A 230,686-nucleotide genomic window follows, 5' to 3' on the forward strand; every position below is an offset into this window, starting at 1 on the left:
GCTTCACCATGGCTACGGTCACTTATTCCAAGGCGTCCCGGATCTACCCGGGCACCGAGCGTCCCGCCGTCAACGAGCTGGACCTCGAGATCGGCGACGGCGAGTTCCTCGTCCTGGTCGGCCCCTCCGGTTGTGGCAAGTCCACCAGCCTGCGGATGCTCGCCGGCCTGGAGGACGTTGACGCCGGCTCGATCTACATCGACCAGCGTGACGTCACCCACCTGCCCCCAAAGGCCCGCGACATCGCCATGGTCTTCCAGAACTACGCCCTCTACCCGCACATGACGGTGTACGAGAACATGGCGTTCGCCCTCAAGCTGCGCAAGACCTCCAAGTCGGAGATCGACCGGCGGGTCAAGGAGGCAGCCGGGCTGCTCCAGCTGGAGGAGTACCTCGGCCGCAAGCCGAAGGCGCTCTCCGGTGGTCAGCGTCAGCGTGTGGCGATGGGCCGGGCGATCGTCCGCGAGCCGCAGGTCTTCCTCATGGACGAGCCGCTGTCGAACCTCGACGCCAAGCTGCGCGTGCAGACCCGTACCCAGATCGCGTCGCTGCAGGCCAAGCTGGGCGTCACCACGGTCTACGTCACGCACGACCAGGTCGAGGCCATGACCATGGGTCACCGGGTCGCGGTGCTGCTCGACGGTGTCCTGCAGCAGGTGGACACCCCGCGGGCGCTCTACGACACCCCGGCCAACGTCTTCGTCGCCGGTTTCATGGGCTCCCCCGCCATGAACATCAAGACCGTCCCGCTGAACGAGCAGGGCGCCGAGTTCGCCGAGCTGCACATCCCGCTGACCCGCGAGCAGGTCGAGGCGGCCCGCGCCGAGGGCGGTGACGGCAAGGTCACCGTGGGCTTCCGCCCGGAGGACTGCGACCTGGTCAGCCCGACCGAGGGCGGCATGCCGGTCGTGGTCGAGCTGGTCGAGGACCTTGGCTCGGACGCCAACGTCTACGGCCACGCCGCGCTGGGTGGCAACTCGGAGCGCTTCGTCGTCCGCACCGACCGGCGCACCATGCCGAATATGGGTGACACCGTGTTCGTCAAGCCGCGCACCGGTCGGAACCACGTCTTCCACGCCACCACAGGCGCCCGGATCTGACGTAACGCTGTACCAACAGGGGCGGTCCGCTTCGGCGGGCCGCCCCTGTCGCGTACTCCCGTCAGGTCCCTCGGCCCGGACGCGACGAAGCCCCGCCCCCGACAGGCGGGAACGGGGCCTCGGTGACGCGTCGTTACAGTTCCGCCGCGCGGCGGCGGGAGACCTCGGCCAGGGCGACCGCTGCGGCCACGCTGGCATTGAGCGACTCGACCTCGGAGATCATCGGGATGCTGACGGTCAGGTCGCAAGTCTCCCCGACCAGCCGGGACAGCCCGCGCCCCTCCGACCCGACCACGACCACCAGGGGGCCGACCGCGGCCTCCAGGTTGTAGAGGTCGGTGTCACCGTCGGCGTCCAGGCCGACGACCGTGAAGCCGGCGTCGCGGCACGCCTTCAGCGATCGGGTCAGGTTGGTGACCTGCGCCACCGGCACCCGCGCGGCCGCGCCGGCACTGGTCCGCCAGGCGGTCGCGGTGATCCCGGCGGCCCGCCGCTCGGGTACGAAGACACCCTGCGCGCCGAACGCGGCGGCCGACCGGATCACCGCACCCAGGTTGCGTGGGTCGGTGACGCCATCCAGCGCGACCAGCAGCGGGGCCTGCTGCTCCAGGGCCGCGGCGACCATGTCCTCGAACGGCTGGTACGCGAACGGCGGCACCTGCAGCCCAACGCCCTGGTGCAGCACCCCGCCGGTCATCCGGTCCAGCTCAGCCCGGCTGATCTCCAGGTTGGCGATGCCCCGGTCGGCGGCGGTCCGGATGATCTCGTTGATCCGGTCGTCCATGTCGATGCCCTGGGCGGTGTACAGCGCCGTCGCCGGCACCTGGGCGCGCAGCGCCTCCAGCACCGGGTTGCGCCCGACCAGCAGCTCCGGCGAGTCCCTGGCCGGGTTGGACTTGCGCCCCGGGGCGACCCGGGGGCCGGACCGGCCGCCGGGCTTGCCGCCCCGGCCGCCAGTGCTGCCACCCCGGTTCGCCGGAACGCCACGGCCGCCACCCTTGCCCCAGGTGGTGTCCTTGGTGCCAGGCAGACCGATCTTGGGGGCACGCCCCTCCTCGGCCGCCGCGCGGCGCTCCTTGTCCTGCTTCCAGGCGGTGCGCTGGGGCAGCTTCTCGGTGCCCGAGTACCCCTTGTGCCACGGCCGCTCGTCGGCGGGCAGGGTGCGGCCCCGCCCGGTCAGGGAGTCCTTGTTTTTGCCGCCGGTGCCCTTGGGGGCGCCCGCCTTCGGCGTCAGTCGCCGGCCACGGCGCTGCGAGTTGCCGGCCATCAGTCCTGCTCTCCAATAGTCCAACGGGGTCCCTGGGGGGTGTCCTCGACCACCACGCCGGCCAGCTTGAGCTGGTCCCGTACCGCGTCGGCGGCGGCCCAGTCCTTGCGGCCCCGGGCCTGCGCGCGCTGCTCCAGGGCCAGCGCGATCAGGGAATCCACCACGGCACGCAGATCATCGGAGCGGCCGCCACCGGTCCAGGCCGGGTCGAGGGGGTCGATCCCGAGGATATCCAGCATCGCCCGTACTGCGGCCAGCGTGGTGCGGACGGTCACATCGTCGCCGGTGCTCAGCGCGGTGTTGCCGTCCCGGAGCTGCTGTTGCAGCACGGCCAGCGCGGCGGAGGTGTTGAGGTCGTCGTCCATCGCCGCGACGAAGCCGGTCGGCAGGTCGCCGAGGTGCCCGGCACCGACCCGCTCGGCTGCCCGCAGCACGAAACCCTCGATCCGGCGGTACGCGGTGGCCGCGTCGCGAAGCGAGTCCTCCGAGTAGTCGATCACCGAGCGGTAGTGCGCGGCGGCGTAGTAGTAGCGCAGCTCCACCGGCCGCACTCCGAGCGAGTCCACGTACCTCAGGTCCAGCGCGTTGCCGGCGGACTTGCCCATCTTGGCCCCACCGATGCTGAGCAGCCCGTGGTGCACCCAGTAGCGGGCGAACGGCAGCCCGGCCGCCTGGGACTGGGCGATCTCGTTCTCGTGGTGCGGGAACGTCAGGTCCAGCCCGCCGCCGTGGATGTCGAACTCCGGGCCCAGGTAGCGCCAGCACATCGCCGAGCACTCGATGTGCCAGCCCGGTCGACCCAGCCCCCACGGCGACGGCCAGTAGGCGTCCGCCGGCTCGTCCGGCTTGGCGCCCTTCCAAAGCGCGAAGTCGCGTGGGTCCCGCTTGCCCCGGTCGGGGGCGTCCCCGGCCGACTGCATCGCGTCCGGCGACTGGCCCGACAGCGACCCGTACGCCGGCCAGGACGCCACGTCGAAGTAGACGTCGCCGGAGCCGTCGGTGGCCGGGTAGGCGTGCCCGTCGGCGATCAACTTCGTGATCAGCTCGTGCATCTCGGGGATGTGCCCGGTGGCGCGCGGCTCGTAGGTGGGCGCCAGCACGTTCAGCGCCCGGTACGACTCGGCGAGGATCAGCTCGTTGGCGTAGGCGATCGACCAGAACGGCCGGCCCCGCTCCCCCGCCTTGACCAGAATCTTGTCGTCGATATCGGTCAGGTTGCGGATGAAGGTGACCTCGTAGCCGGCGGTCAGCAGCCAGCGGCGCAGCACGTCATAGTTGACACCGGAGCGAAGGTGACCGATGTGCGGCGGGGCCTGGAGGGTGAGACCACACAGGTAGACCCCCACCTTGCCGGCTTCCCGCGGGACGAAGTCCCGCACCGATCGGGTGGCGGTGTCATACAGGCGTAGCGTCACCGTACAAGGGTAGCCGTCCGCGCATGTTCGAGTCCGCCGGTGCCGGGTCGTACGCTGCCAGGCGTGGATGCGACCGCACGCCCCGGTGAGCCGCCAACCCTCCGCGGTGCCGGTGCCCGGCTCGACGCGGCCACCGCCGCGCCTACGGGAGCGTCCGACGTCGGTTCGGATCGGACCGTCCCGGGGGGCGGACGGGCCGGGGAGACGGCGCAGACCCTGGACCGGGGGTTGCGGCTGCTGCACCTGGTCGCCGACACGCCAGGCGGACTCACCGTCACCGAGGTGGCGAACCGGCTCGGCATCGGCCGGGCTGCCGTCTACCGGCTGGTCGGCCCGCTGACCGGGCACGGCATGCTGCGCCGCGACGGCGACGGGCGGCTCCGCCTCGGCGCCGGGGTGCTGCACCTGGCCCGACGCGCCCAGCCGCTGCTCGCCGACGGGGCACTGCCCGCGCTGCGCCGGCTCGCCGAGCAGGCCGGCGCGACCGCACACCTGACCGTGGTGGAGGGCGGCGAGGGTGTCGCCCTGGCCGTGGTCGAGCCGAGTTGGACGTCGTTCCACGTCGCGTACCGGACCGGGGCGCGGCATCCGCTGGACCGGGGCGCGGCGGGTCGGGCCATCCTGGCCGGCCGGTCCGGGGCGGCGGAGCCGGTGAGCAGCAGTGGCGAGTTGCAGTCCGGGGCGTACGGGGTGGCCGCGCCGGTGCTCGGCGTACCCGGGTTGGAGGCCAGCGTCGGCGTGGTCGCGCTCGCCCCGTTGGACGTCGACACAGTCGGCCCTCAGGTGCTGGCCGCTGCCACGGCCATCGCCGCCGCCCTCCGCTGACTGACTAGCCCCCACCTTGATCGACTCGGGATCGGCGATATTGCGGTATCCCCATCGCTCTACACCGCCACATCGCTGCTGCGGTGATGATCTCGCCGTATACCACGCCAAACTGGCGCCCGGCGGTCGTCCACAGGCACATGGCACGAGACCGCCGGGCGCTGTCCACAGGGGTGTCGGGTGCCCAGCCTGGGGTCGGAGGCTGAGCACATGCCTCCTCGCCCCCACCGACCTCTCGCCCTCGCCTGGCAGGTCTTCCGCGGCTCCGACGTGATCCGGCAGGGCCTGGTGACCAGACATCAGCTACGCGGCGCGTCCTGGGTCCGCCTTCGGCACGACGTGTACGCGGACGCGCGGCTCGATCGCGACCACGAGTTGGCCTGCCGTGCCGCGGCGTTGCGGATGCCAGCAGAGGCGCTGATCGCCGGTCCGTCCTCGACCTACCTGCACGGCATCGAGCACGCCGCCGGCTTCGACGACGACGTGCACGTCCTGGTGCCGAGGACCGCCCGGGTCGACTCCCAACGCGGCCTTCGCGTGCACCTGGTCAGCGACAGCGCACCGACGTTCCCGGTCCTGGGTGAGGCAGCGTTGCCGCCCACCGCCCCTCCCGCGAGGAGGGCCCAACCCACACTCCGCCGGAGCGACCCCGCCTCCGCGGCCTGGGAGGCGGCGGCCTGGTTGGAGCCGCTGCGGGCCGTCACCATCGTCGACTCGCTGCTCGGCGTTGGCCTGACCAGCCGGTCCGCGCTGGCCGCCGTCGCCACCGCCAACGCGGAGCGCCCGGGTGGCCGGCGGGCGAACTGGGTGTTCGACCTGGCCGATCCGGGTGCGCAGTCGCCGCCCGAGTCACAGCTACGGGTGCGTCTGGTGCTGGGCGGGTTGCCCCGGCCGGTCGCTCAGCACCCGATCCGACTGTCCGGAGGGCTCGTGCTCCACCCCGATCTGGCCTGGCCCGAGTTCCGGGTGGCGGTGGAGTACGGCCGATGGCAGGCGGACCCCGAGCAACTGCATCGCGACCGCCAACGGCTCAACCTGCTCGTCGGTGCCGGCTGGCTGGTACTGCACGTGACCAGCCGCCGGTTGCAGAACGACTTCCCGGCCGTGCTGGCCGAAGTCCGGTCGGCTCTGATCTCTCGCGGCTGGCGCCGCCGATCATCCGGGAGCTGATCGACTTCACGTCGCCGACCTGGGGGCATCGGATGAGCCTGATACCGCCACGCCGGCGACCTTGAGTCGATCAACCCGCGAGATCGCGCCGCGCACGGTCGTTCCACGCACGGTCGAGGCCCGCACGGTCGAGGCGCGCACGGTCGAGGCGCGCACGGTCGAGGCGCGGGAATGCGTCGGGGCCCGGTCGACCGTGGTCGACCGGGCCCCGATGTGTTGCCTTACGGACGGGCGTTCGGCTTGAGCGGGGTCTTCACCGCCGCGTAGGCGTCGACGATTCCGTACCCGTAGAAGCCGTTGAAGTTGACCCCACCGGCGCAGTAGGCGTCGTAGGTCTCGTCCCGGCCCTCATTGCGGTACTGCTGCAGCCGCGGCTCCGGGCAGGCGTGCTCGGCCGCCGTCCGGTAGAGGTGCTGCTCGACCAGGTCCGGCGACATGCCGAAGCCACCCCGGCGCTCCGCCTTGCCGAACCGGCTGACGATCAGCGCGGCCACGCCTGCGGCGTGCGGGGACGCCATCGAGGTGCCCTGCAGGTAGGTGTAGTAGCCGCAGTCACCGTTGGCCTTGCACTGCTTGAAGACGAGCGTGGCCACCCGCGGGTCGATGTTGCCGTTGGCGTCCACCCGGGGATCCGGGATGGTCGGGGAGATCGGCTCCTCCTGGAGCACCTTCAGTGGGTACGTGGAGAGGATCCGGTTGCCCGGGCTGTTGTACGTCGGGGTCCCGAAGCCGTCCCGGGCGAAGCCACCCGGCGCGGCGACCGAGATCTGCTCGGTGCCGTAGTTGGAGAAGTCCGCCTTCTTGCCGGACGGGCCGACCGCCGACACACCGATCACGTGCGGGCCCTCGGCAGGCAGGTCCCAGCAGCTGTTGTTGTCGATCGGCCGGGGGTACGGAGCGGCGCCGTAGTCCGGGCTGCTGATGTCCGTGCGCGGTGCGCCCAGGTCCTCGTTGTTGTTGCCGAGCGCGCCGACCAGGGTGACGCCCTTGTTGTGAGCGAAGGTCAGTGCCCGCTTCATCGCCTTGATGATGGCCCGCTGCTCGGCCTGGCTCGCCGGGGAGTCGGCCGGGTTGGCGTTGCAGTTGTAGAGCCACGGGTCGACGTAGAACGACATGTTGACCACGTCGATCCCGGATCGGCCGGCGTAGACCAGAGCGTTGACCACCGGGTTGAGGAAGAAGTAGCCGGAGTCCTGGCCACCCTTCAGCTCGACCAGGGAGATGTTCGGGGCGACGCCGGAGAGGCCGAGGCCGTTGGCGGCCGCGCCGATGGTCCCCGCCACGTGGGTGCCGTGCCCACCGTCGTCGGTGCCCACCGCGTCGAGGCAGCTCGGCACCTCACACGGGCCATCCACGTCGGCCAGGTCCGGCGCGAAGTTGCGCGACAGCGACCAGTTGAAGTTCGGCGCGATGTCGGGGTGGCTGGCATCGACGCCGGTGTCCAGCACGCCGACGGTCACCCGGCGGTCACCCGGCTCGATCTTGCGGGCCTGGTCGGCCCGGATCATCTCCAGGCCCCAGAGCTTCTCGTCAAGCGGGTCCAGCTTGGCGCCCTTCTTGGCGGCGGCACCGGCGGCGGCCGTGTTGGCCAGCACCTGCTCCTGCTCGACCCGGTCCAGCTTCGGCTTGCGGCCGATGGCCTTCTGCTCGGCGGCGCCGATCAGCGTCGGGGCAGCGGTCGCCCTGACCGCGAAGTCAGCCCGGTCGCTGGTCACCTGGAACATGCCGACCTCGTCGGACCGGGACACCACAGTGCCGCCAGCAGCCCGGATGGCGGCGACAGCCGTCTCGGCGGCGACGCCATCCTCGGCGACGACGGTGAAGGTTCGGAAGCTGGTCGGCGCGGCGTTGGCTGGTACACCCAACCCCGTCACCGTAAGTGCCAGCACAGCCGCGGTCGCGACGGCACCGGCGGTGAAGCGCTTGCTCACCACATCGGATCCTCTCGTTGAGGGACGTGGCAGCCATCACACAACACTCGGCGGGTTTGCGCCAGGTCAGCGTCCGTTATGGCGGTGAATCTCTCCATCATCCGCCCAGGTCGGCGCGAGCCCCGCCCTGCTGGGCGCGAACCCCGGGTAGATCGGCCCGCACCACCGGTCGGTCGGCCGGCTGCACGGGCAGGTCAGCCAGTATCGCGGGCAGGTCGGCCAGCGCCACTGGAAGATCGGCCATGGTGGACACCTCGGCGTCGGGCGCACCCCCGACCGGGCGGGGCAGGCTGTGCCGGTTCAACCACACCGATCGCAGGCCGGCCCGCTGCGGTGCCACAACGTCGTGCTCCCACGAGTCACCGACGTAGACGATCTGCCCGGCCGGCACCCCGGCTGCCTCGACCACCGCCGCGTAGAACTCCGGGGCTGGCTTCTTTGGCAGGCCGTTCTCGTGCGCGTACACCTCGAAGGCGAACTCGCCGGCGAGCCCGCAGCGTTCGGCGCGGCTGTTGCCGTTGGTGGCGAAGCCCAGCGTGTACCGGTCGCGCAGCCTGGCCAGCGCCGGCGGCACGTCCGGGAACGGTCGGGTGAGGGCGAATCGGCGGGCGAAGAAGAGGGCGGCGACCTCGTCCAGGTGCGCGTCCAGTCCGGCGCGGGCCAGCGACCGGGCCAGCGCGGCGCGCCGGATCTCCGCCACCGGAGCGGCGCTCAGCTCCCCGAAGACCGCGCCCCAGTCCGACTCCAACTCGGCGAGCGACACCTCGGCCGCCGCCGGGCTGCGCCGCCGCATCTCGTCGAGGACGGCCAGCAGCCCGCCGGTCACCGCCGGGCGCAGATCCAGCAGGGTCTCGTCGGCGTCGAACACCACGGTGGTCAGCACGGGGACCACTGTCTCATCGGCCGTCGAGGGCCAGCGCGGGCTCGGGCGAGGCGGGCGCGGGCGCTGGCTCTGGTGCTGACGACCCGCGCAGCTCGTCGAGGCGCACGAGTGCGACCCCGGCGACGATCATCGCGCCGCCGAACAACTGCCAGGCGGTGGGCAGCTCGTCCAGGAGCAGCCAGGCGATCAGCACCGCGAAGAGCACCTCGGTCAGCCCGACGAACGACGAGAGCCGGGGGCCGAGGATCCGCGTGCCGGCGATGCCGGCCAGGTACGCGATCACCGCAGCCACCAGGGAGAGCCCGACGATTGGCAGCAGCCAGCTGGTGCGCTGCCCGGCGAAGGTGACCTCACCGAAGGTGGCCCGCAGCGGCAGCAGACCGGTCAGCCCGATGATGAGCAGCGTGGCGGCGCCGACAGCCATCCCGCCGCTGGCCATGGCGACCGAGGGTAGGCGGGGATCGACCCGGCCGGCGAGCACGAAGTAGCCCGCCAGGCCGAATGCGGCGCCCAGCCCCCAGAGCACGCCCACCGGGTGGAAGCCGGCGGTGCCGGTGACGTCCAGCACGAACGCCAGCCCGGCCAGGGCGGCCACCGAGCCGGCCACGGTGAGCCGGCGCGGGCGCTACCCGTGCCGCAGCCACATCCAGCCCACGACGAGGATGATGCCCAGGTACTCCAGCAGCAGTGCGATGCCGACCGGCAGGTAGCGCACGGCGTTGAAGAAGCAGACCTGGGCCAGCGCCACGCCGAGCAGACCGAACATCCCGATCGCCGTGGCGTTCTGCCGCAGCACGTGCCACCTGCCGCGCAGCGACAGCAGGGCGGGGATCGCCAGCACCAGGGCAGCGATGCCGACCCGGGCGATCACCGCGGCCTCGGCCGACCAGCCGGCCTCGATGAGTGACCGGGCGAAGGTGCCCGAGGTGGCGAAGGTGACCGCGGAGAGCAGCGCCAGCGCGGCGCCTGCGGCGGGTCGTGACTGCATCTCGCGCTCCTCGGGACGACACGGTGTCATGAGCAAACTATCCTTGTACCCATGACGCTAGGCGGCCCCTGTGACAGGAGTCAAGTTGCTGTTCGCTCATGACACCGAGTGTTCGCTGATCGCCGCCGCCGCGCTGGTCAACACCGCGGGCCGGGACGGCGAACTGCTGCCCGACATCGCCGCGCTGGACACGTTCTTCGTCCGGCACACCTACAGCGGGCGGCACGAGCACACCGACGCCGAGTTACGCGCCGTCCGGGAGCTGCGACCCCGGCTGCGCCGCATCTGGTACGGCGAGCCCGCCGAGGTCGTCGCCGTGGTCAACAGCCTGCTGCTCGAGCATCGGGCGCTGCCGCAGCTGATCGAGCACGACGACGAGCCGTACCACCTGCACGCCGTGCCCCGCGACGCGCCGCTGGCCACCCGGATCGCGGTGGAGGCGGCGATGGCGATGGCCGACCTGGTCCGAGCCGGGGAGCTGAGCCGGCTGCGGATCTGCGAGTACCCGGACTGCGACAACGTGCTCGTCGACCTATCCCGCAACCGGTCGCGGCGGTTCTGCGAGGCCGGCTGCGGCAACCGCGCCGCGGTGACCGCCTACCGCGCCCGCCGGGCCGCCGGCCACTCCTGAGCGGTGGCCGCCCACTCCTCGGCCCGCAGCTCGTACTCCACCTCGCCGTGCTCGGTGCCCGGGATCGGGTCGTCCCACTGCAGGTGGAAGGTACGCAGGTAGCGCAGGCCGGCCTTGGCCATCACCCGTCGGGAGCGGTCGTTGACGGTCATCGTCTCGGCCCAGACCCGGCGCATGCCGACAGTGCCGAAGGCGTACCGGACCAACGCCCGAGAACCCTCGGTGGCCAGCCCGCGCCCCCACGTCGAGCGGCGCAGCCGGTAGCCCAACTCGGCCTCGGTGCCGTCGGCCGACGGGTCGAGCGCGAACCAACCCAGGAACCCGCCGGTCTCAGGGTCGAGCGCCGCCCAGCGGCCCAACCCCGGATGCCGGTCGTACTGTGCCAGCATCTTCGGCAACTGCTCGTCCCGGACCGTGGCCATCGGGGTGGCGACGCCACCGGTGAGGAAGCGCATCACCTCGGGATCGCTGTCCAGCTCGACCAGCGCGTCCACGTCGGCCATGGTGAACCGCCGCAGCCGCAGCCGCTCGGTCACCGGCGGCACGCCGGCCGCACCCTGAAGGTCACCGTTCGACACCGCAGGATCATCCCGCCCACTCCGCGCCCCCGTCGACCGACTTACTCCCCGCCGCCCTGGGGCGTCAGGGGTGGGTCATCCGGAGCAGGTCGAGCGCCTCGTCGAGTTGGGTCTCGCTGAGCTTGCCCGAGTCGATGTGACCCCGGGAGATCACCACCTCGCGGATGGAGGTCTGCTTGGCCAGCGCCTCCTTGGCGATCGAGGCGGCCTCGTCGTACCCGAGGTGGCGATTGAGCGGCGTGACGATCGACGGCGAGCCCTCGGCGTACGCCAGGCAGACCTCGGCGTCCGCGACCAGGTCGACCACCAGGCGGTCGGCGAACAGCCGACTAGTCGCCGCCAGCAGCCGGATCGACTCCAGCAGGTTGCGGCCCATCACCGGGAGCATCACGTTGAGCTCGAAGTCGCCCTGCGAACCAGCGAAGCCCACCGTCGCGTCATTGCCGATGACCTGGGCGCAGACCTGCCGCATCGCCTCGGCGACCACCGGGTTGACCTTCCCCGGCATGATCGACGAGCCGGGCTGGAGGTCGGGGATGCGCAGCTCGCCCAGGCCGGCCCGGGGGCCGGAGCCCATCCAGCGGATGTCGTTGGCGATCTTGTACAGCCCGACCGCCACGGTCCGCAGCTGCCCCGAGGTCTCCACCAGCGCATCCCGGGCGCCCTGGGCCTCGAAGTGGTTGCGCGCCTCGGTCAGCGGCAACCCGGTCGACTCGCGCAGCTTGCCGATCACGGCGGCGGCGAAGCCGAGCGGGGTGTTGATCCCGGTGCCCACGGCGGTGCCGCCCAACGGCAGCTCTGCCAGCCGGGGCAGCGCCGACTCCAGCCGCTCGACGCCGTACCGGACCTGGGCGGCGTACCCGCCGAACTCCTGGCCAAGGGTGACCGGCGTGGCGTCCATCAGGTGGGTCCGTCCGGCCTTGACCACCGTCTCGAACTCCGCCGCCTTGGCCTCCAATGCCGTGGCGAGGTGGATCAGTGACGGCAGCAGGTCCTCCACGATGAACTGGGTGGCGGCCAGGTGGATCGAGGACGGAAAGACGTCGTTGCTGGACTGCGAGGCGTTGACGTGGTCGTTCGGGTGCACGTCCCGGCCAAGCTCCTGGGTGGCCAGGGTGGCGATCACCTCGTTGGCGTTCATGTTGGACGACGTTCCGGAGCCGGTCTGGAACACGTCGATCGGGAACTGGTCGTCGTAGCCGCCGTCGGCCACGTGCGCGGCGGCGGCGGTGATCGCCGCGGCCACGTTCGCGTCGATCACGCCCAACTCGCCGTTGACCTCGGCCGCCGCGCCCTTGATCTGGGCGAGCGCCTTGATCTGGGCCGGCTCGATGCCCCGGCCGGAGATCGGGAAGTTCTGCACCGCACGCTGGGTCTGCGCCCGCCACAGCGCCTCGGCGGGCACCTCCACCTCACCCATCGAGTCGCGTTCGATCCGGTAACCGGTCGCTTCTGGAGTCGTCACGCGTACCATCCTGCCGCGCTCGTGGCCGACGTGCAGATGATCCGTCAGTCCAACTCGGCCAGCAGTCGCTCCACCTCGTGCTGGTCCGGCGACTCGATCTGCCGGAACAGCGCGAGCGCCCGGACCCAGTGCGATCGAGCCGCCGCCGGATCAGTCGGGCGCAGGCAGCGGGCGATGCCGTCCAACGCCCGGGCCTGCTCGTAGCGCGCGTTGATCCGCGTGGCGTCCCCCAACACCCTGCGGTGCAGGTCCAGCGCGCTGGCCACGTCCCCCTGGTCGAGGATCGCCTGGGCCAACAGATTCCGCGAGGCGCACTGGCCGATCCGGTCGCCCACCCCGGTCATCTCGACGAGCGCCGCCCGGTACAGGTCGGCGGCCCGTTGCGGGCGGCCCGCTTCCCACTCCATCATCCCGATCTCGGTGAGCACCTCGCCCTCGCCGAACCGGTTGCCGGCCTCGCGCTTGAGGCGCAGCGCCACCCGCAGCAGCCGGCGGGCTGGCTCCCCGTGGCCCATCCGGTGCCGGATCATGCCCAGGTGCCCGATGGCATTGCCGACCTGCCGGAGGTCGCCGATCTCCCGGCCCAGCGACAGGTGGCGTCGGGCTGTACGCAGGGCCTCCTCGTGCCGGCCCCACAGCAGCAGCGCGATCGACAGATTGTTGAGCGCGTTCGCCAGCGGGACCTGCTCCTGCATCCGCCGCGCCAGCGCGGCGGATGCGTGGTAGCACTCCCGGCCCAGGCGGTAGTTGCCATTGGCGACGTGCGCGGTGCCCAGGTTGCCCAGGGTGTTGCGGACATCGCGACGCGACCCGAGCCGGCGGTAGAGGTCGACCGCCCTCTCCATCAGCCGGATCGACTCGGAGAACCCGCCCAGCCGGTAGTGGGCCGAGGCGAGGTAGTTCAGCGTCATCGCCACCGCCGCGTCGTCACCCAACTCCTCGGCGGCGCGAAGGCCAACCGCGTGCGTTTCGATCAGCTCGTCGAGGCGACCGCCCTCGAACTGGGCGTACCAGCAGGCCCGCGCCAACTGCCAGCAGAGACGCGGAAATCCCTCGGTCTCGGCCAGCCGGACCAGGGCGCCCAACGCGGGCATGTTCTCGTCGAACCAGACCCGACCCTGGGCCGCGATGGGCGCGACCAGGTCGGGGCAGGCCGGCTCAGGCAGCAGGATGAGCGAGTCGCCGGCGGAGAGCTCCGTCCTCCGGGCGATCGCCGCGGCGACGTGCAGGTGGTGGCCGAGCAGGCGCTCGATAGCGTCGCGCCGCTCGGCTGCCCGCTCCGGCGCGGCGACCAGCGTCCGCGCGTACTCCCGGACCAGGTCGTGCAACCGGTAGCGGTCCGACTCCGCCTCTTCCACCAGATGCGCGTCGACCAACTCGTCGATCAGGTCCTGTGCCTCGGGTAGGGGAAGCTGCGTGAGGACGGCGACGATCGGGTTGTCGAAACGTACCCCCGGGTGCAGGCCCAGCAGCCGGAACGCTCGTTGCGCCGCAGGTGACACCTGGCCGTACGACAGGGCGAAGGCGCGGCCGACGGACCGCTCACCCGCCTCGAACTCGGCCAGCGGATCCCGCCGGGAGGTCAGCCGCTCGGCCAGGTCGGCGATCCGCAGGCGGGGCCGGTGCGCCAGTCGAGAACCGGCCAGCCGGATGGCGAGGGGCAGGTGGCCACAGCGGCGGACCACCTCGGCGGCTGCTTCCGGCTCCGCCGCCACCCGGTCCGCACCGGCCACCCGCCCGAGCAACTCGACCGCCTCGTCGGCGTCGAGCACGGGCAGCGACGACGGTCGTCCCTCGTCCACCCCGACCAGCCGGCGGCGACTGGTGATCAGGACAAGGCAGTGCGGGCCGTTGGGCAGCAGCGGATTCACCTGGTCGGCACTGGCCGCGTTGTCCAGCACCACCACTGCGCGCCGACCGGCCAGCTCGGTCCGCCAGAGCGCCAGCTGGTCGTCCAGGTTCACCGGCACCCGCTCCGCCGGCACGCCCAGCTGACGCAGCAGGGTGGCCACGGCCGCGCCGGGCGTCAACGGGCTGCGCTCGCTGTGCCCGTGCAGGTCGATGAAGAGCTGGGCGTCCGGGTAGCGGTCGGCGAGAGCCGTGGCGACGTGCACGGCGACGGTTGTCTTGCCGCTGCCGGCCATCCCGTCGATCAGTTGGATCTGGGCGACGTTCTCCTCCACCTGCTTGACCAGGCGGCCAACCGTGTCCTGCCGGCCGGTGAAGTCACCGATCGCGCGGGGCAACGAGCGGACCGGGGCGATCGACCGGGTCTGCCGGCCTGACAGGGCCAGGTCGCCGGCGAGCACCCTTTGGTGCAGCTCCTGCAACTCGGCGCCCGGCTCGATGCCCAACTCGTCGGCGTAGAACCGCCGGCCCTCGCGGTAGACCACCAGCGCATCGGCCTGCCGGCCGACCGAGGCGAGGGCGAGCATCAGTTGGGCACGCAGCCGCTCCCGCAGCGGGTGCCGGTCGACACTCTCGGTCAGCTCCTCGATCAGCTCGTCGGCCTGCCCGAGGCGCAGCTCGACGTCGACGCACACCTCCAGTGCGGTGAGGCACTGCTCGTCGAGCGCCTGCGCGCGACGGCGGACGCTGCGGCTGGGGATACCGGCCAGCGCCGGCCCCCGCCAGAGCGACAGCGCGGCGCGGAATTGCTCCCGCGCGTCGGTCAACCGGCCTGCCGCCACGGCGGCCCGGGCCGCCTCCACTCCGCGGGTGAAGACCTCGGCATCCAGGTCCGCTGGGGCGGTACGGATGCCGTACCCCGCTGGGTCGGTGACGATGGTCTCCGGTGCCAGCCCGAGCTCGGCGAGCCGGCGCCGCAACCGCGACACGCAGGTCTGCAACTGTGCCCGGGCGGTGGCCGGCGGGCGATCCTCCCAGACCGCGTCGACCAGCTCCTCGACCGGCACCAGCCGGCCAGCACGGAGCAGCAGCATGGCGAGCACGATCCGGTCGCGACCGGCGGTGACCGTGGACTCGCCACCGCCGATCCGCAGAGGCCCCAGGATCCCGAACCGCATCTGCTCCCCCGCATCGACAGTGCAACTTCCAGCAGAGTAGCCCGACGATCACGGATCGCCCCGATCCGCCGAGAGTGATCTGAGAGTGGATCGACAGCGGCGCACCGAAGACTCACTCCGGGTTGTCGGTGACGACATCCGACGGGGGCGGTGCGCCCGTTCCACCTCAGCGGGCGGGCGCACCGATGTCGGTGGAGCGCGGACGGCGACAGGGGGCACCGGGCGGAGACGCCCGGTGCCCCCTTCGCTGTCTGTCGGGTCAGCGACGCCCGACGGTGAGCACCGGCTTGGTGACCTCGGCGAAGAAGTCGTTGCCCTTGTCGTCGACCACGATGAAGGCGGGGAAGTCCTCCACCTCGATCTTCCAGACCGCCTCCATGCCCAGCTCCGGGTACTCCAGGACCTCGACGTGCTTGATGCAGTCCTGGGCGAGGCGGGCCGCAGGGCCGCCGATCGAGCCGAGGTAGAAGCCGCCGTGCTGCTGGCAGGAGCGGGTCACCTGGCCCGACCGGTTGCCCTTGGCCAGCATCACCTGCGAGCCACCGGCGGCCTGGAACTTCTCCACGTACGCGTCCATCCGCCCGGCGGTGGTCGGGCCGAACGAGCCGGAGGCGTAACCTTCGGGGGTCTTCGCCGGGCCGGCGTAGTAGACCGCGTGGTCGCGCAGGTACTGCGGCATCGGCTCGCCGGCGTCCAACCGCTCGGCGATCTTGGCGTGCGCGATGTCCCGGGCCACCACCAGCGGGCCGGACAACGACAGCCGGGTCTTCACCGGGTACTTGGACAGCTCGGCGCGGATCTCGTCCATCGGCCGGTTCAGGTCGACCCGGACGACCACCTCGGCGTCGAGCGAGTCGTCGGTGACGTCGGGCAGGAAGCGTGCCGGATCGGTCTCCAGTCGCTCCAGCCACACGCCCGACGGGGTGATCTTGGCGACGGCCTGCCGGTCCGCCGAGCAGGACACGGCGATCGCCACCGGGCAGGAGGCTCCGTGCCGGGGCAGCCGGACCACCCGTACGTCGTGGCAGAAGTACCGGCCGCCGAACTGCGCGCCGATGCCGAAGTTGCGGGTCAGCTCCAGCACCTCCGCCTCCAGCTCCAGGTCGCGGAACCCGTGGGCGCTCAGCGAACCGGCGGTGGGCAGCGCGTCGAGGTACTTGGCGCTGGCGTACTTCGCGGTCTTCAACGCGTACTCGGCGGAGGTGCCGCCGATGACGATGGCCAGGTGGTACGGCGGGCAGGCGGCGGTGCCGATCAGCCGCAGCTTCTCCTCCAGGAACTGCATCATCCGCGTCGGGTTGAGCAGCGCCTTGGTCTCCTGGTAGAGGTACGACTTGTTGGCCGACCCGCCGCCCTTGGCCATGAACAGGAACTTGTACGCGTCGGGGTGCCCGTCCGGGTCCTCGGCGTACAGCTCGACCTGGGCCGGCAGGTTGCTGCCGGTGTTCCGCTCGTCCCACATGGTCAGCGGGGCGAGCTGGGAGTAGCGCAGGTTCAGCTTGGTGTACGCCTGGTAGACGCCCCGGGAGATGGCCTCGGCGTCAGCGCCGTCGGTCAGCACGTGCCGGCCGCGCTTGCCCATCACGATCGCGGTGCCGGTGTCCTGGCACATCGGCAGCACCCCGCCGGCGGCGATGTTGGCGTTGCGCAGCAGGTCCAGCGCGACGAACCGGTCGTTCGGCGAGGCTGCCGGGTCGTCGATGATCGCCCGGAGCTGGGCCAGGTGCGCCGGGCGCAGGAAGTGCGCGATGTCGTGCATCGCTTCGGCGGTCAGCGCGGTGAGCGCGGCCGGTTCCACGGTGAGGAATCGGCGGCCTCCCGGGCCGTGTACGACGTCCACGCCCTCGTCGGTGACCAGGCGGTAGTCCGTCTGGTCGGGGCCGGTCGGCAGCAGGGGGGCGTACGAGAATGCGGCGGCACTGCTCATGAGCGGCAAGCCTAGGGCAGACCGGTCGATCATTCTCACCCGCCGGGCGGTCCTGGGACGCCGCTCTCACCCGCCGGGTCCGCCCGCGCTTCCGACTCGTCCCGGCCACCGCCGCTGATGGCTGGGCACGCCCTGCCGACCCGCCCGCTCAGCCGTCCTTGCCGCTGCCCGGGTCGGGGCATTGTTCCCGCTTGGGGCCGCAGGTGCCGTCGTCGCCGGGGTTGGGGCCGGTGCCGCCCGGGCCGGTGCCGCCCGGGCCGGTGCCGCCCGGGCCGGGGGTGCCGCCGTCGCCGGGCCGCGGGGCAGGGGTGCCGCCGGTGGCGCCGCCGTCGAAGCGGACGTACCCGATTTCCCGGCCCTCGCCGATGATCATGCCTTGCGGCCCGACCGCGAGGGCGTTCGAGGAGGTCCGCAGGGCGGCCAACTCCCGGCCGGTCCGCGGGTTCACGGCGACCAACCGGGTCGGCTTCTCGTCGGCGACCACGGCCGCGTACGGAGTGAGCGCGGCACCGGACTTGCCGCTGGCGGGCCGGGTCCACAGAACCCGGTCGGTGCCGAGCTCGCGGGCCACCACCGAGCGCTTGTCGGCCGCCCGGAACAGGGCGTAACGGTCGTCGACCGCGATCAGCCGGGTCCCTGGTTCGCCGACCCAGAGCAGCCGCCCGTCGTACCCGTCGATGACCGCCTCGCGGCCATCAGGGCCGACCCCGATCAGTACGTTCCGCGCGCCCTGCGGGTCCTCCCGCTGCACGCAGCCGGCACTGTCGGCGGTCCGCAGGTTGACCCCGGCGCGCTGCCAGGCCTCCTGACCGGTCGCCGGGTCCCGTGCGGAGATGGCGAAGTAGCAGGTGCCGTCCTGGGAGCGGGCGGCGATCCGCAGCATCCGGCCACCCACCACCGAGAGCCGCTCGTCCTGGCCCGGCTCGACGTTCTGCAGTACCCGCCCGGTGGCGGTGTCGACCACGTGTACGCGGCCGTCGACCGGGAAGCCGAGCAGCGGTGGCACCGGTTCGGGCCCGGCCACCCCGTCGTCGATCCGGGTGGTGGTGATCCGGCGGGTGCCGCGCAGCCCTGGGTTGTCGGCGAGCAGCCCGCTGTGCACCCCGGGCAGGAAGGCCGTCCACAGTGGTGCGGTGCCGCGGGGTTCCCAGGCGCTCAGCGTGCAGTCGGTGGCGTCCGTGCAGTGGGCGTCCAGCAGCAGGTTGCGGTACGTCCAGACGGCCACCGCGTCGTCGTCGCGCCGCCGGGTCACGCCGGTGGTCGGGTCGAGCAGCTCGTACCCCTTGACCAGCAGCTTGCCCACGGCGACGACCGGGTCCCGGTCACCGCCGGCGACCGCCGACCAGTCCGCCTTGCGCTCCCAGAGCTTGGCGCCGGTGGCCAGGCTGCGGGCTTCGACCCGGGTGCGTTGCTCGACCACCACGGCGTCGCCAGCGATGGTCACGCTGCGCGGAGTGCCGCCGACCCGCTGCTGCCAGACCACGTCCGGGTCGGAGATGGGTTGGCTGCGGTCCACCCAGTCCCACAGGCCCGGAAAAGGGTTCCACACGCCGGTGGCGGCGAGGGCGACGACCACGGCGAGGCCAAGCAGCAGCCCGCCGCGCACGCTCCCCTTCGCCACACCGCACACCGTAGCCACGATCACGGATCTTCCGTACGCCCGCGCCGCCGTGTCGCCGCGCTTTCTGGGCCCGGAGGTGTTATCAGAGGACCGTTCCTCCGCCGGAGGCGCTGCTCCTTACTGGCGTATCGCGCTGCGGATCAGGGGGAGGGTGCGGTACGGGATCTGTTCGGCGAGCGCGATTATGGTGCTGGCACGGGTAATGCCCGCCGAGGAGACGATCTGGTCGATGACCCGTTGCAGGTCGGTGTTGGAGCGGGCCACGATCCGGCAGAGCAGGTCGCTGGAGCCTGTGATGGTGTGCGCCTCCAGCACCTCGGGGATGGCGGCCAGGTGGGCGGTGACCGGGTCGTGGCCGTGCCGCTGACTGATCTCCAGGGTGACGAAGCTGGTCACCGCGAACCCGATCGCGGTCGGTGAGATGTCCGGGCCGAAGCCGCCGATGACCCCCCGGTCGACCAGCTTGTCCAGCCGGGCCTGCACGGTGCCCCGAGCCACCCCGAGCCGCCGGGAGCACTCCAGCACCCCGATCCGTGGCTCCTCGGCGAGCAGTTCGATCAAGCGCACGTCGAGCGCGTCGAGCTGTACAGCCTGCTCACCGTTCATGGGTTCAGACCATACCGAATGCGCAACCTGACCAGCGTTTACTCCGACAGTTGCCCACCCGGGGTCGGCGGCGCGATCCTCGCCACAGAAACCAACCACGGCGGCCACGAGGCCGGCCGGTACGCGAGGGAGGCCACCATGACCCAGGCGATCGACCGACCCCAGTCGACCGAGGACGTCGATGTCGACGTCGGCCGGCTCGTCGGCGCTGTCGACCACGACATCAGCCACGACCCGTTCCCGGTCAAGGGCCTCGACCACGTGCACTTCCTGGTCGGCAACGCCAAGCAGGCCGCGCACTACTACTCCACCGCGTTCGGCATGACCTGCGTGGCGTACCGCGGCCCGGAGCAGGGCTACCGGGACCACGCCCAGTATGTGCTGACCAGCGGCTCCGCCCGGTTCGTGCTGACCGGCGTGGTGCGCCCGGACGCCGACGGCGCCGAGCACGTGGCCCGGCACAGCGACGGGGTGAGCGACATCGCGCTGGAGGTGCCGGACGTCGACACCGCGTACGCGCACGCCATCGCGAAGGGCGCCACCAGCGTGGTCGAGCCGCACGAGGTGACCGACGAGCACGGCACGGTCCGGCTGGCCGCCATCGCCGCGTACGGCGACACCCGGCACACGCTTGTCGACCGGTCCCGCTACACCGGCCCGTTCCTGCCCGGTTTCGTGGCCCGCGGCCCGATCGTGGACCGGCAGCCGATGATCGACGCCGGCATCCAGCCGAAGCGCTTCTTCCAGGCCGTCGACCACGTGGTCGGCAACGTGGAGCTGGGCCGGATGGACGAGTGGGTCGAGTTCTACAAGCGGGTGATGGGCTTCTCCAACATGGCGGAGTTCATCGGCGACGACATCGCCACCGACTACTCGGCGCTGATGAGCAAGGTCGTGGCGAACGGCACCCGCAAGGTCAAGTTCCCGCTGAACGAGCCGGCGGTCGCCCGCAAGAAGTCGCAGATCGACGAATACCTGGAGTTCTACCAGGGGCCGGGCGCCCAGCACATCGCGGTCGCCACCAACGACATCCTGGGCAGCGTCGACGCCATGCGGGCCGCCGGAGTGGAGTTCCTCGACACCCCGGACTCGTACTACGAGGACCCGGAGCTGCGCGCCCGGATCGGCAACGTGCGGGTGCCGATCGAGGAGCTGAAGGCTCGCCGGATCCTGGTCGACCGGGACGAGGACGGCTACCTGCTCCAGATCTTCACCAAGCCGGTCCAGGACCGCCCGACCGTCTTCTTCGAGCTGATCGAGCGGCACGGCTCGCTCGGCTTCGGCAAGGGCAACTTCAAGGCGCTCTTCCAGGCGATCGAGCGAGAGCAGGAAGCCCGCGGCAACCTGTAACACTTGCAAGCGTGACGCAGCCTCCGTCGTACCCGACGCCGCCGGTCGGTGGGCCCCCGCCTGCCGCCGGCGGCGTCGTGCCGCCCAGCCCACACCCCCAGGGGTACGCCGTGCCGCCGCAGTACGCCCCGCCCGGGTACGCCGTGCCGCCGGGGTACGCCCCGCCCGGGTACGCCCCGCCGCACTGGTACGCCGGACCACCCCGACCGGTGACGCCGCCACCAACGCTGAGCCCGGGCGGGCAGCCGCTGGCCAGCTTCTCCGACCGGCTGCTGGCCGCCCTGATCGACGCTGCGGTGTTCATGGCGATCGGCATGGTGCTCGCTGTGCCCGCGGTGATCATCTTCTTGATCGTCGTCATGCCCGACCTCGTCCAGGTCACGCCGGACGGCACCGTCAGAGAGCCCGACTTCCTCAACGACTTCCTGGTGCCGATGCTGTGGCTCGACCTCGCGATCATCGTGGTCTCGATCGTGATCTCGTACATCTACCACGTCGAGATGATGTTCAAGACCGGCCAGACCCTCGGCAAGAAGATGATGAAACTGCGGATCGTGCCGCTCGACCCGGCCCGCACCCTCGACCGTCGGGCCGCCGCCAAGCGGTACCTGGTGCAGCAGGGCGCCGGCCTGGTTCCCGGCCTGAGCTACCTCGACGGGCTGTGGCAGCTGTGGGACAAGCCCTGGCAGCAGTGCCTCCACGACAAAGCCGCCCGAACGGTCGTCGTTAAGGTGTCCGGGTGAGCGTGCAACCCGGCTGGTACGTGGACCCCGCCGACCCTGAGACCCGGCGGTACTGGGACGGTGAGGGTTGGCTCGGTGCACCCATCCCCGTCGACGCCACCCCGCCGGAGGGACCGCCCCCGGTCGAACCCCCGCCCGCCCCGGTCGAACCCACGGCGCCGGCCGCCCCGGTGACCGCCCCGCCGGGCTTGCCGCCGCACCCCGGGCCGGGTTCGCAGCCGGGGCACGGCCCGGGTTGGGGACCGCAGGCCGGTCCGCCGGGCTGGGGACCTCAAACCGGTCCGCCCGGCTGGGGACCGCAGGGTGTTCCGCCGGGCCAGGGACCGCAGGGTGTTCCGCCCGGCTGGGGACCGCAAGGTGTTCCGCCCGGCTGGGGACCACAAGCCGGTCCGCCCGGCTGGGGACCACAAGGTGTTCCGCCCGGCTGGGGACCACAAGGTGTTCCGCCCGGCTGGCCCGGACGGCCGCCCGAGCCGCGCCCGCACGGCCTGCCGCTGGCCGGCTATGGCGCCCGTTTCACCGCCCGGCTGATCGACTTCGCCATCGTCTTCGCGCTGAACGCTCTGGTCAATGGCTGGTTCGTCTGGCGACTGATCCGGGAGATGCTGCCGTACATGCGGGAGGTGTATCGGCGCCAGTTGGCCGGCAACCCGTCCACCGAGGGGCTGCCAGAGGTCGGCCCGCAGGCTGGCAACCTCATCGTGGCGATCCTGCTGATCGCCACCGCGCTCTGGCTGGCGTACGAGGTGCCCGCCATGGCCGCCGGCGGGCAGACCGTCGGCAAGCGGCTGATGCGGATCCGCGCGGTGCCGCTCACCGCCGACCAGCCGCTGGGCTTCGGCCGGGCGCTGATCCGGTGGACAACGCTGGGCCTGCCCACCCTGGCCTGGTACTGCCTCGGGCTCGGCCTGATTCTGCAACTGGTCGACGCCCTCTCCCCACTCTTCGACCATCCGCTGCGTCAGGCGCTGCACGACAAGCGCGCACAGACGGTGGTCGTCCAACTCCCCGCCATCGCTTCCGCCACCCCGAACGACCGCACCCAGCCCTCGGGAGACACCCCATGACCGACCCCGGACGTCAGCAGCCGGCGCAACGGCTGACCCGCGCCGACCTGGACGCGCTGCCCAGCTACGTACCAGGGCGCAGCCCCGCCGACCTGGCGCGGGAGCTGGGTCTGCCGGAGGCGATCAAGCTGGCCAGCAACGAGGTGCCGTACGGGCCGCTGCCCGGCGTGGTGGAGGCGGTCACCGAGGCGGTCACCGCCGCGCACCGCTACCCGGACATGGGCGTGGTGGCGCTACGCGACGCGCTGGCCCAGCGGTACGGGGTCGACGCCGACCGGATCGCCACCGGCTGCGGGTCGGTGGCGCTCGCCGAGCACCTGGTCCGGGCCACCTGCCTGCCCGGCGACGAGCTGCTCTACTCGTGGCGGTCGTTCGAGGCGTACCCGATCATCGCGGCGACCAGCGGCGCGACCAGCGTGCGGGTGCCCAACGACGCCGGGCACGGGCACGACCTGGCGGCGCTGGCCGCGGCGGTGACCGACCGGACCCGGATGATCCTGGTCTGCAACCCGAACAACCCCACCGGCACGGCGGTACGCCGGGCCGGGCTGGACCGGTTCCTCGACGCGGTACCGGACGACGTGCTGGTGGTCATCGACGAGGCGTACCGGGAGTTCGTCACCGACCCAGACGTGCCGGACGGGCTCGGCTACCTGGACCGGCCGAACGTGGCGGTGCTGCGCACCCTGTCCAAGGCATGGGGCCTGGCCGGGCTGCGGGTCGGCTGGCTGGCTGCCCAGCCGGTGGTCGCGGCGGCGATCCGCAAGGTGGTGACTCCGTTCTCCACCAGCACCGCTGCCCAGGCCGGGGCGCTCGCCGCGCTCACCCAGGCCGAGGAGATGGAGCGCCGCTGCGCCCTGGTCGTCGCCGAGCGGGAGCGGGTCACCGAGGCGATCCGGAAGTTCGTGCCCGACGTGCCGACCAGCCAGGCCAACTTCGTCTGGCTACCGCTCGGCGAGCGGGCGGTGGCGTTCGGCAAGTCGTGCGAGGCGCGCGGGGTGATCGTCCGGCCGTTCGCCGGGGACGGGGTCCGGGTCACCATCGGCACCCCGACCGAGAACGACGCGTTCCTGGCCGCTGCGGAGGCGTCGCTGACCTGACCGGAGCGATCTCGCCGTGCTGGCCCGTCGGGTCGCCGGCGGAACCCGGCCGGGCGCTGGGACCCCGCCGGCGGCCGTGCGTCAGCTCGGCCGTCGGCGGCGAGCGGCCAGCCAGCCGGCGAGGCCGGAGGGCCGACTCGCCACGATCAGGTGGCGGCCAGGATCACCGCCTCGGCGGTCAGGTAGTACCGCTGGTCGTCCCCGTCCGGATCGACCGGCTCGCGGAGCCGCTCCACCGCGAGGTAGCCGTCCGCCGCCGCCACCGCTCCGGGCGCCCAGCCCGTACCGTCCGAGCCGACGTTGAGCGAGAAGCGGGAGAGCTGCGTACCGGTCACCGGATCCAGCGTCACCAGGTCGTTCGCCTCGGTCAGCAGGTGCACACGCCCGGGTTGGACGGCGAGCACCCGGGCCGTCGTCCCCAGACCCTCGAACCGCCACAGCTCTTCGCCCGACCGTGCCGACCGGCCCACCGCCACCCCGTCGAGCACGGCGACAGCCTGCTCACCGATGAGGGTTGCTCCGGTCGGGTCCAGCGCGAGGGCGGCGGTCGGCTCGCTGGCGCCCAGCAGCCAACCCCGGCCACCCGCGTCGCCCGGCCCGGCGGTCCGCAGGGCCGGGCAGTCAGACCGTCCGGTGCGGCATCCGAGTGGGGTCACCAGCAACCCGTCCGGGGCACCCGACGGGCGCCAGCGGTCGCGCACCGCACCGGTCGCCGCGTCCCGGAACTCGACCGTGGCCGGGCCGGCGCAGCTGTCCAGGCCGATCAGCTGCCCGGACACGGCGGTGCCGACGTCGCTGCGGCAGCGCCCAGGCAGGTCGACCCTCCACAGCTCACGGCCGCCGGCCAACTCCACACCGCGCGCCTGGGTGTCGCTGGTGACCACCAGCACCGTCCGGCCGTCCGCCAGGTCGGTGACGTAGAGCCCGCGCGGGTCCCAGACGGTGGTCGCCCCGGTACGCCGGACCACCGCCCCGCTCTCGGCGGGCACCGGGCCGTCGGCCCTCCACAGCACCCGGCCGGTCGGTGCGTCGAGCGCGACCAGCCGGCCGTCGGACCAGCGGCTGACCACCGTGCTGCCGCTGGCCACCACCCCGGTCAACTCCGCCGGCCAGCGCCGGTACGACCAGTACGGGGTGGTCCGGTGCCGGCCGTCGACCGGCCGGTCGGCATAGACCTGACGGTGCGCGGCGTACACCCGCAGCCGGGCGTCCACGACCAACGGGGCGACCGGCAGCCGACCGACCACCCCGACGGGTGGCTGGGCCGCGGCCGGGTACGCACCCCGGGCCACCGTGCTCACCTCGGCCGGCGCGAGCACCCGGTGGACGATGACCGCGACCACCGCAGTGGCGAGCAGCGCCGCGACCGCCGCCACCAGCCGTCGTCGGCCCTTCGGGAACCCCATGCCCCACCTCCGCCCGGCACCCTACCCAGCGGAACCGGCCGGACCCCGGTCAGGTCACGCCGTGCTGGGCGTGGTCAGGCGGGGTGATCGCCGCCGCCGCCCGGGACGGGGGAATCGACGGACCGAGCTGGCCGGAACGAGGTCAGGCGGCTTCGACGGAACCGGTGGCACCGGCCGCGACGGCCAGATCGGCGAGATCACGTCGGAGCGCCACCTCGACCGCCCGGGCGGCGAGCCCGCCGAGCAACAGCGCCACCACCCGGCCGTACGGGGCGGTCGGCACCGCCTCCTGGGTGACGGTGATCGCCGTGCAGCCACGGCGGCGACGCTGGACCTGCCGCAGGCTCCAGGTGATCCGGTATTCCGCGCCGGCACCGGATGAGCAGAGCACCAGCCGGTGGGGGGCGAGCGCCTCCACCACCAGGAACTCCTCGGTCAGAGTGCCGCCGCCCGGCTGGACACGCTCCTCACGCCATGCGGTGCCCGGCCCGAACGGACCCGGGGTGAGCAGCTCGACCGGGCCGGCGGTGGTCAGCCGGGCCGCGCGGCCGGGCAGGTCGGTCAGCAGACGCCAGACATCGACAGCGTGCGCCTCGATGAACCCGGTAACCGCCACCGTCGACATGCCACCCTCCCGTGTCGTCGACGGTACGCGGCGTAAGGGCCGGACGGGGCCTCCGGGACGGAATTTCCACCGCCCGGAGGCCACGCTGTCCATTTCGGTGGCTGCTCGACGCCGGTCGTCGACCGGCCCGGCGACGGTCAGCGTTCGAAGCGACCAGCCCGGATCGCGCCGATGAACGCCGTCCACCCCGGCGGGCTCACGGCCAGTGTGGGCCCGGACTGGTCCTTGGAGTCGCGGACCGCGACAGACCGAGGACGTCGACCAGGTTGTCCGCCACCTCCACGCAGAGCCCCTGGTCATTGGAACGGCTGCTGGTACGCCAGACCGCGCCCGCGAAATCGTGCATCGTCATTACCTCCGTGTGCGATGGGATGCCCCACCGCTGCCGGCCAGGTGCCCGGCCCGTTCCGCACGGCGGGGCGACGGAATCCGCGACGATCAACGGGGAAACGCGGATCGGTGATCGCACAGCCGGTGCGATCACCAGTCCCATCAATGAGACGGTCGGCCGACCGGGTGAACAACCCGGTCCGGCAGTACCGAGGGCCCGGTTCACACGACCGCCGGGCCCGGTCCAGCGGGCGGTACGCCCGGTCGGCTCAGCGGGCCGGACGGACCGTTCCGGTGACCTCGCCGAGGGCGATGGTGGTGCCGTCCGGGCCGGGTGCGGTGGCGGTGATGGTCACCGTGTCGCCGTCGACGAGGAAGGTGCGGCTCTCGTCGCCGAGCTTCACCGGCTCCGCCCCGCCCCAGGTCAGCTCCAGGAACGACCCGACCTGCCCCCGGTCCGGGCCGGAGACGGTGCCCGAGGCGTACAGGTCGCCGGTGCGCAGGGACGCGCCGTTGACGGTGAGGTGGGCCAACTGCTGCGCTGGCGTCCAGTACATGGTGGCGAAGGGCGGCTCACTGACCCGCTCGCCGTTCCACTCGACCACCAGCCGGAGGTCCAGCCCCGCATGCGGCACGTCACGCAGGTAGTCGACGACCGGCGGGTCCTGGTCGGGGGCCGGCACGAAGGCGTCGGCGAGCGCGTCCAGCGGCGTCACCCAGGCCGAGACCGAGGTCGCGAAGGACTTGCCCAGGAACGGGCCGAGCGGCTGGTACTCCCAGGCCTGGATGTCCCGGGCCGACCAGTCGTTGACCAGCACCACCCCGAACACGTGCTCGGCGAAGTCGTCGACCGACACCCGGGCGCCCAGCCGGCTGGGCACTCCGACCACGAAGCCGACCTCCGCCTCGATGTCGAGGCGTACCGACGGGCCGGTGACCGGGCCCTCGGCGGAGGCGCGCTGGCCGCTCGGACGGATCACCGGCGTACCGGAGACCACCACCGTGCCTGCCCGCCCGTGGTAGCCGATCGGCAGGTGCTTCCAGTTGGGCAGCAGCGGCGGCTGGCCGGGGCGGAAGATCTGCCCGACGTTGGACGCGTGGTGCTCCGAGGAGTAGAAGTCGACGTAGTCGGCCACCTCGAAGGGAAGCAGCAACTTCACCTGGTCCAGCGGCACCAGCAGCGGCTCCACGGCCGCCCGGTGTGCCGGGTCGGTCAGCAGCTCGATGATCCGCTGCCGCACCGACGTCCACTGCGGACGGCCCAGCGCCATGAACTCGTTCAGGGTGGGCCGGCCCAGCGCACCGGCGGCCAGCACCAGATCGGCGGCCTCCGCCCCGGCCAGGTCGAACACCCATGACCCGATCCGCACGCCGATCCGCGGCCGGCCCCCGTCCTGCCGGAAAACCCCGTACGGCAGGTTCGTCACCCCGTACGGCGAACCGTCAGCGCCGGTCACCCAGGTCATGCGTCGTAGCCCCCGTTCACCAGCCCCAGCCGGATCAGATCGGTCAGTGGTTCCAGGATGCTGCACGAGCCGAAGCCGACCCAGAGCGGGCGGGGCACTTCCAGCCGCCCGTCCGTGCGCTCCAGCAGCGGGCGCGGGTCGACCACGGTCAGCAGCTCGGCGACCGCGCCCACGCCGTCACCCTCGGCGGCCGCCAGCGTCGCGGCCAGCACGTTCGCGTACCCGTGGTGGGTGAAGCCGGTTTCCGGGTCGAGGTGCCGGACCGCCTGGTGCAGCCCGGCGGTGAGCTTGAACGGCAGGTTCCGGTCCCGGCAGGCGCAGATCACCGCGGCCAGCTCGGCCGGGGTCGGGAAGAGTTCGGCGGCCAGCCCGCCGGTGCGGAACTTGGCCGCGACCGGCACCCCGTCGTCCCGAGCGGCGGCGAGCGCGTCCAGCGCACCCATCAGGCCGAAGGTCAGCGGCAGCTCGGCGTAGACGGCCTCGACGCCCGGCATGGTGCCGGTCAGCCGGCGCAGCTCGGTGATGCCGGGCAGTGGGTCCTCGCCACGCCTGGCGACCGCCACCTCGACCTGGCGGGCGGTGACGCCGTCCGGTGCCAGGAACGAGAGCGCGAAGGGCAGGCCCCCGATCCCGGTGTCACCGATCACGCCGACCACCAGACCCTCGGCCGGGTCGACGAGACCGCTCAGATCCCCTGCGGCAATGGTCGAGGCCGGGACCAGCAGCGGGCCGACCAGGTCGGCGTACCAGGCGGTGCGATGCCGGCGGTGGGCGGCCAGCGCATCGGGCAGCGCCGCGCTGCCCGGAGGGAAGACGGCGGCGTCGTCCACCAGGCCGTCGAGGAGTGCGGGCACCTGCGTTGACACGGAACAAGAATGTACGGGACGCTACAAGGAACGGACAACCGCGTCCGATAATCGGACGCCCCCGGCCGGTGAACGGGACATATGGGAGGCGAGATGCCGTACTACCGCAGCGTCGGCGAGGTGCCGCGCAAGCGCCACACCCAGTTCCGCCAGCCCGACGGCAGCCTCTACGCCGAGGAGCTGATGGGCCAGGAGGGTTTCTCCTCCGACTCGTCCCTGCTCTACCACCGGCACGCGCCCACCGCGATCCTGGCCGCCGACGAGTTCGCCCCACCGGATTTCGCCCGGACGCCGAACCTGCCGCTCAAGCCGCGCCACCTGCGCACCCACAAGCTCGACACCGGCGGTGCCGACCCAATCCTCGGCCGGCAGTACCTGCTCGCCAACGACGACGTGCGGATCGGTTACGTGCTCGCCGACCGGCCCTCGCCGCTGTTCCGCGATGCCACCGGCGACCACTGCCTCTACGTCGAGTCGGGCTCGCTGCGGGTCGAGTCCCCGTTCGGCGTGCTGGACGCGGTCGCCGGGGACTACGTCGTCATCCCCACCTCGACCATCCACCGGCTGGTGCCCACCGGCGAGCAGCCCGTCCGGCTGCTCACCATCGAGGCGGCCGGGCACATCGGCCCGCCCAAGCGCTACCTCTCGGTACGCGGCCAGTTCCTGGAGCACTCGCCGTACTGCGAGCGCGACGTCCGCGGCCCCGACGCCCCGCTGCTCGTCGACGGCGAGGAGGCGGAGGTGCTGGTCCGCCACCGGCGTGGTTGGACCCGTTACGTCTACGCCCACCACCCGTTCGACGTGGTGGGCTGGGACGGGCACCTCTACCCGTGGGCGTTCTCCATCCACGACTTCGAGCCGATCACCGGCCGGATCCACCAGCCCCCGCCGGTGCACCAGACCTTCCAGGGCCCCAACTTCGTCATCTGCTCGTTCGTGCCCCGCAAGGTCGACTACCACCCGGACTCGATCCCGGTGCCGTACAACCACCACAACGTCGACTCCGACGAGATGCTCTTCTACACCGGCGGCAACTACGAGGCCCGGCGCGGCTCCGGCATCGAGCAGGGCTCGATCTCACTGCACCCGTCCGGCTTCACGCACGGCCCCCAGCCGGGTGCCGCCGAGCGCTCCATCGGCGCGGACTACTTCGACGAACTGGCCGTCATGGTCGACACCTTCCGCCCGCTGGACCTCTGCGACGCGGCCCGCAGCTGCGAGGACGACGGCTACGCCTGGACCTGGGCGCGTCGGGCCTAGTCGCCGCTCGTTGAGCTGGCGGTCAGCGAATGGCGGTGCGGGTGAAGATGGCGAACTCGGCGACCGCGGTGGCGGCGATGGCCAGCACCAGCGGCCACGGCGAGCCGACCACCGCGTACACCAGCAGCAGCACCGGCGCGGCGGCCACCGCGTAGATCGCCAGGGCGAGCGTCCGGTCCGAATGCAGCAGTTCGGGTAGGACGGTCCGCGTCAGCCCCGGCAGCCGGGCCGCGAGCTGCCAGACCACGACCCCGCCGGTGAGGGCGGCGAGCACCGCCAGGACACGGGAGAACCCGTCGCTCGCCGAGGCCGCGAACGCCACCAGCACCGCGGCCACCAACGACCAGCCGGCGCCGTAGAGCACCAGGCGGTGCAGGCCGTAGGCGATCGTCCGCCCCGAGTCCATCCGTTTCGGGCTGATCGTGGCCGCCTCGGCAAGGTGCTCCAGCGCCTCCGACCAGCGGCGCTGCTCCAGCCGGATGACACCCACGTCGTGCCGGGCCTCGGCGAGGCGCGGGTCGAGCCGCAACGCCTCCCGGTAGGCCCGCTCGGCCAGGTCGAACAACTCCAGCCGGGCGGCGACCAGGCCGAGCACCAGGTGGGCCTGCGGTTCCTCCGGGGCCAGCTCGACCCCGCGCCAGGCCGCGTTCAGCGCCGGCTGGCCGTTGCGCGCGCCGGCCAGGATCGCCGCCGCACTGCGCTGGGCGTACGCGTCCGCCGGGCCGAGCGCGAGGATCCGGTCGGCGGTGGCGGCCGACTCGGGGTAGCGCTCCAGATCGGCCAGCGCCATGCCCCTGGCAACCAGCGGTGGGAGCGCCTCCGGTGCGGCGGCCACGGCCGCGTCGGCGGCGGTGAGCGCATCAGCCGGCCGGCCGGCCGCCAGGTGCACCCGGGCCAGCATGGTGAGCGCGTCGGGGTCGTCGGGCTGGAGGGCGAGCCCGTAGGTCAGCTCCCCGGCCGCTTCGTCGTGGCGGCCGAGCTCGGCGAGGAGTTGGGCCCGCTGGAGATAGCCGTCGGCGGCGGACCGGTCGGGGGCGGGGTCGCTGGACATCGCGGCGAGCCTAGGTGGCCGGGGCGTCGTACACCAGGGCCACCGCGATACCGGCCAGCCCCTCACCGCGGCCGGTGAAGCCCAACCCGTCGGTGGTGGCGGCGGAGACGGTGACCGGGGCTCCGACGGCGGCGGAGAGCACCCGCTGGGCCTCCTCGCGGCGCGGGCCGATCTTGGGGCGGTTGCCGACGATCTGCACGGACACGTTGCCGATGGCCAGGCCGGCAGCCCGGACCCGGCGGGCCGTCTCGGTCAGCAGGGCCACCCCGGACGCGCCGGCCCACTCCGGCTGGCCCACCCCGAAGGTGGAGCCGAGATCGCCGAGACCGGCGGCGGAGAGCAGTGCGTTGCAGGCGGCGTGCGCGGCCACGTCGGCGTCCGAGTGCCCGGCCAGGCCGTCCTGATCGGGCCACAGCAGGCCGGCCACCCAGCACGGCCGGTCGGGCGCGAACGCGTGCACGTCGGTGCCGACGGCCACCCGGGGAACGATCATGATCAGAGGGTACGCGTCAACTGGCGGCGGCCAGCAGGTGCTCCGCCAGCGCCAGGTCGAACGGACGGGTGATCTTCAGCGCGTACTCCGAGCCCGGCACGCAGCTCACCGTGACGCCCTGCTTCTCGACCAGACCGGCGTCGTCGGTGAGCGGATCGCCGGCCGCGGCGTGCGCGGCGGTGAGCACGGACCGGCGGAAACCCTGCGGGGTCTGCACCGCGCGCAGGGCGGACCGGTCGACGGTGCCGAGCACCACCTCGCCGGCGCCGACCTCCTTGATCGTGTCGACGACCGGCAGCACCGGGATCACCGCGTCCCGCCCCTCGCGGACCGCCGCCGCGACGGATTCGACCAGCTCCGGCGGGGTGAGCGCCCGGGCGGCGTCGTGCACCAGGATGATCGCCGGGCCGGCGGGCACCGCGGCCAGCGCGGCGGCCACCGACGCCTGCCGCTCCGCGCCGCCGGGCACCACGGTCACCGGCGCCACCGGAGCGAGCAGCTCGCGTACGGCCGACACCTCGGTGGCCGGCGCGGCCACCACGATCGTGTGCACCGAGGGCGCTGCGGCCAGCCGGCGCACGGCATGCACCAGCAACGACTCGCCAGCGAGCAGGCGCAGCGCCTTGGGTCGGCCGGGGCCGAGCCGTACGCCGGCACCCGCCGCAGGAACGAGGACCGCGACGTCACCGCGCGGATTGAGCTGCGCGGTCACGTCACGGTCCTCGGTGGTTTCTTCGCTACGAAGTGGGTACGACGATGCTGTGCGGACTAGGCCTCGGTGAGCACCTTGTCGAGCAGCATCTCCGCCTCGTCCTTGGTGCTCTTCTCCGCCAGCGCGACCTCGCCGACGAGAATGTCACGGGCCTTGGCGAGCATCCGCTTCTCACCCGCGGAAAGGCCCCGCTCCCGCTCCCGGCGCCACAGGTCACGGACGACCTCGGCGACCTTCAGCGGGTTTCCGGAGGCCAGCTTTTCCAGGTTGGCCTTGTAACGCCGCGACCAGTTGGTCGGCTCCTCGGTGTGCGGAGCCCGAAGAACGTCGAAGACAAGGCCGAGGCCCTCTTCGCCGACCACCTCGCGCACACCCACGATCTCGGCGTTCTCGGCCGGCACCCGGACCGTCAGGTCACCCTGAGCGACCCTCAGGACGAGGTACTGCTTGGGCTCGCCCTTGATGACCCGAGTCTCGATTGCCTCGATGAGTGCGGCCCCGTGGTGGGGGTAAACAACGGTCTCGCCGACACTGAAAACCATAGGTTCGAAACCCCTTTCGCTGTGTCTAGGGTAACACGCTCAGGCACCGATGTCTCACCGATGTCCTGACCGTTGGCGCAGCTCAGGGGCCCTGTGAGAGGTCTTGCTTCAGCTTGACAGGCGGTCAAACCAATGGTTTGAACACGCTCCGTAACGCACGGGTGACTTCCCGGTACGGGTGAACAGAACGTCGAGATCAAGGGCTATGCGCTCCCCCATGGTATCCCTCCCGGCGGGACTGCGCCCAGATCTAGCGGGAGGTGCCCCCAGTGCGGGACGCTGGAGGCAGACCCGCACGCCGCTCTCGAGACGCTGTCAGGGGGTCCGATGGGCAAACCAGACGCAGAGGGCCAGGGGCCGTCCGACGGCCTGCCCGACCTGCCACCCGAGTGGGGTCGGGTCGTGGTGCCCGACGATGCCTCCGAGCTCGCCTACGAGGCGGCCCAACTCCGCCGTGAACTGCGCCGGGCCGCCGGTCAACCCGGTGACGGCCCCCGGGCCCTGGCCCTGCCGCTGCTGGTCCTGCTGGTGGCGCTGCTCACCACGCTGGCCGGCCTGCTCGCGGTCACCTGGCCGCGAGCCAACCGCGGCGCCGACCGCCCGACCCCCGCTCCCTACTCACCACCCACCGCCCTCACCGGGCGGGCGCTGCCCGCACTGGACCTGGTCGACGCCGGCCAGGCGCCGGTGCCGCTGCGCGGCCTACTGCCCGCCATGATCATCTTGGTGGACGGCTGCACCTGCCCGGACCGGGTCGCCGAGGCGGTGGTGGCGGCGCCCGCCGGGGTGGCCGTGGTCACCGTCACCGGAGGGCGGACGGTGCCGGCCCCACCGCCGACCAGACGAGACGCACGCGCGCTGGCCGATCCCGCCGGCGGCCTGCGCTCGTTCGTGGGCCAGCCGGCCCGCTCCGGCACCGCGACCGCACTGCTGGTCGACCGAACCGGCGTGGTGACACGCGTGCTGCCCGAGCTGGGCCCGGTCGACGCGTACCGCGCGGACCTGACCGCCCTCGCCGCCTGACGGGGCCGTCCGTCGCCGGACGGACGGGTTGCCGGGACCGGTGCACCCACGGTCAGGGCAGCGCGGCCAGTTGCGCCTCGACCTCGACCGGCTGCTCCCCCGCCGTCGACAGCGACACCCGGATCAGCCCGCCGGTGGCGTCCACCTCGCTGACGCTGACCGTGCCGTCGCAGTCGACCCGGGGCGACCCGGCGATCTGGGCGCCGGTGATCACCAGCAGCATGGCACCCGGCCCGGTGCACCGGTACTGGAGCAGATAGCGGGCGCCGTCGTCGGCGGACTGCCGGGTCACGGGCTGCCCCGGGGTCAGCGTCGCCCGCTCCCGCCAGATCGTCTCGCTGAACCGGGGCAGCCCACCCGACGCGTCCCCCTGGAAGAAGAACTCGCCCGAATCACCGTCGATGTCGGTGATCCAGCCCGTCTCCGGGTCGATCGACACCCCCGGCGCGCGTCGCACCTCGGTGGCCTCGCCCGTCTCGGGATCCACCAGCGCCGTCACCCCCTCACCCGGCACACCGCTGGCCATGACGCGGTCCAGTGCCGTGCTGACGGTCGGCCCAGCGGTCGGAGCGGCCGTCGCCGGACCAGCCGTCGGGGCGGGAGCAGCGGCCCGCCACCACCAACCGCCGACGGCCAGGGCAGCCAGGGCCACCCCGGCCAGCACCGCCGACCGCAGCCGATCATCCGCCTCCGAATCCATGCGGCGAGCGTACCGGCCGGACTGCGGGACGCTCAGCCCTGTCGATCCAGCAGGGCGGCGTACAGGGTGAGGCCGGGACCGAACGCCAGCATGACGATCCGTCGAGGCGCCGACGTCGCGCGGCTCAATCGGTCCAGGATCAGCAGCACGGTAGGAGACGAGCAGTTGCCGTGCTCGTCGAGCGTCGCCCGGGACGCTGCCAACGCCTGCGGCGGCAGGGCCAACTCCCGCTCGACCACGTTGAGGATCCGCGGCCCGCCCGGGTGCACCGCCCAACCGTCCACCTCGGAGCCGGTGGTGCCATGCCGGGCCAACAGGTCGTCGACCAGCCCACGGACATGCCTGGAGAGCACCTGCGGCACCTTCGGCGACAACCCCATCCGGAAGCCGGTGTCGGTGACGTCCCAGGTCATGTGGTCGGCGGTGGACGTGTCGGTCACCGCCGTGACCTCGCGCAGCGCGTACCCCGGGCCGCCCGGCACCACCACGGCGGCGACCGCGGCGTCCGAGAAGAGTGCGTGCGAGACGATCTGCTGGGTGTCCACCCTGGCGCTGGACGGCTGGATGTGCAGGCTGGTCAGCTCCGCGCAGAGCAGCAGCGCCGGACGACCCCGTGCGGTGACGAAGTCGCTCGCCGCGCCCAGCCCGGGCAGCGCCGCATAGCAGCCCATGTGGCCGACGAACATCCGCTGGGTGTCCGGGGCCATGCCGAGGTCCCGGGCGAGCAGGATGTCCAGCCCAGGGGTGGCGTACCCGGTGCAGGAACAGACGATGAACAAACCGACGTCACCGGCACCCAGCCCGGCAGCGGTCAACGCGCGGCCGACCGCCTCCTTGCCCAGCGGCAGCGCCTCAACCTGGTAGCGGCGCATCCGTCGCTCGGTCGGCCAGTCCGAGGCGTCCTCCAGCAGGGGATTGACCGCCGCCTGCCGTCGCGTCACGCCCGAGTTCGCGAAGATCCGCTGGGCCAACGACCGGGTGGTGCCGGAGAAGTGCCGGGAGAAGAAGCCCTCCCACAACTCGTCCTGTGAAGCGGACGGCGGTTGCGCCGTCCCGAGCCCCGCGATCACTGGTACGGACACGATCCCCACCTCTCGTCCGACGCTGTCCTCCCGCTTGCCGTCCCGCCGGCCACCCGCCCGGCCCATCCCCCGTGGCAGTCGAGCCGCTGCGGCTCACCAACGCGGGGCCGATCCGTCGCGGTCCGGGTCTCCGCCCAACGCGGCGATGCCGAGCCAGTCGGCGCAGACGTCCGAGGTGGCCGGATGCAGTGAGCCACAGCGGGCGTCCCGGTAGAGCCGCTCCAACGGATGGCCGCGCCGGGTCGCCGAGGTGCCCGCCGCCTCCAGCATCGACGCCGCCACCTCGGCGGCCGTCGTGCCGGCCAGCAGCTTCGCCCGCCACACCCAGCGGTTGGTCTCCGCGTCGCCCGGCGTCTCGTCCACCCGACGGGCCGCCTCGGCCACCACCAGTTGGGCCGCCGCCGTCGCCGCGTCCGCCCGCCCCAGCCGGGCCCGCACCGCCGGCAGGCCGGCCAAATTGCGGGCGTTGAGATGCTCGGCCGCCGCGTCGATCGCCGCCCGGGCCACCCCGACGTAGACCGCCGCGTAGCTCGCCACCAGCCAGTGGGGCATCAGCTGGGCGACCACCAGGGCCAACCCCTCCACCCCGCCGAGCAGCCGGTCGGCCGGCACCGTGACGTCCAGGTGCAGGTCATGGGAGGAGGTTGCGCGCATGCCGAGCGCGTCCCAGGTCGGCTCGACGGTCAGCCCGTCCGGGCCGGACGGCACCAGGAACTGGGAGACCACCGACTGGTCGGCGGAACTGCGCGCGGCCACCAGGTAGCCATCGGCGTGCCCGGCACCGGAGCAGAAGGTCTTGCTGCCCTTGAGGTGCCAGCCCTCGTCGGTCGCCTCGTAGACCGTGCTCAGCTGGGAGAGCCGTGCACCCGCGCCGCGCTCACTCATGGCGACCGCGTACCAGGAGCCGTGCGCCGCGGCGGTGAGCAGCCGGTCCCGGGCGGCCAGCGCCTCGTCCGGCACACCCAGCGCCTCGGCCAACTCCTCGGTGACCGCGCCGAGCGCACCCGTCACCGAGGCGTGCATGTTGAACACCAGGGCGGTGGCGCCGTTGCCCCGGGCAAGCTCGGTAGCCACCGCGGCGTACTCGGCGAAGCTGGCGCCCAGGCCACCCAGCGCCCGGGGCACCATCAGCCCGAACAGGCCGGCCTCCCGCAGGTCACGGAAGTCCTCGACCGGAAAGGAGCCGTCCCGGTCGTGCTCCGCCGCTCGCGCGGCGAACCGCGGCGCCAACCGGCGGGCCGCCTCCAGCGCGTGCACCGTCATATCGCCCCCTCCTCGGCGTCCCATACCCCCGCCACGGCCCGACTATCCGTTGCGGACCCCCCGGCCCTGGTACAGCACTGCGGTGGACCAGGTCGGCACGATGCGTGGGGCACGGCCGGCGGCCGCGCCGGGCGTCCGAGACGCGCGAGCGCGCCGCAGCAGCCAGGCGAGCATGCCACCAAATTGGGGTCGGATGCCGCGCAACCGCAGCTCGACACCGTGTCGCGCGCACTCGGTCACCAGCGCGTGGGCGTCCACGAACAACTGTGGATCGTGGATGCCGCGCGGCACCGCCGGCAGTCGCTCCGCGATTCGCACCGCGACCAGACGGGCCAGCACCGTGTCGTTCAGAGTGTCCAGCACCAGTACGCCGCCCGGGCGCAGCAGCCGGCACGCCTCGGCCACCGCGCGCGGCCAGGCCGGCACATGTTCCAGCAGCTCACCGGCGGAGACCACATCGGCGCAGCCGTCGGGGAGCGGGACCGCGGTGACGTCGGCCTGGAGCACGCGTACCCCGTGCTCCGCGGCCTGGACCAGCGCCGAACGGGTCAGGTCGACGCCGACGTGCCGGTATCCCTTGCCGGCCAGGTGCGGCGCGAGCAGCCCGGCACCGCAGCCCAGGTCGACCAGGAGCGCGTCGGGGCGGGTGGCGGGCGGCACCATCGCCGCGCGGGCCTCGGCCAGCCAGTGCAGCATCGCGAACGCGCCATCCGGCCGCCACCACTCGCCGGCCAGGTCGTCGTACTGGCGCGGATCGTTACGCGGCAGCACCCGGGGGCCGGTGGACGCCGCGGCCGCAGCCACGTCTCGCATGGCACCGAGCGTGGCACGACTGCTCGGTAACGACCAGACTTCCCTTATGTCGTCGAGGGTGTTAGGGCTGGTCAGGGCGAGCCATCCGGAACCGGCCGCAGCGGTGACCACGGTGGCCGGTCTGCTGGCCTGGGGAGTGGGGCACCGGCCCGCCGGAATCGCCTCGGTGGTGCTCGCCGTGCTGGCCAGCCAGCTCGCCGTGGGCTGGACCAACGACGCGCTGGACGCCGAGCGGGACGCCACGGTGGGGCGTACCGACAAGCCGGTCGCCGCCGGCGCGGTCGGCCGCCGCACCACGGCCTGGGCCGCGACGGCGGCCGCGGTGGCCTGCCCGCTGCTGGCGCTGACCACCAACCCCACGGCAGCGTTCTGGCTCACCGTCGCCCTGGTCTCCGCGCTGCTCTACGACTGGCCGCTCAAGGCCACCGCCTTCTCGGTGCTGCCGTACGCGGTCTCCTTCGGCGCGCTGCCCGCCTTCGTGGTGCTGGCGCTGCCCGGTGAGCCGACCCCGCCGGCCTGGCTGCTGGCGGCAGGTGCCTGCCTGGGCGCCGGCGCGCACTTCGCCAACGTGCTCCCCGACCTGGCCGACGACGCCCGCACCGGAGTGCGTGGCCTGCCGCACCGACTGGGTGCGGCAGGCAGCCGGGTGGCCGCGGCCGCGCTGCTGCTCGCGGCAACCGCGGCCCTGGTGCTCGGGCCGCCCGGGCCGCCGTCGGCGATCGGGGTGGCGGCGATCGGCACGGCCGCCGTGGTGCCGCCGCTGAGCTGGTACGCCGGACGCTCGGCGGTCCGGGCCGGCCGGCGGCCGGTGGCCGCCTTCCGCGCGGTGATGCTGGTGGCCCTCATCGACGTGGTCCTGCTGGTGGCGAGCGGTCGGGTGGTGTGACCGGTACCCGGGGAGGTGGCATTGCCGGGTCCGCGTGCGGGCCTCGATCAGCCCCAACTACCCTGGAGCGCGGTCTGCGCGGGTATGGCCACCGTGCCCGGCGTGCGGCCGGGTGGGGATCGTGACGAGGAGGACCGACGTGACGCGCTCGATCAGGGGATCCCGGCGGGCGGCCCTGCTGCTGTCCGGGATTGCGGCGGCCACCAGCCTGCTGGTGTCCGGGTGCGGCGCCGGCCAGATCGCCGAGACCGCCAAGAAGGCGCCGTCGGTCCAGGGCGTCAACCTCTCGGCCGGCAACGGCGCCTTCGCGGTACGCGGCCTGCTGGTCGAGTACCCGGGCGTCGAGGGCTACCGGGCCGGGCAGGACGCCGCGCTCAACGCCGTGATCTACAACGACTCGAAGGAAACGGTGACGGTCACCGTCACCACCGAGAGCGCCCGCGAGGTGGTGATCAGCGGCGGCTCGGCGAGCGCGTCGCCGTCCGCCTCGGCGCCGCCCTCCGCCAGCCCGTCCGCCTCCGAGTCCGGCACGCCCAGCCCGTCGGCCTCCGAGTCCGGCTCGGCCAGCCCTTCGGCGACCCCGTCCGAGACCGGGTCGTCCTCGGCCACCCCGTCCGCCCCGGAGTCGGCGCGGGCGTCGGGCTCGGCCAGCCCCTCCACCCCGGGGGAGCCCGCCCGCATCGAGCTGGCACCGCTGAGCTACCTCCAGCTCAACTCCGAGGCCACCACGCAGCTCCGGCTGATCGGCCTGACCGAGGCGCTGCGCTCCGGCCAGAACGTCTTCGTGACCTTCGACTTCGGCAACGGCAACGCGGTGACCGGCCCCGCGCCGATCGCGGTGCCGCTCACCCCCGCGGCACCCCCGTCGCCGATCATCGAGCGCGAGGGCGGCTACGAGGGTGAGGAAGAGGGTGGCTCCGGCCACGGCTGACCAAACCCCGGCATCGACAAACACCCCGGCGTGGTGACCACCACGCCGGGGTGTTTTCGTCGTACGCGAGGGCTAGCGTCCTGATGTGACCACCTCCCGATCGACCTCTCCGCGCGGCGGCACGGCCAGTGGCGCCCGCGGTCGATCCACCGCCCGCGAGCCGCGTCCGGCCTACGAGTGCGACGCCTGCGGCCACCAGCCCCCCAAGTGGGTCGGGCGCTGCCCGGAGTGCGGCGAGTGGGGCGCGGTGGTCGAGAGCACGGTGACCGGTCCGACGGTTTCCGGTCGGGTGGTCAGCTCCCGGCTGCCGGCCGAGCCGGCCCGGCCGATCGCCACCATCAGCGCCGCGCCGGCCCGCGCCCGGCCCACCGGGGTGAGCGAGCTCGACCGGGTGCTCGGCGGCGGCCTGGTCCCGGGCGCGGTGGTGCTGCTCGCCGGCGAGCCCGGCGTGGGCAAGTCGACCCTGCTGCTGGACGTGGCGCAGCAGTGGGCCGCCGGCTCCGGCACCCCCTCGCTGGTGGTCAGCGGGGAAGAGTCGGTCAGTCAGGTGCGGCTGCGCGCCGAGCGGATGGGCACCCTGCACGACCAGCTCTACCTGGCTGCGGAGAGCGACCTGGCGGCGGTGCTGGGGCACCTCGACGCGGTCAAGCCCGGCCTGCTGGTGCTCGACTCGGTGCAGACCATCTCGACCACCGCCAGCGAGGGGGTTCCCGGTGGCGTGACCCAGGTCCGGGCGGTCACCGCCGCGCTGGTCGCGGTGGCCAAGGAGCGGGGCATCGCCACCGTGCTGGTCGGGCACGTCACCAAGGACGGCCAGGTGGCCGGGCCCCGGGTGCTGGAGCACCTGGTCGACGTGGTGCTGCACTTCGAGGGTGACAAGCACTCCTCGCTGCGGCTGGTGCGCGGCGTCAAGAACCGGTTCGGCGCGGCTGACGAGGTGGGCTGCTTCGAGATGCACGAGGGCGGCATCAGCAGCCTGGCCGACCCGTCCGGGCTGTTCCTGACCCGCTACTCGGAGCCGGTGCCGGGCACCTGCGTGACCGTGGCGATGGAGGGGCGCCGCGCCCTGGTCACCGAGGTGCAGGCGCTGATCGGCGCGACGGTGGCCGGCTCACCCCGACGCACCGTCTCCGGCCTCGACTCAGCCCGGTTGGCAATGGTTCTCGCGGTGCTGCAACGCCGCACCGAGCGGCTGACCCTGCATGACCGGGAGGTCTTCGCGGCCACCGTGGGCGGCATCCGGGTCGTCGAGCCGGCCGCCGACCTGGCGGTCGCGTTGGCGGTCGCCTCCGGCGGGCTCAACCTGGCCATCGCGCCGCACCTGGTGGCGATCGGTGAGGTGGGGCTGACCGGCGAGGTGCGCCGGGTCGGGGCGGTGCCGCGCCGGCTGGCCGAGGCGGCTCGGCTGGGGTTCAAGGTGGCCCTGGTCCCGCCCGGTTGCGGCCCGGCCAGCACCGGTGCCGGCCCTGAGCAGATGCGGGTGACCGAGGTCACCGATGTCCGCTCGGCCCTGCACCATGCGGCCCGCGCGTCCGCCGAGTGACCCACCGTGTCGACGTGGAGGGCGATACCGGACAGCGCGCCGCAAGCGGGAAACGGTTGGAAGGGCGGCATCGTGACACATCACAGTAACCACGACAGCACCCACCGCACCGCAGTCCGTAGACTGTGCCCGTGCCGATCGACCGCGATACCACCAAGCCTGCCGGCGCGCCGCCTCACGCCCGCACCGGTGGCATGGGCTCGCCCGCCCGCCCGATCAGCGTGAACGTGACCGCGGGTGCCACCGGGAGCGCCGGGGATCCGCTGCGCGCCAACCTCGCCCTGATGGCACCCGGCACCGCGTTGCGCGACGGGTTGGAGCGCATCCTGCGCGGCCGCACCGGCGCGCTCATCGTGCTCGGTTACGACAAGATCGTCGAGGGTCTGTGCACCGGCGGCTTCCCGCTGGACGTGGAGTTCTCCGCGACCCGGGTGCGGGAGCTGTGCAAGATGGACGGCGCCGTGGTGCTCTCCAGCGATGGCACCCGGATCGTGCGGGCAGCGGTGCACCTGATGCCCGACCCGTCCATCCCGACGGAGGAGTCCGGCACCCGGCACCGCACCGCCGAGCGGGTGGCCCGGCAGACCGGCTACCCGGTCATCTCGGTCAGCCAGTCGATGCGCATCATCAGTCTCTACGTCAACGGTCAGCGGCACGTGCTCGACGACTCGGCGGCCATCCTCTCCCGGGCCAACCAGGCGCTGGCCACGCTGGAGCGCTACAAGCTCCGGCTGGACGAGGTCTCCGGGACGCTCTCCGCACTGGAGATCGAGGATCTCGTCACCGTGCGGGACGCGGTGGCGGTGGTGCAGCGGCTGGAGATGGTCCGCCGGATCGCCGACGAGATCGCCGGTTATGTGGTCGAGCTGGGCACCGACGGCCGGCTGCTCGCACTCCAGCTCGACGAGCTGATGGCCGGCGTGGACGCCGACCGGACACTGGTCATCCGGGATTACCTGCCGGTCGGCCGCAAGTCCCGCACCCTGGACGAGGCGCTGGTCGAGTTGGATCTGCTCGGCGCGACCGAGCTGATCGACCTGGTGGCGGTGGCCAAGGCGATCGGTTACCCCGCCGCATCGGACGCACTGGACGCCGCCGTCAGCCCTCGCGGTTTCCGGCTGCTGGCCAAGGTGCCCCGACTGCCGGTGCCGGTGGTCGACCGCCTCGTGGTGCACTTCGGCAGCCTCCAGCGGCTGCTGGGCGCGACGGTGGAGGACCTGCAGGCCGTCGAGGGGGTTGGTGATGCCCGGGCCCGGGGCGTCCGCGAGGGGCTGTCCCGGCTCGCCGAGGCATCGATCCTGGAGCGGTACGTCTGACCCGGCTCAGCCGGTGATGGTGATCTTCAGCGGTGCGCTCAACTTGGTGCCGACCCGGGCGAACACCTGGTACGTCCCGGCCGGCGGGAAGGGCCCGGCAGCCAGCCCGCTGTTGTCGCACCGGGTGGTGTCCCGTCCGTTCCAGCCCACCTGGTAGGAGCGCTCGAAGTTGGGGGTGAAGGACTGCACGTCCGACCCCTTCACCTTGCCGCAGGTGTCCGACGACCAGATCTTCTCGGCACCGGACTTGATGAAGATCTCCTGGAGATCGGCGCCGACGTTCCGGCTGCACGTCCGGTCCGACGTGTTCTTGATCTTGAGGTGAAGGTCGACCACCGCCCCGCGCTGCACCGAGGTGGGCTGCGCCACGGAGGTCACGCTGATCTCCGCGTCGGTGCAGGTGCCGTCGTCCACCGATCCGGCGGCCGCATCCGGCGGCACCACGTTGCTGGTGATCTCGGGGCTCGGCTCCCCCGTATCAGGATCGGCGGACCCGGACGCTGGCGGAGCCCCGGTCTGCGGTGTCAGCACCGACCCCCCGGGACCCGGGGTCGCGGCGGACGTCGGAGTCGCCCCCGCCTGCGGTTTGCCGCCCGAGCGGCCCGAGCCGGTGCAGGAATAGAGCAGGACAATCAGGAAGAGAAGCCCCGCTCCGAGTACGACGACACGACGCCGCCAGTACACGGCGGGTGGCAGGGGGCCGACCGTCAGACGCATGATGCCCCCCACCGTAGCGGCGCGGCCCCCGCCAGGCCGGCGCGACGCGCCGGAACGTCACCGACTCGACCTACCGCGCGTCCACTAAGGACGGACAAGTCGATCGTCCCGTGCCCGATCAGAGGTAGACCTTGCGCTGATAGACCGCATGCGCGCCGGCCACCCGGTCCAGGAAGAGCAGCCCGGCGCAGTGGTCGATCTCGTGCTGCAACGCCCGCGCCTCGAAGCCGTCGGTCACCAGCCGGATCGGCTCCCCGGTGCCCGGCAGGTCCCCCTCCACCACCAGCCGGCTGGCACGCTTCACGTCCCCGGTCAGGGCCGGCACCGACATGCACCCCTCCCGGCCCGGCTTCCACCGGGTCGCCTCGACCACCCGGGCGTTGCAGAGCACGAAGGTGCCGTGCACGGTGACCGCCTTCGGATGCCCGGTGACATCAACAGCGAAGACCCGGGCACCCACCCCGATCTGCGGTGCGGCCAGGCCGACGCAGCCCGGCGAGACCCGCATCGTGGCGACCAGGTCGGCGGCCAGCCGGACCGTCTCCTCGGCGGTCGGATCGACCTCACCGCCGACCCGACTCAAGACCGGGTGCGGGGCCGACACCACCGGCCGCACCTCGCCCGGCACTGCCAGCGAATCCGGCGTCCAGTCGCCCAGGCCGGCGTACGTCTCGACGTCCCGGCCGGTGTCCGCCCCACTCCGCTCGCCGGTCACAGCAGGTCCGGATCCGCCGGCCGGAGGGTCACCTCGACGCCCAACTCGGTGGCCGTACGGTGCAGCCGGCCGATCAACGTGTCGGCGACTCCAGCCGGCAATTCGACCTCGGCCAGCACCACGTAGAGCGAGCCGGCCAACCGGGTGCTCAGGTCGGTGACGTTCCCACCAGCGTCCACCAGCACCCGGGTCATCGCCGCGACGATGCCCATCCGGTCCGACCCGTGAACCGCCATCACGTACGGCTCGCCCACCGGGGGCACCTCGGCGTCCGGGGTGACCGCGCGTACCGTCGCCAACAGCTGACCCTCGGCGGCCAGCGGTGCCAGCGCGGCCTCGACGTCGGCGGCGGCCGGGCCGGTGCAGATGAGGGTCATCGCGAAATGCCCCCGCAGCCGGGTCATCGTGCTGTCGGTGAGATTCGCGCCCAGTCGGGCCAGCACCTCCGCGACGTCGGCCACGATGCCCGGCCGGTCCCGGCCGATGACGGTGATCGCGAGCTCGTTCATCCGCGCATTCTGCCCGATCCGTCCGCTGCCGCAGTGGCACCCCGCCCGAGCCGCCCATCCAGCGGGAATGCGCCGCGTGACATCATCGACGACGCGATGACTGAGCCCGATTTCGCCACCATGGTCAGCCGGTGGTACCAGCAGCACGCCCGTGACCTGCCATGGCGCGAACCCGGCGTCAGCCCGTGGGCCATCCTGGTCAGCGAGGTCATGCTCCAGCAGACGCCGGTGGTCCGGGTGGTACCCGCCTGGCAGGCATGGCTGGCCCGCTGGCCGAACCCGGCCGCGCTGGCGGCGGACAGCCCGGCCGAGGCGATCCGGATGTGGGGACGCCTCGGCTACCCCCGCCGGGCGGTCCGGCTGCGGGAGTGCGCGGTCGCGATCGTGGACCGGCACGGCGGCCAGGTGCCGGACCGGCTGGAGCAGCTGCTGGCGCTGCCGGGCGTCGGCACGTACACGGCGCGGGCGGTGGCCGCGTTCGCGTACGGGCAGCGGCACCCGGTGGTCGACACCAACGTGCGCCGGGTGGTCTGCCGGGCGGTCGCCGGCGAACCGGACGCCGGGCCGGTCACCCGACCGGCCGACCTGGTCGCCACGGAGGAGCTGCTGCCGGTGGAGCCGGCCGCCGCGGCGCTGGCCAGCGCCGCCTTCATGGAGCTAGGTGCGGTGATCTGCACGGCCCGGTCACCACGCTGCGCGGCCTGCCCGGTCGAGTCGGTCTGCGCGTGGCGGGCCTCCGGGCAGGAGGCACCGACCGGACCGACCCGCCGGCCCCAGCGGTACGCGGGCACCGACCGGCAGGTACGCGGGCTGCTGCTCGGGGTGCTCCGGGAGTCGACCGGGCCAGTCCCGCACCAGCGGCTGGACCAGGTCTGGACCGACGACGTGCAGCGCGCCCGTGCCCTGGCCGGTCTGGTGCACGACGGGCTGGTGGAACCCGCCGGTGCCGACTCCTTCCGCCTCGTCGGCGACGGCCCGTCCCTGCCCACCCCCGACCTCACTGCCTGACCCGCGGGCCGGCCCGTGCGGCGGTGATCGACTCCATATCGCGGACATCGGGGCCTACCGACGCGAGGACACCGCGACATCGCCGACACCGAGTCGATCACCGCAACGATCCCGGCCGAGGCGGACGGACAGCGGAAAAGGCGAGGCCCCGGTGGCTTGCGCCACCGAGGCCCCGCCCTCGCTGCTGGTCTTGCTACTCGTCCGCGCCTGCGGCGGCGGTGCCGCCGAGATCGGCCGGTACGGCGTCCGGAACCTCGACCGGCTTGTCCGCGCCATGGAAGACGAGCTTGGACTTGTCGATGTCGTTCGGGTCGCCCTCGCAGTCCACCACCACGATCTGACCCGGGGTCAGCTCGTTGAACAGGATCCGCTCGGAGAGGTTGTCCTCGATGTCGCGCTGGATCGTGCGACGCAGAGGACGGGCACCGAGCACCGGGTCGAAGCCCTTCAGCGCCAGGTACTTCTTGGCGTTGTCGGTCAGCTCCAGACCCATGTCCTTGTTGCGCAGCTGCGTCTCGATCCGCTGGATCATGATGTCCACGATCGAGAGGATCTCGTTCTGGCGCAGCTGGTGGAAGACGATGGTGTCGTCGATCCGGTTGAGGAACTCAGGCCGGAAGTGCTGCTTGAGCTCGTCGTTGACCTTCTGCTTCATCCGGTCGTAGTTGGACTCGGAGTCCTCCGACGCCTGGAAGCCGAGCGACACCGCCTTGGCGACGTCCCTGGTGCCCAGGTTGGTGGTCAGGATGATGACCGTGTTCTTGAAGTCCACGATCCGACCCTGACCGTCGGTGAGCCGACCGTCCTCCAGGATCTGGAGCAGCGTGTTGAACACGTCCGGGTGGGCCTTCTCGATCTCGTCGAAGAGAACCACCGAGAACGGCCGACGCCGCACCTTCTCGGTCAGCTGCCCGCCCTCGTCGTAGCCGACGTAGCCGGGAGGGGCACCCACCAGCCGGGAGACCGTGTAGCGGTCGTGGAACTCGGACATGTCCAGCTGGATAAGAGCATCCTCGCTGCCGAAGAGGAACTCGGCGAGCGCCTTGGACAGCTCGGTCTTACCCACGCCGGACGGGCCGGCGAAGATGAACGAGCCCGACGGGCGCTTCGGGTCCTTCAGGCCGGCCCGGGTACGCCGGATCGCCTTCGAGACCGCCTTGACCGCGTCCTCCTGGCCGATGACGCGCTTGTGCAGCTCGTCCTCCATGCGCAGCAGGCGCGAGGTCTCCTCCTCGGTCAGCTTGTAGACCGGGATACCCGTCCAGTTGCCGAGCACCTCGGCGATCTGCTCGTCGTCGACCTCGCTGACGACGTCCAGGTCACCGGCCTTCCACTCCTTCTCCCGCTGCGCCTTCTGGCCAAGGAGCTGCTTCTCCTTGTCGCGCAGCTGGGCGGCGCGCTCGAAGTCCTGCGCGTCGATCGCGGACTCCTTGTCGCGACGCACCTGGGCGATGCGCTCGTCGAAGTCGCGCAGGTCTGGCGGCGCGGTCATCCGGCGGATCCGCATCCGGGCGCCAGCCTCGTCGATCAGGTCGATCGCCTTGTCCGGCAGGAAGCGGTCGGAGATGTACCGGTCGGCCAGCGTGGCGGCTGCCACGAGAGCGGCGTCGGTGATCGAGACGCGGTGGTGGGCCTCGTAGCGGTCGCGCAGGCCCTTGAGGATCTCGATGGTGTGCGCCAGCGACGGCTCGCCCACCTGGATCGGCTGGAACCGGCGCTCGAGCGCAGCATCCTTCTCCAGGTGCTTGCGGTACTCGTCGAGCGTGGTGGCACCGATGGTCTGCAGCTCACCACGGGCCAGCATCGGCTTGAGGATGCTCGCCGCGTCGATCGCGCCCTCGGCGGCACCCGCACCCACCAGGGTGTGGATCTCGTCGATGAACAGGATGATGTCGCCGCGGGTGCGGATCTCCTTGAGCACCTTCTTGAGGCGCTCCTCGAAGTCACCGCGGTAGCGGGAACCGGCGACCAGCGCACCGAGGTCGAGCGTGTAGAGCTGCTTGTCCTTGAGCGTCTCGGGCACCTCGCCCTTGATGATCTTCTGGGACAGCCCCTCCACCACGGCGGTCTTACCGACGCCGGGCTCACCGATCAGGACCGGGTTGTTCTTGGTACGGCGGGAGAGCACCTGCATGACCCGCTCGATTTCCTTCTCGCGCCCGATGACCGGGTCGAGCTTGCCCTCGCGGGCGGCCTGGGTCAGGTTGCGGCCGAACTGGTCCAGCACCAGGCTGGTCGACGGCGCGGCCTCACCCGGCGCGGCGCCAGCGGCGGCCGGCTCCTTGCCCTGGTAGCCGGAGAGCAGCTGGATCACCTGCTGGCGGACCCGGTTGAGGTCGGCGCCGAGCTTGACCAGCACCTGGGCGGCGACGCCCTCACCCTCGCGGATCAGACCGAGCAGGATGTGCTCCGTGCCGATGTAGTTGTGGCCGAGCTGCAGCGCCTCGCGCAGCGACAGCTCCAGCACCTTCTTGGCCCGAGGCGTGAACGGGATGTGCCCGCTCGGCGCCTGCTGGCCCTGGCCGATGATCTCCTCGACCTGCTGGCGGACGCCCTCCAGGGAGATGCCGAGGCTCTCCAGGGCCTTTGCCGCGACGCCTTCACCTTCGTGGATCAGGCCCAGCAGGATGTGTTCCGTACCGATGTAGTTGTGGTTGAGCATCCGGGCCTCTTCTTGGGCCAGGACGACAACCCGTCGCGCTCGGTCGGTGAACCGCTCGAACATGCCCTCGTGCTCCTCACGTGCCGTGCGCCTTGATGGTCTAGATCTTGGCGGGGCCGGTGCACGAACGTCCGGGACGGGCGTCCGTGCCTCCTTACTCTATCGTCGCTGACCGACTCAGCTGAGGTCGTGTGTCTCCGGTGTGGGTCGGTTCCACGTTGTTTTGGACAACCGTCCGCGCTCAGGAGGTGTTCCGGTACCCCTGTCGCTACGCGCAGAGCGAAATCCGACTGGCGCGACGGAAGCCCTCTCCCGGCCCTGAGAGGCTCCGAGAGGGGGGTCAGCGCTGGCGACGAACGCCGCGCCCGACCCTGGGGGAAGTTGTCCACAGGCTGTGGATAGCTGCTCCACTGGTTGTGGACAACGTCGGGCGGGCGGGAATGCTTCCCGGACGCTCCGCTGGCCCGACGACCCCCGCCGGCGGCCGTGGATACGGCGACGCCGGCCCGGAGAATGCTCCGGCCCGGCGTCGTGTCGCCCTGCGGTGGCCGATGGCCACCAAGCTGCTGACGGATCAGCGCTTCGCGTGGAACTCGTCGACGATCTCCTGCGGGATTCGACCCCGGTCCGAGATGTCCTTGCCGGCCTTCTTGGCCCAGTCCCGGATCGCCTTGTTCTGCTCCCGGTCAGCGGTCGCGCCACCCCGACCGCGGGCAGCACGCCCACCGATCACCACGCCGCCCCGGCCCACCTTGGTGCCGGCGGCCACGTACGACGCAAAAGCGTCGCGCAATTTCGCGGCGTTGGAACTCGACAGGTCGATCTCGTACTGGACGCCGTCGAGGGCGAACTTGACGGTCTCGTCAGCGTCCCCGCCGTCCAGGTCATCGACCAGCTTGTGAATGATCTGCTTGGCCACGTCCCACATTCCTTTCGAGCAGGGTCTCCTGCTAACGAGAGCACAATAACCCGTGCTCTGCTCGCCCCGTCAATAGGATGCGGTATCGACCCGACGCGAGCCGCCGAGACTACTCGGGGCGCACCAACGGGAAGAGGATCGTTTCCCGAATTCCGAGCCCGGTCAGGGCCATCAACAGCCGGTCGATTCCCATTCCCATACCGCCGGCCGGCGGCATTCCGTACTCCATCGCCCGGAGAAAGTCCTCGTCGAGACGCATCGCCTCGTCGTCGCCACGAGCGGCGAGCTGCGCCTGGGCCAGCAGCCGGTCCCGCTGCACCACCGGGTCGACCAGTTCGGAGTACGCGGTGCCCAGCTCGAACCCGAGCACGTACAGGTCCCACTTCTCCGCCAGCCCCGGCTCGTCACGGTGGGCCCGGGTGAGCGGGCTGGTCTCCTCCGGGTAGTCCCGGATGAAGGTGGGCGCCTCCAGGCCGGGAACGACCAGTTCCTCGAACAGTTCCTCGGCCAGCTTGCCCGGGCCCCACTTCGGGTCCACGGCCAATCCCACCTTGTCCGCGTACTCGACCAGTCGGGACCGTTCGGTGCGGACCGTGACCTCCTCGCCGAGTGCCTCGGAAAGCACCCCGAACAGGGTTACCGACCGCCACTCCCCGCCCAGGTCGAACTCCCGCCCGTCGGCGTGGGTCACCACGGTCGAGCCGCTGACCGCGACCGCCGCCTGTTGCACGAGATTGCGGGTCAACTCGGCCATCGTGTTGTAGTCGCCGTACGTCTGGTACGTCTCCAGCATCGCGAACTCCGGCGAGTGCGAAGAGTCGACACCCTCATTACGGAAGTTGCGGTTGATCTCGAAGACCCGGTCGACGCCGCCGACCACTGCGCGCTTGAGAAACAGTTCCGGAGCGATTCGCAGATACAGGTCAGTGCTCAACGCATTGCTGTGAGTCACGAACGGTCGGGCCGCCGCGCCGCCATGCAGCAGTTGCAACATCGGCGTTTCCACCTCGATGAAACCCTGTCCGTGCAGCGAATCGCGCAGGCTGCGCACCGCCGCGGCCCGGGTACGGACCATCTGCCGGGCCTGCGGCCGGACGATCAGGTCGACGTAGCGCTGGCGGACCCGCGCCTCCTCGGAGAGCGGCTTGTGCGCCACCGGCAGTGGCCGCAGCGACTTGGCGGTCATCTCCCACCGCTCGGCCAGCACGGACAGCTCGCCCCGGCGACTGGTGATCACCTCGCCGGTGACGCCGACGTGGTCACCGAGGTCGACCAGGCGCTTCCAGTCCTCCAGGCGTTCCGGCCCGACCCGATCCAGGGAGAGCATCGCCTGCAGCTCGGTGCCGTCCCCGTCGCGCAGGGTCGCGAAGCAGAGCTTGCCGGTGTTACGCACGAAGATCACCCGACCGGTGACCGAGGTCTGGTCGCCGGTGGCGGTGTCGGTGGGCAGGTCGGCGTAACGGGCCCGCACCTCCGCCAGGGTGGCCGTGCGGGGAAATCCGACCGGGTACGGCTCGACGCCGTCGGCGAGCATCCGGTCCCGCTTCTCCCGGCGGACCTTCATCTGCTCGGGAAGGTCGTCGGCGGGGTCCACTGGCACGGCGTTCTGCTCGGTCACGGCACGCTTCCTCGTCACGGAGATACAGGGGGTCAGGCCCGAGCGTACTCAAGCGCCTGGGGGGCTGTTACCGGATAACCTGCCCGCCATGGTCGATCACACTCATGCCCTCTCCTTCGGCGCTGCGGCGAGCGATTATGACCGGTTTCGCCCCACCTATCCGGAGGAGGCGGTCCGCTGGGCGCTCGACGGGCTGAACGACGCCGCCCAGGTCGTCGACCTCGGCGCCGGCACCGGCATCCTGACCCGCGTCGTACGGGCGCTCGGCCACCAGGTCCAGCCGGTGGAGCCCGACCCCGGCATGCGGGCCCAACTGGACGCCGCCACCCCCGGTCTCACGGCCCTGGCCGGCAGCGCCGAGTCGGTGCCACTGCCGGACGGCACCGCCGACGCGGTGCTGGTCGGCCAGGCCTACCACTGGTTCGACAAGGAGCCCGCGCACGCCGAGGTCGCCCGGGTGCTCCGGCCGGGTGGGATGTTCGCCCCGATCTGGAACGTTCGGGACGACCGGGCGGCCAGCTGGATCGCCGAGTTGAGCCGGATCGCCGACCTCCGGGACAACTCCGGCGACCTGCTCCAGCAGGTCACCGGCTTCGGCCCGGCCTTCGGGCCGGTGGAGCTGGCCCAGTTCGCGCACCGGACCCGGCTCACCCCGGAGCAGCTACTCGGCATGGTGCGCACCCGCTCCTACTGGCTGACCGCCAGCCCGCAGGAACGGGACGAGGTCGACCGGAAGGTCCGAGACCTCCTGGCCAGCCACCCGGACCTGGCCGGCCGGGAGACCATCGAACTGCCGTACCGGACGCTGGTCTTCCGCGCCCGACGGCGCTGAACCGCCGGGGTCACAGGTTGCGGTCGTAGACCATCCGCAGGCCGATCAGGGTGATCATCGGCTCGTGGTGGGTGATGCTGCGGCACTCGTTGATCACCAGGGAGGCGAGACCGCCAGTGGCGATCACCGCCTTCACCGTGCCCAACTCCTCGGTCATCCGCTCGACGATGCGGTCCACCTGCCCGGCGAAGCCGAAGTACAGGCCGGACTGGAGGCATTCCACGGTGTTCTTGCCGATCACCGAGCGGGGCTTGGTCGCCTCGACCTTGCGTAGCTGGGCGGCGCGCGCGGCGAGTGCGTCGAAGGAAATCTCGATGCCCGGTGCGAACGCCCCCCCGAGGAACTCGCCCCGACCGCTGATCACGTCGAAGTTGGTGGTGGTGCCGAAGTCCACGACGATCGACGGCCCGCCATAGAGGGTGTACGCGGCCAGGGTGTTCACCACCCGGTCGGCGCCCACCTCCTTCGGGTTGTCGATCGCCAACTGCACGCCGGTCCGCACCCCGGGCTCGACGATCACGCTCGGCAGGTCGGCGTAGTAGCGGCCGAGCATGGTGCGCAGTGACCGCAGCGCGGCCGGCACCGTGGAGCAGGCGGCCACGCCGGTGATCTCGACGTTGTCCCCGGCGAGCAGGCCCCGGAACATCAGACCCAGCTCATCCGCCGTCGAGCGGGCATCGGTCTTGATCCGCCAGGAGTGCACCAGCTTGTCGCCGTCGAAGGTCGCCAGCACGGTGTTGGTGTTTCCGATGTCGATGCAGAGCAGCACGCACGCAGCCTAGACAACGACCGTACGGGCGGGTGCGGACCGGGTTGCGGACCGTATCCTTGTCGCATCGCGACATGAACATGGGTCAATCCACGGCGCGGCCGGACGGGGAGCGGACATGTCGGGGACGTGGTGGGTGCGGGGCCGGAACACCCTGCGCCGGCGTAGGCGGCATGTGCTGGTGCTGGTCGCACTGGCCGGCGGCGCCATCTGGATGGTCGTGCAAGCGTGGCGGGCGTCCCTGCGGGAGGCCGGCAGCTTCGCCGGCGATCTCTACCTCAACATCGGCGCCGCGCTGATCATGACGCTGCTGACCTACGTGGTGCTCAACCCGCTCTTCCGCGAACTCCAGACGGTCAGCATCATCGAGCACCCGCGACTGGACCGAGACGCGCTGATCGAACGGGTCGCCCAGTCCCGGGAGATCGTGGCCATCCTGGAGACCTGGACCAGCATGCTGGAGGGCCCGTACGCGTCCCGGTTCGTGGCGGCGCTGCGCTCCGCGCTCGTCAACGGCGCCGCAGTCAAGGTGCTGCTGCTCGACCCGGATTCGCCGGCGGTCCGGCTGCGCGGCGAGGAGCTGCGCCGGCGGGACGCCTCGGTGGCCATCCTCAACAACATGTGGCACCTGGCCCGGCTCGCCGAGGAGCTGCCCGAGTCGGCCCGGGCCCGGCTCCAGGTCCGGGTGTACAGCGCCGCCCCCTCGGTGCAGATGTACCGCTGGGACGGCAAGGCGTTCATCTCGTTCTTCCCGGTCCAGGGCAGCACCTTCGACACCCAGCAGATCGAGGCGTTCGTCTCGACCCCGCTCGGCGAGTTCGTCGACGACCGGTTCGCCGAGCTGTGGGAGACCGCGCCGGTGGAGGACCTGGCGGCCTGCCTCACCCTGCGGCTCTGCCTGCGCCAGGCCGGTCGGGACCTGGAGACCTGCGAGGCGCTCTACGTCCGCTCCGACGGCGACTGGTACATCGCCGGCACCGACCTGGTGCGCAACGTGGCCCGGCACGGCCTGGCCGGGCTGAGTGTGGTGCTGGACCGGCCCGAGGCGGAGGGCGAGACCTTCGCCATCGGCGAGGCCGACGAGCTGCCGCCCGAGATCTACAACCGGGTGCTGGAACTCTTCCGGGCCAAGTACGGCCTGGACGGCCGGCAGGACACCGAGAACCGGGTGATCTTCAACCTGGCCGCCACCTCACTGACCACCGTCTGAGGCCCGGCCCGCCGCGAGTAGCGCCGGGCCGGACACCCGTCACTCGATCCGCAGGTCCATGGCGATGTCCAGAATGGGCGACGAGTGGGTCAGCGCGCCCACCGAGAGGAAGTCGACGCCGGTGGCCGCGTACCGGCCGGCCACCTCCAGGGTCAGGCCGCCGGTCGCCTCCAGCTCCGCCCGGTCCCCCACCGCCGTCACCGCTTCCGCGAGCGTCTCCGGCGTCATGTTGTCGCAGAGCAGGAAGCCCGCACCGGCCTCCACCGCCTCCACCGCCTCGCCGACCGTGGTCACCTCGACCTGCACCGGCACCTCCGGGAACGCCTCCCGGACCCGCCGATAGGCCGCGGTGATGCCCCCGGCGGCGAGCTTGTGGTTGTCCTTGATCATGGCCACGTCGTAGAGGCCCATCCGCTTGTTGGTGCCGCCGCCAGCCCGCACCGCGTACTTCTCCAGCTGCCGCAGGCCCGGCGTGGTCTTGCGGGTGTCCAGCACCATCGCCTTCGTGCCGGCCAGCGCATCCGCCCAGGCACGGGTGTGGGTGGCCACCCCGGACATCCGGCAGAGCAGGTTGAGCGCGGTGCGCTCGGCGGTGAGCAGCAGCCGGGTCGGCCCGGTCACCGTCGCCAGCACGTCGCCGCGCGCCACCCGCTCCCCGTCACGGGCCAGCACCGACACCTCGACGGTACGGCCGAACCCGGTCACCTCTCCGACCAGCTCGAACACGGCGGCGGCCACCGCCATCCCGGCCACCACGCCGTCCGCGCGGGCCACCAGGTCGGCGGTGTCGGTCTGCTCCGCCGGGATGGTGGCCACGCTCGTGACGTCCAGGAAGTCCGGCCCCAGGTCCTCGACCAGCGCGTTCTCGATCACCCGCCGCACCTGCGCGGGGTCCAGTCCGGCCGCCCGCATCGCCTGCCGCGTCGACTCCGTCATGACCTTCTCCGTTTCCGACTGCGGGGCCTGCAAAATCGGCTCACTCCTCGCGCTCACCGCATTCCCTCCCACTGCTGCGTCAACCGGCCCTGCGCCCCGACTGACCCGACCAGGTGACCCAGCCACCGCTCGTCGGCCGTGGGGAAGTCCTCCCGCCAGTGGCAGCCCCGGGTCTCACCGCGGGCGTACGCGGCGGCCACCAGCGTCGATGCCACGGTGAGCAGGTTGGTCGCCTCCCAGTCGGCGGTCCGCGGTCGGCCTCGAGCGGTACCCACCTCGGTCAGCGTGCCGGCCGTGTCGGCCAGCGTCGCGGCCGAGCGAAGCACCCCGGCGCCCCGGGTCATCGCCCGTTGCAGGGCCGGCGTCGTCTCCGTCGGGAGCACCCAGCCCGCACCGCCGCGCCAGGCGCCGGTGTCCGCCGGTTGGACCTGCTCGGGGAGGCCGGCCGCGATGTCCTCGGCGATTCGCCGGGAGAAGACCAGGCCCTCCAGCAGCGAGTTGCTGGCCAGCCGGTTCGCACCGTGCACGCCCGTGCACGCGACCTCGCCGCAGGCGTACAGGCCGGGGATGGACGTGCGGCCGCGCAGGTCGGTGCGGACGCCGCCGGAGGCGTAGTGCGCGGCCGGGGCGACCGGGATCAGGTCGGTGGCCGGGTCCACGCCGATCGCCAGGCAGGACGCCACGATGGTCGGGAACCGGGCGGCCAGGAAGGTCCCACCCAGGTGCCGGGCGTCGAGGAAGACGTGGTCCGCGCCGGTGGCCAGCAGCACCCGGTGGATGCCCTTGGCCACTACGTCCCGGGGGGCCAGCTCGGCCAGCTCGTGCTGGCCCACCATGAACCGCTTGCCGTCCGCGTCCACCAGGTACGCGCCCTCGCCACGCAGCGCCTCGGAGACCAGCGGCTGCTGCGCGTGGCCGGCACCGGGCACGCCCACGCCGGACGGGGTGATCAGGGCGGTCGGGTGGAACTGGACGAACTCCACATCGGTCACCGCCGCGCCGGCACGCATCGCCAGCGCCACGCCGTCCCCCGTGGAGACCGCCGGGTTGGTGGTGGCGGCGAAGATCTGCCCCATCCCGCCGGTCGCCAGCACCACGGCCCGGGCCAGCAGCGCGCCCACACCATCCTCGCTGCCCTCGCCGAGTACGTGCAGGGTGATTCCGCAGGCCGGGCCGAGCCCGTCCGGGCCGTCGCCGGGGGCACGCAGCAGGTCCAGCACCAGGGCGTGCTCGACCAGCCGGATCCACGGGTCGCGTTGTACCGCCTCGTGCAGGGCCCGCTGCACCTCGGCTCCGGTGGCGTCTCCGCCGGCGTGCACGATCCGGTCCGCCCGGTGCCCTCCCTCACGGGTCAGCATCAGCGAACCGTCCGGGTTGCGGTCGAACTCGGCGCCGATCCGGATCAGCTCCCGCAGCCGGAGTGGGCCCTCCTCGACCAGCACCCGGACCGCCGCCGGGTCGCAGAGCCCGACACCGGCGATCTCGGTGTCCGACGCGTGCGCCGCCGGGGTGTCCGCCGAGTCGAGCACGGCGGCGATGCCGCCCTGCGCCCACCGAGTCGAGCCGTCGTCGATGTTGACCTTGGTGACCACCGTGACGTGCAGGCCCGCCTCGCGCAGGTGCAGCGCCGCGGTCAACCCGGCCACCCCGGAACCCACCACGATCACGTCGGTGGTCTCCACCCAGCCGGGCGCGGGCGCGGCCAGCAACGGGGGCAGCGCCGGCAGGTCGACGGTCGGAAGGTCCATCCCCCCAGTCAACCCGAACCGTCCTCGCCCCGGGCGGCCGGGGCACGACGAGTGGTATGGGCTACCCCGTCCGGCGCCGGCCTTGCCGCGCCGGACGGTTGGCCGTGGTCACTTCGTCCGAACCGGCAGGCCGGCCGGGCCCGCGCCCCGCAGCGAGCCGGTCGCCGTACGGTCGCTGAGCCACAGGTAGCAGCGGAACCCCCGGTCGCCGACCCGCCAGCGCCCCGCACCCGGCGGGCGGACCACCACACCGCTGCGGAATCGCAGCTCGGCGTCGTCCGGCACGCCCACGTACCGGCCGAGGATCGTGCGGCAGCCGGTGTAGAGCGGAGCCCAGTCCGCGTCCCGGGTCGGGTACGGCGTGTCCGGTGCCCGCCAGACCCCGACGAACTCGGCGTCGTGGCGGACACCGCACTCCACCGGGACCAGCGTCTGCGCGCCCCGGACGGTCGCGCCGCGGGTCTGCTGGCAGCCCAACCGCAGCGCGGAGACCCCCTTCAACGCGTCCCGCAGACTGCCCGACCGGACCACCACGGTGGCCGCCGCCTCGACCGTGGTCAACTCGGTGAGATCGCACCGGTACCAGCGGGAATCCGCCGCCCAGCCCGGCCCGGACGGCAGCGCCACCGACAGCCGCAACCGGCCGGCCCGCCAGTCGTCGCCCACGTACCCGGTGGCCCGGGTGTCGCACTCGGCGAACGCGCCGCGCAGCTCGGCAGAGCCGCCGGCCCGCTCGACCGGGAACGCCCCCACGTGCACGGTCTCCTCCCGGTGCGGGCCGGCACAGTCCATCGGCTGATAGCCGGCCAGGGTGACGACGTCGGTGAAGTCGGCGGCCTGACACACGCCGGCGGCCGGGGTGAACGGCACCGCCGGTGGCAGCGCCGCCCAGTCGTCGGTCAGATCACCGTCCAGGCCGCCGGCCCTGGCGCAGCCGGCCAGCAGAACTGCCGTCACAGCAGCGGCGAACAGGGTCGTCATCGCACGGCGCATCGCGGCCTCCCCCAGCCACCGACCAGCTTCCGACGGCGTGCCAAGGGTAACCGGAAATGACCTTCCGGTGACAGACCGGAATCGCCGTGCGTGGGATCAGGCGCTCGCCACGGCCAACGGGCTGGGCACCGGGTCGCCGGCCGTGCCCGGTGCCGCCGCAGCCGGATCGGCGCCCAGCTCGACCACCCGGTTGTCCGCATCGACGTGCACCACCCGTGGCCGGTACGACCGGGCCTCGGCGTCGTCCATCTGCCCGTACGAGATCAGGATGACCAGGTCACCGGGGTGCACCAGGTGCGCGGCAGCGCCATTGATGCCGATCACGCCGCTGCCCCGCTCGCCCGGGATGACGTACGTCTCCAGCCGGGCCCCGTTGGTGATGTCCACGATCGCCACCTGCTCGCCGGGGAGCAGGTCGGCAGCGTCGAGCAGGTCCTCGTCCACCGTCACCGAGCCGACGTAGTGCAGGTCGGCCTGGGTCACGGTGGCGCGGTGGATCTTCGACTTGAGCATGGTCCGCAGCATCGGGGTGGCCTTTCGCGATGGTGGTGAAGGGTACGGCCGGATCAGGGGCGGGGGGCGAGGTGGATCGCCGCGTTGTCGATCAACCGGGTGCTGCCCACCCACGCGGCGATCACCAGCCGCGCCGGCCCGGACACCGGCCCCGGCTCCAGCTCCGGATCGGTGAGTACCAGGTAGTCGAGCCGGGCACCGGGCGTACCGGCGCCGAACGCGGCGTGCGCGGCGGACAGCACCGCCCCCGCGTCCAGGCCGTCGTCGGCGGCCCGCGCACCGGCCAGCAGCGCGGCGGACAGGCTCAACGCGGCGGCCCGCTCGGGCTCGCTCAGGTAGCGGTTGCGGCTGGACAGCGCCAAACCGTCCGGCTCCCGGACGGTCGGCACGCCAACCACCTCGACCGGTACGTCCAGGTCCCGGGTCATCCGCCGGACCAGGGTGAGCTGCTGGTAGTCCTTCTCGCCGAAGAACGCCAGGTCAGGCCGGGTGAGCTGGAGCAGTTTCAACACCACGGTGAGTACGCCGTGGAAGAAGCCGGGGCGGCTCGCGCCCTCCAGTTCCGCGCCGCGCGGGCCCGGGTCGAGCCGCACCCGGGGCTGGCCGTCCGGGTACATCTCGGCCACCGACGGGGCGAAGACCAGGTCGGCGCCGGCCCGCCGGCACACCTCCAGGTCCGAGTCGAGCGTCCGCGGATAGCGGTCGAAGTCCTCGTTCGGCCCGAACTGCAGCGGGTTCACGAAGATCGTCACCAGCACGTGGTCGGCCTGGTCCCGGGCAGCGCGCAGCAGCGTCTCGTGCCCGGAGTGCAGCGCGCCCATGGTCATCACCACGGCGACGGTGCCCTTCAGCGCGGCCCGTGCCTCGGCCAGGTCGGCGCGGGTGTGCACCAGCTGGGTCATGCCGCCACCTCCCGGCTGGTGCTGGCGAGCACGCCGAGCAGCGACTGCGCGTCCACCGGCTGGAGCCGGCCGGCGGCGATCGCCCGGTCGGCGGTACGCCGGGCCAGCGCCAGATAGGCGGGGACGGACTCCGGGGCGGTGGCGGCCAGCCGGGCCAGGTGCCGCTGGACGGTACCCGCGTCACCGCGGGAGACCGGGCCGGTCAGCGCGTCGTCGCCCAGCCGCAGCGCGTTCTCCAGGGCGGCCCGCAGCAGCGGGGCGAGCACCTTCTCCGGCTGGGCCACACCGGCGTCGCGCAGCCGGTCGGTCGCCTCGTTCACCAGGGTCACCAGGTGGTTCGCGCCGTGCGCCAGCGCGGCGTGGTACAGCGGGCGGTCCGCCTCGCCCACCCACTCGGGCACGCCGCCGAGGTCGGCGACCAGCCGGGCGGCCAGCGGGCGCAGCTCCGCCGGGGCGGTCACCCCGTAGGAGATGCCGGCCAGCCGGGCCAGGTCGTCCGGCGTACCGGTGAAGGTCATGGCGGGGTGCAGGGCGAGTGGCCTGGCGCCGACCGCCACGGCGGGCTCCAGCACGGCCAGCCCGTGCGCGCCGGAGGTGTGCGCGACCACCTGGCCCGGGCGCAGCGCGCCCCGGTCGGCGAGGTCGGCGACCACCCCGGCCAGCGCGTCGTCCGGCACCGCGATCAGCAGCAGATCGGCGGCGGCGTGGGCGACGGCGGCGACCGGACGGCGAGGTACGTCGGGCAGCAGCAGGGCGAGCCGGGCGCGGCTGGCCCCGGAGCCGCCGGCGACGGCGACCACCCGGTGCCCGGCTGCGGCGAGCGCGGCGCCCAGCACGGCACCGACCCGTCCGGCGCCGACGACACCGACGGTCAGGAAGCGAGAGGGAACGGAAGCCGGGGCGCCGGTGACGGCGCGGCCCTGCGGTACGGCGGCTCCGCGCGGGGCGGCCGGACGCGGGCGCAACGGTGCGCTCATGACGACGATCCAGTCCTCGAGAAGGGGTACCGGTCGATCGCAAGTATGCGCCCGGGTCACGGAACCGGGACAAGCATGTGTGAAAACCTTCACGACCCCGCCGGGCGGGATCGGCGCGGTGGCCCCCGGACGTTTCCGGGGGCCACCGCGACGGTCAGTGCCGGGGGCGGAGGAATCCGGCGTCGAGGAACTTGAAGTCGGTGTCCGGACGGGCCTCGCCGTCCTCACCCGGGGTCTCCGGGGTGTTCCGGCCGTCGTGCACCACCAGCAGACCACCCGGGTAGCCGGGCAACGGGGTGGAGACCACGGCCGCGCCGTCACACTCCTGCGACCCGTCGACCCGGCCGTCGACCACCGCGAACCGGCCCGTCGGCCGATCGGTGCGCCGGTCGTAGGTGTAGAAGGTGTCGTCACCCTGACTGGACACGAGCAGGGTGCCGGTGGAATGCCCGGTGGGGTAGATGGTCAGCCCCTCCACGTCCTGGGCGATCCGGCCGCCGAAACCGGGATCGGCCGCGTAGTCGGTCACGCAGTCCTCCTCCTCGGCGTCGTACGCCGCCGGCACGCCGTACTCGCGGACCCGCTCCACCGACACCGGTGCGCCCACGAACCGGCCGTGGACCAGTCGGGTACGCCACAGCCCGACCTTCTCCTGGGCCAGGTGCACCACCCCGCTGTCCGGGTCCACCACCGTTCCCTCCACCTGCGGGCCGTCACCCGGGTCGGTGCACGGCGACCACGCGGTGCCGTCGGGCAGGGTGAACGTGCTGGGCAGGGTCAGCCTGTCCACCCGCCGGTAGCTCACCTTCCCGGCCCGCTCCACCAGCCGGAACACCCCCACCTCCGGGGTGCTGCGCCGGCTCACCACGGCGTACACGCTGCCGTCGGTGTCGGTGTACGTGCCCAGCCCGTACGCGGTGCGCTGCTCGTTGACCCCGGCCTGGTCGGCGTTGAACGCGAACGGCACGTCCGGCGCGGTCACGTCGGTCAGCAGCCGGGTGCGCGGGTCGATCCGGTAGAAGCGCAGGTGGTCACGCCCCCGGTCGGTGACCACGGCCAGGTCCGCGCGCCGGCCGGCCAGCCGGAACCCGCCGACCAGGTCGACGTTGTTGAACCGGCCAGCCTCGTCCTCCGGTCCGGGTGCCGGCGGGGTGGCGATCACCTGTCGTTCGCGGGCCCGCAGGTCGTACACCCGCAGACCGCCGTTCTTCGCGGTGGCGATGACCAGGCTGCCGGCCCGGTCGGTCGGGTTGACCCAGATCGCCGGATCGTCCGCGTCGGCGTCCCCGCCGGCCGCGTCGTCAAAGAGGGAGGGGGTCTCGACCACCGCGCGGACCGGGCGCGGGGTGTCGGTCCCTGCGGGGCGCGGCGCGGCGGTCGCGGGAGCGCCGGCCAGCAGCAGCGGTACGACCGCCAGCGCGGGGATCACGAGTCGTCTCATACCCGGTGACCGTAGGGTCGGCACGGTGACGCACCCTGAACACGGAATGAACTGATGTCGATTCCCTGGCGTGACGCGATGAGCCGGGCGCTCTACGGGCCGGGCGGCTTCTTCGTGGCCGGTGCCGGGCCGGCCGACCACTTCCGGACCAGCGTGCACGCCTCCCCGGCGTTCGCCAGCGCACTGCTGCGCCTGATCTCCGAGGTGGACACGGCCCTCGGCCACCCTTCCCGCCTCTCCGTGGTCGACGTCGGCGCTGGGCGAGGGGAGCTGCTCCTTACCCTGCTCAGGCTCGTCTCATCCGAAGACGCCGCCGGGTTCGCCGCATCCGAGACCGCCGCCGGGCTCGCGGTGGGGGTTTCCGGGGAGCCCACCCGCTCCGGGCGGTCAGGCTTGATCCCTCCGCGGGCGGGCTCCCCGGAAACCCTGACCGCCACGGCCGCCGCCCGGCCGTCACGTGATGTGCCGTCGTCGGGCGCCGTCCGTCCGTCGCTGGCGGAACGGGTGCGGTTCACGGCGGTTGAGCTGGCACCTCGTCCTGAGCACCTGCCTGAGGAGATCGAGTGGGTGTCTGCGATTCCTGCTGGGATCAACGGGGTGCTGCTGGCAACCGAGTGGTTGGACAACGTTCCGTTGGACGTGGCGGTGCACACCAGGGATGGCTGGCGGTACCTGCTGGTCGACCCGAACAGTGGCGCGGAGACGGTTGGGGAACTCGTCAGCCCTGATGATCTCGAATGGTTGACGACATGGTGGCCAAGGCCCACGAGCCTGCCTGGTGCGGACCGTGACTTGAATCCGGCGGCGGCCGGAACTGCCGCGACCAGCGGAAGCGAGCCGGGTTTCCGGGCAGCCCGGCCGGCGCAGGGATCAAGCCTGACCGCCCGGAGCCGGCCGGGCTGCCCGGAAACCCCCCACAGCGACCACACACGAGCCGAGATCGGGCGGGCAAGGGACGCAGCATGGGCGGACGCGATAAGCAGGATCGAGCGAGGGATGGCCGTGGCCGTGGACTATGGGCACCTGCGGGACGGGCGGCCGGTGGACGGGACGCTGACCGGGTACCGGGGTGGGCGGCAGGTGCCTCCGGTGCCGGACGGGTCGGCTGACGTGACCGCGCACGTGGCCATGGACTCGGTCGCCTCCGCCGGCGCAGCGGTCGCCCGGTGTGCGTACTCCCTGGTCTCGCAGCGGGAGGCGCTGCGGGCGCTCGGGGCCGACGGCGGCCGACCGCCGCTGAGCCTGGCCGGCACCGACCCGGCGGGGTACGTGCGGGCACTGGCCGCCGCGTCGGCGGTGGCCGAGCTGACCGACCCGGCCGGGCTCGGCGGGCACTGGTGGCTGCGCCAACCGGTCGGCATCCCGCTCGGGCCGGCCGTGGCACGATGACGGGCATGACCACCGACGCCGGGGACCTCCGTGAACTGACCGTCGGCACCGGGGCCGGCTTGGTCGCCGACACCGGCGGTGAGCAGCTCGGCACCGACATGGTGCTGAACATCGGCCCACAGCACCCCTCCACGCACGGCGTGCTGCGGCTGAAGCTGGTACTCGACGGTGAGCGGGTGGTCGCCTGCGAACCGATCGTCGGCTACATGCACCGGGGCGCGGAGAAGCTCTTCGAGGTGCGCGACTACCGGCAGATCATCGTGCTGGCCAACCGGCACGACTGGCTGTCCGCGTTCTCCAACGAGCTGGGTGTGGTGCTCGCGGTGGAGCGGCTGATGGGCATGGAGGTGCCGGAGCGGGCCACCTGGCTGCGGATGGCGCTGGCCGAGCTGAACAGGGTGCTCAACCACCTGATGTTCCTCGGCTCCTACCCGCTGGAGATCGGCGCGATCACGCCGATGTTCTACGCCTTCCGGGAACGGGAGACCATCCAGGCGGTGATGGAGGAGGTCTCCGGCGGCCGGATCCACTACATGTTCAACCGGGTGGGCGGGCTCAAGGAGGAGGTGCCGTACGGCTGGACCGGACGGGCCCGCGCGGCGATCGGCGAGGTACGCCGGCGGTTGCCGGACCTGGACCACCTGATCCGGCGCAACGACATCTTCTTGGCCCGGACCGTGGGGGTGGGCGTGCTCTCCGCCGCCGACGCCGCCGCGTTCGGCGCGTCCGGGCCGGTGGCCCGGGCCTCGGGGCTCGACCTGGACCTGCGGCGCGACGACCCCTACCTGGCCTACGACGAGCTGGACGTGCCGGTGGTGACGAAGACCGCCGGCGACTGCCACGCCCGCTTCGAGGTGCTGCTCGACCAGGTGTACGCGTCGCTGGACCTCGCCGAGCAGTGCCTGGACCGGGTGGATCAGCTGACCGGACCGATCAACACCCGGCTGCCCAAGGTGCTGAAGGCGCCGGAGGGGCACACCTACGCCTGGACCGAGAACCCGCTCGGCATCAACGGCTACTACCTGGTCTCCCGTGGCGAGAAGACGCCGTGGCGGCTGAAGCTGCGCACCGCGTCGTACGCCAACGTGCAGGCGCTGGCCACCCTGCTCCCCGGCTGCCTGGTGCCGGACCTGATCGCCATCCTCGGCTCGATGTTCTTCGTGGTCGGGGACATCGACAAGTGACCTGACCGGGTCAGCGCCAGCGGTCGGTGGGCGGGGCGCCGCCGGCGCGCGGCGCATCGTCCTGCGGCGGGTAGCCGTACTGCTCCTCGACGCGGCGCCGGCCGGCCCGCTCGGGTGCGGGTTCCGCCTGGTGGCCGCGCTGGCGCGGGGGGCGCCACTCGTCCGGCACCGGCACGCCGCCGACCGGCAGCGCTGGCCGGTCCTCCGGTTCGGCCCGCCAGCCCCCGTCGCGGTCGTGTCGGCGCGCCGGCTCGTCCCGGTGGTACGACTCGCGCTCGTCGTAGCCACGCGGCTCGTCGTACCGGCCCGCGTCCTCGTACCGGCGGGCGTCCTCGTGGCGGCGGGGCTCCTCGTGGCGGACGGTGGCCCATCGATCGGCCACCTGGTACTCGGTGCCGGTGGCGTCCGCGTGCATTTCGGCCCGGCGCTCACCGACCCGCAGCTCACGGCCGTGCTCGTCGTCGCGGACGGCCGCCCACCGGTCGCCGGTACGCAGCTGCGACCAGTACTCGCCGGTGTCGTCCGCTCGCAGGGCCGGCCCGGGCTGCGGCGCTGCCGTCCGATCCGGCTCACGCTGCTCCGACCAGCCGCGGTCGTCGTGGTGGTCGTCCGGGTTCGGCCAGGAACCCGGGTGCGGCCGGTCGGGTGCCCGCTCGGGTCGAACGCCCCAGCCGGGCTCACCCCGGGTCGCGGCCTGCCCGGCCCAGGGCCGGTCGTCGCCGGAGCGGCGATCGTCGGCGGGGCGGGCACGGTCGTCGTAGCCGGACCGGCCGCGTTCCTCGGGCTCACCCCACGAGCGGTCAGCCGGCCGGGAAGGCTCCTCCGCGCCGCCGCCCCGGGCCCACTCCCGTGCCGGCGGGGTCCACTGGCCGGCGTATCCGCCGCCGTACGGCGCTCCCGGCTCGGCCGGACCGCCGTCCACCACGGTGTGCCGGGTGGTCACGTGCACGGTCTCGGTGTGCCGGACCACGCCGTGCGGCCGGTGCGCCGGCTCGGGGCGGTCCTGCTCACGAGGGCGAGGGGCCGACCCGTACCCGGCGGCGGCTGGTCGCTGCGCGCCGTACACCCCGCCGGCTGTCGGCGGCTCGGCACCGTACAGCCCGCCGCTGGCCGGCGGCTCGGCGCTGGCGTCGGCGGCCGACCGCGGGTACGCCGGCTCGTCATCGTCGGCGCGCTCGGGACGGCTCCACCGGGGGGTGGCGTCCTCCGGACCTGGCACCCGGCCCCGACCGGCCGGGGCGTCGCCGGGCACCGGCACCCGGCTGCGGGCGACCGGAGCGGCGTCCACCGGCTCGGCGGCTGGCACCCGTGCCCGGCCGGCACCCGCCGGGTCGACGGAGGGGGTGGCACCGGCGAGGGCGGCGCCGCTGGCGTCGAGGCGGCGGCGGACTGCGGCGACCCCCTCCTGGGCCCGCTGCGCCTGATCGAGCGCCTGGTTGCCGCGCTGAGCGGCAGCCACGATCTCGGTGCGCAACTCCCGGCGAAGCTCCTCGATCTCGTCCAGCAGCTCGTCGGCCCGCGCCGAGGCACCCTCCCCATCGGTCCGCAGCGCGATGGAGAGGCCGATCAGCACCACCGCCAGGATGGCGAGCACCGCCGCGAAGCGCAGCGGCCCGTTGCCGTCGGCGACCAACAGGATCAGCGCCGCCACCGGGGCGAGGGCCACACCGGCCCAGAAGAGCATGGTCAGCAGCGGCGATTGACGCCGGGCGTCGGGGGTGACCGGGGCTGGCATGGCTGTGCAGCCTACCGACGATCCCCACCTGAGGGAACGGGTCCCCGGAACGCGCGGACGCCCCCGCCCCGTGTGGGGGCGGGGGCGTCGTCAGCACGCTACGCGGTGGCTCAACTGGTGGCGAAAGCGCTGTCCGAGGAGAAGATCAGGCCGACGCTGATGGCACCGGTGCGCAGCCCGTTCTTGGTCAGCGGCCCGCCCTGGTCCAGCGAGGAGAACGAGCCCACCGACAGCCCGTACGTCTTCTCCAGGCCCGGCTTGCAGAACGGACGCTGCTGGCACTCCGGCGGGCCACCCAGCACGGTCGCGTTGCCGGAGCACTTCGCCGCCAACTCGGAGAGGGTCCGCACGCCGTACTTGTCGGCGAAGGCCTGGGTCACCGCGAAGGCGTTCTGGTCCTGGGCGGCAGCCGGGGCACCGAAGGTGATGCCCGCCTTGTCGCCTTCGGCCTTGAGCGCGGCCACCGTGTTGTTGATGTCGGGCGAGGAGACCGGCGGGGGGTTGGCGCCGTTGGCCTTGGTGTTGAGGAACTCGGCCATGGTCGCGGCGTACTCCGGGACGACCTGGATCTCGCCCTTCTCCAGTGCCGGTTCGTAGAGCTCCCGGTTGCCGATCTGCTGAACCTTGACCTGGTAGCCGGCGGCGGTGAGTGCGATCCGGTACAGCTCGGCCAACGTCTGGCTCTCGCTGAAGTTGCCGGCGCCGACGACGATGTCGCCGCCCGGCCCCTTGGCGATGCCCGCAGTGAGGTTGTTCGCGGTGGCGAACTCCTCGGCTGCCACCTTGGGGGTCTTGCGATCGGTGTCGACGGCCTTGTTGAGCAGGACCAACTTCGGCGTGTCGAGCGCGGCGGAGACCTTGTCCAGTGCCGCGATCAGCTGCGGGTTGGCCACCTTGCTGTTGACCGCGGGAATGACGTTGTCGGAGTTCTGGAGCTTCTTGTCGTCCTGCAGAGCGATGAGCTGCTGGCCGGCGACCGGGGCGCACCCGGCCCCGGAGGCACCCGCCTGCGGCGCGTCGGTGCCGGACGAGCCGGCGTCACCGCACCCGGTCAGAAGCCCTGCCGCGGCGATGACGCCGATCGTGCCGATCGCCAGACGTGTTTTTGCGCGCATGTGCCCGCCTTCCGTGTCCCGGCGCGACCCGTCCCGGGCCGGCCGCGTGTCCGACGGGCGATCCTGGCTGTCGGTCGCCCGCGAATATCCACCCAACATGGTCCGCAACCGACCGACAACTTGGGGAGGGCTTCGTCACCGCATCGTCACCGGCCGGCCCGCCGCCGGTCGCCGGCTCGGCGACCGCTCACCCGGACGGGTAACCCGCCGAACGGGCCTGGGTGGGTCAGGCGCTGCCGGTGGCGTCGGCGGGTCGGGGCCGCCCGGCGCGCTGCTGACCGCGCCGTAGCGGACCGGGGGTGACCAGCCGTTCGACGCCGCCCAGGATCACTTCGGCCAGCAGCGCGAGCCCGGCCACCAGTACACCGCCGGCCACGATCTGACCCCCGCCGGCCGCGATGCTCAGGCCGAAGCCGGTGCGGATGATCTCGCCGAGACCGCCGCCGTTGACGAACGAGGCCAACGCTGTGGTGGCGATCACCTGCACGGCGGCGGTCCGGAAGCCGGCGGCCAGGTAGGGCACCGCGAGCGGCAACTCCACCCGACGCAGCAACTGCCCGCCCGACAGGCCCATCCCGCGCGCCGCGTCGCGGGCCTCCGGGTCCGCCTGACGTACGCCGGTGTAGGCGTTGGCCAGCAGCGGCGGTACGGCGAAGACGGCCAGGGCCACCACCACCGGCGTACGGCCGAAGCCGAGGAAGGTCAGCGGCAGGATGGTCAACAGCGCCAGGGTCGGGATGGCCAGGGTGGCGTTGGACACCAGCACCACCAGGCCGCCGCCCCGCCCGGTGTGCCCCAGCCAGAGCCCGAGCGGCCAGGCCACCAGACAGCCGAGCGCCACCGCCGCAGCCGAGATCGCCAGGTGCTCGCCGAGCCGGTCCAGGATGCCGCCGGGGTTGGTCCAGTTCAGGGGGTCGTTGAGCCAGAGCACCGCCTGGTGCACCGGGTTCGCGGCGGCGCTCACCGCGCGCCCCGGACGGACCAGGGGGTGACCAGCCGGGCCACCAGGACCAGCAGCAGATCCAGCAGCACCGCGAGCGCCACACAGAGCACTGTGCCGGTCATGATCTCGGCCTTGTAGAGGTTGTTCTGGAAGCCCGCGAAGATCAACTGCCCGAGCCCGCCGTGCCCGACCAGCACCCCCACGGTGACCAGCGCGACCGTCGACACGGTGGCCAGTCGCAGCCCGGTCAGGATGCCCGGGATCGCCAGCGGCAGGTCGATCCGGAACAGTCGCCCCCACCGGCCGTAGCCCATGCCCTCCGCGGCCTCGCGGACCTCCGGCGGCACCTGGTTGAGCCCGGCCACCACGTTGCGCACGATCAGCAGCAGCGCGTACAGGACCAACCCGACCAGCACGGTGGTGGCGCCGGTGCCCAGGTAGGGCGCGATGAACGCGAACAGCGCCAGCGACGGGATGGTGTAGATCACACCGGTGATGCCGAGGATCGGACCGGCCAGCGGGCGGAACCAGTAGGCGACCACGGACAACGGTAGGGCGATCAGCACCGCGATCAGCACCGCCCGCCCGGTGAGGGAGGCGTGTTCGCGCACCGCGGCGAGGATCGTGTCAGAGTTGTCCCGCACGTACTGCCAGGAGAACCAGGGGTTACCCGGGTCGGCCCGGTAGCTCAGGCGGAAGGACATACGTGGACGTTACCCCGGAGGCCGCCGGCCTGGCCGAGTCCCCTCGCGCGGCGTCGATCTCCCTGCAGGGCATCCAGAAGCGCTACCCGAACGGCACCGAGGCCGTCCGGGAGCTGAGCCTGGAGGTCAAAGCCGGCGAGTTGGTGGTGTTGATCGGACCGTCCGGCTGCGGCAAGTCGACCGTGCTCCGCATGATCAACCGTCTGATCGAACCGACCGCCGGCCGGATCATGCTCGGTGACGAGGACGTCACCGACGTCGACCCGGTGCGGCTGCGCCGTCGGATCGGCTACGTGATCCAGAACGTCGGGCTCTTTCCACATCAGACGGTCCGGGCGAACGTGGCCACCGTTCCCGGGCTGCTCGGCTGGTCGCGGGACCGGACCCGGGCCCGCGTCGAGGAACTGCTTGACCTGGTCGGGCTGGACCCGGCCCAGTTCGGTCGCCGCTACCCGCACGAGCTGTCGGGTGGCCAGCGGCAGCGGGTCGGGGTGGCCCGCGCGCTCGCCGCCGACCCGGTGGTGCTGCTGATGGACGAGCCGTTCTCGGCCGTCGACCCGATCGTCCGGGCCCGCCTCCAGGAGGAGTTCCTCCGCCTCCAGGCCGAGGTCCGCAAGACGATCGTGCTGGTCACCCACGACCTCGACGAGGCGGTCCGGCTCGGCGACCGGATCGCCGTGCTCTCCGAGGGCGGGCACCTGGAGCAGTACGACACGCCGGCGGCCCTGCTCGGCGAGCCCGCCACCCCGTTCGTACGCGAGTTCGTCGGGGCCGACCGGGGCATCCGCCGGTTGGCGGTCACCCCACTCGACCGGGAGTCGCTGGACCCGGTGCCCGGCGACGCCCCAGCCGACCTGCCGACCGTGCCGCTGGACGGCTCCGCGTACGACGCGCTGGCGGTGCTGCTCACCTCGGGACGGGACCGGCTCCTGGTGACCGACGACGGCCGACCGGTGGGCGCGCTCAGCCGACAGCGTCTCCTCGACCTCGGCCGCTCGACGGGCTGACCGGGCGCCGACCCGCCCGTTCGAACGGGCGGTCTCGCCGGTGTCCGTCCGAGCGCGCCGATCGGATCAGGCCAGCACAGCCGGTCTGGTCACGCCCGGCCGCCGAGGCTGGCGGTGCCGATGATCCAGCCGGAGAGGAAGCCGTAGCCGGCGCCGGCGCTGGCGTCCTGCAACGCCCCCAGCAGCGACGGGTCCGGGCCGAGCAGCGCCGCCAGCACGGCGGCGAGCCCCCCGGCCAGCACGTACGCGGCCCAGCCGGAGAAGAACTGGCTGACCGGACCGGGCACCCGGGCCACCTGGGCGGCGGGCAGCAGGTACAGCAGGGCCACCGCGAGGACCACCAGCAGCACGGCCCGCAGGTCGGCGGCGAACAACCCGCCGGCCTGGCCGTCCGCGTCCAGCCGCCAGGCCGGCCAGGCGAGCACTCGCAGGTAGTAGGCGACGCCCGACTCCGGGTCGGTCTGGGTGCCGGCCCACCCGGTGTACGCCGGGCTGCCGCAGATGCCGACCAGCAGCAGCACGGCGAGCGCCCCGGTGCCGGCGGCCGTCCCGTAGCGGCTGACCGGGCCGGAGCGGTGGAAGAGTGCCATGATCCGCCCAGGGCCCGAGCCAGCCGGCCGGGCGGACCTGGGCTGCCCCGACCGGCTCAGTGCTTCTGCAGGTAGTCGATGAAGGCGGCCCGCAGCAGTGGTGCCGACTCCTCATAGCCATGACCGGTCAGCTCCCGCCACAGCGCGGAGGCCTCGTCGATGGTCGGGCCGATCGAGTTCGGTGCGCCGTCCAGGACCGTCGCCTCGTCCGCGTTCGGCAGGTGCCGCAGCACCGACCAGAAGAACCCCACGTCGCGGTGCTCCCGGGCCCGGGCGAACGCCCGCTCCCGCAACTCCTCGGTGGACAGCGCGTCGAGCTCCTCGAACGAGGATCCGCCGGGGGTGGCGGCAGGTGTGTCGGTCATGCCGCCGAGCCTAACCGTCGAGATCAGCTCCGGCTCGGCGGACGCGGCACGGCTCATCGGCCATCGTCCCACCGGCGCGGGCTGTCCTCCCAGCGCGGGTCCCGCCACGGATCGGCCTGTTGGGGCGCAGCCGGCGTCGGCAGCGTGGGGGGCCAGTTGTCGACCGGCTGCGACAGCGGCACGTTCCAGCCCGTGCTGATCGTGCCGTCACCGACCGGCTCCGGCCGGTCGGTGCTGCCCGGCCGGGGCCGCCCGAACGTCTCGACCAGCCGGGTGACCAGCAGCCCGACGCCGATCGCCACGCCGCCGACCGTCCAGGTGTCCACCGTCCAGTCGCGTGCCCGCGCGTACGCCTGGAAGGTCGTGACCAGGCCCACCGCCAGCAGGGTCCCGAACACCCCACCCCGGCGGCCGAACGCGCTGGTGCCGCCCAGCAGGGCCATCCCGATCGCCAGCACGGTCCAGTCCAGCCCGGGGGTGGGCGTGACCGACCCGGGGCCGTTGGCGGCGAGCAGCACGCCGGCGAGCGCGGCCAGCACCGTGGAGCCGACCAGCGCGACCGCGGTGACCACGGCGGCCACCGCACCCCGGCGACGGGCCGGATCGGCGACCGGCCGGTTCCGGCCGACCAGCCGACGGATCGCCCGGATCCCCCCGAACAGCCCGCCGAGGATCGCCACTGCGGCGAACCCGGCGAAGAGGTAGCCGGCGGTACGCCCCGGGTCGTAGTCGCCCTGCACCAGCACGGGCGCCGACCGGCGTTCGATGAACACCATCACGCCGGCCGCGCCGGCCAGGCTGGCCGCCCAGCCCGGCACGTGCAGCACCACCACGGCCAGCGCCAGCGCCAGCCCGCCCAGCGCGGCGACCGCGATGGCCGGGCCGACGGAGTCGCGCAGGCCCTGGTCGCCCTGCTCCGCGTAGTGCAGTGCGGCGGCGAGCGCGATCGGCCCGACCGCCAGGTTCGGGGCGGCGGTACGCAGGCTCAGCCCGGCGGCGAGGGCGAGCAGCCCCAGCCCGACCGCGTCGACCAGCAGCGTGCGCAGGCCGGTGCCGCGCAGCGCCGCCGGGTCGGCCCGCCAGAGCAGCCAGCCCAGGGCGGCGAGAGCGGCCAGCAGCAGGATCTCCCAGACCACGTGCACGCCCACCCGGTCCCGACCGGGCTCACCGTGAGTGGGGTCGTCGAAGACGTTCTCCAGAACGGTGGCGGGGACCCCGGATGAGGGCTCCACCGACCGGTCCCGGCCCGTTTCTTCGTACGTCATGACGCCGCCTCCCCGCTGGCCGGCCCTCCCTGGTCCGGCGCGCGGACGGACCGGGGGCGGCCGTTGCTCTCCGGTCGCAGGCACCGTACCCGCGCCCGGAGCCGGGCGTAACCCCTCTGCTCAGCGCTGGCCGGGGCGGCTCTCCCGCTGGTCGGCGTCGCGCTCGTCGTCCGGGCGCTCCGGCACCCGGCAGGAGCGCTCCAGCCAGAGCGCGGCACCGACCAGCGCCAGCGAGGCGAGCAGGCCACCTCCGGCGGCCGGCCGATCCTCCACGGCAGCCTGGGTGGTCTCGACGAAGAGCCAGCCGGTGAGCCCGGCGTAGAAGCCGGCGAAGATGGCCGCGGCCAGCGCCGACGCCTTGGCCAGCACCAAGAACCGGGCCACCAGCAGCGGGTTGACCGGCTCCCGGCCGGGCTTGCGCTCGATCCGACCTCGGGTGTTGATTGCGGCGTACCCCTCCAGCACGGCGAGCCCGGCCAGTGTCACCACCGGCAGCCAGGGCAGCCGGGGGATGCCGCTGTAGTAGAGGGTGCTGATCAGCAGCCAGGCCACCGCCGCCGCGGCCAGGGCGGCCACGACCAGGGTGGAGATCCGGGTGGGGCCCATCCGCGACCGGTCCGGGCCCGGCCCGCCCGGTGGTGGGGACTTCGCCTGCGTCATGCCGGCCGGCTCCGCTCGGTCATGCCGTCGACTCTAACGCCAACTCCGGCCGCGGACGCAGATCCAGCGCGTGCTCCGCCGCGGGGCCGGCGGTGAGCAGGTCGGTCAGCCAGCCGTGACCGGGCAGCCGTCCGTACGGCTGGATGTCGATCCACGGTCGCAGCACGAAGGCGCGCAGGTGTGCCCGGGGGTGTGGCAGGGTCAGCTCGGGGTCGTCGCTGAGCACCGGCTCGTCGTCGTCGCCCCAGACCGCGATCACGTCCACGTCGAGGGTGCGCGGCCCGAACCGCCGCTGTGGGTCACGGACCCGGCCAGCCGCGCGCTCCGCGGCCCGGGCCCGCTCCAGCCAGTCGCGCGGGGCGGCGGCGTCGTCCTGGGCCAGCAGCACCGCGTTGAGGTACGCGGGCTGGTCCTCGTCCCCCCACGGTGGAGTCTCGTACACGCCGGAGAGCACCAGCACAGCGTCGCCGAGCGTGGCGACGGCCGTCCGGAGATGGCCCAGCCGGTCGCCCAGGTTGCTGCCGAGCGAGAGCACGGCCCGGGTCACCGGGCACGCGCCCGGGTCATGGTGACGGCCACGTCGGTGAAGGTGTGCGGCACCGGCGCCTCCGGCTTGTGCACCGTGATCGTGGCGGTGGCGACCCGCTCGTCGGCCAGGCAGACCGCGAGCAGCCGGTCCGCGAGGGTCTCGATCAGGTTCACCGGCTCACCGGTCACCACCGCGACCAGGCGTTCGGCCAACTCGCCGTAGTGGACGGTGGCGGTGACGTCGTCGCTGGCGGCGGCCGGGGCGAGGTCCAACTCGAGGATCGCGTCGACCACGAAGTCCTGCCCCTGGACACGTTCGAAGTTGTACACCCCGTGCCGGCCACGGGCCCGCAGGCCGGTCAGCTGAATCCGGTCGGTCATCGCTTCCTCTCTCGCCGACCGGCCACCCGACCGGTCGGTCCTGCGCCTGTCGGGGGCGCCTGACGTGGGCCGGCGCGTCCGGCAGTGCACCGGCGCGCCCGACGTGGGCCGGTCATTCGGGCCGCCCGTGACCGACCCGCGTGGTGGCCAGGTGCGGGCGTCCGGTGGCGGCCCAGACGGCGAGCGCGTCGGCGGTGGCCCGCACGTCGTGCACGCGTACCCCCCAGGCGCCCGCCGCGACCGCCAGCACGCTGGTGGCGACGGTGGCCGCCTCCCTCTGCGCGGTGGGTCGCGGCGTGTCGTCCGGGGCGGCGAGCAGCCGGCCCAGGTAGGACTTGCGGCTGGCACCGAAGAGCAGCGGGTACCCGAGATCCAGCAACTCCGGCAGGCGGGCGCTGAGCTCCCAGTTGTGCGCGGCCGTCTTGGCGAAGCCGAGGCCGGGGTCGATGACGATGCGGTCGGCGGCCACCCCGGCGGCCAGCGCCGCGTCGACCCGCTGGGCCAGCTCGGCCCGGACGTCGGCCACCACGTCGGTGTAGCTGGCCAGCTCGCGCATCTGCCGGGAGTGGCCACGCCAGTGCATCAGCACCCAGGGGCAGCCCGCGTCGCGGACCACCCGGGCCATGTTCGGGTCGGCCAGCCCACCGGAGACATCGTTGACCACCGCCGCGCCAGCGCCCAGCGCGGCCTCGGCCACCCGGGCCCGGCTGGTGTCGATGCTGACCCGCACGCCAGCGGCGGTCAGCTCGCGGATGACCGGTAGCACCCGGTCGGCCTCGGTCCCGGCGTCGATCCGCTCCGCGCCCGGGCGGGTCGACTCGCCGCCGACGTCGACCAGGTGCGCCCCTGCGTCGCGCAGACGGACGCCATGTCCGACGGCCGCATCGAGGTCGGCGTACCGTCCGCCGTCGGAGAAGGAGTCCGGCGTGACGTTGAGGACGCCCATCACCACCGGGCCCGGGGCCCGTACCAGATCGGTCACGGCTAGACGGTACCGGTCGCGGCGGCGGTGCCCTCCGACCCGGGTCGGCCGCCGCCCCACCACTCCTGACGTGCGGATTGGAACAGGTGTACGATCGGTCGTCCGGGCAGTATCTGGTAGTCCCGTCGCGGCTTGTCGCAATCCGGGGCGGCCCGTACGCTTTGGAATCGGCCAGCATCGAGATGGCGAAGCCTGGAGGGAGGGCCGAAGCGGGGAAAAACCGCCCAAAGCTCGCCACTCTCCGTGGTGAGTAACGAACGCAGGGTCGAGAACGCTGCGCCCTGCGGAGCACATTTCCCGCCAGGCTTGCCTATTGCACCGCCGCGGCACCCGCCGGCCGCGATATGGGGAGGTTCCAGTGATCGCCTTCGAGCTCATGGAGACGGCGTCGTCCGGCGTCGCCCACGCGCTCTCCACCCTGGCGTCGGCTCCACTCGCCGAGCCGGCACCGAAGGGGATCGACACCAACGGTGTGGTCACCTTCTTCGCCAGCAAGATCGCGCCAATCCTGCTGGCCGTCCTGGGCGTCATCTTCATCGGCCGAGCCAGCCGGGGCGAGATCTCCAAGGTGCTGACCAGCTCCGCGATCGCCATCGTCGGGCTGGCCTTCATCGCCGGCGCGGCCACACTCTTCTTCGTCGGCGATTACCTGATCGACCTGATCTTCGAATAGGCGCGGTCACCAGATGCGGCTGCGCACCGACGACGACATCTACCGGGCCCGCCTGGTCTACCTCGGGCCGCCCGGCTACACCCTTCCGGTCCACCTGCCGTACGCCCAGTACGGGCTCTTCATGCTGCTCGTCCCCCTCTACATGTTCATCCACTGGCTGTTCACGCTGACGGTCGAGCTCTTCCCGGCCTGGGAGATCGCGCTCGCCATCGTGACCACGTCGTTCATCTTCCGGCACGTCGACCCGGATCGGCCGGCGCGGGTTGTCATCCGCACCGCGCTGACCGACTGGCGACGTACCCGGGAGCCGGCGATCGAGCAGCGCGACCCGCGCCTGGTCGGCAGCCGGATCAGGATCCGGGAGGAGCTGGCATGACCGGGCGTACGCCGATCGGTCCGTCGCACGACGCGGGTGAGGCGGTCGCATGAGTCGCTCTTCCACGCCGGGTCCCCCGGCCGGCCGTCCGGCCGTACCGGGAGGTCACCGTGCGCAGTCATTTGACTACGCCGAATCCGAGGATGAGGTGGCGCTCGATCCCGCGCTGGTGACCTCGCCCGGGCACGGCGCGGTCGGCGTCTTCCAGGCCCCCCGGCCGGTGCCCCGCCGGACACCGCCCGCCGAGCCCAGCGCGGTGTCGGCCGGCGAGAACGCCGACATCGACTCCCCGTTCCTGGACCTCTTCGGCGCGTCCCGGCCGGGCACGGCGCGAGCCGCGCCGGCCGGCCCGGCCACCCGGGAGCAGCCGGCGATCCCGCAACAGCCGCCCGCCGCCACGCCGACCCATCCGGCCCAGCGGGTACCGGATCGGGCACCCCAACCGGAACCACGGTGGACACCCGACGACCCCGCTCGCGGCGGGCGGGCTGTCGAGCCCGCCAGCGGCGGGCGGCCTGTCGAGTCGCGGCGCGGGGCCGGCAAGCCCGCCATCGAGTCCCGGGTGCCGCACCAGGCCAGCGACCGGCTGCCGATGCTCCACCCCCCGACCGAGCCCAACCCGGCTACCGCGGGCACCTCCGCGTCGTCGACCAGCGGTCCGGCGACCTGGCCGCCGGCCAGCACCGCGCCGGAGGACCGGCCGCCGGCACCGACTGGGTCGGTCAGCGCCGGGCCGGCGGATCGGCCGGCCCTGGAGCGCGCGCCGCGCCGCGCCGCCCGGACCGGCTCGGCCCTGCCCACGCCGGTCGGTGCCGAGCCGACCGGGCGGGAGATCGCCGCACCCCGCCAGCGCGCTGCGAGCCGGCCTGCCCAGCCGGCCCGGGTCCGCGCGCCGAAGATCAAGTTCGGGGACCGCGACCCGTCGGTCGAGCTGGCCATCACCGAGATCGCCGGCCACCTGACGTTCACCCCGAACACCGTCACCGCCTGGTACTGGCTGCCCGAGGTGCGCTGGGCCTTCCGGCCGGACGCCGAACGCGAGGCGCTGCTGTCGGCGATCTCCGAGCAGTACGCCGGCCTGGCCGGCTTCCGGCTGCACCTGCGCCGCACCACCCGTCCGTTCCCCGCCGACGAGTGGGCGCGGACCATCGACGCGCACACCTCGGCACCGCTGCCCGACGTGCCCGGCACCGCCGGCTGGGCCGACCACCTGGTCGCCGCCCAGCGGCACCTGATGGCGGTCAACCACGCCGAGGGGCAGACCTACCTCGGCGTCACCTTCGCCCGCCGGTCGCTCGGCGACTCGCTCACCGAGCGGTTGCTACGCACCTTCGGTCGCGGCACCGCCGACGGCGAACGCCGCAAGCTGGGCCGCACCGTCGAGCAGTTCGACGAGGTGCTCGGCGCGTTCGGCATGCGCGGCCGACGCGTCACCGCACAGGAGCTGGAGTGGCTGCTCTACCGCTCGGTGGCGCTGTGCATGGCACCGCCGGGCCGGCTCTCCCCGGTGACCGACGGGCGCTGGGAGCGCGGCGACCTGCTCGCCATGACCGAACAGGTCGAGCGCTACCGCACCCCGTACGGCTCGACGGTGAAGCTGGTCAACCGGATGACCGGCGAGGAACGGCACGTGGCCGTACTCGCCGTCGGTCGGATGGAACCCCTGGAGATCCCGGAACGGCACGAGCCCTGGCTGCACTTCCACGAGCGGCTGCCCTGGCCGATGGAGATCTCCACCCGGGTCGACATCCTCGGTTCCAACGACTCGTTCCGCAATCTCGAACACCGGCTCCGCATGATCCGTTCCCAGCAGCTCGACTACGCCGAACACGGCATCGACGCGCCGCCAGAGTTGGAGCGGCTGGCCAAGCGCGCGCTGGTGATCGGCGACGAGATGACCACCGGGCTGCCGGTCGACTCGGCCCGCGCGCACGGCTGGCACCGCATCGCGGTCGGCGGCCGCACCCGGGAGGAATGCCTGGAGCGGGCCCGTCGGCTCATCCAGCTCTACTCCCGGGAGCTGCGCATCTCGCTCCAGCACCCGAAGAACCAGGACTGGCTGGCCCGCGAGTTCATCCCCGGCGAGCCGATCGCCAACACCGGTTACGTCCGCCGGATGCCGGTCCCGCTGCTCGCCGCTGCGCTCCCCCAGGCCGCCTCCAACGTGGGCGACCGGCGGGGCGACCTGATCGGCCGGACCGCGGGCACCTGCCGCCGTCCGGTCTTCCTCGACCTGCACTTCCCCATGGAGGTCCGGGAACGCTCCGGGCTCGCGGTCTTCGTGGCCGAGCCGGGCGGTGGCAAGTCGACCCTGCTGGGCGCACTTGGCTATCTCGCCGCCCGGCGGGGTGTCCAGGTGACCCTGCTCGACCCGTCCGGGCCGCTGGCCCGGCTCTGCGCCATGCCCGAGCTGCGGCCGTACTCCCGGGTGTTGAACCTGACCGGCTCGGAGCACGGCACCCTGGCGCCGTACTCGCTCATCCCGACGCCGCTGCGCAGCGAGTTCGGGGCCGGGGCCGCCGGTGACCGGGAGTTCGAGATCGCGGTCTCCAACGCGCGGGCCGAGCGGCGGATGCTGGTCCAGGACATCTGCATGATGCTCGTGCCGCCTCAGGTGGCCCGGGAGGCGTCCACCGCCACCCTCTTCCGGCATGCGGTCCGCCAGGTCCCCGCCGAGGAGACCTCCACCATGGACGACGTGGTGAGCTGTCTCGGGCGGCTCGACGACGACGCCGGCAAGGAACTGGCCAACCTGCTGCTGGACACCGCCGAGATGCCGCTGGCCATGCTCTTCTTCGGCCGGCCGCCGGAAGGGCTGCTCGGCGCCGACGCGGCGCTCACGGTGATCACCATGGCCGGACTGCGGCTGCCCGACCTCAAGATCGAACGGGAGTACTGGTCCGCCGAGGAGTCGCTCGCCCTGCCGATGCTGCACACCGCGCACCGGCTCGCCGTCCGCCGCTGCTACGGCGGGTCGATGTCCTCCCGCAAGCTGGTCGGCCTGGACGAGGCGCACTTCATGGAGGGCTGGCGGTCCGGGCGTTCGTTCCTGGTCCGACTCGCCCGGGACTCCCGCAAGTGGAACCTGGCCGCGCTGGTCGCCTCGCAGAACCCGCGCGACATCCTCGGCCTCGACGTCCAGAACCTCGTCTCCACCGTCTTCGTCGGCCGGATCGCCGAGGACGCCGAGATCGCCTCCGAAGCGCTACGCCTGCTGCGGGTGCCGGTCAACGACGGGTACGAAGCCACCCTGGCCTCGCTCTCCGCCGCCGACACCAGCTCGTCCAACCGGCTCGGCTTCCGCGAGTTCGTGATGCGGGACGTCGACGGGCGGGTGCAGAAGGTCCGGGTCGACGTCTCGTACGTCGACGGGCTGCTGGACCACCTCGACACGACGCCCGCCGCGATCGCCGCAGCGGCCGGAGTGCTGCCGAGCATCCCCCTGCCGGATCTGGAGGCGTGACATGGCGAGGGCCCGGGCACGGATCGCAGCGTTCCTGCTCGCCCTCGGCGTACTGGCCGGGGCCTCCCTCACCTGGCCGCTGATCGGTGCGGAGGCGGCAGCCGCCGCCCCGCCGGCCGCCCAGGCCCGCGCCGACCTCTGCACGACCCCGGAGTGGCAGGCGGACTTCCGGGCCTGCGTGGCGAAGCTCAAGGAGGTCAGCGAAACCGAGATCACCTGCCGCAACGCGCCGACCCCTGGAACGCCGGACTCCGGGCTCGCCGGCTGGTTCGCCGGCCGGCCGGACTCCGCCAAGCAGCCCGGTCCGAAGGGGCTCTACAGCGACTACGGCTACGCCGGCTACAGCTATCCGACCTACGACATCCCGGGCGGGTGCGCATCGTCGGTTCTGCATCCGGATTACAAATTCACCACGACAGTCGCGAACGGCGAATTCATGATCGCCACCGCGATCGTCGGCGCCTCGAACGCGCTGCGGGAGCGCGCCTGGGACCCGCGCTCGATGTGGGGCTGGGCCGATCCCCTGGTCGAGCAGGCGACCAAGGCCGTCTACCAGAAGGTGTTCAGCGTCTTCGGCATCGTCACGCTCTGCGTGGTGGGGCTCTACCTGCTCTGGCGCTCCCGCCAGTCGGACATGAGCAACGCCATGACTACCGCGGGCTGGGCTCTGCTGGTCATGGTCGCGGTCACTGCGCTTGCCGCCTGGCCGGTCAAGTCGGCGAACATCGCGGACGGCACGCTGATCACGACGCTGGGCGTGGTGCACGACGCCGTCGGTCCGGCGGCCCGGGACACCCCACCGGACCGTTGTGCCTTGCCGAATCCAGACGCCTGTGTCGACAAGCGGCCGCCTGCCGTGCGGGCCAGTGACACGGCCGCTGAGGCGATGCTCTACCGGAACTGGCTACGTGGCGTGCTCGGCTCGGCCGACAGCGAGACCGCCCGCAAGTACGGTCCGGCGCTCTACGACGCCAAGGCGCTCTCCTGGGAGGAGGCGGAGAAGCTGCGCGCCAACCCGGCCACCCGGGACGCGACCATCAAGGCCAAGCAGCAGCAGTGGGCGCGGGTGGCGCAGCAAATCCAGACCGAGGACCCGGAGGCGTACGAGTACCTCCAGGGGGTGCGGGACATGGACCGGGTCGGTGCCGGCTTCATCGCGGTGCTGGCGTCGCTGCTCTTCGCCATGTTCGACCTGACCGCGTCGCTGCTGGTCCTGCTCGGCTTCCTGATCTTCCGGTGGGCGGTGATCGCGGCGCCCATTCTCGGCACCGTCGGCCTGCTCCGCCCGGCCAGTGCCGGGTTGCGGCGGCTGGCGAACGCCGTGGTCGCCGCAGTCTTCAACATCGCCATCTTCGGCACCGGGGCGGCCATCTACCTGTTCGCGGTCGACTTGATCATGAGTACGCCGACCCTGCCCGGCTGGCTCCAGGTGGTGCTGGTCTGGCTCTGCGGGGTGGTCGGCTGGCTGCTGCTGCGGCCCTACCGACGGATCACCCAGCTCGGCGGCAAGGACAGCAGCGAGGCGGTCAGCTCGGCCGGGTCCTGGCACCGTCGGTTCTTCCGGGACATGCGGACGGCGGCGCGGCTGGACGTGGCAGAGCCCGGTGGCACGGCGGAGCCGGTGGGTGGACGCCGTCAGTCGCCGGTCGCCGAGCGGACCTCGCTGCGCCCGGAGGCGCGGCAGGAAGACCCGGGCTCCGTGCCGACCCGTCCGGCCGACGGCCAGCGCACCGGCGCCGGGCGCCCGGACGGTAAGGAGCGCGCGGACGAGGCGCCAGCGGAGGAGACCGGTGGCCGGAGCCGTCCGGTCGCGCCTCAGCCCCGTCGCCGGCAGCCGGCAACCTGGACCGAGCCGGACGTTCCGGCCGAGAACCCGTCATTCGTGGTCTACCGACCGGGCTCCGCCGATCGTGCACCGGACCGCCCCGGCCCCCGGGTGCGCTCAGAGGCGCGGTGACGGTGATGCGACGTGCTCTGGAGTTTCTGGCCACCCGCGCGCTGCGGTCCCGGCTGGGGGTGGCGCTGGTCATCGCGGTGCTCGTCCTCGGCGTGGTCGGGGCGGCCCGGCTGGTCTCCGGCCCCGGCGATCCGACGGATGGATTGAGCAGCCGACCGAACCGGCCGATCACCACCGTTGATCCCGCGGCGGGTGACGACGGTGCGATCTCCACCGACGCTCCGCCGTCACCGGTCACCCGGCCCGGCGACCGCACGCCCGAACAGACCGCCGACCGGTTTGCCGCTGCCTGGCTCGGCCGCCCCGGTATGACCGCGGAGCAGTGGCAGACCGGCCTGCGTCCGCTCTCCACTCCGGCGCTGACCGAGAAGCTGGCCGGCGCCGAGCCCGGCGGAGTTCCGGCCGAGGAGGTCACCGGACCGCCCGCGGTGCAGTCGCGCACCGAGACGTTCGTCGAGGTGCTGCTGCCCCTCGACACCGGTCGGCTCCGACTGGAACTGATCGCCGCGGACGGCGGTTGGCTGGTCGACGTTTTGGACTGGGAGCGCCCATGAACGACGGCAGCGGCTCCGCCGCCCTCCGCCGACCGCTACGGCTCGGCGTTGTCGCTTCGGTGCTGACCGGGGTGCTGCTCCTGCTCTGCTGTACCGGTGGGACCGCGGCCTTCTTCCTCAGTGGGCTCAGCGGCGACGCGGAGGACGGGGACACGCTGGCCAACGAGGACTGCGGTCCCGTCCGGCCCGTGGACATCACCGGCAGGCTGCCACGGTTCACCGAGTACGGCGACGCCCAGGTCCGTAACGCAGCGATCATCATCAAGGTCGGCCAGGACATGGGCGTGCCCTCGCGGGGATGGGTGATCGCCCTTGCCACCGCGATGCAGGAGTCCGGCCTGCGCAACCTGGCGAACAGCGGCGTGCCGGAGTCCCTGGCCCTGCCGCACGAGGGCGTCGGCGCAGACCACGACTCGCTGGGCCTGTTCCAGCAGCGGCCGGGGTGGGGCACGGTCGCCGAGCGGATGACCCCCGCGTACACGGCCCGCAAGTTCTACGAGAAGCTCGTCGGGGTACGGGGCTGGCAACGTCGACCGCTGACCGCAGTCGCGCAGCAGGTCCAGATCAGCGCCTATCCGGACGCCTACGCCAAGCACGAGGAGCTGGCCAGCCGGATCGTGAACGCGCTGTCCGGCGGCGCGGCCCGCACCATCGAAATCAACGGCAAGGCGGTGTGCGACGCGGCCGAACGCGGTCAGATCGCCGCCTCCGGCTGGACCGCCCCGATCCCTGGTGGGGTCGGCTCCGGCTTCCGGACCGCCCAGCGGCCCGGCCACAACGGGGTCGACATCGGGGCAGCCAAGGGCACCGAGATCCGGGCTGCTGCCGCTGGTCGGGTACTGGTCTCCCAGTGCGACCCGGACGACAGGGGCCGGCTCGACTGCGACGTGGATGGGTACCCCGGCAAGGGCGGCTGCGGCTGGTTCGTCGACCTGCTGCACGCCGGCGGCTACATCACGCGGTACTGCCACATGGTGGTCCAGCCCCGCGTGCAGCCCAATCAGATCGTGGCGGCCGGCGAGGTGATCGGCCAAGTGGGCAGCAGCGGCAACTCCTCCGGTCCGCACCTGCACTTCGAGGTGCACCTACGCAACGACCGGACCAGCCGTGGCGCTATCGACCCGAACCAGTTCATGCGCGGGCGGGGTGCCCCGCTGCGCCGCCCGGCATGAGGTCACCGAAGGCATGAGCGGCCCCCTGCCGGATCCGTTCGCCGACCAGCCTGACTGGGCGCCCCGGCCACCCCGACCACTGGCGATCGTGCCCGCCACCGAGCGGGTGGACCTGCGCGGACGGCGGGTTCTGGTCGGGCTGCCGGGGCTGGGCTGGCGGGGTGACCTGCGCGCGGACGACCGGGTGGTCCAGGGAGCCCGGACCTACGTCCCGGTGATCCCTGAGCACGAGTGGTACCGGGCCGAGGCTGAGCAGGTCGAGGTGTTCGCACCACTGGTACCGGTGGATCGGGTCTGGGTGGAGACGGTCGGCGAGCGGACCGACCCGGACGCCAGTCAAGGCACCGGCATCCGGCTGGTCTCGCTCGACGGCCCGGCCCACCGGTCCCCCACCCCGGTCTTCGAGGCGGACGCGGTCACCGGGCGTCGGGTGGTACACGTCGAGGACGCCGTGGAGCACCGCGACCTTCGCGCCGTCACCGAGACCTACTCGGGCGCCGAGGGGGACATCTGTGTCCGGATCACGCCCGAGGTGGAGTGGTACCGCTGGGCCTGGCGTGGCCAGTCACCGACCACCCTGGAGGTTCCGGTCCATCTCTTGTGGATCGAGTGACGTCAGCCAGCTCGCGTCCCGCCACAGACCCGCCAACCGTCATCTAGCCGAGTGTCGAACTGCCAGGGCTGTCGGTCACTCTGGTTGATCCCGTCCACGAGGGCAGAAATAGTCAAGGTGACCTGGACAGCAGCGGAGTTGCCCTGCTTCTGAACGTCAAGGCTTCCCCAACTAACCGAGATGGTGACCCCAAACCGCTCTTCACGCGCGAGTAGATCGGCTCGCAGCAAACGGAGCGCCTCCAACTGCACCCCGCTCTGACAGGTGAAGAGGTCGGCTCTCGTGTCGTTGCGATCCACAAGGAACGCACGTAGGTAGTTGTCCACCACCACGTCCGGGGCGCTGCGGTCCGGGGCGGAGGCGCGGTCGTACAGCACGTAACCGGTGATGACAGCGCCGATGGTGAGCAGAGCGAGCACCCCGGCGACCACGGTGAGCACGGTCCGCATCCGGCGGCGTGGCGGCTGAGGCGCCGGCGCGACCGGGGCCGGCGGCAGCTGCTCGGACGGCGTCCGCTGGGCCGGTACGCGGGAGACCTGGGAACCGGCGGGGGGCTGCACTGATTCCACCTCCTGAAGCTAACGGCTGGACGGCCCGGAGCCAATGCCTCAGATCCAGCGGATCGTGACGGACCCCTCCCCACTGGTGACATCCCCGACAACACCGGCGCACCGCCGCGGCACCTCCCGGAGCAGCGGCCCCGGCTGGGATACCGTCTCTGATCGGAGAGGGGTTGCCAACCTCGGGCAGAGGGGGTGGATGCGGTGGCCGGTCCGAAGGCACGCACGAACCGCGCCGCAGCCCTGCACCGCCGGGCGGCGGCCGTCGCGACCGCCGCCGCCGGCATCCTCGACGAGACCCGACCTGCTCCGGCCGACCAGCGCCGCCAGTACGAGGTGGCGGACCGGCTGCGGGTGGTGGCGGCGCGGCTGGCTCCGGGCTGGTCGGGAGCCGCCCTGGACTCGCTCACCGTGGATTTTCCGGCCGGTGACGGCCCTCCGCCCTTCGTTCGGGTCGGCACGGCGGCACCGCTGGACGACGCCCGTTTCCCCGCGCTGGTGCCGCTGTTCGGCACCGGTCACCTGTGCGTGGACACCGACGCCCGGGAGCCGCGGGTGGCGGGGCTGCTGCGGGCCGTGCTGCTGCGGTCGCTGGGCGCGGCGCCGGCGGGTGCCCTGCTGGTACGCGCGGTGGACGCCACCGGTGCCGTGCTCACCCCGTTCGGGGCGCTGGCCGATGCCGGCCTGCTGCCGCCGCCAGCGGTGGACGTGGCCGGTCTGCGCGCGGTGCTGACCGAGGCGGAGCAGTGGGTCACCCCGGGGGCGAGCGGGCCACGTCGACACGACCGGACGCTGCTGCTGGTGGTCGCCGCGCTGCCGGAGCGCACCGGCTCGACCGACCTGGCACGGATCGAGGCGCTGGCCGAGCAGGGGCCGGCCGCCGGGCTGCACCTGGTGGTGGCCGGCTGGCCTCCCGCTGGCCCGTACGCGGCCCGTCCACCACTACCGCACGCCACTCCGCTGGTGTTGCGCAACGCGTACGCGCTGCTCGCCGATCCACCGGGAGCATCCTTCGCCAGCCCCGGCACCGATCCGCCGGGCGGGCTGAACTCGCCGGTCTTCGTCGAGGCGGACCCACCGGCCGACGTGGTGGACGCGGTCTGCCGGCGGCTCGCCGCGCAGGTGGAGGCGGGCTCGCGGTTGGCCCTCGCGGATCTGCTACCGGCGACGGGTGAGCAGCTCTGGGTGTCGGATCCGACGGGCGGGTTGACCACCACGGTCGGTGACGCCGGGGGCCGGCAGGTGCCGCTGGGCTTCACCGAGCTGACCCCGCACTGGCTGGTGAGCGGCCGTTCCGGAGTGGGTCGCGCCGCGTTCCTGACCACCGCGCTGCTCGGGCTGGCGGCCCGGTACGGCCCCGACGACCTGGCGCTCTACCTGGTGGATCTCGGCGATGGCGAGTCCTTCGTGGAGTTTCTCCAGACCGAGCGGGACCGCTCCTGGATTCCGCAGGTGCGGGCGGCCGCGATGGCCGCCGACCGGGAGTACGTCCGGGACCTGCTCGACCAGTTGACGGCCGAGGTGCAGCGCCGGGCGGACGCTGGCGGCCGGGCCGGTGGGCAACGCTTCGCGGAGTTGCGCCAGCATCGGCCGCTGCCCCGGATCGTCTGTGTGCTGGACAATGTGCCGCTGCTCTTCGCCGAGCGGGACCGGCTGGCCACGGAGATGGCCGCTCAGCTGGACGGGTTGGCCCGCACCGGCCGGGCGTACGGCGTCCACCTGGTGCTGGCCGGCGCGGGCGAGTTGGGGCTGAGTGGCCGCGCGGACGCCAGGCACCGGGACTCGGTGCTGGGGCAGTTCCCGGTGCGGGTGGCGCTGCCCGGCGGCAGCCCGGTGCTGGAACCGACCAACGACTCGGCGGCCGGCCTGCCGGTGGGCAGCGCGGTGGTGAACACCGCGGGTGGGCTCGGCGGCCCCCGAGGGGCGACCCGCGGTCACGAACGGCTGATCCGCCACCCCGACCCGCAGGACCACCCGGAGGTGGTGGAGCGGCTGCGGCACGAGTTGTGGACGGCCCGACCCGCCGGGTCGGTGCCGCCGGTGGTCTTCGCCGGGTACGCCCGGCCGCTGCTCGGCAACGATCCGCGACACCGGGCGGCGTTGGCCGGGCAGGCACACGGGCCCGCCGCACTGCTCGGCAGGGCGGTGGACGTGGCCCGTTCGACGGTCGCCGTACCACTTGGTCCGGCTGCCGGGCGCAACCTCGCGGTGCTGGGATCGGGCTCGGCGGCGGGTGGCCTGCTGGCGACGGCGGCCCGGAGCACCGCCGACCACCATCAGCCGGGCACCGCCCGGTTCCTGGTGGCGGCACCGGACCCGGGCGCCCGCCCGCTGGCGGAGGCGCTGACCACCGAGCTCGCCGCCCGGCATCCGGCCACCATGGTTGACCTGCCGACGCTGCTCACGGACGCGGACGGGGAGCTCCCCACCTACCTGGTGGTCTTCGGGCTTGACCGGCCGGGTCCCCGGGAGCTGCCGGTGGACCGGCTGCGCGCACTGCTGCGGGACGGCCCGCCGGCGGGTCGGCACCTGCTGGGCTGGTGGCGTTCGGTGCCGCCGTTCGCCGCGCTGCTGGAGCCGGACGGCGAGGTGGACAAGCTCGCCGCCGTGGCCGTACTGGACGTGCCGGCGGCCCAGCTCACCGCGGTCTTCGGTCGACCGGTGGAGTGGCGGGCCCGCCCCGACCGGGCGGTGCTCTGGGATGGCCTGGATGAACGGGGCACGGTCCTGGTGCCGTTCGCCGATGAGGCCGGGTGATCCGGTGGTGCGCGCGGGAGGTGTCGGGATGGGTCCGGACGCGACGGTGACCGGGCCGGGGCGGCAACGGACCGCCGAGGCAGGCGAGGCCGGGCCGGGGTGGCAACGGACCGCCGAGGCAGGCGAGGCCGGCGCCGAGCCCGCCACGGCCTGGTCGGAGTACCTCGCGGCCGCCCGGCAGCTGGATGGGGTACGCCGTAGCGCGGCCGCCGCCGCCGGTGAGCAGGCCCGCTCGGCCGAGGCCGCCCGGGAGGAGTTGACGGTGGTCCGCACCGGGCTGGCGAGTCAGCAGGAGCGGCTGCGTGAGTTGGGCGTACCGGCGATCTCGCTTGTGCCGTCCCCACCGGAGCTGACCGAGGCCGCCCGCTCGATGGCCGGCGGCCCGGCGGCGGTGCTAGCGGCGCTGCGAGCCGCGCGGGGTCGGGCCGAGGCGGCGGACGCGGCGCTGGCCGCACGCGGCCGGCTCCGCCCGGGGTCCTGGCCCGCTCGGGCCCGCAACCTCCTGGTGTACCTGCCGCTGGCGCTGCTGGTGCCGCTGATTCAGGTCATGGTGTACGCGGCGACCGGCACTGGCGCGGCCACTGTGGCGGCGTTGATCTGTGGGCTGCCGATGCCGGCGGTCGCCTTCGTCGCCGGTTGGGTGGGGATCGGGCGGATGTTCCGGGCCAGCCCCGGCGAGCGGCTGGACCGCACAGTGCGCTTCGGTGGGCTGGTCTGCCTGGTGCCGGCGGTGCTGGTCACGGCCGGCCTGTTGCTGGCCCTGCTGGCCGGCTGACCCGCCAGCGGGGCCGGGAAGACGGACTGGTCCGGGAGGACTAGGCGATCTGGGAGACGGAACGGCCGGCCGCCCCGGAAGGGTCGGCCGGCCGGTGATGCGTCCGGAGTCAGCGGGGGATGATCAGCGCCATCGCCTCGGCCCGCGACTTGGAGTCCGTCTGCAGGATGCCGCGCACCGCCGACGTGATCGTCTGGGCGCCCGACTTCTGGATGCCCCGCATCGCCATGCACATGTGCTCGCACTCCAGCACGACCACGACGCCACGTGGGGCGAGCTTGTTCATCAGCAGGTCGGCGACCTGCGAGGTGAGCCGCTCCTGCACCTGCGGCCGGCGGGCGAAGACCTCGACCAGCCGGGCCAGCTTGGACAGGCCGGTGATCCGTCCGTCCGGGCCGGGGATGTAGCCGATGTGCGCGCTGCCACGGAACGGCAGCAGGTGGTGCTCACAGAGGCTCATCACGTCGATGTCGCGGACGATCACCAGCTCTTGGTGGTTGGCCTCGAAGGTGGTGCTGAGCACCTGGGCCGGGTCGACGCGCAGGCCGGCGAAGAGCTCGGCGTACGCCCGGGCGACCCGGGCCGGGGTCTGCTGGAGCCCGTCACGGTCCGGGTCCTCGCCGACCGCGATCAGGATCTCGCGGACCGCCTTCTCGATCCGACCCAGGTCGACCGCGTCCTCGACCGGCCGGCCGGTCAGCTTGCCGCTGATCAGCCGGGCGGCCACGTAGTCCAGCCCGTCGTCGCCGTCGGGCTCGGTCGCGGAGACGGCCAGCTCCCGTTTCGGGGAGCTGGCCGTCGAGTCGCTGCTCAGTGCGTACCGTCCGAGTTGTTCGACCCGGCGGAACCGCCGCCGACCGCCGCCTGCGCGCCGTCGGCCTGGGCCTGCGCCTTGAGCGCGTCCTTCTCCGCCGGGGTGAGCACGGGCGGCTCGGTGGAGGGCTGGCGCTTGCCGAAGCCGTTGTACGGCGCCAGCGGCGGGCGCTTGACCACCCGCGAGCAGATCCGGGCCATGTCGGCGGTGGAGAGGGTTTCCTTCTCGATCAGCTCGAGCACGATGCTGTCCAGGACGTCCCGGTACTCGACCAGAATCTCCCAGGCCTCGTCGTGCGCCAGCTCGACCAGCGCCCGCATCTCGCCGTCGATCTCGGCGGCCACCGAATCCGAGTAGTCCCGCTCGTGGCCCATGTTGCGGCCGAGGAACGGCTCGTCACCGCTGGTGCCGTACTTGATCGCACCGAGCTTGGAGCTCATGCCGTACTGGGTGATCATCGCGCGGGCCAGTTGGGTGGCCTTCTCGATGTCGTTGCCAGCACCGGTGGTCGGCTCGTGGAAGACCAGCTCCTCGGCGGCCCGACCGCCCAGCGCGTACGCCAGGGTGTCGATCATCTCGGCGCGGGTCTGGGTGTACTTGTCCTCGGTGGGGAGCACCAGGGTGTGGCCCAGCGAACGACCACGGGACAGGATCGTCACCTTGTGCACCGGCGCGGCGTGCGGCAGCGCCCAGGCGACCAGCGCGTGGCCACCCTCGTGGTACGCGGTGATCTTCTTTTCCTGGTCGCTCATCACCCGGGTCCGCCGCTGCGGACCCGCGATCACGCGGTCGATCGACTCTTCGAGCGAGTCGTTGCTGATCGCCCGCTGGTCCTTGCGGGCGGTGAGCAGGGCCGACTCGTTGATCACGTTGGCCAGGTCGGCACCGCTGAAGCCCGGGGTACGCCGTGCCACCGAGTCGAGGTCGACGTCGGGGGTGAACGGCTTGCCCTTGGCGTGCACCCGCAGGATGGCCTTGCGGCCCTCCATGTCGGGGGCGTCCACCGGGATCTGCCGGTCGAACCGGCCCGGGCGCAGCAGCGCCGGGTCGAGGATGTCCGGACGGTTGGTGGCCGCGATCAGGATGACCCCGCCCTTGGTGTCGAAGCCGTCCATCTCGACGAGCAGCTGGTTGAGCGTCTGCTCGCGCTCGTCGTGACCGCCGCCCATGCCGGCACCACGGTGTCGGCCGACGGCGTCGATCTCGTCGACGAAGACGATCGCCGGGGCGTTCGCCTTGGCCTGCTCGAACAGGTCACGGACCCGGCTGGCGCCGACACCGACGAACATCTCGACGAAGTCGGAGCCGGAGATGGAGTAGAACGGCACCCCGGCCTCGCCGGCGACCGCGCGGGCCAGCAGCGTCTTGCCGGTGCCGGGCGGGCCGAACAGCAGAACGCCCTTCGGGATCTTGGCACCCAGGGCCTGGTACTTCGCCGGGTTCTGCAGGAAGTCCTTGATCTCGTGCAGCTCCTCGACAGCCTCCTCGGCACCCGCGACGTCCGCGAAGGTCGTCTTCGGAGTGTCCTTGGTGATCATCTTCGCCTTGGACTTGCCGAAGTTGAGCACCCGGGAGCCGCCGCCCTGCATCTGCGACATGAAGAACAGCAGCAGGAGCACGAGCAGCGCGATCGGCAGCAGGTTGACCAGCAGGCTCACCCAGATGCTGTCCGACGAGACCTTGGCGTCGGCCGGGCCGGTGACCCGGTTGGCCGCCTTGGCGTCCAGCACCTCGTTCCAGACCTCGTCACCCACCTGGTACGGGAACTGGGCCTCGATCTTGTTGGTGTTGGTCTCGCCGAACTTCGTCTTCTGGGCCAGGTCGAGCTGGAGCGTCTGCTCCTTGTCCTGGAAGACAACTTTATTGATCTTGGCGGTGTGGAGCTGGTCGAGCGCAACGGAAGTGTCCACGCGGTGGTAGCTGGGACCAGCGGTGAACAGCTGACTGAGCACAACGGCGCCGAGGATGACCAGGATGATCCAGACCACCGGTCGGCGGAAGAAACGCGTACGTTCCATACTGTTGTCGAGCGCCGGAGCGCCCGCATCCTCCTGATCGACGTCCTGACCGTCTGATGGTGTCGCCGCGATGAGCGGCGGCCGGAGCCGCCGTGCGGGCCGGCCTCGACCCCGAAGCGCGAAAACTGCCGCGCCGCGGTCATTCGACGGTACACCGTGTACGCGAGGGATGAGCTTGCGAGCCCCGCACTCGGCGCACGTTCGCCATCGACGGCGCGCACCGTGGGCAGGCTCGCCAGCCCCGCACCAAAACGTACGGCGGGTCCGGGCAGAAGCCGGCGTGGCGGAGAGTCCTGCCCGGCCACCCGAACGCCCGGTCACGCGGTCGAGGGGGCCGGGCGCGAAGTAACCTCCGCGCCACCGGGCTCCACGGTAACCGGAAGAGCTGAGAGTGCGCTGAACGTCGGCTTGACGAATGCCGATGCGAGTTGGCCTCACACCGCCCCGCGGTGAGGGCTGGGGCCGGGCCGGCGTCAGGTCCGGGCGTAAACCTCGGGCTTGAGCACCCCGACGTACGGCAGCTCCCGGTAGCGCTCGTCGAAGTCCAGGCCGTACCCGACCACGAACTCGGTCGGGATGTCGAAGCCGACGTACTTCACCGGGACCGGCACCTTGACCGCGTCCGGCTTGCGGAACAGCGCGACCACCTCGACGCTCGCCGCCGAGCGGGACTCCAGGTAGCGCAGCAGCCAGGAGAGCGTCAGCCCGGAGTCGACGATGTCCTCGACGACCACCACGTGCCGGCCGGCGATGTCCCGGTCCAGGTCCTTGAGGATGCGGACCACCCCGGAGGAGGTGGTGCCCTGGCCGTAGGAGGAGATGGCCATGAAGTCGAGCTCGGCCGGGGGCCCGTTGCGGCCCAACGCCCGGGAGAAGTCCGCCATGAACATCACCGCGCCCTTGAGCACGCACACCAGCAGCAGCCCGTTGTCCACGTGGGCGTAGTCGGCGGAGACCTGCTTCGCCAGCTCCGCCGTCTTCTCGCGGATCTGCGCCTCGGAGATGATCACGTGGTCGATGTCGGCGTCGTACCAGGAGCCGTCAGCCATGACTCCTAGCCTGCCGTACGTCGGATGGCCTCCGTCGGCGGGGCCGCACCTTTTGGCGCGGTCCCGCCCGGGATTTTCGCCGCAAAAACCACTAAACACATCAGCTGGTACGCGACTGCCAGCGGCGGCCGTCGTCGCTCGGCTTCCAGTCGGCCGAATCGCGGCTGTCGGTGGTGAGGCCGGCCGCCGAGGCGGCGACGAGCAGGACGAGGAACAGGAGGAAGAGCAGGAACTCCATGGCGGCGCTCACTTTCGCATGGTTGCTGTCGGTTTCGCCGCCGGTGCGCACCGGACTGAGACCAGTCTGCGACGACTCGCGCCGACCGGACAGTGGCAGCGATGCCACTGGGCATCGATTTACTGCCACCTCTCGGGTTACCCTCGTCACATGCTTCGCTCCGTCGCCGTCCTCGCCCTCGACCAGGTCGCCCCCTTCGAGCTCGGCGTGCTCGCCGAGGTGTTCGGCACCGACCGGACGGCCGACGGCTTCCCCGGCTACCGCTTCCACGTGTGCAGCCCGGACGGCGCGCCGGTACGCACCTCGTCCGGCTTCCACCTCACCCCGCACGCCGATCTCGGCCCGGTGGAGGACGCCGACCTGGTGGCCGTACCCGCGCACAGCCAGGGCACCACCGTCCCGGGCCCGGTGCTCGACGCGCTACGCCGGGCCGACGCGCGCGGCGCGCACCTGTTCAGCGTCTGCTCGGGCGCCTTCCTGCTCGGCGCGGCCGGGCTGCTGGACGACCGGGAGTGCACCACCCACTGGCGGTACGTGGACGAGCTGCAACGCCGACACCCCCGCGCCCGGGTGCGCTGCAACTCCCTCTACGTCCAGGACGGTCGGCTGCTCACCAGCGCCGGCACCGCGGCCGGCATCGACGCCTGCCTGCACCTGATCCGCCAGGAGCACGACTCGGCCACCGCCACCCGGCTGGCCCGGCGGATGGTGGTCCCGCCGCATCGCGACGGCGGCCAGTCGCAGTACATCGAGGCGCCCATCCCGAAGGCGCCCGAGGCGCCCACCCTGGAGCCGGTGCTGGAGTGGCTGATGGGGCACCTGGACCGGACGATCACGGTGGACGAGCTGGCGGCCAGGGCTGGCATGTCGCCGCGTACGTTCGCCCGCCGGTTCCGCGCGGAGACCGGCACCACCCCGCACGACTGGCTCACCAACCAACGGGTGCTGCTCGCCCGGCGGCTGCTGGAGGAGACGCCGCTGAGCGTGGAGGCGGTCGCCGACCAGGCCGGCTTCAGCGACGCGGCGGCGCTGCGCCACCACTTCAGTCGCCGGGTCGGCGCCACCCCGCACGGCTACCGGACCACCTTCCGGGACCGGCTCACCCCCGGCTGAGACCGGCCAGGCCAGACTCCGGGCCGCCGCACCGCCCTCAGCCGGGGGTGAGCCGGTCGTCGCGGCGGAGCACCCGGACACCACCGGGCAGGTCGGCTGGACCCTGACCGTGCCACTCGGTGACCAGGGCATCCAGCGCGGCGACGTGCCCGTACGACAGGGCACCCGGCGATGCGCCCAGCTCACGCGCCCAGGCGTGCAGCACCCGGCCGCGTACCGCGGGTGTCAGGCCGACCAGCTCCGGCACCAGCAGCCCGCCCCCGGGATGCCGGGCCGCCGCCAGTGCCGCCTCCGCCAACTCGTCGAGTGCGGCGTTGTCGGACGCCACCAGCCGGGCGGTACGCGCGAGGTTGTCCAGCACCCCCGGCCCGAGCGCCCGCACCAGCGCTGGCAGCACGTCGGCCCGTACCCGGGACCGGGCGTACGACGGGTCGGTGTTGTGCGGGTCCTCCCACGCGCTGAGCCCGAGCACGGCGCACGCGGCGCGCGTCTGGTCCCGGCCGACCATCAGCAGTGGGCGCAGCAGTGGCACCCCGGCCAGCTCGCGCCGGGCGGGCATCCCGGCCAGCCCGCGCGGGCCCGCCCCCCGGGCGAGTGCGAGCAGCACGGTCTCCGCCTGGTCGTCGCGGGTGTGCCCGGTCAGAATCGCGACGGCGCCGTGCTGCCGGGCCACCTCGGTCAACGCCTGGTAGCGGGCCTCCCGCGCAGCGGCCTCGGGCCCGCCCACGCGCCCGGCCACCTCCACCCGGACCACCACCACCGGCGCGAACCCGGCCTCCCGTGCCCAGGCGGCCACCGCCTCGGCGCGCTGCGCCGAGCCGGCCTGCAGGCCGTGGTCGACGGTCACCAGGCCGGCGGGGCGGCCCAGCCGGGGCGCCACGAACACGGTGGCCGCCGCCAAGGCGAGTGAGTCGGCGCCACCGGAACAGGCGACCAGTACCGGCCCGCCGGACGACAGGCCGGTCAGCGCGCGGCGGACCGCCACCCGGATCGCGGCCACCGGCGGGGCGAGCGCGGCCACCGGCGGACGGTCAGCCGGCGGCCGGGACGGTGCCGGCCGGACCGTGCACGCGGGTCACCCAGGCGTCCGGGTCGGCAAGCTCCGACAACCGGGGCAGGGTGAGCGGAGAGTTGAAGATCGAGTTGAACCCGGGCATGCCGACGCGCTCGACCACGCCGTGCACGAACTTGCGCCCCTCGGCGTACTGGCGCATCTTGACGTCCACCCCGAGCAGCCGGCGGATCGCCTTCTCCAACGGATTGCCCGCCTCGCGGCGCCGGTTGAACGACGCCCGGATCCGCTCCACGCTCGGGATCACGCGCGGCCCGACGCCGTCCATGACGAACTCGGCGTGCCCCTCCAGCAGGGTCATCAGCGCGGTGAGCCGGTCCAGTACGGCCCGCTGCGCCGGGGTCTGCACGATGTCCAGGACGCTGGTCCGGCTCTCCGGGTCGCGGACCGCGTCGGACAGGGTGGCCACCCCGCGCCGCAGCCGCTCGATCAGGTGCTCGCCACCGCTGGACGAGGCGTCCACGAACGCCTGCACCTCGCTCAGGAAGTACGCGCGCATCCACGGCACCGCGGTGAACTGGGTCCGGTGGGTGACCTCGTGCAGGCAGACCCAGAGCCGGAAGTCCCGCGGGTCAGCGCCGAGCTTCCGTTCCACCTCGACGATGTTCGGGGCGACCAGCAACAGTTGGCCCGGGTCGGCGGAGAAGACCTCGTACTGGCCGAGCACCCGGCCGGAGAGGTACGCCAGCACGGTGCCGGCCTGCACGCCGGTCAGCCGGGACCCGATCGCCTCGGTCAGGGCACCGGGCTGCTTGTCGCCGGAGAGCCGGTTGACCAGCGGAGTGATCACCTCGCGCAACCCGGCGATGTTGGCGGCGGCCCAGTCCCGGCGATCGACCACCCGGACCGGCGGGTGCGACACCTGCGCCCGCAACCCCGTGTAGTCGGCCACGTGCCCGGCCGCCTCGTCGGTCAGCCGACGCAGGTCGCCGACCACGTCGGTGGCCTCGGCGTACGACACCCGAGGGCCCGACTTGCTCAACGCCCCCGCGGTGGCGGCGGCCAGATCCCAGTCCACGAACTGCGCCATGGACCCACCGTACCCGCGCCGCGACACCCCGGCCCGGGCTCGCGTCGGCGATCGGCGGCGGTCGCGGCTCCGCCGCCGGGCGAGAACGCGGGCCGGCAGCGGTCAGTGACAGCCGCAGCCGGCCAGCGCCGCGGCGATCCGGTCCAGCGCCGGTTGGGCGGTGTCCGTGCCACCCGGCACCTTGTCGGTGAGCACAGCGAAGGTGAGCAGTCGGCCGTCGGCCGTGGTGACCAGGCCCGCAATGGCGTGCACGCCGGTCAGCGTGCCGGTCTTGGCCCGCACGGCGCCCGCCCCTCCGGCGGTGCCGGGGGCCCCGCGATAGCGGTCGCCCAGGGTGCCGGACCAGCCGCCCACCGGGAGGCCGCCGAAGATGCCGGCCAGCTCCGGATGGTCCGGGCTGGCTGCCAGGCGGATCAGGTCGGTCAGCAGCGACGGGCTGATCCGGTTGCGGCGGGACAACCCGCTGCCGTCGGACAGGGTGATCTCGTCGGCGGGCAGGCCCAGCTCAGCCACCACCGCGTCCATCGCGGCGGCGGCACCATCGAACGAGGCCGGCTGGTTGCGGGCCAGCGCGACCTGGCGGGCCAGCGCCTCGGCCAGCAGGTTGTCGCTCTCGCTGATCATGATGTCGACCAGCCGGATCAGCGGCGGGGACTGCACCACGCCCAGCTCGGTCCCGGGAGCCGGAGTGCCACCGGTGGCGGCCTGGGCCGGGGCAGTCCCTTGCTTGACGGCGCTGGCCGGCACGCCGAGCAGCCGGGCGAACGACCGACCGGCCGCCAGGTCCGGCTCGGCGACCCGCTCGGCGCCGCCGCTGTCGGCGCCCGGGTCCTTGCGCGCGCCATCGGTCATCAGCGCGGTCATCGCTCCGCCGTACCCGCCGGTGGGAATGTCGTCGTCCCAGCCCGGGCCGTAGACCGGGCCGGAGTAGACCGAGCCGTCGACGGTGACGCTGGTCGGTGCGACACCGCCGAGCGCGGTGCGCACCTGGGCGGCCAGGTCGTCGAGGCGCGCCGCACCCGGGTAGTAGCCCTTCTTGTCGACCGCGAGGGTGGGGTCGCCACCACCGACGAGCACCACCTCGCCGGGTTTCGCGCCGGCAACCGCCCGGGTGGGGATCCGGTACGCGGGCCCGCGGGCGGCCAGCACCGTCACCCCGGTCGCCAACTTGGTCACCGAGGCGGGCACGGTGCCGTCGTCCGCCCCCTTGGCGAACAGCGTCTGACCGGCGGTCACGTCGGCAACCGACACGTTCACCCGGTCGCCCAGGGCGTCGGCCCCGATCAGCGGGTCCAGCGCGGCTCGTACCCCTTCGGGGGTGGGCAGCGCGGCGTTCGGGTCCGGTCCGGCAAGCACGTCCGACGGGTCGGGCTCCGGGGTCGCGCCGGCGGCGGCCGGGGCGGGCTCGGTGTCGTCGCCCAGCCAGCCGGCGACCGGGCCGGGCCGGGCCACGAAGACCCCGACGCCGGCGAGCACCAGCAGCACCACCAGGGCAAGCACCACCGGGAGCCGCCGACGGCGCGGCGCGGCGGGAGCGGGCTGCGGTGCGGCGGGCGGTTCGGCGCCGGCCGGCGCTGGCAGCGCGGAGATCGGCGGTCCCAGCGGTGGGACGCCGGTGGGGAGCGGAGCCGTCGGGCCGGACGCCGTGCCACGCGGGACCGCGCTGGTCGGGATGGGGACGGTCGGGCCGTCGCCGGACGGCGGGCCGCCCGGCGCCGGGCTGGTCGGGACACCGGCTCGCCCGCTCGCCGGGGCGCTGCCGCCCGGCGCCGGGCTGGTCGGGACACCGGCTCGCCCGCTCGCCGGGGCGCTCATGGGCCGGTTGCCGCCGAGGACCGGGAAGCGACCGGTGTTCGGACCGGCGGGAGCCGACCCTGCGGGCGGACGCCAGGGCAGTGGCGGGGGACGTTCGGGCACCGTCTCCGGCGCCGGGGTCGACGGCTCGGGCGCCCGAGGGAGGTGGGCATCGGGCACCGGGACCCGACCGGTGGCGCCACCGGAGCCGGATCGTCCGGTACCGCGCGCGTCGCCCCCGTCCGGGCGGTAGTGTGAATCTTCCCTCCCCACGACCCCCTCCTCCCCCAGCGAAAATTGGCTTGGGTGACACTACTTCGGTCCGAAGACTATGCGGCAGCCGGAGCCGGCGGGTGGGCATTCACCTGTCCGGGGGGCCGCCAGTGGTTTCCGTTAGCCAGCGTGGGCAGACGAGGGAGCGTGCAGATGGATTTCGACGTGACGGTTGAGATCCCCAAAGGTCACCGGAACAAGTACGAGGTGGACCACGCGACCGGCCGGATCCGGCTGGACCGCACCCTCTTCACGTCCACCCAGTACCCGGCCGACTACGGGTTCATCGAGGGCACGCTGGGCGAGGACGGCGACCCGCTCGACGCTCTCGTGCTGGTGCCCGAGCCGACCTTCCCGGGCTGCCTGATCCGCTGCCGCACCATCGGCATGTTCCGGATGACGGACGAAAAGGGCGGCGACGACAAGGTGCTCTGCGTGCCCTACGAGGACCCGCGCCAGGAGCACCTGCGCGACATCCACCACCTGGGCGAGTTCGACCGGCTGGAGATCCAGCACTTCTTCGAGGTGTACAAGGACCTGGAGCCCGGCAAGTCGGTGGAGGGCGCGACCTGGGTCGGCCGCACCGAGGCCGAGGCCGAGATCCACGCCTCCTACCAGCGGGCCAGGGACGCCGAGGCACGCGGCGAAGCCGCCCACTGACGATCGCTGACACGCCGGGCCCGGGAGCCGCTCAACCGAGCAGGCCCCGGGCCCGGTCGTACAGGTCGAGCACCGCGCAGGCGACCGGCACCACGGCGACCACCAGCGCCGTGTCGGTGAGATCGGCGACCCTGCCCACGTACGGCGAGACCGGCCGGCGGGCGTACCCGGTGCCGGCCGCGACGGCCACCAGGGCCAGCGCCGCCCCACCGAGGACCAGCGCCAGCCGCCCGGCGTCGTCGGCCCGGCCGACCAGCACCGCTCCCAGGATCGCGTAACCGGCCAGCCCGGCGAGCACCGGCGGCACCCGGTGCCGCAGCGCCACGAACAGCCGTGACCGCAGCAGCAGCACGGCCGAGACGACCGCCACCAGCACCCGGCCGGCCGTCCCGCCTGCCACCCCGAGCACCGCCGCCGTGGCCACCGCCAGCAGGGCGTGCCCGAGCAGCATCCCGGTGAGCATCTCCTCGGTGCGCGTCACCGCCGCCTGCACCCGGCCCCGGTCCGGCAGGTCCCGGGCCTGCTCCGGCTCCGCAGTGGGGGCCGTGGCCGGCAGGGTGATCGGCGGCAACGGCAGCTTGCCCAACCGGATGGCCAGCAGCGGGATCACCCCGACGGCGAACACCAGCGCGCTGAGCAGCACCGCGGCCGTGCCGGCCGGGGTCAGCACCAGCCCGCCGAGCGCCGCACCCACACCGATCAGGCCGACCGTGACGCCGGCCACGAAGACCCGCAGCCGGCTGGCCACGCCGAGCAGCCCGAGCAACGCGACCAGCAGCAGCGCCACCGAGCCGGCCAGCAGCTCGGGGGCGCCCACCCAGCGCGCCGGGCCGAGTGGCCCGACCGGATCGCCCGAGCCGACCGCGAGGGCGCCAGCCACGAACGCGTACGGCAGGGCGTAGCCACCGAGCGTCGCCCCGGCGGTGCCGTCGCCGTTGGCCCGGGACGCGACCGTGCCAGCCACGGTCAGCAGCAGCGCCACCACGGCCGCCGCCAGCCAGCCCACCCGGTGCGCCGGGCCGCCGGTGAGCAGGGCGAGCAGCCCGACGGCGAGCGGGACCGCGGCGCCGGCCAGGCCGGCCGCACGGGTGGCCGCGGGCGACCAGGCCCCGCCGCGGCGACGGGCGCCGTCGGCGATCGCCTCCACCACGTCGTCGTACTCCAGCTCGGGCCAGTGGGCGCGGGCCGGCACCAGGTGTAGCACCTCACCGTCGCGGACCCCCTGCGGCAGCAGCGCCTGGGCGGTCGCCAGCAGTGCTCCGTCCGTGCGGCGCAGCACCCAGCCGCCGTGCCGCTCGCCGTCGTCGGCAAGCCCTTCACCGGCGTGCCGGAGCACGTCGGGCAGCAGCTCGGCGAGGGGCACCTGCTCCGGCAGGGCAACGTCCACCCGCCGTTGCGGCGCGCTGATGGTGACGCGGGCCAGCCCGGTTGTCATCGACTGATCTCCATATCGAGGGGGATCGGAGGCTGCGCGGACGACAGGACTTTACCTACCATGAGCCAGGCTCGGGTTACCCAGCGCTGTCAGGAGGCCGAGTGTCCACCGTCGTCATCAAGCGCCCGCCCCGCCGGCCGGCACCGGAGATTCCGGCCGGCGAACTGCCGGTCGAGGCACCACCGGAGATCCCCGCGGTGACCGGCGGGCGCTGGCAGCAAATGCTCATGCTGCTGCCCATGCTCGGCGGCACGGTGGCGATGGCGATGATGTTCGGCCGGGGCGGCGGCGCCTACTCGTACGTGGTGGGCGGGATGTTCGGGCTCTCCTCGTTGGCGATGCTGGTGACCTTCTGGGGCAGCGCCTCGGGCACGCCGAAGAAGTCCGAGATGATGGCCGCCCGCCGGGAGTACCTGCGCCACCTGGCCACGCTACGTCGACGGGTCCGGCAGACCGCCGGGCAGCAGCGGGCCGGGCTCTACTACCGACACCCGGACCCGGGCCGGTTGTGGTCGACGGTGGACAGCCACCGGGTCTGGGAGCGGCGCCCCGCCGACCCGGACTTCGCGGTGGTACGGGTCGCCGTCGGGCCGCAGACACTGGCCACCCCGCTCGTTCCTCCGGTCACCCGGCCGCTGGAGGAGCTGGAGCCGATGACCGCCGGCGCGTTGCGCCGCTTCCTGGACGCGTACTCCGTGGTGCCGGACCTGCCGGTGGCGCTGTCACTGCGCAGCTTCGCCCGGGTGCACGTGCGGACCGCCGGCCGCACCGGCGGTGGCACCGGCCCGACCACCGGCGGGCCACCCACCGGCGACCCGGCGGCGCAGGCGCTGGTCCGGGCCGTGCTGACCCAGCTGGCCGTCTTCCACGCCCCCGACGAGCTGCTGGTCGCCATCTGCGCCGGGCCGGAACGCCGGGCCGGCTGGGAGTGGGTGAAGTGGCTCCCACACGCCCACCATCCCGGACGCACCGACGCACTCGGCCCGGTACGTCTGGTCACCAGCTCCGCCGCCGAGCTGGAACGGCTGCTGGGCGACGTGCTGGCAAGCCGGTCCCGGTTCAGCCCGGCCGGCCCGGCCACCGACGGGCCGCACGTGGTGGTGGTCCTCGACGGTGGCGACCTCACCGGTGCCACCGACCTGACCGGCGACGGCGGCATCGACGCGGTCACCGTCCTGGACCTGGACACTCCACCGCCGCGCCTGCTCGACCGGTACGCGCTGCTGCTGGAGCTGCGCGGCCGGCGGCTGCACTCCTGGTCGGCCGAGGGGCATGCCGAGGTGGGCAGCGCCGACCAGCTCGACCCCGCCGACGCCGAGGCGGTCGCCCGACGGTTGGCGCCGCTGCGGCTGGCCGGCGCGGCTCGCGGCCCGGACGCCCCGCTCCAGGCCGAGCTGGGCCTGCCCGAGCTGCTCGGCCTCGGTGACCCGGAGAGCTTCACCGCCGAGCAGGGTTGGGCGCCGCGCTCGGCGCGGGACCGGCTGCGGGTGCCGATCGGGGTGGGCGCCGACGGTGGGGCCATCGAGCTGGACCTCAAGGAATCCGCCCAGGACGGGATGGGCCCGCACGGCCTGCTCATCGGGGCTACCGGCTCCGGCAAGTCCGAGCTGCTCCGCACGCTGGTGCTGGGGCTGGCCGCCACGCACAGCTCCGAGCAGCTCAACTTCGTACTGGTCGACTTCAAGGGCGGCGCCACCTTCGCCTCGTTCGACCGGCTGCCGCACACCGCCGCCGTGATCACCAACCTGGCCGACGCGCTGCCCCTGGTCGATCTGCGACGAGTTCTCCGAGCTGCTCTCCGCCAAGCCCGACTTCATCGACCTGTTCGTGCAGATCGGCCGGCTCGGCCGGTCCCTCGGCGTGCACCTGCTGCTGGCCAGCCAGCGCCTGGAGGAGGGGCGGCTACGGGGGCTGGACACCCACCTGTCGTACCGGATCGGGCTACGCACCTTCTCCGCGTTGGAGTCGCGCACCGTGCTCGGGGTGCCGGACGCGCACGAGCTGCCCCGCTCACCGGGCCACGGCTACCTGCGCGCCGGCACCGACCCGCTGGCCCGGTTCAAGGCCGCGTACGTCTCCGGGGCGATCCACCGCCGCGCCGCGGCGGCCGGTGTGACCGCCGGCGGCGGCGCCCGCCTGCTCACCTTCACCACCCACGTCGTGCCGGTGCCCGAGCCGGCCACGCCGGCCCTGCCCGTCGTGGCCGAGGAGGACGGCGGCCGGGAGACCCTGCTCGACCTGCTGGTCGACCGGCTCGTCGGGCAGGGGCCGCCCGCGCATCAGGTCTGGCTCCCGCCGCTCGGCCAGCCGCCCGCACTGGACGAGCTGCTCGGCCCGGTCGAGGTCGACCCGGCGCGCGGGCTCACCGTGGGCAACCCCGAGCTGCACGGCGCGCTCGGGGTGCCGGTGGCCGTGGTGGACAAGCCGCTGGAGCAGCGCCGCGACCTGCTCTGGCTGGCGCTGGACGGCGCGGCCGGGCACGTGGCGGTGGTGGGTGCGCCGCAGAGCGGCAAGTCCACCGCGCTGCGCACGCTGATCTGCGCGCTGGCGCTCACCCACACCCCGGCCGAGGTGCAGGTCTACTGCCTCGACTTCGGCGGCGGCGGCTTGGCCGCGCTGCGCGACCTGCCGCACGTGGGTGGGGTGACCGGCCGTGCCGACCCGACCGCTGTGCGGCGCACCGTCGGCGAGATGACCACCCTGCTGGCCGAGCGGGAACGCCGCTTCAACGAGCTGGGCGTGGAGTCGATGGCCGCGTACCGGCAGCGCCGGGCCGCAGCGGGGACGGCCAACCGGCCGGGCGCCGACCCGTTCGGCGACGTGTTCCTGGTGATCGACGGCTGGAGCACCGTCCGCGGTGAGTACGACGACCTGGAGCCGCTGGTCACCGACCTGGCCACCCGGGGCCTCGTACGGGCTGCACGTGGTCGCCACGGCGCTGCGCTGGCTGGACTTCCGCCCGGCGATCCGGGATCTGTTCGGTTCCCGGCTGGAGCTACGCCTCGGCGACCCCGCCGACTCGCTGGTGGCCCGGCGGGCGGCCGCGAACGTGCCGGAGCGCTCCGGTCGGGGGGTGACCGCGGAGAGCCTGCACTTCCTCACCGCACTGCCTCAGCTCGCCGCCGCCAGCGGTGACACCGCCGACCTGGTCAAACGGGTCGCCGGCAGTTGGCCAGGTCCACCGGCGCCCCGGGTCCGGCTGCTACCGCCGGTGCTGCCGTACGCCGACCTGGACCTCGCCGCGACGACCGGGCTGCGGCTGCCGATCGGGATCGCCGAGGCGGACCTGCGCCCGGTGGTGCTCGACTTCGCCACCGAGTCACATTTCGTGGTCTTCGGGGACGCGGAGTGCGGCAAGTCGTCGTTCCTGCGCGCGCTGGCCACCTCGATCATCACCCGGTTCACCCCGGAGCAGGCCCGGGTGATCCTGGTCGACTACCGACGCAGCCTGCTCGGCGCCATCGAGACGCCGCACCTGATCGGTTACGGCACCGCCGCGGCGCACACCGCCGACCTGGTCGAGTCGGCCGCCGGCTACCTGGAGCGGCGTGCCCCCGGGCCGGAGGTCACACCGCAGCAGCTGCGCGACCAGTCCTGGTGGTCCGGACCGGAGCTGTTCGTGCTGGTGGACGACTACGACCTGGTGGCGGCCGGGCCTGCGAACCCGTTGCGGGCACTGGAGGAGCACCTGCCGCACGCCCGCGACGTCGGGCTGCACCTGGTGCTTGCCCGCCGCTCCGGCGGAGCGGGCCGGGCCCAGTACGAGCCGATCGTGCAGCGGCTGCGGGAGCTTTCCACCGCCGGTCTGGTGATGGCGGGCAGCCCCGAGGAGGGCGCACTTGTCGGGCCGGTCCGGCCCGGGCCGCTGCCACCTGGTCGTGGTCGGTTGGTCACCCGGCGGGAGGGCGTACGCCTCGTCCAGCTCGCCCAGCTGCCGCCGCCGTGACCCTTGTCTTAGCGGTTCCTCCCGTGACAGGTGGGGAAACCGGTAATCTCCGATCGTCATGGTTTCGTCGGGATGAATGGCTGAGGATGTGACTGGGGTTCGGCACAGCTGTCCGGCAGCGGCCCGACGGGCGACCGGCCGGGTGCTGCTCGGTGTGGCGGCAGCGCTTGCCGTCGTGGCCCCGGCCGCAGCCGCCGTGCCCGCCGCCGTGCCCACCGCAGGCGGCCAGCTCGCTGGCGCGTCGGTGGCGTTCGCCCCCGGTGACAGCGTGGCCCGCAGTGACCAGGTCCGCGACGAGCAGTGGCAGCTCGACGAGCTGCGCGCCGAGACGGCGTGGCGCAGCTCGACCGGGCGTGGCGTGACCGTCGCGGTGGTCGACTCCGGAGTGGACGCCAGCCATCCCGACCTGACCGGCCAGGTGCTGCCCGGTCTCGACCTGGTGGGCCCCGCTGGCGGCGCCGGTCCGGATCCGGTAGGCCACGGCACGACCGTCGCCGGCCTGATCGCCGGGCGGAAAGACGACAAGCGGGGTGTGGTCGGCCTGGCGCCGGACGCCCGGATCCTGCCGGTACGGGTGCTCGACGACGAAAACCGCTACGACGACGCGCTCATCGTGGCCAAGGGAGTGCGCTGGGCGGTCGACAACGGCGCCCGCGTGATCAACCTGTCGTTGGGCGGCAGCGGCGACAGCCCGGCCCTGGCCGCGGCGCTGGACTACGCGTTCGCCCGGGACGTGGTGGTGGTCGCCTGCACCGGCAACCTGGCCACCTCCAGCAACTCCAAGGTCTGGTACCCAGCCCGCGAGCCGGGCGTGATCGCGGTAGCCGGCCTGGAACGTAGCAGCGACAATCTCTGGTCCGGGTCGATCACCGGCCGGGCGACGGTGCTCACCGCCCCCGCCACCGGGTTGGTCGGCGCCAAACCAACCGACGGGTACTGGCGGGTACAGGGCACCAGCTTCGCGGCGCCGCTGGTGACCGCCACCGCCGCGTTGGTCCGGTCCCGCTACCCCCGGATGCCCGCCGGCGAGGTGGTCAACCGGTTGCTGGCCACCGCACGTGACCTCGGCCCGACCGGCCGGGACGACCGCTTCGGGTACGGGGTGGTGGATCCGGTGGCCGCGCTGACCGCGCAGGTGCCGCCGGTGACCGCCAACCCGTTGGACGACCTGACGTCGCCGGGCGTGGTCGGCTTCGGCCCCGCCCCCGGTTCCGCTGACGACGACCCGGTGACCGGCGCCGGCAGCGACCCGCTCGGCCTCACCGCACCCCGGCAGCAGACCCGGTGGACGGCCCGGCCGGCGGGCGCGCAGGACGACTCGGCGCCGGAGCAGCTGTGGACCGGAGCCGCGCTCTTCGTCGCCCTGGTCACCGGAGCGGCGTTGATGGTGCGGCAGTTCCGCCGGCGCGCCCGCTGATCCGGTCGGTGCGGCAGGCCTGACCCCACCGTCGGTGGGGTAGAACCGTCGGCATGAGCACGCCCGGCCCGCGCACCCTGGCCCCCGCCGACACCCCGTCCTGGCGGCAGCGCCGCCTCGACCCGGACCATTCGCTGGGCCTGCGGCTGACCCTGGCCGCCATGGCGGCGTTCCTGGTGCTCGTGCCGTTCGCGCTGCTCGCCCTGCTGGTGCTCGGGGCCTGGCCGCCGCTGCGCCGACTGGACACGACGGTCACCGACGCGCTGCACGGCTATGCGCTCGACCATTCAGCCTGGGTCACGCTGATGCGGGGCTGGACCGAGGTCTTCGGGCCGATGCCGCTGCGGGCCGTCGCCCTGCTCGTGGTGATCTGGCTGCTGCGCCGGGGAGCCCGCCGGCTGGCCCTCTGGGTGACCACCACGATGGTGGTGGGCGGGTTGATGGGCCCGCTGCTCAAGCTGCTCGTCGGCCGGGACCGGCCGGAGCTGCTGGACCCGGTCGCGCGGGCCGCCGGCTACTCGTTCCCCTCCGGGCACGCGCTGAACGCCACCCTGGCCGCCGGGGTGCTGCTGCTGGTGTTCCTGCCGTACGCGGGGCGCGGGGCGTGGCGGGTCGGGCTCTGGATCGCCGCGGTGCTGCTGACCGTGGTGACCGGGCTGAGCCGGGTGGCACTCGGCGTGCACTTCGCCAGCGACGTGTTCGGCGGTTGGCTGCTCGGTGCGGCGGTGGTCGCGGCGACCACGGCCGCGTTCACCAGTTGGCGGGCGCACACCGGGCTGCGTCCCGTCCGGCCGACCCGCGACGGCGTCGCGCCGGAGGTGGAACGGCACCCCGGAGAGGCCTGAGGCGTGGCGACCACGGCGACAGGGTATTGGGCGGCCCATGTCCGAGACCGTGGTCCAGATCGCCCGGCGGGTGCTGCTGCCGGTGTCCCTCCTGCTCGGCGTCATGGTGTTGCTCGGGGTGCTGGTCACCCGGGTGTTCGCCCACACCTGGCCGTTGTCCGTGGAGGACGCGGTCAACCGGGAACTCGCCGCCGAGCGCACCGGCGGCTGGAACGACGTGTCGCTGGTGTTCAGCACACTGGCCAGCACCCAGATGATCGTCGTGGTCACCGTGCTGGTGGCGCTGGGGCTGCGGCTCTGGTTGGGCCGCTGGCGGGAGCCGCTGTTCCTGTGCGCGGCGGTGACCGCCCAGGCGCTGGTGTTCCTGCTGACCACGCTGGCGATCGACCGGCACCGCCCGGCGGTGGAGCACATGGACGTCTCACCGCCCACGTCCAGCTTCCCGTCCGGGCACACCTCGGCGGCGGTGGCGCTCTACGTCGGCATCGCCGTGCTGCTGGCGCTGCGGGCGCGGAGCACCGGCGCGAAGGTGGCCTGGTGGACGCTGTTGCTGGTGGTGCCGCTCGGCGTGGCGATGACCCGGATGTACCGGGGAATGCACCACCCGAGCGATGTGGTGGCGTCCTTCCTCAACGGTGGCACCTGCGTCGCGATCATGGCTCGCGCGGTGCTGGACCGGGGAGTGCGGTGGGGGCGGGCGAAGCTACCGGCCGCGGGCCGACCCGCCACGCCAGCCCGGAGCTGACCCGCGCGGCGGTCAGGTGCACTCGCCGGTGCCGACGCCCCGGGTGCGTTCGGCGCCGGCGAGCGCCACCGGGCGGGCCTCGGCCGCGGTCACCGCGAAGCCGGTGTTCGGGTCGTCGGCCGCCGCCGCGAAGATGACGCCAAGCACCAGGCCGTTGGCGGACACCAGCGGTCCGCCGGAGTTGCCGCTGCGGACCAGCGCCCGGATCGTGTAGATCTCTCGGCTGACGTCGCCGGAGGAGTAGATGTCCGGTCCCTTGATCCGGTCGACGTCGCGGATCCGCGCCGACTGTGCGTTGTACGGGCCGTCGAGCGGGAAGCCCAGCACGATGGCGTCGGAGCCGCTGCCCGCGTTGCCGGCGGCGAACCGCAGCGACGGGCCGGGCATCCCGGGCACGTGCAGCACGGCCAGGTCGCGCTCCGGGTCGTAGACCACCACCTGACCGTCGTACCGATCGCCGCCGAGCTCGACCGCCACCGAGCGGGTGCCGGCGACCACGTGCGCGTTGGTCATCACCCGGTCGTCGGCGTACACGAAACCGGAGCCCTCGATCCGGCGCGAGCAACTGGGGGCGGAGCCGAGCACCTTGACCACCGACCGCTGGCCGTTGACCACCACCTGGGAGCCGGCCAGCGCCGGGTCGGGCGGTTCGACCTGCCGGGCCCGGGTGGGTGCGAGGTCGCCGAAGACGTCCGGGAAGCCGTTGGTGTCGACGGTTTCCCGCAGTGCGGTGGAGAGCTGCTGGGCCTGGTCCGGTAGGACCCGGTCCACCACTGTGATCAGCGCGCTGTTGCGTACCGAGGCGGCCAGCCAGGGCAGCGAGGACGACCCGAGCGGCACGGCGACCAGCCAGGCGACCAGCAGCACCGCGAAGAGCGAGACGAACGCCCCGCCGACGTCGTCGACCCGCCTGCCCACCTCACTGGTGATCGTCTTGCGTAGGTGCGAGCCGACCCAGCCGGCCAGCGCCTGACCGACCACGGCCAGCCCGAAGACCACGACCAGTGAGATCAGCACCCGGGTGCCGCTGTCCACGAACTGTCGGGCGAGCAGCGGCCCGAGCTGGAGGCCCAGCAACGCGCCCAGGAAGAAGCCGGAGAACGACAGGATTCCGATGACGAAGCCCTGGCGGTATCCGCTGATCGCGAACACGAGCATGAGCAGCAGCAGGACGAGATCCACGGCGGACACGGGTCAAGCGTACGGGCCGCACGCCCGGCAGATGACCATCGCTCGCTGAAGGTGACCGCGCGGTCAGCGCAGGGCGGTCTCGTCGACCTCGTCGGTGCCGGCTGACGGCGCGGGGGTCGCCCCGGTCGGCGGCAGCTCGACCACCCGGCTGCGCGGCCACGGGCGGGCCCACCCGCCCATCTCCAGCAGGGTGGCCAGCACCCCGGCGGTGAAGCCCCACACCAGCATGCCGCGCGCCGAGAACGCCGGCCCGATCCAGCCGCTGGGGTGGCGGACCCGCATCCGGTTGGCCGGGTCGACCAGCTCGCTGACCGGCAGCCGGGCCACGTGCGCCACCTCGGCGGGCTCCCGGGGGTGCACCGGGTGCGGGTCGTGCCACCAGGCCAGCACCGGGGTGACCACGAAGTCGCTGACCGGGATCCACAGCTTCGGCAACTCGGCCAGCACCGTCACGCTGGCCGGGTCGAGGCCGACCTCTTCGTTCGCCTCGCGCAGGGCGGTGGCGCGGACGTCGGCGTCCTCCGGGTCGGCCGCGCCTCCGGGGAAGGCCGGCTGGCCGGCGTGGTTGCGCAGGGTGGCGGCGCGTTGCAGGACCAGCACGTCGGGGCCGGCGCCGGGCTGCTCGCCGAGCAGCACCAGCACGGCGCTCTCCCGGCCTCCCTCGGCCGGGGTGGTCAGTCGGGTGAAGTCCTCGGCGCGGGCGGTGCCCAGCCGGGATAGCAGAGGCTCGATCCAGTCGGGCGGTCGGTGGGTCACGCCGGCACCGTCAGACCGAGGTGTTGGTGGACCAGCTCGGCGAGCCGGGCATCGTCGAGCGCGCCGCTGGCGTCGACGTGGCGGATCCGCCCCTGCGCGTCGACGAAGAGGGTCAGCGGGATCGCGTTGCGCTTCAGCTCCCGTTGCAGCGCTTCGCCCTGGTCCACCAGGATCGGGAACCGGACGCCGAAGTCCTCCCCGATGGACTGGGCGCCGCCGCGGCTGTCCCGGCTGTTCACCCCGACCACCTGGAGCCGGCCGTCGGCCCGCTCGCTGAGCCGCTGGAAGGCGGGCAGCTCTTTGCGGCACGGCGGGCACCAGGAGGCCCACACGTTGATCACCGCCGGCCCGGCCACGTCCCGCAGAGCGACCGGTGCGCCGCCGGTGAAGCAGGCCAGGGTCAGCTCCGGCAGTGCCTCCCCGCCCGAGGCGGGTGCTGCCGCGTCCGCGGCGGACGTGGGTGCTGTGCTCAGCTCGGCGCAGTCGTCGAATGGCGACGGGCGCTCAGCGGCCGCCGGCCGGGGTGCGGGGTCGTCGGCCGTGCCGTCGGTGCAACCGGCGACGACCAGCAGCAGCGGCAGGAGCAGCAGAGTGAGGCGCCGGTTCACGGCACCTCCGCGGCGACCGCCTGGGCGGGCACCAGCGCCGGGTCGACCCCGGCCGCCGCCGCCAGGTCACGTGCCCGGGGGCCCTTGAGCAGCTTGGCGGCAGCGGCCGGATCGGTCGGGCCGGTGCCGTACGAGGGGCAGAGCTTGGCCAGCGTGCACGCGCCGCAGGCCGGCTTGCGGGCGTGGCAGACCCGCCGACCGTGGAAGATGATCCGGTGCGACAGCATGGTCCAGTCGCGCTTGTCGTACAGCGCGCCGACCGCGTGCTCGATCTTGACCGGGTCAGTCTCGGTGGTCAGCCGCCACCGGTGCACCAGCCGCTGGAAGTGCGTGTCGACGGTGATGCCCGGGACGTCGAAGGCGTTGCCCAGGATGACGTTGGCGGTCTTGCGCCCGATCCCGGGCAGCGTCACCAGGTCGGCGAGCCGGCCGGGCACCTGGCCGTCGTACCGGTCGAGGAGTGCCTGCCCGAGGTGGAGCAACGAGTTGGTCTTGTTGCGGTAGAAGCCGGTGGGCCGGATCAGCTCCTCCATCTCGCCCCGGTCGGCGCCGGCGTAGGCGGCGGCGGTCGGGTAGCGGGCGAAGAGCTTCGGGGTGACCTCGTTGACCTTCTTGTCCGTGCACTGCGCGGAGAGGATGGTGGCGACGGCCAGCTCCAGCGGGGTGGAGTGGTCCAGCTCACAGTGCGCGTCGGGGTGCGTCTCGGCCAGCACCCGGCCGATCTTTCGGGCGCGGCGTTTGCGCCCGAGGTCGGTCTCGCTGGCGCCGGGTGGGCTACTGGTCACGACGGTCAGCCTACGTCGCACCCCGGACGTTCCCGCCGGGTCAGCCGCCGGTCGGCGGCGAGATCTTCCCCTGCCCGTCGAACCGGGCGCCGTCCTTCGGGAAGTCGCTGCGACTCAACTCGGTGACCAGACCCAGGCCCCGGTCGTCCGGGTCCATCGTCGGCTTGCCGGCCGAGTTCATGTACGTCGAGGTGAACGAGCCGCCGGCCCAGGTGCCGTCGGGCTTGAGCGACACCTTGAGCACACCGCCCCAGCCGAGCCGGCCGGTGTTGCTCAGCGAGTTGCCGCCACCAGCGAAGTTGCCCAGGCTGTACGCGATCAGGCGCCCCTGGTAGAACTCCATCCCGCGCAGCACGTGCGGCCCGTGGCCGACGATCAGATCCGCCCCGGCGTCGATCATGGCGTGCGAGAACTTCACCGGGTCGCCCCGGTTCTCACCCAGGAACATCTCGGTGCCCGGCTTCACCCGGGTCTTGTCCGCTCCCTCGCCACCCATGTGCACCTGCACCACGACCAGATCGGCCAGGGTGGCGGCCTTGGCGACCACCGCCTTCGCCTTGGCGATGTCGACCAGGCTGTTGGACCAGACGTACGACGAGAAGCCGGCCACGGCGACCTTGACGCCCTTGACGTCGACCACGGTGATCTGGTCCGGGGCGCCGGTGTGCTCCAGGTCGTACTTCTCCAGCGCCTTCTGGGTGTTCTCGTAACCCTTCGGGCCGTAGTCGTAGCCGTGGTTGTTGGCCTGGTTGAGCACGTCGAAGCCGGCGTCCCGCAGGTGTGCGGCGTACTCCGGTGGGGCCCGGAACTGGAAGCAGCGGGTGGAGTTGGCCCCGCACTTGCCGGTGCCGGTGTCCACCGTCAGCGGCTCCTCCAGGTTGCCCATCACCAGGTCGGCCTTGAGCGCCCCGGTTACCGAGGTGAAGAAGCCCTTCCCACCGGCGGCGGGCAGTCGGCTCGGGGCGTTGCCCATGATGATGTCGCCGGTGGCGGAGAGCGAGATGGCGGCGTCCCCGCCGGAGGCCGAGGGATCCCCGCTGGCCTTCGGGCCGGCCGTGGCCACCGGAGCGCCGGTGCCACCGCCGCCGGCACCCGGCTGCCAGACCGGGGACTCCCCGGAGTCGGCGCAGCCGGCGACGAGCAGGGCAGCCAGCAGCGCGGCGACGCCGAGGGCGACACGGCGGCGCGGGCGGGGCGCGAGGGAGGCGGGAGCGTACATCGTCCGCGACCCTACCGGGCCGTAAACGCGCCGACGAGGGCCGATCGGTCGGAAGTTCAGCCGGTCAGCCGGTCCGACCAGGGCACGACCGGCCGGTCGCCACCGGCGAGCACCGCTGCGTGCACCGCCCGGGCCAGCGGGGCACCCCAGTTGGAGCGCGGTCCGCCGTACGCCGCCTCCGGCCCGTCCACCGGGCAGAGGACGGTGACCGCGTCGGTCGGGGTACCGGTTCCCGGCAGCCCCAGCTCGCTGATCGCCTGGGCCTTCGCCTCGGTCGCGGTGGCCACCGCGTTGACCAGAGCCGAGTCGGCGAGCCGCGCCGGCACGTACACCACGATGTTGACCGTGCCGACCCGCTGGGTGAGCGCGGCCGGAACCGGCGCGGCGGCCAGCACCGGGGTGCCGAGCCCGACGGTCGCCCAGGCCCGCACCCCGGTGTCGGTCCGGGCAACCACCTCGGTCACATCAACGCCGGTCAGCAGGCCCACCCCGGGGCCGTCGAGGGCCAGGTCGGCGGCGAGTGCGGCCAGGTGCCCGGCGGGGTCGTCCCGGTCGTACGACATGGGCACGGTCGCGTTCAGCACCCATTGCCGGATGCCGATGCCGCCGCCGAGCGGGCCGCTGCTGACCGCCCGCAGCGGGCTGTCGGCGCGCCACACCAGCAGCGGGATGTCCCGCCCGTCTTCGGCTCGGCTGGTCAGGATTGGCTCGGTCAGCACGTCGGGCAGGTTACGCCCACCGACCAAGATTCCAGGGGCGACCTCTGATTCGTGCTCACGTGCGCCTAGACTTGGCGGCGCGCGAGGGGATCAGCGGACGGCGGACCCGGCCGACGGACGGCACGCGTAAGCGGAGGTGCGCGATGGACGAGGTACTGGCCCGCAGCGGGATCTTCCAGGGTGTAGACCCGGAAGCTGCCGAGGCGCTCGCCAAAGAGATGGAGACGATCGAGGTCCGCAAGGGCGAGATCGTCTTCAATGAGGGCGAGCCCGGTGACAGCCTCTATATCCTGCTGTCCGGGAAGATCAAGGTTGGCCGCCGCGCGGCGGACGGCCGGCAGAACCTGATCGCGGTGATGGGCCCGTCGGACATGGTCGGTGAGCTGTCGCTCTTCGACCCGGGTCCGCGTACGGCGACCGCCACCGCGGTGACCGACACCCGGCTGGTGCGACTGCGCAAGCAGGCGCTGCGGCCGTGGCTGAACAACCGTCCGGAGATCGCCGAGCAGTTGCTCCGGGTGCTCGCCCGGCGGCTGCGCCGGACCAACGACTCGCTCGCCGACCTGATCTTCACGGACGTGCCGGGTCGGGTCGCCAAGAACCTGCTCCAGATGGCCGGCCGGTTCGGCACCCGGGACGGCGGCGTGCTGCGGGTGACCCACGACCTCACCCAGGAGGAGATCGCCCAGCTCGTCGGCGCCTCCCGGGAGACGGTCAACAAGGCGCTGGCCGACTTCGCCTCGCGCGGCTGGCTGCGCCTGGACGGCAAGAGCATCATCATCCTCGACCCGGAGCGCCTGGCCCGTCGCGCCCGCGTCTGAGTAGCACGTCCCGTCCCCGCCCACCGTCTCCGACGGTGGGCGGGGACGTTTCGTTGTGGACCCGCCCACCGCCCGTCTCTCTCTGCCCGGCGCAGAATCGCTGGACTCGGCGCTTCGCCCGCCGCCAGGGTGGAGCTATGTTGAACCGGGTTGCTGTGCTGTCCGACATCCATGGGGTGCTACCCGCGCTGGAGGCGGTGCTGGCCGAGCCGGACGTTGCCGCCGCCGACCTCATCGTGCTCACCGGCGACATCGCGGCCGGCCCGCAGCCGGTCGAGGTGCTGGACGTGCTCGCCGGCCTCGGCGACCGGGTCTGCTGGGTCGGCGGCAACGCGGACCGCGAACTGGTCGAGGCGCGGAAAGGCAGTCCCGCGTCGATCGAGGTGTCGAACTGGGCCGCCGAGCAGCTCCGCGATGACCACCTCACGCGGCTGGCCGCGCTGCCGCTGACGGTGACCCTGGAGATCGACGGTCTGGGCCTGGTGCTCTTCTGCCACGCCACTCCTCGGGACGACGAGGAGGTCGTGCTCGTCGACACCCGGATGGAGCGCTGGGCGGAGGCCTTCGCCGCACTGCCGGACGAGGTGACGACGGTGGTCTGCGGCCACACCCATATGCCGTTCACTCGGCTGGTCGACCGCCGCCTGGTGGTGAACGCCGGCAGCATCGGCATGCCGTACGGCGGGGCGGGCGCGTGGTGGACGCTGCTCGGGCCGGGCGTGCAGCTGCGCCGCACGAACTTCGACGTGGACCTCGCCTGCGCCCGGGTGACCGCCGACTCCACCTTCCCCGACGCCGCCGCCTGGGTCGATGAGTACCTGCGCTCCGAGCACAGCGACGCCGAGGCCCTGGCCGTCTTCGCCCCACGCGACGGCCGCTGACACGCAGCTTCGGCCACGGCCGCCACCGCGCCCGCAGGCCCGGGCCTGCCGGGGGCGGGCCGGGCCTGCCGGGGGCGGGCCGGGCCTGCCGGGGGCGGGGACCACCCTCGCTGCCTGTCGAGCTGCCCCAGATCTGAGACCGTCCCGAACCGCACGGCACCCGACCCGGCACCCGAGCTGCGCGGCATCCCACCGGGCACCCGAACCGGCACCCCGGCTGCGCGGCATCCCACCGGGCACCCCGGCACCCAAGGCGGTGCTGGCAGTGGCGCTCTGTGCCGGGCTGCGCCTGTCGGAGCTGCTGCGCGGAACGTGGCGTGAGGAGGCTGCCCCAAATATGGGGCAACTCGACAGGGACCTGGAAGCACGGACACCGGCCGGCGCGTCCAGGAGCTACGTCCGCCACCGGGAACAGAAAAAATCAGTCTTGACTGTTTGTTTCGTAAGCCGCAGGCTGTCCCCGTGTCCACCGCACCGACGCGCGTCCCTCAGCAGAAGCGCAGCCGAGCCACCCAGGCCCGGCTGCTGGAGGCGACCGTCGACTGCCTGATCGAGCACGGCTGGTCCGGCACCACCACCACCGTCGTCGCGGCCCGGGCCGGCGTCTCACGCGGTGCTCAGCTACACCATTACCCCACCAAAGCCGCGCTGGTCACGGCCGCCGTCGCCCACCTGGCCGAGCGCCGGGCCGATGAGCTGCGCACCGAGGCGGAGGCGCTGCCCGCCGGGCCGCAGCGGCTGGACCGGGTGATCGATCTGCTCGCCGCCGCGTTCACCGGGCCGCTCTTCGTCGCCGCGCTCGAACTGTGGGTCGCCGCCCGCACCGACCGGGAGCTTCGGGACGCCCTGGTGCCACTGGAGGCGACGGTCGGCCGGGAGATGCACCGACTCACCGTCGCCCTGCTCGGCGTCGACGAGCGCCGTCCCGGCGTCCGCGAGGCGGTGCAGGCCACCCTCGACCTGCTGCGCGGGCTCGGGGTGGCCAACCTGCTCAGCGACGACTCGGCCCGCCGCACCGCCCTGCTCGCCACCTGGAAACGCCAGCTCGCCACCCTGCTCACGCCCTGACCTGCCGCCCGCTGCCGGGCCGCCCTGACCGGAGGCACCATGGTCGACCTCAAGGATCTACTCGCGGATCTGGCCGACGAGTCCGATCAGCTGGACGCACTGGTGAGCCCGCTGCCGACGGTCGACTGGGCGCAGCCGACCCCCGCACCGGGCTGGAGCATCGGGCACCAGATCGCCCACCTCGCCTGGACCGACCACGTGGCGCTGCTGGCCGCCACCGACGCGGCGGCCTTCTTCGCGACGGTGACCGCCGCACCGGACCCGGCCCGACTGGTCGACCACGGTGCGGAGCAGTTCCTCGCGCCACCGCCCGAGTTGCTCGCCCGTTGGCGCGCCGGCCGAACGGCGCTCGCCGCCGCGCTGGCCGCCGTCCCGATCGGTGCGAAGCTGCCCTGGTACGGCACGCAAATGTCGGCCACCTCGATGGCGACGGCCCGGATCATGGAGACCTGGGCGCACGGCGAGGACGTGGCCGACGCGCTCGGCGTCGTCCGCCCCGCCAGCGACCGGCTCCGACACGTGGCGCACCTCGGCGTGCGTACCCTCGGGCACGGCTTCGCCGCGCACGGCCGGCCGGCACCGACGGCGCAGGTCCGGGTCGAGTTGACCGGGCCCGGCGGCGACACGTGGAGCTGGGGTCCGGCGGACGCCGCCGACCGGCTGACCGGTCCGGCCCGGGACTTCTGCCTCCTGGTCACCCAGCGCCGACACCGCGCCGACACCGCCCTGCTGGCCAGCGGCCCGGTCGTCGACGAGTGGCTCGACGTGGCGCAGGCATTCGCCGGCCCGCCGGGCGCTGGCCGCGACCCGGCCGCGCCCACCGCTGGGAACGGAGTGCGGGCATGATCCGAATCGGCAACGCCTCCGGCTTCTACGGCGACCGGTTCACCGCTTGGCGGGAGATGCTCGACGGCGGCGAGCTGGACGTGCTGACCGGCGACTACCTGGCCGAGCTGACCATGCTGATCCTCGGTCGGGACCGGCTGCGCGACCCCGACCTCGGCTACGCGAAGACCTTCCTGCGGCAGCTGGAGACCTGCCTCGGCACCGCCCTCGACCGGGGGGTGCGGATCGTGACCAACGCCGGTGGGCTGAACCCCGCCGGCCTGGCCGCCGCCATCGAACGGCTCGCCGACCGGCTGGGCCTGCCGGCCCAGGTCGGGTACGTCGCGGGCGACACGATCGAGCGGCCCGACGCGCTGACCGCGAACGCCTACCTGGGGGCGTTCGGGATCGCCGCCTGCCTCGACGGCGGGGCGGACGTGGTGGTCACCGGCCGCGTCACCGACGCGTCGCTGGTGGTCGGCCCGGCCATCGCCCGGTACGGATGGAGCCGCGACGACCTGGAACAGTTGGCCGGGGCGACCGTCGCGGGGCACCTCATCGAGTGCGGCGCGCAGGTCACCGGGGGCAACTTCAGCTTCTTCACCGAGCTGCCCGACGGTGGACGCCGGCCTGGCTTCCCGATCGCCGAGGTGCACCCGGACGGCTCCACGGTGCTGACCAAGCATCCGGGCACCGGCGGCGCGGTCACCGTCGAGACGGTCACCGCCCAACTGCTCTACGAGATCGGCGGGCCGGCGTACCTGGGGCCGGACGTGGTCACCCGGCTGGACACCGTGACGCTGCGCCCCGACGGGCCGGACCGGGTCCTGGTCTCCGGCGTCCACGGCACCCCACCGCCGGCGACGCTGAAGGTGGGCGTCAACAACCTCGGTGGTTTCCGCAACTCGATGACCTTCGTGCTCTGCGGGCTGGACGTCGAGGCGAAGGCAGCGCTGGTCCGCGGCCAGGTCGAGGAGGCGGTGGGCAAGGACGGGCTGGAGTTCGTGCTGGCCCGGACCGACCACCCGGACGCCGTCGACACCGAGGCGGCCAGCGCCCTGCTCCACGTACACCTGCGCGACAGCGACCGGACGCGGGCCGGTCGGGCCTTCTCGGCCGCCGCCGTCGAACTGGCGCTGGCCTCCTACCCGGGCTGCACGCTGACCACCCTGCCCGGCGATGCGGCGCCGTACGGCGTCTTCACCGCCGACACCGCGCCGCAGGATGCCGTGTCGCACGTGGCGGTGCTGCCCGGCGGCGAACGGGTGCCGATCGCCCCACCGATCCGCACCGTCGCTCCGCCCGCGCCGGAAACCGAGACGTCACCGGGTGGCGGGGCGGCCGCGGTCGAGGGTCCGACCCGGCGGGGAGCCCTCGGCGACGTGGTCGGCGCGCGCTCCGGGGACAAGGGCGGGGACGCCAACCTCGGCGTCTGGGCGCGCTCCGACGCCGGGTACGCCTGGCTGCGCGAGTGGTTGAGCGTCGAACGGCTGGCGGAACTGCTGCCGGAGACCGATTCGCTGGCCGTGCATCGGTACGAGCTGCCGAACCTGCGCGCGGTCAACTTCGTGATCGAGGGACTGCTCGGGGCGGGGGTGGCCGCGTCCACCCGGTTCGACCCGCAGGCCAAGGCACTCGGTGAGCTGCTGCGCTCCCGGATCGTCGACCTGCCGGTCAACGTGCCGACCGGCCCGGCGGCATCGGCCGGCACGGGCGAGGAGGCGCCATGAGCATCGTGGACACCCCGGAGCGGCGGCAACTGCGCGAGCTGACGCGCGCCTTCGTGACCCGCGAGGTGCTGCCGCATCTCGACGAGTGGGAACGCGCCGGTGAGGTGCCCCGGGCACTGCACGCCACCGCCGCGAAGCTCGGCCTGCTCGGCATCAGCTTCCCCGAGTCGGTCGGCGGCAGCGGCGGTGATCTGCTCGACTCGATCATCGTGACCGAGGAGCTGATCCGCTCCGGCGGCTCGTCCGGCCTGGTCGCCGCGCTATTCACGCACGGCATCGCGTTGCCACACATGGTCGCGGCAGCCGGCGTCCACCCCGGCGGCTCGCTGGGCGGCCGGCTCGGCGGCACGACGACGCCCGGCGCCGACGACCTGGTCGAGCGGTACGTCCGGCCCACCCTGGCCGGCACGATGATCGGCGCGCTGGCGATCACCGAGCCGGACGGCGGCTCGGACGTGGCCGGGATCCGCACCACCGCCCGCCGCGACGGCGACCACTACGTGGTGAACGGGTCGAAGACGTACATCACCAGCGGGCACCGGGCCGACTTCGTGACCACGGCGGTCTGCACCGAATTTCCGGGTAGCGGCGAACTCACCCTGCTAGTGATCGACAAGGGCACGCCCGGCTTCACCGTGGGCCGCCGGTTGGAGAAGCTCGGCTGGCACTGCTCCGACACCGCCGAACTCTCCTTCGTGGACGTACGGGTGCCGGTGGCGAACCGGATCGGCGCGGAGAACACCGGCTTCCTGGCGATCATGCAGCACTTCGCGGCGGAGCGGCTCTCGCTGGCCACCCAGGCGTACGCCACCGCGCAGCGCTGTGTCGAGCTGGCCGTGCGCTGGTGCCGGGACCGGGAGACCTTCGGGCGGCCGCTGGCCAGCCGGCAGTTGGTCCGGCACCGGCTGGCCGAGATGCACACCCGCGCCGAGGCGGCCCGGTCGTACGTGCACGAGGTGGCCGCCCGGGTGGCGGCCGGGGAGCCGGTGGTGACCGAGGTGGCGATGGCCAAGAACATGGCGGTGGCCGCCTGCGACCAGGTCGTCGACCAGGCGTTGCAGTTGCACGGTGGCTTCGGCTACCTCCGCGACGCCGAGGTGGAGCGGCACTACCGGGACGCCCGGATCCTCGGCATCGGCGGCGGCACCACCGAGATCATGAATGAGATCATCGCGAAGGGGATGGGGCTGTGAGCGTTCTGGACAGTGCGATCGACCCGTCCGCACCGGGGCCTGCGGCGAACCGGGCGGCGCTGCTGGACCGGCTGACCGAACTGGACGCCGCGCTGGACCAGGCCCGGGCCGGCGGCGGCGAGAAGTACGTGACCCGGCACCACTCCCGCGGCAAGCTGCTCCCCCGGGAGCGGATCGAGCTGCTGGTGGACGCCGACAGCCCGTTCCTGGAGCTGTCGCCGGTCGCCGCGTTCGGCACGGACTTCCCGGTTGGTGCCAGCGTGGTCACCGGCATCGGGGTGGTCGAGGGCGTGGAGTGCCTGATCATCGCCAACGACCCGACGGTACGTGGCGGCGCGGTCAACCCGTGGTCGCTGGCGAAGACCCGGCGGGCCGGCGAGATCGCGCTGGCCAACCGGCTGCCGATGGTCAACCTGGTCGAGTCGGCCGGGGCGGACCTGCCGACCCAGGCGGAGATCTTCATCCCGGGCGGTCGGGTGTTCCGCGACCTGACCCGGCTCTCCGCGGCGGGCATCCCCACGGTCAGCGTGGTCTTCGGCAACGCCACGGCCGGTGGCGCGTACGTGCCGGGGATGTCCGACCACGTGATCATGATCCGGGACCGTTCGCAGGTCTACCTGGCCGGGCCGCCGCTGGTGAAGATGGCGACCGGTGAGGTCACCGACGACGAGTCGCTGGGCGGAGCGGCGATGCACGCCGGCACGTCCGGGCTCGCCGACTACCTGGCCGAGGACGAGCGGGACGGCATCCGGCTGGCCCGGCAGTGTGTCCGCCGTTTGAACTGGCGCAAGCAGGGCCCGCCGCCGCGTACGGCCGTCCCGCAGCCGCCGAAGTACGACCCGGAGGAGCTGCTCGGCATCGCGAGCGCCGACCTCAAGGTGCCGTTCGACCCGCGTGAGGTGCTGGCCCGGATCCTGGACGGCAGCGACTTCGACGAGTTCAAGCCGGCGTACGGGGATGCGCTGGTCACCGGCTGGGGCGAGCTGCACGGTTACCCGGTGGGCGTGCTGGCCAACGCCCGGGGGGTGCTGTTCAGCGAGGAGGCGCAGAAGGCGGCGCAGTTCATCCAGCTCGCGAACGTCGCCGACACCCCGCTGATCTTCCTGCAGAACACCACCGGCTACATGGTCGGCACCGAGTACGAGCAGCGCGGCATCATCAAGCACGGCGCACTGATGATCAACGCGGTCTCCAACTCGACGGTGCCGCACCTGACGGTGAACCTCGGCGCCTCGTACGGGGCCGGCAACTACGGCATGTGCGGCCGGGCGTACGAGCCGAGGTTCCTGTTCACCTGGCCGAACGCGAAGTCGGCGGTGATGGGCCCGGCGCAGCTCGCCGGGGTGCTCTCCATCGTGGCTCGGCAGGCCGCCGCCGCCCAGGGGCGCGACTACGACGAGGAGTCCGACGCGGCGATGCGGATGATGGTCGAGCAGCAGATCGAGTCGCAGTCCGGCGCGCTCTTCCTCTCCGGCCGGCTCTACGACGACGGGGTGATCGACCCTCGGGACACCCGGACCGTCCTCGGGCTCTGCCTGTCGGCGATCCACAACGGGCCGGTGAAGGGCGCCGACGGCTTCGGCGTCTTCCGGATGTAGGGGGCGGAACCAACATGATCAACCGACTTCTGGTGGCCAACCGGGGGGAGATCGCGCGTCGGGTCTTCGCGACCTGCCGAGCGCTCGGCGTGGAGACGGTCGCCGTGCACTCGGACGCGGACGCCGCGTCGCCGTTCGTCCTGGAGGCCGACCAGGCGGTGAGGCTGCCGGGGAACACGCCGGCCGAGACGTACCTGCGGGTCGACCTGATCCTGGACGCGGCCCGCCGCAGCGGCGCGGACGCCGTCCACCCGGGCTACGGCTTCCTGGCCGAGAACGCCGAGTTCGCGGCGGCGGTGACCGACGCCGGGCTGATCTGGGTCGGGCCGCCGGCAAAGGTGATCGGCGCGATGGGCGACAAGTTGGCGGCGAAGGCGCTGCTCGCCGACGCGGGCGTGCCGATGCTGCCCAGCTGGACCGACACCGACGAGATCACCGACTTCCCGGTGCTGGTGAAGGCGTCCGCCGGTGGCGGCGGGCGCGGGATGCGGATCGTCCGGGACGCCGCCGGGCTGGCCGAGGCCGTCGCCTCGGCGCGCCGCGAGGCCGCTGCGGCGTTCGGCGACGGGACGGTCTTCATCGAGCGGTACGTCGAACGCGGCCGGCACGTCGAGGTGCAGATCTTCGGCGACACCCAGGGTCGGGTGGTCGCCCTCGGCGACCGGGAGTGCTCGATCCAGCGCCGGCACCAGAAGATTGTCGAGGAGGCGCCGGCGGTCGTGCCGGCGGAGGTGCGGACGGCTTTGCACGAGGCGGCGGTGGCCGCTGGTCGTGCGGTCGACTACCTGGGCGCCGGCACGGTGGAGTTCCTGCTCGCCCCGGGCGGAGAGTTCTTCTTCCTGGAGATGAACACCCGGCTCCAGGTGGAGCACCCGGTCACCGAGCTGTGCACCGGGCTGGACCTGGTCGGGCTGCAACTGCTCGTCGCCGAGGGTGAGCCGCTGCCGGCGGCGCTGCCGGCCAGCACCGGCCACGCGATCGAGGTACGCCTCTGCGCCGAGGACGCCGCAGCGAGTTGGCGGCCGGCCACCGGCACCCTGCACCGATTCGCGGTCTCCGGTGTGGTCACCGAGTTCGGCGCGCTGGCCGGGCCCGGGCTGCGGCTCGACTCGGGCGTGGTGGCCGGCTCGGTGGTCGGCGTGCACTACGACTCGATGCTCGCGAAGCTGGTCGCGTGGGGCCGGACCCGGGCCGAGGCGACCCGACTGCTGGCCACCGCGCTGGCCCGGGCCGAGCTGCACGGGTTGACGACCAACCGGGATCTGCTGGTCCGCGTGCTGCGCAGCCCCGCATTCGCCGCCGTGGAGATCGACACCGGGTTCCTGGAACGGCACCCGGAGGTCTTCGCCCCGCTGCTCCCCGCCAACCGGCTCCCGCTGGCCGCTCTCGCGGCGGCGCTCGCCTCGGCCGCCGGCCGTCGCGCCGATTCCCGGGTGCTCACCGGCTTGCCGTCGGGCTGGCGCAACGTGCCCGCCGTTCCGCAGGTCACCCGCTTCGCCGGGGCGGACGGCGAGATCGAGGTCCGCTACCGGCTGGACCGCACGGGCGGGCTCGCCGAGTGGTCCACCGACCCCGTCGCCGATCGCGCCGTGGCACTGGTTGAGGCCGCCCCGGGCCGGGTGGTGCTCGACGTCGACGGCGTGCGGCACGCGTACGGCGTACACCGGGTGGGGTCGGCGGTCTTCGTGGACGGCCCGGACGGGGCGGCGAGCCTGACCGAGCTGCCGCGTTTCCCGTTGCCCACCGCGGAGTTGGCCGCCGGGTCTCTGCTCGCGCCGCTGCCCGGCGCGGTGACCCGGGTGCACGTCCAGGTCGGCCAACGGGTCGCGGCCGGCGATCCGCTGCTCACCCTGGAAGCGATGAAGTTGGAACATCCCGTGCTCGCCCCGACCGACGGTGTCGTCGCCGAACTGCCGGTGCCGGCCGGCGGTCAGGTGCGTACCGGCGCCGTGCTGGCCGTTATCGACGGCTCCAGCTCGGTGCGTCTTGCGCCGCACCTCGACCTGGAGCAGTCGAACCCCGAGGAGGACTCCCGATGACCTTCGACCTCACCCCCGAGCAGGACCAGCTGCGCGACGCCGTGCGGGCGTTGGGCCGCCGGTACGGCCACGGCTACTTCGTCGAGAAGGCGAAGGCCGGCGAGCACACCACCGAGCTGTGGACCGAGGCCGGCCAGCTCGGCTACCTGGGGGTCAACATCCCCACCGAGTACGGCGGCGGGGGCGGCGGCATCACCGAGCTGGCCATCGTCTGCGAGGAGTTGGCGGCGGCCGGCTGTCCGTTGCTGCTGCTGGTGGTCTCCCCCGCCATCGCGGCCACCATCCTCAGCCGGCACGGCACCGAGGAGCAGCGCAAGCGGCACCTGCCCGGCCTCGCCGACGGCTCCCAGAAGATCGTCTTCGCGATCACCGAGCCGGAGGCCGGCTCCAACTTCCACCGCCTCGGCACGGTGGCCCGCCGCGACGGCGACGGGTGGCTCCTCTCCGGCCGCAAGTGCTACATCTCCGGCGTGGACGAGGCGGACCACGTGCTGGTGGTGGCCCGTACCGGGGACGCGGCGACCGGAAAGCTCAAGCCGGCGCTGTTCCTCGTGCCGACGGACGCGGCCGGGCTGACCCGGTCCAAGCTGGACATGGAGATCCTGTCCCCGGAGAACCAGTTCCTCCTCTACCTGGACGACGTACGACTGCCCGCCGACGCGTTGGTCGGCGAGTCGCTGGACGCCGGCCTGCCGGCGCTCTTCGCGGGGCTCAACCCGGAGCGGATCACCGTGGCCGCGATGGGCGCCGGCACCGGCCGGTACGCCATCGAGCGAGCCAGCGAGTACACCGCCACCCGCAAGGTGTGGGGTGGTCGGACCATCGGCTCCCACCAGGCGGTGTCCCACCCGCTGGCGCACGCGGCGGTACAGGTGGAACTGGCCCGACTGATGATCCAGAAGGCCGCCACCCTGTACGACGCCGGCCGCGACCTGGAGGCCGGGGTGGCCGGCAACATGGCCAAGTACGCCTCCGGGGAGGCTGCCGCGCTCGCCGTGGACACCGCCGTCCAGGCGCTCGGCGGGGCCGGCATGACCACCGAGTACGGGGTGGCCACCCTGCTCGGCGCGGTTCGGGCCGGCCGGATCGCCCCGGTCAGCCGGGAGATGATCCTCAACTTCGTCGCCCAGCACGTCCTCGGCCAGGACAAGTCCTACTGACCCGCCCCACCACGAGCCACAGCGGCAGCATTCAACCGGGAGTGCGGCAGGCGGCGTCGATGCGGTGCACCGGTCGGACGCGGCGGCCCAGCCCCTCCAGCAGCGAGTCCTCGACGTGGAAGTCGTGGATGCGCAGCCGGTGTCGGGGGAGCTCCTCCTCGCTCGGGCAGAGCACCTGAGCGCGTACCAGGTCGACCGGGACGTACCGCACGCCGCCCTGCTCCTGAAGGATCACCATGTTGACGTCGTCGGTGGTGACCACGTGCCCGCGAACGTCCTCGGTGGGGCCGTTCTCCGCGCCCACCGTGGTGACGGTCAGCGGCAGCACCGGCGTGCTGATCACCGGCAGCGCGGCCCAGACCAGCATGGCCAGCACCGCCACCTCGGTCACCGACGCCAGCGGCCGGATCACCATCCCGGGCAGCGGCCCGGCGATGAAGAGGGCCAGCAACGGCGGCACCACGATGAGCGCCAGCACCAGCCGCTCGCCCCCCTGGTCCACCGCGTCGCGCAGCGTGGGCAGTACCAGCCAGCCGTACCCGGCGAGCAGCGCGACGATCAGCAACACCCGTGGCGCGACCCGCTCGTGCAGCCGGCCGGGGCGGAGCTGGAACGCGGCCACGAACGCCGGCAACAGCAGCGGAAGGTAGAGCAGCGGCCAGGTGATCAGGGCGAGCAGGAAGCTTGCCAGCACCACCCAGGCCGGGGTGATGTCGGCCCAGCGGGCGAAGAGCGGTCGACGACGGGTGCCCGGCGGGAGTCGATCCGCGCTGACGGCCAGCACCGCGCCGAGCGCGAAGACGGCGACCATGCCGGTGGAGAGCAGCCGGGCCGCCGTGGTCAGGAAGCCGGCCAGCAGGTTGACCGGCCCGACGTTTGCCACCAGCAGCAGCGTGGTCTGGAGTTCGCCGCCCGCCTCCACCCCGAGGCGGAGAACCGAGAAGATCGCCGGTACGCCCACCACGGCGGTCCAGAACGACTGGCTGGCGCGGGCGCGCCGTTCCGCCGGGTCCCACCGGACCCGCCCGGGCTCGACGTCGGCGACGACCGGCTCGGCGGGTTCGGCGGCCGGCACGCCGACCGGCCAGTCGAGGCCACCCACGGCGCCAGCGGCCGAACCGTCGACGGCCGAGGACGCGGCAGCCTCCGTACCGTCGATGCTCGGCGAGGCGGCGGCGGCGCCCGGCACGGACGTGCGGGGCGGCGGGACCGGGCCGTCGCCGCCGGTGGCGGTCGGCGCCGTGCTCACTTCGCGGGCGCCTTGTCGTCGAAGTCGACCAGCTTCGGCACCTCCAGCGGCTGCGGCTGGCGCTTCTCGGCCTTCAGCCACGGGCCCAGAGTCCTGTTGTACGCGGTCTGCCAGGGACTTGCCTCCTCGTCCCGCCCCTGCTGGTAGCTCTTCTGTAGGAAGAACGCAACCAGGTCGCGCAGTGCCGGGTCGCCGATCGGCATGCCGACGCCCAGCAACTCGCTGGTGCCGAAGGGCAGGTCGACGATCTCGAACTCCTTCGGGTGACGGGCCAGGAAGCCGGCGAGGATCGTCTCGTCGGAGCTGACCGCGTCGTAGCGGCCTGCCCGGATGCCGGCGACGCAGTCACCAACGGTCTTCACGACCAGGGCCCTGACCTGGTGACTTTCCAGCTCGGCCTCGGAGGTGGAGCCGCCGCTGGTACAGATCTTGTAGTCCGGGTTACGAAGGTCCTCAATGGTGCTGATCTTGCCCCTGAGCCGGATCGGCACCATCACCTCCTGGGTGGTGACGAAGTACGGCCCGGCGAAGCTCACGACCTCCTTGCGCTTCTCGGTCATGGAGAAGCTGGACACCACGAGGTCTACCGTGCCGCCCTGCAGCGCCGGGATCCGCTCCTCGGTGGCCACCGGAACGAACTCCAGGCGCTGGTCCCCCTCGTAGCCGAGGGAGGCGGCGACGTACCGGGCGATCTCGACGTCGAAACCGACGTGTTGGCCGTTTCGCAACTCACCCATGAGCGGCTCGTTCGTGGCGACACCGATGCGCAGCTTCGACTGGCCGTAGATGTGTGTCTCGCGCATCTTCTCCTGCACGGACGGCAGGTCCGGCTCCTGACGGCTGTCGCACCCGGCGGCGGCGGCCGGGGTGAGGGTCAGGGCGACCGCCAACGTCGTCGCGATCGAGCGGAGCCGGGACTGCGAACTGCCTGAGTTCATGGGCGACCTCGCTGCCGAAAGAGCCTGCGGGACACCGAGAGTAGCGGTTTCGGTCCATTCCGTGTGCGCACCGTTTTGGTCGCTCCAGCCAAGCCGGTCGATCAACTCGGAGCGGCGCGCCGGTCAGCTCTCTGCGGTTGACAGCCGGCCCGGCCGCGACATGCTGGAGGGGTGAGCCGACTGTCCAGGCCCGATGCGCGGATCGTAGCGGTGGTCGCGGCGCTGGGAGCCCTCGCGCCGCTGGTCATGCTGGTCGTCTGGCGCCGCCAGGATCTTCTCGGCGTGGTCCTCGCGCTGCTCTGTGTCCTGCTGACCATGGTCGCCGGGGTGGCCGTCTCCGCCGCCCGACAGGGCGACGACCCGGAGCCGGCGGACCGGCCGGCCGCCGGGCCGCCGGAGTTAATGCCGTACGGGCTGGACGCGGACACCCTCGACGCCCTGGACAGCCGGGACGCGTTGCGTGCGGTGCATGAACGGCGGCGCGGGCCGGGCGGGCTCAGCGCCCGGTGAGGGTGGGCGCGGTGAGCGCGTCCACGCCCCGCCCGGCCAGGCACCGGTAGGTCCGGTCGATGCTGCCGTCCACCGGCGGCAGCACCTCCAGGTGCCAGCCGGCCGACTCGGTGATCCCGGTGGTCAACCGGAACGTGGTCGCACTGCACACCTTGCGCACCGGCTCGGCGGCGACCACGTCGTCGTATTCGGCGCCGATCAGCGACACCGGCAGGAGGCCCTCGGCGTACGTCTCCCAGGTGTGCCGCCCGGCGCAGGGGACCCGGACCGCCTCGGCACGGGTGCCGCGGATCCGCACCGGGCCGAAGCACTCCAGCTCGGGCAGGCATCGTGCGCCGTCCGGCAGGGCGGTCTGCGCGCCGGCGGCGGTGGTGCAGCCGGGCAGTGGCCCGGTCGCCGGCGCGGCGGCCCGACTCACCGACGGGGTCGGGTTGGGCGGTTGCGGGCTGCTGGCCACCAGGGCTCCGGCGGTTGCCGAGGCAGCGAGCGCGAGAACCCCGGCGCCGCCGAGGAACCAGCGCCGCAGGGAGCGCCGCCCGCCGGGAGCCGTCGGGTGGGCGTCCTCGACAGGAGGGCGGGGTACGGGCTGGCCGGTGGCGTACGGGCCGGAGTGGGTCGGGCTGCCGCTGACCGGGGCGCCGCTGACGGGTGCCGACGGCGAGCCGAGCGGCAGGCTGGCGAGCAGTTCGTGCAGTTCGAGGGCGGAGGGCCGCTCGGCCGGGTCGTTGGCCATGCCGACGCGCAGCACGTCGATCAGCTCGTCCGGCACGCCGGGCAGGGTGGGGACCGGCTGGTTGAACATCTCCAGCACGGTGACCAGGCTGGGGTTGCGCTCGGACTGCCAGCGCGGCGGCCGGCCGTGCATCACCGCGTAGAGGGTGGCGCAGAGCGCGTACACGTCGACGGCCGGCGACGGCGGGCTGTGGCTGAACATCTCCGGCGGCGCGTACGCCGGCGTGAGCACCTCCAGGGTGACCGAGGCGTCCCGATGCTCCGCGAGCACGGCCAGCCCGAAGTCGGCGAGTACCGCCGAGTTGAAGGGCGAGTAGAGGATGTTCGCCGGCTTGACGTCGCGGTGCAGCACGCCGGCCGCGTGCGAGTGGGCCAGCGCGTCAGCGATCTTGAGGCCGAGGTCGCGAGCCTCGATCGGGCCCAGCGGCGACGTGCGCATGCGCTCGGCGTACGACCCGTCGCAGAGTTCCATGATCAGGTAGGGGTGCTGGTCGATGGTGACCCCGACGTCGAAGAGGTCCACCACGTGCGGGTGCGACGACATCCGCCCGGCCGCCCGCGCTTCACGAAGAAAACGGGCCTGGTCGCGCTCGCTGTCCAGCGTGCGGTTCTCCACCTTGACGGCGACCTCACGCCCCACCGAGATCTGGGTGGCCTGGTAGACGGTCGCGTAACCACCCCGGGCAAAGACCCGCAAATCGGTCAGACCGGGCACGATCGGCACTGGCAAGCCGCCAGTCGGGGTGTCGGTCACTGCTCGAAAATACCCAACCCGGCCAGTCGCTCAGCGCACCGCGTCCGCCGGAGCGGCGCCGGCAGCGCCGGGACCGTCCCCGGCGTCGCCCGCCGGCAAGGCCGGGTCGGTGCCGTTGGGCGTCGCGTCGATGCCGACCGGCGCGCCCCTGCGGGCGTCCAGGCGCAGGCCGACGGCGGTGGCCAGTGCGCCCAGCCCCTCCCAGGCGGCCACCCCGAAGAACCGGTCGGGGGCGATGTCGGCCAGCACGGCGATGGTGAACACGGTGAAGGTGACCAGACGGAAGACCACCGTGAACCGGTAGAAGGCCCGCCACTCGGTGACCGTGGCGAGCAGGTAGTAGACCCCCATGTTGAACGACGCCATCGAGGACGCCAGCAGGAACGTGCCAGTGTGGTCACCGGCGGAGCGAGTAGTCGGCACGTCCAACCCGAGCATGCGCAGCAGCGCCTCCGGCCAGAGCAGCCCGAGCACGCCCATCACCAGCGCCAACACGCCGAAGACAGCGATTGTCCAGCCCGCGGCGGAACGCGGCAACTTCATGAAGGGCCTCCCCAGGCGCCGCGACGATCACCTGTGGACCACCGCACGGTGTTGACACGCTAGCCGCTCGCCCCGACCAACCACATCCCCGGAACCGTCAAAACCGGATCGGGTCCCGGCAGCCGGCGGACCGCCCCGGCTAGACGGCGGCGAGCCGCGCGCGCAGGGCGTCGGCGGCGGCGCGTTCGCTGCGCTGCTCGGTCGCGTATGCCAGCCGAACCGCCTCGTCCGCACTGGCCAGTGCCTCCGCCGGGTGACCGCACGCGGCCAGCGCCTCGGCCAGCACACTGGCCGCGATCACCTGACTACGCACGTCCTCGGCCGGCGCGGCGACCGCCCGCCGAGCCCAGTCCAGCGCCTGGTCCCGCTGACCGTGGGCGAGCAGCGCCGACGCGTACCGGGCCATCGCCTGGCGGCGGGAGAAGAGCAGCGAGGGTGCGGTCGCGGCTGCGGTGGCCACCGGGGCGAGCAGGCCGACCGCGGTCGCCGGGTCGCCGGCGGCCAACCGGGCGGTGGCCAGCAGCACCCGGGGTGCCACCTGCGCCGGGGCCTGCGGGTTGTGCGGCTCGACGGCGGTCAGCACCGCGCGGGCGGCCTGCTCGGCGGTCTCGCAGTCGCCCATGTCCAGCGCCACGAAGCCACGCAGCGTCCCGGCCATCCCGGTGAGCAGCGGGTGCGAGGTCAGCTCGGCGTACGCCACGGCGTCGGTGAGCAGGTCGGCCGCGTGCTCCGGCTCGCCCAGCCCGCGCGCCACCACGGCCCGGACCACCAGCGCGAACCCGCGCCCCCAGTCGTCGGAGGCGGCCGCGAACTCGCGATACGCCCGCCGGGCCTCCCGATCCGCCTCGGCCAGGTCGCCCAGTTCGGCCGTGGCGAACGCCGCCACCGCGCGCAGCGTGCCCACCGCCCACGCCTCCCCGACCCGCTCGCCGAAGGGCAGGAAGACCTGCGCCATCCGACACGCCTCCCGCAGCCGGCCTGCGAGCAGCCGGGCGAAAGCCGTGGTGCCCCGCAGCCAGGCCCGCCCGTACGGATCCTTCAGCTCGGCGAAGAGTCGGGCGGCCCGGCCGAGCACCGCGTCGGTGCCGGCGAAGTCGCCCCGGGTGGTGGTCACCCAGGCCAGGTTCTGCAACGACCAGGCCTGCCCGCGCCGGTCCTGCGCGCCGAGGCTGACCTGGTACGCGGCGGCCAACCGGCTGCTCGCCTGGCTCAGCCGCCCGGCCACGAAGTCGGCCATGCCGAGCCGGCGCATCGCGGAGGCGCGCAGCGTGGGCAGCCCGGCGGCAGTGGCCACCTGCAACGCCTCCTGCCAGGCGACCACCGCCCGGCCCTGGTCACCGACGGTCTGCTGAGCCTGCCCGGCGAGCAGCAGGGCGCTGACCCGGATCGCCTCGTCCCCGGCGTTCGCGGCAATCTTCTCGGCGAAGGCGAGGGCGTCGACGACCCGACCGATCTGGAGCAGCGCCCGGGCATGCACCACCCGGTCGGCCGCCGGCACCCCGTCGCGGGCCAGTTCGGTGGCGCGCTCCGCGTACTCCACGGCCAGCGCCGGCTCGCCCGCCGACAGTGACCGGCGGGCGGCCCGGCCGAGCGCGGCGACCCCGAGCGGGACCACCGCGCGGGCCGACGCGTCCGGACGCAGCTTCACCGCGTCGGCGAGCCTGGCGGCCCGCTCGACGTGCGTCGCCACGAAGTCGTCCCGGGCCTCCTCGTTGAACCCGCCCGGCCCGCCGGCCGCCGTCTCGTCCCCCGGCGCCGCCCAGCGCGCCAGCGCGGCGTGCCGCTCGGCCAGCTCCGCCTTGCTCACCCCGGCGTACGCGGCCTCCCGCATCAACGGGGTGGCGAACGCGTAGCCGGTACGGGTGCGGTGCAGCATCCGCCGTTGCAGCAGCTCCTCGACGGCTCGGTCGAGCTCGACGGCGACCACCGCCGACGGTCGGCCGTCGCGGCCGGCCCGCTGGTCGCGCAGCGCCTCCAGCGCACCGGTCGGGACCGTGTCACCGACGACCGCGGCGTCGCGCAGCACCGAGCGGGCGTCCGGCGGCAGCGCGTCGATGCGTGCCGCGAGCACGGCGGCGAGGTCCCGGGAGAGCAACCGGCTGCCCAGCGAGCCGGGCACCAGCCGCCAGCCGGCCGTCGAGCCCTGGTCCCGCTCGCCGGGTGCGCCCCGGTTGCCGCGCCCTGGTTCCACCGTGGTGAGCGCTCCGCGCTCGATCAGCAGGGTGACCAGCTCGGCCAGGTAGAACGGGTTGCCCTGGGCGGTGGCCAGCAGCCGGTCCGTGTCGGCCTGCGGCAGCTTGCCGCCGCTGAGGTAACTGGTGAGCAGCCGGGCGGCATCGGCGCCGCGCAGCGGCGGCAGGGAGTGCACCTCGGCGTCCGCGACCCGGGTCAGCGCGCCGGCGGTACGGACCAGCTCGGGGCGGCCGAGCAGCAGCACCAGCACCGGGCCGGTGAGTCGGGACAGGGTCAACCCGAGAGCGCGGATCGTCTCGGCGGTGGCGTCGTGCAGGTCGTCCACCACGATCACCAGTGGCGCCTCCATGGCGAGCCCACTGAGCAGGTCGGCGACCGCGTTCGGCACCGCCTCGGCGTCGGCCGCCGGCGCGCCCGCGCTGCCCCACTCGCCGTTGTCGGTGCCGCCGTGGGCGGGAAGGTCGGCGTAGCCGAGCAGGGCGAGCACTTGATCGGTGACGATCGGCGGCTGCTCACTGCCGGCCCGGGCCAGCCGCTGGCCGAGCCGGCGCAGCCGCTCCTCGACCGCTGGCCGGGTCAACGCGGTGGCCGCGTCACTGGGCAGGCCGACGGCGGCGCGGACCAGGTCGGCCAGCGGCGCGAGCCGGCGCCGCTCACCGAAGGCGGCGCAGCGCACCGAGAGGACCCGGGCACCGGTGTGCGCGGCGTACCGGCCAGCGCCCACGTCGTACCCGGCGGCGAGGCGTTCCACCTCAGCGGCGAACCGGGACTTGCCGATGCCCGCCTCGGCGGTCATCAGCAGCACCCTCGGATCACCCTGGTCGATGACCTCGGCGAGCCGCCCGGCGACCCGACCGATCTCGGTCTCCCGGCCCACGTAGGGCGCCTCGTCGCCGAGGCCGGACCGGGTGCCCGGCGCGTCCAGCAGACCCAGCAGCTCGTACGCCTCGACCGGCTCGCGCTTGCCCTTGAGCCGCAACGGGCGCAGCGCCCGCCAGGAGGCGACGTGCCGGGTGGTGGCGGCGGTCCGGGCGCCGGCGTAGACGGCACCGACTGCGGCGGCGTCGGCCAGCCGGGCGGCGGTGTTCACCGTGTCCCCGATGACCGTGTACTCGATGGCGGCCTGGATGCCCGCGATGACGTCGCCGGTGTTCAGTCCGACCCGCAGCCCGAGCGGCGCACCGCCGCCCCGCTCGTCGTCGAGCACCCGGCGGACCGCCCGCTGCATCGACAGGGCGGCCCGGACCGCGCGTTCGGCGTCATCCTCGTGCGCCACCGGGGCGCCGAAGACCGCCATGATCCCGTCACCGGTCAGCTTGTCGACGTGCCCGCCGAAGGTCTTCACCGCGCCGGCGAGGGCGGCGAGCACCCGGTCGGTGACCGCACCGACCCGTTCCGGGTCAAGATCCTCGGACCAGGAGGTGAAATCGGAAAGGTCCCCGAAGAGCACGGTGACCACCCGGCGCTCGGCCGCCGGCAACGTCGCGGCGGCCGGCAGCGCGGCACCGCAATTGTGGCAGAACCGGGCACCGGGAACGGCGACGGTTCCACACACGGGGCAGGTCACGTGTGTTCCAACCCACTGACCCCCGGCTCAGATTCCCCGGTGGCGACCCCCAGGTACTCCAACTGGGCGCGGACCGACCACTCGGCGGCCCACCAGAGCGAGCGGTCCACGTCGGCGTAGACCGCAGCGACCACCTCGGCCGGGGTGCGGGCACCGGCGGTGACCGCCGCCCGCACCTGGTCGAGCCGGGCCCGACGGTGGGCGAGATAGAAGTCGGCCGCTGCGGCGCAGTCGGCCAGCGCCGGGCCGTGTCCGGGCAGCGCCGGGATCCCCCGGTACGCGGACAGCAACTCCAGGCTGGTCAGGTAGTCGCCGAGGTGCCCGTCCGGGTGGGCCACCACCGTGGTGCCCCGGCCGAGGATGGTGTCACCGGTGAGCACCACCCGCTCGTCGCCGTACGCGACGTGCAGGCAGACCGAGTCGGCGGTGTGCCCGGGGGTGGGTACCGGTCGCACCGCCAGGCCGGGGAGGTCCAGTGGCTCGGGCCGAGCGGCCAGCGGCTCGGCGCCGATGCTGTGTGCCAGGTCGACGGCGCGTACCGGCACCCCGCCGAGCAGCTCGCTCAACCGGGCGGAGCCCTCGGTGTGGTCGGGGTGGCCGTGGGTGATCAGGATCAGCCCGACCGGGCCGGTCGCGGCGATCCGGGTCAGGTGCCCCTCGTCCGCCGGCCCCGGGTCGACCACGACGCCGTACTCCGCCGCCGGGGCGCGCAGCACCCAGGTGTTGGTGCCGTCGAGGGTCATCGGGCCAGGGTTCGGCGCGCGCAGCAGCGTCACCCAGCTCGGCAGCTCGTCGGCGAGGGCCGCCGCCGGCGCCGTCACGTGCCCGCTCATGGCTGCGATCGTACGACCCCGCCCGCCACACCCCGCGATCATGCACGTTCGGTCCCTGATTCATCCCTGTTCAGGGCTTTCATCCGGGCCGGAAGTGCATGGTCGCGGGGGTGGCGACGCGTCAGGCAACCTCGACGATGAGTTCGATCTCCACTGGGGCGTCGAGGGGGAGTTCGGCGACCCCCACGGCGCTGCGGGCGTGACGGCCGGCCTCGCCGAAGACGGTGCCCAACAGGTCGGAGGCACCGTTGATCACGGCGGGCTGGCCGGTGAACCCGGGCGCGGAGGCCACGAAACCGGTCAGCTTGACCACCTTGACCACATTCTCCAGGCCGACCAGCGAGTCGACCGCGGCCAACGCGTTCAGCCCACACCGCTGAGCCAGGTCCTTCGCCTGCTCGGCGGAGATTCCGGCGCCGACCTTGCCGGTGGCCAGCAGCTTCCCCTCGGCGATCGGCAGTTGGCCGGAGACGTACACGTGCTGCCCGGACTGCACGGCCGGCACGTAGCTGGCCACCGGCGGCACCACCTCGGGCAGTTCGAGCCCCAGCTCGGCGAGCTTCGCGTGCGGGCCGTTGCTCATGCCTTGGGCCGCTTCAGGTACGCGACCAGTTGGTCCGGGTTCGGCCCGGGGACCACGGCGACGAGCTCCCACCCGTCCTCGCCCCAGTTGTCGAGGATCTGCTTGGTCGCATGGACCAGCAGCGGGACCGTGGAGTATTCCCACTTCTGCATCGCTGGAGGGCTCCCTCTCGGTGCGGACTTCTTCGAGGCACAGCCTACGGTCCGCTGGCCGAGTGAGGTGCGGGACGCTGCTCCGGCGCAGCCGGCAGCTCTCCGCAGGGTCCCTCGTGCTCGTACATCTGAGGGCAGCGGGACCGGTCGGGCAGCAGCAGGTCGCAGAAGACCCGGTGCCGGTTGTTCTGGTCGTCGGCGTTGGACACGGTGGTCTCGCCGGCGTCCAGCTCCGGCAGAAAGCCCAGGGACACCGCGACCCGACCGGCCAGCGTGGTCGCCGCCGCCAGGTCGGGCACCCGGATCGGCAGGTGGATGACGAAGCCCGGCTCGTCGTCGTCCCGGGCCCGCCCGATGGGGCGACTCGGCGCCCGCGCCGCCTCCGTCGACTCCGGCACCCGGCGGTACGACCGCTCGTTGACCGGCAGGCTGCCCACCGGCGCGTCGGCCTCGCCGACGGACCCGGGCCTGCGCGGCCGGTTGTTCGGGAACTGGGTGCGAGGAACATTGTCCGCGTCGCGCATGTACTGCCTCCGGGGTCGTACCTCTCGGATCACACTTCCGGTCCGAACCATCCGTCCGTTCCGGCCCCCGCACCGGGACGAAGGTAGGTCCCGAGCCTCAGTCCCGCCAACAGGACGCGCACGATCGGTCACCCCGAGCCACATATACGACACCTTGCAGGTAGGAAGCCCGACGGTGCTCCGCACCGGTGGCCAGCCGGTCGAATTCGAAGCTGGCACGGCACGACGGGGGCGACATCGATCCGGTGGTTGACCGCTACCCTTCCGGTCGGACGGTCGCGCAGCGCCCGGACGCCCGCTCGATCACGCTCGGCGCCAGGGGTGGCGACGGGCGCCGCACCCCCGGGGGAAGAGATGACCCAACCGCCCAGCGGCGACCAGCCCGCACACCCGCCCGTTCACCCGGATCCCACCGGCCAGCCCGACGGTTCCGCCGTCCCCGGCCAGTCGGCCCCCGACGCGCAGCCCGGCCCGCTCGCCCTCCCGGCGCAGCCCGCCAGGCCGGCGCTCCCTGCACAGCCGGCATCGCCCGCATTCCCTGGCTCGCCCGCCTTCCCCGCGTCGCCGGCCGGGCCGGCCTTCCCCGCGTCGCCGGGCTTCCCCGCGCCGCCTGCCGGGCCGGCGTTCCCCACTCAGCCGGGCGGGACGAACTTCCCCGGGCAGCCTGGTCTGGCCGGGCAGCCCGAGGGTCCGGGCGGCGCAGCCGCACCGGCTGGGCCAGGCACTCAGGACCCCTCGGCGATCCCGCCTCCCCCCTCCGGCTACCCGCCCTACCCGGGCGCTGCCGCGCCGAAGAAGAAGCGCGGCCTGCTGATCGCGGCGATCGCGCTGGTCGTGATCATGGTGCTCTGCGTGGGCGGCGGCGTGGTGGCGTTCCTGACCCTGCGCAACGTCGAGAACGGCGAGGGCGCCAAGGAGCCGGCGGTCGCCGTCGACGAGTTCCTCACCGCGGTCTACAAGGATCGCGACGCGACCAAGGCGGCCAGCCGCGTCTGCGCCGCCTCCCGGGACGACGAGAAGATCGCGGCGAAGGTGGCCGAGGTGCAGAAGTACTCCGCCGAGTACCAGAACCCGCGCTTCCGGTGGACCAGCCCCAAGGTGGACAACCAGACCGGAGACCGGGCCACCGTCTCCACCCGGATCACCATGACCACCGCCGACGAGAAGGTGGCCGACCAGGACCTGCGCTTCACCGTGGTGCAGAAGACAGGTTGGTGGGTCTGCGAGGTCGCGTGACCGCCAACCCTGGATAGGCTCGACGGGTGCGTGCAGCTGAGCGGCCGTCCGACCCGGCCGGTAACGGATGGTCGGCCCGTCTCCACGTCGTGACCGGCAAGGGCGGCACCGGCAAGACCAGCGTGGCGGCGGCGCTGGCCCTGGCGCTGGCCGCCGGCGGCCGGCGCACCCTGCTGGTGGAGGTCGAGGGGCGGCAGGGCATCGCCCAGCTCTTCGGCATCGATCCGCTGCCGTACGAGGAGCGACACCTCGCCGACGCCCCGGACGGCGGCGAGGTGCGCGCGCTGGCGGTGGACGCCGAGGAGGCGCTGCTCGAGTACCTCGACATGTTCTACAAGCTGGGTGCGGCGGGCCGGGCGTTGCGCAAGCTCGGCGCCATCGACTTCGCCACCACGATCGCCCCCGGTCTGCGCGACGTGCTGCTCACCGGCAAGGTGAAGGAGGCCACGACCCGCACCTCAGGGCAGCGGCGCGTGTACGACGCGGTGGTGCTGGACGCCCCGCCGACCGGGCGGATCGGCCGGTTCCTCAACGTCACGGCCGAGACGGCCCGGCTCGCCAAGGTCGGCCCGATCAAGACCCAGAGCGAGGGGGTCGCCGCGCTGCTGCGCTCCCCGATCACCGCGGTGCACGTGGTCACGCTGCTGGAGGAGATGCCCGTGCAGGAGACGGTGGACGCCATCGCCGACCTGACCTCGCTCGGCTTCGGGATCGGGAAGGTGATCGTCAACGGCGCCCGGCCACCGCTGCCCGCCGGCCGGGCGGTCAGTGCGGCCGAGCTGAAGCGCGGGCTGGTCGCCGCCGGGCTGCCGGCCGACCGGGAGACCGTCACCGGCCTGCACGACGAGGCGCGCGACCAGTTCATCCGGCGCGAGCTGGAGGATTCGCTCCGAGCCGACCTGGTGGAGCTGGGGCTCCCGATGGTCGAGCTGCCGTTGCTGCCCGACGGGGTGGACCGGTTGGGGCTCGCGACGCTGGCGCAGGCCCTCGTCCGGGCCGATTGACTCACACCTGAGCTCTGCACGGGCGCTGGACCCACCCGGCCCGATACGCTCGATTGGTGCCTTCCGAAGACGCGGCGCCGCAGCTGGACGTCGACCAGATCCTCGCCGACCCAGGCGTGCGGATCATCGTGTGCTGCGGTGCCGGCGGGGTCGGCAAGACGACCACGGCCGCGGCGCTGGCGCTGCGGGCCGCCGAGCAGCACGGCCGGCGCACGGTGGTGCTCACCATCGACCCGGCCCGCCGGCTGGCCCAGTCGCTGGGCCTGACCGAGCTGGACAACACTCCCCGCCAGGTCAAGGGGATCGACGTCGAGACCAGCGGCGGCGAGCTGCACGCCATGATGCTGGACATGAAGCGCACCTTCGACGACGTGGTGCTCCAGCACACCGATCCGGCGAAGGCTGCGGAGATTTTCTCGAACCCGTTCTACCAGGCAATGAGCTCCACCTTCGCCGGCACGCAGGAATACATGGCGATGGAGAAGCTGGGTCAGCTGCACGCCCGGGGCGAGTGGGACCTGATCGTCGTGGACACCCCGCCGTCCCGCTCGGCACTGGATTTCCTGGACGCGCCGGCCCGGCTCTCCCGATTCCTCGACGGCCGGATGCTGCGACTGCTGATGGCCCCCGCGCGCAGCGGCGGGCGGAGCATGTTCAGCCTGGTCACGGCCTCGTTCGGGATGTTCTCGAAGGTGGTGCAGAAGATCCTCGGTGCGCAGCTGCTCACCGATCTGTCCGGCTTCGTGGCCGCACTGGATTCGATGTTCGGCGGTTTCCGGCAGCGGGCCGAGCAGACGTACCGCATCCTCCAGGCGCGGGAGACGGCCTTCGTGCTGGTCGCGGCACCGGAGCCGGACGCGGTCCGGGAGGCCGCGTACTTCGCGGGCCGGTTGCGGGAGGAGAAGATGCCGCTGGCCGGCCTGGTGCTCAACCGGGTGCACCGGCCGGCGGTGCCGGAGCTGGACGCCGAGCGGAGCCGGCTCGCCGCGGAGCGGCTGGCCGAGCTGGGTGGGCACGAGGCCACCGCCGAGGTGCTGCGAGCGCACGCGGCGCTGGCCCGTCAGGCGGTACGCGAGCAGCAGGTGGCCGCGCGGTTCACCGAGGCGTTCCCGGCGGTGCCGTCGGTGTCGGTGACGGCGCAGCCCGCCGACGTACACGACGTCGACGGGCTGCGGACGATCGGCGCGGCGATCAGCCGGCCGTGACCGGCGTCAGTTGGCCGCGCTGACGAGGATCTTGTCCTTGCCGGCCTTGTCCTTGCTGTTCTTCTTCATCGCGGCCTCGAACATCTTGCGCCAGCTCGTCACCTGCGGGTGACGACGCAGCAGCGCCCGCCGTTCGCGTTCGGTCATGCCACCCCACACACCGAACTCGATTCGGTTGTCCAGCGCGTCGGCCAGGCACTCGTAACGAACTGGGCAGCTCCGGCAGATCCGCTTCGCCACGTTCTGTTCGGCGCCCTGTACGAACAACGCGTCCGGGTCCCCGTTCTGACACGCCGCCAGCGACGGCCAGTCAGTAATCATGCCCATGTGTACACGTCCCCCCTTGCAGTACCTACCGACCTCGTTGCACGTCAGCCGGCAATTCCCCCCGATCGCCCGGCCTGCCTTCCCCAAGGCGGCGCGAACGACATGTGGCTCTGTCGCCGCCCCCATCATGCTCTGTAGTCGACTGATTACGCAACGTTGTCGACGAAATCCATCATTCCGGACACTCCCGGCGTCCCGGGCTCTCGACCGCCGGTTACCCCGCCGAGGTCGGCGAAAACGCTGCGCCGCCTCCTCCGACTGGAGGAAACTCACGGCAGGTCACGCGCAACCACGCACCGGGGGTCGTGCGTTTAGCACAACGAGGGCAGCGCACGCAGGAAATGGGGAAAGAACGCCCTAGCGCCCCTCGTTCCCTACTCGCGTACCCTGTCGAGGTGACCTGGATGCGGAAACGTGACCACAATGTGCTGACCAACGCCGCATCGCTGCTCATATGTGGCCTGTTGGCTGGCGTGGTGGTCGCTGCGGCGGCCTTCCCCGCGGTGGCGATGTCCGGCTTGGCCGCCAAGGCCGGCGCCGAGACATTCGGTGCCCTGCCCACGGAGCTGACGGTGGCCCGCGCGCCGCAGATCAGCTACCTACTGGCCTCGGACGGCAAGACGCCGCTCGCGACGATGTACGACGAGAACCGGCGGGACGTGAAGCTCGCCGACATCTCGCCGTACATGCAGAAGGCCATCATCGCGGCCGAGGACCATGACTTCTACAAGCACAACGGCGTCGACATCAACGGTGTCGCCCGCGCGTTCGTGAACAACCAGAACGAGAGCGCCGGCCGGCAGGGCGCCTCGACGCTGACCATGCAGTACGTCCGGCTGGCCATCGCCTACTCGGCGACCCACCCGGCCGACGTGGTCGCGGCGACCGAGGACACCAGCGCCCGCAAGCTCCGCGAAATGCGGCTGGCCCTCCAGGTCGACAAGGAATTCTCCAAGGACGAGATCCTCACCCGCTACCTCAACCTCGCCTCGTTCGGCAACGGCGCGTACGGCATCTACGCCGCCAGCCAGGTCTACTTCGGAAAGCCGCCGAGCAAGCTGAAGATCGAGGAAGCGGCGCTGCTGGCCGGCATGGTGAAGGCGCCCACCACCAACGACCCGACCACCAAGGCCGGTTACCCGCTCGCACTGGACCGGCGCAACTACGTCATCCAGAACATGCTCGACATCAAGGCCATCACCCAGCAGGAGGCCGACGCGGCCAAGGCGACCAAGCTGGTGGTGAAGGACAAGCGCACCCCGAACGGCTGCGTCGCCGCCAACGTCAACAGCTGGGGCTTCTTCTGCGACTACTTCTACCGCTGGTGGATGCAGGAGGAGACGTTCGGCTCGACCACGTACGACCGCGAGCGGCGGCTCAAGAGCGGCGGCTACACCGTCGTGACGTCGATCGACGTTCAGGCGCAGAAGGGCGCGGACGCGGCCGTCCGCAGGGCCAAGAGCGAGAACAGCAAGGAAGCCGCCATGGTCGCGGTGGTGGAGCCCGGCACCGGGCGGGTCCGGGCGCTCGCGGTCAACCGGCAGTTCAAGCTCGACGACCCGAAGAACCCGAAGAACAAGATCTCCAGTGATCCGGCGAAGAGCAAGAAGGGCATCCGGGGCAACTATCCGGCGACGGTGAACCCGCTGCTCACCGGTGGCGACGGCATCGCCGGCTACCAGGCCGGCTCGACCTTCAAGATCTTCAGCATCGTGGCGGCGCTGGAGAAGGGCATTCCGCTCAGCTACACGATCAATGCGCCGCAGCAGTTCAAGTCGGAATACATCATCGACAGCAGCAGCCCGGCGGCCTGCAAGGGGACGCACTTCTACTGCCCGACCAACTCCGGTCTGAAGGCCGGCGGCGTGCAGACCATGTGGAGCGCGTTCTCCCAGTCGGTCAACACGTACTTCGTCCCGCTGCAGCAGCAGGTGGGCGCGGAGAACGTGGTCGACGCCGCCAAGCGGGCCGGCATCCAGTTCCGGGCCAGCAGCGACGCCAAGTTCGCCGGCACCAAGGACGCCGCCCACCAGTGGGGCGCATTCACCCTGGGCGTCTCCTCGACCACGCCGTTGGACCTGGCCAACGCGTACGCCACCCTCGCGGCTGACGGCAAGTACTGCGAGCCGATCCCGGTGCAGGAGATCCGGGACCCGGAGGGCAAGAAGCTGGACATCGCCAACCCGCGCTGCGAGAAGCGGTTCAGCACCGAGGTGGCCCGGGCCGCCGTGGACGCCGCCCGCTGCCCGGTCGGCGACAACTCCAGGACCAGCAAGTGTGGCGGCAGCCGCACGGCCGGGGTGGTGAAGGGCATCGTCGACGCGCCGGTGGCCGGCAAGTCCGGCACCACCGACTCGGAGAAGACGGCCGCCCTGGTCGCGATGACCAAGCAGTACGCGGTGGCTGGCATCATGGCCGACCCGGACTGGCCGCAGACCAACGTCAAGATGAAGCACAAGGAGAAGGACGGCATCAACCCGCCGGTGTACGAGACGCTGCGGGATGCGATGAAGGGCAAGCCCCGCGTCAACTTCGAACCGCCGGGGCAGAAGATCTCCGAAGGTGACCAGCGCAGCATCCCCGACGTGAAATGCGTGTCGGTGGAGACCGCGAAGTCCCGGATCAAGGGCGCCGGCTTCGAGCCGGTCGTCTCCGAGACGAAGGTCCCCTCGTCCTGCAAGGCGGGCGACGCGGCCGGCACCAGCCCGGACGGGCGCACCATCAAGGGCGGCGTGGTCATCATCCAGATCAGCCGCGGCGGCGGGGCCACCCCGCCGGGCACCACCACCCCGGGGCAACCCGGTAACCCGCCCGGTCGACCCGGCGCGGGCCGCCCAGGCGGCTGAGGTAGCGCGGACGCACGAACGGGCGGGCACCCACTGCGGGTGCCCGCCCGTTCGTCTGTCGGGACTACTCCGGTACGAGACTGCGGCGGTGCCCTCGGGTCAGAGGCCGAGCTGTCGGCGTACCTCGGCGGCCACCCTGCCCCCCTCGGCCTGACCGGCCACCGCGGCCTGGGCCGACTTCATCGCCGGGCCCATCTGGGCCTTACCGGTGAAGCCGCCCGCGGCGAGCGCCCCCGTGACCAGCTCGGTCAGCTCGGCATCGGAGAGTTGCTTGGGCAGGTAGCGGTCCAGCACCTCGCCCTCGGCGGTCTCCTTCGCGGCCTGCTCGGCGCGGCCGGCGTCGGCGAAGGCGGTGGCCGCCTCCCGGCGCTTCTTGGCTTCCTTGGTCAGCACCGCGAGCACCTCGTCGTCGGTGAGCTCGCGCTTGGCCTTGCCGGCGACCTCGGCGGTGCCGACGGCGGCCAGGGCCATCCGCAGCGTGGAGGTGGTCAGCTCGTCGCGCGCCTTGAGCGCGGAACGCATGTCGGCAGTGAGGCGGTCCTTCAGCGTGCTCATGGACGGTCAAACTACCCTGAACGCCATGCGAAAGCGCACACTATTCCGACTCGCCGCCGGAACCGCCGCAGTCGGCGCGGCCACCCTCGCGTACGCGTCGCTCATCGAGCGCAACATGTTCACCCTGCGGCGGTACGACGTACCGATGCTGCCGGCCGACGCGGAGCCGCTTCGCGTGCTGCACCTGTCGGACCTGCACATGATGCCCAACCAGGCGCGCAAGCAGCGCTGGGTGGCGTCGCTGGCCGCACTCGACCCGGACCTGGTCGTGGTGACCGGCGACAACATGGCACACCCGGGCGCCGTGCCGGGGGTGCTGCGGGCGCTCCAGCCGCTACTGGACTACCCGGGCGCGTTCGTGTTCGGGTCCAACGACTACACCGGGCCGGTGTGGAAGAACCCGTTCACCTACTTCCTGCCCGACCGGGAGTACACCGAGGGCGCCGAGCTGCCCTACGAGGAGCTGCGCCAGGTGTTCACCGGCGCCGGCTGGGTGGACCTCAACAACGCACGGACCACGCTGAAGGCCGGCGGCCGGCAACTCGACCTGGCCGGCGTGGACGACCCACACATCGACCGGGACGAGTACGAGGCGGTGTCCGGCACGGTCTCGTCCTCGGCGGACCTGTCCATCGCGCTCGCGCACTCACCTGAGCCTCGGGTGCTCGACCAGATGGCCGCCGACGGCTTCGGGCTGCTGCTGGCCGGGCACACCCACGGCGGGCAGGTCTGCGTACCGGGCGCCGGGGCACTGGTGACCAACTGCGGCCTGCCCCGCTCGATGGCGCGCGGACTGCACCGGTGGCCGGGCTCGGAATCCTGGCTGCACGTCTCCGCCGGCCTCGGCACCCACCCGACCGCTCCGGTCCGCTTCGCCTGCCCCCCGGAGGCGAGCATCCTCACCCTGATCCCCCGCTGACCGCCACTCCGCCGCCCGGCGCCGGGCGTCCGGCGCCCGACGCCCGGCGTCAAGATCCGCACAACTTCCGGGAAATAGGTGCCTCACCGCGCTGGAAGGCCACTACATCCCGGAAGTTGTGCGGATCTTGGCTGCTCCGGGCGGGGTCCGGCCGGCGGGGGTACCGAGTTTGACCATCGCGGCGGGTGGGCTACTATTTGTCGGCACGCCTCGGGGTGTGGCGCAGCTTGGTAGCGCGCTTCGTTCGGGACGAAGAGGTCGTCGGTTCGAATCCGGCCACCCCGACCAGAGGTAATAGCAGGTCAAGGCCCCTCCACCGAGGGGCCTTGATTCGTTTCCGGCGAGCATCGCTCGCATTGAGGCAGCGATCCGTGCGAGCACCCTGCGATTTGGGTCACGAGTCGAAAGCGCGGCTGCCGGTCCAGCGTCATTGACGTCCGGTCGTGGCCCCTCACCTTCGCCGCGTCGTTGGTCGGCACCCAATCGGACACAGCGCCACTCGCGTACGAGTGCCGAAGACCGTGGAACCCGGGGTCCGACGGGCAGCCGTGTCCGGTGCGGCGACGGAGACGTCCAGTGAATGCTGCCGTCGCGGCTGACGTCCGAGCGACGCCCGCTGACTAGCATCGACCGCGATGGAGCTGCTGGAACGCGCGGACGCGCTCGCCACCCTGGACGGGCTGCTGGCCTCCCCCGGCGGCGCGATCGCGCTCGTCGCGGGCGAGGCAGGTGCCGGCAAGTCCACCCTGGTCGGTGCATTCGCGGCGACGGCCGGGGCCAGGGTGCTCTGGGGCAGCTGTGACCCACTGCTGACCCCACGGGCGCTTGGCCCCGTGCACGACATCGCCCGGCAGGTCGGCGGCGTACTCGCGGAACGACTGAGCGCGCTGCACACGGCGGCGGAGGCCGAACGCCGTGACGCCTTGTTCGACGCGCTCCTCGACGAGCTGACCGATTCCCGGCCCGGACGCCGAACAGTGATGGTGGTGGAGGACACGCACTGGGCGGACGGGGCCACCCTGGACCTCATCGCGTACCTGGGGCGGCGGCTCGCCCGCCACCCGGCGCTGCTCGTACTCACCCTGCGCGATGACGAGGTCGGGGCGGAGCATCCACTGCACGCCGTACTCGCGGGCCTGCCCCGGCCAGTGGTCCGCCGGTTGCCGCTGCCCGCCCTGTCCACCGATGCCGTCGCGGAGCTGGCCCGGCGGGCCGGCCGCGCCCCGGGCGGGTTGTACCAGGCCACCGGCGGCAACCCGCTGCTGGTCACCGAGGTGCTGGCCGCGACCGGCCCGGGTGTGCCGCCGACCGTACGCGATCTGATGCTGGCCCGACTGGCCGCGTTGTCGCCGCCGGCCCGGGAGGTCGCCGCCCTGGTCTCGGTGGTCCCGTCCCGGGCCGAGCCGTACCTGCTCGACGGTCACCCGGCGGCTGCCGTGCAGGAGTGCCTGGATCGGGGGGTGCTGGTCCCGGTGGGCAATGCGGTGGCGTTCCGGCACGAACTGCTGGGCCGGGCGGTACGCGAGTCACTCTCCCCGGTGCACCTGGTCGCGCTGCACGCCGCCGTGCTGGCCCGACTCACGCCCCGGGCGGATGTGGACGCCGCCCGGCTGGTGCACCACGCTCACCACGCCGACGATCCGCTGGCCGTACTGCACTGGGCACCCGTGGCGGCCCAACGGGCCAGCCGGGCGGGCGCGCACCGGCAGGCGGCGGACCACTACACCGTCGCGCTCCCCCACGCCGCGGGCCTGCCGGCACCGCGCCGGGCCGAGTTGCTGGAGGCGTACGCGACCGCCGCGTACCTCGCCGGGTTGGCCGCGCAGGCGCTGGACGCCCGGCGGGCCGCGCTCGCCATGCGGGAGGCCGAGGGCGATCCGCTGCGGATCGGCGAGAACCTGCGCTGGGTGTCGCGTCTGTGCTGGTGGACCGGGGACAGCACGGCGGCCCGGACGGCGGGTACCCGAGCGGTTCGGGTACTGGAGTCCGCGACCCCCGGCAGGCAGTTGGCGATGGCCTACAGCAACATGTCGCAGCTGCTCATGCTCGCCGACGACAACGACCGGGCCATCGAGTGGGGTGACCGGGCCCGGGAGCTGGCCCGACGGCTCGGCGACGTGGAGACCGAGGCGCACGCCCTGGTCAACGTCGGCTCGGCCCGCCTCCAGAGCGGTGATGTCGCCGGCATCATCGAGCTGGAACGTGGGCACACCCTGGCCGTCGCCCACCACCTCGACGACCACGCGGCCCGGGCGCTGGTCAACCTGGCCACCATGTCGCTGGAGTGGCACCGGATCGGGCCGGCTGCCGAGGCCCTGGACCGGGCACTGCGCTTCACCACGACCCGGGACCTCGACGGGTACGCCCGGCACCTGCTCGGCTACCGGTCCCGGCTGCGGCTGACGACCGGCGACTGGGCCGGTGCCCGCTCCGACGCCGAACGGGCGCTGACCGGCACCGCGCAGCCCGGGGGGAGCCTGGTCCCGGCCCTGGTCGCACTGGGCCTGCTCGACGCGCGTCGGGGCGAGGCGACCACTGGCGAGCATCTGGACAGGGCGGCGCGCTGGGCGGCGCAGAGCCGCGAACTCCAGTTCGTCGTGCCGGTCGCCGCGGCCCTGGCGGAACGACACTGGCTGGCCGGCGAGCCGGGACCGGCGGTCCCCGAGCTGCGCCGTGCCCACCGGCTCGCCGTCGACGCGGGCCAACCCTGGTACGCCGGCGAGCTGGCGTACTGGCTGTGGCAGGTCGGCGAGCCGTTCGGGGACACCGGCGCGCTGGCGTCGCCCTACCGGCGGCTGATCGAGGGTGACTGGGCCGGCGCAGCCGAGGAATGGCACCAGCTCGGCTGCCCGTACTCCCGTGCCGAGGCGCTGGCCTGCGGCGACGACCCGGCGGCCGCCGAGGCGCTGCGGATCCTGGACGGGCTGGGCGCGATCGCCGTGGCCCGCAGGATCCGGGCCGAACTGCGCGGCCGTGGGATGGCCCGGGTGCCGAGGGGGCCGCGCCCGGCGACAGCCGCGCACCCGACGGGCCTGACCGCCCGGCAGCGGGAGGTGCTGGCGCTGCTCGCCGAGGGGCTCAGCAACGCCGAGATCGCGGCCCGGCTGTCGCTCTCCGCCCGGACCGTCGGCCACCACGTGTCGGCGGTGCTGGACAAGCTCGCGGTGCCCAGCCGGGGCCAGGCGGCCGCGGCGGCCCGCCGGCAGGGCCTGGTGCCGCCAACATAGGTGTTTCTACCGATCCCCCGGAGTGCCACCCCGCCTACCGTCGGTGACACACCGAACCGTCCGAGGGGGACCACTGATGACCACCGCAATCGATCTCAGCGCCGTCAAGGCACGCCAGCAGGTGACCTGGGCCAGCGGCGACTACGGCGCGGTCGCCGCGCTCATCCACCCGATCTCCGAGTGGCTGGTCGCGGCTGCCGACCTGTCGGCCGGCGCCCGGGTACTCGACGTGGCGACCGGCACCGGCAACGCGGCCATCGCCGCCGCCCGCTGCGGCTGCGCGGTGACCGGCGTCGACTACGTACCCGAACTGCTGGAACGCGGCCACGCCCGGGCGGCGGCGGAACGGCTGCCGGTCACCTTCGTGACCGGTGACGCGGAGCGGTTGGCGTATCCCGACGGCACCTTCGACGCGGTGCTCTCCGTCGTCGGCGTGATGTTCGCGCCGGACCAGGAGCGGGCGGCCGCCGAGCTGGTCCGGGTCTGCCGGCCCGGCGGCACGGTGGCGTTGGCGTCGTGGACGCCGCAGGGGTTCATCGGCGAACTGTTCCGCACGGTGGGGCGGCACGTGCCGCCGCCGGCAGGGCTGCGCCCGCCGGTCCAGTGGGGCGACGAGGGCCGGGTCCGCGAGTTGCTCGGCGGGGCCGTGGGTGAAGTGCGGGCGGTACGCCGGGAGTTCGTCTTCCGCTTCGGCACCCCGGAGGAGTTCGCCAACTTCTTCCGGGCCAACTACGGGCCGACGCTGAAGGCGTTCGAGGCGCTGCCCGAGGAACGGCGACCGCACCTGCACGCCGACCTGGTGGAGCTGGCCCGGACGCACAACCGGGCCACCGACGCCACCGTGCGGATCCCGGCGGAGTACCTGGAGGTGGTGGCCGAGCGGACGCCGGAGCGCTCCTGACCGGGCCCGCCCCTCGCCCTTCGCGGGCGAGGGGCGGTCGGGGTCAGGGGGTGGTGGCGATGAAGTGGCCGGCCTGGTCGACCACGACGTCCGTGCTGCCACCGCTGTTGTTGAACAGCGTCACGGACCCGTTGGCGCCCACCCGGACCACCGCGGCGTTCGACGCAGTCTCCCCGGCCACGAAGTTGACGTTCGAGACGGCCGCCGGCGCCTCGCCCTTGGGGTGCGCGGTGAGGACACCCGGAGCGGTCGGCGCGGTGACCGTCAGGTTGGCCACCAACGCGGTCGGCTTCGGCGCACTGTCGTTGCCGTTCGGGTCGAGGTAGGGCACCCACAGGTCGATCGACGAGAACGGAGCCAGGGTCGGATCAGCATTGCCGCCGATCGCGCTCCGGGTGTCGAGCACCCGCTGGGGACCGTGCGGCACGAAGCCGTCGGTGGCACCGGTGCCGTACCAACCGGCCAGGTCCGCGAGCACGTGGGTGGTACCGGAACTGACGTTCTGGAGAACGAGCCGACCGTTCACCACCGGCACCGTCACCAGGTTGGGGATGGTCTGGCCGGCGACGAAGTTCAGGTTGGACGCCGTCGGCACGGACGAACCGGCCGGGAACACGGTTAGGACCCCGTTCGCCGTCGGCTGGGTGGCCGTCACGTTCAGCACGACGGCCTTGGCACCTGACGGCACCCGCCCGGAGAGGTCCAGCACCCGATAGCTGTTCGCGGGGATCGGCGTGCCCCCGTTGGCCCGACTGTCCAGCACCCGGGTCGGCGGCAGCGGCTTGAAGCCGTCACCCACCCCGGAGTAGAAGCCCTGCAGGTCGGCGACGACGTGCACCGTCCCGCCGGCGTTGTTACGGATGCGCAGGTTGCCGTTGGACATCGGCACCGTGACCAGGTTCGGCACGGTCTCGCCGGAGACGAAGTTGACGCTCGACGCCCCGGGTGCCGTCGTGCCGTCGGGGTAGACGGTGAGGTAACCGGCGCTGGTCGGCTGGGTGGCTGTCACGTTGAGCACCACAGCCGTGATGTTCGAGGCCGCGACCCCGTTGATCGACATGATCGGCAGGACGATCTCGGAGTTGGCCGCGATGGGAACGGTGGTGCCGATTCCGACGGCGGCGCGAGTGTCCAGCAGACGGGTCGGCGTCACCGGGGTGAACATCGCGCCCAGGACCGTGCAGTACGCGAAGTGCGGCTCGAACACGATGTCCGGGAGCACCCGGAAGTTGTCGAAACGGGTAGAGCTGTTGTGTACACATGCGCCACCGGCGCGGGGGAGCTGGCGCTCCGCCGGTTCAATCGGACCCACGCGATAGAACCGGTCGCCGGTGAGCTTGCGGATCACCTTGCCCACCGGGCCGTCGGTGGGCCACGCGTGGATGACCGTCACGGGGTGAACGAAGTCCAGCGACGAACCGCCCGGCTTGCGCCGAATCTCGTCGATGCCGGTCACGGTCGAGTTGCCCTGGAGCTCCACCGCGCCCCGGTCGTGGTAGCCGTTACCGGTGCCGGTGTTGGGCACACTGGGCGCGTCGGCGTGTGCGTTGTCCAGCAGGTCGGTGCGAGTGGCGCCGGGCGCCGCCGCATCGGCGGAGTCGACCGCCGGCGAGGCGGCGGTCAGCGGGAACCAGCCTCGCTCGGTGCCCTGCATCTCGCCCAGCAGGGCCGGGGCCAGGATGTCGTGACCGCCCTGCCCCGTCGCCGCCCGGAACGACGCCAGATCGGCGTGATCGGTGTCGCCCCACCGGTAGACAGCCCCACCACTGGCCGGGTCGACCAGGTTGTGGTCGGCCTCCGTACCGCCGGTGGCCGCAGCGGAGACCGAGATCGCGGGCGCGGTGGTCGGGTCGGCACAGGCCCCCGGCTGCGGGACGGGCCCGGCACCGGTGCGCAGGATGTTGTTGCGGATACTCGCGCCGGTCGAGGCACCGGCCAGCACGATCCCGGTCGCGCAGTCGGTCACCACGGTGTTGCCGGTGATCCGGGCTCCCGGCGCGTCGGTCACGGCGACCCGGGTCTTGAAGAAGGTGCTGGCGGTGACCGTCGCGCCAGAGACGCCCGCCTCGACGGCCACGCCGGTGCCGGAGCCGGAGAACCAACCCCGGCTGACCGTGACATCGCTGGACGAACCCGTCACCCGGACGGCGGGCAGGGTGCCCGCGCCAGCGGCGACGCCGTCCACAGTGACCCGCTGGGCTCCCTGGATCAGAGCCGGCACCGCGTCGGCGCGGCCGGAGAGTGTGAGGCCCTCGACCACGACGTCGTGCACGCCGGAGATGGTCAGCGGAGTCCCGCTGATGCTGTAGTGGCCAACGCGGACCATGCCGTACGGCGTGTTGACCGCCCGCAGGGTGATCGGCGCGGATTCGGTGCCGGACCGCGTGACCGTCACCTTCTCCGCGTAGTTGCCCGGCAGCACGAGCACCGTCTGGCCCGGCTGGACGACAGCCAACGCGGCGCCGATCGTGCAGTAGGGCGCAGCCTCGCTGCCGTCGCCAGCCGGCTTACAGTCGCGCTGACTGACGTACACCTCGGTGCCAGCGGTCGCGGCCTTGGCCGCGGGCGACGCGGGTGCCGCCACCGCTGGCGCGGCCGGCCCGGCCAGGCTCGCACCCCCCAGCAGCGGTACGACCGCGAGCTGGGCCCACCTACGCATATTCATCAACCATCCCCCGTGGAAGTCGAGTTTTGCTCGGCGCAGCCTATATCCACGGAGGTCATATCGGTTGTCCTGCGCCACTGGCACAAACGAGCCGGCGCCCGCCCGTTGGTCACGGGAGGACGCCGGCTCCGGGGTACGCAGATCAGGGCGCGCCGGCGATGAAGTGTCCGGCCTGGTCGACGATCATGTGGGTGTAGCCCGAGCTGTTGTTGAACAGCACCACGGCCCCGTCCTCACCGACGCCCACGATGGCATGGTTGGCGGCGGTCTCACCGGCGACGTAGTTGACGTTCGAGGCGGTCGGCTGGTCCGATCCGTTCGGGTGGGCGGTGAGCACGCCGGCCTTGGTCGGTGCGGTGACGGTCAGGTTCGCCACCAGTGCCGTCGGCTGCGGCGCTTTCTTGTCGCCCAACGGGTCGAGGAACGGCACGGGCAACCCCGCCGAGGTGTACGGCGTGTGCGGCCACCCCTCGCCGGCGGCCCCCCGGCTGTCGTACATCCGGCGCGGGCCGAACGGCACGAAGACGTCGGTGGCACCACCACCGAACCAGCCGGCGAGGTCGGCCACCACGTGCGTACGGCCGGAGCTGACGTTCTGGATGGCCACCTTGCCGTTGACCACCGGCACCATGACGAGGTTGGGGATGGTCTGCCCGGCGACGAAGTTCAGGTTCGACGCCACCGGCACCGCTGTGCCGTACGGGTGGACGGTGAGCACCCCGCTGGTCGTCGGCGCGGTCACGGTCACGTTGAGCACGGCGGCCGTGGCGCCCGCCGGGATCCGCCCGGTCAGGTCGAGCGTCCGCCCGGTGTGGGGGGCGAACGCGGAGTTGCCTGCGCTGCGGGTGTCCAGCACCCGCAGCGGAGCGATCGACCGGAAGCCGGAGCCGCTGGCCGAGTAGTAGCCCTGCAGGTCGGCGACGACGTGCACCGTACCGCTGGCGGTGTTGCGCACGCGCAGGTTGCCGTTGGACATCGGCACGGTGACCAGGTTCGGCACCGTCTCACCGGCCACGAAATTGACGTTGGACGCTTCGGGCAGGGTGGTGCCGTCCGGGTAGACCCGCAGGAATCCGGCGGTGGTCGGCGCGGTGACGGTCACGTTCAGCACCATGGCGCTGATGTCCGCCGCCGGCACCCCGTTGATCTGCGGCAGCGCCAGCACGACCTCGGTGTTCGCCGGGATCGGCACGGTGCCCGGCACCCCGATAGCCGCGCGGGTGTCCAGCACCCGCTGCGGTGGTAGGGGGGTGTAGGCGGCACCGACCACGGTGCAGGTGACGACCGGGCTCCCGTACGTCCTCCGGAAGTCGTTGAAGCTCACGTGGTGGGTCTCGCAGGCCTTGCCGGCCCGGTGGAAGTGGTGGTCCTCCGGCCCGATCCGACCGATCCGGCGGAACGGCTCGTCACTCCAACTGCGGGACACCTTGCCCACCGGGCCGTCCGTGGGCCAGGCGGCGGTGACCGAGAGGCCGACGGTCGCGTCCAGGGGTGAGCCACCGGCCTTGCGGTGGACTGGAAGCTCCTGGACTGTCATCGGTCCCTGGGCCTCGACCGCGCCCCGGTCGTGGTAGCCGGAGCCGGTGCCGGTGTTGGGCGTCTCCGGGCTGTCCGTGTGCGGGTTGTCCAGCAAGTCGGTGTGGGAGACGCCCTCGGCCGTGGCGTCGGCCGAGTCGACGGCTGGGGAGTTCCGGGCGATCTCGTAGTACGGCCGCTCGTACGCCTGGGTCGCCATCAGCCAGGGGACCGCGGCGATGTCGTGAACGCCCTGACCGGTGGCGGCGACGAACTCCGGCAGGCTGGTGTACTCGGTGGCATCCCAGCGGTAGAGCGGGCCGCCACTGCCTGGCTCGATCAGGTTGTAGTCCGCCACGGTCTGCGGAACACTGCCGGCCGAGACGGCGATGGCGGTCGCCTCCGATGGCACCTCGCACGCCACGGCATCATTGAGGGCACCGGTGGCGGTCTCAAGGATGTTGTTCCGGATCGACACGCCCGGCGAGGTGCCGGTGACGTCCACCGCCAGTGTGCAGTCGGTGGCCAGGGTGTTGCCGACGATCTTCGTGCCCGGCGCGTCCCGCACCGTGATCCCGCTCTGGGTGAAGGTGCTGGCGGTGACCAGCGCGCCGGTCACTCCCGGGTCCACCAGCAGCCCACTGCCCGGCCCGAAGTAGCTGCGGCTCACCGTGACGTCCTGCGCCGCGCCGGTAATCCGGATCGCGCCCGGGGCGTCGTACTCGGAGGCGACCAGCCGGTCGAGGGTGATTCGCGCGGACCCGTTGACGAGGACGGCCTCGGCCGTCCCCTCGCCTGCAGTCAGGAAACCCTCGAGGACCACATCGTGGATGCCGGTGAGGGTGAAGGCGCTCTCGTTGCCATTGGCACCGCGTCGTTTGCCGACCTTGACCGCAGTGGTGCTGAGGCCCGGCCCGTTGACCGCCCTGAACGTGATCGGAGCGCCCTCCGTGCCGGATCGGGTGAGCGTCACCGACTCCCGGTATTCCCCGGGCTGCACCAGGACGGTCTGGCCGGGTCCGGCCACCGCCGCAGCCTGGGTGATGGTGCAGAAGGGCGCCGTCAGGCTGCCGTCGCCGCCGGCCACGCAGCCGGACTTGCTGACGTAGAACTCGGCTCCGACGGCAGCCGGCAACGGTGCGATAGCGGGCACCGGCGCCGCGACAGAGGCCCCAGGCGCCGCCGCCGCGGGCGCCGCCGGGCCGACCAGGCCGGTGCCACCGATCAGCGGTACGAGCGCGAGCCGCGCCAGTCCAGAAATCCTCATCAACCATCCCTGATGAAAGTGGATCTTCAAATGCGACGAGAGCTTATACCGACGCCCACCGATGCCCGACCCGCCGATCGGATGAACCACCGCACCGGTCGACCGGGTACGGACCGGCCGGCCACCGATGCGATGGCCGGCCGGACGACGGTCAGGACGCGGCGGCGATGAAGTAACCCGACTGATCGACGATGACGTGGGACGTACCCCCGCTGTTGTGGAAAATGTCGACGCCGGAGCCCACGGCGACCAAGGCGGCGTTCGACGCGGTCTCACCCGCGACGAAGTTGACATTCGAGGCGGTGGGCCGCTGCCCGCCGCCGGGATGAAGGGTGAGCACGCCCGCCGTGGTCGGTGCGGTAACGGTCACGTTGCCCACCAGCGCGGTCGGGGTCGGGCAGGCCGGCGCGCAGACCACGCCGCTCTGGAACGGCGCGAACCGGACGGTCTCCCGGGCGGCGAGTGGAGCCGGCGCGCGGCCGGGCAGCCCGATGCTGTACCGGGTGTCGACGATCCGCGTCGGCGTGATCGGCACGAACGTCTGGGTGGCGTCCGGGCTGAACCAGCCGGCCAGGTCCGCGACCACGTGTGTGGTGCCGGAGCTGTTGTTGAAGATGTTGACCCGGCCGTTCACCACCGGCACGGTGACCAGGTTGGGGATGGTCTGCCTGGCGACGAAGTTGAGGTTCGACGCGGTTGGTGCCGCCGAGCCGTACGGGAAGACCGTGAGCACCCCGCTCGTGGTCGGAGCGGTGACCGTCACGGAGAGCACGGCCGCCTTCGCGCTGGCGGGCAATCGCCCGGACAGGTCGAGCGGGCGGATGCCCTTGGCCGGGATCGGCGCGCCAGCTCCCTCCCGGGTGTCGAGCACCCGCGTCGGCGACACCGACGCGAAGCCGGACCCGGTCGCGGCGTAGAAGCCCTGGAGGTCGGCGACCAGGTGGACGGTGCCCGAGCTGGTGTTGTCGAAGAGGGCGGACCCGTCGAGGACGGGCACGGTGACCTGGTTCGGCACCGTCTCCCCGCTCACGAAGTTGATGCTGGACGAGGTGCTCCAGCCGCCGCTCGGGTAGACGCTGATGAAACCCGAGGCGCTTGGCTGGGTCACCGTCACGTTGAGCACGACCGCGCTGATGTCCGTCCCGGGAATCCCGGCGATGCTGCCGATCGGAAGCTCGACCGTTCCGTTCGCGGCGACCGGTCGGGTGTCGGGCACACCGATCCGGGATCGGGTATCCAGGACCCGGGTCGGCGCCACCGGTATGTAGCGTGCACCGACCTGGGTGCAGATCCGTTCGTCGTACGAGGTGGGCAGCCGGAAGTCGGTCTGAGAGGTCTGCACCCGGACGCAGACTTCGCCGGCTCGCCGCAGCGTGTACTCCGCCGTGGCGGAGTCGGTCACCCGCCAGAACGGCTCGCCGTGGTGGTGGTAGGCGTACAGGGTCCGCTCCCGCTCGACCGGCCAGACGGAGTGCGTGCCCGACCGGGCGACCACGTCGAGGGTGCCGCCGCCAACCTTGCGCTCGACACGTAGCGGGTCCTGAGTGACGGCACCCCGTGCCTCCACCGCTCCCCGATCGCGGTATCCGCTGCCGGTGCCGATGTTCGGCATGGCCGGATCGTCGGTGTAGGACCCGTCGAGCATGTCGGTGTCCAGGGCGCCGGGGGCGTTCGCCTCGGCGGAGTCCCGGGCGGGAGACCCGTCCCCGGTCACCAGGTAGTGACGGTCCACGCCGGTCGCCCAGGTGAGCTTCGGGTCGGCCGCCAGGTCGTGGGCGGCCTGCCCGGTCGCCGCGACGAATGCGGCGAGGGTGGGGTAGTCGGTGCCCGCCCAGGAGTAGGGCGCCCCTCCGCCGAGCGGGTCGATCAGGTTGTAGTCGGTGCTGGTCCCCGCCACCGACTCGGCGGACACCCGGATGCCGGTGGCGTTCGCCGGAGTGAGGCAGCGACCGCGCAGGCGAGCCGTGACGACGATGTTGTTGCGAATCGTGGCACCCGGTGAACTGCCAGCCAGCTGGATGCCGTACCTGCAGTCGACGTGGATCGTGTTGCCCGTGATCGTGAGGCGGGGAGCGTTCGCCGCGGCCAGGCCGGAGTTGTCGAGCTGGTTGGCGGTGATCACCGTGTCGGTGACGCCTGACTCAACGGACACCGAAGGGCCCTGCCAGGTGCGGACGAAGCTTCGGCTGACGGTCACCCGGCTCGACGTGCCGCTGATCCGCACTCCGTTGGGACCGGAACTGCCGGTGTAGATGGTGACCTTGTCGAGGCGGACCCGGTGGGAGTCCCGCACTGTGACGGCGTCGGCGACGTTGGCCCCGAAGACGACCAGGCCCTCCACCGTCACGTCGTGCACGCCGGTGAGGTCCAGGATGGTCCCGGTGATGGCACCGGTGGCGTATCTGCCGACCCGCACCATCTCCGAGTTGACATTGACCGCGCGGAAGGTGATCGGCGCGGACTCAGTGCCGGATCGGGTGAACCGGACGTTCTCCTGGTATTCCCCCGGGTGCACCAGGACCGTCTGGCCCGGGCCGGCCACCGCAGCCGCCTCCGATATGGTGCAGAACGGTCGCTTCACGCTGCCGTCACCGCTGCCCTGGCACCACAGCTCGCTGACGTGCAGTTCACCTGCGACCGCCGAGGCGGTGACCGGCGCGGGCGCCGCCGAGGCGGGCGCTGCGGGCCCCACCAGGGCCGCACCCCCCGTCAGTGGTACGAGTGCGAGGCGTGCCCACCGTCGGATGTCCATCAAGCGCCCCCGTGACAATCCCATCCACCGATTTCACTGAGCGTATCCGTGACAGGTCCAATGCGGACAGCGTCGATCGGCCGTTAACCTGCGCCGATCAGCCCACTGGATGGTTCACCCGGGCCGCCTCAACGGCACCTGGCGGGATCGTTAGGCCGGAGCGTCTCAGTCGTGCCGTTCAGTGCGCTCGATCTCGGCGAACGCCGCGCTCAGGTATGCGTCGACCTGCCGAGCCGTGCCCGCGAGCAGGTCGACCACGAGCAGCGGGGCGTGCCGGGCGACCGCAACCGGGTCGGGCGGGAAGTCGTCCTCGCCCGGGTCGTACACACCGAGCGCCCCGGCCAGCAGAACCAGCACGACGTGCGGATCGACGTCCGGTCGCCACGGGGCTGCCGAGCGGACACACCGCGCCAGCACCTGCCGGATGTCGTCGCCGTCCAGCCCGTCCGGGTGGGTCTCCTCCAACAGCAGCCGCACCACGGCGCCGAGGACCAGACCCGAACGCTCGGCGGCGGCGAGCCGCGTGGTCGCCACCTCGTACGCCTCGCTGTCCTGGGCCTTCGCGGCCTCGACCGCGTCGCTGGCGGCGCCGGCGATCTCGCGGGCCGATGCGGGCAGGTGTCGCCAGGTCACGCTCACCGGGCCAGCATGGCAGAGCACACCGACAGCCCTCGCCGCGGTAAACGGTTCGCGATCGTCACACCCGGCGAACAGAATGCCGGAATGTTGCGTCGCGCCCTACCTCGCCGTTCGGAAGCTCGCCGACTCCTCATCGGCACCCTGCTGTCGGCGATCGGGCGCGGCCTGACCCTGCCGTTCCTGTTCATCTACCTGACCGACGTACGCGGGCTCACCGACACCCGTGCCGGGCTGGTGATCGGCTGGTACGGCGCGGTCACCCTGGCCCTGTCGCCGCTGGGCGGGACACTGATCGACCGGTTCGGCGCCCGCCGGGTGGTGGTGCCGTGCCTGCTGATCGAGGCGGTCGGCACCGGCTCACTGGCGCTGGTCAACTCGACCGGCTCGGCCCTGCTGGTGATGACGGTGGTCGCCATCGGCAGCTCGGCCATCTGGTCCGGGCAGAACACCATCCTCGCCTCGCTGACCGACGACGACGAACGGCAGCGCGTCTTCGGGCTGAACTTCGCCCTGCTCAACCTCGGCATCGGTATCGGCGGCATGACCTCCGGCGCGATCGTCGACACGGCCCGACCCGGCACCTTCGAGACGGTCTACGTGCTCGACGCGGTGAGCTACCTGATGCCGGCGCTGATCCTGCTCACCCTGCCCGGCGTCGGCCACCGACTCGGCCATCGTCGGACCGGCGACGAGCCATCGCCCGGCGGCTACCTGACCGTGCTCCGCGACCGCCCGTTCCGCCGGCTGGTGATCTTCGGGCTGGTCCTCACCACCTGCGGGTACGCCCAGATCGAGGTGGGCTTCGCCGCGTACGCCGTGCGGGTCGTCGAGGTGACGCCCCAGGTGGTCGCCTGGGCACTCGCGGCCAACACGGTGATGATCGTGCTCGCCCAACTCCTGGTGATCCGCCGGATCGAGGGGCGCAGTCGCACCGGTGCGCTCGTCGTGGTCGGGGCGGTGTTCGCTGCCGCCTGGCTGGTCCTCGGCGCCGGCGGCCTGGTCAGCACCGGAAACGCCGTGGTGGCCGCCCTGTGCGTGGTGGCCTGCTCGGCGATCTTCGGCTTCGGCGAGACGATGCTGTCGCCGGTGATGCCCGCGCTGACCAACGCGCTGGCCACCGATGAGCTGCGCGGGCGGTACAACGCGATGAGTTCGATGATCTTCGGGATCAGTGGCGTGATCGGCCCGGTGACCGCCGGCCCACTCATGGGCGCCGCCGACGGCAGGGTCTGGGTGGCGACGGTGGTCGGCGGCTGCCTGGTCGCCTCGCTGATCGCGCTCTCGCTGCGCCGACTGCTCACCGCCGCCCAGGACGGCCGAGCGACGACCGCACCGACCGCACCCGTCCCAGCCGCCGCCCACGCCTGACCCCGCCCGCGCTAAGCCGCCGCCACGCTAAGCCGGGGCCACGCCACGCCGTGCCGGCGGCGCGCCACGCCGCGCCACGCCGCGCCACGCCACGCCACGCCACGCCACGCAAGATCGTGCTCGATCCAGGATGTAGTGGCGTCGGTGCGCCGGGAGGCCACTACATCCTGGATCGAGCGTGATCATGCCGCCGCTGGCGGCCGGGAACAGCGCGCACGGTGCGCGGCGGGGCGCGCCGGGCACGGCGGGGCGCGGTGTGCGCGGTGGGGCGCGGTGTGCGCGGTGGTGCGCGGTGTGCGCGGTGGGGCGCGGTGTGCGGCAGGCGCGGCGGGCACGGTGTGCGGCAGGCGCGGCGGGCGCGTGGTGTGCGCGCTGTACGCGGTGTGCGCCCGGCGGGCGCGGTGTGCGCCGGAGACGGGTCGGGCCCCGGAGCGGATGCTCCGGGGCCCGATCGTCACGAGGTCGCCCGTCAGGCGGCGGGGACCTCGGCGGTGGTGCGGATCCGGTCCAGCGTCGGCGCGGAGACCGGCGACTGCGCGGTCAGGTACGCCACGAACGCGTCCAGGTCGATCTGCCCGGTGACCAGGTTCGTCCCGCCGGTGAGGGCACTGAACCCGTCACCGCCGCCGGCCAGGAAGTTGTTCACCGTCACCCGGTAGGTGGCGGCGGTGTCGACCGCGGTGCCGCCGAGGGTGAGGCTGCCCCGGACCACCCGGGTGCCCGCGCACGGGTCAGCCACGGTGCCGGTGGTGCCGTTCGGGTCGACCACGTAACCGACGGTCGAGGACGGGTACAGCGTCCGGCCGGTGACGAACTGCTGCTCCAAGACGCAGTAGAGCTGCGCACCGGTCAGGTCCAGCGTCACCAGGTTGTTGGCGAACGGCTGCACCGTGAACGCCTCCTCGTAGGTGACCAGGCCGGCGTCGAGGTCGGCCCGTACCCCGCCCGGGTTCATGAAGGCGGCGACGGCGCCCTGCTCGTCGTCGGTGGCGGCGAACTGCGCGTCGGCGATCAGGTTGCCCAGCGGGGACTCGCCCAGACTCGTACCGAAGAGGGTTTCCTGGCTCCGGGTGATCGCCTGGGTGGTCTCGCCGACCTGGCGGCCGGCGACCGGGCCGAGCACGGTCTTATACCGGTTGATCAGGGCGGTCTGCTTCGGGTCCTTGGCCACGTCCCGGCTGACCACGACGTTCTCCGCGGCGGCGGAGAGCACGTCCCCGGTCCGACGGTCGATCTTGAGGTCGATGTCGGTGACCAGGCGACCGAACGAGCTGGCGCTGGTGACCAGCTTGCCGTTGATGTCGCAGTTGTACGCCTGGTGGGTGTGCCCGCTGACCACCACGTCGATCGACGGGTCCATCCGGTTGGTGATGTCCACGATGGGCCCGGTCATGCCGACGCAGTCGTTGATGCCGCCGGTCGCGGCCTGGGTGCCGCCCTCGTGCAGCAGCACGACGATCGCCTCCACACCCTGGCGGCGCAACTCGCGGGCGTACCGGTTGGCGGTAACCGCCTCGTCGGCGAAGGTGAGGCCGGCGACGCCCTGCTGGCTGACGATCTCCGGGGTGCCCTCCAGGGTCATCCCGATGAAGCCGACCTTGACGCCCTGCACCTTGTGGATCGCGTACGGCGCCATCAGCGGCTTGCCGGTCGCGGTCTTGAAGGCGTTCGCGGACAGGTACTGGAACCCGGCGCCCTGGTACGGGGTGCCGTCGGCGCAGCCGTCCACCGGGTGGCAGCCGCCGTTCTGGATCCGCAGCAGCTCGGCGGCGCCCTCGTCGAACTCGTGGTTGCCGACGCTGGCGTAGTCCAGCCCGGCCATGCTCAGCGCCTCGATGGTCGGCTCGTCGTGGAACGCGGCGGAGAGCAGCGGCGACGCGCCGATCAGGTCACCGGCGGCGACGGTGATCGTGTTCTTCTTCTTGGCGGCGGCGCGCAGCTCGGCCAGGTGGGTCGACAGGAACTCGACACCGCCCGCGGCCTGCCCGGCGATGGTGCCGCTGGACCCGCTCGGGGGTTCGAGGTTGCCGTGGAAGTCGTTGAGGGCGAGCAGGGTGACGTCGACCGGCTTCGGCCTCGCATCGGCCTGCTCGGGGCTGGTGGCGACCGCGCCGAACGCGGCCACCGCGAGTGCGGTCAGGCCGACGGCGGCCCGACGCATCCCGGGGATGGACATGAAACTCCTCATGAGAATCGGCGCGTGCGGTGCCCGGACTGTGGGTCGACCGGGCCGCCGACCGACGCCGTCGGAAGGATCGATCGCGGATGCCGGCGGTTGGGATCGCCGCCCGCCTGGACAGCCTCTCATCCGGACGCCGACCGGTCGACCCGGCAGCACGTCAGTGCTGCGAATATGGCCGGGCGGTCGGATGACGCCGACGTGACCGACGGTTGACCGCACGTCGCCGGACGTCGCTGTCGCCCGGGTCCAGACAGGAGGGGACAGCCGGCGTGGCCCGGGGTGTCAGTCGACGGCGAGCGCCTCGGTGACCAGCGTCGTGACGGCGTCGGGCGGCCAGCCGTCCGCGACCCCGGGGCGCTGCGCCAGGTAGCTGGCGATCCGTCCGGCCGGCCAGCCGTGCGACTCGCGCAACCCTCGGGCGATCATGCTGAGGTAGACCGGCGCGGGCGGCCGGCACCGCTCGGCGGACGCCGGTTCCGGGGCGGTGAAGGTGAGCATCGGCAGCCCGGTGTGCTGGCCCGGGCAGACCAGCGTCTCGTAGCGCCCGGGGCCGAGCGTGGCCCGTCCCTCGGCGACGGCCGCATCGATCGCCGCGCCGGTCGCCGGGACCAGGTCGGCCGTGTCACCCGTTGGCCGGTACATCTCCTGCGCCGCGATGTCGGTGAACTGCTCGACGGTGACCAGGTAGGCGCGGGCCGCGGCCACGCCCGGTAGCTGCGGGTCGTAGAAGGCCATGCCGCCGGTCCAGGCACCGGACTCGCCGGCGAAGTAGATCCCGCCGGGCAGCGACACCGGCACCGATCGGCTCGGTGGGCGGGGGTCCCGGCAGCCCGGGTACGTCCGTCGCCCGCCGGGCGGGCAGCCGCCGCCGATGTACCACGCCAACCGGGCGGCGTGCATGTTCGAGCCGTACGCGACGTACCAGACCAGCCGCTCTTCGGTGTCGACCACGACGGGCGCCCTCAGAAGCCGCAGGTCTGGCCTGCGGAGTGGCTGACCTGGACCGTGTGCGTCACGCAACCGCCCGACTCGACCAGGTGTAGCAGGAAGGCGGTCGGCTCGGCGACCCAGCCGATCTGCTCGTCGGCGCTCATGGTGAGCGTGCTCTGCCGCCAGGTGCTGGGTGCCACGGTGAGCACCGTGCCGGCGTACCCCGTGGTGACCGGGCGGTGCAGGTGCCCGGCGGCGACGCGTACGACGTGCCGGTGCCGGCCGATCACCTCGGCGAGCGCGTCGGAGTCGGCGAGCCGGATGGCGTCGGCCACCGGGATGCCGACCGCGACCGGCGGGTGGTGCAGGCAGACCACGGCGGGCACCTCGGGCCGGCCGGCCAGCACGCCGTCGAGCCAGCCGAGCTGCTCCTCGCCAAGTTGGCCGGCGTCGCTGCCGGGGATGAGCGAGTCGAGCACCACGACGGTCGCCGCCTCGTGGTCCACGTGGTAGTACGCGGAGAACCCGCCGCCGAGCCAGGGTGTGCCGCCGAAGGCGTCGAGCAGCGACTCCCGGTCGTCGTGGTTGCCGGTGACCAGATGTACCGGCAGCGGGAACCGGCCGATCAGCTCGCGCAGCGCGGCGTACTCGTCGGGCCGGCCGTGGTCGACCAGGTCACCGGTGATCACCACGCAGCCCGGTCGGGGCCGCAGCGCCAGCACGCGGCCGAGCGCGCGGTGCAGGCCCGCGGCCGGTTCGGCGGCGAGTAGGCCGGTGGTCAGATGCGGGTCACTGAGCTGGGCGATGAGCACGTGCCGCCTCCTCGGTGCGGGAGTTTCCACGCTATCGGCGATGGATGCCTCCCGGGGTCCCGCGCCCACAGGCTGCGTCCACAGCCTGTGGATAGCACATGTGTACGAAGCCCGGCCGACGCCCGGATCACCCTGGGTACGCTTGATCTCACGGCTCGGCGCCGGCCGACCCCTCCCCTACCTGGAACGACGTGCGAGTGGATCATGAGCAAGTCATCCGTGACGTCTCCGTCCGCCTGCCGATGGCGTCGAGCACGCCGGAGGCCTGTCGGTGGACGGTCAACGCGCTGGCCCACCACACCCCGGCGACCATCTCCGTGCTGCTGGAGGTCCACGACCGGCTGCGCTGCGTCGCGGCGACCGGCGCCTGGCAGGTCTTCGCCACCGTGCCGACGCGGACCGGGATCGTCGGCCGGGTGTACGCCACCGCCACCACCGCCGTCGTCCCGGATGTCACCGCCGATCCGGACTATCTGCCGGTACGCCCCGACGTGACCGCAGAGCTGTGCGTGCCGGTGCTGGACCCGGCGGGCCGGGCGATCGGCGTCCTCGACCTGCAGTGGAGCGAGCCCGTCGACCTGGAGCCGTGGCGGCAGACCGCCCAGCGACTGGCCGCCCGGCTCGGCGCGAGGATCGTCGCGCTCGGTGGCCCGCCAGCGGAGAGTCCCAGCGAGAAGCTGCTCCGGCACGCCGCCGCACTCTCCTCAGCGCCGACCGAGGGGGCCGTGTTGGGCGCGGCGACCTGCGCCGCCCGGGAGGTCTCGATGCTCTCCACGGCGGTGCTGCTGATCGCCGGCCCGGAGGGCGCCGAGATCGGGCCGCCGCCGCTGGTCCCCGGCGAGCTGGAGACCCGGATCCGGGCCGAGCTGACCGAGGCGACTCCGGCCGCGCTCGACCGGATGGTCGACCGGGCGCACCGGTACGGCGCGGGATACACGCTGGGCGAGGCGGAGCACCCACCGACCGCGGACTACCGGCCGCTGACCCGGGCCGGGGTGCGCACACTGATCGCCGTACCGGTCGGACCGTCGGACGCTGGCGGGGTGCTGCTGGTCGCCGACGAGCGGTTGCTGCGCCCGGACCCGACCACGGTCAGTCTGATGGAACTGCTCGCCGGGCAGGCCTGGACCAACCTGGACCGGCTGCGCACGCTGGCGCGGCTGCGGGAGCAGGCCAGCTCCGACCCGCTGACCGGGTTGCGGCACACCGGCCCGTTCGGGCAGCGGATCGCGGCGGCCACCCCGGGGCGTACGGCCCTGCTGGCGATCGACGTGGACGGCTTCAAGATCGTCAACGACACGTACGGCCACCAGGCCGGCGACCGGGTGCTGGTCGGGCTGGCCCGGGCGTTGGAGGGGGCGCTGCGGCACGGTGACGAGCTGTACCGGATCGGCGGCGACGAGTTCGTCGCGGTGATCGAGGTGAGCCGCCCGGAGGAGGCGGTCCGGATCGCCGAGCGGCTGACCGAGGCGGCCCGGCGCACCGGCCGCACGATCAGCGTGGGCGTCGCGCTGCCCCACCCCGGCGAGTCCCCCGACCGCACCCTCCGCCGCGCCGACCAGGCCCTCTACGCCGTGAAACGCCAGGGTCGAGACGGCGTCCACCTGTCCGCCGCCTGACCCCCGACCCCTCGCCCAGGGGGCGAGGGAGGTTACTGGGTCAGGTCCTTGGCCAGGAGTTCGCCGATCTGGGCGGTGTTGAGGGCGGCGCCCTTGCGGAGGTTGTCGCCGGTGATGAAGAGGTCCAGGGCGCGCGGGTCGTCGAGGGCGCGGCGGATCCGGCCGACCCAGGACGGGTCCGTGCCGACCGCGTCGATCGGCATCGGGAACTCTCCCGCGGCCGGGTCGTCGACCAGGATCACTCCGGGGGCGTTGCGCAGCGCCTCGCGGGCGCCCTCGGCGTCCACCTCGGTGGCGAAGACCGCGTGTACGGCCACCGAGTGGCCGGTCACCACCGGCACCCGCACGCAGGTGGCGGAGACCTTGAGGTCGGGCAGGCCGAGGATCTTCCGCGACTCGTTGCGGACCTTCATCTCCTCCGACGACCAGCCGCCGTCGGCCGGCGAGCCGGCCCAGGGCACCACGTTGAGCGCCAGCGGCGCCGGGAACGGGCCCAGGTCGTCGCCGACCGCCTGCCGGACGTCGCCGGTCCGCGAGCCGAGCAACCGGTCCCCGGCGACCTTGGTGAGCTGGTCGTGCAGGATGTCGACGCCGGCCTGGCCGGACCCGGAGACCGCCTGGTACGAGGCGAGCACCAACTCCCGCAGGCCGTACTCACGGTGCAGTGGGGCGACCGCGATGATCATCGTGAGGGTGGTGCAGTTGGCGTTCGCGATGATGCCCCGGGGCCGGTTACGGACCTGCTCCGGGTTGATCTCCGGGACCACCAGCGGGACGTCCCGGTCCATCCGGAAGGCGCCGGAGTTGTCCACCGCGATCGCGCCGCGGGCGACGGCGATCGGCGCCCACTCGGCGGAGACCTCGTCGGGTACGTCGAACATCGCCACGTCGACGCCGTCGAACGCCTCCGGGGTCAGCGCCTGGACGACGAGATCCTCACCCCGGCAGCGCACCCGCCGCCCGACGGAGCGCTCGGAGGCGAGCAGGCGGATCTCACCCCAGACGTTGCGACGCCCGGTGAGCAGCTCACACATCACGGTGCCGACGGCACCGGTCGCTCCGACCACTGCGAGGGTGGGCAGCGCCGTCATCGGCGCTACCTACCCGTCCCCGCGTAGACCACGGCTTCGGTGTCGCCGCCCAGCTCGAACGCGTCGTGGATGGCGCGGACGGCGGCGTCCAGGTCGGTGTCCCGGCAGACCACGGAGACCCGGATCTCGGAGGTGGAGATCATCTCGATGTTGACCCCGGCCGCGCCGAGCGCGGCGAAGAAGCCGGCGGCCACGCCGGGGTGCGAGCGCATGCCGGCACCGATCAGCGAGACCTTGCCGACGTGGTCGTCGTAGAGCAGGCCCTTGAACTTGACCGACTCCTGGATCTTGCTGAGCGCGGCCATCGCGGTCGGGCCGTCGGTCTTGGGCAGGGTGAACGAGATGTCGGTCCGGCCGGTGCCCTCGGTGGAGACGTTCTGCACGATCATGTCGATGTTGATCTCGGCGCCGGCGACGGTGTCGAAGATCCGCGCGGCGGCGCCCGGCTCGTCGGGCACGCCGACGATCGTGATCTTGGCCTCGCTGCGGTCGTGCGCAACGCCGGTGATCAGTGCCTGCTCCACGGAAAGGTCCTCCATCGATCCGGTGACCATCGTGCCGGTGTTGGTCGAGTATGACGAACGGACGTGGATCGGCAACCCCGCCCGGCGGGCGTACTCCACGCTACGCAGGTGCAGCACCTTCGCGCCGCACGCGGCCAGCTCCAGCATCTCCTCGTAGGTGATCTGCCGGATGTGCCGGGCGTTGGGGACGATCCGCGGGTCTGCGGTGAAGATGCCGTCGACGTCGGTGTAGATCTCGCAGACATCGGCGTGCAGCGCGGCGGCGAGCGCCACGGCCGTGGTGTCCGAACCGCCCCGGCCCAGCGTGGTGACGTCCTTGGTGTCCTGCGAGACGCCCTGGAAGCCGGCCACGATGACCACCGACCCCTCGTCGAGCGCGCCCTTGAGCCGCCCGGGGGTGACGTCGATGATCCGCGCCCGGCCGTGCACCGAGGTGGTGATCACGCCGGCCTGCGAGCCGGTGAACGAGCGGGCCTCGTACCCCAGGTTGTGGATGGCCATGGCCAGCAGCGCCATGGAGATCCGCTCCCCGGCGGTGAGCAGCATATCCAGCTCACGGCCCGGCGGCAGCGGGCTGACCTGGTTGGCCAGGTCGAGCAGCTCGTCGGTGCTGTCCCCCATCGCGGAGACCACCACCACCACGTCGTCGCCGGCCTTGCGGGCGGCGACGATGCGCTCGGCCACCCGCTTGATGCGCTCGGCGTTGGCGACGGAGGACCCGCCGTACTTCTGCACCACGAGTGCCACGACGGTGCACTCCCTCCCAGCGACCCTGAGCGTGCCGACGCCGCCGGAACCGGGGCCGGCGGCGCGTGTCAAACCACTTGAGGGTATCCGGCGCGTCGCGGCGGCGGGTCGGGTGATCCCATCATCCGGCCCGCGCGCGCCACGGGCGGGGCGGCCGCCCCGCCTCACCAGGTCGGGCGGTACGCCGGCGCGATCCCGCCCGACACGCCGGGGCGAGCCGCGTGCGCGCCGGCACCCGCCGCCCGCCCGCACCCACCAGAATGGGCCGGTGCCCGTCCTCATCCGCTCGGCCGGCCGTGTGCTCGGGCCGCTCGCGCTCGCCCTGCCGGCGCTCCTGGTCGCCTGCACCAGCGAGCAGCCTCCAACCCCGCCACCGACCGATCCCGGGCCGGTCGAGGTGGCCGCCGCCCGCGACGAGTTGGCCGCGCTGGCCGCGGCGGCCCAGGACCGCCATCTGGTGGCGCAGTACGCGTTCAGCCGGGCCGGTCAACCGGACCGCATGATCGTGTTCACCAGCGCGAACGACGGCAGCTGGCGGGTCGACGTGCCGGGTGGCGCGCTGGGCGGCACCGCTGATGTCTCGCTGGCCGCCACCGCCGACGGGTTGTTCCAGTGCGCCCTGCCGTCGGCCGGCCAGCCGAACCCGGCCCGCTGCGTACGCCTCGGCGAGCGCGACGACGCCCTGCCGCGCCGGCTGGATCCCCGGGTCCAGCACCCGCTCACCGACTGGCTGGACGTGCTCACCGACCGCCGCGCGCCGCTCGCCGTCGCTCCGGCCGACCCGCCCAAGGGGCTCACCGGCACCTGCTACTCGGTGGACTCCACCTCCGCCTCGCTCAACGCCCCGCTGGACGTCGGCATCTACTGCTACGACCGGGACGGCACACCGACCGGCGTCCGGACGGAGACCGGCACGCTGAAGCTGGCCGCCCCGCCCGGCCCGGCGCCGGCCACCGTGCAGCTGGCCGGCCCGGTGGTGGTGGACGAGGAACCGCTGGACACCGCGGCTCCGCCGACACCCGACCCGACCGGTAGCCCGGGCGCGGGAACGCCCTGATCTTCGTCCCGTTACGGGTGCTCTTGCCCACATTTGGCGAGCCCCTCCTGAGGGGCGAATCTCCCATAAAGGACGATGCTCGTATGGCCGACCTCACCCCGCTACTCGCCTACCGCTGGAGCCCGCTGGCGTTCGACCCGACCGAGGTACTGAGTCGGGCGGAGGCGGCCTCACTGCTGGAGGCGGCCCGCTGGGCACCCTCGCTGGGCAACCGTCAGCCCTGGCGGTTCACTCTCGGTCACCGCGATGACGAGACCTGGAAGCGGATCCTGGTCAACCTCTCCGAGCGCGACCAGCGCTGGGCCCACCGGGCCGCCGCGCTGCTGCTCGCCGCGCACGTCGACAACGACGCCGCACCGGCGGACGGGGTCGCCTACGACCTGGGACAGGCGGTCGCCCACCTCAGCGTGCAGGCCACCGCGCTCGGGCTGCACGTACGCCAGGTCCTCACCGTCGATCGCGCCGGGCTCGCCGCCGACCTGCACCTGCCCGCCGACGTGCGGCCGTACGCGGTGGTCGCCGTCGGGCAACTCGGCGACCCGCTCAGCCTCCCGGCCGACCTGGTCGCCGAGGAGACCGGCCTGCGGCACCGCCGACCGCTGGCCGACCTGCTGCTCCGCTGATCGACCGCCGGAGCTACCCGCCCCGGCTGGCGCGCAGCAGGACCGTCGCGGCCTCGGTGTTGCGGTAGAGAACGTGCCGGCCCTGTCGAGACCGGTGGACCAGGCCGGCGGCATGCAGCGCGGCCAGGTGCTGGGAGACGTTTCCGGCGGACATCCCGGTGAGTCGGGCCAGGTCGGTGGTGGTGGTCGCCGCGTCAAGCAGGTTCAGCAGTGCGGCCCGGCCGGGGCCGATCACCCGTGCGAGCGGGTCGCCGGGAGGCGGCGCGGTCGCCTCCCAGAGCGTCCCGACCGCCCGGACCGGGTACGCCCCGGCCGGCAACGAATCCTCCAACAGGTTCCACAGCACCCGCCGGTTGGTGAACACGCCCGGATTCAGCGCCAACCCACGACCGCGCAGGTCGAAGTCCCGCTCGAACGGGTCGTCGCTGACCACCCGGTCGCCAAGCCAGCGCAGGCTCGGGTGGAGCTGCTCGAACAACCGCCCGGCACCGCCCTCGGCGAGTTGCGCGGCCCGGTACGCCACGTCGGCGTCGAGCAGCGCGCGCATCCGCGGCCAGGCCGGGGCGATCGCCTCGTCGTACCAGACCCGCACCGCGTCGACGAGCTCCGGCAGCAGCCCACGAGGGTCGGTGAGCAGCGCCCGCCCGAACGGACTCAGCGGCCGGCGCGGAGTGGTCGCCAGCAGATCCTGAACCACCACGTCCGGCGGCGTCGCCGCGATCTGATCGAGCTGCTCGGCCATCTCCACGTTCGGTCGGGCCGCCGGGGTGAGGAAGTCGGGCAGCCAGCAACCCCGCTGGGTCAGCTCCAGCAGCGGTCGGACCCGGGAGGCAACCTCGGGAGAACGCAGAGTCACCCGGGCCCGGTCGATCCACGGCAGGTGCACCGCGTAGCGGACCGGGTCGGCCAGTGCCCACATGCTCATGACCGTCTCGTTGGCCGGCGACACGGCAAGCCGCACTCCCGCCACGTCGGCCAGGCTGAACCGCAACTCAGACACACGCACCCCCGGAGCAGGATTCGGTTGAGCCTAAAAGACTCGACCGCCGTCATGGGGGCACGCTTCACTCACCTGCCATGGGGGCCAGAGACACCATTCGCACCGTTGTCCGAAACGTCGTACCGCCGGCCGGGCTGACTCGCGCCCTGGCCGTGCAGGCCATGGTCAACGCCGTCGGCAGCGGCCTGTTCCACGCCGGCAGCGCCGTCTTCTTCACCCGGGCGCTCGGGCTCAGCGCCGCCCAGGTCGGGCTGGGCCTGTCCATCGCGGCGGGGGTGTCGCTGCTGGGCACGGTGCCGCTGGGCGGGCTCACCGACCGGTACGGGCCGCAGCGGGTCTGGGTGGTCGGGCTGGTGCTGAACGCGGTGCTCTTCGCGACCTACCCGTTCGTGGGCGGCTTCGCCAGCTTCCTGGCCGTGGTGGTAGCGCTGGCCGCCGTGGAGGCCGCCACCGGGGTCGCCCGTCAGGTCTACTCGATCAACGCGCTCCCCCCGGCCGAGCGGGTCACGGCGATGGCGTACCAGCGTTCGTCGCTGAACGTCGGGTTCGGGCTCGGCGCGGTGATCAGTGGCCTGGTGCTGGCCGTGGACACGACCGCGGCGTACCGGGGGATGGTCTGGTTCATCGCGGCGGTCTTCCTGGTGACGGCCCTCTTCGTGCGTCGACTGCCCCGGCTGGCCCAGGCGGCCCGGCCGGCGGAGCCGATGAGTCGGCTCGCCGTGCTGCGGGACCGCCCGTTCGTGGCGGTGTCCCTGATGTCCGGACTGCTCACCGCCCACCAGACGCTCTACCTGACGGTGCTGCCGCTCTGGATCCTCACCCACACCGACGCCCCGAAGACGGTGATCGCCGGGCTGGTGCTGCTCAACACAATCTTGATCGTGCTGCTCCAGGTACGCGCCAGCCAGGGCGCCGACACCGCTGCGGGCGCGGCACGGGCCTCCCGCCGGGGCGCCCTGCTGATCGCCCTGTTCTGCCTGGTCCTGCCGATCTCCGGGGTCACCCGGGGCCCGCTCACGGTGGTGGTGCTGGTGGCCGCCGCAACGCTGCTGATCGTGGCCGAGCTGATCGAGTCGGCGGGCGCCTGGGGGCTCACCGCTGCTCTGCCACCGGCCGAACAACGCGGCGCGTACGTGGGGGCGTTCCGGCTTGGCTCCCAGGTGCAGTACCTGATCGCCCCCGCCGGGCTGACCGCGCTGGGGGTGACCACCGGTGGCTGGGGCTGGTTCCCGGCGGCGGCCATCTTCGTGCTGTTGGGGCTGGCGATCGTACCCGTGGTGGCGTGGGCTGGGCGGACGCCGCGGCTCGGTGTGGCGACCGCGGAACGGGTCGTGACACCGGTCCCATAGTTCGGACGTACCTTCCCACCCCCCGTCTCATCACGTAGGGTCACCCTGTCATGTGGCAGGCGCACCTCCTCCTTGGTCGCCGCGACGAGGCCTGACGGCCGGCACCTCGTCGCGGAGTCGGACCGCGCCGCCCATCAGCACCGCAGCACACCTCGGCCCGCCGGGCAGCGACGCACCGGCAGTGACGCCGACTCCGTCCGATTGCTGAACGCCACGTGACCACGGGAGCACTCCGCCATGGCTCAACCAGCCAGCACCACCGACGCTGAGACCGATCCGATCGCCCGGCAGCGCCCGAGCCGGATGCCGTACCACCGCTACCAGCCCTACCGGGAGCAGTTCCGGGTCGACCTGCCCGACCGCGCCTGGCCGACCCGACACGTCGACACCGCACCGCGCTGGTGCGCCGTGGACCTGCGGGACGGCAACCAGGCCCTGATCGACCCGATGTCGCCCGAGCGCAAGCGTCGGATGTTCCAGCTGCTGGTCCAGATGGGCTACAAGGAGATCGAGGTCGGCTTCCCGTCGGCCAGCCAGACCGACTTCGACTTCGTCCGGCAGCTCATCGAGCAGGACATGATCCCGGACGACGTCACCATCCAGGTGCTCACCCAGTGCCGGGAGCACCTGATCGACCGGACGTTCGAGTCGCTGCGCGGGGCGAAGCGGGCCATCGTGCACTTCTACAACTCGACCTCCACCCTCCAGCGGCGGGTGGTCTTCGGGCTGGACCGGGACGGCATCGCCGACATCGCCACCTCCGGCGCGCGGCTCTGCCAGAAGTACGCCGAGATCCACACCCCGGACACCGAGATCCACTACGAGTACTCGCCGGAGTCGTACACCGGCACCGAGCTGGAGTACGCGCTGGAGGTCTGCTCCCGGGTGATCGACGTGATCGACCCGACGCCGGACCGGAAGCTGATCATCAACCTGCCGGCCACCGTCGAGATGGCGACCCCGAACGTGTACGCCGACTCGATCGAGTGGATGCACCGGCACCTGCCGCGGCGGGACAGCCTGGTGCTGAGCCTGCACCCGCACAATGACCGGGGCACCGGCGTCGCGGCCGCCGAGCTGGGCCTGCTCGCCGGCGCGGACCGGATCGAGGGCTGCCTGTTCGGCAACGGCGAGCGCACCGGCAACGTGGACCTGGTGACGCTGGGGCTCAACCTCTTCTCCCAGGGCATCGACCCGATGATCGACTTCTCGAACATCGACGAGGTCCGGCGGGCCGTCGAGTACTGCAACCAACTGCCCGTGCACGAGCGCCACCCGTACGCCGGCGACCTGGTCTACACCGCCTTCTCCGGCTCCCACCAGGACGCCATCAAGAAGGGGTTCGACGCCCTCGCCGTCGACGCGGCGGCTGCCGGCGTACCGGTGGACGAGCAGACCTGGGCGGTGCCCTACCTGCCGATCGACCCGAAGGACCTGGGCCGCACCTACGAGGCGGTCATCCGGGTCAACTCGCAGTCCGGCAAGGGCGGCGTCGCGTACATCATGAAGAGCGAGCACCAACTGGACCTGCCCCGCCGGCTCCAGATCGAGTTCTCCGGAGTGGTGCAGCAGGTCACCGACCACGACGGCGGCGAGGTCGACCCGAGCGCCATGTGGGAGATCTTCGCGACCCACTACCTGCTCGACCACCAGCCCGACCCGGCGGTCCGGCTGGCCGGCTACACGATCGGCACCACCGACGGCAAGGTCGAGATCGAGGCCCAGGTCGGTGTGGGCACCGAACAGCGGACGCTCGCCGCGGTCGGCAACGGCCCGATCGACGCGTACGTCAACGCGCTGCAGTCGGTCGGGGTGGGCGTGCGGGTGCTCGACTACCACGAGCACGCGCTCTCCTCCGGTGGTGACGCGCAGGCCGCCGCGTACGTGGAGTGCGAGGTCGACGGCCGGACGGTCTGGGGCGTCGGCACCGACGCCAACATCGTCACCGCGTCGATCAAGGCGGTCACCAGCGCCGTCAACCGCGCCCGCCGCTGACCGCACGCACCACACCCCCGAAGTACGGAAGTGCCCCTTCCCTACTTCGGGGGCGTGGCGGCGGGCAACGAGTGGCACGGCTGCGACGGCGGAGCGTCCCGGGGCGGTCGGTGCACCAGCACGAGGGCCAGCACCGCACCGGCCAGCAGCAGCCCGGCACACCAGGTCATCGCACCCCGGAACGCGTTCGTCAGCTCGGCCTTCTGCTCGTACCCGCCGCCGGAGAGGCCGACCAGCAGCGGCAGCGCGGCCACCGCCAGCAGGCCACCGGCCCGGGACGCGGCGTTGTTGAAGCCGCTGGCCACCCCGGAGAACCGGTCCTCCACGGCAGCCAGCACGGACGCGGTGAGCGGGGCCACCACCAGGGTCAGCCCGAGGCCGAAGAGCAGCACCCCGGGCAGCACGTCAAGCCAGTACGACGCGTCTGGCCCGACACCGCGTAGCAGCAGCAGACCGGCGGCCGACACCACCGGCCCAATGCTCAGCGGCAGCCGGGGGCCGATCCGCGCCGACAGCGCGCCCGCCCGGGCCGACCCGATGAGCAGCAGCACCGTCATCGGCAACAGCGCGATCCCGGTGCGGAAGGCCGACCACTCGACCACGTTCTGTAGGTAGACGGCGAAGAAGAAGGTGAACCCGCCGAGCGCCGCGTACACCACCACGGTGAAGATGTTCAGCACGGAGAAGAGCCGGCTGCTGAACAGGCCGGTGGGCAGCATCGCGGCGTCGCCGCGCCGCCGTTCCAGCAGCACGAAGGCCACCGCGGCCAGCACCCCGACCAGCGCCGCGATCAGCACCGGGGCCGAGTCGTAGCCGCGCGCCGGCGCGTCGATCAGGGCGTACGTGACGCCGGCGAGCGCGAGGGCGCCGAGCAGCGCTCCGAGCACGTCGAACCGGCGTCGGGTTCGGCCCGGCCCCGCAGTCCGGGAGGCGCTCTCGTCCCGGCTCTCCGGCACCCAGCGCAGGGTGGCCAGCACCACCAGTACGGCCAGCGGCAGGTTGAGGAAGAAGATCCACCGCCAGGACAGCGCGTCGATCAACCAGCCGCCGATGAACGGACCCAGCGCGGTGGACACCCCGGACAGCCCGGCCCAGGCGCCGATCGCCCGGCCCCGGTCGTCCGGGTGAAAACTGGACTGGAGCACCGACAGTGACCCGGGGGTGAGCAGGGCGCCGCCGGCGCCCTGGAGGAACCGGGCCGCGATCAGCCAGCCGGTGCCCTGGGACAGCCCGCACAGCACCGAAGCGGTGGTGAACCACGCCACTCCGATCAGGAAGACCCGCCGCCGGCCGAAGCGGTCGCCGAGTGCGCCGCCGAGCAGCACGAACGCCGCCAGCATCAGCAGGTAGCCGTTGACGGTCCACTGCAGATCGGCCACGTTCGCGCCGAGGTCCTGGCCGAGCTTGGGCAGCGCGACATTGACTACCGTGCTGTCCAGGAAGACCATGCCGGAGGCGAGCACCGCGGCGAGCAGCGTGCCCCGGCCGGCGGCGGTGCCCATCCGCAGTGCGGGTGCCGGTGCGGGTCTGGTCATCCCACCAATCTGCCTTGCACGATGTGGGAGACGCCACGAAACGCCGAAACCATCCCCGGGTACTGTGCGCAATCGCCGGGAGCACGCAAGCTGGAGAGGTGTCGTCTGTGCGTACCAGATCAGGACCGCGCGCGGTGGTGGCCGCGCTCGTCGCGGCGCTGGCGCTCGGCGTGGCCGGTTGCGTCCCTCAGGATGAGCCGGAAACGCCGCCACCGAGTGGCGGCGGCAACACCGTGCAGCAGTTGGGCCAGCTCACCGTCGCCACCGCAGGCTCGATGAAGGGCTACAGCCGCGACCACTTCCCGCACTGGCGGGACACCGGCAAGAACTGCGACGTGCGGGACAGCATCCTGCAGCGCGACGGCAAGGACGTGAAACTCTCCGGCTGCAACGTGGTCGGCGGTCGCTGGGAGAGCGTGTACGACGGTCGCAGCGCCACCGATCCCTCCGACGTGGACATCGATCACATGGTGCCGCTGGCCAACGCGTGGCGCTCGGGTGCCGACGAGTGGGACGACGCGAAGCGCGGCGACTTCGCCAACGACACCACCCGGCCGCAGCTCATCGCGGTTTCCGCGTCCTCCAATCGGGCAAAGGGTGACCAGGACCCGTCGCAGTGGAAGCCGGCGAACCGGTCGTACTGGTGCCAGTACGCCGAGAGCTGGGTGACGGTGAAGCACCACTGGCGGCTGACGGTGACCACCGCCGAGAAGGCCGCCCTGACCGACATGTTGGAGGGCTGCAGGTGAGCGAACAAGCGGCGACAGGCGCCGGGGCGACCGATGACACCGGCCCGGCCACTGCCGGCATGACCGCGGACGGTACGGCCGAGACCTCGGCCGCCGTTCCGGGGGCCGGCATGGTCGCCGACTCGGACGGGGCCGGCGGCCCGCAGAGCCGCACCGCCGACATCGTGCCCGGCCCAGGCGGGGTGATGACCGACGAGGTCGGGGTGGTCACCGGCGAGTTGACCCTGCGCACCGAGTACGCGGACGGCCGGGTCACCCTGCGCGTGCAGTACAAGGACGCAGACGAGTGGTACGCGGTGACCGGCGGGGCAGTCGGGCTGAACGACCCGGCGGGGCTGGACGCGGTGCACGGCGTCGCGGTGGCCCTGCTGCACCGCCCTGAGGGCTGACCCGCTCTGGCGCGGACCTGCGGTCGCCCGGTCGAGCGTGATACCTCTCAGGAATATTGATGCCTCAGAGGTATCACGCTCACCAGGACGTTGAGCCCCGCCTCAGACGTACGAGCCGGGCTCGCTGGGGGCGGAGACCACGCCCGGCGAGTCGCCCTCGCCCTCGGGGCGGACGATCTGCACGCTGACCTTGTGCGGGCGCAACTCCCCGCTGGCGATCTGCTCGGCCCAGTGGCAGGCAACCCGGCTGGCGCCGATCTCGCGCAGCACCGGCCGCTCGTCCACGCAGCGCGTGGGCTGCGCCCACGGGCAGCGGGTGTGGAAGCGGCAGCCGGACGGCGGGTTGGCTGGCGAGGGCAGGTCGCCTGCGAGCAGGATCCGCTCCCGCCGGTCCTCCACGTCCGGGTCCGGCACCGGCACCGCGGACATCAGCGCCCGGGTGTACGGGTGCAGCGGCTCGGTGTAGAGCCGGTCGCTCGGCGCCTCCTCGACCAGCGCGCCCAGGTACATCACGCCGACCGTGTCGGAGATGTGCCGGACGACCGCGAGGTCGTGCGCGATCACCAGATAGGTCAGCCCCAGGCTGTCCTGCAACTCGTCCAGCAGGTTCACCACCTGGGCCTGGATCGAGACGTCGAGCGCCGAGACCGGCTCGTCGGCGACGATCAGCTCCGGCCCGAGCACCAGCGCGCGGGCGATGCCGATGCGCTGGCGCTGGCCGCCGGAGAACTCGTGCGGGTAGCGGGACAGTGCCCAGCGGGGCAACCCCACCGCGTCCAGCGTCTCGCCGATGATCCGCCGACGGTCGGTGCGGTCGGTGCCGATCCCGTGGGTCTGCAACCCCTCGGTCAGGATGGACTCGACGTTCTGCCGCGGATCGAGGCTGGACATCGGGTCCTGGAAGATCATCTGCATCCGGCGCCGCATCGTGCGCAGCTTTCCGGGCGGCAGCGTCGTCAGCTCGACGCCGTCGAAGCTGACCTCGCCCGAGGTCGGCGGGTTGAGCTGGAGCAGTGCCCGCCCGAGCGTGGACTTTCCGCAGCCGGACTCGCCGACCAGGCCGTACGTCTTGCCGCGCGGGATGCTCAGGTCGACCCCGTCGACCGCCTTCACCTGCCCGACGACCCGGTCGAAGAGCACTCCCCGCTTGATCGGGAAGTGCACCTTCAGGTCGCGTACCTCGACGAGGATGTCGTTGTCGCTCACGCTGATTCCTCCTCGCGTGGGGCGGGCACCGTGCCGGGCACCGGCTCCGGGTTGACGCACCGGTAGCTCCGCCCGTCGTAGGTGTGCATCAGCTCCGGCGGCTGACCCACGCACTCGTCGGTCCGGCGGGCGCAACGCGGGGCGAAGGCGCAGCCGTCCGGCCAGGGCAGCAGGTCACGGACCGAACCGGGGATCGGGTTGAGCTTTTCGCCCCGCCCGGCGTCCAGTCGTGGCACCGAGCCGAGCAGACCCACGGTGTACGGGTGACGCGGCTCGCGGAACAGCGGACGACGGCGTGCCGTCTCCACCACCCGGCCGCCGTAGAGCACGTTGACCGTGTCGACCATGCCGGCCACCACACCGAGATCGTGCGTGATCATCAGCAACGCGGTGCCGGAGTCCCGAACCAGCTCCTTGAGCAGCTCCAGGATCTGGGCCTGGATGGTGACGTCCAGTGCGGTGGTCGGCTCGTCGGCGATCAGCAGTCGAGGCTGGCAGGCCACCGCCATCGCGATCAGCGCCCGCTGCCGCATCCCGCCGGAGAGCTGGTGCGGGTACTCCTTCAGCCGGCGCTTCGGGTCCGGGATGCCGACCCGGTCCAGCAGCGCGGCAGCCTCCTTGGTGGCGGCGTCGCCCTTCATCCCTCGGTGCCGGGTGAGCACCTCGGTCACCTGCAACCCGATCGGGATCACCGGGTTCAATGAGGAGAGTGGGTCCTGGAAGATCATCGCGATGTCCCGGCCCCGGATGTCCCGCCGCGACCGGTCATCGAGCTGGAGCAGGTCGGTGCCGTCGAAGACGGCCTTGCCACCGACCCGCAACCCGGGCTGCTTCGGCAGCAGACCCATGATCGCCAGCGAGGTGACGCTCTTGCCGCAGCCGGACTCGCCGACCAGGCCGACCACCTCACCGGCGTCGACGGAGAAGGACACTCCGTCGACCGCGTGCACGGCGCGCTGGCCGCGCCGGGCGAACGTGACGGAGAGGTCGTCCACTTCGAGCAGTGCCATTGTCGGGCCTACTTCCGCAGCTTCGGGTCGAGGGCCTCGCGCATCGCCTCACCGAGCAGGGTGAAGCCGAGCGCGGTGATGATGATCGCGACCGCCGGGTAGATCGCCAGCGACGGCCGGATGCCGAGGTACTGCTGCGCGTCGGCGAGCATGACCCCCCACTCCGGTACGGCGGTGTCGGGGTTGCCCAGGCCCAGGAAGGAGAGCGCCGCGGCCTCGATGATCGCGGTGGCCAGGGTCAGGGTGGCCTGCACGATCACCGGCGCGAGCGAGTTCGGCACCACGTGGGTCAGCGCGATCTTGGACTTCTTCACCCCGAGCGAGGTGGCCGCCAGCACATAGTCGCTGTTGGCCTGGGAGATCATCGAGCCACGCAGCAGCCGGGCGAAGACCGGCACCGAGACCACACCGACCGCGATCATCACCGTGGTCAGGCTGGCCCCGAGCAGGGCCGCGATGCTGACCGCCAGCAGCAGGCTCGGCATCGCCAGCAGCATGTCGACGAACCGCATCAGCGTGGTGTCGATCCACCGCCCCCACCGGCCACCGAGGCCGGCAGCGGCACCGGAGATGCCGCCGATCAGCGCACCGATCGCCAGACCGATCAGGGTGGAGACCACGCCGACCAGCAGGGTCTGCCGTGCACCCACGATCATCCGGCTGAACTCGTCCCGGCCCTGGTGGTCGTAACCAAACCAGTGCTCGCCGGTGGGGCCGGGGATGAGGCCCGGCTTGATCAGCCCCTCGCGGATGCCGATCGTGTCGGTCGGCGCGTACGGCACGAGGAACGGACCGATCACCGCGACCAGCACGAAGATCGCCAGGATGATCGCGCCGACGATCGCCGCCGGGTTGCCGCGCAGCCGGCGGAACGCCTCCTGCCAGAGGCTGACCCCACGCTCGTCGTCGCGGGCAGCCAGCTCCGAGAGCCGGTCGATCTTTTCGCGCTTCTTTCCCGGGCTGAGCGTCATCGCACCCTCACCCTCGGGTCGATGAAGCTGTAGGAGAGGTCGACCAGAAGGTTCACCAGCACGTACACCACCGCGATGATCAGAATGAAGCCCATCAGCACCGGATAGTCGCGCTGGCCGATGGCCTCGGCGACGAAGGCTCCGATGCCACTGAAGGCGAAGACGGTCTCGGTCAGCACGGCGCCGGAGAGCAGACCGCCGGCGAGCAGGCCGATCGAGGTGGCCACCGGCAGCATCGCGTTGCGCAGCACGTGCCGGCTACGGACCGTCTGCTCGGTCAGGCCCTTGGCCTCGGCGGTCCGGACAAAGTCCTCGTTCAGCACCTCCAGCACGCTCGCCCGGGTTATCCGGACGATGATCGCCAGCGGGATGCTGGCCAGCGCGATGGCGGGCAGCACCAGATGCCAGAGGGCGTCGGCGGCGGCGTCCCACTCGCGGGTCATCAGCCCGTCGAGGACGAAGAAGTTGGTGACTCGGGTCGCCCCGAGCGTCGGGTCCTGCCGGCCGCTGGACGGGAACCAGTGCAGGTTCTCCGAGAAGATCGCCTTGAGCACGTAGCCGAGGAAGAAGACCGGGATGCAGATGCCGATCAGCGAGCCGCCCACGGAGGCGTGGTCCAGGAACCGGCCCCGACGGCGGGCGGCCAGATAGCCCAGCGGGATGCCGATACCGATCGCGATCACCATCGCGGTGATGGTCAGCTCGACAGTGCCGGGGAAGCGCTCGATGAACTCCGTGGTGACCGCCCGCTTGGTGGAGGTCGAGGTGCCCAGGTCGAGCTTGACCATCCGCCGAACGAACCGTCCGTACTGCACCAGGATGGGCTCGTCGAGGCCCATGTTGTGGCGGATGGCGGCACGCATCTCGGGCGTGCCGCGCTCGCCGAGAATGGCGGTCTCGGGGCCGCCGGGGAGCCGGCGGAGCCAGATGAAGAGCAGAAGGGAGAGCCCGAACAGCGTGGGTATCAGCTGAAGCAGGCGTCTGACGATGAACCGGAACACGGCGGCCTCGAAAGGGTGCGGAGGGTTGCGGGCGGGCGCTGTGCGACAGCGCCCGCCCGCGTTCCTTGCGTCAGATCAGGACTTACTTGAACTCGGCGGAGGCGTACCGCTCGTCGGTGAGCGGGCTCGCCTTGACGCCGGTCACGTCCTTGCCGAACACGATCGCCGGCGGGGAGTGCGAGATCGGCACACCGGGCAGGAAGTCCATCACGGCCTTGTTGAGGGCCTTGTACTTCTCGGTCCGGGCCGCCGCGTCCGCGGTGGTGTCCGCGTCCTTGAACTGGTCGAACAGGGCCTTGTTGTTGAAGCCCCACTCGTCCTTCGGCCGGTCGAAGAAGGTACCGATGAAGTTGTAGGCGTCGCCGTAGTCACCGGTCCAGCCGAGGAAGTGGATGTCGTGCTTGCTACCGGAGGTGGTGGCGTTGAGGTAGTCCGGGCTCCACTTGAGCGGGATCGCCTGGACCGTGATGCCGACCGCCTTCAGGTCCGCCGAGAGCAACTCGAAGATGTCCTTCGGGTTCGGCATGTACGGCCGGGTGACCTCGGTCGGGTAGTGGAACTTCAGCGTCAGGTTCGACGCACCGGCCTCGGCCAGCAGCGCCTTCGCCTTGGCCGGGTCGTACGTGTACTTGGTGACGTCGCCGTTCCAGCCCTCAACGGTGTCCGGCATGAAGTTGTCGGCGACCTTGGCGCCCGGAGGCAGCTTCGAGTCGACCAGCTGCTGACGGTTCAGCGCGTACGCGATCGCCTGCCGGACCTTCGGGTCGGCGAGCTTCGGGTTGCCCTTCTGGTTGATCGCCAGGTAGAGCACGTTGAACGCCGGGCGGGTGAGGACGTTGAAGCCCTCGCCCTTCAGCGGCTCGACGTCGGCCGGGCCGACCAGGTCGTAGCCCTGGATGTCACCGGAGCGCAGCGCCTGCTTGCGGGCGTTCTCGTCCGAGATCGTCTTGAAGATCAGGGTCTTCAGCTTGGCCTTGGTGCCCGAGTAGTCCTCGTTGCGCTCCAGGGTCAGCGTCTTGTTCGCGACGTCCCAGGTCTTGAACTTGAACGGGCCGGTGCCGGTCGGGTGCTCCGTCGCGTATGCCGGGTACTTGATGTCCTCGGCGGTGCCGCCCACGTTGCTGGCGTCGAACTCCTGCAGCGCCTTCGGGCTGTGGATGGAGAACGAGGGGAGCATCAGCGCGGCCGGGATCTTGCTGGAGACCCGGGTGAACGCCAGGTCGACAGTGGTCGCGTCCTTGGCGGCGCAAGACTTGAAGAGGCTCGGCGGCAGGTCCGCGTTCTCGTTCGCGGCGAAGCCACCCATGACGTCCTGCCAGTACGCGGTCACGTCCGGGCTCTGCATGAGGCCCTTGGCGTTGTACCAGCGGTTGAAGTTGACGCAGACGGCCTCGGCGTTGAAGTCGGTGCCATCGTGGAACTTCACGCCCGAGCGGAGTTTGAAGGTCCAGGTGGTGCCGGCGGCGTCCGGGGTCCAGGACTCGGCCAGGCCGGGGGTGACCTTGGTGCCACCCTCCTCCGGTCGGACCAGGGTCTCGAAGACCTGACGCGCCACACGCAGCGACTCACCGTCGCTGGCGAAGCTCGGGTCGAGCACCTTCGGGTCTCCGGCAACGCCGAAGACGAGGGTGTCCTTCTTGCTACCGCTGGAGCTGTCGTCACGGTTGCTCTCGGCGCAGCCTGCTACCGCGAGGGCCGCGACCGCGACGGCCGCTATCGCGACCTTCGGCCTGGGTGCACGCATCGTGCCTCACCTCGTCCTTGGGGGTACGGACAACGTGGTGACAGGGGTCACCGATGGCGGTGACCATAGCTCCCGTTGCGTCCAGCCGGAAACCGTTGGGTGGACGGTTGGTATCGGATCGTGCCTCAATCGTCGCTTGACATTCGAATCGAAGGTGAAAGTCGTCCGAAACCGTGCAATCGCCACCCGCGATGCCAAACTGTTACGTCGAACGGGCCGCAGGAGGGAGCAGGTGTCAGATCATTTCCGGGCACACGGCGACGATGGTCGGCACCCGGACCGGGTGCCGACCATCGGCCGTACGAGGCCGGTTCAGACGGCCCGGCGCCCCTCGAAGGCCCGACCGAGGGTGATCTCGTCGGCGTACTCCAGGTCGCCGCCCACCGGCAGCCCGCTGGCCAGCCGGGTCACCACGATCCCCATCGGCTTCACCATCAACGCCAGGTAGGTGGCGGTCGCCTCGCCCTCGGTGTTCGGGTCGGTGGCCAGGATCAACTCCCGCACCGTTCCTTCGCCAAGCCGGATCATCAACTCCCGGATGCGCAGATTGTCCGGGCCGATCCCCTCCAGCGGATTGATCGCGCCGCCGAGCACGTGGTACCGGCCGCGGAACTCACCGGTCCGCTCAATGGCCACCACGTCCTTGGGCTCCTCCACCACGCACAGCACCTCGTTCGTGCGGCGGGGGTCGCGGCAGATCCGGCACTGCTCGGACTCGGCCACGTTGTAACAGGTCGTGCAGAACCGCACCAGCTCCTTGACCTTGCGCAGCGCGCCGGCCAGCCGGTTGACGTCGGTCGGATCCGCCGACAGCACGTGGAACGCGATCCGCTGGGCGCTCTTCGGGCCCACGCCCGGCAGCCGCCCCAGCTCGTCGATCAGATCCTGGATGGCACCTTCGTACATCTGCCGGCTCAGAAACCGGGCAGGCCGAGGCCGCCCATGCCGCCGGTGACGGGGCCCATCTTGCGCTCGGTCAGCTCCCGTGCCGCCTCGGCGGCGTTGTGCACGGCCGCGACGACCAGGTCCTCCAGAGTCTCCACGTCGTCCGCGTCAACGGCCTTCGGGTCGATCTTGATCGCCTTCAGCTCACCGGCGCCGGAGACGGTCGCGGTGACCAGCCCACCGCCGGCGGTGCCGGTCAGCTCGGCCTCGGCCAGCTCGGCCTGGGCGGTGGCGATCTGCTGCTGCATCTTCTGCGCCTGCTTCAGCATCTGCTGCATGTTCGGCTGTCCACCTGGGCGCACGGATGGCTCCTTCTCGCACTCGTCTGCTCGGCCGCCGCCAGCCTAACCGCTGTGACAGGCCCCGCCCCGCCCGGTGCTCGCCCCCACGCCGAGCCGACAGAACGCTGCCGCGCGGCCAGTTCAACCGATACGCCCGAGCCGCTCGGCGGAGTCCGTACCGGCGACCGGGGTGAACACCACGAGGAGCTGGTCCGGCGCTCCGGCGGTGAGGAACTGGGAGTGCAGGTCCAGCAGACCCGTCGGGCCGACCACTCGCTTGCGGTCACTGATCCGCGTAGCCACCTCCTGAGCGTCCCACAGCGCCGCGAACTCCCGGCTTTCCACCCGCAGCCGCGCCACCAGATCACGTGCCGGCGCGTCGGAGCGACGCGCCAGCGTCGCCCGCAGCTCGGCGACCCGCGCCCGGCTCTCCCTCTCGTGGATGTCCTCGGCGAAGAACTGCCGCGCCGCAGGATCGGTGAACCACCGGTAGTACGTACTGCGTCCCACGCCGCTGTGCACGGATGCGTCGCCGAAGAGAACGATCGACACCCGATTCTGCGCAAGCGTCTCCCCGAGGTCGGTCATCACGTGTGCGGGCACCCGGTCAAGCTGCTCCAGGATGCGCAGCAGCGCGGGGTCGGCTCGCTGCGTTCGCGGCTGCGGCGGCTGCACCGGGTGCTCCGCCAGCCGGAACAGGTGGGCGCGTTGCGCCTCATTCATCTCGAGTGCCTCAGCCAGCGCGGCAACGACCTGCGGCGACGGCCTGCTGGTGCGGTTCTGCTCCAGCCGCGTGTAGTAGTCGACGGAGATCCGGGCCAGTTCGGCCACCTCCTCGCGCCGCAGCCCCGCGACCCGGCGCAGACCGCCGGTCGTGGCACCCGCCGGCCGCACCGCCGCACGCCGCGCACGGAGGAAGTCCGCCAGTTGCTGCCCGTCCACCTCTTCACTCTGCCACCGGCGGTGCCGGGGAGAACCTCTCCCCGGGAGACCATCGGCCTGCCACACGCCAATGCACGGCGAGATGCTTCCACCATGAGCACCGAACGTGAACCGAACGCCTCCGGCTGGAACGAGACGGCGATCCGCGACACCGTCCTCGGCTGGACCGAATCCGGCAGCGGACCGGTCGCCATATGGGCGCACCCCCTGTGCAGCAGCGGTCTGGCCCCGGAGACCGTCGGCCCCTTCGACTGGGAGCCGGTGGCCAGGGCGGGGCACCGGCTGATCCGCTACGACGCCCGCGGGCACGGACGTTCCGCCGGCCGGCCGGACCCGGCTGACTTCACATTTCAGAACCTCGGGCGCGACCTGCTGGCCCTCATCGACGAGCTATCACCGCAGGCGCCGGTCGCCGGGATCGGCATGTCCATGGGCACCGCGACTCTGCTGCACGCCGCGGTCCTCGCTCCCGACCGCTTCGACCGGCTCGTGCTGACCGCCGCGCCCACCGCATGGGAGACCCGAGCGCCGCAGGGCAGGGCATACACGACGTTGGCCGAACTAGTCGAGCAGCGCGGCGCGGGCGCGGTGGAGACCCTGCTGCGCGACGCGCCCGTTCCCGCACCGCACCAGGGCGCATCCGGCCTGCCCCTGCCGGTCGAGGTCGACGAACGGCTGCTGCCCTCGCTCCTGCGAGGGGTCGGTGCCTCGGACCTCCCACCCCGCGAACTCGTCGCCCGGTTGGGCATCCCCGTGCTGCTCCTGCCCTGGGCGGACGACCCCACGCACCCCGTCTCGACGGCTGTCGAGCTGGCGTCCCTCATCCCGGACGCGAAGCTCGACATCGCCCGGACCCTCGACGACCTGCACGGCTGGGGGCGGCGCGCGGCGGACTTCCTCACGCCCTGACGCCGACATCCCCACGCCCGGGTACGGCTAGCACTACCCGGAACCGGCCGGTTACGGGTAGTGCGGCGGGGCCCACCGAACTGGTCTGCTCATTGACATGAACTCCAACCGCACCGGCCGGATCGGCGCCCTGTGCTGGGTGGCGGCCGTACCGATCTTTCTCACCGCCAGCCTGGTCACCGGCGTGCGCTGGCGTCAGCCGACCTACAGCTGGGCAACCCACAACATCAGCGACCTCGGCAACGTTCACTGCGGGATCTGGGACACCAGCAGGCCCCGGTACGTCTGCTCCCCCTGGCACCCGCTGATGAACGCCGCACTGCTGGCCACCGCCGTGCTGCTCGCCGCCGGGCTACTGCTGACCTGGCGGATCCTCGGTCGCGGCGGCGTGGTCCGGTCGGCGCAGACGCTCCTGCTGCTGGCCACCGGCGGGTACGCCCTGGCGGCCGTCTACCCGGCGGATGTCGACGAGAACCGACACGTCCTGGGCGCCTTTCTGATCATGGGAGGCAACCTCGGCCTGCTCCTCGCCGGGCGCGCGCCGCGCGGCACCGTGCTCGGCCAGTGGCGACGCCTCACCCTCACCGCCGGGTTGATCGCCCTGGCCGGAACGATTCTGTTCTTCGCCCAGCAGGGCATCGGGATCGGGGTGGGCGGCATGGAACGGGTCGCCGTGCTGCCCTTCCCGCTCTGGGCCTGCTGCCTCGGCGTCCTGCTCGCCGAGACATCCGGTGGTCGGGTGCCGCAGAGCCGGTCGACCGTGCCGTCCGCAACCGCTGCCGCGCCCCGGTGGTGATCGCCGGGAAGCGCTAGCGCGCGTCGACCTCGTCGATCTTCTCGGCCCCGAACGTCTCGCGGAGCAGCCGTACCGCTTGCTCCTCGCTGGACTCCCGGGCGGTCTTCTCGTCGATGACCTCGTCCAGCGGCTCGTCGCCCGGGTCGAACCCCTCGTAGGTCGGGGTGGCCGCCGGTGCCGCGCCACCCGGCTTGGCGCGCAACGGACCGTCGAAGTCCGGGTCGTAGGGCGGTTCGCCGGCCCACTCAGCGTCCGCGGTGGGCCGGGCCGCTGCTCCGGTACGCGGACCGCGCCCTGCCGCCGCCGCGCGGGCGGCGGCGATGGCGCTGCTCACCGGGGCACCGCCGGTGGCCGGCTGGCGAGCCGCCGGCGTCGGGTTGGCCCGTCCGCCCGGCTTGCCGCCGCCGGTCGCCGTGCCCGGGCCGCCGCCGTTCGCGCCGGTGCCGCTTCCACCGGTACGGCCCAGGTCAGTGCTGTTCGCACCGGTGCCCGTTTCGTCGGCGCGGCCCGGGTCAGTGCTGTTGCCGTCGGTGCGACCACGGTCCGCGCCGTTCACGCTGGCCGGTGCGGGTGCCGATCCGGAACTGCCGGACGCGGCGTCGTCCACGGCGGTGGCGCCGCCCGGTCGGGCGGCCTCCGGCCAGTCCTCGTCATCCGTCGCCTCGACGGCGGGGGCACTGCCACCGGGGCGGGCCGCCTCCGGCCAGTCGTCCTCGGCGTCGGCCGGCGCGGACGGCTGTTCGCCGGGCTGCCGACTCGTACCGCGACCGCTGGACGCGTTCGCGCCGGCACCCGCGCCGGAGGAGACACCGGGACCGCCCCGTGGACCGGACGGGCCGCCGGGCAGGTCCTCGCGGGCACCCGAGCCGCCGGATGGGCCGGCAGCGGCGGTCGCGTTCGTCGGGGCGGGCGGAGCGTCCACGGGGACGGATCGGGCCGGTGCGGCGGGCTGCGAGCGCGGCGGACCGGACAGCGACACGCCGCCCCGCTCGCCGGCCACCTCGCAGCGGATCTGCCAGCGCCCGCCCAACTCCTCGTAGAGCGCGTCGGTGAGCACCGCCGCGTGATCGGCCATCATCTTGGCCAGCACGGTGGACTTGACCGTCAGCACCAGCATGTCGCCGTCGAGTTCGCGCACCACCGCGTCACGCATCAGGGCGGCGATCCGCTTGTTGGTCCGGTTGACCTTGCCAATCACATCGGGCCACGCCCGGCGGACCGCGACCGCGTCCAGCGCCGCAGCCGGCGCACCAGGTCGGGGCGGCTCCGGCGTCGCTGGGTCGGGCAGCACCGCCGACGGCGGAACAGCGCGACGTGAGGCCGGTGAGCCGGTGCCGGCCGCGACGGATGCGGCCCGGTCGACGGGTGCCGATGCGGTGGCGGTTGCCGACGCACCGGGTGAGCCCGGGATCGGCGAGTCAGCGGCCGAAGCGCCAGAGGCCGGAGCAGTCGAGGCCGAGGTGTTCGAGGCGGCAGTGCTCGGGGTCGGGGACGTCGCCGGATCGACCGTCCACGGGGGCGCTGAGGTCGGGGCGGCGGCGGGTGCCGGGGTGGCGGCAGCCGGGACCGGAGAGGCCGGCTGTGGGCGTACCCCCGGGTTGGTGGCCGGTGCGGAGCCGGCGGCGGTCGACGGCGCGTCGGCGCCGCTCAGGGTGAGCCGGCGTTCCATCCGTTCCAGGCGCTGGAGCAGGCCACCGGTGGAGTCGTCCGCGCCGGGCAGCAGCATCCGGGCGCAGATCAGCTCCAGCAGCAGCCGGGGCGCCGTGGTGCCGCGCATCTCCACCAGGCCGTCGTGCACGATGTCGGCGCAGCGGGAGAGCGTGCCCGGGCCGAGCTGCGAGGCCTGGGCGGCCATCCGCTCGATCTGGTCGGCGGGGCCGTCGATCAGGCCCTTCGCGGCGGCGTCCGGCACCTGCTGGATCACGATCAGGTCGCGCAGCCGCTCCAGCAGATCGGAGGCGAACCGGCGCATGTCGTGCCCGGCCTCGGCGACCCGGTCGACGGTGGCGTACGCGGCGGCGCCGTCACCGGCGGCCAGCGCGTCGCACATCTCGTCGATCAGCGCGGAGTCGGTGACCCCGAGCAGCGCGACGGCCCGCGCGTAGCTGACCCCCTCCGGGCCGGCCCCGGCGATGAGCTGGTCGAGCACGGAGAGGCTGTCCCGCATGCTGCCGCCACCGGCGCGCACCACCAGCGGAAAGACCGTCGGCTCGACGGCGACGCCCTCGGCCTGGGTGAGCTGCTCCAGGTACGGGCGGACCACCTTCGGCGGAAACAGCCGGAACGGGTAGTGGTGGGTCCGCGACCGGATCGTGCCGAGGACCTTCTCCGGCTCGGTGGTGGCGAAGATGAACTTGACGAACTCCGGAGGCTCCTCGACCAGCTTGAGCAGGGCGTTGAAGCCCTGGGTCGAGACCATGTGCGCCTCGTCGATGATGTAGATCTTGAAGCGGCTGCTGGCCGGCGCGAAGAAGGCACGCTCGCGCAGCTCGCGGGCGTCGTCGACACCGCCGTGGCTGGCCGCGTCGATCTCGATCACGTCGATCGAGCCGGCACCGTCGGTGGCCAGCGAGCGGCAGGACTGACACTTGCCGCACGGCTCGGGGGTGGGGCCCTGCTCACAGTTGAGCGAGCGGGCCATGATCCGGGCGCTGGTGGTCTTGCCGCAGCCACGGGGGCCGGAGAAGAGGTAGGCGTGGTTGAGCCGCCCGCTGCGCAGCGCCTGCGACAGCGGCTCGGTCACGTGCTCCTGACCGATGACCTCAGCGAAGGTACGCGGCCGGTACTTGCGGTAGAGCGCCAGCGTCACTCGTCCCGCCTCCTCTCGACCGAGCCATTCTGCGCCGGTCGGGCGCGGGTGACCACCCACCCCGCCGGGCGCCTGAGTTTGCCGCGCCTGGGTTGCCGCGCTTGATCGACGTTGCCGCGCTTGATCGACTCCATATCGGCGATATGGCGGTGCCCGCGACCCGGGACAGCCCCACATCGGCGACCTGGAGTGGATCGAGGGCGCCCCGGAGACAAAAAGGCCTCCCGTGCACCCGGCAGAGCTCGCTTATCCTTGCTGCCTTCCGGCCCTGGGGAGGTTCACGAGATACCGCCGCACGGGAGGTGACGCCAAGCCTACCCGACCGCCGGTCGATCTTCAGGGGGTGGTGGGGTGACCCTGCCCATGGGGGCCTGTATCCTGGCTCGCGGAGGATTCGCCTAGAGGCCTAGGGCGCACGCTTGGAAAGCGTGTTGGGTTTACACCCTCACGAGTTCGAATCTCGTATCCTCCGCCAGCTGATCAGCAGAAACGCCCGGCAGACCATAATCGGTCCGCCGGGCGTTGATCTTGTGGTCTCATCGACGTCGTGGCTGACACGGCGTGGGAGTGGGACGAGACGTTGTACGCGGGCAGCGCCAGCCATTACAGCGTCGGGCGCATGCCCTACCCGCCCAGCCTCGCCGAGGCTGTCGGCAAGGAACTCGGACTCGACGGCACCGGCCGACTCCTGGATGTCGGCTGCGGACCCGGATCGGTGACGCTCCTGTTCGCGCCCCTGGTCGAGGCAGCAGTGGGAGTCGACGCCGACCAGGGCATGATCAACGAGGCGCGGCGCAGGGCCAGCGAGGTCGGGGTCACCAACGTCGAGTGGCGGCACCTACGCGCCGAGGCTCTGCCGGCCGACCTGGGCACGTTCCGGGTGGCCACGTTCGCCCAGTCGTTCCACTGGATGGATCGGCCCCTCGTGACCCGTCGCGTCCGCGACATGCTCGCGCCGGGCGGGGCCTGGGTCCACGTCGGCACCAACACGCACCAGGGCGTGACCGGGGACGACCTGCTGCCGTACCCCCGGCCTCCGTGGCAGCAGATCGACGACCTGGTCGCCAGCTACCTGGGACCGGTCCGCCGGGCCGGACAGGGGTGGCTGCCCTCCGGCACCCCCGGCGGGGAGGAGGAGATCATGCGGCAGGCCGGCTTCACCGGCCCAACCCGCATCACGGTCGACCAGGGGATGGTCGTGGAACGCGGTGTCGACGAGATCGCCTCCGCGGTGTTCTCGCTGTCCAGCTCGGCACCACACCTGTTCGCCGATCGACTCCCCGCTTTCGAGGCGGACCTGCGTCGCCTCCTGTCCGAAGCGGCGCGAGATGGTCGCTTTTCCGAGCGCAGACGAGGCATCGACGTCGTGATCTGGCGTCCCTGACACCCGTCACCCGCGGGCGCGAGCCCAGGAGAGGAAGCGGTCGGTCAGCCGGGCCGGGTCCAGGCCGGCGAGCTGTTCGCCGGCCTCCGACTGGAGCGTCGCCAGGTAGACCAGCAACGCCACCCGGTCGCGCCGGTACTCGGCGAGCAGCCGCAACTTGGCCGCCGAGCAGGGCCAGGCGATGCCGCACGACTGGCAACGCCAGGTGGGACGGGTCGGTAGATGATCCCGGTGGCGGCGGGGCATTGGCCGGGCCTCCTTCGCGGTGGAAGGGGGCCACCCGGCCTCCGCGCCCGGGCGGCCCCCTGACTGACGCCGACCGCCGGACTCTTTCGCCTCCACCGGCCGCGCCGTCTTCTGCGGATCACCCTCGCGCGCGTCACCAGACAGATACACCGCGTAGCGATATGGTCAGCAGATATTCGAGACATCCGATGGAGGGGCCGTGAACGACGCGCTTCGGGTGGCGCTCAGCGACACCGGGCACACCACCGAATCCCTCGCCGAGACCGTCGGCGTCGACCCGAAGACCGTGGCGCGCTGGCTGAGCGAGGGCCGCATCCCGCATCCTCGGCATCGGTTCGCGGCAGCGGAGGCCCTCCATAAGGACGTGTCGGACATCTGGCCGGACACTTCAAGACGTCGGGACCCGATTTGGTTCCGTCCCTGGCAGGAAATCGAGCGCGAGGCGGTGTCATTGCGGTCCTACGAGTCAGTGGTGCTGCCGGGGCTGCTCCAGACCGAGGCGTACGCCCGCGCGGTGCTCAGTGGCGCGGGCCTGATCCCCCGGGGCGACATCGAGCGGCATCTCACGGCCCGGCTGGGCCGGCAGGGCCTGCTCAAGCGGGACGATCCGCCACAGTTCACGGCGGTGATCGATGAGGCCATCCTCCACCGGCCGGTGGGTGGTCGGTCGACCATGCGCGAGCAACTGCTGGCCGTGGTCGCGGCCTGCGCCGAGCCGCACGTCCGGGTGCACGTCGTGCCCGCCACCGTCGGCGCCTATGCCGGCCTCAATGGACCGTTCGTGATCGCCCACAGCCACGATCACCGGGTCGCTGGTTATCTGGACAACCAACTCCAGGGACATCTCGCTAGCGACCCGGAGGACATCGCGGCCATGATGGCGGCGTGGGAGAACGTGCGCGGCGAGGCGTTGTCCCACTGGCAGTCGGTCGATCTAATCACGGAAGTGGCGGAGACATGGAGCTGAACGGCGCCCGGTGGCGCAAGAGCAGCCGCAGCAGCGGCAACGGCGGCAACTGTGTCGAGGTCGCCGACAACCTGCCCGGCGTGGTCGGCGTGCGGGACTCGAAGGACCCGACCGGGCCCGCGCTCACCTTCACCCCAGCGGCCTGGCGCGCGTTCGTCACCCGGCTCGCTCTGCGGGCCTGACCGAGACCGGCTCGTCCGGTCGGCTCGGCGGGACCGGCGGGGTGCGTAGGGACCAGAGGGCCAGGGGGACGGCGGCGACCGCGGCGGTCAGCAGGATCAGGCGGTGGTCGAGGAGTTCAAGCAGGCTCGCGCCGGCCAGCAGGGCCACGGTGGACGGCCCGAAGGTCAGCGTGTTGACCGTGGACGCCACCCGGCCGACCAGCTCGCTCGGCGTCTCCCGCTGGACTGCCGTCCAGACGGTGACCAGCACCAGCGGCACACCGAGCCCCACCGCCAGCCCGCCGGCGACCACCAGCCCGACCGAGGTCGTGGCGCGCAGGGCCAGCCCGACGGCGAAGACGGCGACCGCCCCGGCCACCACCCGCCGGTCACCGAAGCGGCGCAGCAGCGATCCGGCGGCCAGGCCGCCAATGAGCGACCCGACGCCCTGAACGGTGGCGAGCACGCCGTTGAACTCCGGCGGCCGGCCCAGGCCGGCGTCCACCACGGCGTACGCGACGGCGCCGTTGAGCCCCATCAGCACCATGGTGAGCGCGGCGCAGCCGACGATGTGCCGCAGCGCACGATGCCGGCGCAGGTGCCCCCACCCGTCGGCGAGCTGTCTCGTCCAGCGCTCGGGACGCCCGGGCGGCTGCTCCCGGACCCGCAGCGACCAGAAGACGAGCCCGGCCAGTACGAAGGTGGCCGCGTCCAGCAGCACCACGGGGTGCGCGCCGTACGCGGCGAACAGCCCCGCCCCGGCCAGCGGGGCGAGCAGCTTCATTCCCTCGTTGATCGTGGTCCGGAGCCCGTTGAAGTCGCCGAGCAGCGGGCCGGGCACCACCGCCGGCACCAGCGCGGCCTCGGCCGCGTCGGTCAGCACGAAGGTGATCCCGTACGCGGTCATCACCGCGAAGATCAACCAGACCCGGGTGGCCGAGTCGACCAGCAGCAGCACCGGCAGCAACCCCGCCATCACCGCGTGCAGGACGATCAGCAGCGGCCGGCGGCGGAACCGGTCGGCGAGCAGCCCGAGCAGCGGCCCGAGCAGGGTGGGCGCCCACACCCCCAGGGTCACCAGGGCAGCGAGGCTGCTCGACCCGCTCAGCTCCTTCACCCAGATGCCGGCCACCAGCAACATCGCCGCGGTGCCGAAGCCGGACACCAGCACCCCGCCGAGATAGCGGCCGGCGTCGCGATCGGTCAGCACCCTTGCCGTACCCCAGCTCATCGCACCTCCCCACCAGCGGCAGATTCTGCCCCAGCGGTGGCTGCGGCGGGTGCCCTCGCCGCCCGGGCGGCACGGTCCTGCGGATCGACGCCGGCCGGTCCGGAATCCGTCGTACACATGTTCTATCCACAGGCTGTGGACAGCGGGTGTGTCAGGAACCGTCGCGGAGATCGGCGAGACGTTCGGGCCGGAAGTGGATCTCGTCGAAGGTCGCGCTGCACCCGTCGCCGGTCGGTGACTGGCCCGCGAAGCCGATCCGGTCGCGGGACGTCTCGCCATCGAAACTGAACACGCGGATCAACTGCCAGGTCCTGCCGTCGAGTGAGGCGTGGTACGCGTAGACCCGGCCGATTCGCGAGACGCGCAGCCACACCGACCGGTCGGCCACGACGAAGGAGTTCGCGTCGTCGGCGACGCCCCGGCAGATGACGGACACGATCATGGGCTCACCCTCGGGTGAGAACTCGAAGCACAGCTTGCCCCAGCACCGCTCGTCGCGCCAGAGCATGAGCACCCCGGCGTCGAAGGTCGAGGCGAAGGCCACGGTGACCCGGGCGCTGAACTGGAAGTCGCGCTCCGGCGGCAGGTCGCCGAGCAGCGTCGCCGCGTTGAGGACGGGCTCCGGGCTCGGCGCGGCGTTCTCGCCCGCGTTGACGAGGCCGCCACTCGGGTCGATGAAGATGTCCGTGTGCGGCTGCGCCGACACCGTCACGGCGCCGGTCGCCTCATCGACCCGCCAGAGCCCCGCGGACGAGGGCGCGAGCGGAGACGGCATACCGGGGACGGTCAGTCGATCAGCCATGGCACAGGACCGTATAACGGGTACGGTCCGGGGATCGACGCCGGGCCGGCCGGAAGCCGTCGTACACATGTTCTATCCACAGGCTGTGGACGGCGGAGGGTTCGATGGGTTACCAGCTCAGCGCGGTGGTCGCGGACGCGGAACTGCTCCGCGAGGAGACCGCCGAGCTGGATCACGCGGTCCTCGGCGAGCTACGCCAGGACTTCGCGCTGCTGCCCGTCACCCCGCAGTTGGTGGTGGAGCTGACCGGGTCGCTGCCGGATTTCGCGGTGGACGACCGGAGTGCCGAGCGTCCGTTCGGCCTGGTCCTGTCGCCGACACTGGCAGAGCTGCTGGCCCGCTGGTCGCAGCCGGGGCCGGTCGCGTACCTGGAGGCGGAGTTCGGCGGCGGCGCCGGCTACCAGTCGGCCGCGGTGTGGCAGGGTGGCGCGCTGTCCTGGGGTCCATCGTTCGACGACGTGCTCGACGCGCCGCGCGAGGAGTGGCCGATCAACATGGCGCTCACCCGGCTCGGCGTCGAGCCAGGCACGTGGATCGACCCGTTCGCCGAGTTGGGGTTGCACCTGGAGCGGAACACCGACGGCTGGCTGGCGCACGGGCGGCGGCGACTCAGCGCCGACTACTGGGATGAGCTGGTCGAGCAGTGGGAAAACCAGTAATCCGTCGACTGGCAGCAACCTGAACGCCTCGGTCCCGTTGGGGACTGGGGGATTCCATGAAATCGCGACAATTTGCGTTTATTGCCATGCTGCTGACGGCTGCCTCGATCGCCGGCAGCGGCGTGCCGCCAACCGGGCCGATCCCGGACGGCCGGCCCGCCGGCAGGGTGGAGATCATCGACCTGAACGGCCTGCGCAACATCGAGTTCGGTGACACCGAGGACGAGCTGACTCGCCGGGGCATCCTGCGTACCGACATGGACGCCTGCGGGCCGATGCTCGCCGGCCACGACACGGTCAGCCCTGTCTTCGCCGAGGACAAACTGGTGCTGCTCTGGGTCGGCGACCCGATGCGGACACCAGAGGGCATCACCGTGGGCTCACCGGTCGACCAGGTGTGGTCCCGCTATCCGTCGGTCACCCGGCTGCATGCTCCACAGGGGACGTACCGGTTCGACGGGCTGCTCGCCCGCAGCGGAGACCGCGCGTACCTCTTCCTGCACGACGGGCGCACCGTCCGGAAGACCATCGCCGGGTACGCCGACTGGGCCCGCCGCCTCTTCGACAAGGGCGCCGGCCCCTGCTGAAGCGGATCCGGGGCGCGAGCGTGCGTGTGTCCCCTGTCGATGGTGGAGACGACGCACGCATCGGATGAGCGGACCGGTCGGGGTGGGACCGGTCCGCTCATCCCGCCAGGCCAGCGACGGCGTCAGCCGCGCAACGACCGCCAGAAGTCGTACGAGTGGGCCGCCGCGAAATCCGTCGTACCGGAGCCACCGCCACCGGCCAGCACCCGCACGTACGGCGATCCGCTGCGCAGTCGGGGCCAGTCCACCCGGCCCACCCGGGCGAAGTCACTCCAGGCCCGGACCATCTCGTCGGAGAGCCGCCGCTGAGTCGGTGTGAGCGTCTCGGCGTAGTCGACGGTGAACAGGTACGGCAGCTCCGCGCAGTGGTACGCGCCGGTGGGGAAGGTCGACTCGGGCCCGTCGGTGAAGAACGGCGCATCCTCGTCGGCGAACTCGTAGACGTACGTCGGCACTCGACGGGCGAACTGCAGCGCGGCGGAGTAGACCGGCTCGGCGTAGTCGTGATCGGTGAGCACGGCAGCCAACGTCTCGCTGGCGACGTGCGCGTCGTCGCGGGGATAGCGGGCCAGCACGTCCTCCGCCCGGTCACCGAAGGCGGCCCGCACCTGCTCGCGGTACTGCTCGTCGGTCAGCGGGCACGACTCGGGCTGCTGCCCCGGCTCAGGCGCCGCCGGGCAGTTCATCCCACTGCGTTCCATCCCCCACACCAGGAGCGTGGACTCGTTCCGGTTCATCCCGGTCAACACCGGCACCGGGTGCAGTCGCCCGGTGGCCAGCGCGTCGGCCGGGTCCACCGGCAGCGTGCGGCCGTCGACGACCGGGCCGAGGTCGACACCCGCGCCCGGATAACCGGCCGCCTCGATCAGCCGGGCGGGGTCACGCCCGCGCAGGCAGGCGGCGACCGTACCCGGATCGGCGCAGCCGACCCCGCGCGCGAACTCCTCGGCCGCCGCGGCGGCCTCGGCCCGGGTCCGCACCGGGTTGGCGCACGAGTTGCTCTGCATGATCGCCCGGTGGAACAGGCCGACGGTGGCCGGCGACGCAAGCTGTGCGCAGACGCTGGTCGCGCCGGCGGACTGGCCGAACAGGGTGACGTTGCCGGGGTCGCCGCCGAAGGCCGCCGCGTTGCGCCGTACCCACCGCAGCGCCGTCTGCTGGTCCTGGAGGCCGTAGTTGCCGACGGACCGGCCCGCGTCGGCCAACGCCGGATGCGCCAGGAAGCCGAGCGCACCGAGCCGGTAGTTCACCGTGACGACGATGACGTCACCGCCGGTCGCCAGGCGTTGCCCGCCGTACACGTCTCCCCTGCCGAACCGGAAGTCGCCGCCGTGCAGCCACACCAGCACCGGTCGGGGCGTCCGAGCGGAGGTGCGCGGCGTGGTGACGTTGAGGTAGAGGCAGTCCTCGGACTCCGAGGGCTCGTCCATCGGCAGCCCCTTGAGTTGGGCGCAGGCGTCACCCGGGCGGCTCGCGTCCCGCACGCCGGTCCACACCGGACCCGGTTGCGGCGGGGCCCAGCGCAGCGCGCCCAACGGCGGGCGGGCGTACGGGATGCCCTGGAAAGAGCGGTGGTCCGCCGCGACGGTCCCACGGACCGCGCCCTGGTCGGTCCGCACGACGGCCGTACTCCGGCCAGTGGCCGCCGAGGCGCCCGAGCCGGCGGCCACCGTCGGAGCGAGCAGCGCCACGGCACCCAGCGCGGCGACCCACCGGGCCACCCGGGACCGGACCCGGCGGGTGGGCCGCCGCCGCACAGAACCCGATCCGGGGTACGGGATGCTGGTCATGTTTCCCCCATTCGTCGAAGCCGGTACGGCGTACGCACCGTGCTGCGGCGAGCATGCCGGCCCGGCAACCAGTCGACCAGGGAGCTCTAGTACGCCGAGCCACCACGATGGACGACCACCGACGTGGCGACGTGGCGACCATCGGGGACGGCGACCGGCGCTCTAGTGCGCTACGGTCACACCTCGACCGGCGGGAGGGCGACCGTGACGGAGATCGACGAGTCGACACCCCCGTATCTGCGCATCGTCGGGGAGCTGCGGCGGCGCATCGCGGCGGGCGAGCTCGGCCCCGGCGACCGGCTGCCGTCCACCCGGCAGATCGTCCGCGAGTGGGGGGTCGCCATGGCGACCGCCAGCCGGGCCCTCACCGCGCTCCGACAGGAGAACCTGGTTCGGGCGCTGCCCGGCGTGGGCATGGTGGTGACCGGCCCGGAGCCGCCGCCGGCCGTTCGGGGCGCCCGCGCCGACACCCGGCGGGGTACCGCCCGAGGGGTGACCCGCGACCAGGTGGTGCGGACCGCCACCGAGATCGCCGACGCCGAGGGGTTGCCGGCGCTGAGCATGCGGCGCATCGCGACCGAGTTGGACGTGCCGACCATGTCGCTGTACCGGCAGGTCCGCGGCAAGGAGCAGCTTCTGCTGCTGATGGCGGACGCGGCCTTCGCCGCCCACCGGCTGCCCCGCACGTTCCCTCCGGGCTGGCGGGACCAGTTGGAGCTGCTCTGCCGGCTCCAGTGGTCGATGTACCGGCGGCATCCCTGGCTGGCCCAGGTCGTCTCGCTGACCCGCCCGCTGATGGCGCCGCACGCCGTCGCGCACACCGAATGGGCCCTGCGCGCCCTCGCCGGGCACGGCCTGGACCAGCACACCCAGCTCCACCTGGCAGCCGCCCTGGCCAACCACGTCCGCGGCACCGCGGTGAACCTGGAGCGGGAGGCTGAGGCGGAGCAGGACACCGGCCTCACCGACGACGAGTGGATGGTGGCCCAGGCCGACGTGTTGACCGGGCTGCTCGCGGCGGGTGAGTTCCCGCACCTGGCCCGGCTCGCCCGGTCGCCGGTCGACCTCAATGTCGACAGCCTGTTCGAGTTCGGCCTCCAACGGTTGCTCGACGGGGTGGCGGAGCTGCTCAGCCGGTGAACGCCCGGCCAGGTGCGCGCGTTGTCACAACCTCGGCCGGGCGGCGACCTGCACGGTCACGGACCGGCTCGAGCCCAGGTGCGCGGTGTCGCCGGGGAAGGTGACGGTGTAGGTGTTCGCCCCGGTCGCCCGCGGTATGTCGGAGACGAAGAACGCCCCGGTCTCGGTGGTGCTGACGTTGGGCAGGACGTGGGTGCCGTTCTGGTCCTGCCGCACCACCTGCAGCTGCCGTGGCGCCGACACGGGGGCATCGGTGAACGCCAGACTGCCGGTGACCAGGACCTTCCCCCCGCGTCCGACCGTCGACGGCGCGGAGAGCGTGAGCGAGGATCGCGGCAGGAGAAGGTCCGTCATCAGACGCAGGGTCAGGTGCTGCCCGCCCGGTTCACGGGTGACGGCGTAGAGAGTCCTGCTGTCGGCACTGACCGCGAGGCCCTGCCGTACGAGGTAGGTGTCCTGGGGGAAGTCGTACCGCTGCAGCAAGGTCCCGTCGGGCCGCTCGACGTGGATGCTCGACGTCCTCTCCCAATCTGATCCGTTGCTGGAACCAACGACGACGAGGGCACCATTCGGGGACGTCGTCACGGCGTTGGGGTACGACGCGGACGGCAACACGCCGGCTGGCGAGAAGTCCGTCGTCGAGAAGGCAACGTGATGCGTCGCGATCACCGACCGGTTCTCCAGGAGACCACAGGCCAGGATCGCCGTGCTCGCGTCGACCGTCAGCGCGGCGTCCCCGAGGCCCCCGCAGGTGTCCCACGGCAGAGCCACCGTGATCGACGGCGTTCCGGAGGAGACGTCGAACAGGGTCGCTCTGCTCGAGTAGGAGGTCGCGATGCCGGATTGGTTCACCGCGAGCAGGAGATTCGGTTTGGCCGGGCTGCTCCGGAGCAAGGGAGGGTAGGCGAAGACGTCGCCGAGCGGCAGATCCAAGGCCAGGACCGGCGTCTCGCCGCGCACGTCGAGCGAGCCCAGCTTGCCCTTTGAGAACGTGCATCCGTAGCCGAAGTAGAGCTTCCCCCCGGCCGGTGCCACCCAGGTGGGACAGGTGCTGGCTCCGATGTTGTAGCGACGGGTCTCGGTCCGCGTCGTGGTGTCGATCGCGGCGATGGCGCCCGCCTCGATGAGGGCTACGTGCAGCGTCGAGCCGTCCGGGCTCAGCGCCATGCCGCTGGCGTCCGGCAGGTCCGGGATCGTCGCCTGCGACCCGCCCGACAGGTCCGTCACCCGCACGCCCGACCCCCCGCGCCCGGGGCTGAAGAACAGCTGGCTGCGCGCCGAGTCGACGACCATCTGCGCGTACGTCTCGATGCCGAGCCCGACCGCGCTGTCCGCGTGCGCCACGCCGGGACTCAGCGACGGTACGACGACGAATGTGGCGCCGATCGCCGCGACCATGAGACGTGCGATCTGCTTGACGCGCACGTTTCCACCTCCCCAACCCGATGACCAAGATCCATGTGTCGGGCAAGCTTAGGGGTAGCTGGCACGGTCCGTGCGCTCAGTTCGGGAGTACGGCGACGGTAGCGCGCGACGGATGTCCTGCGGCCCAGCTCACGCCACTTCGGTGGCGTGCTCAGGCAGCCGCGCCCCGGACGCGGCGGCAAAACCGGCGAGCGCGATCTGCGCCGCCTGTTGCAGGTCGCCTCGGGTGACCCCGGCGGCGGCGTGTACCGACTGGCCTTCGGTGACGATCATGACGAAGCGGGCGAGTGCGGCCGGGTCGGCGTGGGCGGGTAGGTCGCCGTCGGCGACGGCCCGGGTGAACCGGTCGGCGAGCGCGCGTTCACCGGCCAGGCGGCTGGCGGCGAGGAACCCGGCGACCGGTGTGTTCTCGGTGGAGCAGGCGGTGCCGCCCTGGATCGACAGGCAACCGGCCGGACGGTCGGGGCGGGTCACGGCGAGCACGTTGTCGCGCAGCAGGGCGGCGACGACCTGGTATGCGCTGGGTTGGGCGAGGGCGTTGCGCGCGTACTCCATGTCCTGTTCGGCGTAGCGGGCCACGGCCTTGCGGAACAGCTCCTCCTTGCTGCCGTAGGCGGCGTAGAGGCTGGGCTTGTTGATGCCCATGGCGGCGGTGAGGTCGCTCACCGAGGCGCCCTCGTACCCCTGTCGCCAGAACACCTCCGTCGCGCGCTCCAGCGCCTCATCGGGGTCGAAACCCCGTGGTCGTCCTCGCTGCGGCACACCCACCACCTCCGCATCCATGTTACCCGCGGCCCAACCGATCGGTACAGAAATTTGCGGACCGGGTCGTCGGTTGCTACCGTCAGATGCGTACCGATCGGTACAGAATTATTGGAGGATGGTGTGGCGACTCGACTCAACACTCCGCTGCCTGCGGTCGGGCTCTGGAGCATGGAGCTGCGTGGCGCCGCCGACCCGGCCGTCCGGGACGCGGCGACCGAGCTCGACGAGCGGGGCTTCCGGGCCCTGTGGGTGCCCGGCCTCGACGGCGGCGGGGCCGTCGACGACGTCGAGCACCTGCTGGGGGCCGCGTCGCACACCACGGTCGCGCTGGGTGTGCTGGCGATCTGGGGCCAGGACCCGGTGGTTCTGGGTGACCGGTTGGCCGCGCTGGACGCCGGGCACGGGCCTCGGACGGTTCTCGGCTTCGGGGTGAGCAACGCCCACTCCGCCGCCCGGGCGGGGCAGGACTACGGCCGGCCGGTGGAGTCGATGGGCCGCTGGCTGGACGCCCTCGACGCCGCGCCCCGGCCGGTTCCCGCCGACCGGCGCATCCTCGGCGCGCTCGGGCCGAGGATGGCGGACCTGGCAGCCGACCGAACGGCCGGTTGGCATCCGTTTCTCGTGACCCCGAGCTACACCGCGGCGCAGCGCGAACGCGTCGGGGCGCAGCCGCTGGTCGCGCCGCACCTCGCTGTCGTCCTCGACGAGGACCCGGACCGGGCCCGTGCCGCCGCTCGGGCGGGGATCGGGATGTTCATCGGCTTTCCGGCGTACCGGGCCAACCTGGCACGCCTGGGGTTCACCGACGACGACCTCGTCCCCGTTGGCAGTGACCGCCTGATCGACGCCCTCGTCGCCTGGGGCGACCTGGACACGGTGGCCACGCGCATCCGGGAGCACCTGGACGCGGGCGCGGACCACGTCGCCCTCCACGTGCTGCGGCCCGACGTTCCGGATCGGCCGGCGCTGCCCCTGCCGCAGTGGCGCGACCTGGCCACGCTCCTGCCGACCTTCGCCTCCACCCCCGCAACCCACTGACCACCCGCTGGCACAACAGCCGGCAGGACAACCGCACCGCAAACAGTAGGAGACCAATCGTGGGACAGCTTGACGGCAAGACCGCCCTCGTCACCGGGGGCACCACCGGCATCGGCCTGGCCGCCGCCCGCCGCTTCGCCGCCGAAGGCGCGTACGTCATCGTCACCGGACGGCGCCAGGGCCTGCTGGACGAGGCCGTGGCGAGCATCGGCGCCAACGCCGCCGGTGTCGCCAGCGACGTGAGCAACCTCGACGACCTGGACCGGGTGATGCAGGCGATCCAGGCCCGGGGCGCAGGGCTGGACGTGGTGTTCGCGAACGCCGGCGGCGGGGAGTTCCTCCCGCTGGGCTCGATCACGGTCGAGCACTTCGCAAGCACCTTCGACAGCAACGTCCGCGGCACCCTGTTCACCGTGCAGAAGGCCCTGCCCCTGCTCAACGAGGGTGCCTCGGTCGTGCTGTCCGGCTCGACGGCCGCGGTCAACGGCACCCCGGCGTTCAGCGTCTACGCCGCGTCCAAGGCCGCGATCCGCTCGTTCGGCCGCACCTGGGCCGCCGAGCTGGTCGGCCGGAACATCCGGGTCAACACCCTGATCCCCGGCCCGACCGAGACCCCGGGCGTCGCCGGCCTCGCGCCCAGCCCGGAGGAGGCCCCCGGGTTGCTGCAGGCCATCGCCTCGGGCGTGCCCATGCGCCGGATGGCCCAACCGGACGAGATCGCCAACGCCGCGCTCTTCCTCGCCTCCGACCAGAGCAGCTACATGACCGGCGGCGAGATCTTCGTCGACGGCGGCCAGCAGCAGCTCTGACGTAGAACGCCCGTCATTCAGGCTGTGCTGACCTGCCCATCCCGATCGCCCTCCCCAGGATGCTGCCACCGAACACGGCGAGCAGGCTGCCGATGGCGATCGCGAACGGCGCAACGAAGACAGCTGTGATGGTCACGGCCACTCCGGCGGCGACAAGTCCACCACCAAGCGCGATCCCCGCCCGACGCTTTGTCATGCGGCGAGTCAAGCAACCCGTCAACACACAAGCAAGGGCACAGCCGCGCAACGCTTCAGCGGGCTGCTCTGGGGACGGCCGTCAAATGCGGAACGCCCGGTTGATCCTCGCGGATCGACCGGGCGTTTTCGCACTTTAGGAGCGGTGGCGGAGGGATTTGAACCCTCGGAGGGCGTTAACCCTCACACGCTTTCGAGGCGTGCTCCTTAGGCCGCTCGGACACGCCACCGCCGACGAGGGTACAGGACCGTAGGTTCCGACGCCGAACCGGTATCGCCCGAGTCGGCCTGGCAGGATCTTTGCCATGAGTACGCACATCGGCGCGAAGCCGGGCGAGATCGCCGAGCGGGTCCTGATGCCGGGTGACCCGCTGCGGGCCAAGTGGATCGCGGAGACCTACCTCGAGGGCGCGACCTGCTACTCGACGGTCCGGGGCATGTTGGGCTTCACCGGCCGCTGGAACGGCGTCGAGGTCTCCGTCCAGGGCTCCGGCATGGGCATGCCGTCGGCCTCCATCTACGCCCACGAACTGATCAACGAGTACGGCGTGAAGACGCTGATCCGGGTCGGCTCCTGCGGTGCCCTCAGCACCGACCTCCAGTTGCGCGACGTGGTCGCCGCGATCGGGTCGTCCACCGACTCGAACATGAACCGGATGCGCTTCGACGGGTTGATCGACTACGCGCCGGTGGCCGACTTCGGGCTGCTGCGTACCTCGGTCGAGGTGGCCGAGCGGCGCGGCATCACCATGCACGTCGGGCCGATCCTGGCTGCGGACGCCTTCTACACCGACCGGCCGGATCTCTACGACACCCTCGCCGACTACGGCGTGCTGGCGGTGGAGATGGAGTCCGCTGCGCTCTACACGATCGCCGCCCGGTTCAAGGCCCGCGCGCTGACCGTGCTGACCGTCAGCGACCACATCAAGACCGGCGAGAAGACCACCTCCGAGGAGCGTGAGCAGACCTTCAGCCAGATGGTCGAGATCGCCCTCGACACCATCATCGCCTGACCCTTCGGCGTACGCCTCCGCCCCGCCGTCCATCCAGACGGCGGGGCGGCGTGGTGTTGGGGCGAGGTCGGGTGACGATGGTCACCCGAAAAACAATACGACCGGTCGTGCTGGTTCGTTACGGTATCCGCATGACCGTCGACGGACGCCTCGCCCGGGGCGAACGCACCCGGAACGCCGCGCTGGACGCGGCCGTGGCGCTCGCCACCCAGGCCGGCCTGGACGGGCTCAGTCTCGCCCAGCTCGCCGACACGCTCGGGGTGAGCAAGTCGGGCCTCTTCGCGCACTGGCGGTCGAAGGAGGCGCTACAGCTCGCGGCGATCGACCGCGCCGTGACGCTCTGGCAGGAGCGGGTCGTCGCGCCGGCGCACCTCGCCCCGCGGGGCGTACGGCGGCTCCGCGCCCTGCACGACGCGCGGCTCGACTTCTACGCCACCCGGGTGCTGCCCGGTGGCTGCTTCTTCGCCAACACCCAGTTCGAGTTCAACGCCCGCCCCGGCCCGGTCCGAGACCGGCTCGCCGAGACGCACAGCCAGTGGACCGCATACCTCGAACGCCTCGTCCAGCAGGCGGTCGACGCCGGCGAACTCCCCGCCGACCTGGACGTCCCGCAGCTGGCGTACGAAATCGACGCGCTCGGGATGGCAGCCGCGATGAAATCCCGGCTGCTCGACCCGGACGCCACCTACCGGCACGCCCGCGCCGGCCTGCTGGACCGCCTGCGGGCGCTCTGCCCCCGACCGTCCCTGTTAACGGAAGGCCCCTCATGACCAACGCCGTCGCCGACCAGCCCACCGTCCAGTTCGGGCACGTCGAGCACGTCACGGTGCACTTCGACGACCTCGACGCGATGGGCATCCTGCACAACGCGCGGTACGCGGTGCTGCTGGAACGGGCCCTGACTCCATACTGGACCGAGCGAGGGCTGGCCTACCGGGGCAGCGCCACCCCGCCTGACTTGTTCCACGCGGTCCGCGAGTTCACCATCACCTATCGGACGCCGATCGCCGCCACCGGCCCGGTGGCGGTGCACTTCTGGCTCGAACACTTCGGCACCAGCAGCGCCGAGTACGCCTTCCAGTTCCGCTCCGTCGACGGCGACACGGTGCACGCCGAGGGACGGCGGGCGATCGTCCGCCTCGACCCGGCGACGCTGCGGCCCACGCCGTGGACCGAGGCTGCCCGGGCGGTGGCCACCACCCTGCTCCGCCCCACCGCCTGACGCGCTCCGGCAACGCCTTCAGGTGCGTCTGCCGTCGTGGCAACAACAGACGCACCCGAAGGAACCGGCGGCCCGGGCCGGCGAGACTCCCAGCGCCTCGGTGGGGGCGAGCCGGGCGGCGCGGACGGCCGGGTACAGGCCGGCCAGACCGCCGATTAGCAGGGTCGCCCCCAACGCCGCCGGCCATCGCCCAGACCGGCACCACGGTCGGCCACTGCCGCCAGAGGGCGTAGCCAGCGGTGACCAGGATGCCGAGCAGCACCCCGGCCTGAGTCTGCCCGGCGGGTCAGCGGAAGAAGGCGCGCAGGACGGCCGCGGTCTCGGCCTCCAGCACACCGCCGTAGACCTCCGGGCGGTGGTTGAGGCGACGGTCGCGCAGCACGTCCCAGAGCGAACCGGCCGCGCCGGTCTTCGGCTCCCAGGCGCCGAAGACGACGGTGGAGACCCGGGCCAGCACCAGCGCCCCCGCACACATGGTGCACGGCTCCAGGGTGACCACCAGGGTGCAGTCGTCCAGCCGCCACCGGCCGGCCCGCTCGGCACCCCGGCGCAGTGCCAACACCTCGGCATGCGCGGTGGGGTCGCCGGTCAGCTCCCGCTCGTTGCGCCCGATCGCCAACTCGGTGCCGTCCGGGCCGTAGAGCACCGCGCCCACCGGCACATCGTCCACGTCGACGGCACCCGCGTCGTCGACGGCCGGACCGGTGACAGCGACCTCCAGGGCACGGCGCATCCACAGCTCGTGCCGCTGGCGCCGGCCGACCTCGCCCGGGTCGGCCAGACCCTCGTGGGCGCCCGGTCCAGCGCGACCTACCGTGCCCGGGGTCGGCTGCCCGGGACGGATCGTCTCTAGCAGAGGATCGGTGGCGTCGGCCGGCTCCGCGCCGCCCACCGGCACCGTCCCGCCCGACCCGGATCCGGCGGGATCAGACCTCACGCAACTCCTCGACCTGGTCGACACAGCCGAGCACCAGGCAGATCTCGGCGGTGACGTCGGCCGGCATCATCCCCTCGTGCGAGCACAGGGTCAGCAGCCTCTGCGCGGAGATGCCCAGGTTGGCCAGCAGGTCGGCGTCGCCCACCGGATCGGCCTCCGGGTCGACGACGGGCTGCTCACTCTCCTCGTCGCCACTGGCCGCCGGGCGTGGCTCGTCGACGTCGTCGAGCCCGGTGACCGAGGTCTTCAGGTCGCCGACCAGCAGCGCACCCAGCTGAGACTCCTCGGCGTACGCGGAATCCGACCCGAACACCCGCAGGTCCTCGCCCTCGTCGAGGCGCAGGATCACCAGGTACGCGTCATCCGCCTCGACGAAGAGCAGCGACACGTCGGCCTCCTGGTCGACATCGCGCAGCCGGTCGGCGACCTCGTCGATGTCGGTGGCGCCACGCAGGCTGACCTCGGCGGCGGTCCAGCCACTGTCGTCGCGCACAACGGCCGCAGCGAAGTACGACACGGTCCCCCCAATAGCCCTCGGCACAGCGCCGACTCGTTACGCGTGCACGTTAGCCGGTCAGGTCGGCAGGCGACCGGTCAACGCCCCGAAGGGCCGGTCATTCCTGACAAAGTCGGATCAGCCGGCTACCCGACGGCGGGTGGCGATGAGTTGGCGCAGACGCTCGGTACGTAGCCGATTTGGCCGGGTGCGCTGGCGTACCGCCCGGGCCCCCGCCAACTCGGCGAGCAGCTGCAGGCGGCGGCGGCTTCGATCGGGGTCCTGCCGCGAGGTGGTCCAGGCCATAGTGCCGAGCGTGCCGAGTCTCGGCGGCCACGTCAAGACGGCGTTCGCTACGCAGCCAACCGGGCACACGCCGCAGTCACCGGCACCCGATCTGGGGCAGGCCCGGACCGGTTCACCAGAGCGGCCAGTCGCCCCCGGTCGCCCAGCGGACCGCCACCACGGCGGCGGCGATGCTCCAGCCACCGGCGGTGACGATGGCCACCCCGGTGGCCACCCCGCGGTCGCCGAAGCGGACCAGCACCAGGGCCGTCAGCCAGGCCAGCAGGCCGGCCACCACCGTCCACCACGCATAGCTGGCCACGTCGGTGCCGAGCAGGCCGAACAGCAGCAGCCAGCCGGCCGCCGCGCCGCCGCCAGCGGCGACACCGCCGCCGGTGACCGGGTGCGGTTCGCGGTAGGTGGGGCGGGTCGGCGGCCCGGACGGAAAGAGCCCCGAGGGGGTACGCGACACTGGGCGTGCGGCGAAGCCGGGACCCGGGTCGGGGTCGGGCCGGGCGATGGTCACCGTCGCTGCCCTCCCCTCATGTGCGTCATTCGTGCCCACGGTACCGGTCTGCCAGGATGACCGGATGCCCTCGCCGACGATCCGCCGCGCGCGTCCGGCGTACCCGATCCTGCTGCTGCTCGCCCCGGTGCTGGCCGCCGGCTGCGCGACCACCCGGCCGGGGGTGCCACCGGACGGCGGCGCGCCGACGACGCCGGCGGTCTGGGCCACCGGCGACCAGCCGGGGGCGACGCCAACGGCGACCGGCCCGGCCGCCCCGGCGCCGTCCTCGGCCGGGCCGTCGGCGACGGCACCCCGCGTCGGGCTGCGGCACGTCTTCCCGGTACGCGCCGACGACGTCGCCTATCACCCGACGCATGGGGCGTACCCGGCGACGGACCTCTTCGCCGACTGTGGTGAGCCGTTCGTGGCGGTGACCGACGGGACGGTGCTGGAGGCGAGTCGCACCGACCGGTACGACAAGCGCGGGCCGCAGGGTCCGGACAACGGGGGCCTGTCGGTCGCCCTGCTCGGCGACGACGGGGTGCGCTACTACGGCTCGCACCTGAGCGTCGTGGCCACCGGCATCGACGCCGGGGTCCGGGTCCGTGCCGGGCAGCAGCTCGGCAAGGTGGGCCGCACCGGCAACGCGAACAACGTCTGCCACGTGCACTTCGGCATCTCGCCGCCGTGTACCGGCAAGGACGGCTGGTGGATCCGGCGTGGGGTCCTGTGGCCGGCGCGCTACCTGGACTCCTGGCGGCGCGGTGGCAATCGCGAGCCGGCCGCCGAGGTGACCGCGTGGCAGCGCAAACACGGCTGTCCGAAGGCTCCCTGACGGACCCCGTACCAACTAGGTTCGGTGGGATGAAGGCCCGGGACCCCATCGCCGACCTGCGCCGGATCGCTTTCCTGCTGGAGCGGGCGAACGAGGCCACCTACCGGGTGCGGGCCTTCCGGTCGGCGGCGAAGGCGCTGGCCGGCCTGCCGGCGGCCGAGGTGGCCGAGCGGGCCGGCAACGGCACGCTCACCGAACTGGCCGGGGTCGGTGACGTCACGGCCCGCTGCGTGGCGGAGTCGCTGGCCGGCGAGGAGCCGGTCTACCTACGCCGGCTGGTGGCGACCGAGGGCAGTGACCTGGACGCCGAGGCGACGGCGCTGCGCACCGCCCTGCGCGGCGACTGTCACACCCACTCGGACTGGTCCGACGGCGGCTCGCCGATCGAGGAGATGGCGCTGGCCGCGGTCGAGATGGGCCACGAGTACCTGGTGCTGACCGACCACTCGCCCCGGCTGAAGGTGGCCCGCGGGCTGACTGCCGACCGGCTGCGCAGCCAGCTCGACCATGTGGCGAAGGTCAACGCGGCGCTGCCGGAGGGTTTTCGGATCCTGACCGGGATCGAGGTGGACATCCTCGCCGACGGCTCGCTGGACCAGGACGAGGAGCTGCTGGCCCGGCTGGACGTGGTGGTCGGCTCGGTGCACAGCGGCCTGAACGACGAGCGGGCGAAGATGACCCGGCGGATGCTGACCGCGGTCGCCAACCCGCACCTGGACATCCTCGGGCACTGCACCGGCCGGATGGTGTCGTCCCGCCCCGCCGGGGTGACCGGTCCCGGCGACCGGGCGCACCGGGTTCGGACCAGGGCGGAGAGCGACTTCGACGCGGACGCGGTCTTCGCCGCCTGCGCGGAGCACGACACCGCCGTCGAGATCAACTCCCGACCGGAGCGGCAGGACCCACCGAAGCGGCTGATCCGCCGTGCCCTGGAGGCCGGCTGCCGGTTCGCGATCAACACGGACGCGCACGCGCCGGGCCAGCTCGACTGGCAGCGGTTCGGCTGCGAGCGGGCCGCCCGCTGCGGCGTCCCTGCCGACCGGGTGGTCAACACCTGGTCGGCGGAACAACTCGTGGCCTGGACCGGCGAGCGGTCCTGAGCCACACCTGGCGGAACCTCAGCGGCTGGCCGGCTCCGCAGCGGGCGCGGCGGGAGCACCGACGCCGATCACCGGCCGGGGTCGACGCCGACCGAACACGCCCTGCGAGACCGCGACCCCCAACAGCACGATGAGGGCGCCGACCGGCTGGTGCCAGTTGAGCCGCTCGTCGAGCGCCACGGCCCCGATCAGCACCGCGAAGATCGGGATCAGGTAGGTGACGGTGGAGGCGGTGCTCGCACCGGCCACCCGGATGTTGCGCATGTTGATGACGAAGGCGAGCCCGGTGCCGAGCGCACCGAGAGTCAGCACGCTGGCCACCACCTTCGGCGAAAGGTCGGTGGGTAGGGGCGGCGCGCCCGCCACGAACGGGGTGACGATGGCCAGTTGCAAGGCGGCGATCAGCAACTGTGCCGCGGAGAGCGACAGGCCAGAGTGCGCGCTGGCCGCGACGAACCGCTTCTGGTACGGGATGGCGACGCCGTAGCAGGCGGCCGCGCCGAAGCACATCAGCTGCCCGATGAAGTGCGCCCCGCCGATCCCCTCCCAGACCCCGAGCACCACGAGCACGCCGAGGAAACCCAGCCCGAGCCCGACCGCGCGGCGCACGGTCAGCCGCTCGGTGCGGAAGACCAGCACCGCCAGCGGCAGCACGATCAGCGGCGTGGTGGCGTTCCAGATGCCGGCCAGCATCGACTCGACGCGCTGCTCGCCATAGCCGAAGAGGGTGAACGGCACGGCCACGCCGAACGCGGCGACGACGCTCAGGTGTGCCCAGACCCGGGGCTCGCGGGGCAGCCGGTCGCGCAACACGGCGAGGACCACCAGCAGGGTCAGCGCGCCGGCGACGACCCGGTAGAGGGTGAGCTGGACGGGGTGCAACTCCGCCACGCCGACCTTGATGAACAGGAAGCTGGAACCCCAGATCGCGGCGAGGGCGACGAATCCCGGCAGCCAGGTGCGCAGCGGCGCCTTGTCAGGAGTGATATCGGCGGTCACCCCTGACACTCTGCCGGAGTCGTACGACAAAGTCCCGCGACTTTCGGACACCGTGGCGACCACCACTGTGCTGCCGCGCCTGCTGGCTGAACACGACAAACGTCGTCGACACCGGGGCGGGTTGGTCACGTAGGGTCGCAGCGTGGGACGAATTGATGAACTCGCCAACCGTTACGTGGCCGAGTGGGCGCCGTTGAGCCCAACCGGCGCGACCTATGTCGGCATCGCCGGCCACGACGACCAACTCGACGACCTGTCACCCGAGGGCTACCAGGCGCGCGCGGACCTGACCCGCCGGACGCTCACCGAGCTCGACGTGACCGAGCCGGCCACCGAGGCGGAGCGCACCGCCAAGGAGGCCATGCAGGAACGGCTCGGCCTGGACCTGGCCCGGTACGACGCTGGCGAGGCGACCAGCGAGGTCAACGTGATCGCCAGCGGGCTGCACGACATCCGCATGGTGTTCGACCTGATGCCAACCGCGACGGCCGACGAGCAGGCCAACATCGCGGCCCGACTCAACGGCTTCCCCAGCGCGTTGGAGGGCTACAAGACCACGCTGCGCGAGGCGGTCGCCGCCGGCCAGGTCAGCTCGAAGGTGCAGCTGATCGAGGTGGCGAAGCAGTGCGACATCTGGGTCGACCCCACCGGGGACAACTTCTTCCACGGGCTGATCGAGCGGCTGGGCGTGGACGGCACGCTCGGCGCGGAGCTACGCCGGGGCGCGGCGGCGGCCACCGCGGCGACCGCGGAGTTCGGCCAGTTCCTCCGTAGCGAGTTGGCCCCGCACGGGCGGGACAAGCAGGCCGCCGGCCGGGAGCGCTACGAACTCGCCTCGCAGTACTTCCTCGGCGCGAAGATCGACCTGGACGAGACGTACGCCTGGGGCTTCGCGGAGCTGGCCCGCCTGGAGGCGGAGATGCGCGTCGTCGCCGGGCGCATCGCGGGTTCCGGTGCCAGCGTCGACGACGCCGTACGCGCCCTGGACGCCGACCCGGCGCGGACCATCCAGGGCAAGGAGGCATTCCGGGACTGGATGCAGGCGCTCGCCGACAAGGCGATCAGCGAGCTGCACGCCACCCACTTCGACATCCCGGAGCAGGTCCGCCGGATCGAGTGCTGCCTCGCCCCGACCAGCGACGGCGCCATCTACTACACCGGGCCGAGCGAGGACTTCTCCCGCCCGGGCCGGATGTGGTGGGCGGTGCCCCAGGGCATCACCGACTTCTCCACCTGGCGGGAGGTGACCACGGTCTACCACGAGGGCGTGCCGGGTCACCACCTTCAGGTGGCGCAGACCGCGGTCCGGGCCGACCTGCTCAACCGCTGGCAGCGGCTGCTCTGCTGGGTCTCCGGGCACGGCGAGGGCTGGGCGCTCTACTCGGAGCGGCTGATGGACGAGCTGGGCTACCTGGAAGACCCGGGCGACAAGCTGGGCATGCTCGACGGCCAGGCGATGCGCGCGGCGCGGGTGATCGTCGACATCGGCATGCACCTGGAGCTGGAGATCCCGAAGGACAACCCGTTCGGCTTCCACCCCGGCGAGCGGTGGACGCCCGAGCTGGGCTGGGAGTTCATGCGGGCGCACTGCCGGGTGCCGGACGAGAACCTGCGGTTCGAGCTGAACCGCTACCTGGGTTGGCCGGGGCAGGCCCCGTCGTACAAGGTCGGTGAGCGGATCTGGCTCCAGGCCCGCGAGGACGCCAAGGCCCGCAAGGGCGCCGACTTCGACCTGCGGGAGTTCCACCGGCAGGCGTTGGATCTGGGTGCGCTGGGCCTCGACCCGCTGCGCCAGGCGCTGGCCCGGCTCTGAGCCGGTGACGGCTCCGGGTGCCGGCGGTACGACAGGTCCGCTGGCACCCGGAGCCGTGGTGACGGGTGTGCCGCTCAGCCGAGGGTCAGTGCCAACGACGGCCGGGCGGTCAGCGTGTCGCTGGTGACGTACGCCAGGTCCATGACGGGGTCGGTGAACGTGATCGAGATCGGCAGGGTGACCGGGATGCCGTCCGGCAACGGCAGGTCCGGAGTCAGAGTGATCTTGATGCCGAGCAGCCGGCCGACGAACCGGGTGGAGTAGAAGGCCACGTCACCACGGACGGTCAGCCGGTCGGTCTTGTACAGCTGGTTGCGCCCGTCGGGGCCGTCCGCGCGGAGCAGGAAGTCGTCGGTCACCGCCTCCCGCATGCTGAACTTCAGCACCTTGAGGTTGCCCTTCTCGGTCTGCAGCTCGGTGGTCCCGTCGAACCGCAGCCCGGTCATGGTGACCTTGGAGCCGGTGAGCTTGGACGGCATCTGGGCCACCTTCGGCAGGGTCGGGTCGGCGGCAATGCGCGGCAACGGCTTGCCCGGCTCCGCCTTGCCCGGTGCCGCCGTGCCCGGACTGCCCGGCCGCGTCGGGGACGGGCAGGCGGCGGATCCGGGGCGGGGCGTCGGAGTGCTGGTCGGCTGCGCCGAGGGCGTGGCGGTAGGGCTCGCCGACGGCGTCGCGGTCTCCTTGCGGCGGCCACCGGTGAGCAGGTCACCGATCCCGTCCAAAATGTCGGTGATCACGTTGCCGCTCCGCGTCGGGCTCGGGCTCGCCGTCGGCGTCGAGGTGGGCGCACTGGGACTGGGAGTCGGAGTGACGACCCGGGGCGGGGTCGGACAGGCGGTCACGGTGGGCCGGTTCGGGGCGGCCTGCACCGCCCGGGGCTGGGTGGCCAGTCCGGCCGCGGCGAGGCCGAGCACCACCAGGGCGACTCCGAACGCCCGCGGATCAGCGGAACGTCCCGGCCACTCGGGCGGTGCGCCCGCGTCGGTCGCGTCGCCCGCCGGGTGACCCACCCGTTCGGCGACCGCGCCGGACGGCTCCGATTCGATCCGCTCCGTGTCGACCCGCTCGACGCCGGCCTGGTCGGTTCCGGCCTGCTCGGCTCCGTCCGGCTCGGTTCCGTGCTGTTCGGTTCCGTGCTGCTCCGCGTGGGGCTGATCCTCATCGGCCTGCTCCGCGCCAGCCTGCTCTGCGTCGGACAGTTCAGCGGCGCTCGGCGCGGGTCGGATCGGCGTCCAGGCGAAGGCGAGCGCGCTGCCCACCATGCCGAGCAGCAGGCCGACGAAGAAGCCGCCGAGGTTGAGCCCGATCAGCGAGTAGACCGCGGTGACCGCCGCGACAACCGAGTAGAACAGCCGCTGTGCCGGGCTGAGCCAGAGCAGCAGGCCGCAGGTCACCAGGATTGCCGGGATCAGCAGCGAGAGCAGGCCGGTAGCTCCACTGGAGAAGCTCAGGCCGTTGAGCGTCATCCGGGTGGAGGCGAACATCTCCACCCCGGCCAGGGCGGTGAGGAGGCCACCCCAGAACGGTCGGCTCCGCTGCCAGCGGCGGAAGGTCCGCCACACCTGGGCCGTACCGCCGGGCCGGGCGTGGGACGGGTTGGCGGTTGTCACGTACTCCTCCTGGCGGAGCGGGGTCGGGGACAGGGTCGTGGCCCGCGGTGGTCTGCCACCGCGGGCCACGACTCACCTCAGAAGCACTCCTTGCCCTTGGCGTCGTCGCCCACGTTGACCTTCAACCGGAGGCCGACGAGGTTGAAGGTGGCCGCCGTGGTGTACCGGGACACCTGCTGGAGGTTGGTGATGGTGACGTGGTCGGAGTTCTGGCCGAACGAACCCTTCTGCGCCGTCGCGTTCAGGTCGGTCGCGTCCCGGCCAATCTTGATGTTGGTGAACGTCGCGTTACCGTCGAGCGAGTCCATCGCGATCAGCAGGTCCTTGGCCCGGGCGGGCTCCTTGCCCTCACCGGCGTTGATGGTGAGCACCACCGGCAGGCCGGGCAGGTCGGAGCGGACGGACTGGCAGAGGCTGTACAGCTCGGCGCTGCTGATCTCGGCGAGGGCCATCGGGTGGACCTTGCCGTCCTCGCCCTTCTCCCGGACGATGCCGCCGTACTGCTTGAAGCCGTCGCCCTCAAGGCGGTCCGCGCCGATCTTGAACGTCTGCCCGGACACGGTGACGTCGGACGCGATGGCTCCGGTCGACATGCCGAACAGGATGGCGCCGACGGCGGCGGTGGCGGGCACCGCCATGGCGGCGAACCGACGCCACCGGGTACGACCCTGATTGTCAAACCGATCCTGCACGGGTTCCTCCTCAGGTGGCCGGTCCCGAACTGGCGGCCCCAGCACCGGGCCCGTCATCTGTTACCGGCGGGTAACGATCGAGCCTGATCGTGCACCCGTTGCGGCGTGGCTCACAACCCCTCGATTACCCGGCGGTAACACGAGTGCGACCCACGATCAGGGTGGCGTCACGAAACGTGGAACTTGCCGTACGGACAGAAGCCCTGAGTGTCAACAAAGCCGGCATATAGCTGCGCCGCAACAGCAGAGAGTGGCAGAGCATCGACGAATTACAATTAGATAACGGATGTAAAGTACGCAGGTCGTGGAGAGCCGTTCGGCTCACCCCGCTCCGCCCGAACATCCAGGCGAGCCGGGAACCGGTCGATCCCGGTGGACGCCCGGATGCCCTAGGGTTTCGGCGTGAATCTGAACGACGTGCGGCGCGACTGGACCAAGCTGGGCACCGAGGATCCGCTCTGGGCCGTCCTCGTTCAGCCCGGCAAACGCGGCGGACGGTGGGACGTCGAGGAGTTCCTGGCCACCGGCCGCGCCGACGTCGAGGAGACGGCTGGCTGGCTGAGCGAACTCGGCCTGCCGACCCGCTGGGAGCGGGCGCTGGACTTCGGCTGCGGCGCCGGGCGGCTGTCGCAGGGGCTCGCCCCGCACGCCGACGAGGTGGTCGGCGTCGACATCGCTCCGTCCATGCTGGAAACCGCCCGCCGACTGGACCGGAGCGCCGGAAACATCCGGTTCGTCCTCAACGACGCGCCGGACCTGAGCCAGTTTCCCGACGGTCACTTCGACCTGGTCTACAGCGCCCTGGTGTTGCAGCACCTGCCCCGCCCGGTGATCGACCGCTACCTGGCCGAGTTCCTGCGGGTCCTGCGGCCCGGCGGCATCGCGGTCGTGGGGTTGCCGACCGAGCCGGCGCGTACGGCCAAGGGCCTCATCTGGCAGGTCGTGCCGTTCCGCCTGATCAGCTGGGCACAGCGCCGACTGCTCAACTATCCGGCGCCGATGAGCATGACGGCCGTGCCGCACGCCGACATGGTCCGGCTGGTGGCCGCAAACGGCGGGGACATCGTCGGGCAGCGGCCCGATCTGCCGTACACCGAGGACTGGGTGTGCACCCGTTACGCGGTGCGGCGCGCCTAGCCGACCCGCCGGACCACCTCCGGCGACCTGGCAAATGACCGGGCCGGCCGACCCCTAGGGTCGGCCGGCCCGGTCAGGTCGGTGCGGTGGTGTTACGGCTCGCTGCGCTCCACAGCGTGGCGCCCGCCAGCCGGCACCGTGGGCTCCCCGACCGGCTCCGAGGACGCCTGCGACGGCAGGTCGGTCGTCGGTCGGTCGTCGGTCGCCGCCGGTGCCTCGTCGGGCCCGCGGCGAGTCGCGCGGATGACGATGAACAGACCGAGCATCACCAGGGCGAGGCCGAGGAGACCAAGCAGGATCGGCACCACCGTGGTCAGCAGGTTGATCTGATCACGCGCGTCCTTGGCAGCCTTGGCCTGCTGCTTCTGGGTGTCCTCGGTGAAGGCGAGGTCAGCGTCGATGATCTTGATCTTGTCCGCGCCAGCCCCGTCGCGGAGGGTCTGCAGCTGCTTCTCCTGGCCCTTGACGATCACGCCACTGTCGGGTTCCACCCACAGGGTGCGGGTATTGGCGTAGAAGCGGCCCGCGCTCACCGTGGGCTCCGTCGATCCGAGCAGGTTGCCCGGGACCTGGATCTCGCTGATCTGGACCGGCTCGACCGTCATCTCGAACTTGTAGACGGTCAACCCCTGCAGCTTCTCGGTGCTCACGTACTTGGCGGGGTACGCCTTCCGAGCGGTGTTGTCGAAGTACTGGTAGGTCTTCTTCTCGGTGCCGAACGGGAAGGTGTAGGTCAGGCCCTCGTGCTTGAAGTGCGCGCCGTTGATGTCCTCGGCACAGCAGGCGACCGCCTCCGCGGTCCGCCGGTCGAGGGCAACCCGGTCCGTACTGACCGTGATCTCCTTGCCGGCGTCGTCGATCACTCGGACGCCGACGTTGAAGACCGCCCGGTCGGCGTTGCCGTCCTCGACATCGCCTCGTACGGCGCGGTGGGCGGTCAGGTTGGCGCCGCTCCGCTCCGACAGGGTGCTGAAGTCAAGGACAGTCGCGTTCCGAGCCTCCGAAACCGTTACCGAACTCTGGTCAAGGGGCACCTTGACGAGAGCGGGCGCGACGATCAGCGGCGTCGCCACGGCCCCGACGATCAGGAACGTGCCTGCCGCCACCAAGATGGCACCCGACGTAGGTCGCATGTAACTCCTCCCCTTGTAAAGACTCGACTAGTCGGCTGACAGTACATGACGAGGCCGATTTCGGATATGGTCCGATGCGGCCTCCCGAGGCGCGCTGACCCCGGTGAGACGCAGCCGTCCGGCTGCTACATCAAATGGGATGTTGAGGAACTGTGAGCCGAGCTGTCAGACCGGACCCGATCAGCGGACAGGCGGGCCTGTCCGCGCCTAATATCCGCCGTTCGGATGGCTGGTTGCCCGCATTGGAAGGGCTCCGAGCCGTGGCGGTGCTCGCGGTGGTTGTCCACCACGTCTCCTTTCTCAGTGGGCTGACCAACTCGTTCGCCCGCCTCGGAGGTCTGCTGGCCAGGCTGGATGTGGGGGTGGCACTCTTCTTCGCGCTGTCCGGCTTCCTCCTCTACCGACCATTCGCACTCGCCGCCATTCATTCGCAGTCACACCCGCCAGTTCGGAGATACCTCTGGCATCGTGCGTTGCGCATTTTGCCCGGGTACTGGGCAATGGCGGTTGTCGCACTGACCTGGCTCAACATCGATTACCTCAAGTCACTCTGGGACTGGGCAATCCCCCTCCTGTTGGCACAGATTTATCAGCCATTGCGACTGCCGGTCGGGATGGAGCAGACCTGGAGCCTGGCTACGGAGGCGACTTTCTACCTGGCGCTGCCGGTGATAGCGGTGCTCGGCCGCCGGATGGGCGGTCGTACCCCGCTCGGACGAGCCCGACGCCACCTGGCACTCGGTGCTGTACTCGTCTTTGTCGGCCTCACCTGGAATGCGTACGCGCACGGTCCCGACTCGCCACTACCGGGACTCGCGGTGCTCTGGCTGCCCGCCTTTCTGGACTGGTTCGGCATCGGCATCATGCTGGCCGTGCTCGCCTCGTGGCCCTCCAGCACGATTTCGTCCCCGTTCCTCCCGGGCCTGGGCGGAAGCCGGCCCGGGCGGGGCGACGAGGACCTGTGGTCTGCCACGCCGCGCGGGCTGCGCGTCTTCACGTTCGCCCCCGGGACGTCGTGGCTCATCGCCGGCGCGCTGCTCTGGATCGCCAGTACCCCGATCGCCGGCCCTCGCGGGGTCGAGCCCGCCAAGCCGATCGAGTCGGTCACCGAACATCTGGTGTTCCTGCTCGTCGCCTGGTTCGTGATCGCCCCCCTCGTCGGCCCGGGGTCGGGCGGGGTACCGCGCGCGCTCCTCGGCCGTCCGGTGATCAGATTCCTCGGCCGGATCTCCTACGGCATCTTCCTGTGGCACCTCCTCGCGCTCGAGGTCTGCTTCCGCCTGCTCGGATTCACCCGGATGCACAGTTCGTTCTGGGTGCTCCTCGTGCTCACCCTGGCCCTCACCATCCCGGTCGCGACGGCCAGCTACTTCCTCATCGAGCGGCCGACGCAACGAGTGCGGCGGTTCATGGAGAGACGGGGCACCGAACGTGGGCCCAGGGTCGTGCCCGGGTCCCGGGTCGGGTCGCCGGCGCAGGTGCCAGCGCTGCAGGCCGCGACCGCGGGCCCGGCCGAACACCCGGCCCTCCCGAGGCGACTCGTACTTCCCACGGACCCGCCGGAAACGCAGCAGCAGAGCGGCGATCGCGACGAGGAGCAGGCCGGTCGGGATCGCGACGAGTAGCTCGGCGACCCGTTCCGAGCTGACCCGCGGCAGCCACCACCGCTGCGTCCCGTAGGCCGCGAGACCAAGGGCGGCGGGCACCCAGATCCACCCGGGCCTGGGCATCCGGCGCCGGTGCAGTGCCACGACCACGACGGCGCAACCGAGACCGACCAGGCCACCGAGCAGCGCCGGAACACCGATCGCGAGTACCGGCGCGGTCGGCATCGAAGCCGGAACCACCGGGTACGACGGTCGATGCCGGCGCGCGGGGAGCAGGGCGGCGATGACCAACAGCAGCAGTAGACCTCCGGCGATGCGCAGGATGAGGCCGTACTTCTCTCCGGGCGTGAAGACGAGCTCGACGCGGCCGGCGGCCCCGGCCGGCACGAACCAGGCTTGTTTCCACCCGTCGATGCGGGTCGGCACGAGCCGGACACCGTCGAGGGTGGCCCGCCAGCCGGGGTTGGCGTTCTCTGGGACAACCAGATAGCTGCCCCCGCCCGACCCGACCTCGACCGACCGGCGCTGGTCATCCCAGCCGAGCACCGTCAAGCTGCGGCGGGACGGCTCGGCGTCCGCTCCGGCGACGGCGGGTCGGTCCGGTGGCTCGCCGGTCATGATCACGCTGTCGACGACGAACCGGTCCGGCGGGGCGGAAAGCTCGTTCGGGCCGGCTCGCAGCGGGACCCGGTCGTCGTCCGTCTTCGGCTTGGCCTTGGCCCCTGGCTTCGGGTCGAGGGTGCACGCGCGGTACCGCAGCGGCCGCAGATCCCGCAGATCCCGCAGGGTGCCCGACACCGTCGTCGCCACCGACGTTCCGTTGATCAGGATCGTCGGCCCCGCACCGCAGGGCAGCGTCACCGTACGGGCGAGGTCGCGGGGCTGGTTGATCTCGGGCGCGCCCTCCACATCCACACCACTGAGGCCGACGGGGAGTGGCTGCGGCTCGAACAGCGCCGTCGACCGGCTGACCCGCGAGACCGTCGAGGTCACGGCCACGAAGAGGCTGCGGGTACGCAGAGCCGGGAAACGGGCGACGCCGTCCAGGTCGACCGTCACCTCCCGAATTCCGTCGTCGCCGGTGATCCGGACCGTCTTCGGGGGTGCCGCGACGAGGCTCGCCGCGAACCGCAGCCGCACCCAGCTCACCTTCCGGGCCTTGTCCCAGTGCAGTTCCACCGACGGCTGCGGGTCGTCCGGATCCGCCCACCATGCCGTGCCGTCGTCCCCATCTCCGAGTGACCTCGACGAGGCGACCGGGTCGGCGAACCACGAACTCGACGTGGTGAAGGTCTGTCCGCCCACCAGTTCGTCGTACACGGCCAGCGCGGTGGCCGGCGTGGCGCGAGCCAGGCCGGTGAGGCGAGGCGTGGAGGCGGCTGGCAGGTCGAAGCGGCGGGCCACCAGCCCGGTCTCCTCGCCCCGGCGAATCAGGTCGGTGGCGCAGAGGTAGTGGTCACCTGCGGCGGTGCAGGCCGACCGGTCCCCGGCCTTGCGGGCGAGCGCGATGACCTCCGGCGCGGCGGCGGCATCGGACAGTGCCGGCAGCCGTAGGTAACGCTCAGGGCTCACCCCGGGGACGCGCAGCTCCCGAATACCCGCTCGGCGCCCCGGAACGTCCGGGCCCGCGACACCGTCGATCGTCACGCGGAGCCAGGTGGTGCGGCCCGAGGGCAGCGCCAATCGCAGCGGCGCCCGGCCGGCGCCGATCACCAGGTGCACGTACGACCCGCCGGCGGTGCTGACCTCGACCCGCGTCACCGGCGCACCGACGATCTCGTCGTCGACCACCTGCAGTTCCACCGACCCGGCTTGGATCTTGTCCTTGAACCGGACCTCCACCCACTGGCCCACGGGTTTGCGCGCACCATCGGTCAACCACGACGTACCGCTGTTGCCGTCTACGGCCGCGAACGGCGCGGCGGAGGGATCGCGCAACCCGGCCGGCCCGGTGATGTCGGCCGCGCTGGAGGAGGCCAGTACGTCGGTCACACCGGCGTAGCCCGACGAGGTGACCGACGAACTCCACGCCGGGTCAACAATGTCGTGCACCGCGCGCGTCAGCCGAGGCTGCTCCTCGGGGGTCAACGTCCGCGAGGTGTTGCCACGGACGAGTCCAAAGTCGACCTCCCGGTTGCGGAGGCTGTCGGCGAGCACCGTGCCCGCGCCGGTCCCGGCGGGGGCGTCGCCGTCGAGGATCACCGGCCGGTTGCCGAGGACACCGGCGTCGCTGAGGTCCAGCAGCGTCTCCGGCGCGCCGACCAGGTCGAGCGGCTGTGCCGCGTCAGCCAGCGTGGCCCGGGGTGTCGGCCGGTCCACCTGGTAGATCTCCACCGCCGGGTACGGCTCGTGCAGCCCGTAGTCCCACGCCCCACCGAGATCCGGCTTCACCCCGCTGCTCGGGCCGAACGCGGCGACCCTGAACAACCCGGGGGCGCTGTTCAGCGTTCGGTGCACGAGAACTGGCCAGGCGATGCCGCCGACGGGCTGACGAAGATCGTTACGAACGAGCAGGTGCCGCACGCCGAGCCGACCGAGCACATCCGCCAACCCCGGAGATGCGGTGCCGGAGGCGAGCCGCTCGTCGATCGCGGAGAGCAGCCGGGCGTTTCCCGCCGATCCGGCGGGCACCAGTGAACGCACCGCCCAGGGCGAATCCAGCAAGGGCTGGGCCGGCTCGTCCAACGAGCGCCCCCAGCCGTACTCGGCGAAGTTGGACCCGGGCACCAGCAGCGTCGTGCCCGGCTCGGCGTGCTGGTCGAGCCATCCGGTTGCCTGCCGCCAGTGCTCGGGCACCGCCCAGAAACCACCGCCCGCCGCGAGCCCCGCACTCCCCGCGCCGGTGGTGACCGCAAGGAGCGCGAGGGCGGTGACACCCAGCGCCACCCGCCGCGGTGCCATGTTGGTGGGCCGCGTGAACCGGCGGATGACGGCGATCCGGCCGACGGTGTCCAGCATGTGCGCGGTGGCCAGGGCCAGTGGCAGGCGGAGCACCACATCGAACTTGTGCAGGTTGCGGAGCGCGGCGAGCGGGCCGTCGAGGGCCTCCCGCACCGTCGACGCGAAGGCCGCTCCCCCGTCCGACAGGTTTCCGGCGGTCAGGGTCAACAGCCCGACCAGGGACCCGATGAGCAGGAACCGCCGCTCCGGCAGATCCCGACGGGCCAGGCCGGCCAGGCCGATGCAGGCGATCAGACCGGTGAGCAGGACCATCCAGGGCACCGTGACCAGCGCCCATCCCGAGCGCCACCAGGGCACTCCGTCGACGGCCAGGTACCCCACCCAGTGGGTGGAGCCGCGGACGGCCGACGGGAGTGAGGTCACGCTCGTCGTCACCGCCGCGCTCTCGGTGTACGGCAGGAACGGGAACCCGTACCGCTGCAGGAGCACCAACGGCACCAGCCACCAGAAGGTGGCCGCGGCCAGTGCGACCGACCACCAGGCCAGCAGGCGGATCCGCCGCCAGCCCGGCGCACGTGTCACCACGAAGAGAAAAGCCGGCAGTACGGCGCACGCGGCGGCGGCCCCGTTCGCTCCGCCCATACAGACGACCGCCAGTCCGCTGAGCGCGGCCGCCCGCCGCAGCGAGCCGCCCGCGGCTCCCTTGACCAGCGGCAGCAGCACCCATGGCGCGACGCAGTACGGCAGCAACTCCAGCGAGACCGTGCCAACCAGGGACAGCGCCCGGGGCGAGAGAGCAAAAACCGCGCCCGCCACCAGGCGGGACGCCGGACCACCCAGGTCGAGGGCGCGAGCCAGGCGCACCACACCGGTGAGCGCCACGCAGAGCAGGGCCGCCATCCAGAGCCGCTGGACGAGCCACGCCGGGAGGCCGATCGCTTCGCCGAGGAGGAAGAACGGCCCCATGGGGAAGAAGTAGCCGGCCGCCTGGTTCTGGAGCGTGCCGAACTGCCAGTCCGCGGTCCAGAGATGGGTTGCCCGGGCCAGGAACCCGCCCGGGTCCAAGGCCATGTCCAGCTTCGTGTCGGGCACGATGAGCCCGGGCTCCTGGGTGACGCAGAGACCGATCAGCGCAAGGCAGACCAACAGCTCACGCAGGCGCCACACCGCCAGGGACACCGTGGCGGACGGTATGCCGGGGGCGCGACGAGCGGTCGACCAGGCGGTCAGCACTGCCGTACCGGAACTCCGGTGAGCAGTTCGTCCTGGCCGGCGTCCCGCTCGCTGATGTCGTCATCTCCGATGCCCGCCCCGACCAGCACCCGCCGCACCGCCGCCGGGTCTGCTCCCGGCACCAGGATCCAGAGACCGCGCTGGTCGATCGCGACGTGTCGCGTCTGCGGCAGGAGGGGGGCCACCCGGGCGAGGAGCCTCTCCGGCTGATCCGTCCGAACCACGAGACAGGCGTTCCCCGCCGTCCACGGCACCGCACGCGGCGTCAGCAGATCCCCGAGGACTGCGCGGACACGCTGGCCGGTGTCGGCCCAGCGGAACGCGCCACTCCACTGTCGGCACTCGGCCGCCATCCGGTCCGCCTCCGCCGGCACCGCGAGGCAGTTCAGCGCCCGGTCGAGGCCCGCGGCCAGATTGCTCGCCGGGTCCTCGCCCTCGCTCACCAGCCACCCGGTCCGGCCCGGTCGCACGGCGTCGCGAAGCCCGTCCACGTCGAAGGCGACCGTGGGCAGCCCGGCGGCAGCGGCCTCCACCACCACGAGACCCCAGCCCTCTCCCCACGAGCCGGCGACGTGCAACCACGCGGTGCCGAGCAGCGCGTCCCGCTCGGCGGAGGGCAGGTGGCCGTGGACCGTGACCACGTCGGTCAGCCCTCGCTCGTCGACCTGCCGGCGGATCGTCGCCACGTCCGGCCCACCACCGACGATGTCCAGGCGCAGGTCGGGCCGCTGCGCCCGCAACTGATCGACGGCGTCGAGCACCAGGTCCACCCGCTTGTGCCGGGTCACCCGGCCGACGCAGACGAGACGAGGTTGCACGTCGCGAGCCCCACCTCCGGCTGGCGGGGACGACGCGTCAGCGCCGTTGGGCACCACGACCACCGGGCCGGCCCAGCGGAGCCGGTCCCGCACGGCCACGGCCGTGGAGGGCGAGACCGCGAGCGTGACCCCACGGCGGTAGACCCGGCGGGCGACGGGACCCTCCAGCCACGCCCCGAAGCGACCGATGATCGGGCCGAAGTACAGCCGGAACTGGCGGTCGTGCACATGGTGGATCACGCAGACCACCGGCACGTCCGCCGGGAGGACCGCCGGGCTGAAGAACGGGATGCCGTTCTGACAGTCCACGACCGCGTCGAACTGACGCCGACGCCGCGCCAACCAGCCCAGCACCCGGGGGTAGATGCTCCACCGGCCACCGACCCGGATGATCCGGATGCCGTCGCGGACCTCGTCGGCACGCTGACCGTCCGGACGCGCGGTGACGAAGGTGACCTCCGCTCCGGCGGTCACCAGGTCGCGGGCGACCTGCCAGGCGTAGACCTCGGCACCCCCGGCGTCCGGATGCCAGGGGTCCTTCCAGTTGAGCACCGCGACCCGGCGGCCCGCGACCGCGGTGTCCGTGGCGGGTGCCGCAGCGGTCCGGGCGGATCCGACACTCACGGCCGCAATCCAACGGTGGCAGCGCCACCGGTCACGTCCGGTGTGACCGGAAGAGCGACGGCCGGCAGCGGCACCACGGGGGCGACATCGGCGCTACGGAGCCGCCACCGGATCTTCGCGACGTCCACGAAGCTCTGCCAGCCGTGACGGACCGGAGAGAAGCGTGAGCCGGGCACGTCCACCCAGTTGACCGGGATCTCCACCAACCGGGCTCCGGCCCGCTCGGCGCGCCCCAGCACCTCCACGTCGAATGCGAACCCACCGCAGCGCAATGGCGCGAACGCCCGCCGTGCTACGTCGGCGCGGAAGAACTTGAACCCGCACTGCGTCTCACCCACGCTGCGCACCACCTGCCGAACGGCACCCCGGAACGCCACCGCACCCCACCGCCGGAGCAGGCTGTGCCGCTCCTCGACCACCGAATCGGGATGTGCCCGCGAACCGACCACCGCGTCGGCACCCTCGACCAGGAGGCTGAGCACCTGTCCGAGGTTGTCCGGCGCGGTGGCCAGGTCCGCGTCGCAGAAACCGACGTAGCGCGAGTCGCTCGCCAGCACACCGGTACGCACCGCGAAACCCTTGCCGGGTTCGCCGCACCAGAGCAGCCGGACGGGGACCGGGCCGGACGGCGCACCCGACACCACTTCGCCGGTCCCGTCGGTGCTGGCGTTGTCCACCACGGTGACCCGACAGGGCACACCGAGGTCGGCCAGCGCCGCCCGGAGCAGGATCAGGGTGTCGGGCAGCCGGAGCGCCTCGTTGAAGGCGGGCACCACGACATCGAGTACGACCGCATCTGACGACACGTCAGGAGGAAGGACCTCCATGAAAGGCCGTCAACGCTCGCCGTAAACGATGATGGGCTGCTCCACGTTGGCAGGCTTGGTGTTGCTGTTGACGATGGTGGACGTCCCGATCGAGACGGCCAGGATTCCCAGCACGGCACCCACCGCCGCGGCGACGACCGCGGTCAGGAGGGGATTGAAGGATGCCTTCATTGACGATCCCTTCGACAAAAGTGACCGCACAGTAACATGCATCGCTGCCGTGCCGCGGGGGGCAAAAGGGTGATCAACAGGGTGGCCCCGAGTACCGAATAACCCAGGACGGGAACTATGCCGATACTTCCGGCCGAGCCGGAAGAACCGTTACCAGACAGGCGCAACAGTGTGAACGCCCCGTCCCGCCGGACCAGCTCGGCGTCCGCGAAGCGGCCCTGGACCTCGGCACCGTCGGGTTGATCGGTCTGAATGAGCACGTACCGCACGCCGAGCCGACGCAGGGCCGGTCCTGGATCACCGGACACCGCCAGCGCCGCCGCCACCCGGTCGGCCTCGCGGCTCTCTCCACGAATCCGGTCCCGGCCGACCAGCACGTCCTGGTCTCCGACCACGGGTCGACGGAACGCCCGTGGCGCCGGATCGAGCATGGGCACGTTGCCCGCCCACGGGTAGGCACGGAACGACGACCAGGGCAGGGAGACCAGGCTGCCGCCGCCCGGATCCCCGTTCACCACCGCGCGCACCGCCGACCACTCGGCGGGGTACCGCACCGTGTCGAGCTGACCGGCGAGGCCCCAGGCCAGGCCGGGCAGGAGCAGGACCGGAGCGACCATCACCAGCGGGGCCAGCGCGCGGGCGCTCGTTGCCGCCAGCGACTCCACCAGCATTCCGAGACCCACCGCCTGCACCAACGCCAACGGCGCGAGCAGCCGGGTGCCGTCCCGGACGGCCCCCGCCAGGGGAACGTGCTCGACCAGGGCGACCATCGACTGTGCGCCCACCGGCCAGGCCGGGAGCACGGCGATCACCGTGCCGAGGACGGCGCCGGCGAGCAGACCCCACCAGGCGGCCGGCGGCCAGCGGCGACGGCTCAGCACGAACCCCCACACCGCCGCCGCGGCGAGCACCAGTGCGAGCAGGGCGACCGGCCACTGGTCACGTCCCACCGGAACAGCATTCCGGCTCCAGATGCCACCGAGCGTGGCGACACTACCGAGCACGCCGAGTGGTGTGTCCGCACGGACGGCGAAGGCGGCGACACCCCGCTCGTCGAGGTCGACCGCGCCACCCCGGTTCGCCAGCGCCAACAGCCAGGGAGCGGTGAGGCCGGCCAGCGTCGCGACGCCCGCGACCATCGCCCGCCACTGCCGGGCCAGGGCCAATGCCGGACCGCAGGCGAGCACCGCCGCCAACACCATCGCCGGGCCACCCAGCACCACCGAGAGCGCACCGGCGACGGCGGAGCGCCGACCCGGGCCGATGCCGTCGGTCGGGCGCCGCAGCACCCCGAGCACCCAGGCGTACGCCCAGGGCAACGCGGCGTACCCGGCGATGACCGCCCACTGCCCGAGGTGCAGCCGCCCGTACACCCAGGGGTTCCAGACGTACGCGAGGCCGGCCGCGATCCGCGCCACCGGGTGGCTGACCGGAGCCAGCCGGGCGGCACCCACCGCAGCCAGCGCGAGGCAGCCGGCCAGGAGCGCCTTCTCCGCGATGTCGGCGGGGATCAGCTGGGACAGGCCGACCGCGAGCAGTTCGCTGGGCACCGCACGGGGTAACTCGGAGCCGCTGCCCCAGACCATCGCGCCGAACGGCGGGTCCGGCACGAACACCAGGTCGTAACGGAGGACGTAGCCACGACGGAGCACCGGCCCCAGGATGGCGAGGACCACGCCGAGGCCGAGCACCACCTCCGGCCACCAGCGACGGAGTACGACGGCAGCCCGCAGCAGCACCGGACCGAGCTCCGGTAACGGTCGGCGCACACGGACCCCCACAAACCTGGACGTGAAGCGGGCCCGACGTCGCGCCCGGGGCTCCGGACAGCACTCTAGGCACAGGGAGAGGGCGGGCGGTAGCTTGCCTGACGACGCCGATGAGCGACCCGCGGCGACGGCGCAAGGCTCGGGGCGGCAGCTGTGCCCCGGCGGAACCGACATGAGGCGCGATGACAGAGACGACGGCCGGACCCGGCGCGGGCCGCCTGGGAGCGGCAGGCGCCGCGGTGGCGGGCGCCGCGATGGTGACGAACGGACTGGCCTACCTGCTCCCGATGCTCGGTGCCCGGCACCTGGCGGTCGAGGAGCTGAGCGTGCTGGCCACGGTGCTGGCTCTCGTCGCGATCGCCGGCGTTGCGGGCGTGGGCCTGCAGATGGCGGTCGCCGTGCACCGCGCCCGCCATCCCGGCGCACCGACCAACCGGGTCGCCCTCATCACCACGGCCTTTGCCGGGGGCGCGGTCGTCGTGGCCGCGCCGCTGATGATGACCGCTCTCCGACTGCCTCTGTCGGTCGTGGCCCTGGTCGCCGCCACGACCGTCGCGGTCGTCCTGGCCGGCCGCTGGCTCGGCGAGTTACAAGGCGAGCAACGCTTTCTCCGCCTCGCGTGGGCGATGGGGGTGGTCGCCCTCGGGCGTTACGCCGGCATGATCGTCGCGCTCGTCCTCGGGGCCGATGTCGTCGACACCCTCGTGGCCGGCATGGTGACGTCGTACCTCGTGCTGCCCGGGTTGGCCTGGATCGCTCGCCCCGCCCGACGGGGGGCCACCGGCGGGGAGAGTGCCGCCGTGCGACTCCGACAGGTGACGAGCGCCGGCACGGCCGCGCTGGCGATGCTCGCGGTGTCGTACGCCGACCTGATCTTCGCCCGACAGCTGTTGTCACCTGCGGACTCTGGGGCGTACGCCGTCGGGACCGTGCTCACCAAGGGTGCGCTCTGGGCGCCCCAGGTGATCGTGGTGCTGGCCCTGCCCCGCCTGGCCATCGGGGAAAGCCGGGTCCGCACCGTCCTGCTCGCGATCGTCGGCGCCTGCGGTGCCGCGCTCGTCGCCGCCTCGGCCCTGGCCGGCGGCTTCGCGTTCCGGCTGGTGGGTGGCGAGGACTACGCGTCGCTGGGCGAGTACGCCCCGTTCTTCGCCGCCACAGGCGCGCTCTACGCGCTGGTCTTCGCGGTCGTCAACGCGAAGATCGCGGCGGGCGCGCGGTGGCCCTCCGCGCCGCTCTGGGTGGCCGCGGGTGTCCTGGCCGTCCTGACGATGTTCGTCGCGCCGCGCACCTTCCAGGGAATCATGTGGTGCGCTCTCGCCACCGCTGCGGCGACCGCGCTGGTGATGGTCCTCAGCCTGCCGCGAGCCACTCGCCGAGCAGTTGATGATCGATCGAGTCCACCCGACCGAGCGGACGACCCGCGGCGGCCCGCTCCCGCAGCTCCGCCCGGGTGAACCAGCGCGCCTCCAACAGCTCCACACCGTCGACGCGTACCTCCTCGGACCCGGCGGTGGCCCGGAAGCCCACCATCAGCCCGGCCGGGAACGGCCACGCCTGCGACCCCTGATACGCCAGGTCGGTCACGGTGATGCCGGCCTCCTCGGCCATCTCCCGCCGGACCGCGTCCTCCAGGCTCTCGCCCACCTCGACGAAGCCGGCGAGCGTCGAGTACGCGTCCTCGCGCGCGCCCTCGTGCCGCGCCAGCAGGCAGCGCTCCGGTACACCTGGTTGGTCGGGCGCCACCACCAGCACGATGATCGCCGGTTCGATCCGGGGGAACAGGGGTCGCCCACACTCCCCGCCGGTGCAGGTCCGGACATGCCCGCCGCCGCCGGAGACGGCCGGCGCACCGCACGTGCCGCAGTACCGCTGCTGCCGGTGCCAGTGCAACAACCCCCGCGCGTACGCCTGGATCGCGGCGGCGTCCGGGGCGAGCCGCCCGACCAGGGCCCGTACGTCGACGGCCCGCGTCGCACCGGCCATCTCGACGGCGGACTGCTCGGCGAGCGCGGAGAGGTCCACGGCGAACACGGCGGTGGAGTCCTCGTCGAGCCCCAGGAAGACGGTCTCACCGGCGGCGGACCGGACGAGAGATGCCCGTTCCGCGGTTAGCCGGACCGGGCCGTCCCCGTCGACGAGACAGCGGTCCCGCCAGAGGGGCAGCACCACGCTGGTCGGATCAGTGAGCAGTGCGTTCAGCCGGGTCGGATCGGTCCGCAGCGCCCCTGCCCGCTCCAGCCAACCGCCGCCGTACGCCAACACCCGCTCCGCAGTGTCCACCGGGCCACCGTGCCACGTCGGCGACCCCGCGCTGCCACCGCCCCCGACCCCGCACGACACGCCGACACGACACGCGGTAGCTGCGCGGGTGGGCGCAGGCGACGAGGGCGGCCGGGCATTCGTTACCGTAGGTGTCCTCCGGGAGGGTGGACCTCCCGCAGCACCTGGCGATAGAGGTTGCAGTGACGCTGTACGGCGAAAAAAGTCCACCCGCCGACGACCGGCCCACCGTGCAGGTCACCGCGGTCACCTGGCCGGACGACGGACCGGGGTCGGTCACGGTGCCCACCGGCGAGCCGGAGGGCGGCCGACGCCGCCCGCGCCGGGTTCGGATGCTGCTCGCCGCCGGCGTCACCGGCAGCGTGCTCGCCGCCGTGGCGGGTGCCGGCGCCTGGGCGTACGCCGGAGACGTACCCCGGGGCACGAGCGTGCTGGGCGCCGAGCTGGGCGGCCGGAGCCGCTCCGACGCCCACCGGGAGCTGCGGGCGGAGCTGGACCGGCGGGCGGCGGCACTCGCCGCGCCACTGCGGGTCACCGTCGGGCAGCGCACCGCCGAGATCAACCCTGCCGACGTGGGGCTGGGCGTCGACGTTCCGGCCACCGTCGCGGCAGCAGCCGAGGCCGACGCGCACCCGGTCAGTCGACTGGTCGGCTCCCGCAGCGTCGACCCGGTGGTCACCGTCGACGTGGACCGGCTGGACGCCGCTCTCCGTAAGGCGCTCGGCGACGAGGCCCGCGGGATGACCATGCCGGCGATCACCTATCAGGGAACCACGCCCAAGGTGGTCCAGCCCAAGCCGGGGTTGGCGCTCGACCCGCAGCGCTCCGCCGACGCGGTCCGCGCCGGCTGGCTGGCCGGCAACCCGGTCACCGTGCCGCTGGTGGAGAGCCACCCGGCGACCACCGCCGAGGAGTTGGACCGACTGGTCGCCGAGCTGGCGAAACCGGCGGTCGCCGCACCGGTCACCCTGCGCACCAACAAGGGCTCGGTGACGGTCCCGCCCGCAGCCATCGCGAAGAGCCTGCGGTTCACCGCCGACAAGGCCGGCCTGCTGACCCCGACGGTGGACGTCAAGCGGCTGCGCACGGCGCTCGGTGACGACCTGGCCGCCATCGAGGTGCCGCCGAAGGACGCGACGATGACCATTGCCGGTGGCCGTCCCAAGGTCACCGACGGGCAGCCCGGGCAGCAGCTGGACACCGCCACCCTCGGCCGTGACCTGCTGGCTGTGCTGCCGAAGTCGGACGGCCGCGAGGTGTCCGGCGAGCTGAAGCCGACTCCGCCCGAGCTAACCGCGGAGAAGCTGGCCGGGCTGGGCATCAAGGAACGGGTGTCGACCTTCACCACGCGGTTCACCGGGGGCATGGCCTCGTCGCGCAGCCAGAACATCGCCACGATCGCCAGGGACGTCGACGGCACCGTCGTACTCCCGGGAAAGACGTTCTCGCTGAACGGCCACACGGGTGAGCGTGGCTACGCGCAGGGCTACCGGGACGCGCCGGTGATCCTGGACGGCAAGCTGGTGCCGGGCGTCGGCGGCGGGACCTCGCAGTTCACCACCACGCTCTTCAACGCCACCTACTACGCGGGCCTTGAGGACGTCGAGCACAAGCCGCACTCGTACTGGTTCGACCGGTACCCGGCGGTCATCGAGTCGACCATCTTCTGGCCGGACCTGGACTTCAAGTTCCGCAACAACACCCAGTACGGCCTGCTCATCGACACCTCCTACACGTCGAGCACGATCACGGTGTCGATCTGGAGCACGAAGATCTACGACAGCGTCAAGACGGAGTACGGGCCGCGTCGCAACATCACCACCCCGAAGCTGATCCACCTCGAACCCGGCCCGACGTGCATCCCGGCCAATGGCATCAACGGCTTCACCCAGGACGCCTTCCGGGTCATCAAGAAGGACGGCGTGGTCGTCAAGCGGGAGAAGTTCAGCTGGCGCTACGACGCGGAGCCCCGCTACGTCTGCGGCCCGAAGCCGTCCTGAGCCTCGCTGATCCGCCGCGCTACCCGGATGCTGAGGACCGCCGTGACCACGACCATCACCGTGCCGGCGGTCCACAGCGGGTAGGCCGCCGTACGGGTGTCCAGAGCCGTCTCGTGAAGCCTGCCGCCGTGTGAGGTGACCACGGCGTACAGGCGGCTGAGTAGGTAGAGGAACACCGTCCCGAGAACGCTCATCCACCACCTGCCCACCGGAGCCAGCCGTGCGGCGGGGTCGCTGGCGCGCCGCACGTCCCGCACCACCAGGTACGGGATCACCAGGTTCGCCACCGGAACGAACCACCCGCCGACCACCCACCCGGGCGCCCACGTCAGTGCGCCACCCAGGCGCCCGGTGGTGCGCCGCGCCTGGTGCAGCCAGGCGATGAAGGCAGCGGCCGCGACGAGCGCACCGGGTATCCACAACCGGTCGGCCGCCACGGTCACGGCGTCGCGTGGCATCAGCTCACTGACGATCACGTACGCCAGCCAGGCGGGCAGCACGTCGACGTTGCCGTGGGTCACCACCTCGATCCGGTTCTCGTAGTGCCCCACCGCGAGGACCGTGCGGAGCACGTCGAGAACGGCCCACAGGATCAGCGCGGCCACCATCAGCCGGGCCGCAACGGATCGCCTCACCCTCTCCCGGGACGGCGCCTTCCGGGGTGGTTGATCGCTGGTCGTCCGTTCCACAGGCGCCGGTCCTTCCCGAAGGTCACCAGCGAGTATGGACGGCCCACAACGCCATCGGGGCCCCGCGACGTTCGCGCTCCGCGGACCAGCGTTTCCGGGTACGGATATGCGTCAGGGCCACCCCCGTGGGGGTGGCCCTGACGCATAGAAACGCAGGAAGGGTCACCCTGTACGGGTGACCCTTCCTGGAATGATTGTCCGGCGGTGTCCTACTCTCCCACACCCTCACGAGTGCAGTACCATCGGCGCTGGAGGGCTTAGCTTCCGGGTTCGGAATGTGACCGGGCGTTTCCCCTCCGCCATGACCGCCGTAACTCTATCGACATGTCAAACAACACCACACATGTGGTCTGTTGTTCGTTTATCGAGAGTTGCACAGTGGACGCGTAGCAGCTTAGTAGTCAAGTCCTCGGCCTATTAGTACCGGTCAACTGAACCCGTTACCGGGCTTACATTTCCGGCCTATCAACCCAGTCGTCTAGCTGGGGGCCTTACCCCCACAAAGTGGGGTGGGATACCTCATCTTGAAGCAGGCTTCCCGCTTAGATGCTTTCAGCGGTTATCCCTTCCGAACGTAGCTAACCAGCCGTGCCCTTGGCAGGACAACTGGCACACCAGAGGTTCGTCCGTCCCGGTCCTCTCGTACTAGGGACAGCCCTTCTCAAGTATCCTACGCGCACGGCGGATAGGGACCGAACTGTCTCACGACGTTCTAAACCCAGCTCGCGTACCGCTTTAATGGGCGAACAGCCCAACCCTTGGGACCTGCTACAGCCCCAGGATGCGACGAGCCGACATCGAGGTGCCAAACCATCCCGTCGATATGGACTCTTGGGGAAGATCAGCCTGTTATCCCCGGGGTACCTTTTATCCGTTGAGCGACACCGCTTCCACTCGCAAGTGCCGGATCACTAGTCCCGACTTTCGTCCCTGCTCGACCTGTCAGTCTCACAGTCAAGCTCCCTTGTGTACTTGCACTCAACACCTGATTGCCAACCAGGATGAGGGAACCTTTGGGCGCCTCCGTTACCTTTTAGGAGGCAACCGCCCCAGTTAAACTACCCACCAGACACTGTCCCTGAACCGGATAACGGTCCGAAGTTAGATACCCAAATCAACCAGAGTGGTATTTCAAGATTGCCTCCACCCATACTGGCGTATAGGTTTCACCGGCTCCCACCTATCCTACACAAGCTAATTCGAGTACCAATGTCAAGCTATAGTAAAGGTCCCGGGGTCTTTCCGTCCTGCCGCGCGTAACGAGCATCTTTACTCGTACTGCAATTTCGCCGGGCCTGTGGTTGAGACAGTGGGGAAGTCGTTACGCCATTCGTGCAGGTCGGAACTTACCCGACAAGGAATTTCGCTACCTTAGGATGGTTATAGTTACCACCGCCGTTTACTGGCGCTTAAGTTCTCCGCTTCGCCCCGAAGAGCTAACAGGTCCCCTTAACGTTCCAGCACCGGGCAGGCGTCAGTCCATATACATCGAATTACTTCTTCGCATGGACCTGTGTTTTTAGTAAACAGTCGCTTCCCCCTGCTCTCTGCGGCCATACAACGCTCCACCCGCGTGGGGCTTCACGTCTCCGGCCCCCCTTCTCCCTAAGTTACGGGGGCAATTTGCCGAGTTCCTTAACCACAGTTCGCCCGATCGCCTCGGTATTCTCTACCTGACCACCTGTGTCGGTTTGGGGTACGGGCCGCTAAGAACTCGCTAGAGGCTTTTCTCGGCAGCATAGGATCACTGACTTCACCTGAATCGGCTCGGCATCACGTCTCAGCCTTCATGTGTTGCGGATTTGCCTACAACACGGCCTACACGCTTACCCCGGCACAACCACCGGCCGGGCTCAGCTACCTTCCTGCGTCACCCCATCGCTTGACTACTACCCGTCAGGTTCCCACGCTCCCCAACATCAGCCCGAAGGCATCAGCTGGTTTGGGTGGTTAGCACAACGAGGTTCGTCAGGGACGCTCTTTCGCGGGTACGGGAATATCAACCCGTTGTCCATCGACTACGCCTCTCGGCCTCGCCTTAGGTCCCGACTCACCCAGGGCGGATTAGCCTGGCCCTGGAACCCTTGGTCATCCGGCGGAAGGGTTTCTCACCCTTCTTTCGCTACTCATGCCTGCATTCTCACTCGTGCCGCGTCCACAACTGGGTCACCCCGCTGCTTCACTCGCGGCACGACGCTCCCCTACCCATCCACACACCTGCACAAGGAATCAAGTCCAAGCGAGGTTAAAATGTGAATGCCACAGCTTCGGCGGTGTGCTTGAGCCCCGCTACATTGTCGGCGCGGAACCACTTGACCAGTGAGCTATTACGCACTCTTTAAAGGGTGGCTGCTTCTAAGCCAACCTCCTGGTTGTCTATGCGACCCCACATCCTTTTCCACTTAGCACACGCTTAGGGGCCTTAGCTGGTGATCTGGGCTGTTTCCCTCTCGACTACGAAGCTTATCCCCCGCAGTCTCACTGCCGCGCTCTCACTTACCGGCATTCGGAGTTTGGCTGATTTCGGTAAGCTTGTGGGCCCCCTAGACCATCCAGTGCTCTACCTCCGGCAAGAAACACGCGACGCTGCACCTAAATGCATTTCGGGGAGAACCAGCTATCACGGAGTTTGATTGGCCTTTCACCCCTAACCACAGGTCATCCCCCAACTTTTCAACGTTGGTGGGTTCGGCCCTCCACGCGGTCTTACCCGCGCTTCAGCCTGCCCATGGCTAGATCACTCCGCTTCGGGTCTAGGACACGCGACTGAATCGCCCTATTCAGACTCGCTTTCGCTACGGCTCCCCCTCACGGGTTAACCTCGCCACATGCCACTAACTCGCAGGCTCATTCTTCAAAAGGCACGCCGTCACCCCGCAAGGCTCCGACGGATTGTAGGCGAACGGTTTCAGGTACTATTTCACTCCCCTCCCGGGGTACTTTTCACCATTCCCTCACGGTACTTGTCCGCTATCGGTCACCAGGAAGTATTTAGGCTTACCAGGTGGTCCTGGCAGATTCACGGCAGATTTCAGGGGTCCGCCGCTACTCGGGAACACCCACAGAAGGTCAGCAACTTTCACCTACCGGACTTTCACCGTCTACGGTCAGCCATTCCAGACTGTTCGACTAGCCACTGACTTTGTAACTTCTCGAACAAGTGTCAGCTTGTTCAGCAGGGTCCCACAACCCCAACCACGCAACCCCTGACAGGTATCACACGCAGCCGGTTTAGCCTCGATCCGCTTTCGCTCGCCACTACTCACGGAATCACTAAATTGTTTTCTCTTCCTACGGGTACTGAGATGTTTCACTTCCCCGCGTTCCCTCCACACACCCTATGTGTTCAGGTGTGGGTGACTGGACATGACTCCAGCCAGGTTTCCCCATTCGGACACCCTGGGATCACAGCTTGGTTGACAGCTCCCCCAGGCCTATCGCGGCCTCCCACGTCCTTCATCGGCTCCTGGTGCCAAGGCATTCACCGTTCGCCCTTGACAACTTGACCACAAAGATGCTCGCGTCCACTGTGCAATTCTCAACAAACGACCAACCCACAACCCATTAGCCCCACACCAGCACCACCACAGTGATCGGTATGTGAGACCAGGCCATGCCTGGCAGACTCCCCAAACCCACAAAGGGGCTGGGATCCAGTCTCTGAAACAACAACCAATGGTTGTTCTTTCAGGACCCAACAGGGTGCTCTGCATTCTTCTCCAGCCGCACCAGCACAATCCGTTCCCACCACCCAAAAGTGGCTGTACTAGGTTGTTCCGGCCGTTGCCAGAGGAAAACTCGCCAGTGTCTCCGCCATCTGAGCACCCCGACCCACATTCGCAGGCCGCGGGCTCCTTGCACCCTTTCAGGTGAAGGTGCTCCTTAGAAAGGAGGTGATCCAGCCGCACCTTCCGGTACGGCTACCTTGTTACGACTTCGTCCCAATCGCCAGCCCCACCTTCGACAGCTCCCTCCCACAAGGGGTTGGGCCACCGGCTTCGGGTGTTGCCGACTTTCGTGACGTGACGGGCGGTGTGTACAAGGCCCGGGAACGTATTCACCGCAGCGTTGCTGATCTGCGATTACTAGCGACTCCGACTTCACGGGGTCGAGTTGCAGACCCCGATCCGAACTGAGACCGGCTTTTTGGGATTCGCTCCACCTCACGGTATCGCAGCCCATTGTACCGGCCATTGTAGCATGCGTGAAGCCCTGGACATAAGGGGCATGATGACTTGACGTCATCCCCACCTTCCTCCGAGTTGACCCCGGCAGTCTTCGATGAGTCCCCGCCATAACGCGCTGGCAACATCGAACGAGGGTTGCGCTCGTTGCGGGACTTAACCCAACATCTCACGACACGAGCTGACGACAGCCATGCACCACCTGTGACCGCCCCCGAAGGACCTCACATCTCTGCGAGTTTTGCGGCCATGTCAAACCCAGGTAAGGTTCTTCGCGTTGCATCGAATTAATCCGCATGCTCCGCCGCTTGTGCGGGCCCCCGTCAATTCCTTTGAGTTTTAGCCTTGCGGCCGTACTCCCCAGGCGGGGCGCTTAATGCGTTAGCTGCGGCACAGGGAACCGGAGAGGCCCCCCACACCTAGCGCCCAACGTTTACAGCGTGGACTACCAGGGTATCTAATCCTGTTCGCTCCCCACGCTTTCGCTCCTCAGCGTCAGTATCGGCCCAGAGACCCGCCTTCGCCACCGGTGTTCCTCCTGATATCTGCGCATTTCACCGCTACACCAGGAATTCCAGTCTCCCCTACCGAACTCTAGCCTGCCCGTATCGACCGCAGGCTTGGGGTTGAGCCCCAAGTTTTCACGGTCGACGCGACAAGCCGCCTACGAGCTCTTTACGCCCAATAAATCCGGACAACGCTCGCACCCTACGTCTTACCGCGGCTGCTGGCACGTAGTTGGCCGGTGCTTCTTCTGCAGGTACCGTCACTCTCGCTTCGTCCCTGCTGAAAGAGGTTTACAACCCGAAGGCCGTCATCCCTCACGCGGCGTCGCTGCATCAGGCTTCCGCCCATTGTGCAATATTCCCCACTGCTGCCTCCCGTAGGAGTCTGGGCCGTGTCTCAGTCCCAGTGTGGCCGGTCGCCCTCTCAGGCCGGCTACCCGTCGTCGCCTTGGTAGGCCATTACCCCACCAACAAGCTGATAGGCCGCGAGCCCATCCCAAGCCGAAAAACTTTCCACCCAACCTCATGCGAGGCCAAGTCATATTCGGTATTAGCCCCCGTTTCCGAGGGTTATCCCAAAGCCTGGGGCAGGTTGCTCACGTGTTACTCACCCGTTCG

The 230,686-nt window shown here is 72.1% G+C and carries 192 protein-coding genes, 3 tRNA genes, 3 rRNA genes, 1 other RNA gene and 6 pseudogenes (1 of these 205 running past the window's edge); 82 read left to right on the forward strand and 123 right to left on the reverse strand.

What is annotated here, in order from left to right; translation table 11 throughout:
- The first annotated feature begins 8 nt into the window (after positions 1-8).
- Positions 9-1,100, forward strand: a complete 1,092-nt coding sequence (locus tag OG470_RS04625; RefSeq protein ID WP_328421101.1) for an ABC transporter ATP-binding protein — start codon at positions 9-11, stop codon at positions 1,098-1,100.
- Between the two features lie 133 nt (positions 1,101-1,233).
- Here the strand turns inward: OG470_RS04625 and rlmB are convergent, their stop codons facing one another.
- Positions 1,234-2,367 (reverse strand): 23S rRNA (guanosine(2251)-2'-O)-methyltransferase RlmB, encoded by a 1,134-nt coding sequence (rlmB, locus tag OG470_RS04630; RefSeq protein WP_328421103.1) that lies wholly within the window; start codon positions 2,365-2,367, stop codon positions 1,234-1,236.
- On the reverse strand, positions 2,367-3,782 hold the full coding sequence (cysS, locus tag OG470_RS04635) for a cysteine--tRNA ligase (protein ID WP_328421105.1): 1,416 nt from the start codon (positions 3,780-3,782) through the stop codon (positions 2,367-2,369). The genes rlmB and cysS overlap by 1 nt, the downstream gene beginning before the upstream one ends.
- Positions 3,783-3,998: 216 nt before the next feature.
- Between cysS and OG470_RS04640 the strand changes: the two genes are divergently transcribed.
- The gene (locus OG470_RS04640; RefSeq protein ID WP_328426136.1) at positions 3,999-4,607 is read left to right on the forward strand and encodes an IclR family transcriptional regulator; all 609 of its coding nucleotides are present in this window, start codon (positions 3,999-4,001) and stop codon (positions 4,605-4,607) included.
- Between the two features lie 210 nt (positions 4,608-4,817).
- On the forward strand, positions 4,818-5,777 hold the full coding sequence (locus OG470_RS04645) for a hypothetical protein (protein WP_328421107.1): 960 nt from the start codon (positions 4,818-4,820) through the stop codon (positions 5,775-5,777).
- Positions 5,778-5,998: 221 nt separating this feature from the next.
- Here OG470_RS04645 and OG470_RS04650 read toward each other — a convergent pair whose 3' ends face one another.
- The 3 genes and pseudogenes from OG470_RS04650 to OG470_RS04660 form a co-directional block, all read right to left on the reverse strand.
- A complete protein-coding gene (locus tag OG470_RS04650; RefSeq protein ID WP_328421109.1) occupies positions 5,999-7,708 on the reverse strand; it encodes a S8 family serine peptidase in 1,710 nt (569 codons plus the stop codon).
- A gap of 97 nt (positions 7,709-7,805) precedes the next feature.
- Positions 7,806-8,591 carry an HAD family hydrolase gene (locus OG470_RS04655; RefSeq protein ID WP_328421111.1) on the reverse strand — a complete coding sequence of 262 codons (786 nt, stop codon included), beginning with the start codon at positions 8,589-8,591 and terminating at the stop codon, positions 7,806-7,808.
- A gap of 13 nt (positions 8,592-8,604) precedes the next feature.
- A pseudogene (locus OG470_RS04660) lies at positions 8,605-9,579 on the reverse strand (EamA family transporter).
- Between the two features lie 85 nt (positions 9,580-9,664).
- Here OG470_RS04660 and OG470_RS04665 point away from each other — a divergent pair.
- Positions 9,665-10,210 carry a CGNR zinc finger domain-containing protein gene (locus OG470_RS04665; RefSeq protein WP_328421113.1) on the forward strand — a complete coding sequence of 182 codons (546 nt, stop codon included), beginning with the start codon at positions 9,665-9,667 and terminating at the stop codon, positions 10,208-10,210.
- Here OG470_RS04665 and OG470_RS04670 read toward each other — a convergent pair.
- The 6 genes from OG470_RS04670 to OG470_RS04695 form a co-directional block, all read right to left on the reverse strand.
- Positions 10,177-10,788, reverse strand: a complete 612-nt coding sequence (locus OG470_RS04670) for a GNAT family N-acetyltransferase (RefSeq protein ID WP_328421115.1) — start codon at positions 10,786-10,788, stop codon at positions 10,177-10,179. The two genes, OG470_RS04665 and OG470_RS04670, sit on opposite strands and share 34 nt — an antisense overlap.
- Before the next feature lie 64 nt (positions 10,789-10,852).
- The gene (locus OG470_RS04675; protein ID WP_328421117.1) at positions 10,853-12,262 is read right to left on the reverse strand and encodes a class II fumarate hydratase; all 1,410 of its coding nucleotides are present in this window, start codon (positions 12,260-12,262) and stop codon (positions 10,853-10,855) included.
- 35 nt (positions 12,263-12,297) lie between these two features.
- Complete coding sequence (locus tag OG470_RS04680; RefSeq protein ID WP_328421119.1) at positions 12,298-15,279, reverse strand: AfsR/SARP family transcriptional regulator; 2,982 nt, start codon at positions 15,277-15,279, stop codon at positions 12,298-12,300.
- A gap of 259 nt (positions 15,280-15,538) precedes the next feature.
- On the reverse strand, positions 15,539-17,206 hold the full coding sequence (locus OG470_RS04685; protein ID WP_328421121.1) for a fumarate hydratase: 1,668 nt from the start codon (positions 17,204-17,206) through the stop codon (positions 15,539-15,541).
- 148 nt (positions 17,207-17,354) lie between these two features.
- The gene (locus OG470_RS04690) at positions 17,355-18,836 is read right to left on the reverse strand and encodes an outer membrane protein assembly factor BamB family protein (RefSeq protein ID WP_442931178.1); all 1,482 of its coding nucleotides are present in this window, start codon (positions 18,834-18,836) and stop codon (positions 17,355-17,357) included.
- A 108-nt stretch (positions 18,837-18,944) separates the two neighbouring features.
- A complete protein-coding gene (locus OG470_RS04695) occupies positions 18,945-19,433 on the reverse strand; it encodes an Lrp/AsnC family transcriptional regulator (RefSeq protein WP_328421125.1) in 489 nt (162 codons plus the stop codon).
- A gap of 138 nt (positions 19,434-19,571) precedes the next feature.
- On the opposite strand from OG470_RS04695, the gene hppD reads away from it, so the two are divergent.
- Genes hppD through hisC form a run of 4 tightly spaced genes read left to right on the forward strand, consistent with a single transcriptional unit; the run spans position 19,572 to position 23,693 of the window.
- Complete coding sequence (gene hppD, locus OG470_RS04700) at positions 19,572-20,783, forward strand: 4-hydroxyphenylpyruvate dioxygenase (RefSeq protein ID WP_328421127.1); 1,212 nt, start codon at positions 19,572-19,574, stop codon at positions 20,781-20,783.
- A gap of 11 nt (positions 20,784-20,794) precedes the next feature.
- Positions 20,795-21,526, forward strand: coding sequence for an RDD family protein (locus OG470_RS04705; RefSeq protein WP_328421129.1), 732 nt, complete (start codon positions 20,795-20,797; stop codon positions 21,524-21,526).
- Positions 21,523-22,593, forward strand: coding sequence for an RDD family protein (locus OG470_RS04710; RefSeq protein ID WP_328421130.1), 1,071 nt, complete (start codon positions 21,523-21,525; stop codon positions 22,591-22,593). Before OG470_RS04705 ends, OG470_RS04710 begins: the two co-directional genes overlap by 4 nt.
- Positions 22,590-23,693 carry a histidinol-phosphate transaminase gene (gene hisC / locus OG470_RS04715; RefSeq protein ID WP_328421132.1) on the forward strand — a complete coding sequence of 368 codons (1,104 nt, stop codon included), beginning with the start codon at positions 22,590-22,592 and terminating at the stop codon, positions 23,691-23,693. Before OG470_RS04710 ends, hisC begins: the two co-directional genes overlap by 4 nt.
- A 146-nt stretch (positions 23,694-23,839) precedes the next feature.
- On the opposite strand, the gene OG470_RS04720 is transcribed toward hisC, so the two are convergent.
- The 5 genes and pseudogenes from OG470_RS04720 to OG470_RS04740 all read right to left on the reverse strand — a co-directional run bounded on the left by OG470_RS04720 (position 23,840) and on the right by OG470_RS04740 (position 28,386).
- Positions 23,840-25,099, reverse strand: coding sequence for an outer membrane protein assembly factor BamB family protein (locus tag OG470_RS04720; protein WP_328421134.1), 1,260 nt, complete (start codon positions 25,097-25,099; stop codon positions 23,840-23,842).
- Positions 25,100-25,241: 142 nt separating this feature from the next.
- On the reverse strand, positions 25,242-25,724 hold the full coding sequence (locus OG470_RS04725) for an SRPBCC family protein (protein WP_328421136.1): 483 nt from the start codon (positions 25,722-25,724) through the stop codon (positions 25,242-25,244).
- A gap of 137 nt (positions 25,725-25,861) precedes the next feature.
- Positions 25,862-26,070, reverse strand: a pseudogene (locus OG470_RS04730) (DUF397 domain-containing protein).
- 253 nt (positions 26,071-26,323) lie between these two features.
- On the reverse strand, positions 26,324-27,520 hold the full coding sequence (gene fahA, locus OG470_RS04735; RefSeq protein WP_328421138.1) for a fumarylacetoacetase: 1,197 nt from the start codon (positions 27,518-27,520) through the stop codon (positions 26,324-26,326).
- On the reverse strand, positions 27,517-28,386 hold the full coding sequence (locus tag OG470_RS04740) for a hypothetical protein (RefSeq protein WP_328421140.1): 870 nt from the start codon (positions 28,384-28,386) through the stop codon (positions 27,517-27,519). Before OG470_RS04740 ends, fahA begins: the two co-directional genes overlap by 4 nt.
- 93 nt (positions 28,387-28,479) lie before the next feature.
- Between OG470_RS04740 and OG470_RS04745 the strand changes: the two genes are divergently transcribed.
- Entirely contained in the window at positions 28,480-29,646 is a 1,167-nt protein-coding gene (locus OG470_RS04745) for a homogentisate 1,2-dioxygenase (RefSeq protein ID WP_328421142.1), read from the forward strand.
- A gap of 22 nt (positions 29,647-29,668) precedes the next feature.
- On the opposite strand, the gene OG470_RS04750 is transcribed toward OG470_RS04745, so the two are convergent.
- Genes OG470_RS04750 through OG470_RS04765 form a run of 4 tightly spaced genes read right to left on the reverse strand, consistent with a single transcriptional unit; the run spans position 29,669 to position 32,444 of the window.
- Positions 29,669-30,697, reverse strand: a complete 1,029-nt coding sequence (locus OG470_RS04750; protein WP_328421144.1) for a tetratricopeptide repeat protein — start codon at positions 30,695-30,697, stop codon at positions 29,669-29,671.
- A 10-nt stretch (positions 30,698-30,707) separates the two neighbouring features.
- Positions 30,708-31,193 (reverse strand): 2-C-methyl-D-erythritol 2,4-cyclodiphosphate synthase, encoded by a 486-nt coding sequence (ispF, locus tag OG470_RS04755; protein ID WP_328426137.1) that lies wholly within the window; start codon positions 31,191-31,193, stop codon positions 30,708-30,710.
- A gap of 13 nt (positions 31,194-31,206) precedes the next feature.
- The gene (gene ispD, locus OG470_RS04760) at positions 31,207-31,902 is read right to left on the reverse strand and encodes a 2-C-methyl-D-erythritol 4-phosphate cytidylyltransferase (RefSeq protein WP_328421146.1); all 696 of its coding nucleotides are present in this window, start codon (positions 31,900-31,902) and stop codon (positions 31,207-31,209) included.
- 56 nt (positions 31,903-31,958) lie between these two features.
- Positions 31,959-32,444, reverse strand: a complete 486-nt coding sequence (locus OG470_RS04765) for a CarD family transcriptional regulator (protein ID WP_328421148.1) — start codon at positions 32,442-32,444, stop codon at positions 31,959-31,961.
- A gap of 327 nt (positions 32,445-32,771) precedes the next feature.
- Here OG470_RS04765 and OG470_RS04770 point away from each other — a divergent pair, with 327 nt between their 5' ends.
- Entirely contained in the window at positions 32,772-33,467 is a 696-nt protein-coding gene (locus OG470_RS04770) for a hypothetical protein (protein ID WP_328421150.1), read from the forward strand.
- 52 nt (positions 33,468-33,519) lie between these two features.
- On the opposite strand, the gene OG470_RS04775 is transcribed toward OG470_RS04770, so the two are convergent.
- The 4 genes from OG470_RS04775 to OG470_RS04790 form a co-directional block, all read right to left on the reverse strand.
- Positions 33,520-34,167: a hypothetical protein gene (locus tag OG470_RS04775; RefSeq protein ID WP_328421152.1), complete on the reverse strand. Its 648-nt coding sequence runs from the start codon at positions 34,165-34,167 to the stop codon at positions 33,520-33,522.
- A 32-nt stretch (positions 34,168-34,199) separates the two neighbouring features.
- Positions 34,200-35,258, reverse strand: a complete 1,059-nt coding sequence (locus OG470_RS04780; RefSeq protein WP_328421154.1) for a type III polyketide synthase — start codon at positions 35,256-35,258, stop codon at positions 34,200-34,202.
- Between the two features lie 84 nt (positions 35,259-35,342).
- Positions 35,343-36,512, reverse strand: coding sequence for an acyl-CoA dehydrogenase family protein (locus tag OG470_RS04785; protein WP_328421156.1), 1,170 nt, complete (start codon positions 36,510-36,512; stop codon positions 35,343-35,345).
- A 42-nt stretch (positions 36,513-36,554) separates the two neighbouring features.
- Positions 36,555-37,325 carry a class I SAM-dependent methyltransferase gene (locus OG470_RS04790; protein ID WP_328421158.1) on the reverse strand — a complete coding sequence of 257 codons (771 nt, stop codon included), beginning with the start codon at positions 37,323-37,325 and terminating at the stop codon, positions 36,555-36,557.
- Between the two features lie 46 nt (positions 37,326-37,371).
- Here OG470_RS04790 and OG470_RS04795 point away from each other — a divergent pair, with 46 nt between their 5' ends.
- From OG470_RS04795 to disA, 4 genes are all read left to right on the forward strand, one after another.
- Positions 37,372-38,211 carry a UbiA family prenyltransferase gene (locus OG470_RS04795; RefSeq protein ID WP_328421160.1) on the forward strand — a complete coding sequence of 280 codons (840 nt, stop codon included), beginning with the start codon at positions 37,372-37,374 and terminating at the stop codon, positions 38,209-38,211.
- Positions 38,212-38,350: 139 nt separating this feature from the next.
- Entirely contained in the window at positions 38,351-39,142 is a 792-nt protein-coding gene (locus OG470_RS04800) for a hypothetical protein (RefSeq protein WP_328421162.1), read from the forward strand.
- Positions 39,143-39,227: 85 nt separating this feature from the next.
- The gene (radA, locus tag OG470_RS04805; RefSeq protein WP_328421164.1) at positions 39,228-40,685 is read left to right on the forward strand and encodes a DNA repair protein RadA; all 1,458 of its coding nucleotides are present in this window, start codon (positions 39,228-39,230) and stop codon (positions 40,683-40,685) included.
- A gap of 131 nt (positions 40,686-40,816) precedes the next feature.
- Entirely contained in the window at positions 40,817-42,001 is a 1,185-nt protein-coding gene (gene disA / locus OG470_RS04810) for a DNA integrity scanning diadenylate cyclase DisA (RefSeq protein ID WP_328421167.1), read from the forward strand.
- Positions 42,002-42,007: 6 nt separating this feature from the next.
- Here disA and OG470_RS04815 read toward each other — a convergent pair whose 3' ends face one another.
- From OG470_RS04815 to OG470_RS04825, 3 genes are all read right to left on the reverse strand, one after another.
- On the reverse strand, positions 42,008-42,718 hold the full coding sequence (locus OG470_RS04815) for a hypothetical protein (protein WP_328421169.1): 711 nt from the start codon (positions 42,716-42,718) through the stop codon (positions 42,008-42,010).
- Positions 42,719-42,836: 118 nt separating this feature from the next.
- Positions 42,837-43,433 carry a peptide deformylase gene (locus OG470_RS04820; RefSeq protein WP_328421171.1) on the reverse strand — a complete coding sequence of 199 codons (597 nt, stop codon included), beginning with the start codon at positions 43,431-43,433 and terminating at the stop codon, positions 42,837-42,839.
- Positions 43,430-43,942, reverse strand: coding sequence for a glycine cleavage system protein R (locus tag OG470_RS04825; protein ID WP_328421173.1), 513 nt, complete (start codon positions 43,940-43,942; stop codon positions 43,430-43,432). Before OG470_RS04825 ends, OG470_RS04820 begins: the two co-directional genes overlap by 4 nt.
- Before the next feature lie 96 nt (positions 43,943-44,038).
- Here OG470_RS04825 and OG470_RS04830 point away from each other — a divergent pair, with 96 nt between their 5' ends.
- Positions 44,039-44,950, forward strand: coding sequence for an A/G-specific adenine glycosylase (locus tag OG470_RS04830; RefSeq protein WP_328421175.1), 912 nt, complete (start codon positions 44,039-44,041; stop codon positions 44,948-44,950).
- A 193-nt stretch (positions 44,951-45,143) separates the two neighbouring features.
- Here OG470_RS04830 and OG470_RS04835 read toward each other — a convergent pair whose 3' ends face one another.
- The 3 genes from OG470_RS04835 to lysS form a co-directional block, all read right to left on the reverse strand.
- Positions 45,144-47,675 (reverse strand): ATP-dependent Clp protease ATP-binding subunit, encoded by a 2,532-nt coding sequence (locus OG470_RS04835; RefSeq protein WP_328421177.1) that lies wholly within the window; start codon positions 47,673-47,675, stop codon positions 45,144-45,146.
- A gap of 511 nt (positions 47,676-48,186) precedes the next feature.
- On the reverse strand, positions 48,187-48,531 hold the full coding sequence (locus OG470_RS04840; protein WP_328421179.1) for a histone-like nucleoid-structuring protein Lsr2: 345 nt from the start codon (positions 48,529-48,531) through the stop codon (positions 48,187-48,189).
- A 109-nt stretch (positions 48,532-48,640) separates the two neighbouring features.
- Positions 48,641-50,149: a lysine--tRNA ligase gene (gene lysS, locus OG470_RS04845; protein WP_328421180.1), complete on the reverse strand. Its 1,509-nt coding sequence runs from the start codon at positions 50,147-50,149 to the stop codon at positions 48,641-48,643.
- Positions 50,150-50,237: 88 nt separating this feature from the next.
- Between lysS and OG470_RS04850 the strand changes: the two genes are divergently transcribed.
- Positions 50,238-50,981: a class I SAM-dependent methyltransferase gene (locus OG470_RS04850; protein WP_328421182.1), complete on the forward strand. Its 744-nt coding sequence runs from the start codon at positions 50,238-50,240 to the stop codon at positions 50,979-50,981.
- Positions 50,982-50,991: 10 nt separating this feature from the next.
- On the opposite strand, the gene OG470_RS04855 is transcribed toward OG470_RS04850, so the two are convergent.
- On the reverse strand, positions 50,992-51,750 hold the full coding sequence (locus tag OG470_RS04855; protein ID WP_252417322.1) for a type III pantothenate kinase: 759 nt from the start codon (positions 51,748-51,750) through the stop codon (positions 50,992-50,994).
- Positions 51,751-51,868: 118 nt separating this feature from the next.
- On the opposite strand from OG470_RS04855, the gene OG470_RS04860 reads away from it, so the two are divergent.
- Positions 51,869-52,960 carry a hypothetical protein gene (locus tag OG470_RS04860; RefSeq protein ID WP_328421187.1) on the forward strand — a complete coding sequence of 364 codons (1,092 nt, stop codon included), beginning with the start codon at positions 51,869-51,871 and terminating at the stop codon, positions 52,958-52,960.
- Between the two features lie 39 nt (positions 52,961-52,999).
- Here OG470_RS04860 and nadC read toward each other — a convergent pair whose 3' ends face one another.
- From nadC to OG470_RS04895, 7 genes are all read right to left on the reverse strand, one after another.
- Entirely contained in the window at positions 53,000-53,896 is an 897-nt protein-coding gene (gene nadC / locus OG470_RS04865; RefSeq protein WP_328421189.1) for a carboxylating nicotinate-nucleotide diphosphorylase, read from the reverse strand.
- Positions 53,897-53,949: 53 nt separating this feature from the next.
- A complete protein-coding gene (locus tag OG470_RS04870; RefSeq protein WP_328421191.1) occupies positions 53,950-55,644 on the reverse strand; it encodes an L-aspartate oxidase in 1,695 nt (564 codons plus the stop codon).
- 108 nt (positions 55,645-55,752) lie between these two features.
- The gene (locus tag OG470_RS04875) at positions 55,753-56,637 is read right to left on the reverse strand and encodes a septum formation family protein (RefSeq protein ID WP_328421193.1); all 885 of its coding nucleotides are present in this window, start codon (positions 56,635-56,637) and stop codon (positions 55,753-55,755) included.
- 96 nt (positions 56,638-56,733) lie between these two features.
- Entirely contained in the window at positions 56,734-57,162 is a 429-nt protein-coding gene (gene panD / locus OG470_RS04880) for an aspartate 1-decarboxylase (protein WP_089018653.1), read from the reverse strand.
- Positions 57,163-57,203: 41 nt separating this feature from the next.
- A complete protein-coding gene (panC, locus tag OG470_RS04885; protein ID WP_328421196.1) occupies positions 57,204-58,052 on the reverse strand; it encodes a pantoate--beta-alanine ligase in 849 nt (282 codons plus the stop codon).
- The gene (locus OG470_RS04890; protein ID WP_328421198.1) at positions 58,049-59,029 is read right to left on the reverse strand and encodes a Rossmann-like and DUF2520 domain-containing protein; all 981 of its coding nucleotides are present in this window, start codon (positions 59,027-59,029) and stop codon (positions 58,049-58,051) included. The genes panC and OG470_RS04890 overlap by 4 nt, the downstream gene beginning before the upstream one ends.
- A gap of 154 nt (positions 59,030-59,183) precedes the next feature.
- On the reverse strand, positions 59,184-60,470 hold the full coding sequence (locus OG470_RS04895; RefSeq protein ID WP_328421200.1) for a phytase: 1,287 nt from the start codon (positions 60,468-60,470) through the stop codon (positions 59,184-59,186).
- 54 nt (positions 60,471-60,524) lie between these two features.
- Between OG470_RS04895 and OG470_RS04900 the strand changes: the two genes are divergently transcribed.
- Positions 60,525-61,859, forward strand: coding sequence for an SAM-dependent methyltransferase (locus tag OG470_RS04900; RefSeq protein ID WP_328421202.1), 1,335 nt, complete (start codon positions 60,525-60,527; stop codon positions 61,857-61,859).
- Entirely contained in the window at positions 61,856-63,043 is a 1,188-nt protein-coding gene (locus OG470_RS04905) for an NADH-quinone oxidoreductase subunit D (protein ID WP_328421204.1), read from the forward strand. Before OG470_RS04900 ends, OG470_RS04905 begins: the two co-directional genes overlap by 4 nt.
- A 10-nt stretch (positions 63,044-63,053) precedes the next feature.
- Here OG470_RS04905 and OG470_RS04910 read toward each other — a convergent pair whose 3' ends face one another.
- The 4 genes from OG470_RS04910 to OG470_RS04925 all read right to left on the reverse strand — a co-directional run bounded on the left by OG470_RS04910 (position 63,054) and on the right by OG470_RS04925 (position 67,540).
- Entirely contained in the window at positions 63,054-64,778 is a 1,725-nt protein-coding gene (locus tag OG470_RS04910) for a hypothetical protein (protein WP_328421206.1), read from the reverse strand.
- Positions 64,779-64,888: 110 nt separating this feature from the next.
- A complete protein-coding gene (locus OG470_RS04915; RefSeq protein WP_328421208.1) occupies positions 64,889-65,893 on the reverse strand; it encodes a glycine betaine ABC transporter substrate-binding protein in 1,005 nt (334 codons plus the stop codon).
- Between the two features lie 226 nt (positions 65,894-66,119).
- On the reverse strand, positions 66,120-66,857 hold the full coding sequence (locus tag OG470_RS04920; protein ID WP_328421210.1) for an ABC transporter permease: 738 nt from the start codon (positions 66,855-66,857) through the stop codon (positions 66,120-66,122).
- Entirely contained in the window at positions 66,854-67,540 is a 687-nt protein-coding gene (locus tag OG470_RS04925) for an ABC transporter permease (protein WP_328421212.1), read from the reverse strand. The genes OG470_RS04920 and OG470_RS04925 overlap by 4 nt, the downstream gene beginning before the upstream one ends.
- 2 nt (positions 67,541-67,542) lie before the next feature.
- On the opposite strand from OG470_RS04925, the gene OG470_RS04930 reads away from it, so the two are divergent.
- On the forward strand, positions 67,543-68,547 hold the full coding sequence (locus OG470_RS04930) for an ABC transporter ATP-binding protein (protein ID WP_328421214.1): 1,005 nt from the start codon (positions 67,543-67,545) through the stop codon (positions 68,545-68,547).
- 89 nt (positions 68,548-68,636) lie between these two features.
- On the opposite strand, the gene OG470_RS04935 is transcribed toward OG470_RS04930, so the two are convergent.
- From OG470_RS04935 to folP, 7 genes are all read right to left on the reverse strand, one after another.
- Positions 68,637-69,137 carry a hypothetical protein gene (locus OG470_RS04935; protein ID WP_328421216.1) on the reverse strand — a complete coding sequence of 167 codons (501 nt, stop codon included), beginning with the start codon at positions 69,135-69,137 and terminating at the stop codon, positions 68,637-68,639.
- 56 nt (positions 69,138-69,193) lie between these two features.
- Positions 69,194-69,502, reverse strand: a complete 309-nt coding sequence (locus OG470_RS04940; RefSeq protein ID WP_328421218.1) for a hypothetical protein — start codon at positions 69,500-69,502, stop codon at positions 69,194-69,196.
- A 53-nt stretch (positions 69,503-69,555) separates the two neighbouring features.
- Entirely contained in the window at positions 69,556-70,767 is a 1,212-nt protein-coding gene (locus OG470_RS04945) for an ABC transporter permease (RefSeq protein ID WP_328421220.1), read from the reverse strand.
- Between the two features lie 120 nt (positions 70,768-70,887).
- Positions 70,888-71,427, reverse strand: a complete 540-nt coding sequence (locus OG470_RS04950; RefSeq protein WP_328421222.1) for a DUF3180 domain-containing protein — start codon at positions 71,425-71,427, stop codon at positions 70,888-70,890.
- 19 nt (positions 71,428-71,446) lie between these two features.
- Positions 71,447-71,974: a 2-amino-4-hydroxy-6-hydroxymethyldihydropteridine diphosphokinase gene (folK, locus tag OG470_RS04955; RefSeq protein ID WP_328421224.1), complete on the reverse strand. Its 528-nt coding sequence runs from the start codon at positions 71,972-71,974 to the stop codon at positions 71,447-71,449.
- Positions 71,971-72,336 (reverse strand): dihydroneopterin aldolase, encoded by a 366-nt coding sequence (folB, locus tag OG470_RS04960; RefSeq protein WP_328421226.1) that lies wholly within the window; start codon positions 72,334-72,336, stop codon positions 71,971-71,973. Before folB ends, folK begins: the two co-directional genes overlap by 4 nt.
- A gap of 112 nt (positions 72,337-72,448) precedes the next feature.
- Complete coding sequence (folP, locus tag OG470_RS04965; RefSeq protein WP_328421228.1) at positions 72,449-73,318, reverse strand: dihydropteroate synthase; 870 nt, start codon at positions 73,316-73,318, stop codon at positions 72,449-72,451.
- A gap of 358 nt (positions 73,319-73,676) precedes the next feature.
- On the opposite strand from folP, the gene OG470_RS04970 reads away from it, so the two are divergent.
- Genes OG470_RS04970 through OG470_RS05000 form a run of 7 tightly spaced genes read left to right on the forward strand, consistent with a single transcriptional unit; the run spans position 73,677 to position 82,126 of the window.
- Positions 73,677-73,991 carry a hypothetical protein gene (locus OG470_RS04970; protein WP_053654780.1) on the forward strand — a complete coding sequence of 105 codons (315 nt, stop codon included), beginning with the start codon at positions 73,677-73,679 and terminating at the stop codon, positions 73,989-73,991.
- Positions 73,992-74,004: 13 nt separating this feature from the next.
- On the forward strand, positions 74,005-74,367 hold the full coding sequence (locus OG470_RS04975; protein ID WP_007466101.1) for a hypothetical protein: 363 nt from the start codon (positions 74,005-74,007) through the stop codon (positions 74,365-74,367).
- 49 nt (positions 74,368-74,416) lie between these two features.
- On the forward strand, positions 74,417-77,830 hold the full coding sequence (locus OG470_RS04980; protein ID WP_328421233.1) for an ATP-binding protein: 3,414 nt from the start codon (positions 74,417-74,419) through the stop codon (positions 77,828-77,830).
- Between the two features lies 1 nt (position 77,831).
- Positions 77,832-79,787 (forward strand): MFS transporter, encoded by a 1,956-nt coding sequence (locus OG470_RS04985; RefSeq protein ID WP_328421235.1) that lies wholly within the window; start codon positions 77,832-77,834, stop codon positions 79,785-79,787.
- On the forward strand, positions 79,784-80,341 hold the full coding sequence (locus tag OG470_RS04990) for a hypothetical protein (RefSeq protein ID WP_328421237.1): 558 nt from the start codon (positions 79,784-79,786) through the stop codon (positions 80,339-80,341). The genes OG470_RS04985 and OG470_RS04990 overlap by 4 nt, the downstream gene beginning before the upstream one ends.
- Entirely contained in the window at positions 80,338-81,513 is a 1,176-nt protein-coding gene (locus OG470_RS04995) for a M23 family metallopeptidase (RefSeq protein WP_328421239.1), read from the forward strand. Before OG470_RS04990 ends, OG470_RS04995 begins: the two co-directional genes overlap by 4 nt.
- Before the next feature lie 13 nt (positions 81,514-81,526).
- Entirely contained in the window at positions 81,527-82,126 is a 600-nt protein-coding gene (locus tag OG470_RS05000) for a hypothetical protein (RefSeq protein ID WP_328421241.1), read from the forward strand.
- Between the two features lie 2 nt (positions 82,127-82,128).
- Here the strand turns inward: OG470_RS05000 and OG470_RS05005 are convergent, their stop codons facing one another.
- Entirely contained in the window at positions 82,129-82,686 is a 558-nt protein-coding gene (locus OG470_RS05005) for a hypothetical protein (RefSeq protein WP_328421243.1), read from the reverse strand.
- A 195-nt stretch (positions 82,687-82,881) separates the two neighbouring features.
- Here OG470_RS05005 and OG470_RS05010 point away from each other — a divergent pair, with 195 nt between their 5' ends.
- The gene (locus tag OG470_RS05010; protein ID WP_328421245.1) at positions 82,882-85,443 is read left to right on the forward strand and encodes an FtsK/SpoIIIE domain-containing protein; all 2,562 of its coding nucleotides are present in this window, start codon (positions 82,882-82,884) and stop codon (positions 85,441-85,443) included.
- Positions 85,444-85,471: 28 nt separating this feature from the next.
- The gene (locus OG470_RS05015) at positions 85,472-86,218 is read left to right on the forward strand and encodes a hypothetical protein (RefSeq protein ID WP_328421247.1); all 747 of its coding nucleotides are present in this window, start codon (positions 85,472-85,474) and stop codon (positions 86,216-86,218) included.
- Between the two features lie 109 nt (positions 86,219-86,327).
- On the opposite strand, the gene folE is transcribed toward OG470_RS05015, so the two are convergent.
- The 4 genes from folE to OG470_RS05035 all read right to left on the reverse strand — a co-directional run bounded on the left by folE (position 86,328) and on the right by OG470_RS05035 (position 90,349).
- The gene (gene folE, locus OG470_RS05020; RefSeq protein WP_328426138.1) at positions 86,328-86,993 is read right to left on the reverse strand and encodes a GTP cyclohydrolase I FolE; all 666 of its coding nucleotides are present in this window, start codon (positions 86,991-86,993) and stop codon (positions 86,328-86,330) included.
- 35 nt (positions 86,994-87,028) lie between these two features.
- Positions 87,029-89,050: an ATP-dependent zinc metalloprotease FtsH gene (ftsH, locus tag OG470_RS05025; RefSeq protein WP_328421249.1), complete on the reverse strand. Its 2,022-nt coding sequence runs from the start codon at positions 89,048-89,050 to the stop codon at positions 87,029-87,031.
- Positions 89,051-89,523: 473 nt separating this feature from the next.
- Complete coding sequence (gene hpt, locus OG470_RS05030) at positions 89,524-90,099, reverse strand: hypoxanthine phosphoribosyltransferase (protein WP_328421251.1); 576 nt, start codon at positions 90,097-90,099, stop codon at positions 89,524-89,526.
- A 100-nt stretch (positions 90,100-90,199) separates the two neighbouring features.
- Positions 90,200-90,349, reverse strand: a complete 150-nt coding sequence (locus tag OG470_RS05035) for a hypothetical protein (protein ID WP_328426871.1) — start codon at positions 90,347-90,349, stop codon at positions 90,200-90,202.
- Between the two features lie 138 nt (positions 90,350-90,487).
- Here OG470_RS05035 and OG470_RS05040 point away from each other — a divergent pair, with 138 nt between their 5' ends.
- Positions 90,488-91,450, forward strand: coding sequence for a GlxA family transcriptional regulator (locus OG470_RS05040; protein ID WP_328421253.1), 963 nt, complete (start codon positions 90,488-90,490; stop codon positions 91,448-91,450).
- A 37-nt stretch (positions 91,451-91,487) separates the two neighbouring features.
- Here the strand turns inward: OG470_RS05040 and tilS are convergent, their stop codons facing one another.
- From tilS to dacB, 3 genes are all read right to left on the reverse strand, one after another.
- Positions 91,488-92,471, reverse strand: coding sequence for a tRNA lysidine(34) synthetase TilS (gene tilS / locus OG470_RS05045; RefSeq protein ID WP_328421255.1), 984 nt, complete (start codon positions 92,469-92,471; stop codon positions 91,488-91,490).
- Between the two features lie 10 nt (positions 92,472-92,481).
- Positions 92,482-93,552, reverse strand: coding sequence for a zinc-dependent metalloprotease (locus tag OG470_RS05050; RefSeq protein WP_328421257.1), 1,071 nt, complete (start codon positions 93,550-93,552; stop codon positions 92,482-92,484).
- A 102-nt stretch (positions 93,553-93,654) separates the two neighbouring features.
- Entirely contained in the window at positions 93,655-95,367 is a 1,713-nt protein-coding gene (dacB, locus tag OG470_RS05055; RefSeq protein WP_328421259.1) for a D-alanyl-D-alanine carboxypeptidase/D-alanyl-D-alanine endopeptidase, read from the reverse strand.
- Positions 95,368-95,772: 405 nt separating this feature from the next.
- Between dacB and OG470_RS05060 the strand changes: the two genes are divergently transcribed.
- The gene (locus tag OG470_RS05060; protein WP_328421261.1) at positions 95,773-96,279 is read left to right on the forward strand and encodes an inorganic diphosphatase; all 507 of its coding nucleotides are present in this window, start codon (positions 95,773-95,775) and stop codon (positions 96,277-96,279) included.
- Between the two features lie 31 nt (positions 96,280-96,310).
- On the opposite strand, the gene eccD is transcribed toward OG470_RS05060, so the two are convergent.
- Entirely contained in the window at positions 96,311-97,714 is a 1,404-nt protein-coding gene (gene eccD, locus OG470_RS05065) for a type VII secretion integral membrane protein EccD (protein ID WP_328421263.1), read from the reverse strand.
- A 101-nt stretch (positions 97,715-97,815) separates the two neighbouring features.
- Here eccD and eccCa point away from each other — a divergent pair.
- From eccCa to OG470_RS05085, 4 genes and pseudogenes are all read left to right on the forward strand, one after another.
- Positions 97,816-101,660, forward strand: a pseudogene (gene eccCa, locus OG470_RS05070) (type VII secretion protein EccCa).
- Between the two features lie 76 nt (positions 101,661-101,736).
- Positions 101,737-103,077 (forward strand): type VII secretion-associated serine protease mycosin, encoded by a 1,341-nt coding sequence (gene mycP / locus OG470_RS05075; RefSeq protein WP_328421265.1) that lies wholly within the window; start codon positions 101,737-101,739, stop codon positions 103,075-103,077.
- Positions 103,078-103,130: 53 nt separating this feature from the next.
- Positions 103,131-103,922, forward strand: a complete 792-nt coding sequence (locus OG470_RS05080) for a phosphatase PAP2 family protein (protein ID WP_328421268.1) — start codon at positions 103,131-103,133, stop codon at positions 103,920-103,922.
- A 37-nt stretch (positions 103,923-103,959) separates the two neighbouring features.
- Complete coding sequence (locus OG470_RS05085) at positions 103,960-104,667, forward strand: phosphatase PAP2 family protein (protein ID WP_328421270.1); 708 nt, start codon at positions 103,960-103,962, stop codon at positions 104,665-104,667.
- A gap of 12 nt (positions 104,668-104,679) precedes the next feature.
- Here OG470_RS05085 and OG470_RS05090 read toward each other — a convergent pair whose 3' ends face one another.
- From OG470_RS05090 to OG470_RS05115, 6 genes are all read right to left on the reverse strand, one after another.
- A complete protein-coding gene (locus OG470_RS05090) occupies positions 104,680-105,858 on the reverse strand; it encodes a MarP family serine protease (RefSeq protein WP_328421272.1) in 1,179 nt (392 codons plus the stop codon).
- Between the two features lie 63 nt (positions 105,859-105,921).
- Positions 105,922-106,614, reverse strand: coding sequence for an NUDIX hydrolase (locus tag OG470_RS05095; protein WP_328421274.1), 693 nt, complete (start codon positions 106,612-106,614; stop codon positions 105,922-105,924).
- Positions 106,611-107,222: a TlpA family protein disulfide reductase gene (locus OG470_RS05100; protein WP_328421276.1), complete on the reverse strand. Its 612-nt coding sequence runs from the start codon at positions 107,220-107,222 to the stop codon at positions 106,611-106,613. Before OG470_RS05100 ends, OG470_RS05095 begins: the two co-directional genes overlap by 4 nt.
- Positions 107,219-108,007, reverse strand: coding sequence for an endonuclease III (gene nth / locus OG470_RS05105; protein WP_328421278.1), 789 nt, complete (start codon positions 108,005-108,007; stop codon positions 107,219-107,221). The genes OG470_RS05100 and nth overlap by 4 nt, the downstream gene beginning before the upstream one ends.
- Before the next feature lie 40 nt (positions 108,008-108,047).
- Positions 108,048-109,226 carry a CapA family protein gene (locus tag OG470_RS05110; RefSeq protein WP_328421280.1) on the reverse strand — a complete coding sequence of 393 codons (1,179 nt, stop codon included), beginning with the start codon at positions 109,224-109,226 and terminating at the stop codon, positions 108,048-108,050.
- Between the two features lie 56 nt (positions 109,227-109,282).
- The gene (locus OG470_RS05115; protein ID WP_328421282.1) at positions 109,283-109,945 is read right to left on the reverse strand and encodes an adenosylcobinamide amidohydrolase; all 663 of its coding nucleotides are present in this window, start codon (positions 109,943-109,945) and stop codon (positions 109,283-109,285) included.
- A gap of 143 nt (positions 109,946-110,088) precedes the next feature.
- Here OG470_RS05115 and OG470_RS05120 point away from each other — a divergent pair, with 143 nt between their 5' ends.
- From OG470_RS05120 to OG470_RS05160, 9 genes are all read left to right on the forward strand, one after another.
- Positions 110,089-110,766, forward strand: a complete 678-nt coding sequence (locus tag OG470_RS05120; protein WP_007466162.1) for a Crp/Fnr family transcriptional regulator — start codon at positions 110,089-110,091, stop codon at positions 110,764-110,766.
- Between the two features lie 137 nt (positions 110,767-110,903).
- The gene (locus OG470_RS05125) at positions 110,904-111,647 is read left to right on the forward strand and encodes a metallophosphoesterase family protein (RefSeq protein WP_328421284.1); all 744 of its coding nucleotides are present in this window, start codon (positions 110,904-110,906) and stop codon (positions 111,645-111,647) included.
- A gap of 462 nt (positions 111,648-112,109) precedes the next feature.
- Positions 112,110-112,715, forward strand: coding sequence for a TetR/AcrR family transcriptional regulator (locus tag OG470_RS05130; protein ID WP_328421286.1), 606 nt, complete (start codon positions 112,110-112,112; stop codon positions 112,713-112,715).
- A 39-nt stretch (positions 112,716-112,754) separates the two neighbouring features.
- Positions 112,755-113,561, forward strand: a complete 807-nt coding sequence (locus OG470_RS05135; protein ID WP_328421288.1) for a TIGR03084 family metal-binding protein — start codon at positions 112,755-112,757, stop codon at positions 113,559-113,561.
- Positions 113,558-115,270: an acyclic terpene utilization AtuA family protein gene (locus OG470_RS05140; protein ID WP_328421290.1), complete on the forward strand. Its 1,713-nt coding sequence runs from the start codon at positions 113,558-113,560 to the stop codon at positions 115,268-115,270. Before OG470_RS05135 ends, OG470_RS05140 begins: the two co-directional genes overlap by 4 nt.
- The gene (locus OG470_RS05145) at positions 115,267-116,463 is read left to right on the forward strand and encodes an acyl-CoA dehydrogenase family protein (protein WP_328421292.1); all 1,197 of its coding nucleotides are present in this window, start codon (positions 115,267-115,269) and stop codon (positions 116,461-116,463) included. The genes OG470_RS05140 and OG470_RS05145 overlap by 4 nt, the downstream gene beginning before the upstream one ends.
- Positions 116,460-118,061 carry an acyl-CoA carboxylase subunit beta gene (locus OG470_RS05150; RefSeq protein ID WP_328421294.1) on the forward strand — a complete coding sequence of 534 codons (1,602 nt, stop codon included), beginning with the start codon at positions 116,460-116,462 and terminating at the stop codon, positions 118,059-118,061. The genes OG470_RS05145 and OG470_RS05150 overlap by 4 nt, the downstream gene beginning before the upstream one ends.
- A 14-nt stretch (positions 118,062-118,075) precedes the next feature.
- Positions 118,076-120,100 carry an acetyl/propionyl/methylcrotonyl-CoA carboxylase subunit alpha gene (locus OG470_RS05155; RefSeq protein ID WP_328421296.1) on the forward strand — a complete coding sequence of 675 codons (2,025 nt, stop codon included), beginning with the start codon at positions 118,076-118,078 and terminating at the stop codon, positions 120,098-120,100.
- Positions 120,097-121,260 (forward strand): acyl-CoA dehydrogenase family protein, encoded by a 1,164-nt coding sequence (locus OG470_RS05160; RefSeq protein ID WP_328421298.1) that lies wholly within the window; start codon positions 120,097-120,099, stop codon positions 121,258-121,260. The genes OG470_RS05155 and OG470_RS05160 overlap by 4 nt, the downstream gene beginning before the upstream one ends.
- A gap of 31 nt (positions 121,261-121,291) precedes the next feature.
- Here OG470_RS05160 and OG470_RS05165 read toward each other — a convergent pair whose 3' ends face one another.
- Both OG470_RS05165 and OG470_RS05170 read right to left on the reverse strand, forming a co-directional pair.
- Positions 121,292-122,509 (reverse strand): hypothetical protein, encoded by a 1,218-nt coding sequence (locus OG470_RS05165; protein ID WP_328421300.1) that lies wholly within the window; start codon positions 122,507-122,509, stop codon positions 121,292-121,294.
- The gene (locus OG470_RS05170) at positions 122,506-123,447 is read right to left on the reverse strand and encodes a transporter substrate-binding domain-containing protein (RefSeq protein ID WP_328421302.1); all 942 of its coding nucleotides are present in this window, start codon (positions 123,445-123,447) and stop codon (positions 122,506-122,508) included. The genes OG470_RS05165 and OG470_RS05170 overlap by 4 nt, the downstream gene beginning before the upstream one ends.
- Positions 123,448-123,618: 171 nt before the next feature.
- On the opposite strand from OG470_RS05170, the gene OG470_RS05175 reads away from it, so the two are divergent.
- A complete protein-coding gene (locus OG470_RS05175; protein WP_328421304.1) occupies positions 123,619-123,957 on the forward strand; it encodes a hypothetical protein in 339 nt (112 codons plus the stop codon).
- Here OG470_RS05175 and OG470_RS05180 read toward each other — a convergent pair.
- From OG470_RS05180 to OG470_RS05210, 7 genes are all read right to left on the reverse strand, one after another.
- Complete coding sequence (locus OG470_RS05180) at positions 123,944-125,443, reverse strand: serine/threonine-protein kinase (protein ID WP_328421306.1); 1,500 nt, start codon at positions 125,441-125,443, stop codon at positions 123,944-123,946. The genes OG470_RS05175 and OG470_RS05180 overlap by 14 nt on opposite strands.
- 30 nt (positions 125,444-125,473) lie before the next feature.
- Entirely contained in the window at positions 125,474-125,986 is a 513-nt protein-coding gene (locus OG470_RS05185; protein ID WP_328421308.1) for a hypothetical protein, read from the reverse strand.
- Between the two features lie 139 nt (positions 125,987-126,125).
- Positions 126,126-129,746 (reverse strand): adenylate/guanylate cyclase domain-containing protein, encoded by a 3,621-nt coding sequence (locus OG470_RS05190; protein WP_328421310.1) that lies wholly within the window; start codon positions 129,744-129,746, stop codon positions 126,126-126,128.
- On the reverse strand, positions 129,743-130,579 hold the full coding sequence (locus tag OG470_RS05195) for an MBL fold metallo-hydrolase (RefSeq protein ID WP_328421312.1): 837 nt from the start codon (positions 130,577-130,579) through the stop codon (positions 129,743-129,745). Before OG470_RS05195 ends, OG470_RS05190 begins: the two co-directional genes overlap by 4 nt.
- Before the next feature lie 121 nt (positions 130,580-130,700).
- On the reverse strand, positions 130,701-131,162 hold the full coding sequence (locus tag OG470_RS05200; RefSeq protein WP_328421314.1) for a RidA family protein: 462 nt from the start codon (positions 131,160-131,162) through the stop codon (positions 130,701-130,703).
- Positions 131,159-131,314 (reverse strand): DUF4177 domain-containing protein, encoded by a 156-nt coding sequence (locus tag OG470_RS05205; RefSeq protein ID WP_007466198.1) that lies wholly within the window; start codon positions 131,312-131,314, stop codon positions 131,159-131,161. Before OG470_RS05205 ends, OG470_RS05200 begins: the two co-directional genes overlap by 4 nt.
- Positions 131,315-131,358: 44 nt before the next feature.
- Positions 131,359-131,838: a hypothetical protein gene (locus OG470_RS05210; protein ID WP_328421317.1), complete on the reverse strand. Its 480-nt coding sequence runs from the start codon at positions 131,836-131,838 to the stop codon at positions 131,359-131,361.
- Positions 131,839-132,507: 669 nt separating this feature from the next.
- Here OG470_RS05210 and OG470_RS05215 point away from each other — a divergent pair.
- From OG470_RS05215 to OG470_RS05225, 3 genes are read left to right on the forward strand one after another with little or no spacing between them, the layout of a single operon-like run.
- The gene (locus tag OG470_RS05215) at positions 132,508-133,074 is read left to right on the forward strand and encodes an Rv0361 family membrane protein (RefSeq protein ID WP_328426140.1); all 567 of its coding nucleotides are present in this window, start codon (positions 132,508-132,510) and stop codon (positions 133,072-133,074) included.
- A 26-nt stretch (positions 133,075-133,100) separates the two neighbouring features.
- Positions 133,101-134,078, forward strand: coding sequence for an ArsA-related P-loop ATPase (locus tag OG470_RS05220; RefSeq protein WP_328421319.1), 978 nt, complete (start codon positions 133,101-133,103; stop codon positions 134,076-134,078).
- Between the two features lie 53 nt (positions 134,079-134,131).
- Positions 134,132-135,283: an ArsA family ATPase gene (locus OG470_RS05225; RefSeq protein WP_328421321.1), complete on the forward strand. Its 1,152-nt coding sequence runs from the start codon at positions 134,132-134,134 to the stop codon at positions 135,281-135,283.
- Positions 135,284-135,289: 6 nt separating this feature from the next.
- Here OG470_RS05225 and OG470_RS05230 read toward each other — a convergent pair whose 3' ends face one another.
- Positions 135,290-135,610 (reverse strand): WhiB family transcriptional regulator, encoded by a 321-nt coding sequence (locus tag OG470_RS05230; RefSeq protein ID WP_030328078.1) that lies wholly within the window; start codon positions 135,608-135,610, stop codon positions 135,290-135,292.
- Positions 135,611-136,014: 404 nt separating this feature from the next.
- On the opposite strand from OG470_RS05230, the gene OG470_RS05235 reads away from it, so the two are divergent.
- The gene (locus OG470_RS05235) at positions 136,015-138,456 is read left to right on the forward strand and encodes a penicillin-binding protein (RefSeq protein ID WP_328421324.1); all 2,442 of its coding nucleotides are present in this window, start codon (positions 136,015-136,017) and stop codon (positions 138,454-138,456) included.
- A 99-nt stretch (positions 138,457-138,555) separates the two neighbouring features.
- Here the strand turns inward: OG470_RS05235 and OG470_RS05240 are convergent, their stop codons facing one another.
- The gene (locus OG470_RS05240) at positions 138,556-139,011 is read right to left on the reverse strand and encodes a GatB/YqeY domain-containing protein (RefSeq protein WP_328421326.1); all 456 of its coding nucleotides are present in this window, start codon (positions 139,009-139,011) and stop codon (positions 138,556-138,558) included.
- A 25-nt stretch (positions 139,012-139,036) separates the two neighbouring features.
- Here OG470_RS05240 and OG470_RS05245 point away from each other — a divergent pair, with 25 nt between their 5' ends.
- The 4 genes from OG470_RS05245 to OG470_RS05260 all read left to right on the forward strand — a co-directional run bounded on the left by OG470_RS05245 (position 139,037) and on the right by OG470_RS05260 (position 144,058).
- Positions 139,037-139,930 carry a metallophosphoesterase gene (locus OG470_RS05245; RefSeq protein WP_328421327.1) on the forward strand — a complete coding sequence of 298 codons (894 nt, stop codon included), beginning with the start codon at positions 139,037-139,039 and terminating at the stop codon, positions 139,928-139,930.
- 211 nt (positions 139,931-140,141) lie between these two features.
- Positions 140,142-140,218, forward strand: a tRNA-Pro gene (locus tag OG470_RS05250).
- A gap of 347 nt (positions 140,219-140,565) precedes the next feature.
- Positions 140,566-143,157 (forward strand): ATP-binding protein, encoded by a 2,592-nt coding sequence (locus OG470_RS05255; RefSeq protein ID WP_328421328.1) that lies wholly within the window; start codon positions 140,566-140,568, stop codon positions 143,155-143,157.
- A gap of 76 nt (positions 143,158-143,233) precedes the next feature.
- Positions 143,234-144,058: a class I SAM-dependent methyltransferase gene (locus tag OG470_RS05260; protein WP_328421330.1), complete on the forward strand. Its 825-nt coding sequence runs from the start codon at positions 143,234-143,236 to the stop codon at positions 144,056-144,058.
- Positions 144,059-144,101: 43 nt separating this feature from the next.
- On the opposite strand, the gene OG470_RS05265 is transcribed toward OG470_RS05260, so the two are convergent.
- The 4 genes from OG470_RS05265 to OG470_RS05280 form a co-directional block, all read right to left on the reverse strand.
- Positions 144,102-146,723, reverse strand: coding sequence for a NosD domain-containing protein (locus OG470_RS05265; RefSeq protein ID WP_328421332.1), 2,622 nt, complete (start codon positions 146,721-146,723; stop codon positions 144,102-144,104).
- A 142-nt stretch (positions 146,724-146,865) separates the two neighbouring features.
- Positions 146,866-149,505, reverse strand: a complete 2,640-nt coding sequence (locus OG470_RS05270) for a DUF1565 domain-containing protein (protein WP_328421334.1) — start codon at positions 149,503-149,505, stop codon at positions 146,866-146,868.
- A gap of 151 nt (positions 149,506-149,656) precedes the next feature.
- A complete protein-coding gene (locus OG470_RS05275; protein ID WP_328421336.1) occupies positions 149,657-152,197 on the reverse strand; it encodes a right-handed parallel beta-helix repeat-containing protein in 2,541 nt (846 codons plus the stop codon).
- Between the two features lie 225 nt (positions 152,198-152,422).
- Positions 152,423-152,896, reverse strand: a complete 474-nt coding sequence (locus tag OG470_RS05280) for a hypothetical protein (protein WP_328421338.1) — start codon at positions 152,894-152,896, stop codon at positions 152,423-152,425.
- Positions 152,897-152,980: 84 nt separating this feature from the next.
- Between OG470_RS05280 and OG470_RS05285 the strand changes: the two genes are divergently transcribed.
- Positions 152,981-154,264: an MFS transporter gene (locus OG470_RS05285; RefSeq protein ID WP_328421340.1), complete on the forward strand. Its 1,284-nt coding sequence runs from the start codon at positions 152,981-152,983 to the stop codon at positions 154,262-154,264.
- A gap of 469 nt (positions 154,265-154,733) precedes the next feature.
- On the opposite strand, the gene OG470_RS05290 is transcribed toward OG470_RS05285, so the two are convergent.
- The 3 genes from OG470_RS05290 to OG470_RS05300 all read right to left on the reverse strand — a co-directional run bounded on the left by OG470_RS05290 (position 154,734) and on the right by OG470_RS05300 (position 158,188).
- The gene (locus tag OG470_RS05290; protein WP_328421342.1) at positions 154,734-156,440 is read right to left on the reverse strand and encodes a bifunctional metallophosphatase/5'-nucleotidase; all 1,707 of its coding nucleotides are present in this window, start codon (positions 156,438-156,440) and stop codon (positions 154,734-154,736) included.
- Between the two features lie 288 nt (positions 156,441-156,728).
- Positions 156,729-157,397 (reverse strand): histone deacetylase, encoded by a 669-nt coding sequence (locus OG470_RS05295; RefSeq protein ID WP_328421344.1) that lies wholly within the window; start codon positions 157,395-157,397, stop codon positions 156,729-156,731.
- Positions 157,398-157,408: 11 nt separating this feature from the next.
- Entirely contained in the window at positions 157,409-158,188 is a 780-nt protein-coding gene (locus OG470_RS05300) for a phosphodiesterase (RefSeq protein WP_328421346.1), read from the reverse strand.
- A gap of 197 nt (positions 158,189-158,385) precedes the next feature.
- Between OG470_RS05300 and OG470_RS05305 the strand changes: the two genes are divergently transcribed.
- Positions 158,386-159,807, forward strand: a complete 1,422-nt coding sequence (locus OG470_RS05305) for a GGDEF domain-containing protein (RefSeq protein WP_328421348.1) — start codon at positions 158,386-158,388, stop codon at positions 159,805-159,807.
- A 32-nt stretch (positions 159,808-159,839) separates the two neighbouring features.
- On the opposite strand, the gene OG470_RS05310 is transcribed toward OG470_RS05305, so the two are convergent.
- Entirely contained in the window at positions 159,840-160,898 is a 1,059-nt protein-coding gene (locus tag OG470_RS05310) for an aspartate-semialdehyde dehydrogenase (RefSeq protein ID WP_328421350.1), read from the reverse strand.
- A 5-nt stretch (positions 160,899-160,903) separates the two neighbouring features.
- Positions 160,904-162,169 carry an aspartate kinase gene (locus tag OG470_RS05315; RefSeq protein WP_252417410.1) on the reverse strand — a complete coding sequence of 422 codons (1,266 nt, stop codon included), beginning with the start codon at positions 162,167-162,169 and terminating at the stop codon, positions 160,904-160,906.
- Positions 162,170-162,437: 268 nt separating this feature from the next.
- Here OG470_RS05315 and OG470_RS05320 point away from each other — a divergent pair, with 268 nt between their 5' ends.
- Positions 162,438-163,226: a hypothetical protein gene (locus tag OG470_RS05320; RefSeq protein WP_328421353.1), complete on the forward strand. Its 789-nt coding sequence runs from the start codon at positions 162,438-162,440 to the stop codon at positions 163,224-163,226.
- An 83-nt stretch (positions 163,227-163,309) separates the two neighbouring features.
- The gene (locus OG470_RS05325) at positions 163,310-163,849 is read left to right on the forward strand and encodes a nitroreductase family protein (RefSeq protein ID WP_328421355.1); all 540 of its coding nucleotides are present in this window, start codon (positions 163,310-163,312) and stop codon (positions 163,847-163,849) included.
- Positions 163,850-163,862: 13 nt separating this feature from the next.
- Here the strand turns inward: OG470_RS05325 and OG470_RS05330 are convergent, their stop codons facing one another.
- Positions 163,863-164,855: an ArsR/SmtB family transcription factor gene (locus tag OG470_RS05330; RefSeq protein WP_328421357.1), complete on the reverse strand. Its 993-nt coding sequence runs from the start codon at positions 164,853-164,855 to the stop codon at positions 163,863-163,865.
- 71 nt (positions 164,856-164,926) lie between these two features.
- On the opposite strand from OG470_RS05330, the gene OG470_RS05335 reads away from it, so the two are divergent.
- Together OG470_RS05335 and leuA are read left to right on the forward strand one after the other, a co-directional pair.
- Complete coding sequence (locus OG470_RS05335) at positions 164,927-166,198, forward strand: MFS transporter (RefSeq protein WP_328421359.1); 1,272 nt, start codon at positions 164,927-164,929, stop codon at positions 166,196-166,198.
- A gap of 237 nt (positions 166,199-166,435) precedes the next feature.
- Positions 166,436-168,193, forward strand: a complete 1,758-nt coding sequence (gene leuA, locus OG470_RS05340) for a 2-isopropylmalate synthase (protein WP_328421361.1) — start codon at positions 166,436-166,438, stop codon at positions 168,191-168,193.
- Between the two features lie 41 nt (positions 168,194-168,234).
- Here leuA and OG470_RS05345 read toward each other — a convergent pair whose 3' ends face one another.
- Complete coding sequence (locus OG470_RS05345; protein WP_328421363.1) at positions 168,235-169,728, reverse strand: MFS transporter; 1,494 nt, start codon at positions 169,726-169,728, stop codon at positions 168,235-168,237.
- Positions 169,729-169,835: 107 nt separating this feature from the next.
- On the opposite strand from OG470_RS05345, the gene OG470_RS05350 reads away from it, so the two are divergent.
- Positions 169,836-170,477, forward strand: coding sequence for an HNH endonuclease family protein (locus tag OG470_RS05350; RefSeq protein ID WP_328421365.1), 642 nt, complete (start codon positions 169,836-169,838; stop codon positions 170,475-170,477).
- Positions 170,474-170,866: a hypothetical protein gene (locus OG470_RS05355; protein ID WP_328421367.1), complete on the forward strand. Its 393-nt coding sequence runs from the start codon at positions 170,474-170,476 to the stop codon at positions 170,864-170,866. The genes OG470_RS05350 and OG470_RS05355 overlap by 4 nt, the downstream gene beginning before the upstream one ends.
- A gap of 102 nt (positions 170,867-170,968) precedes the next feature.
- Here the strand turns inward: OG470_RS05355 and OG470_RS05360 are convergent, their stop codons facing one another.
- From OG470_RS05360 to OG470_RS05395, 8 genes are all read right to left on the reverse strand, one after another.
- Positions 170,969-172,072 (reverse strand): ABC transporter ATP-binding protein, encoded by a 1,104-nt coding sequence (locus OG470_RS05360; protein ID WP_328421369.1) that lies wholly within the window; start codon positions 172,070-172,072, stop codon positions 170,969-170,971.
- Positions 172,069-173,082, reverse strand: coding sequence for an ABC transporter ATP-binding protein (locus tag OG470_RS05365; RefSeq protein WP_328421371.1), 1,014 nt, complete (start codon positions 173,080-173,082; stop codon positions 172,069-172,071). Before OG470_RS05365 ends, OG470_RS05360 begins: the two co-directional genes overlap by 4 nt.
- An 8-nt stretch (positions 173,083-173,090) precedes the next feature.
- Positions 173,091-174,053 (reverse strand): ABC transporter permease, encoded by a 963-nt coding sequence (locus tag OG470_RS05370; protein WP_328421373.1) that lies wholly within the window; start codon positions 174,051-174,053, stop codon positions 173,091-173,093.
- Positions 174,050-175,054: an ABC transporter permease gene (locus OG470_RS05375; protein WP_328421375.1), complete on the reverse strand. Its 1,005-nt coding sequence runs from the start codon at positions 175,052-175,054 to the stop codon at positions 174,050-174,052. Before OG470_RS05375 ends, OG470_RS05370 begins: the two co-directional genes overlap by 4 nt.
- Before the next feature lie 82 nt (positions 175,055-175,136).
- Complete coding sequence (locus tag OG470_RS05380; protein ID WP_328421377.1) at positions 175,137-176,798, reverse strand: ABC transporter substrate-binding protein; 1,662 nt, start codon at positions 176,796-176,798, stop codon at positions 175,137-175,139.
- 312 nt (positions 176,799-177,110) lie between these two features.
- The gene (recR, locus tag OG470_RS05385; protein ID WP_328421379.1) at positions 177,111-177,704 is read right to left on the reverse strand and encodes a recombination mediator RecR; all 594 of its coding nucleotides are present in this window, start codon (positions 177,702-177,704) and stop codon (positions 177,111-177,113) included.
- 8 nt (positions 177,705-177,712) lie between these two features.
- Positions 177,713-178,021 carry a YbaB/EbfC family nucleoid-associated protein gene (locus tag OG470_RS05390; RefSeq protein WP_328426142.1) on the reverse strand — a complete coding sequence of 103 codons (309 nt, stop codon included), beginning with the start codon at positions 178,019-178,021 and terminating at the stop codon, positions 177,713-177,715.
- A gap of 144 nt (positions 178,022-178,165) precedes the next feature.
- On the reverse strand, positions 178,166-178,966 hold the full coding sequence (locus OG470_RS05395) for a helix-turn-helix transcriptional regulator (protein WP_328421381.1): 801 nt from the start codon (positions 178,964-178,966) through the stop codon (positions 178,166-178,168).
- A gap of 93 nt (positions 178,967-179,059) precedes the next feature.
- Between OG470_RS05395 and OG470_RS05400 the strand changes: the two genes are divergently transcribed.
- Together OG470_RS05400 and OG470_RS05405 are read left to right on the forward strand one after the other, a co-directional pair.
- On the forward strand, positions 179,060-179,875 hold the full coding sequence (locus OG470_RS05400; protein ID WP_328421383.1) for an alpha/beta fold hydrolase: 816 nt from the start codon (positions 179,060-179,062) through the stop codon (positions 179,873-179,875).
- Positions 179,876-179,972: 97 nt separating this feature from the next.
- Positions 179,973-180,671, forward strand: a complete 699-nt coding sequence (locus tag OG470_RS05405) for a DUF998 domain-containing protein (RefSeq protein WP_328421385.1) — start codon at positions 179,973-179,975, stop codon at positions 180,669-180,671.
- Positions 180,672-180,684: 13 nt separating this feature from the next.
- Here the strand turns inward: OG470_RS05405 and OG470_RS05410 are convergent, their stop codons facing one another.
- Both OG470_RS05410 and ffs read right to left on the reverse strand, forming a co-directional pair.
- A complete protein-coding gene (locus OG470_RS05410; RefSeq protein ID WP_328421387.1) occupies positions 180,685-183,480 on the reverse strand; it encodes a DNA polymerase III subunit gamma and tau in 2,796 nt (931 codons plus the stop codon).
- A gap of 215 nt (positions 183,481-183,695) precedes the next feature.
- Positions 183,696-183,785, reverse strand: an RNA gene (ffs, locus tag OG470_RS05415) — signal recognition particle sRNA small type.
- Between the two features lie 82 nt (positions 183,786-183,867).
- On the opposite strand from ffs, the gene OG470_RS05420 reads away from it, so the two are divergent.
- Together OG470_RS05420 and OG470_RS05425 are read left to right on the forward strand one after the other, a co-directional pair.
- Positions 183,868-183,955, forward strand: a tRNA-Ser gene (locus OG470_RS05420).
- 72 nt (positions 183,956-184,027) lie between these two features.
- Positions 184,028-184,864, forward strand: a complete 837-nt coding sequence (locus tag OG470_RS05425; RefSeq protein WP_328421389.1) for a class I SAM-dependent methyltransferase — start codon at positions 184,028-184,030, stop codon at positions 184,862-184,864.
- 6 nt (positions 184,865-184,870) lie between these two features.
- Here the strand turns inward: OG470_RS05425 and OG470_RS05430 are convergent, their stop codons facing one another.
- On the reverse strand, positions 184,871-185,110 hold the full coding sequence (locus tag OG470_RS05430; RefSeq protein ID WP_328421391.1) for a flavin reductase: 240 nt from the start codon (positions 185,108-185,110) through the stop codon (positions 184,871-184,873).
- A gap of 199 nt (positions 185,111-185,309) precedes the next feature.
- On the opposite strand from OG470_RS05430, the gene OG470_RS05435 reads away from it, so the two are divergent.
- Both OG470_RS05435 and OG470_RS05440 read left to right on the forward strand, forming a co-directional pair.
- Positions 185,310-186,077: a helix-turn-helix domain-containing protein gene (locus OG470_RS05435; protein ID WP_328421393.1), complete on the forward strand. Its 768-nt coding sequence runs from the start codon at positions 185,310-185,312 to the stop codon at positions 186,075-186,077.
- The gene (locus OG470_RS05440) at positions 186,068-186,259 is read left to right on the forward strand and encodes a DUF397 domain-containing protein (protein ID WP_328421395.1); all 192 of its coding nucleotides are present in this window, start codon (positions 186,068-186,070) and stop codon (positions 186,257-186,259) included. Before OG470_RS05435 ends, OG470_RS05440 begins: the two co-directional genes overlap by 10 nt.
- Here OG470_RS05440 and OG470_RS05445 read toward each other — a convergent pair.
- Both OG470_RS05445 and OG470_RS05450 read right to left on the reverse strand, forming a co-directional pair.
- Positions 186,234-187,469: an MFS transporter gene (locus OG470_RS05445; protein ID WP_328421396.1), complete on the reverse strand. Its 1,236-nt coding sequence runs from the start codon at positions 187,467-187,469 to the stop codon at positions 186,234-186,236. The two genes, OG470_RS05440 and OG470_RS05445, sit on opposite strands and share 26 nt — an antisense overlap.
- 151 nt (positions 187,470-187,620) lie before the next feature.
- The gene (locus OG470_RS05450) at positions 187,621-188,271 is read right to left on the reverse strand and encodes a DUF1349 domain-containing protein (protein WP_328421398.1); all 651 of its coding nucleotides are present in this window, start codon (positions 188,269-188,271) and stop codon (positions 187,621-187,623) included.
- 104 nt (positions 188,272-188,375) lie between these two features.
- On the opposite strand from OG470_RS05450, the gene OG470_RS05455 reads away from it, so the two are divergent.
- Entirely contained in the window at positions 188,376-188,930 is a 555-nt protein-coding gene (locus OG470_RS05455; protein WP_328421400.1) for a hypothetical protein, read from the forward strand.
- A 92-nt stretch (positions 188,931-189,022) separates the two neighbouring features.
- Positions 189,023-189,517: a hypothetical protein gene (locus OG470_RS05460; RefSeq protein ID WP_442931179.1), complete on the forward strand. Its 495-nt coding sequence runs from the start codon at positions 189,023-189,025 to the stop codon at positions 189,515-189,517.
- A gap of 122 nt (positions 189,518-189,639) precedes the next feature.
- Here the strand turns inward: OG470_RS05460 and OG470_RS05465 are convergent, their stop codons facing one another.
- Complete coding sequence (locus tag OG470_RS05465) at positions 189,640-191,307, reverse strand: carboxylesterase/lipase family protein (RefSeq protein WP_328421404.1); 1,668 nt, start codon at positions 191,305-191,307, stop codon at positions 189,640-189,642.
- A gap of 204 nt (positions 191,308-191,511) precedes the next feature.
- Between OG470_RS05465 and OG470_RS05470 the strand changes: the two genes are divergently transcribed.
- Positions 191,512-192,447 (forward strand): TetR/AcrR family transcriptional regulator C-terminal domain-containing protein, encoded by a 936-nt coding sequence (locus OG470_RS05470; protein WP_328421406.1) that lies wholly within the window; start codon positions 191,512-191,514, stop codon positions 192,445-192,447.
- A gap of 24 nt (positions 192,448-192,471) precedes the next feature.
- Here the strand turns inward: OG470_RS05470 and OG470_RS05475 are convergent, their stop codons facing one another.
- Positions 192,472-193,872 carry a YncE family protein gene (locus tag OG470_RS05475; RefSeq protein ID WP_328421408.1) on the reverse strand — a complete coding sequence of 467 codons (1,401 nt, stop codon included), beginning with the start codon at positions 193,870-193,872 and terminating at the stop codon, positions 192,472-192,474.
- Positions 193,873-194,001: 129 nt separating this feature from the next.
- Positions 194,002-194,634 (reverse strand): TetR/AcrR family transcriptional regulator, encoded by a 633-nt coding sequence (locus OG470_RS05480; RefSeq protein ID WP_328421410.1) that lies wholly within the window; start codon positions 194,632-194,634, stop codon positions 194,002-194,004.
- Positions 194,635-194,757: 123 nt separating this feature from the next.
- Between OG470_RS05480 and OG470_RS05485 the strand changes: the two genes are divergently transcribed.
- Together OG470_RS05485 and OG470_RS05490 are read left to right on the forward strand one after the other, a co-directional pair.
- Complete coding sequence (locus OG470_RS05485) at positions 194,758-195,675, forward strand: TIGR03620 family F420-dependent LLM class oxidoreductase (protein ID WP_328421412.1); 918 nt, start codon at positions 194,758-194,760, stop codon at positions 195,673-195,675.
- Between the two features lie 59 nt (positions 195,676-195,734).
- Positions 195,735-196,484, forward strand: coding sequence for an SDR family oxidoreductase (locus OG470_RS05490; RefSeq protein WP_328421414.1), 750 nt, complete (start codon positions 195,735-195,737; stop codon positions 196,482-196,484).
- A 13-nt stretch (positions 196,485-196,497) separates the two neighbouring features.
- On the opposite strand, the gene OG470_RS05495 is transcribed toward OG470_RS05490, so the two are convergent.
- Together OG470_RS05495 and OG470_RS05500 are read right to left on the reverse strand one after the other, a co-directional pair.
- Positions 196,498-196,620 (reverse strand): hypothetical protein, encoded by a 123-nt coding sequence (locus OG470_RS05495; protein WP_328421416.1) that lies wholly within the window; start codon positions 196,618-196,620, stop codon positions 196,498-196,500.
- Between the two features lie 202 nt (positions 196,621-196,822).
- A tRNA-Ser gene (locus OG470_RS05500) sits at positions 196,823-196,909 on the reverse strand.
- A gap of 75 nt (positions 196,910-196,984) precedes the next feature.
- Here OG470_RS05500 and deoD point away from each other — a divergent pair.
- The 3 genes from deoD (at position 196,985) to OG470_RS05515 (ending at position 198,914) form a co-directional block, all read left to right on the forward strand.
- Complete coding sequence (deoD, locus tag OG470_RS05505) at positions 196,985-197,692, forward strand: purine-nucleoside phosphorylase (RefSeq protein ID WP_074315244.1); 708 nt, start codon at positions 196,985-196,987, stop codon at positions 197,690-197,692.
- A gap of 131 nt (positions 197,693-197,823) precedes the next feature.
- Positions 197,824-198,462 carry a TetR/AcrR family transcriptional regulator gene (locus OG470_RS05510; protein ID WP_328421418.1) on the forward strand — a complete coding sequence of 213 codons (639 nt, stop codon included), beginning with the start codon at positions 197,824-197,826 and terminating at the stop codon, positions 198,460-198,462.
- Positions 198,459-198,914, forward strand: a complete 456-nt coding sequence (locus OG470_RS05515) for an acyl-CoA thioesterase (protein ID WP_328421420.1) — start codon at positions 198,459-198,461, stop codon at positions 198,912-198,914. Before OG470_RS05510 ends, OG470_RS05515 begins: the two co-directional genes overlap by 4 nt.
- An 81-nt stretch (positions 198,915-198,995) precedes the next feature.
- Here the strand turns inward: OG470_RS05515 and OG470_RS05520 are convergent.
- The 5 genes and pseudogenes from OG470_RS05520 to OG470_RS05540 form a co-directional block, all read right to left on the reverse strand.
- Positions 198,996-199,179: pseudogene (locus tag OG470_RS05520) on the reverse strand (ABC transporter permease); the annotation flags it as partial.
- 21 nt (positions 199,180-199,200) lie between these two features.
- Entirely contained in the window at positions 199,201-199,647 is a 447-nt protein-coding gene (locus tag OG470_RS05525) for a nucleoside deaminase (RefSeq protein WP_328426144.1), read from the reverse strand.
- A gap of 193 nt (positions 199,648-199,840) precedes the next feature.
- A complete protein-coding gene (locus OG470_RS05530) occupies positions 199,841-200,368 on the reverse strand; it encodes a tRNA adenosine deaminase-associated protein (protein ID WP_328421422.1) in 528 nt (175 codons plus the stop codon).
- Between the two features lie 117 nt (positions 200,369-200,485).
- Positions 200,486-200,653 (reverse strand): hypothetical protein, encoded by a 168-nt coding sequence (locus OG470_RS05535; protein ID WP_328421424.1) that lies wholly within the window; start codon positions 200,651-200,653, stop codon positions 200,486-200,488.
- Positions 200,654-200,765: 112 nt separating this feature from the next.
- Complete coding sequence (locus tag OG470_RS05540; RefSeq protein ID WP_386992580.1) at positions 200,766-201,158, reverse strand: hypothetical protein; 393 nt, start codon at positions 201,156-201,158, stop codon at positions 200,766-200,768.
- Positions 201,159-201,222: 64 nt separating this feature from the next.
- Here OG470_RS05540 and OG470_RS05545 point away from each other — a divergent pair, with 64 nt between their 5' ends.
- Both OG470_RS05545 and OG470_RS05550 read left to right on the forward strand, forming a co-directional pair.
- Complete coding sequence (locus tag OG470_RS05545) at positions 201,223-201,975, forward strand: M23 family metallopeptidase (RefSeq protein WP_328421426.1); 753 nt, start codon at positions 201,223-201,225, stop codon at positions 201,973-201,975.
- Positions 201,976-202,004: 29 nt separating this feature from the next.
- Complete coding sequence (locus tag OG470_RS05550; RefSeq protein WP_328421428.1) at positions 202,005-203,075, forward strand: PHP domain-containing protein; 1,071 nt, start codon at positions 202,005-202,007, stop codon at positions 203,073-203,075.
- Here OG470_RS05550 and OG470_RS05555 read toward each other — a convergent pair.
- Positions 202,958-204,074: pseudogene (locus OG470_RS05555) on the reverse strand (DMT family transporter); the annotation flags it as partial. The gene OG470_RS05550 and the pseudogene OG470_RS05555 sit on opposite strands and share 118 nt — an antisense overlap.
- A 142-nt stretch (positions 204,075-204,216) precedes the next feature.
- Between OG470_RS05555 and OG470_RS05560 the strand changes: the two are divergent.
- Positions 204,217-205,887: a DUF885 domain-containing protein gene (locus OG470_RS05560; RefSeq protein WP_328421430.1), complete on the forward strand. Its 1,671-nt coding sequence runs from the start codon at positions 204,217-204,219 to the stop codon at positions 205,885-205,887.
- A gap of 74 nt (positions 205,888-205,961) precedes the next feature.
- On the opposite strand, the gene OG470_RS05565 is transcribed toward OG470_RS05560, so the two are convergent.
- A complete protein-coding gene (locus OG470_RS05565) occupies positions 205,962-207,497 on the reverse strand; it encodes a DUF6114 domain-containing protein (RefSeq protein ID WP_328421432.1) in 1,536 nt (511 codons plus the stop codon).
- 77 nt (positions 207,498-207,574) lie between these two features.
- The gene (locus tag OG470_RS05570; protein WP_328421434.1) at positions 207,575-208,189 is read right to left on the reverse strand and encodes a DUF6230 family protein; all 615 of its coding nucleotides are present in this window, start codon (positions 208,187-208,189) and stop codon (positions 207,575-207,577) included.
- 402 nt (positions 208,190-208,591) lie between these two features.
- On the opposite strand from OG470_RS05570, the gene OG470_RS05575 reads away from it, so the two are divergent.
- A complete protein-coding gene (locus OG470_RS05575) occupies positions 208,592-209,326 on the forward strand; it encodes a class I SAM-dependent methyltransferase (RefSeq protein ID WP_328421436.1) in 735 nt (244 codons plus the stop codon).
- A gap of 92 nt (positions 209,327-209,418) precedes the next feature.
- On the opposite strand, the gene OG470_RS05580 is transcribed toward OG470_RS05575, so the two are convergent.
- Entirely contained in the window at positions 209,419-210,459 is a 1,041-nt protein-coding gene (locus OG470_RS05580; RefSeq protein ID WP_328421438.1) for a DUF3068 domain-containing protein, read from the reverse strand.
- Positions 210,460-210,734: 275 nt separating this feature from the next.
- On the opposite strand from OG470_RS05580, the gene OG470_RS37155 reads away from it, so the two are divergent.
- Entirely contained in the window at positions 210,735-212,084 is a 1,350-nt protein-coding gene (locus OG470_RS37155; protein WP_442931180.1) for an acyltransferase family protein, read from the forward strand.
- An 888-nt stretch (positions 212,085-212,972) separates the two neighbouring features.
- Here OG470_RS37155 and OG470_RS37160 read toward each other — a convergent pair.
- The 5 genes and pseudogenes from OG470_RS37160 to OG470_RS05605 all read right to left on the reverse strand — a co-directional run.
- Positions 212,973-216,200 (reverse strand): annotated as a pseudogene (locus OG470_RS37160) (DUF3367 domain-containing protein); the annotation flags it as partial.
- A complete protein-coding gene (locus OG470_RS05590) occupies positions 216,194-217,642 on the reverse strand; it encodes a glycosyltransferase family 4 protein (protein WP_328421442.1) in 1,449 nt (482 codons plus the stop codon). The pseudogene OG470_RS37160 and the gene OG470_RS05590, both read right to left, overlap by 7 nt.
- Entirely contained in the window at positions 217,639-218,448 is an 810-nt protein-coding gene (locus OG470_RS05595; RefSeq protein ID WP_328421443.1) for a glycosyltransferase, read from the reverse strand. Before OG470_RS05595 ends, OG470_RS05590 begins: the two co-directional genes overlap by 4 nt.
- A 30-nt stretch (positions 218,449-218,478) precedes the next feature.
- Positions 218,479-218,640 carry a hypothetical protein gene (locus tag OG470_RS05600; protein ID WP_328421444.1) on the reverse strand — a complete coding sequence of 54 codons (162 nt, stop codon included), beginning with the start codon at positions 218,638-218,640 and terminating at the stop codon, positions 218,479-218,481.
- A complete protein-coding gene (locus OG470_RS05605; RefSeq protein ID WP_328421445.1) occupies positions 218,637-220,409 on the reverse strand; it encodes a hypothetical protein in 1,773 nt (590 codons plus the stop codon). The genes OG470_RS05600 and OG470_RS05605 overlap by 4 nt, the downstream gene beginning before the upstream one ends.
- Before the next feature lie 182 nt (positions 220,410-220,591).
- Here OG470_RS05605 and OG470_RS05610 point away from each other — a divergent pair, with 182 nt between their 5' ends.
- On the forward strand, positions 220,592-221,863 hold the full coding sequence (locus OG470_RS05610) for a polysaccharide biosynthesis protein (RefSeq protein WP_328421446.1): 1,272 nt from the start codon (positions 220,592-220,594) through the stop codon (positions 221,861-221,863).
- On the opposite strand, the gene nudC is transcribed toward OG470_RS05610, so the two are convergent.
- Positions 221,760-222,689, reverse strand: a complete 930-nt coding sequence (nudC, locus tag OG470_RS05615) for an NAD(+) diphosphatase (protein WP_328421447.1) — start codon at positions 222,687-222,689, stop codon at positions 221,760-221,762. The two genes, OG470_RS05610 and nudC, sit on opposite strands and share 104 nt — an antisense overlap.
- Before the next feature lie 182 nt (positions 222,690-222,871).
- On the opposite strand from nudC, the gene OG470_RS05620 reads away from it, so the two are divergent.
- A complete protein-coding gene (locus OG470_RS05620) occupies positions 222,872-224,689 on the forward strand; it encodes a VanW family protein (protein ID WP_328421448.1) in 1,818 nt (605 codons plus the stop codon).
- Here the strand turns inward: OG470_RS05620 and OG470_RS05625 are convergent.
- From OG470_RS05625 to OG470_RS05640, 4 genes are all read right to left on the reverse strand, one after another.
- Entirely contained in the window at positions 224,662-225,324 is a 663-nt protein-coding gene (locus tag OG470_RS05625) for a DUF4328 domain-containing protein (protein ID WP_328421449.1), read from the reverse strand. The two genes, OG470_RS05620 and OG470_RS05625, sit on opposite strands and share 28 nt — an antisense overlap.
- A 250-nt stretch (positions 225,325-225,574) precedes the next feature.
- Positions 225,575-225,691 (reverse strand): 5S ribosomal RNA (gene rrf / locus OG470_RS05630).
- Positions 225,692-225,775: 84 nt separating this feature from the next.
- Positions 225,776-228,886: ribosomal RNA gene (locus OG470_RS05635) — 23S ribosomal RNA — on the reverse strand.
- A 378-nt stretch (positions 228,887-229,264) separates the two neighbouring features.
- Positions 229,265-230,686 (reverse strand): 16S ribosomal RNA (locus tag OG470_RS05640) (it continues 95 nt past the right edge of the window).
- The 16S, 23S and 5S rRNA genes sit together here, the layout of an rRNA operon.

The organism is Micromonospora sp. NBC_00389 (genome assembly GCF_036059255.1).
Lineage (GTDB): Bacteria > Actinomycetota > Actinomycetes > Mycobacteriales > Micromonosporaceae > Micromonospora.

What these genes read in the sequence shown, in the direction of transcription:
- OG470_RS05510 (WP_328421418.1), top strand. Translation starts at nt 197,824, where the DNA reads ATGACCGTCGACGGACGCCTCGCCCGGGGCGAACGCACCCGGAACGCC.
- OG470_RS04675 (WP_328421117.1), bottom strand. Translation starts at nt 12,262, where the DNA reads ATGGTACGCGTGACGACTCCAGAAGCGACCGGTTACCGGATCGAACGC.
- deoD (WP_074315244.1), top strand. Translation starts at nt 196,985, where the DNA reads ATGAGTACGCACATCGGCGCGAAGCCGGGCGAGATCGCCGAGCGGGTC.
- OG470_RS05125 (WP_328421284.1), top strand. Translation starts at nt 110,904, where the DNA reads ATGTTGAACCGGGTTGCTGTGCTGTCCGACATCCATGGGGTGCTACCC.
- OG470_RS05265 (WP_328421332.1), bottom strand. Translation starts at nt 146,723, where the DNA reads ATGAATATGCGTAGGTGGGCCCAGCTCGCGGTCGTACCGCTGCTGGGG.
- mycP (WP_328421265.1), top strand. Translation starts at nt 101,737, where the DNA reads ATGGCTGAGGATGTGACTGGGGTTCGGCACAGCTGTCCGGCAGCGGCC.
- folB (WP_328421226.1), bottom strand. Translation starts at nt 72,336, where the DNA reads ATGACCGACCGGATTCAGCTGACCGGCCTGCGGGCCCGTGGCCGGCAC.
- OG470_RS05120 (WP_007466162.1), top strand. Translation starts at nt 110,089, where the DNA reads ATGGACGAGGTACTGGCCCGCAGCGGGATCTTCCAGGGTGTAGACCCG.
- OG470_RS05255 (WP_328421328.1), top strand. Translation starts at nt 140,566, where the DNA reads ATGGAGCTGCTGGAACGCGCGGACGCGCTCGCCACCCTGGACGGGCTG.
- hisC (WP_328421132.1), top strand. Translation starts at nt 22,590, where the DNA reads ATGACCGACCCCGGACGTCAGCAGCCGGCGCAACGGCTGACCCGCGCC.
- recR (WP_328421379.1), bottom strand. Translation starts at nt 177,704, where the DNA reads ATGTACGAAGGTGCCATCCAGGATCTGATCGACGAGCTGGGGCGGCTG.
- panD (WP_089018653.1), bottom strand. Translation starts at nt 57,162, where the DNA reads ATGCTGCGGACCATGCTCAAGTCGAAGATCCACCGCGCCACCGTGACC.
- OG470_RS05345 (WP_328421363.1), bottom strand. Translation starts at nt 169,728, where the DNA reads ATGACCAGACCCGCACCGGCACCCGCACTGCGGATGGGCACCGCCGCC.
- dacB (WP_328421259.1), bottom strand. Translation starts at nt 95,367, where the DNA reads ATGAGCGCCCCGGCGAGCGGGCGAGCCGGTGTCCCGACCAGCCCGGCG.
- OG470_RS05325 (WP_328421355.1), top strand. Translation starts at nt 163,310, where the DNA reads ATGGCCGACCTCACCCCGCTACTCGCCTACCGCTGGAGCCCGCTGGCG.
- OG470_RS04890 (WP_328421198.1), bottom strand. Translation starts at nt 59,029, where the DNA reads ATGAGCGCACCGTTGCGCCCGCGTCCGGCCGCCCCGCGCGGAGCCGCC.
- OG470_RS04725 (WP_328421136.1), bottom strand. Translation starts at nt 25,724, where the DNA reads ATGTCGACGGTGGCGGTTACCGGGTTCATCGAGGCGCACGCTGTCGAT.
- OG470_RS05000 (WP_328421241.1), top strand. Translation starts at nt 81,527, where the DNA reads ATGAGCGGCCCCCTGCCGGATCCGTTCGCCGACCAGCCTGACTGGGCG.
- OG470_RS05440 (WP_328421395.1), top strand. Translation starts at nt 186,068, where the DNA reads ATGGAGCTGAACGGCGCCCGGTGGCGCAAGAGCAGCCGCAGCAGCGGC.
- leuA (WP_328421361.1), top strand. Translation starts at nt 166,436, where the DNA reads ATGGCTCAACCAGCCAGCACCACCGACGCTGAGACCGATCCGATCGCC.
- OG470_RS05335 (WP_328421359.1), top strand. Translation starts at nt 164,927, where the DNA reads ATGGGGGCCAGAGACACCATTCGCACCGTTGTCCGAAACGTCGTACCG.
- OG470_RS04645 (WP_328421107.1), top strand. Translation starts at nt 4,818, where the DNA reads ATGCCTCCTCGCCCCCACCGACCTCTCGCCCTCGCCTGGCAGGTCTTC.
- OG470_RS05245 (WP_328421327.1), top strand. Translation starts at nt 139,037, where the DNA reads ATGCGAAAGCGCACACTATTCCGACTCGCCGCCGGAACCGCCGCAGTC.
- OG470_RS04915 (WP_328421208.1), bottom strand. Translation starts at nt 65,893, where the DNA reads ATGCGCGCAAAAACACGTCTGGCGATCGGCACGATCGGCGTCATCGCC.
- OG470_RS04985 (WP_328421235.1), top strand. Translation starts at nt 77,832, where the DNA reads ATGGCGAGGGCCCGGGCACGGATCGCAGCGTTCCTGCTCGCCCTCGGC.
- OG470_RS05135 (WP_328421288.1), top strand. Translation starts at nt 112,755, where the DNA reads ATGGTCGACCTCAAGGATCTACTCGCGGATCTGGCCGACGAGTCCGAT.
- OG470_RS05365 (WP_328421371.1), bottom strand. Translation starts at nt 173,082, where the DNA reads ATGGCACTGCTCGAAGTGGACGACCTCTCCGTCACGTTCGCCCGGCGC.
- OG470_RS04875 (WP_328421193.1), bottom strand. Translation starts at nt 56,637, where the DNA reads ATGCGCCGTGCGATGACGACCCTGTTCGCCGCTGCTGTGACGGCAGTT.
- OG470_RS05380 (WP_328421377.1), bottom strand. Translation starts at nt 176,798, where the DNA reads ATGCGTGCACCCAGGCCGAAGGTCGCGATAGCGGCCGTCGCGGTCGCG.
- OG470_RS05455 (WP_328421400.1), top strand. Translation starts at nt 188,376, where the DNA reads ATGGGTTACCAGCTCAGCGCGGTGGTCGCGGACGCGGAACTGCTCCGC.
- OG470_RS04750 (WP_328421144.1), bottom strand. Translation starts at nt 30,697, where the DNA reads ATGTCCAGCGACCCCGCCCCCGACCGGTCCGCCGCCGACGGCTATCTC.
- OG470_RS04835 (WP_328421177.1), bottom strand. Translation starts at nt 47,675, where the DNA reads ATGTTCGAGCGGTTCACCGACCGAGCGCGACGGGTTGTCGTCCTGGCC.
- OG470_RS05370 (WP_328421373.1), bottom strand. Translation starts at nt 174,053, where the DNA reads ATGACGCTCAGCCCGGGAAAGAAGCGCGAAAAGATCGACCGGCTCTCG.
- OG470_RS04695 (WP_328421125.1), bottom strand. Translation starts at nt 19,433, where the DNA reads ATGAACGGTGAGCAGGCTGTACAGCTCGACGCGCTCGACGTGCGCTTG.
- OG470_RS04850 (WP_328421182.1), top strand. Translation starts at nt 50,238, where the DNA reads ATGGTCGATCACACTCATGCCCTCTCCTTCGGCGCTGCGGCGAGCGAT.
- OG470_RS05050 (WP_328421257.1), bottom strand. Translation starts at nt 93,552, where the DNA reads ATGGCGCAGTTCGTGGACTGGGATCTGGCCGCCGCCACCGCGGGGGCG.
- OG470_RS05545 (WP_328421426.1), top strand. Translation starts at nt 201,223, where the DNA reads ATGCCCTCGCCGACGATCCGCCGCGCGCGTCCGGCGTACCCGATCCTG.
- OG470_RS05580 (WP_328421438.1), bottom strand. Translation starts at nt 210,459, where the DNA reads ATGCGACCTACGTCGGGTGCCATCTTGGTGGCGGCAGGCACGTTCCTG.
- OG470_RS05610 (WP_328421446.1), top strand. Translation starts at nt 220,592, where the DNA reads ATGACAGAGACGACGGCCGGACCCGGCGCGGGCCGCCTGGGAGCGGCA.
- OG470_RS05155 (WP_328421296.1), top strand. Translation starts at nt 118,076, where the DNA reads ATGATCAACCGACTTCTGGTGGCCAACCGGGGGGAGATCGCGCGTCGG.
- OG470_RS04625 (WP_328421101.1), top strand. Translation starts at nt 9, where the DNA reads ATGGCTACGGTCACTTATTCCAAGGCGTCCCGGATCTACCCGGGCACC.
- OG470_RS05200 (WP_328421314.1), bottom strand. Translation starts at nt 131,162, where the DNA reads ATGAGCAACGGCCCGCACGCGAAGCTCGCCGAGCTGGGGCTCGAACTG.
- OG470_RS04680 (WP_328421119.1), bottom strand. Translation starts at nt 15,279, where the DNA reads ATGCGGTTCGGGATCCTGGGGCCTCTGCGGATCGGCGGTGGCGAGTCC.
- OG470_RS04895 (WP_328421200.1), bottom strand. Translation starts at nt 60,470, where the DNA reads ATGAGACGACTCGTGATCCCCGCGCTGGCGGTCGTACCGCTGCTGCTG.
- OG470_RS04925 (WP_328421212.1), bottom strand. Translation starts at nt 67,540, where the DNA reads ATGTCCTTCCGCCTGAGCTACCGGGCCGACCCGGGTAACCCCTGGTTC.
- OG470_RS05145 (WP_328421292.1), top strand. Translation starts at nt 115,267, where the DNA reads ATGAGCATCGTGGACACCCCGGAGCGGCGGCAACTGCGCGAGCTGACG.
- OG470_RS04785 (WP_328421156.1), bottom strand. Translation starts at nt 36,512, where the DNA reads ATGACGGTGCACGCGCTGGAGGCGGCCCGCCGGTTGGCGCCGCGGTTC.
- nadC (WP_328421189.1), bottom strand. Translation starts at nt 53,896, where the DNA reads ATGACGGAGTCGACGCGGCAGGCGATGCGGGCGGCCGGACTGGACCCC.
- rlmB (WP_328421103.1), bottom strand. Translation starts at nt 2,367, where the DNA reads ATGGCCGGCAACTCGCAGCGCCGTGGCCGGCGACTGACGCCGAAGGCG.
- OG470_RS04950 (WP_328421222.1), bottom strand. Translation starts at nt 71,427, where the DNA reads ATGACGCAGGCGAAGTCCCCACCACCGGGCGGGCCGGGCCCGGACCGG.
- OG470_RS05290 (WP_328421342.1), bottom strand. Translation starts at nt 156,440, where the DNA reads ATGTCCATCCCCGGGATGCGTCGGGCCGCCGTCGGCCTGACCGCACTC.
- OG470_RS04830 (WP_328421175.1), top strand. Translation starts at nt 44,039, where the DNA reads ATGACTGAGCCCGATTTCGCCACCATGGTCAGCCGGTGGTACCAGCAG.
- OG470_RS05205 (WP_007466198.1), bottom strand. Translation starts at nt 131,314, where the DNA reads ATGCAGAAGTGGGAATACTCCACGGTCCCGCTGCTGGTCCATGCGACC.
- OG470_RS05110 (WP_328421280.1), bottom strand. Translation starts at nt 109,226, where the DNA reads ATGTACGCTCCCGCCTCCCTCGCGCCCCGCCCGCGCCGCCGTGTCGCC.
- OG470_RS04980 (WP_328421233.1), top strand. Translation starts at nt 74,417, where the DNA reads ATGAGTCGCTCTTCCACGCCGGGTCCCCCGGCCGGCCGTCCGGCCGTA.
- OG470_RS05465 (WP_328421404.1), bottom strand. Translation starts at nt 191,307, where the DNA reads ATGACCAGCATCCCGTACCCCGGATCGGGTTCTGTGCGGCGGCGGCCC.
- OG470_RS04770 (WP_328421150.1), top strand. Translation starts at nt 32,772, where the DNA reads ATGGGCAAACCAGACGCAGAGGGCCAGGGGCCGTCCGACGGCCTGCCC.
- OG470_RS05210 (WP_328421317.1), bottom strand. Translation starts at nt 131,838, where the DNA reads ATGCGCGACGCGGACAATGTTCCTCGCACCCAGTTCCCGAACAACCGG.
- eccD (WP_328421263.1), bottom strand. Translation starts at nt 97,714, where the DNA reads ATGACAACCGGGCTGGCCCGCGTCACCATCAGCGCGCCGCAACGGCGG.
- OG470_RS04995 (WP_328421239.1), top strand. Translation starts at nt 80,338, where the DNA reads ATGAACGACGGCAGCGGCTCCGCCGCCCTCCGCCGACCGCTACGGCTC.
- OG470_RS05085 (WP_328421270.1), top strand. Translation starts at nt 103,960, where the DNA reads ATGTCCGAGACCGTGGTCCAGATCGCCCGGCGGGTGCTGCTGCCGGTG.
- OG470_RS05015 (WP_328421247.1), top strand. Translation starts at nt 85,472, where the DNA reads ATGGGTCCGGACGCGACGGTGACCGGGCCGGGGCGGCAACGGACCGCC.
- OG470_RS05400 (WP_328421383.1), top strand. Translation starts at nt 179,060, where the DNA reads ATGAGCACCGAACGTGAACCGAACGCCTCCGGCTGGAACGAGACGGCG.
- OG470_RS05390 (WP_328426142.1), bottom strand. Translation starts at nt 178,021, where the DNA reads ATGCAGCAGATGCTGAAGCAGGCGCAGAAGATGCAGCAGCAGATCGCC.
- OG470_RS04945 (WP_328421220.1), bottom strand. Translation starts at nt 70,767, where the DNA reads ATGACGTACGAAGAAACGGGCCGGGACCGGTCGGTGGAGCCCTCATCC.
- OG470_RS05310 (WP_328421350.1), bottom strand. Translation starts at nt 160,898, where the DNA reads ATGACGGCGCTGCCCACCCTCGCAGTGGTCGGAGCGACCGGTGCCGTC.
- OG470_RS05430 (WP_328421391.1), bottom strand. Translation starts at nt 185,110, where the DNA reads ATGCCCCGCCGCCACCGGGATCATCTACCGACCCGTCCCACCTGGCGT.
- OG470_RS05550 (WP_328421428.1), top strand. Translation starts at nt 202,005, where the DNA reads ATGAAGGCCCGGGACCCCATCGCCGACCTGCGCCGGATCGCTTTCCTG.
- OG470_RS05160 (WP_328421298.1), top strand. Translation starts at nt 120,097, where the DNA reads ATGACCTTCGACCTCACCCCCGAGCAGGACCAGCTGCGCGACGCCGTG.
- OG470_RS05140 (WP_328421290.1), top strand. Translation starts at nt 113,558, where the DNA reads ATGATCCGAATCGGCAACGCCTCCGGCTTCTACGGCGACCGGTTCACC.
- fahA (WP_328421138.1), bottom strand. Translation starts at nt 27,520, where the DNA reads ATGACCTGGGTGACCGGCGCTGACGGTTCGCCGTACGGGGTGACGAAC.
- OG470_RS05515 (WP_328421420.1), top strand. Translation starts at nt 198,459, where the DNA reads ATGACCAACGCCGTCGCCGACCAGCCCACCGTCCAGTTCGGGCACGTC.
- panC (WP_328421196.1), bottom strand. Translation starts at nt 58,052, where the DNA reads ATGACCCAGCTGGTGCACACCCGCGCCGACCTGGCCGAGGCACGGGCC.
- OG470_RS05600 (WP_328421444.1), bottom strand. Translation starts at nt 218,640, where the DNA reads ATGAAGGCATCCTTCAATCCCCTCCTGACCGCGGTCGTCGCCGCGGCG.
- OG470_RS04860 (WP_328421187.1), top strand. Translation starts at nt 51,869, where the DNA reads ATGTCGGGGACGTGGTGGGTGCGGGGCCGGAACACCCTGCGCCGGCGT.
- OG470_RS04975 (WP_007466101.1), top strand. Translation starts at nt 74,005, where the DNA reads ATGCGGCTGCGCACCGACGACGACATCTACCGGGCCCGCCTGGTCTAC.
- OG470_RS05405 (WP_328421385.1), top strand. Translation starts at nt 179,973, where the DNA reads ATGAACTCCAACCGCACCGGCCGGATCGGCGCCCTGTGCTGGGTGGCG.
- OG470_RS05185 (WP_328421308.1), bottom strand. Translation starts at nt 125,986, where the DNA reads ATGAAGTTGCCGCGTTCCGCCGCGGGCTGGACAATCGCTGTCTTCGGC.
- OG470_RS04720 (WP_328421134.1), bottom strand. Translation starts at nt 25,099, where the DNA reads ATGGGGTTCCCGAAGGGCCGACGACGGCTGGTGGCGGCGGTCGCGGCG.
- ftsH (WP_328421249.1), bottom strand. Translation starts at nt 89,050, where the DNA reads ATGGAACGTACGCGTTTCTTCCGCCGACCGGTGGTCTGGATCATCCTG.
- OG470_RS04790 (WP_328421158.1), bottom strand. Translation starts at nt 37,325, where the DNA reads ATGCGAGACGTGGCTGCGGCCGCGGCGTCCACCGGCCCCCGGGTGCTG.
- OG470_RS05260 (WP_328421330.1), top strand. Translation starts at nt 143,234, where the DNA reads ATGACCACCGCAATCGATCTCAGCGCCGTCAAGGCACGCCAGCAGGTG.
- OG470_RS04935 (WP_328421216.1), bottom strand. Translation starts at nt 69,137, where the DNA reads ATGGCACTCTTCCACCGCTCCGGCCCGGTCAGCCGCTACGGGACGGCC.
- OG470_RS05080 (WP_328421268.1), top strand. Translation starts at nt 103,131, where the DNA reads ATGAGCACGCCCGGCCCGCGCACCCTGGCCCCCGCCGACACCCCGTCC.
- hpt (WP_328421251.1), bottom strand. Translation starts at nt 90,099, where the DNA reads ATGGCTGACGGCTCCTGGTACGACGCCGACATCGACCACGTGATCATC.
- OG470_RS05270 (WP_328421334.1), bottom strand. Translation starts at nt 149,505, where the DNA reads ATGAGGATTTCTGGACTGGCGCGGCTCGCGCTCGTACCGCTGATCGGT.
- OG470_RS05235 (WP_328421324.1), top strand. Translation starts at nt 136,015, where the DNA reads ATGCGGAAACGTGACCACAATGTGCTGACCAACGCCGCATCGCTGCTC.
- OG470_RS04905 (WP_328421204.1), top strand. Translation starts at nt 61,856, where the DNA reads ATGACGGGCATGACCACCGACGCCGGGGACCTCCGTGAACTGACCGTC.
- OG470_RS04870 (WP_328421191.1), bottom strand. Translation starts at nt 55,644, where the DNA reads ATGGACCTTCCGACCGTCGACCTGCCGGCGCTGCCCCCGTTGCTGGCC.
- OG470_RS05450 (WP_328421398.1), bottom strand. Translation starts at nt 188,271, where the DNA reads ATGGCTGATCGACTGACCGTCCCCGGTATGCCGTCTCCGCTCGCGCCC.
- OG470_RS04775 (WP_328421152.1), bottom strand. Translation starts at nt 34,167, where the DNA reads ATGGATTCGGAGGCGGATGATCGGCTGCGGTCGGCGGTGCTGGCCGGG.
- OG470_RS05535 (WP_328421424.1), bottom strand. Translation starts at nt 200,653, where the DNA reads ATGGCCTGGACCACCTCGCGGCAGGACCCCGATCGAAGCCGCCGCCGC.
- OG470_RS05240 (WP_328421326.1), bottom strand. Translation starts at nt 139,011, where the DNA reads ATGAGCACGCTGAAGGACCGCCTCACTGCCGACATGCGTTCCGCGCTC.
- OG470_RS04815 (WP_328421169.1), bottom strand. Translation starts at nt 42,718, where the DNA reads ATGCGTCTGACGGTCGGCCCCCTGCCACCCGCCGTGTACTGGCGGCGT.
- OG470_RS04900 (WP_328421202.1), top strand. Translation starts at nt 60,525, where the DNA reads ATGTCGATTCCCTGGCGTGACGCGATGAGCCGGGCGCTCTACGGGCCG.
- OG470_RS05285 (WP_328421340.1), top strand. Translation starts at nt 152,981, where the DNA reads ATGTTGCGTCGCGCCCTACCTCGCCGTTCGGAAGCTCGCCGACTCCTC.
- OG470_RS04745 (WP_328421142.1), top strand. Translation starts at nt 28,480, where the DNA reads ATGCCGTACTACCGCAGCGTCGGCGAGGTGCCGCGCAAGCGCCACACC.
- OG470_RS04910 (WP_328421206.1), bottom strand. Translation starts at nt 64,778, where the DNA reads ATGCCAGCCCCGGTCACCCCCGACGCCCGGCGTCAATCGCCGCTGCTG.
- OG470_RS04940 (WP_328421218.1), bottom strand. Translation starts at nt 69,502, where the DNA reads ATGACCGACACACCTGCCGCCACCCCCGGCGGATCCTCGTTCGAGGAG.
- OG470_RS05445 (WP_328421396.1), bottom strand. Translation starts at nt 187,469, where the DNA reads ATGAGCTGGGGTACGGCAAGGGTGCTGACCGATCGCGACGCCGGCCGC.
- OG470_RS05060 (WP_328421261.1), top strand. Translation starts at nt 95,773, where the DNA reads ATGGATTTCGACGTGACGGTTGAGATCCCCAAAGGTCACCGGAACAAG.
- OG470_RS05195 (WP_328421312.1), bottom strand. Translation starts at nt 130,579, where the DNA reads ATGAGCGGGCACGTGACGGCGCCGGCGGCGGCCCTCGCCGACGAGCTG.
- OG470_RS05170 (WP_328421302.1), bottom strand. Translation starts at nt 123,447, where the DNA reads ATGAACTCAGGCAGTTCGCAGTCCCGGCTCCGCTCGATCGCGACGACG.
- OG470_RS04685 (WP_328421121.1), bottom strand. Translation starts at nt 17,206, where the DNA reads ATGAGCAGTGCCGCCGCATTCTCGTACGCCCCCCTGCTGCCGACCGGC.
- OG470_RS05230 (WP_030328078.1), bottom strand. Translation starts at nt 135,610, where the DNA reads ATGGGCATGATTACTGACTGGCCGTCGCTGGCGGCGTGTCAGAACGGG.
- OG470_RS04795 (WP_328421160.1), top strand. Translation starts at nt 37,372, where the DNA reads ATGTCGTCGAGGGTGTTAGGGCTGGTCAGGGCGAGCCATCCGGAACCG.
- OG470_RS05525 (WP_328426144.1), bottom strand. Translation starts at nt 199,647, where the DNA reads ATGCGCCGTGCCCTGGAGGTCGCTGTCACCGGTCCGGCCGTCGACGAC.
- OG470_RS04765 (WP_328421148.1), bottom strand. Translation starts at nt 32,444, where the DNA reads ATGGTTTTCAGTGTCGGCGAGACCGTTGTTTACCCCCACCACGGGGCC.
- hppD (WP_328421127.1), top strand. Translation starts at nt 19,572, where the DNA reads ATGACCCAGGCGATCGACCGACCCCAGTCGACCGAGGACGTCGATGTC.
- OG470_RS04825 (WP_328421173.1), bottom strand. Translation starts at nt 43,942, where the DNA reads ATGAACGAGCTCGCGATCACCGTCATCGGCCGGGACCGGCCGGGCATC.
- OG470_RS05040 (WP_328421253.1), top strand. Translation starts at nt 90,488, where the DNA reads ATGCTTCGCTCCGTCGCCGTCCTCGCCCTCGACCAGGTCGCCCCCTTC.